The 224,601-nt window shown below is 70.0% G+C and carries 216 protein-coding genes, 3 tRNA genes and 4 pseudogenes (1 of these 223 only partly in view); 126 read left to right on the top strand and 97 right to left on the bottom strand.

The genetic code is table 11. The features are described from left to right. Window positions 1-690 carry the 3' portion of a Fic family protein gene (locus CP970_RS20505; protein WP_055546061.1) on the top strand. Its footprint begins 411 nt before the window's first position, so the window shows 690 of its 1,101 coding nt (coding positions 412-1,101); its start codon lies off the left edge, out of view; it ends in the stop codon at window positions 688-690. A 64-nt stretch (window positions 691-754) separates the two neighbouring features. Here the strand turns inward: CP970_RS20505 and CP970_RS20500 are convergent. Further along, a pseudogene (locus CP970_RS20500) lies at window positions 755-1,039 on the bottom strand (ATP-binding protein); the annotation flags it as partial. Between the two features lie 122 nt (window positions 1,040-1,161). On the opposite strand from CP970_RS20500, the pseudogene CP970_RS20495 reads away from it, so the two are divergent. The 4 genes and pseudogenes from CP970_RS20495 to CP970_RS20480 form a co-directional block, all read left to right on the top strand. Next, window positions 1,162-1,584, top strand: a pseudogene (locus tag CP970_RS20495) (hypothetical protein); the annotation flags it as partial. A 16-nt stretch (window positions 1,585-1,600) separates the two neighbouring features. Beyond that, window positions 1,601-2,272, top strand: a complete 672-nt coding sequence (locus tag CP970_RS20490; protein ID WP_055546059.1) for a YdcF family protein — start codon at window positions 1,601-1,603, stop codon at window positions 2,270-2,272. 440 nt (window positions 2,273-2,712) lie between these two features. After that, the gene (locus CP970_RS20485; protein WP_150493665.1) at window positions 2,713-3,618 is read left to right on the top strand and encodes a hypothetical protein; all 906 of its coding nucleotides are present in this window, start codon (window positions 2,713-2,715) and stop codon (window positions 3,616-3,618) included. Next, a complete protein-coding gene (locus tag CP970_RS20480; protein WP_079043392.1) occupies window positions 3,611-4,150 on the top strand; it encodes a restriction endonuclease in 540 nt (179 codons plus the stop codon). Before CP970_RS20485 ends, CP970_RS20480 begins: the two co-directional genes overlap by 8 nt. Here CP970_RS20480 and CP970_RS20475 read toward each other — a convergent pair. The 4 genes from CP970_RS20475 to CP970_RS20460 form a co-directional block, all read right to left on the bottom strand. Next, entirely contained in the window at window positions 4,147-5,808 is a 1,662-nt protein-coding gene (locus tag CP970_RS20475; RefSeq protein WP_079043391.1) for a hypothetical protein, read from the bottom strand. The genes CP970_RS20480 and CP970_RS20475 overlap by 4 nt on opposite strands. A gap of 427 nt (window positions 5,809-6,235) precedes the next feature. Beyond that, a complete protein-coding gene (locus tag CP970_RS20470; RefSeq protein ID WP_055546055.1) occupies window positions 6,236-6,619 on the bottom strand; it encodes a hypothetical protein in 384 nt (127 codons plus the stop codon). Next, window positions 6,613-7,041, bottom strand: coding sequence for an ATP-binding protein (locus CP970_RS20465; RefSeq protein ID WP_055546053.1), 429 nt, complete (start codon window positions 7,039-7,041; stop codon window positions 6,613-6,615). Before CP970_RS20465 ends, CP970_RS20470 begins: the two co-directional genes overlap by 7 nt. Window positions 7,042-7,087: 46 nt before the next feature. After that, the gene (locus CP970_RS20460) at window positions 7,088-7,495 is read right to left on the bottom strand and encodes an NUDIX hydrolase (RefSeq protein WP_055546051.1); all 408 of its coding nucleotides are present in this window, start codon (window positions 7,493-7,495) and stop codon (window positions 7,088-7,090) included. Between the two features lie 136 nt (window positions 7,496-7,631). Between CP970_RS20460 and CP970_RS20455 the strand changes: the two genes are divergently transcribed. Next, the gene (locus CP970_RS20455) at window positions 7,632-8,417 is read left to right on the top strand and encodes a GntR family transcriptional regulator (protein ID WP_150493663.1); all 786 of its coding nucleotides are present in this window, start codon (window positions 7,632-7,634) and stop codon (window positions 8,415-8,417) included. Between the two features lie 72 nt (window positions 8,418-8,489). On the opposite strand, the gene CP970_RS20450 is transcribed toward CP970_RS20455, so the two are convergent. Next, window positions 8,490-8,563: transfer RNA gene (locus tag CP970_RS20450), tRNA-Gly, on the bottom strand. Window positions 8,564-9,149: 586 nt separating this feature from the next. Between CP970_RS20450 and dcd the strand changes: the two genes are divergently transcribed. Both dcd and CP970_RS20435 read left to right on the top strand, forming a co-directional pair. Continuing rightward, on the top strand, window positions 9,150-9,725 hold the full coding sequence (dcd, locus tag CP970_RS20440; protein WP_055546045.1) for a dCTP deaminase: 576 nt from the start codon (window positions 9,150-9,152) through the stop codon (window positions 9,723-9,725). An 8-nt stretch (window positions 9,726-9,733) separates the two neighbouring features. After that, window positions 9,734-10,231, top strand: coding sequence for a phosphoribosyltransferase (locus tag CP970_RS20435; RefSeq protein ID WP_055546043.1), 498 nt, complete (start codon window positions 9,734-9,736; stop codon window positions 10,229-10,231). Window positions 10,232-10,325: 94 nt separating this feature from the next. Here the strand turns inward: CP970_RS20435 and CP970_RS20430 are convergent, their stop codons facing one another. The 8 genes from CP970_RS20430 to CP970_RS20395 all read right to left on the bottom strand — a co-directional run bounded on the left by CP970_RS20430 (window position 10,326) and on the right by CP970_RS20395 (window position 20,639). After that, window positions 10,326-11,339, bottom strand: a complete 1,014-nt coding sequence (locus tag CP970_RS20430; protein WP_055546041.1) for a Yip1 family protein — start codon at window positions 11,337-11,339, stop codon at window positions 10,326-10,328. A 464-nt stretch (window positions 11,340-11,803) separates the two neighbouring features. Continuing rightward, complete coding sequence (locus tag CP970_RS20425; RefSeq protein WP_079043390.1) at window positions 11,804-13,291, bottom strand: FG-GAP repeat protein; 1,488 nt, start codon at window positions 13,289-13,291, stop codon at window positions 11,804-11,806. Between the two features lie 136 nt (window positions 13,292-13,427). Further along, a complete protein-coding gene (locus CP970_RS20420) occupies window positions 13,428-14,915 on the bottom strand; it encodes an FG-GAP and VCBS repeat-containing protein (protein WP_150493661.1) in 1,488 nt (495 codons plus the stop codon). A 55-nt stretch (window positions 14,916-14,970) separates the two neighbouring features. Then, a complete protein-coding gene (locus CP970_RS20415; protein WP_055546037.1) occupies window positions 14,971-16,359 on the bottom strand; it encodes an FG-GAP and VCBS repeat-containing protein in 1,389 nt (462 codons plus the stop codon). A 232-nt stretch (window positions 16,360-16,591) separates the two neighbouring features. Then, entirely contained in the window at window positions 16,592-18,124 is a 1,533-nt protein-coding gene (locus CP970_RS20410; protein ID WP_055546035.1) for an FG-GAP repeat domain-containing protein, read from the bottom strand. Beyond that, window positions 18,124-19,503, bottom strand: a complete 1,380-nt coding sequence (locus CP970_RS20405) for an FG-GAP repeat domain-containing protein (RefSeq protein WP_055546033.1) — start codon at window positions 19,501-19,503, stop codon at window positions 18,124-18,126. Before CP970_RS20405 ends, CP970_RS20410 begins: the two co-directional genes overlap by 1 nt. A gap of 92 nt (window positions 19,504-19,595) precedes the next feature. After that, a complete protein-coding gene (locus CP970_RS20400; RefSeq protein ID WP_055546031.1) occupies window positions 19,596-19,784 on the bottom strand; it encodes a DUF397 domain-containing protein in 189 nt (62 codons plus the stop codon). A 3-nt stretch (window positions 19,785-19,787) separates the two neighbouring features. Beyond that, window positions 19,788-20,639 (bottom strand): helix-turn-helix domain-containing protein, encoded by an 852-nt coding sequence (locus CP970_RS20395; RefSeq protein WP_055546029.1) that lies wholly within the window; start codon window positions 20,637-20,639, stop codon window positions 19,788-19,790. Window positions 20,640-20,887: 248 nt separating this feature from the next. Between CP970_RS20395 and CP970_RS20390 the strand changes: the two genes are divergently transcribed. Next, on the top strand, window positions 20,888-21,307 hold the full coding sequence (locus CP970_RS20390; RefSeq protein WP_150493659.1) for an ATP-binding protein: 420 nt from the start codon (window positions 20,888-20,890) through the stop codon (window positions 21,305-21,307). A 122-nt stretch (window positions 21,308-21,429) separates the two neighbouring features. Here the strand turns inward: CP970_RS20390 and CP970_RS20385 are convergent, their stop codons facing one another. Beyond that, entirely contained in the window at window positions 21,430-23,697 is a 2,268-nt protein-coding gene (locus CP970_RS20385) for a (Fe-S)-binding protein (protein WP_055548972.1), read from the bottom strand. Window positions 23,698-24,052: 355 nt separating this feature from the next. Between CP970_RS20385 and dnaK the strand changes: the two genes are divergently transcribed. The 5 genes from dnaK to CP970_RS20360 all read left to right on the top strand — a co-directional run bounded on the left by dnaK (window position 24,053) and on the right by CP970_RS20360 (window position 29,000). Beyond that, window positions 24,053-25,924, top strand: a complete 1,872-nt coding sequence (gene dnaK / locus CP970_RS20380) for a molecular chaperone DnaK (RefSeq protein WP_055548974.1) — start codon at window positions 24,053-24,055, stop codon at window positions 25,922-25,924. Beyond that, entirely contained in the window at window positions 25,924-26,622 is a 699-nt protein-coding gene (gene grpE / locus CP970_RS20375; RefSeq protein WP_055548976.1) for a nucleotide exchange factor GrpE, read from the top strand. The genes dnaK and grpE overlap by 1 nt, the downstream gene beginning before the upstream one ends. A gap of 48 nt (window positions 26,623-26,670) precedes the next feature. Further along, window positions 26,671-27,864 (top strand): molecular chaperone DnaJ, encoded by a 1,194-nt coding sequence (gene dnaJ, locus CP970_RS20370; protein ID WP_055548978.1) that lies wholly within the window; start codon window positions 26,671-26,673, stop codon window positions 27,862-27,864. A gap of 1 nt (window position 27,865) precedes the next feature. After that, window positions 27,866-28,330 (top strand): heat shock protein transcriptional repressor HspR, encoded by a 465-nt coding sequence (locus CP970_RS20365; RefSeq protein ID WP_055548980.1) that lies wholly within the window; start codon window positions 27,866-27,868, stop codon window positions 28,328-28,330. A 121-nt stretch (window positions 28,331-28,451) separates the two neighbouring features. Next, window positions 28,452-29,000, top strand: coding sequence for a hypothetical protein (locus tag CP970_RS20360; RefSeq protein WP_150493657.1), 549 nt, complete (start codon window positions 28,452-28,454; stop codon window positions 28,998-29,000). Here the strand turns inward: CP970_RS20360 and CP970_RS20355 are convergent. Genes CP970_RS20355 through CP970_RS20345 form a run of 3 tightly spaced genes read right to left on the bottom strand, consistent with a single transcriptional unit; the run spans window position 28,981 to window position 30,259 of the window. Next, window positions 28,981-29,166: a DUF397 domain-containing protein gene (locus CP970_RS20355; RefSeq protein ID WP_317987161.1), complete on the bottom strand. Its 186-nt coding sequence runs from the start codon at window positions 29,164-29,166 to the stop codon at window positions 28,981-28,983. The genes CP970_RS20360 and CP970_RS20355 overlap by 20 nt on opposite strands. Then, complete coding sequence (locus CP970_RS20350; RefSeq protein WP_079044105.1) at window positions 29,163-29,369, bottom strand: DUF397 domain-containing protein; 207 nt, start codon at window positions 29,367-29,369, stop codon at window positions 29,163-29,165. Before CP970_RS20350 ends, CP970_RS20355 begins: the two co-directional genes overlap by 4 nt. An 8-nt stretch (window positions 29,370-29,377) precedes the next feature. Further along, window positions 29,378-30,259 (bottom strand): helix-turn-helix domain-containing protein, encoded by an 882-nt coding sequence (locus tag CP970_RS20345; RefSeq protein ID WP_055557131.1) that lies wholly within the window; start codon window positions 30,257-30,259, stop codon window positions 29,378-29,380. Between the two features lie 252 nt (window positions 30,260-30,511). Between CP970_RS20345 and CP970_RS20340 the strand changes: the two genes are divergently transcribed. Together CP970_RS20340 and CP970_RS20335 are read left to right on the top strand one after the other, a co-directional pair. Beyond that, a complete protein-coding gene (locus CP970_RS20340; protein WP_150493653.1) occupies window positions 30,512-31,009 on the top strand; it encodes an ATP-binding protein in 498 nt (165 codons plus the stop codon). Window positions 31,010-31,114: 105 nt separating this feature from the next. Beyond that, the gene (locus CP970_RS20335; RefSeq protein WP_055554684.1) at window positions 31,115-31,765 is read left to right on the top strand and encodes a Uma2 family endonuclease; all 651 of its coding nucleotides are present in this window, start codon (window positions 31,115-31,117) and stop codon (window positions 31,763-31,765) included. Between the two features lie 13 nt (window positions 31,766-31,778). Here CP970_RS20335 and CP970_RS20330 read toward each other — a convergent pair whose 3' ends face one another. The 4 genes from CP970_RS20330 to CP970_RS20315 all read right to left on the bottom strand — a co-directional run bounded on the left by CP970_RS20330 (window position 31,779) and on the right by CP970_RS20315 (window position 35,297). Further along, window positions 31,779-32,108: a cell envelope integrity protein CreD gene (locus CP970_RS20330; RefSeq protein ID WP_150493651.1), complete on the bottom strand. Its 330-nt coding sequence runs from the start codon at window positions 32,106-32,108 to the stop codon at window positions 31,779-31,781. Window positions 32,109-32,170: 62 nt separating this feature from the next. Further along, a complete protein-coding gene (locus CP970_RS20325; RefSeq protein ID WP_150493649.1) occupies window positions 32,171-33,148 on the bottom strand; it encodes a helix-turn-helix transcriptional regulator in 978 nt (325 codons plus the stop codon). Between the two features lie 167 nt (window positions 33,149-33,315). Next, window positions 33,316-34,311, bottom strand: a complete 996-nt coding sequence (locus tag CP970_RS20320) for a helix-turn-helix transcriptional regulator (protein WP_055551971.1) — start codon at window positions 34,309-34,311, stop codon at window positions 33,316-33,318. Next, window positions 34,308-35,297, bottom strand: coding sequence for a helix-turn-helix transcriptional regulator (locus tag CP970_RS20315; RefSeq protein ID WP_079043798.1), 990 nt, complete (start codon window positions 35,295-35,297; stop codon window positions 34,308-34,310). Before CP970_RS20315 ends, CP970_RS20320 begins: the two co-directional genes overlap by 4 nt. 400 nt (window positions 35,298-35,697) lie before the next feature. Here CP970_RS20315 and CP970_RS20310 point away from each other — a divergent pair, with 400 nt between their 5' ends. Further along, on the top strand, window positions 35,698-36,063 hold the full coding sequence (locus tag CP970_RS20310) for a Rieske (2Fe-2S) protein (RefSeq protein WP_055551967.1): 366 nt from the start codon (window positions 35,698-35,700) through the stop codon (window positions 36,061-36,063). 117 nt (window positions 36,064-36,180) lie between these two features. Here the strand turns inward: CP970_RS20310 and CP970_RS20305 are convergent, their stop codons facing one another. Beyond that, window positions 36,181-36,636, bottom strand: a complete 456-nt coding sequence (locus tag CP970_RS20305; protein ID WP_055551965.1) for a pyridoxamine 5'-phosphate oxidase family protein — start codon at window positions 36,634-36,636, stop codon at window positions 36,181-36,183. Window positions 36,637-36,807: 171 nt separating this feature from the next. Here CP970_RS20305 and clpB point away from each other — a divergent pair, with 171 nt between their 5' ends. Next, complete coding sequence (clpB, locus tag CP970_RS20300) at window positions 36,808-39,411, top strand: ATP-dependent chaperone ClpB (protein WP_055551973.1); 2,604 nt, start codon at window positions 36,808-36,810, stop codon at window positions 39,409-39,411. A 152-nt stretch (window positions 39,412-39,563) separates the two neighbouring features. Further along, a complete protein-coding gene (locus CP970_RS20295; RefSeq protein WP_055551963.1) occupies window positions 39,564-40,118 on the top strand; it encodes a type III secretion system chaperone family protein in 555 nt (184 codons plus the stop codon). Window positions 40,119-40,132: 14 nt separating this feature from the next. Here the strand turns inward: CP970_RS20295 and CP970_RS20290 are convergent, their stop codons facing one another. Together CP970_RS20290 and CP970_RS20285 are read right to left on the bottom strand one after the other, a co-directional pair. Continuing rightward, complete coding sequence (locus tag CP970_RS20290; RefSeq protein WP_398655444.1) at window positions 40,133-41,338, bottom strand: hypothetical protein; 1,206 nt, start codon at window positions 41,336-41,338, stop codon at window positions 40,133-40,135. A 79-nt stretch (window positions 41,339-41,417) separates the two neighbouring features. Then, window positions 41,418-42,617: a pyridoxal phosphate-dependent aminotransferase gene (locus CP970_RS20285; protein ID WP_191094933.1), complete on the bottom strand. Its 1,200-nt coding sequence runs from the start codon at window positions 42,615-42,617 to the stop codon at window positions 41,418-41,420. 122 nt (window positions 42,618-42,739) lie between these two features. Here CP970_RS20285 and CP970_RS20280 point away from each other — a divergent pair, with 122 nt between their 5' ends. The 8 genes from CP970_RS20280 (at window position 42,740) to CP970_RS20245 (ending at window position 49,593) form a co-directional block, all read left to right on the top strand. Further along, window positions 42,740-43,036, top strand: coding sequence for a hypothetical protein (locus CP970_RS20280; RefSeq protein ID WP_150493647.1), 297 nt, complete (start codon window positions 42,740-42,742; stop codon window positions 43,034-43,036). A 366-nt stretch (window positions 43,037-43,402) separates the two neighbouring features. Beyond that, the gene (locus tag CP970_RS20275; protein ID WP_055554545.1) at window positions 43,403-43,927 is read left to right on the top strand and encodes a DUF2617 family protein; all 525 of its coding nucleotides are present in this window, start codon (window positions 43,403-43,405) and stop codon (window positions 43,925-43,927) included. A 130-nt stretch (window positions 43,928-44,057) separates the two neighbouring features. Continuing rightward, a complete protein-coding gene (locus CP970_RS20270) occupies window positions 44,058-45,626 on the top strand; it encodes a polyamine aminopropyltransferase (protein ID WP_055554548.1) in 1,569 nt (522 codons plus the stop codon). Window positions 45,627-45,685: 59 nt separating this feature from the next. Beyond that, complete coding sequence (locus CP970_RS20265) at window positions 45,686-46,543, top strand: SRPBCC domain-containing protein (protein ID WP_055554550.1); 858 nt, start codon at window positions 45,686-45,688, stop codon at window positions 46,541-46,543. A gap of 25 nt (window positions 46,544-46,568) precedes the next feature. Next, entirely contained in the window at window positions 46,569-47,366 is a 798-nt protein-coding gene (locus CP970_RS20260; protein WP_055554552.1) for an aldose epimerase family protein, read from the top strand. Between the two features lie 10 nt (window positions 47,367-47,376). Beyond that, the gene (gene pyrE, locus CP970_RS20255; protein WP_055554554.1) at window positions 47,377-47,931 is read left to right on the top strand and encodes an orotate phosphoribosyltransferase; all 555 of its coding nucleotides are present in this window, start codon (window positions 47,377-47,379) and stop codon (window positions 47,929-47,931) included. A gap of 136 nt (window positions 47,932-48,067) precedes the next feature. Continuing rightward, entirely contained in the window at window positions 48,068-49,099 is a 1,032-nt protein-coding gene (gene fbaA / locus CP970_RS20250) for a class II fructose-bisphosphate aldolase (protein ID WP_055554556.1), read from the top strand. A gap of 80 nt (window positions 49,100-49,179) precedes the next feature. After that, window positions 49,180-49,593, top strand: coding sequence for a DUF3151 domain-containing protein (locus tag CP970_RS20245; RefSeq protein ID WP_055554559.1), 414 nt, complete (start codon window positions 49,180-49,182; stop codon window positions 49,591-49,593). A gap of 98 nt (window positions 49,594-49,691) precedes the next feature. Here the strand turns inward: CP970_RS20245 and CP970_RS20240 are convergent, their stop codons facing one another. After that, entirely contained in the window at window positions 49,692-50,840 is a 1,149-nt protein-coding gene (locus CP970_RS20240) for an NADH:flavin oxidoreductase (RefSeq protein ID WP_055553530.1), read from the bottom strand. A gap of 111 nt (window positions 50,841-50,951) precedes the next feature. Between CP970_RS20240 and CP970_RS20235 the strand changes: the two genes are divergently transcribed. The 7 genes from CP970_RS20235 (at window position 50,952) to CP970_RS20205 (ending at window position 58,271) form a co-directional block, all read left to right on the top strand. Continuing rightward, complete coding sequence (locus CP970_RS20235) at window positions 50,952-51,557, top strand: CGNR zinc finger domain-containing protein (protein WP_055553532.1); 606 nt, start codon at window positions 50,952-50,954, stop codon at window positions 51,555-51,557. 131 nt (window positions 51,558-51,688) lie between these two features. Then, window positions 51,689-52,540 carry a tryptophan 2,3-dioxygenase family protein gene (locus CP970_RS20230; RefSeq protein WP_055553534.1) on the top strand — a complete coding sequence of 284 codons (852 nt, stop codon included), beginning with the start codon at window positions 51,689-51,691 and terminating at the stop codon, window positions 52,538-52,540. Continuing rightward, window positions 52,533-53,753, top strand: a complete 1,221-nt coding sequence (gene kynU / locus CP970_RS20225; protein ID WP_055553537.1) for a kynureninase — start codon at window positions 52,533-52,535, stop codon at window positions 53,751-53,753. Before CP970_RS20230 ends, kynU begins: the two co-directional genes overlap by 8 nt. A gap of 114 nt (window positions 53,754-53,867) precedes the next feature. Continuing rightward, window positions 53,868-54,752 (top strand): alpha/beta hydrolase, encoded by an 885-nt coding sequence (locus CP970_RS20220; protein ID WP_055553539.1) that lies wholly within the window; start codon window positions 53,868-53,870, stop codon window positions 54,750-54,752. A gap of 95 nt (window positions 54,753-54,847) precedes the next feature. Continuing rightward, window positions 54,848-56,203 carry a sensor histidine kinase gene (locus CP970_RS20215; RefSeq protein WP_055553541.1) on the top strand — a complete coding sequence of 452 codons (1,356 nt, stop codon included), beginning with the start codon at window positions 54,848-54,850 and terminating at the stop codon, window positions 56,201-56,203. Then, window positions 56,200-56,874, top strand: a complete 675-nt coding sequence (locus tag CP970_RS20210; protein ID WP_055553543.1) for a response regulator — start codon at window positions 56,200-56,202, stop codon at window positions 56,872-56,874. The genes CP970_RS20215 and CP970_RS20210 overlap by 4 nt, the downstream gene beginning before the upstream one ends. Before the next feature lie 182 nt (window positions 56,875-57,056). Beyond that, complete coding sequence (locus CP970_RS20205; protein WP_055553545.1) at window positions 57,057-58,271, top strand: cytochrome P450; 1,215 nt, start codon at window positions 57,057-57,059, stop codon at window positions 58,269-58,271. A 35-nt stretch (window positions 58,272-58,306) separates the two neighbouring features. Here CP970_RS20205 and CP970_RS20200 read toward each other — a convergent pair whose 3' ends face one another. After that, window positions 58,307-59,962: an ABC transporter permease gene (locus tag CP970_RS20200; RefSeq protein WP_055553547.1), complete on the bottom strand. Its 1,656-nt coding sequence runs from the start codon at window positions 59,960-59,962 to the stop codon at window positions 58,307-58,309. Further along, window positions 59,959-60,867, bottom strand: coding sequence for an ABC transporter ATP-binding protein (locus tag CP970_RS20195; RefSeq protein WP_055553549.1), 909 nt, complete (start codon window positions 60,865-60,867; stop codon window positions 59,959-59,961). The genes CP970_RS20200 and CP970_RS20195 overlap by 4 nt, the downstream gene beginning before the upstream one ends. Before the next feature lie 104 nt (window positions 60,868-60,971). Between CP970_RS20195 and CP970_RS20190 the strand changes: the two genes are divergently transcribed. Continuing rightward, entirely contained in the window at window positions 60,972-61,481 is a 510-nt protein-coding gene (locus CP970_RS20190) for a GbsR/MarR family transcriptional regulator (RefSeq protein ID WP_055553551.1), read from the top strand. Window positions 61,482-61,869: 388 nt separating this feature from the next. Here the strand turns inward: CP970_RS20190 and CP970_RS20185 are convergent, their stop codons facing one another. Beyond that, window positions 61,870-62,775, bottom strand: coding sequence for a diacylglycerol kinase family protein (locus CP970_RS20185; protein WP_150493645.1), 906 nt, complete (start codon window positions 62,773-62,775; stop codon window positions 61,870-61,872). Between the two features lie 176 nt (window positions 62,776-62,951). Between CP970_RS20185 and CP970_RS20180 the strand changes: the two genes are divergently transcribed. Continuing rightward, a complete protein-coding gene (locus CP970_RS20180; protein ID WP_055554362.1) occupies window positions 62,952-64,235 on the top strand; it encodes an adenylosuccinate synthase in 1,284 nt (427 codons plus the stop codon). 77 nt (window positions 64,236-64,312) lie between these two features. Here the strand turns inward: CP970_RS20180 and CP970_RS20175 are convergent, their stop codons facing one another. The 5 genes from CP970_RS20175 to CP970_RS20155 all read right to left on the bottom strand — a co-directional run bounded on the left by CP970_RS20175 (window position 64,313) and on the right by CP970_RS20155 (window position 69,499). Then, entirely contained in the window at window positions 64,313-65,875 is a 1,563-nt protein-coding gene (locus CP970_RS20175; protein WP_055554360.1) for a substrate-binding domain-containing protein, read from the bottom strand. Window positions 65,876-65,950: 75 nt separating this feature from the next. Further along, entirely contained in the window at window positions 65,951-67,798 is a 1,848-nt protein-coding gene (locus CP970_RS20170) for a serine/threonine-protein kinase (RefSeq protein ID WP_150493643.1), read from the bottom strand. A 125-nt stretch (window positions 67,799-67,923) separates the two neighbouring features. After that, complete coding sequence (locus CP970_RS20165) at window positions 67,924-68,352, bottom strand: hypothetical protein (protein WP_063806005.1); 429 nt, start codon at window positions 68,350-68,352, stop codon at window positions 67,924-67,926. Between the two features lie 65 nt (window positions 68,353-68,417). Next, window positions 68,418-68,888, bottom strand: a complete 471-nt coding sequence (locus CP970_RS20160) for a MarR family winged helix-turn-helix transcriptional regulator (RefSeq protein WP_055544344.1) — start codon at window positions 68,886-68,888, stop codon at window positions 68,418-68,420. 14 nt (window positions 68,889-68,902) lie between these two features. Continuing rightward, on the bottom strand, window positions 68,903-69,499 hold the full coding sequence (locus tag CP970_RS20155) for a DJ-1/PfpI family protein (RefSeq protein ID WP_055544345.1): 597 nt from the start codon (window positions 69,497-69,499) through the stop codon (window positions 68,903-68,905). Window positions 69,500-69,510: 11 nt separating this feature from the next. Between CP970_RS20155 and CP970_RS45550 the strand changes: the two genes are divergently transcribed. From CP970_RS45550 to CP970_RS20145, 3 genes are all read left to right on the top strand, one after another. Beyond that, window positions 69,511-69,633 (top strand): hypothetical protein, encoded by a 123-nt coding sequence (locus CP970_RS45550; RefSeq protein ID WP_263406798.1) that lies wholly within the window; start codon window positions 69,511-69,513, stop codon window positions 69,631-69,633. Between the two features lie 91 nt (window positions 69,634-69,724). Continuing rightward, window positions 69,725-70,372 carry a DUF4956 domain-containing protein gene (locus CP970_RS20150; protein WP_055544346.1) on the top strand — a complete coding sequence of 216 codons (648 nt, stop codon included), beginning with the start codon at window positions 69,725-69,727 and terminating at the stop codon, window positions 70,370-70,372. Then, complete coding sequence (locus tag CP970_RS20145) at window positions 70,369-71,163, top strand: VTC domain-containing protein (protein ID WP_055544347.1); 795 nt, start codon at window positions 70,369-70,371, stop codon at window positions 71,161-71,163. The genes CP970_RS20150 and CP970_RS20145 overlap by 4 nt, the downstream gene beginning before the upstream one ends. A 9-nt stretch (window positions 71,164-71,172) precedes the next feature. Here CP970_RS20145 and CP970_RS20140 read toward each other — a convergent pair whose 3' ends face one another. After that, the gene (locus CP970_RS20140) at window positions 71,173-72,480 is read right to left on the bottom strand and encodes a sensor histidine kinase (RefSeq protein ID WP_055544348.1); all 1,308 of its coding nucleotides are present in this window, start codon (window positions 72,478-72,480) and stop codon (window positions 71,173-71,175) included. Beyond that, window positions 72,480-73,193, bottom strand: a complete 714-nt coding sequence (locus CP970_RS20135) for a response regulator transcription factor (protein ID WP_055544349.1) — start codon at window positions 73,191-73,193, stop codon at window positions 72,480-72,482. The genes CP970_RS20140 and CP970_RS20135 overlap by 1 nt, the downstream gene beginning before the upstream one ends. 82 nt (window positions 73,194-73,275) lie before the next feature. Between CP970_RS20135 and CP970_RS20130 the strand changes: the two genes are divergently transcribed. The 5 genes from CP970_RS20130 to CP970_RS20110 all read left to right on the top strand — a co-directional run bounded on the left by CP970_RS20130 (window position 73,276) and on the right by CP970_RS20110 (window position 79,259). Further along, window positions 73,276-73,782, top strand: a complete 507-nt coding sequence (locus CP970_RS20130; protein ID WP_055544350.1) for a hypothetical protein — start codon at window positions 73,276-73,278, stop codon at window positions 73,780-73,782. A gap of 185 nt (window positions 73,783-73,967) precedes the next feature. Then, entirely contained in the window at window positions 73,968-75,323 is a 1,356-nt protein-coding gene (locus tag CP970_RS20125) for an aspartate aminotransferase family protein (protein ID WP_055544351.1), read from the top strand. A 93-nt stretch (window positions 75,324-75,416) separates the two neighbouring features. Next, entirely contained in the window at window positions 75,417-76,115 is a 699-nt protein-coding gene (locus tag CP970_RS20120; RefSeq protein WP_055544352.1) for a GntR family transcriptional regulator, read from the top strand. Further along, a complete protein-coding gene (locus tag CP970_RS20115; protein ID WP_055544353.1) occupies window positions 76,112-78,517 on the top strand; it encodes a dolichyl-phosphate beta-glucosyltransferase in 2,406 nt (801 codons plus the stop codon). Before CP970_RS20120 ends, CP970_RS20115 begins: the two co-directional genes overlap by 4 nt. Before the next feature lie 91 nt (window positions 78,518-78,608). After that, a complete protein-coding gene (locus CP970_RS20110; protein ID WP_150493641.1) occupies window positions 78,609-79,259 on the top strand; it encodes a hypothetical protein in 651 nt (216 codons plus the stop codon). Window positions 79,260-79,447: 188 nt separating this feature from the next. Here the strand turns inward: CP970_RS20110 and CP970_RS20105 are convergent, their stop codons facing one another. Continuing rightward, on the bottom strand, window positions 79,448-80,269 hold the full coding sequence (locus CP970_RS20105; protein ID WP_055548752.1) for an SLATT domain-containing protein: 822 nt from the start codon (window positions 80,267-80,269) through the stop codon (window positions 79,448-79,450). 305 nt (window positions 80,270-80,574) lie between these two features. Here CP970_RS20105 and CP970_RS20100 point away from each other — a divergent pair, with 305 nt between their 5' ends. The 8 genes from CP970_RS20100 (at window position 80,575) to CP970_RS20065 (ending at window position 87,630) form a co-directional block, all read left to right on the top strand. After that, a complete protein-coding gene (locus CP970_RS20100; RefSeq protein WP_079043603.1) occupies window positions 80,575-80,916 on the top strand; it encodes a YbaB/EbfC family nucleoid-associated protein in 342 nt (113 codons plus the stop codon). An 89-nt stretch (window positions 80,917-81,005) separates the two neighbouring features. After that, complete coding sequence (recR, locus tag CP970_RS20095; RefSeq protein ID WP_030781910.1) at window positions 81,006-81,605, top strand: recombination mediator RecR; 600 nt, start codon at window positions 81,006-81,008, stop codon at window positions 81,603-81,605. Then, complete coding sequence (locus tag CP970_RS20090) at window positions 81,598-82,257, top strand: DUF5063 domain-containing protein (RefSeq protein ID WP_055548748.1); 660 nt, start codon at window positions 81,598-81,600, stop codon at window positions 82,255-82,257. Before recR ends, CP970_RS20090 begins: the two co-directional genes overlap by 8 nt. Window positions 82,258-82,366: 109 nt before the next feature. Next, window positions 82,367-82,900, top strand: a complete 534-nt coding sequence (locus CP970_RS20085; RefSeq protein WP_079043599.1) for a group II truncated hemoglobin — start codon at window positions 82,367-82,369, stop codon at window positions 82,898-82,900. 205 nt (window positions 82,901-83,105) lie between these two features. Then, complete coding sequence (locus CP970_RS20080) at window positions 83,106-84,380, top strand: aspartate kinase (protein ID WP_055548746.1); 1,275 nt, start codon at window positions 83,106-83,108, stop codon at window positions 84,378-84,380. After that, complete coding sequence (locus CP970_RS20075) at window positions 84,377-85,432, top strand: aspartate-semialdehyde dehydrogenase (protein ID WP_055548744.1); 1,056 nt, start codon at window positions 84,377-84,379, stop codon at window positions 85,430-85,432. The genes CP970_RS20080 and CP970_RS20075 overlap by 4 nt, the downstream gene beginning before the upstream one ends. A 378-nt stretch (window positions 85,433-85,810) precedes the next feature. Beyond that, window positions 85,811-86,473 carry a SigE family RNA polymerase sigma factor gene (locus tag CP970_RS20070; protein ID WP_079043598.1) on the top strand — a complete coding sequence of 221 codons (663 nt, stop codon included), beginning with the start codon at window positions 85,811-85,813 and terminating at the stop codon, window positions 86,471-86,473. Window positions 86,474-86,529: 56 nt separating this feature from the next. Beyond that, complete coding sequence (locus tag CP970_RS20065; protein ID WP_224058557.1) at window positions 86,530-87,630, top strand: hypothetical protein; 1,101 nt, start codon at window positions 86,530-86,532, stop codon at window positions 87,628-87,630. Window positions 87,631-87,638: 8 nt separating this feature from the next. On the opposite strand, the gene CP970_RS20060 is transcribed toward CP970_RS20065, so the two are convergent. Together CP970_RS20060 and CP970_RS20055 are read right to left on the bottom strand one after the other, a co-directional pair. Further along, on the bottom strand, window positions 87,639-88,514 hold the full coding sequence (locus tag CP970_RS20060; RefSeq protein ID WP_276204654.1) for an SURF1 family protein: 876 nt from the start codon (window positions 88,512-88,514) through the stop codon (window positions 87,639-87,641). 194 nt (window positions 88,515-88,708) lie between these two features. Further along, the gene (locus CP970_RS20055; protein WP_055548741.1) at window positions 88,709-90,553 is read right to left on the bottom strand and encodes a S9 family peptidase; all 1,845 of its coding nucleotides are present in this window, start codon (window positions 90,551-90,553) and stop codon (window positions 88,709-88,711) included. Between the two features lie 71 nt (window positions 90,554-90,624). Here CP970_RS20055 and CP970_RS20050 point away from each other — a divergent pair, with 71 nt between their 5' ends. After that, window positions 90,625-91,452 (top strand): class I SAM-dependent methyltransferase, encoded by an 828-nt coding sequence (locus CP970_RS20050; RefSeq protein ID WP_055548739.1) that lies wholly within the window; start codon window positions 90,625-90,627, stop codon window positions 91,450-91,452. Window positions 91,453-91,508: 56 nt separating this feature from the next. Here CP970_RS20050 and CP970_RS20045 read toward each other — a convergent pair whose 3' ends face one another. Both CP970_RS20045 and CP970_RS20035 read right to left on the bottom strand, forming a co-directional pair. After that, complete coding sequence (locus tag CP970_RS20045; protein WP_055548738.1) at window positions 91,509-92,042, bottom strand: hypothetical protein; 534 nt, start codon at window positions 92,040-92,042, stop codon at window positions 91,509-91,511. 138 nt (window positions 92,043-92,180) lie between these two features. Next, window positions 92,181-93,170: an alpha/beta hydrolase family protein gene (locus CP970_RS20035; RefSeq protein WP_055548736.1), complete on the bottom strand. Its 990-nt coding sequence runs from the start codon at window positions 93,168-93,170 to the stop codon at window positions 92,181-92,183. A 165-nt stretch (window positions 93,171-93,335) separates the two neighbouring features. Here CP970_RS20035 and CP970_RS20030 point away from each other — a divergent pair, with 165 nt between their 5' ends. From CP970_RS20030 to CP970_RS20020, 3 genes are read left to right on the top strand one after another with little or no spacing between them, the layout of a single operon-like run. Then, window positions 93,336-93,953, top strand: a complete 618-nt coding sequence (locus CP970_RS20030; protein WP_055548734.1) for a TetR/AcrR family transcriptional regulator — start codon at window positions 93,336-93,338, stop codon at window positions 93,951-93,953. A gap of 46 nt (window positions 93,954-93,999) precedes the next feature. Further along, on the top strand, window positions 94,000-94,341 hold the full coding sequence (locus tag CP970_RS20025; RefSeq protein ID WP_055548732.1) for an ArsR/SmtB family transcription factor: 342 nt from the start codon (window positions 94,000-94,002) through the stop codon (window positions 94,339-94,341). Window position 94,342: 1 nt separating this feature from the next. Further along, window positions 94,343-95,071, top strand: coding sequence for a cation transporter (locus tag CP970_RS20020; protein ID WP_055548730.1), 729 nt, complete (start codon window positions 94,343-94,345; stop codon window positions 95,069-95,071). Here CP970_RS20020 and CP970_RS20015 read toward each other — a convergent pair. Further along, complete coding sequence (locus CP970_RS20015; RefSeq protein WP_055548727.1) at window positions 95,007-95,849, bottom strand: PIG-L family deacetylase; 843 nt, start codon at window positions 95,847-95,849, stop codon at window positions 95,007-95,009. The two genes, CP970_RS20020 and CP970_RS20015, sit on opposite strands and share 65 nt — an antisense overlap. A 167-nt stretch (window positions 95,850-96,016) precedes the next feature. Further along, the gene (locus CP970_RS20010) at window positions 96,017-96,400 is read right to left on the bottom strand and encodes an ArsR/SmtB family transcription factor (RefSeq protein ID WP_055548726.1); all 384 of its coding nucleotides are present in this window, start codon (window positions 96,398-96,400) and stop codon (window positions 96,017-96,019) included. A gap of 96 nt (window positions 96,401-96,496) precedes the next feature. Here CP970_RS20010 and arsM point away from each other — a divergent pair, with 96 nt between their 5' ends. After that, window positions 96,497-97,342, top strand: a complete 846-nt coding sequence (arsM, locus tag CP970_RS20005) for an arsenite methyltransferase (RefSeq protein ID WP_079043596.1) — start codon at window positions 96,497-96,499, stop codon at window positions 97,340-97,342. Here arsM and CP970_RS20000 read toward each other — a convergent pair. The 3 genes from CP970_RS20000 to CP970_RS19990 all read right to left on the bottom strand — a co-directional run bounded on the left by CP970_RS20000 (window position 97,265) and on the right by CP970_RS19990 (window position 99,794). Then, window positions 97,265-98,143: an oxidoreductase gene (locus tag CP970_RS20000; protein ID WP_055548724.1), complete on the bottom strand. Its 879-nt coding sequence runs from the start codon at window positions 98,141-98,143 to the stop codon at window positions 97,265-97,267. The two genes, arsM and CP970_RS20000, sit on opposite strands and share 78 nt — an antisense overlap. Then, on the bottom strand, window positions 98,130-99,050 hold the full coding sequence (locus CP970_RS19995) for a helix-turn-helix domain-containing protein (RefSeq protein ID WP_079043595.1): 921 nt from the start codon (window positions 99,048-99,050) through the stop codon (window positions 98,130-98,132). Before CP970_RS19995 ends, CP970_RS20000 begins: the two co-directional genes overlap by 14 nt. Window positions 99,051-99,182: 132 nt before the next feature. Beyond that, window positions 99,183-99,794: a TetR/AcrR family transcriptional regulator gene (locus CP970_RS19990; RefSeq protein WP_055548722.1), complete on the bottom strand. Its 612-nt coding sequence runs from the start codon at window positions 99,792-99,794 to the stop codon at window positions 99,183-99,185. Between the two features lie 98 nt (window positions 99,795-99,892). Here CP970_RS19990 and CP970_RS19985 point away from each other — a divergent pair, with 98 nt between their 5' ends. Beyond that, entirely contained in the window at window positions 99,893-100,300 is a 408-nt protein-coding gene (locus tag CP970_RS19985) for a DUF4345 domain-containing protein (RefSeq protein WP_055548720.1), read from the top strand. A 120-nt stretch (window positions 100,301-100,420) separates the two neighbouring features. Here CP970_RS19985 and CP970_RS19980 read toward each other — a convergent pair whose 3' ends face one another. Further along, a complete protein-coding gene (locus tag CP970_RS19980; protein ID WP_055548768.1) occupies window positions 100,421-100,873 on the bottom strand; it encodes a MarR family winged helix-turn-helix transcriptional regulator in 453 nt (150 codons plus the stop codon). 91 nt (window positions 100,874-100,964) lie between these two features. On the opposite strand from CP970_RS19980, the gene CP970_RS19975 reads away from it, so the two are divergent. The 3 genes from CP970_RS19975 to CP970_RS45025 all read left to right on the top strand — a co-directional run bounded on the left by CP970_RS19975 (window position 100,965) and on the right by CP970_RS45025 (window position 102,395). Continuing rightward, window positions 100,965-101,732 (top strand): SgcJ/EcaC family oxidoreductase, encoded by a 768-nt coding sequence (locus CP970_RS19975; protein ID WP_079043593.1) that lies wholly within the window; start codon window positions 100,965-100,967, stop codon window positions 101,730-101,732. Between the two features lie 136 nt (window positions 101,733-101,868). Further along, a complete protein-coding gene (locus tag CP970_RS19970; RefSeq protein WP_055548718.1) occupies window positions 101,869-102,204 on the top strand; it encodes a hypothetical protein in 336 nt (111 codons plus the stop codon). Continuing rightward, the gene (locus tag CP970_RS45025) at window positions 102,201-102,395 is read left to right on the top strand and encodes a hypothetical protein (RefSeq protein WP_224058554.1); all 195 of its coding nucleotides are present in this window, start codon (window positions 102,201-102,203) and stop codon (window positions 102,393-102,395) included. Before CP970_RS19970 ends, CP970_RS45025 begins: the two co-directional genes overlap by 4 nt. Window positions 102,396-102,652: 257 nt before the next feature. Here CP970_RS45025 and CP970_RS45985 read toward each other — a convergent pair. The 5 genes and pseudogenes from CP970_RS45985 to CP970_RS19940 all read right to left on the bottom strand — a co-directional run. Beyond that, window positions 102,653-102,993 (bottom strand): annotated as a pseudogene (locus tag CP970_RS45985) (solute carrier family 23 protein); the annotation flags it as partial. A 61-nt stretch (window positions 102,994-103,054) separates the two neighbouring features. Further along, on the bottom strand, window positions 103,055-103,519 hold the full coding sequence (locus CP970_RS19960; protein WP_063806112.1) for a DUF5994 family protein: 465 nt from the start codon (window positions 103,517-103,519) through the stop codon (window positions 103,055-103,057). A 36-nt stretch (window positions 103,520-103,555) separates the two neighbouring features. After that, window positions 103,556-104,557 carry an acyl-CoA desaturase gene (locus CP970_RS19955; RefSeq protein ID WP_055548764.1) on the bottom strand — a complete coding sequence of 334 codons (1,002 nt, stop codon included), beginning with the start codon at window positions 104,555-104,557 and terminating at the stop codon, window positions 103,556-103,558. Window positions 104,558-104,635: 78 nt separating this feature from the next. Continuing rightward, window positions 104,636-104,992, bottom strand: coding sequence for a hypothetical protein (locus tag CP970_RS45805; protein WP_317987160.1), 357 nt, complete (start codon window positions 104,990-104,992; stop codon window positions 104,636-104,638). Between the two features lie 281 nt (window positions 104,993-105,273). Continuing rightward, window positions 105,274-105,846 carry a DUF5994 family protein gene (locus CP970_RS19940; RefSeq protein WP_055548712.1) on the bottom strand — a complete coding sequence of 191 codons (573 nt, stop codon included), beginning with the start codon at window positions 105,844-105,846 and terminating at the stop codon, window positions 105,274-105,276. A gap of 1,108 nt (window positions 105,847-106,954) precedes the next feature. Here CP970_RS19940 and CP970_RS19935 point away from each other — a divergent pair. The 3 genes from CP970_RS19935 (at window position 106,955) to CP970_RS19925 (ending at window position 109,950) form a co-directional block, all read left to right on the top strand. Then, window positions 106,955-109,024 (top strand): GNAT family N-acetyltransferase, encoded by a 2,070-nt coding sequence (locus tag CP970_RS19935; protein ID WP_055548709.1) that lies wholly within the window; start codon window positions 106,955-106,957, stop codon window positions 109,022-109,024. Beyond that, entirely contained in the window at window positions 109,021-109,500 is a 480-nt protein-coding gene (locus CP970_RS19930; protein ID WP_169801237.1) for an ASCH domain-containing protein, read from the top strand. Before CP970_RS19935 ends, CP970_RS19930 begins: the two co-directional genes overlap by 4 nt. 216 nt (window positions 109,501-109,716) lie before the next feature. Next, window positions 109,717-109,950, top strand: a complete 234-nt coding sequence (locus CP970_RS19925) for a hypothetical protein (protein WP_317987159.1) — start codon at window positions 109,717-109,719, stop codon at window positions 109,948-109,950. 891 nt (window positions 109,951-110,841) lie between these two features. On the opposite strand, the gene fxlM is transcribed toward CP970_RS19925, so the two are convergent. The 6 genes from fxlM to CP970_RS19890 form a co-directional block, all read right to left on the bottom strand. After that, window positions 110,842-112,071, bottom strand: coding sequence for a methyltransferase, FxLD system (gene fxlM, locus CP970_RS19915; protein WP_055548704.1), 1,230 nt, complete (start codon window positions 112,069-112,071; stop codon window positions 110,842-110,844). 82 nt (window positions 112,072-112,153) lie between these two features. Next, window positions 112,154-113,350: a lanthionine synthetase C family protein gene (locus tag CP970_RS19910; protein WP_107098957.1), complete on the bottom strand. Its 1,197-nt coding sequence runs from the start codon at window positions 113,348-113,350 to the stop codon at window positions 112,154-112,156. After that, a complete protein-coding gene (locus CP970_RS19905; RefSeq protein WP_055548702.1) occupies window positions 113,350-116,412 on the bottom strand; it encodes a lantibiotic dehydratase in 3,063 nt (1,020 codons plus the stop codon). The genes CP970_RS19910 and CP970_RS19905 overlap by 1 nt, the downstream gene beginning before the upstream one ends. A gap of 86 nt (window positions 116,413-116,498) precedes the next feature. After that, entirely contained in the window at window positions 116,499-116,645 is a 147-nt protein-coding gene (fxlA, locus tag CP970_RS19900) for an FxLD family lanthipeptide (RefSeq protein WP_107098956.1), read from the bottom strand. Window positions 116,646-116,697: 52 nt separating this feature from the next. Continuing rightward, window positions 116,698-116,958, bottom strand: coding sequence for a hypothetical protein (locus CP970_RS19895; protein WP_157877723.1), 261 nt, complete (start codon window positions 116,956-116,958; stop codon window positions 116,698-116,700). Then, window positions 116,958-117,755: a TauD/TfdA family dioxygenase gene (locus CP970_RS19890; RefSeq protein ID WP_055548700.1), complete on the bottom strand. Its 798-nt coding sequence runs from the start codon at window positions 117,753-117,755 to the stop codon at window positions 116,958-116,960. The genes CP970_RS19895 and CP970_RS19890 overlap by 1 nt, the downstream gene beginning before the upstream one ends. 171 nt (window positions 117,756-117,926) lie before the next feature. Here CP970_RS19890 and CP970_RS19885 point away from each other — a divergent pair, with 171 nt between their 5' ends. Then, window positions 117,927-118,349, top strand: coding sequence for an NUDIX hydrolase (locus tag CP970_RS19885; protein WP_055548698.1), 423 nt, complete (start codon window positions 117,927-117,929; stop codon window positions 118,347-118,349). Window positions 118,350-118,355: 6 nt separating this feature from the next. Beyond that, complete coding sequence (locus tag CP970_RS44255; protein WP_191094932.1) at window positions 118,356-119,519, top strand: helix-turn-helix domain-containing protein; 1,164 nt, start codon at window positions 118,356-118,358, stop codon at window positions 119,517-119,519. A 76-nt stretch (window positions 119,520-119,595) separates the two neighbouring features. Here CP970_RS44255 and CP970_RS19875 read toward each other — a convergent pair whose 3' ends face one another. The 5 genes from CP970_RS19875 to CP970_RS19855 all read right to left on the bottom strand — a co-directional run bounded on the left by CP970_RS19875 (window position 119,596) and on the right by CP970_RS19855 (window position 123,801). Continuing rightward, window positions 119,596-120,669, bottom strand: a complete 1,074-nt coding sequence (locus tag CP970_RS19875; RefSeq protein WP_150493637.1) for a hypothetical protein — start codon at window positions 120,667-120,669, stop codon at window positions 119,596-119,598. Continuing rightward, the gene (locus tag CP970_RS19870; protein WP_055548694.1) at window positions 120,666-120,866 is read right to left on the bottom strand and encodes a DUF5999 family protein; all 201 of its coding nucleotides are present in this window, start codon (window positions 120,864-120,866) and stop codon (window positions 120,666-120,668) included. Before CP970_RS19870 ends, CP970_RS19875 begins: the two co-directional genes overlap by 4 nt. 222 nt (window positions 120,867-121,088) lie before the next feature. Beyond that, a complete protein-coding gene (locus CP970_RS19865) occupies window positions 121,089-121,571 on the bottom strand; it encodes a hypothetical protein (protein ID WP_055548692.1) in 483 nt (160 codons plus the stop codon). Further along, window positions 121,568-121,993, bottom strand: coding sequence for an ATP-binding protein (locus CP970_RS45980; protein ID WP_224059264.1), 426 nt, complete (start codon window positions 121,991-121,993; stop codon window positions 121,568-121,570). The genes CP970_RS19865 and CP970_RS45980 overlap by 4 nt, the downstream gene beginning before the upstream one ends. A 566-nt stretch (window positions 121,994-122,559) precedes the next feature. Beyond that, complete coding sequence (locus CP970_RS19855; protein ID WP_055548688.1) at window positions 122,560-123,801, bottom strand: helix-turn-helix domain-containing protein; 1,242 nt, start codon at window positions 123,799-123,801, stop codon at window positions 122,560-122,562. 181 nt (window positions 123,802-123,982) lie between these two features. Here CP970_RS19855 and CP970_RS19850 point away from each other — a divergent pair, with 181 nt between their 5' ends. The 3 genes from CP970_RS19850 (at window position 123,983) to CP970_RS19840 (ending at window position 126,185) form a co-directional block, all read left to right on the top strand. Then, window positions 123,983-124,600 carry an HAD-IA family hydrolase gene (locus tag CP970_RS19850; RefSeq protein WP_224058548.1) on the top strand — a complete coding sequence of 206 codons (618 nt, stop codon included), beginning with the start codon at window positions 123,983-123,985 and terminating at the stop codon, window positions 124,598-124,600. Between the two features lie 270 nt (window positions 124,601-124,870). Next, on the top strand, window positions 124,871-125,434 hold the full coding sequence (locus CP970_RS19845) for a hypothetical protein (RefSeq protein ID WP_055548686.1): 564 nt from the start codon (window positions 124,871-124,873) through the stop codon (window positions 125,432-125,434). A gap of 190 nt (window positions 125,435-125,624) precedes the next feature. Then, the gene (locus CP970_RS19840) at window positions 125,625-126,185 is read left to right on the top strand and encodes a flavoprotein (protein WP_055548684.1); all 561 of its coding nucleotides are present in this window, start codon (window positions 125,625-125,627) and stop codon (window positions 126,183-126,185) included. On the opposite strand, the gene CP970_RS19835 is transcribed toward CP970_RS19840, so the two are convergent. The 4 genes from CP970_RS19835 to CP970_RS19820 all read right to left on the bottom strand — a co-directional run bounded on the left by CP970_RS19835 (window position 126,186) and on the right by CP970_RS19820 (window position 130,879). Then, window positions 126,186-127,886: a hypothetical protein gene (locus tag CP970_RS19835; RefSeq protein ID WP_055548682.1), complete on the bottom strand. Its 1,701-nt coding sequence runs from the start codon at window positions 127,884-127,886 to the stop codon at window positions 126,186-126,188. It lies immediately after the preceding gene. A gap of 4 nt (window positions 127,887-127,890) precedes the next feature. Next, entirely contained in the window at window positions 127,891-128,493 is a 603-nt protein-coding gene (locus CP970_RS19830; protein WP_317987158.1) for a plasmid mobilization protein, read from the bottom strand. A 132-nt stretch (window positions 128,494-128,625) separates the two neighbouring features. Then, complete coding sequence (locus CP970_RS19825; protein ID WP_055548678.1) at window positions 128,626-129,390, bottom strand: DUF2637 domain-containing protein; 765 nt, start codon at window positions 129,388-129,390, stop codon at window positions 128,626-128,628. Between the two features lie 211 nt (window positions 129,391-129,601). Continuing rightward, the gene (locus tag CP970_RS19820) at window positions 129,602-130,879 is read right to left on the bottom strand and encodes a DUF3631 domain-containing protein (protein WP_055548676.1); all 1,278 of its coding nucleotides are present in this window, start codon (window positions 130,877-130,879) and stop codon (window positions 129,602-129,604) included. 296 nt (window positions 130,880-131,175) lie between these two features. Between CP970_RS19820 and CP970_RS19815 the strand changes: the two genes are divergently transcribed. The 4 genes from CP970_RS19815 (at window position 131,176) to CP970_RS19800 (ending at window position 134,830) form a co-directional block, all read left to right on the top strand. Next, window positions 131,176-131,688: a helix-turn-helix domain-containing protein gene (locus CP970_RS19815; RefSeq protein WP_055548673.1), complete on the top strand. Its 513-nt coding sequence runs from the start codon at window positions 131,176-131,178 to the stop codon at window positions 131,686-131,688. Between the two features lie 125 nt (window positions 131,689-131,813). Continuing rightward, window positions 131,814-132,191: a helix-turn-helix domain-containing protein gene (locus CP970_RS19810; protein ID WP_079043585.1), complete on the top strand. Its 378-nt coding sequence runs from the start codon at window positions 131,814-131,816 to the stop codon at window positions 132,189-132,191. A 32-nt stretch (window positions 132,192-132,223) separates the two neighbouring features. Next, the gene (locus CP970_RS19805; RefSeq protein WP_055548671.1) at window positions 132,224-133,741 is read left to right on the top strand and encodes a LacI family DNA-binding transcriptional regulator; all 1,518 of its coding nucleotides are present in this window, start codon (window positions 132,224-132,226) and stop codon (window positions 133,739-133,741) included. 114 nt (window positions 133,742-133,855) lie between these two features. Then, window positions 133,856-134,830: a DUF4238 domain-containing protein gene (locus tag CP970_RS19800; protein WP_055548669.1), complete on the top strand. Its 975-nt coding sequence runs from the start codon at window positions 133,856-133,858 to the stop codon at window positions 134,828-134,830. Window positions 134,831-135,057: 227 nt separating this feature from the next. Here the strand turns inward: CP970_RS19800 and CP970_RS19795 are convergent, their stop codons facing one another. From CP970_RS19795 to CP970_RS19785, 3 genes are all read right to left on the bottom strand, one after another. Then, on the bottom strand, window positions 135,058-135,693 hold the full coding sequence (locus tag CP970_RS19795; protein WP_055548667.1) for a Cap15 family cyclic dinucleotide receptor domain-containing protein: 636 nt from the start codon (window positions 135,691-135,693) through the stop codon (window positions 135,058-135,060). A 2-nt stretch (window positions 135,694-135,695) separates the two neighbouring features. Beyond that, on the bottom strand, window positions 135,696-136,598 hold the full coding sequence (locus tag CP970_RS19790; protein ID WP_150493635.1) for a nucleotidyltransferase family protein: 903 nt from the start codon (window positions 136,596-136,598) through the stop codon (window positions 135,696-135,698). Window positions 136,599-137,301: 703 nt separating this feature from the next. Beyond that, complete coding sequence (locus CP970_RS19785) at window positions 137,302-138,159, bottom strand: hypothetical protein (RefSeq protein ID WP_191094931.1); 858 nt, start codon at window positions 138,157-138,159, stop codon at window positions 137,302-137,304. A 334-nt stretch (window positions 138,160-138,493) separates the two neighbouring features. Here CP970_RS19785 and CP970_RS19780 point away from each other — a divergent pair, with 334 nt between their 5' ends. From CP970_RS19780 to CP970_RS19770, 3 genes are all read left to right on the top strand, one after another. Further along, entirely contained in the window at window positions 138,494-138,811 is a 318-nt protein-coding gene (locus CP970_RS19780; protein WP_055548663.1) for a hypothetical protein, read from the top strand. A gap of 387 nt (window positions 138,812-139,198) precedes the next feature. After that, window positions 139,199-140,449 (top strand): helix-turn-helix domain-containing protein, encoded by a 1,251-nt coding sequence (locus CP970_RS19775; RefSeq protein WP_055548659.1) that lies wholly within the window; start codon window positions 139,199-139,201, stop codon window positions 140,447-140,449. 152 nt (window positions 140,450-140,601) lie between these two features. Next, window positions 140,602-141,063 (top strand): hypothetical protein, encoded by a 462-nt coding sequence (locus tag CP970_RS19770; protein ID WP_055548657.1) that lies wholly within the window; start codon window positions 140,602-140,604, stop codon window positions 141,061-141,063. A 237-nt stretch (window positions 141,064-141,300) separates the two neighbouring features. Here CP970_RS19770 and CP970_RS45800 read toward each other — a convergent pair whose 3' ends face one another. The 4 genes from CP970_RS45800 to CP970_RS19750 all read right to left on the bottom strand — a co-directional run bounded on the left by CP970_RS45800 (window position 141,301) and on the right by CP970_RS19750 (window position 144,435). Further along, a complete protein-coding gene (locus CP970_RS45800) occupies window positions 141,301-141,756 on the bottom strand; it encodes a deaminase (RefSeq protein ID WP_055548655.1) in 456 nt (151 codons plus the stop codon). Continuing rightward, on the bottom strand, window positions 141,753-142,436 hold the full coding sequence (locus CP970_RS45795; RefSeq protein ID WP_191094930.1) for a RibD family protein: 684 nt from the start codon (window positions 142,434-142,436) through the stop codon (window positions 141,753-141,755). Before CP970_RS45795 ends, CP970_RS45800 begins: the two co-directional genes overlap by 4 nt. Before the next feature lie 36 nt (window positions 142,437-142,472). Further along, complete coding sequence (locus CP970_RS19755) at window positions 142,473-143,885, bottom strand: helix-turn-helix domain-containing protein (protein ID WP_063806110.1); 1,413 nt, start codon at window positions 143,883-143,885, stop codon at window positions 142,473-142,475. Between the two features lie 175 nt (window positions 143,886-144,060). Next, window positions 144,061-144,435: a GntR family transcriptional regulator gene (locus tag CP970_RS19750; RefSeq protein WP_055548649.1), complete on the bottom strand. Its 375-nt coding sequence runs from the start codon at window positions 144,433-144,435 to the stop codon at window positions 144,061-144,063. A 613-nt stretch (window positions 144,436-145,048) separates the two neighbouring features. Here CP970_RS19750 and CP970_RS19745 point away from each other — a divergent pair. From CP970_RS19745 to CP970_RS19665, 17 genes are all read left to right on the top strand, one after another. Beyond that, window positions 145,049-145,381 (top strand): hypothetical protein, encoded by a 333-nt coding sequence (locus CP970_RS19745; RefSeq protein ID WP_055548647.1) that lies wholly within the window; start codon window positions 145,049-145,051, stop codon window positions 145,379-145,381. Then, on the top strand, window positions 145,378-145,695 hold the full coding sequence (locus CP970_RS19740; protein WP_224058545.1) for a hypothetical protein: 318 nt from the start codon (window positions 145,378-145,380) through the stop codon (window positions 145,693-145,695). Before CP970_RS19745 ends, CP970_RS19740 begins: the two co-directional genes overlap by 4 nt. Then, window positions 145,692-146,813, top strand: a complete 1,122-nt coding sequence (locus tag CP970_RS19735) for a hypothetical protein (RefSeq protein ID WP_055548645.1) — start codon at window positions 145,692-145,694, stop codon at window positions 146,811-146,813. The genes CP970_RS19740 and CP970_RS19735 overlap by 4 nt, the downstream gene beginning before the upstream one ends. Window positions 146,814-147,031: 218 nt before the next feature. Next, window positions 147,032-148,786 (top strand): type IV secretory system conjugative DNA transfer family protein, encoded by a 1,755-nt coding sequence (locus CP970_RS19730; RefSeq protein ID WP_055548643.1) that lies wholly within the window; start codon window positions 147,032-147,034, stop codon window positions 148,784-148,786. Window positions 148,787-148,921: 135 nt separating this feature from the next. Beyond that, the gene (locus CP970_RS19725; protein ID WP_055548641.1) at window positions 148,922-149,917 is read left to right on the top strand and encodes a C40 family peptidase; all 996 of its coding nucleotides are present in this window, start codon (window positions 148,922-148,924) and stop codon (window positions 149,915-149,917) included. Next, window positions 149,917-150,138, top strand: coding sequence for a hypothetical protein (locus CP970_RS19720; protein ID WP_055548639.1), 222 nt, complete (start codon window positions 149,917-149,919; stop codon window positions 150,136-150,138). Before CP970_RS19725 ends, CP970_RS19720 begins: the two co-directional genes overlap by 1 nt. Window positions 150,139-150,140: 2 nt before the next feature. Continuing rightward, window positions 150,141-150,515: a hypothetical protein gene (locus tag CP970_RS19715; protein WP_055548637.1), complete on the top strand. Its 375-nt coding sequence runs from the start codon at window positions 150,141-150,143 to the stop codon at window positions 150,513-150,515. A gap of 3 nt (window positions 150,516-150,518) precedes the next feature. Then, window positions 150,519-151,772, top strand: coding sequence for a hypothetical protein (locus CP970_RS19710; RefSeq protein ID WP_055548635.1), 1,254 nt, complete (start codon window positions 150,519-150,521; stop codon window positions 151,770-151,772). Beyond that, window positions 151,696-153,039 (top strand): hypothetical protein, encoded by a 1,344-nt coding sequence (locus tag CP970_RS19705; RefSeq protein WP_055548633.1) that lies wholly within the window; start codon window positions 151,696-151,698, stop codon window positions 153,037-153,039. The genes CP970_RS19710 and CP970_RS19705 overlap by 77 nt, the downstream gene beginning before the upstream one ends. Further along, window positions 153,033-154,295 (top strand): hypothetical protein, encoded by a 1,263-nt coding sequence (locus CP970_RS19700; protein ID WP_055548631.1) that lies wholly within the window; start codon window positions 153,033-153,035, stop codon window positions 154,293-154,295. The genes CP970_RS19705 and CP970_RS19700 overlap by 7 nt, the downstream gene beginning before the upstream one ends. Before the next feature lie 81 nt (window positions 154,296-154,376). Beyond that, complete coding sequence (locus CP970_RS44250; protein WP_157877722.1) at window positions 154,377-154,514, top strand: hypothetical protein; 138 nt, start codon at window positions 154,377-154,379, stop codon at window positions 154,512-154,514. Window positions 154,515-154,554: 40 nt separating this feature from the next. Continuing rightward, window positions 154,555-154,845, top strand: a complete 291-nt coding sequence (locus tag CP970_RS19695) for a hypothetical protein (protein ID WP_150493633.1) — start codon at window positions 154,555-154,557, stop codon at window positions 154,843-154,845. Beyond that, on the top strand, window positions 154,842-155,171 hold the full coding sequence (locus CP970_RS19690) for a hypothetical protein (RefSeq protein ID WP_055548626.1): 330 nt from the start codon (window positions 154,842-154,844) through the stop codon (window positions 155,169-155,171). The genes CP970_RS19695 and CP970_RS19690 overlap by 4 nt, the downstream gene beginning before the upstream one ends. Next, window positions 155,171-155,458 (top strand): hypothetical protein, encoded by a 288-nt coding sequence (locus tag CP970_RS19685; RefSeq protein ID WP_055548624.1) that lies wholly within the window; start codon window positions 155,171-155,173, stop codon window positions 155,456-155,458. The genes CP970_RS19690 and CP970_RS19685 overlap by 1 nt, the downstream gene beginning before the upstream one ends. Before the next feature lie 88 nt (window positions 155,459-155,546). Then, entirely contained in the window at window positions 155,547-156,428 is an 882-nt protein-coding gene (locus CP970_RS19680) for a bifunctional DNA primase/polymerase (protein WP_055548621.1), read from the top strand. A 2-nt stretch (window positions 156,429-156,430) separates the two neighbouring features. Further along, window positions 156,431-157,906: a hypothetical protein gene (locus tag CP970_RS19675; protein WP_055548619.1), complete on the top strand. Its 1,476-nt coding sequence runs from the start codon at window positions 156,431-156,433 to the stop codon at window positions 157,904-157,906. Window positions 157,907-158,784: 878 nt separating this feature from the next. Then, window positions 158,785-160,296, top strand: coding sequence for a LacI family DNA-binding transcriptional regulator (locus tag CP970_RS19665; protein ID WP_055548617.1), 1,512 nt, complete (start codon window positions 158,785-158,787; stop codon window positions 160,294-160,296). A 117-nt stretch (window positions 160,297-160,413) separates the two neighbouring features. Here CP970_RS19665 and CP970_RS19660 read toward each other — a convergent pair. The 3 genes from CP970_RS19660 to CP970_RS19650 all read right to left on the bottom strand — a co-directional run bounded on the left by CP970_RS19660 (window position 160,414) and on the right by CP970_RS19650 (window position 162,268). Continuing rightward, window positions 160,414-160,487, bottom strand: a tRNA-Pro gene (locus CP970_RS19660). Window positions 160,488-160,542: 55 nt separating this feature from the next. Next, window positions 160,543-161,271, bottom strand: coding sequence for a Pr6Pr family membrane protein (locus CP970_RS19655; protein ID WP_055548615.1), 729 nt, complete (start codon window positions 161,269-161,271; stop codon window positions 160,543-160,545). Between the two features lie 70 nt (window positions 161,272-161,341). Then, the gene (locus CP970_RS19650) at window positions 161,342-162,268 is read right to left on the bottom strand and encodes a metallophosphoesterase (RefSeq protein WP_055548613.1); all 927 of its coding nucleotides are present in this window, start codon (window positions 162,266-162,268) and stop codon (window positions 161,342-161,344) included. Window positions 162,269-162,385: 117 nt separating this feature from the next. Here CP970_RS19650 and CP970_RS19645 point away from each other — a divergent pair, with 117 nt between their 5' ends. Then, window positions 162,386-162,850 (top strand): GatB/YqeY domain-containing protein, encoded by a 465-nt coding sequence (locus tag CP970_RS19645; protein ID WP_055548610.1) that lies wholly within the window; start codon window positions 162,386-162,388, stop codon window positions 162,848-162,850. A gap of 149 nt (window positions 162,851-162,999) precedes the next feature. On the opposite strand, the gene CP970_RS19640 is transcribed toward CP970_RS19645, so the two are convergent. Further along, window positions 163,000-165,276, bottom strand: a complete 2,277-nt coding sequence (locus tag CP970_RS19640) for a transglycosylase domain-containing protein (protein ID WP_150493631.1) — start codon at window positions 165,274-165,276, stop codon at window positions 163,000-163,002. A gap of 483 nt (window positions 165,277-165,759) precedes the next feature. Here CP970_RS19640 and CP970_RS19630 point away from each other — a divergent pair, with 483 nt between their 5' ends. Beyond that, window positions 165,760-166,104, top strand: a complete 345-nt coding sequence (locus tag CP970_RS19630; protein WP_016642765.1) for a WhiB family transcriptional regulator — start codon at window positions 165,760-165,762, stop codon at window positions 166,102-166,104. Window positions 166,105-166,132: 28 nt separating this feature from the next. On the opposite strand, the gene CP970_RS19625 is transcribed toward CP970_RS19630, so the two are convergent. Further along, window positions 166,133-167,500: an ArsA family ATPase gene (locus tag CP970_RS19625; RefSeq protein WP_055553099.1), complete on the bottom strand. Its 1,368-nt coding sequence runs from the start codon at window positions 167,498-167,500 to the stop codon at window positions 166,133-166,135. Beyond that, window positions 167,497-168,477 carry an ArsA-related P-loop ATPase gene (locus tag CP970_RS19620; RefSeq protein ID WP_055553101.1) on the bottom strand — a complete coding sequence of 327 codons (981 nt, stop codon included), beginning with the start codon at window positions 168,475-168,477 and terminating at the stop codon, window positions 167,497-167,499. The genes CP970_RS19625 and CP970_RS19620 overlap by 4 nt, the downstream gene beginning before the upstream one ends. An 82-nt stretch (window positions 168,478-168,559) precedes the next feature. On the opposite strand from CP970_RS19620, the gene CP970_RS19615 reads away from it, so the two are divergent. The 4 genes from CP970_RS19615 to CP970_RS19600 all read left to right on the top strand — a co-directional run bounded on the left by CP970_RS19615 (window position 168,560) and on the right by CP970_RS19600 (window position 171,176). Continuing rightward, on the top strand, window positions 168,560-168,721 hold the full coding sequence (locus CP970_RS19615) for a DUF4177 domain-containing protein (protein WP_003975360.1): 162 nt from the start codon (window positions 168,560-168,562) through the stop codon (window positions 168,719-168,721). Continuing rightward, window positions 168,718-169,188, top strand: coding sequence for a RidA family protein (locus CP970_RS19610; protein ID WP_055553103.1), 471 nt, complete (start codon window positions 168,718-168,720; stop codon window positions 169,186-169,188). The genes CP970_RS19615 and CP970_RS19610 overlap by 4 nt, the downstream gene beginning before the upstream one ends. A gap of 98 nt (window positions 169,189-169,286) precedes the next feature. Beyond that, the gene (locus CP970_RS19605; protein ID WP_055553105.1) at window positions 169,287-170,162 is read left to right on the top strand and encodes an NUDIX hydrolase; all 876 of its coding nucleotides are present in this window, start codon (window positions 169,287-169,289) and stop codon (window positions 170,160-170,162) included. A 183-nt stretch (window positions 170,163-170,345) separates the two neighbouring features. Beyond that, on the top strand, window positions 170,346-171,176 hold the full coding sequence (locus CP970_RS19600; protein WP_055553107.1) for an MBL fold metallo-hydrolase: 831 nt from the start codon (window positions 170,346-170,348) through the stop codon (window positions 171,174-171,176). A 90-nt stretch (window positions 171,177-171,266) separates the two neighbouring features. Here CP970_RS19600 and CP970_RS19595 read toward each other — a convergent pair whose 3' ends face one another. Next, window positions 171,267-171,941, bottom strand: coding sequence for a Crp/Fnr family transcriptional regulator (locus CP970_RS19595; RefSeq protein WP_055553109.1), 675 nt, complete (start codon window positions 171,939-171,941; stop codon window positions 171,267-171,269). 223 nt (window positions 171,942-172,164) lie between these two features. Between CP970_RS19595 and nth the strand changes: the two genes are divergently transcribed. The 3 genes from nth to CP970_RS19580 all read left to right on the top strand — a co-directional run bounded on the left by nth (window position 172,165) and on the right by CP970_RS19580 (window position 175,307). Further along, window positions 172,165-173,208, top strand: a complete 1,044-nt coding sequence (gene nth, locus CP970_RS19590) for an endonuclease III (RefSeq protein WP_191095066.1) — start codon at window positions 172,165-172,167, stop codon at window positions 173,206-173,208. A 64-nt stretch (window positions 173,209-173,272) separates the two neighbouring features. Continuing rightward, complete coding sequence (locus CP970_RS19585) at window positions 173,273-174,052, top strand: NUDIX hydrolase (protein WP_079043862.1); 780 nt, start codon at window positions 173,273-173,275, stop codon at window positions 174,050-174,052. A 49-nt stretch (window positions 174,053-174,101) separates the two neighbouring features. Continuing rightward, window positions 174,102-175,307 carry a MarP family serine protease gene (locus tag CP970_RS19580; RefSeq protein ID WP_055553113.1) on the top strand — a complete coding sequence of 402 codons (1,206 nt, stop codon included), beginning with the start codon at window positions 174,102-174,104 and terminating at the stop codon, window positions 175,305-175,307. 55 nt (window positions 175,308-175,362) lie between these two features. Here CP970_RS19580 and CP970_RS45005 read toward each other — a convergent pair whose 3' ends face one another. From CP970_RS45005 to CP970_RS19550, 6 genes are all read right to left on the bottom strand, one after another. Next, on the bottom strand, window positions 175,363-175,569 hold the full coding sequence (locus CP970_RS45005; protein WP_079043863.1) for a hypothetical protein: 207 nt from the start codon (window positions 175,567-175,569) through the stop codon (window positions 175,363-175,365). A 119-nt stretch (window positions 175,570-175,688) separates the two neighbouring features. After that, a complete protein-coding gene (locus tag CP970_RS19570) occupies window positions 175,689-176,630 on the bottom strand; it encodes an alpha/beta fold hydrolase (RefSeq protein WP_055553115.1) in 942 nt (313 codons plus the stop codon). Beyond that, a complete protein-coding gene (locus CP970_RS19565; protein WP_055553118.1) occupies window positions 176,627-177,124 on the bottom strand; it encodes a phage holin family protein in 498 nt (165 codons plus the stop codon). Before CP970_RS19565 ends, CP970_RS19570 begins: the two co-directional genes overlap by 4 nt. Before the next feature lie 67 nt (window positions 177,125-177,191). Continuing rightward, the gene (gene nhaA, locus CP970_RS19560) at window positions 177,192-178,601 is read right to left on the bottom strand and encodes a Na+/H+ antiporter NhaA (protein WP_079043864.1); all 1,410 of its coding nucleotides are present in this window, start codon (window positions 178,599-178,601) and stop codon (window positions 177,192-177,194) included. Window positions 178,602-178,838: 237 nt separating this feature from the next. Beyond that, on the bottom strand, window positions 178,839-180,797 hold the full coding sequence (gene acs, locus CP970_RS19555; RefSeq protein ID WP_055553122.1) for an acetate--CoA ligase: 1,959 nt from the start codon (window positions 180,795-180,797) through the stop codon (window positions 178,839-178,841). Between the two features lie 147 nt (window positions 180,798-180,944). Continuing rightward, on the bottom strand, window positions 180,945-183,275 hold the full coding sequence (locus CP970_RS19550; protein ID WP_055553125.1) for a bifunctional SulP family inorganic anion transporter/carbonic anhydrase: 2,331 nt from the start codon (window positions 183,273-183,275) through the stop codon (window positions 180,945-180,947). Window positions 183,276-183,572: 297 nt separating this feature from the next. Here CP970_RS19550 and CP970_RS19545 point away from each other — a divergent pair, with 297 nt between their 5' ends. Beyond that, window positions 183,573-184,856 carry a polysaccharide deacetylase family protein gene (locus CP970_RS19545; RefSeq protein WP_150493629.1) on the top strand — a complete coding sequence of 428 codons (1,284 nt, stop codon included), beginning with the start codon at window positions 183,573-183,575 and terminating at the stop codon, window positions 184,854-184,856. A 41-nt stretch (window positions 184,857-184,897) separates the two neighbouring features. Here CP970_RS19545 and CP970_RS19540 read toward each other — a convergent pair whose 3' ends face one another. Then, window positions 184,898-185,878 (bottom strand): ATP-binding protein, encoded by a 981-nt coding sequence (locus CP970_RS19540; RefSeq protein WP_055556313.1) that lies wholly within the window; start codon window positions 185,876-185,878, stop codon window positions 184,898-184,900. Window positions 185,879-185,979: 101 nt separating this feature from the next. Here CP970_RS19540 and CP970_RS19535 point away from each other — a divergent pair, with 101 nt between their 5' ends. Next, complete coding sequence (locus CP970_RS19535) at window positions 185,980-186,795, top strand: Fic family protein (RefSeq protein ID WP_055556310.1); 816 nt, start codon at window positions 185,980-185,982, stop codon at window positions 186,793-186,795. A 365-nt stretch (window positions 186,796-187,160) separates the two neighbouring features. On the opposite strand, the gene CP970_RS19530 is transcribed toward CP970_RS19535, so the two are convergent. Continuing rightward, window positions 187,161-187,985, bottom strand: coding sequence for an HAD family hydrolase (locus CP970_RS19530; RefSeq protein ID WP_055556308.1), 825 nt, complete (start codon window positions 187,983-187,985; stop codon window positions 187,161-187,163). Window positions 187,986-188,497: 512 nt separating this feature from the next. On the opposite strand from CP970_RS19530, the gene ssd reads away from it, so the two are divergent. The 7 genes from ssd (at window position 188,498) to CP970_RS19495 (ending at window position 193,599) form a co-directional block, all read left to right on the top strand. Then, a complete protein-coding gene (gene ssd / locus CP970_RS19525; RefSeq protein ID WP_107099137.1) occupies window positions 188,498-189,646 on the top strand; it encodes a septum site-determining protein Ssd in 1,149 nt (382 codons plus the stop codon). Next, entirely contained in the window at window positions 189,643-190,818 is a 1,176-nt protein-coding gene (locus CP970_RS19520) for a TadA family conjugal transfer-associated ATPase (RefSeq protein WP_150493627.1), read from the top strand. Before ssd ends, CP970_RS19520 begins: the two co-directional genes overlap by 4 nt. A 50-nt stretch (window positions 190,819-190,868) precedes the next feature. Next, window positions 190,869-191,672 (top strand): type II secretion system F family protein, encoded by an 804-nt coding sequence (locus CP970_RS19515; RefSeq protein WP_150494828.1) that lies wholly within the window; start codon window positions 190,869-190,871, stop codon window positions 191,670-191,672. After that, window positions 191,669-192,466 (top strand): type II secretion system F family protein, encoded by a 798-nt coding sequence (locus CP970_RS19510; RefSeq protein WP_150493625.1) that lies wholly within the window; start codon window positions 191,669-191,671, stop codon window positions 192,464-192,466. The genes CP970_RS19515 and CP970_RS19510 overlap by 4 nt, the downstream gene beginning before the upstream one ends. 167 nt (window positions 192,467-192,633) lie before the next feature. After that, entirely contained in the window at window positions 192,634-192,771 is a 138-nt protein-coding gene (locus CP970_RS19505; RefSeq protein ID WP_234362807.1) for a DUF4244 domain-containing protein, read from the top strand. Between the two features lie 61 nt (window positions 192,772-192,832). After that, complete coding sequence (locus CP970_RS19500; RefSeq protein WP_055551404.1) at window positions 192,833-193,168, top strand: TadE family type IV pilus minor pilin; 336 nt, start codon at window positions 192,833-192,835, stop codon at window positions 193,166-193,168. Next, window positions 193,165-193,599: an Rv3654c family TadE-like protein gene (locus CP970_RS19495; RefSeq protein ID WP_224058542.1), complete on the top strand. Its 435-nt coding sequence runs from the start codon at window positions 193,165-193,167 to the stop codon at window positions 193,597-193,599. Before CP970_RS19500 ends, CP970_RS19495 begins: the two co-directional genes overlap by 4 nt. Window positions 193,600-193,638: 39 nt before the next feature. Here CP970_RS19495 and CP970_RS19490 read toward each other — a convergent pair whose 3' ends face one another. Further along, complete coding sequence (locus tag CP970_RS19490; RefSeq protein ID WP_079043765.1) at window positions 193,639-196,149, bottom strand: DEAD/DEAH box helicase; 2,511 nt, start codon at window positions 196,147-196,149, stop codon at window positions 193,639-193,641. 80 nt (window positions 196,150-196,229) lie between these two features. Here CP970_RS19490 and bldG point away from each other — a divergent pair, with 80 nt between their 5' ends. The 11 genes from bldG to CP970_RS19435 all read left to right on the top strand — a co-directional run bounded on the left by bldG (window position 196,230) and on the right by CP970_RS19435 (window position 212,828). Beyond that, window positions 196,230-196,571 (top strand): anti-sigma factor antagonist BldG, encoded by a 342-nt coding sequence (gene bldG, locus CP970_RS19485; protein WP_003975386.1) that lies wholly within the window; start codon window positions 196,230-196,232, stop codon window positions 196,569-196,571. 130 nt (window positions 196,572-196,701) lie between these two features. Beyond that, window positions 196,702-197,142 (top strand): ATP-binding protein, encoded by a 441-nt coding sequence (locus CP970_RS19480; protein WP_055551400.1) that lies wholly within the window; start codon window positions 196,702-196,704, stop codon window positions 197,140-197,142. Between the two features lie 436 nt (window positions 197,143-197,578). Next, the gene (locus CP970_RS19475) at window positions 197,579-199,981 is read left to right on the top strand and encodes a sodium-translocating pyrophosphatase (protein ID WP_055551398.1); all 2,403 of its coding nucleotides are present in this window, start codon (window positions 197,579-197,581) and stop codon (window positions 199,979-199,981) included. 232 nt (window positions 199,982-200,213) lie between these two features. Next, window positions 200,214-200,798 carry a hypothetical protein gene (locus CP970_RS19470; RefSeq protein ID WP_055551397.1) on the top strand — a complete coding sequence of 195 codons (585 nt, stop codon included), beginning with the start codon at window positions 200,214-200,216 and terminating at the stop codon, window positions 200,796-200,798. Between the two features lie 180 nt (window positions 200,799-200,978). Then, window positions 200,979-202,502, top strand: coding sequence for a DUF7059 domain-containing protein (locus CP970_RS19465; RefSeq protein ID WP_150493623.1), 1,524 nt, complete (start codon window positions 200,979-200,981; stop codon window positions 202,500-202,502). 276 nt (window positions 202,503-202,778) lie between these two features. Continuing rightward, window positions 202,779-202,976 (top strand): hypothetical protein, encoded by a 198-nt coding sequence (locus tag CP970_RS19460; RefSeq protein WP_150493621.1) that lies wholly within the window; start codon window positions 202,779-202,781, stop codon window positions 202,974-202,976. Window positions 202,977-203,479: 503 nt separating this feature from the next. Then, a complete protein-coding gene (topA, locus tag CP970_RS19455) occupies window positions 203,480-206,311 on the top strand; it encodes a type I DNA topoisomerase (RefSeq protein ID WP_150493619.1) in 2,832 nt (943 codons plus the stop codon). 151 nt (window positions 206,312-206,462) lie between these two features. Next, window positions 206,463-209,606 (top strand): dTMP kinase, encoded by a 3,144-nt coding sequence (gene tmk, locus CP970_RS19450; protein WP_055553148.1) that lies wholly within the window; start codon window positions 206,463-206,465, stop codon window positions 209,604-209,606. Window positions 209,607-209,770: 164 nt separating this feature from the next. Beyond that, entirely contained in the window at window positions 209,771-210,976 is a 1,206-nt protein-coding gene (locus CP970_RS19445) for a DNA polymerase III subunit delta' (RefSeq protein WP_055553146.1), read from the top strand. A gap of 122 nt (window positions 210,977-211,098) precedes the next feature. After that, entirely contained in the window at window positions 211,099-212,670 is a 1,572-nt protein-coding gene (locus tag CP970_RS19440; protein WP_055553144.1) for an alpha/beta hydrolase, read from the top strand. An 84-nt stretch (window positions 212,671-212,754) separates the two neighbouring features. Further along, a tRNA-Thr gene (locus CP970_RS19435) sits at window positions 212,755-212,828 on the top strand. Window positions 212,829-212,928: 100 nt separating this feature from the next. On the opposite strand, the gene CP970_RS19430 is transcribed toward CP970_RS19435, so the two are convergent. From CP970_RS19430 to CP970_RS19405, 6 genes are all read right to left on the bottom strand, one after another. Further along, window positions 212,929-213,600, bottom strand: coding sequence for a fasciclin domain-containing protein (locus CP970_RS19430; RefSeq protein ID WP_150493617.1), 672 nt, complete (start codon window positions 213,598-213,600; stop codon window positions 212,929-212,931). 66 nt (window positions 213,601-213,666) lie between these two features. Further along, window positions 213,667-215,655, bottom strand: coding sequence for a molybdopterin-dependent oxidoreductase (locus CP970_RS19425; RefSeq protein WP_224058538.1), 1,989 nt, complete (start codon window positions 215,653-215,655; stop codon window positions 213,667-213,669). A 77-nt stretch (window positions 215,656-215,732) separates the two neighbouring features. Continuing rightward, entirely contained in the window at window positions 215,733-217,103 is a 1,371-nt protein-coding gene (locus CP970_RS19420; protein ID WP_224058535.1) for a cryptochrome/photolyase family protein, read from the bottom strand. Window positions 217,104-217,150: 47 nt separating this feature from the next. Next, window positions 217,151-217,924 (bottom strand): anti-sigma factor, encoded by a 774-nt coding sequence (locus CP970_RS19415; protein ID WP_055556795.1) that lies wholly within the window; start codon window positions 217,922-217,924, stop codon window positions 217,151-217,153. After that, a complete protein-coding gene (locus tag CP970_RS19410) occupies window positions 217,921-218,514 on the bottom strand; it encodes a sigma-70 family RNA polymerase sigma factor (RefSeq protein ID WP_055556793.1) in 594 nt (197 codons plus the stop codon). The genes CP970_RS19415 and CP970_RS19410 overlap by 4 nt, the downstream gene beginning before the upstream one ends. A gap of 105 nt (window positions 218,515-218,619) precedes the next feature. Beyond that, window positions 218,620-219,855: a sensor histidine kinase gene (locus CP970_RS19405; RefSeq protein WP_150493615.1), complete on the bottom strand. Its 1,236-nt coding sequence runs from the start codon at window positions 219,853-219,855 to the stop codon at window positions 218,620-218,622. A gap of 106 nt (window positions 219,856-219,961) precedes the next feature. On the opposite strand from CP970_RS19405, the gene CP970_RS19400 reads away from it, so the two are divergent. Both CP970_RS19400 and CP970_RS19395 read left to right on the top strand, forming a co-directional pair. After that, window positions 219,962-220,804, top strand: a complete 843-nt coding sequence (locus tag CP970_RS19400) for a response regulator (protein WP_224058533.1) — start codon at window positions 219,962-219,964, stop codon at window positions 220,802-220,804. 85 nt (window positions 220,805-220,889) lie between these two features. Beyond that, window positions 220,890-221,759, top strand: a complete 870-nt coding sequence (locus tag CP970_RS19395; protein ID WP_150493613.1) for an RNA polymerase sigma factor — start codon at window positions 220,890-220,892, stop codon at window positions 221,757-221,759. Between the two features lie 51 nt (window positions 221,760-221,810). Here CP970_RS19395 and CP970_RS19390 read toward each other — a convergent pair whose 3' ends face one another. Continuing rightward, a complete protein-coding gene (locus CP970_RS19390; RefSeq protein WP_150493611.1) occupies window positions 221,811-223,157 on the bottom strand; it encodes a peptidoglycan-binding protein in 1,347 nt (448 codons plus the stop codon). A gap of 118 nt (window positions 223,158-223,275) precedes the next feature. Between CP970_RS19390 and CP970_RS19385 the strand changes: the two genes are divergently transcribed. Both CP970_RS19385 and CP970_RS45000 read left to right on the top strand, forming a co-directional pair. Further along, window positions 223,276-223,911, top strand: coding sequence for a cupin domain-containing protein (locus CP970_RS19385; protein WP_150493609.1), 636 nt, complete (start codon window positions 223,276-223,278; stop codon window positions 223,909-223,911). Continuing rightward, a pseudogene (locus tag CP970_RS45000) lies at window positions 223,847-224,074 on the top strand (hypothetical protein); the annotation flags it as partial. The gene CP970_RS19385 and the pseudogene CP970_RS45000, both read left to right, overlap by 65 nt. Window positions 224,075-224,601: the final 527 nt, after the last annotated feature.

Below are 224,601 nucleotides of genomic sequence, written 5' to 3'. Positions count from 1 at the left end.
GAAGACTGTGCATTCCTGATCGACCGACTGTGCACGTGGTTGGAGGACTTGCGCGCAACGGACGGCGTCATGCGTCAGCCAGCCGCGGTCTTGGCTGCGATCATGGCGCACCTGTACATCGCCTGGATCCATCCGTTCGAAGACGGCAACGGCCGAACCGCACGTCTAATCGAGTACCAAATGACGGTGCAAGCTGGTGCTCCGACCGTCGCGGCTCATGTCTTGGCGGACCACTACAACAAGACCCGCGCCGAGTATTACCGCCAACTCCGGCGAACCAGTCAGGTGCCCTACGACGTGAGTGCGTTCATCAAGTACGCCCTACAAGGACTCGTCGACGGTCTGCGCCAGCAGATCGCTGAGATTCAGGGACAGCAGATGGGCGTCACCTGGCGCAACTATGTACACGAGGCGTTCCACGAAAAGACCACACCCGCTTGTGCCCGTCAGCGTCGGCTGCTCCTCAGCCTGCCGGTGGGGCACTGGACGAAGCGCGGTGACATCCGGGGTGTCACCCCTGCTATCGCGGAGGAGTATGCAGGCCGGGAAGAGAAGACGATCTCGCGCGACATCAACGCGCTTCACAAAATGGGGCTTCTCATCACTGCCGGTCGTGGAGCAACCCTGCGAGTCGCCCCGCGCACCGCGATTCTTCGAGCTTTCATGCCCCTGGTCGCAGACCAGGACTAGATGACTGAGTGCGCACGGGTGCTCCAACTCCCTTCGCGCCAGAAGCCAGCCGTGCGTTCGTCGCTCAGCACGGCGCCTCCACTCCCCACCCATCCGAGAGCGCGGCCACCAGCATGAGCCCCCTCCCGGAGAGGTCGGTGGCGGCCGGCTCACGCACGAAGGGATGACGGCGGCGGCTGTCGTGTACTTCCAGGCGTACGGCGTCGTCGTTCTCCGAATCGAGGCGGACGAGGAACCCACGCCCCGGAACGGTCCCGTGAACAACCGCATTCGTCGCCAGTTCGGACACGCAGAGCCGGATGTCTTCGGTGCGGGCCCGCAGGTCCCAGCGGTTCAGAGTCTCGGTGACGAACTCCCGTGCCCGTCACACCGATTCAGGCTGGGCGTTGAAGAACCGTTGGCTTGAAGAGGCTGACGGGATAGACGAGATAGGCGGGACAAGTGGAATCAGCTCGGTCATCACGTTCCTCATCACTCACCGTCGTCGCGGAGATGTCCGGCAAGCTGGAGGCCGCCGCCCAGGCCTACGCGACCCGCGTCATACAGGCCGCCACCCGCGAGTTCGAGGACCTCACCGAACCCGACGACTGGTCGGTCGCTCACCAGAAGCTCGCCCTCGCCCGCCGCGGCAGCGGCGACCTCACCCAGGCCCTGCACTTCATCGACATCGCTCGCCGCAGCGGGAGTACCGACTCACCGATGCAACGCGTACGACTGGACACCGCGCACGGCCACATCCTGCTCTCCGACCCGGCGACCCGGGATGATGGGGCTCACGTCCTCGACCGGGCCGCGACAACGGCCGCGCAGTACGGACTCGTGCACCAACTGCGCAGTATCGAGAGCGTCAAGGCCAGCAGCGAGGGACCGATGGGGCCCCGGCTTCGACGGTGAGCAGGGAGATGAACGCGTGAGGGATATCCGGCAGGCCATCACCGAAGGCCAGTGGCGTCAGGCGAAGTCGGTCTGGGACTACCACCAGATGCACCACGAACCCCGCGTCGTCAACGTGGCGATCGGACTGGGAAGCCACGACCTCGGCGTAGCCGCCCGCGCCGCCGAGCTGTACCACGCAGGACTCTTCCCCACTCTCGTCTTCAGCGGTGGCAACAGCCCCACCACCGCCAAGGTCTTCCCGCGCGGCGAAGCGGTGCACTTCCGTGAGCACGCCGTCGACGACCTCGGCGTACCGGCCTCCGCGATCCTGCTGGAGCCGAACGCGGCGAACACCGGGCAGAACATCACCCTCTCCCGTGACGTCCTTGCGGCCGCGGGCATCACCCCGGCCACGGTGCTGCTGGTCTCCAAGCCGTACATGGAGCGCCGCTCGTACGCGACCGCCCGCAAGCTGTGGCCCGAGGTGGACATCGTGTGCGCCTCGGAGCGGATGGAGTTCGACGACTACCTCAAGAGCATCGGCGACGAGAAGCTCGTGCTGGACATGCTCGTCGGCGACCTCCAGCGGGTGATCGAGTACCCGAAGCGCGGGTTCGCCGTCGAGCAGGAGGTCCCGGACGACGTGCATGCCGCGTACGAGTCCCTCATCCGCGACGGCTTCACCAGCCGCCTCGTCGGTTCCTGAGCTCCCCGCGCCAAGCGGACCCAGGTCGCCGTCACTGAGGCAGCAAAGAACCCCCGGGTCCATGACCAGGGGGTTCGAAGAAGAGCGGGTGACGAGAATCGAACTCGCACTCTCAGCTTGGGAAGCTGCGATCACTGGCAGCCGGATCGAGCGCTGACCTGGGCTAACGGCTGCGCGGGGGGCCCGTCGGCACGGCTTGCTTTCACTATGGTTCCCCGCTGTTCCCCGCTCGATCTGGTGCACTCGTGGTGCGGGCGGTTGCTGTGCTTCACTGCTGCTGCACGGACCTGATTGAACCTCGTTGGACTCGGCGTTCACCGTGATTGCCCGCTATTGCGGGTGCTCGTTCTCTCTCCCCCCTAAGCAGCGCCTACACACGTACTGATCTTGAGTGGCCTCGCGAAGCGACGGGGGACCGACGTCGTCGGTACGGTGGGCACATGCGATGCCTGCTGACTGCTGATCTTGACCTTCCCAGTGAGGGCCTGAGGCGTTTGATGCGGCGCCTGGAGGTCGACGTGGTGAAGGCCGGCCAATTGGGAGTTGACTGGCTCACTCAGACACCAACGCCGTCAGTTGACTTCGTATGTGCCGTCCTAGGCGAGGGAAAGAACCGCGACGCTGAGGCAGCTGTACTGGTGGACATTGGCGTCGCCCTCGGCCGCCGCATCCCAGTCTTCTTGATCCTTGCTCCGCTCCGGAGGGCTCCACTTGTTCTCGCTGGTATAACCCAGGTTGAAGCAGACCTGCGTAATGAGGATGCTCTGGAGCTTCATCTAAAACAGTTCCTTCGAGCACTGCGTCGCAAACCGGAAGCTCAGGCACCAATAGCAGCTATCCCTGCGCTCTCGCTGGAGTCAGCCAATATAGCCCATGCACGTCTGGATGAGATTAGCCAAGCAAACAGTGCCATCGGTGTGGTTGCACGCTTCGAGCGTCTGATGCTTGACGTTTTAGAATCACCTGATACAGAAGTTTCAGCACTCCTGGCTACCGGCGACATGGGATACGATGCAGCGCTATGGGCAAATGATGCTAGCCCCATCCTCGGCGGCCCAGTGCTTGTGCAACTGAAACTATGGAAGAACGCCTCACCCCACGGGCTGCAACGGGCCGTGGAAACGTTCTCTGCCCAGCTCGATGCTAGACAGGTCCCGTTCGGCCTGCTCATCTATCATTGGATGGGAAAAGAACAACATGGACACCTCTCATCCGAGCTATCTGGCGCACGCGTAGTTGCCATCTCGGCGCATGACCTCGTAGACGTGCTCAGTAGCCAGCCATTGAGCGGTCTCCTTGTCGCTATGCGAAATGCCGTGACGCACGGAGTGCCCTACCGTGCCTAACCTTGACAGCCCGATACTAAAGTCGCACCTTGATCGCGCAAGCGATCCTACGAATTCGACGCACATTCGCGGTCGGGCGTTCGAAGATGCCCTTGAACATGTCTTTGGTGCGGTGCCAGGTTGTGATGTGCAGCGGAACAGTCTTAATAGGTTCACATCGGAAGAGGTGGACATCTCTGTAATGAACTTCAGAGAGGGGAATGGCCTGAGGGCTCTGCCAGAGATTTTCCTCGTTGAGTGCAAAAACTGGAGCGAGCCAGTTGATTCAGCTACGGTCAATGAATTCGCAGCTAAGATTCGTCATCGTGGCTGCACGCTTGGAATTTTGGTCGCTGCAAATGGGGTAACTGGCAACCCATACGAGAAGACTGCCGCTTATCAGTCTGCTGCGCTCGCACTTGTTGAGCGTACGCGAATGTTACTGCTGACTACCGCAGATTTGAACATGCTTGTATCGAGTCAGGATGTTGTGAGGCTCCTGCATCGCCGCCTGCTGGACCTCGTAGCGGCAGGAACATTCACTCTCGGCTAATTAAGCGGTGACGCTGGTAGTTGCGAGCCTAGGTAGCGCTGCGCTGGAGTAGATTGTGCCACCCGCATGCGTACGGTCGCATGGCCGCTTTCTGCGAAATCGCGCTGCGCGTCTCGCAGGTTGAGTACCTCGTCAACGACCAGTGTTTCAACACACGGGCCTAGGTCGATCTGATGCTCGCCAAAGCTAAGGAGCATCCCTTCGTAAGTAGCTGCTAGAGCAAAAGCCTCACTCGCTGCAAGCAACTCCAGAGTCTCTTCTCGGATTACACCGATAGAAACAGTACTTGCCTTGAGGTTTACCTTTTCGCCACGCAGCAAAGAAATGGCATCTCGCGCATCTCGTCCGTCTCTCATTGTGAAGTCCGCCGGCGCCGGGAAGAATTGCCCAGTCATCGCCTGAAGTGTAGCTAGAGCCTCGTAGGCATCGGCCCATCCCTCTGCTTCTTTAACGCCCCATCCGCCCGGGGTCATGTTTTGTGAGATAGGTGCGCTGAGGTAGGTCTGTGCTGGACCCTGGAATGCCACCTCCATGATCTGGCCGATTCGCGCATGGCTGATCAGCCTTAGAACCGGAACTAGTGCCTGTGGGAGTGCCTCTTCGGGAGGCGTGAAGGAAAGTGTTTGATGCCAAGAGCTATTTCGGTTGTCGTAAAGTATCTTCACTTGCATGAAATTTGTAAGGTCGCGGCCGAAGAGGGTTCCGCCATCAGTGCCAGCCGTCCGCTGTGTGAAGTGGAGGGGCAGGGAAGCAGTGGGGAGTCCGGACGTGGAACGCACAATTAGTTGTGCCCGCAGCGGCGGACTCAGAGTTTCCCGATTGGCTTCGATGCGCAACGCCTCGGGAACGAAAGACCCGCCAATTCCCAGCTCCGACGGCGCATCAATTGTCATCCCTTGAATATTTCCTCTGGCGAGTTCCACCTCGCCGCCATAGCGCAAGGCGTCCTCAAACCTCTTGAGGCGTCGTTCCTCGTCCGGGTTATTTCGCCTGAACGTAAATTTTCCAGTGAAATGGATCGCCGAGCGGACACCTGAATTGTTGCCTTTGGGTGACAAGTGGATGGTGGTTCCGCCGGTCGAGTCGAGGGATGCGCTGATCGAGTAGTTGGGCGAGATCTCCTGCGCGCGAATCTGAAGAGCACTGTAGCGTTCGATCAGGTCGGGAATCCCGCTGATCATTACGTCACGCTCAGCCCGAGCCTCTGCGATGCGGTCCAGAATATAGTCCCCAGAGCCCTGCAACGCATATCTGACCAGATCATCGTGCTGAGCGAAGCGCTGATTGAGCCAGCTCAGCCCATACCAGTTTCGGACGAAAGGAAATTCGTCGCGCAATCCTTCGAACCATCTCGTTTCTGCTGGATTTGGGCTGATTGGAACGAGGAGGTCCCAATGGTCGGGCTGGTAGCGGGCGGTGGAAATCAAAGAGCGGCGGACCTGCCCTTTACGGCTCGATGTCATTCGCCTCGTGAACGACTTCACCTCGTAATGGATGAGCTCGCCGGAATCTGTGTACTCATAGAGGTCGCGACCGCCATCTCCGCCAGTTCCATCGACTTCCTGAGCGCGGGGTCGCAGTCGCAGCACCAGCATGGTCACCAGGGCTTCGGATGCTGTCGGATTCTTTGCGAGTTCCTGCCAGGGCACGCTCACCATGGCTCCAAGCCTACGGGCCTATTGGCCAAGAAGGAGTGCGAACTAAATGGTTCCTCGCTTCCTTGAAGCTTGGCTATGCCCCGAGGTTGGCGGAGCGGCTTTGGGGTGGCGCTGCTTTGGCGCGAGTGATCATGGCCCCGTAAGCTTCCGGCGCGTCGGGCAGTCTGTGGACCTGCCTGGTAAAGCACGACGTTGGGGCCATGATCTTCGAGGCTCGCGCCAAAGTGGCTCCGTAAAGCCGTGGAGCCGACCGCCCCCAGCCACGACGTATCCCTTCTCTGGCATCAGCTGGCTGCATGCTTTGCGCGCGGCACGGGCGCTGGCCGGGCTGGAGCGGGGCGGAGACAGGAGCGCAGGCCCGGCCGGGGGCCGAGCCGCGCGCGGTGAGCGGAGCGAGCCGCCTTGAACCAGTAGAGAAAGTTGTAACTCAGTCGGTCGTGTGGGGCTTCAAGTCATCCGCACAGGCTGGGAGTTCCACCTCGTCGCGGGCTGCGAGCGGCAGGAAGCGCACTGGTCGTATCGTCCATGTGATCCGGGTGCGGGCGTCGGCGATCGAAGCCGTGCAGGGCTCGGCTCGGAGCAAGGCTCTTCTGGTGTCGATGCGGCCTTCGTAGAACCCGTCCCAAGTCTCCATGGCTGTTGGTGGGTTGAGTGCTGCCGCGATGCACCGCAGGGCGGTCGACAGCCAGCCATCGGCCTGGGCTGCCGAGTACGCGCCGAAGTGCGTCGTGAGTTCTGGCCGGCCCCCGGAGACCAGGTCTTCCACCCGGCATTCGCACCAGAATCCGCGGGTGAGTTCCTCGCTCAGCATGGCGGCTCTCCTGGTGGCGCCTCCACGAACAGTTCCGCCGTGACCGTGTGGCCGCCCAGGCTGTCGTGGACAACGACTCGGTGCGCGATGAAGCCGACGATGCCCAGGCCTCTGCCGTGTGCCGCCTCCCCGCCGGGGTGCTCGGTCGTCGGGGCTGTCTCCGTGCCGCCGTCGTCCGTGACCGACAGGGCGATTACCTGCGATGAGACCGCCACCGCCAGGTGGAAGCTCCCGGACTCCTTGCCACTCGCCGTGTGCAGGACCGCGTTCGCGCTCAGTTCGCTCACGATCAGTTCCGCGTCCTCCGCCAGGGGCGAGCCGCGCAGGATGTCGCGGGTCCAGCGGCGGGCTCTGCTGACCTCTTCCGGGAGGCCTGGGCATGTGAGGCCCCAGACTCGGGCGGTGCTCGTATACTCGTGCATACAAGTTCCTTCGTGCTGGTAGGCCGCCATGTGCAGCGGGCTCGAGCTAGACGAGTTTCACGCCGTCGTGGGCGCGGATCGCTGGCGGGGACGTGGCATCGAGTGCGTCCAGGACGCGGATCGCGTAGGCCTCGTCGGCGAGTTCGATGACTTCGTCGCGGGTGGCCCAGCGCAGCGCGTGAGTCTCGGCGCCGGTGGTGGGCGTGCCGTCGGCGGCCTCGCAGCGGAAGACCATGGAGACGATCAAGCCCGTCATGTTCTTGTAGATGCCGGTGAGCGTCGCGGGGAGTGCGATCTTGATGCCGGTCTCTTCGAGGACCTCGCGTTGCAGGGCCTCGGGGATGGTTTCCTCGCGCTCCAGGATGCCGCCCGGGGGCTCCCACTTGCCGTTGTCGCGGCGCTGGATGAGGAGGGCCCGGTCCTGGTCGTCGACGATGACTCCGGCAACGCTCACGGAGTGCGGACGGTCAGTGCTCACGGTCGTCCTCCTCGACTCCCTCGAAGCGCCCTCGGAGTGGCCCTTGATGGCTAGGCTCCAACACCGTAGCAACGCGGCTCATGCACTTGTCTAGATATCTAAAGGAGTACTCGTGGGCTCACTTCCCGGGCGGCTCGGCTCCGTGGACCCCACCAGCGATCGGGCCGTCTTCCGGCAGATCGCCGACCAGCTGCGCGAGGCCATCGACCGCGGCCGGTTCACCGAGGGCGAGAAGCTGCCCTCCGAGGCCGAACTCGTCGAGCACTATGGGGTATCCCGGATGACCGTCCGGAACTCCTTCTCCATGCTTCAGGGGGAAGGCCTGGTCCACGCCGAGCACGGCAGGGGCGTCTTCGTGCGGACACGGCCGCCCGTGCGACGGCTCGCCTCCGACCGGTTCGCCCGCCGTCACCGCGAGCAGGGCAAGTCCGCCTTCCTCGTCGAGGCCGACGCCGCAGGAGGCCACCCCGAGGTCGACAGCCTGGAGGTGAGGGAGGAGAAGGCCGGTCAGGACGTCGCCAACCGCCTCGGGGCGGTGCGGCGGGTGCTTGCTCGTCGGCGCCGGTATCTGCTCGATGGGCGACCGGTCGAGTTCGCCACCTCCTACCTCCCGCTCGACATCGCACGCGCCACCCAGATCGCCGAACCCAACCCCGGGCCCGGCGGCATCTACGCCCGCCTCGAAGAGCTCGGCCACCGCCTCGACCACTTCGACGAGGAGATCCGTGCCCGGATGCCCTCGCCTGCTGAGGTGCGGACCTTGCGGCTGGCCTCCGGCGTGCCGGTCATCCACCTGATCCGTACCGCCTACGACACCGAAGGGCGCGCCGTCGAAGTCTGCGACACCGTCATGGCCGCCGACGCCTACGTCCTGGCGTACCGACTCCCCGCCACCTGAGCGAGCGCAAGAAGGCCGCGCACAGCACAAAGGCCCAGGTCGCCTGACCTGGGCCTCAACTGCTGGAAACTGTGGAGCGGGTGACGAGAATCGAACTCGCACTCTCAGCTTGGGAAGCTGATGTTCTACCACTAAACTACACCCGCGAAAGACCCCGCCAGAAGCGGCGCCGTAACGTCGCACACTGTACCTCATGCCGGGCCCCAGGTGCTCTCGCCGTGGGGCCCGAGGGCTGTCCGGGCGTTGTCCGGGTGCTGTCCGGGAGGTGGATGCGCCGTGCGGGGCGAGGGAGTTGGGGCGTACCGTGGTTTGTGGTCGTGCCGCTTGGGTCGGCGTCCCTTTCATACCGTAATGTGGCCTTTCGTTCGTCGGCTCGGAGACGAGTCAGGGCGAGTCAGCAGGAGCCAGTACGGGGCTCAATTCCGGCTTTGGGGAAGGGACTCGAGGACTTGATGGAGCGCACCGTCGTCCGATGTGCCGAAGGGCACGTGTTCAGCACCGCTTCGTTCCCGATGCAGCAGGCCGACCGGCTCGGTCCCGGTCGGCTCATCCGCTGCCCTCGGTGTGCCAGGCTCCGGCACGCCGTGCCGGTGACCATGCAGAAGCGGTAGCCGGGGCAAAACGGACAACGTAGCGGACAACGTAAAGGCGACGAGCACAGCAGCACGGCGTCGAGGCGCGCGGGTTCCGTCCGATTGGGGAGGGCCCGCGCGCTCTGCGTATCCTCGGTGCGTGCTTCTCTCAGACAAGGACATCCGGGCCGAGATCGACTCCGGACGAGTACGGATCGATCCGTACGACGAATCCATGGTGCAGCCCTCGAGCATCGACGTGCGGCTGGACCGCTACTTCCGGGTGTTCGAGAACCACCGCTACCCCCACATCGACCCCTCCGTCGAGCAGGCCGACCTGACGCGGCTCGTGGAGCCCGAGGGCGACGAGCCGTTCATCCTGCACCCGGGTGAGTTCGTGCTCGCCTCGACTTACGAGGTCATCAGCCTGCCGGATGACCTCGCCAGCCGGCTTGAGGGCAAGTCGAGTCTTGGGCGTCTCGGGCTCGTCACGCACTCCACCGCCGGGTTCATCGACCCCGGTTTCAGCGGGCACGTGACCCTGGAGCTTTCGAACCTCGCGACCCTGCCGATCAAGCTCTGGCCAGGGATGAAGATCGGGCAGCTGTGTCTGTTCCGGCTCACCTCGTCCGCCGAGTCGCCCTACGGGTCGGAGCGGTACGGGTCGCGTTATCAGGGACAGCGGGGGCCCACCGCCTCCCGGTCCTTCCTCAATTTCCATCGGACACAGGTGTGACATCCAGCATGAGTGACGTGCGCGAGAACCTTACGTACGAGAAGTTCGGCGGCGCTGTGCGGGAGCTCGCGCAGGCCATCGCCGATGACGGGTACCAGCCCGATGTCGTGCTCTCCATCGCCCGTGGCGGTGTCTTCGTCGCCGGTGGGCTCGCCTACGCGCTGGACTGCAAGAACATCCACCTGGTGAACGTGGAGTTCTACACGGGCGTGGGGACCACCCTCGAAATGCCCGTCATGCTCGCGCCCGTGCCCGACGCCATCGACTTCACCGACAAGAAGGTCTTGATCGCTGACGATGTCGCCGACACCGGGAAGACGCTGAAGCTCGTCCACGACTTCTGCCTCGGGCACGTCGCCGAGGTGCGGTCCGCCGTGATCTATGAGAAGTCGCACTCCCTCGTGAAGTGCGAGTACGTGTGGAAGCGCACCGACGAGTGGATCAACTTCCCGTGGAGCGTCGAGCCGCCCGTCGTGAAGCGGGACGGACAGGTTCTCGACGCCTGACCATCGGGACTCGGGCGTACATAGGCCTATAGGGAAGGGCCCCGGACGACGGCATTCGCTGCCGTCGTCCGGGGCCCTTTCGGTACGCGTAACTCTAGAACGTACCCAGCTTGATGATCGCCAGGATCGCGAGCAGCTGGATCGACGCCGCGCCCAGCGCCCTCGGCCACGGCAGGTCGTGCGACTTGCTCACCATCGTCGTGAGCAGCGCGCCCGCCGCGATCCAGGTCGCCCAGCCGAGCAGCTGGACGAAGGTCTCGCCGCCGCCGAAGAACATCGCGACGATCACGCGGGGCGCGTCCGTCAGCGACATGATCAGCATGGAGAGGCCGACCGTCGGCTGCCAGGCGCCGTCGCCGCCGAGCTGGCGGGCCAGGGAGTGGGTGACCACGCCCAGGATGAACGTGCTGATCGTGATCGCGACGCCGGTGGTGAGTACGTACGGGACGGCCGTCGAGATGGTGGCGTTGATCGCGTCCTTGCGGGCGGCGTCGAAGCCGAAGATCGCGAGCATGCCGTAGAGGAACGTGACGATGACGGCCGGGGCCCACATCGCGTAGTCCCGCATCTGCAGGAACGTCGGACCCGGGTTCAGCACGACGCCGCGCAGCAGGTCCTTCCAGTGCAGCCGGGGGCCCACGGGCGGGGCCGCCGCCTGGCCCGCGCGGTAGGTGTCGCCCTGGTTGTACGGGTCCTCGCCGATGGAGAAGGCCTGGGTGCTGCCGGGGTTGTTGGCCGCGTAGGGGTCGAAGCCGCCCTGGCCCGGGCCCTGGCCGTGGCCGTGGCCTTGGCCGTCGGGGCCGCCGAAGTACTCCGGCTCGCCGTGAGCGCCGCCGTGGCCGCCGTGTCCGCCCGCGGGCTGCGGCCACTGGCCGCCGCCTCCACCTCCGCCTCCGCCGTACTGCGGACCATTGCCGTACTGCGGACTGCCGCCGTACTGAGGTCCGCCCCCGCCGTGCTGCTGCGGGTTCGGGGGCACGGGTGGATAGCCGTACGGCTGCTGCTGCCCCTGGGGGGCCTGCTGTCCGTACGGCTGCTGCCGCGGTTGTTGTGGTCGCGCTTGCGGGGTGCGGTTGTCCCGGCCGCGTCCGATCCTGAATCCAGCCACGAATCGAACGTACCTGGTCTTCGGGGGTCGGGTCGTCCCTCCTCGGGAGGAGAGAGGGTTTGCGGCCGACCTGTGACAACCCCTAAGGGAACCCTGAGGGGTTTGCCCCAGGCCGATCGCGGGCGCCGTGCGGCTCAGGGATCGAGCGCAGTGCCGTACGCCGTCGGTTCGAAGAGGCGGGCAGGTCAAGGGGGTTGGTGCCTGCCGAGGGTGTCATCAGGTGTCATCAGGCGTCATCAGGCGCCATCAGGCGTCATCCTTCCGAGCTACGCCCAGGGGGCCCGTCAGGCCACGCCCGGGGTCGCCTGCGAGATCAGCTGCCTCTTCGCCGCGCGCGGGCCCGACGATGTCGCGGTAGCCGTCGCCGTTGAAGTCGTCGGCGTGCTTCGAGGGAGGCGCGGAGGCGGGGTTCAGCGGCTGGACCTCGGGGATGGCCCAGCCGCTGAAGTCAGTGCGCGGCGCGGTCAGTCGGCGAAGTTCGCGCCGAAGCGCGGTGTGCCCGCGCCGGAGATGCCCACCGTCGACGTGTAGACGCCGGACGAGCCGGAGAGCGTGCCGTTGGGGAGGGAGTCCAGGACGTAGAGCGCGCCGTTGCCCGCGTTCTCGCCGGACGCGCCGATGGCGATGTCCCCGCGGCCGTCGTCGTTCAGGTCGTCGATGTGGACGTCCGAGCCGAAGACGTCGCTCTTCTCGTTGGAGTTGGGGACGCCGGGGCTGTTCTGGCTGAGCAGCACGGAGTTCGCCGGGGAGAGGCCCGAGCCGTCCGCCGCGCCGTAGAAGACGGTGACCGCGCCCGCGTCGGCGACGCCGTCCAGGTCCTCGCCGGGCGTGCCGACGGCCAGGTCGAGGTTGCCGTCGCCGTCGATGTCGCCGAGGTCGAGTTCCGCGCCGAACGCGTCGCCCTTCTCGCTGCCGCCGGGCACGCCCTGGGTGTCCTGCGTGATCACCTGGGTGTCGCCGTACGGGCCGTTGGCGTTGCCCTTGACGACGTAGACCGTGCCGCCCTTGTGCGCGCCGTCGATGCCGTCGTCCCAGGTGAGGCCGATGATGATGTCGTCGTGGCCGTCCTTGTCGGTGTCACCGACGTCGGTGATGTGGCCGCCGGGCAGCCGCTGTACGCCGTTGGTGGTGACGCCGCGGGCGCTGCCGGGCAGCCAGAGGTTGGCGTTGTAACCGTCGCCCGTGGAGAAGCCGTTGACGATCAGGTCGTCCTTGCCGTCGCCGTTGACGTCCCCGGAGTGCAGGTTGAACGGGCCCTCGCCGGGTGCGCTCGTGATGGGCGGCAGGACGGTGTAGTGGCCGCCGGTGGCGCCGGTGCGGGTGATGCCGCCCTTGAACATGTCGATGGTGGCCGCGCCCGAGCCCGACCCGACGGCCAGGTCGTCCTTGCCGTCGCCGTCGAAGTCGCCCGCCTGGAGGGGGCCGCCGAAGAGGTCGTGCTTGGTGGGGCGCGGGTCCTTGAGCGTGGTGCCGCCGGTCAGGCCGTTCTTGGAGCCCCACAGGACCTGCACGGTGCCGCCGTCGACGTCGCTGCCGACGTCCTCGCCCGCGGCGGCGACCACGAGGTCGTCGTAGCCGTCGCGGTCGAAGTCGCCGTACGCGGTGTCGCCGCCGAACCGGTCGCTCTTCTCGGCGCTGCCCGGTACGCCGGGGCTGTTCTGGCTGTACGAGACGTGGTGCCGCGCGGTCCCGCCGTACGTGACGGTGACCTGGCCCGCCTTGTCCTGGCCGCCCACGGCGGCCAGTGGGGCCGAGGTGGCGAGGTCGGCCGCCCCGTCACCGTTGAAGTCGGCGTCGTCGGCCTGGGTGGCGGCCGCTGGTCCGGCGGCGCTCGCGGTGGTGGCCGTGAGGCCGAGGAGTCCGCCGGTCAGCGCGGCGGCGGTGGCCGTCGCGGCGGCGAGGCGGGTGCGTCTGGAGCGGGTCAGCGTGCGCTTGTGCTTGGGCTTGGACATGAGCGTCTCCTGTGGCAAGGGGTGTACGGAGAGAGGGAGTTGGGCGGCGCCGGACGGGCTGATCGCAGCCCGTCCGGCGCTTGAGAACGAACTCGGCGAAGCCGGTGATTCCCCGGCGCCGAGGAGCCTCAGTACCTCAGTAGCCCAGGACCGTCCCGTACTCATGCGCCCCCGCAAGCCCCAGCCTGCCCGGTGTCACCGCCGTGACCGGCGGGGTCGGGCCCCCGGCCCGAGCGCTCGCGGCGTGCCAGACGCCGCCCTTCTTCGCGTCCTCGCCGGGTGCGCCCACCGCCACGTCCGCGCGGCCGTCGCCGTTGTAGTCGCCGGTGGAGACCGCCGCGCCGAGGCGGTCGCCCGCCTCCGCCGTGCCCGCCACGTCCGCGGAGTTCTGGTTGAAGGCGGGGCCCGTGAAGGGCTTGGCCGTGCCGGGGGAGGTGAGGGTCCAGTAGGTGCCCGCGTTCTTCGCGGTGCCGACCGCCTCCTGGTCCGCGCCGACGATCAGCTTGTCGGTGCCGGTCTGGTCGAGGTTGCCGACGGCGAGGTGTGCGCCGAAGTTGTCCTCGGCCTCCGAGGCGCCGCCGACCTGGTCGGAGTTCTGCGTGGTGCAGGAGGTGCCGCCGCCGAGCGTGCCGCCCTTCTTGCCGTAGACGGTGAGGATCGCGCCGCCGAGGCGGTCCTCGCAGGCGGCCTCCTCCGACTCGGGGTTGGGCTGGACGTTGCCGACGGCGAGGTCGGTGGTGCCGTCGCCGTCGAAGTCACCCGCGGCGAGCGCGCTGCTGGTGCTTTCGCCGCTCGACCAGGTCGACTTCCACGCGCCGGTCGCACGGCTCATCACCTCCGTACCGCTGATCTCCATGCCCTCGTACGAGAAGGCGATTTCGTCGCCGCCGTCCCCGTCGAAGTCGCCCGCGGTGAGCGCGACAGGGCCCGCGAAGTGCCAGCCCTCGACCCGTTCGAGCTTGGCGGGCGAGCCCGCGGTGAACGGCCCCTGGCGTACGGCGACTTGGCTGGTCTCGTCGAAGTGGGTGTTGAGGGCGATGTCCTTGTCGCCGTCCTTGTCGAAGTCGCCGGTGGCGAGGACCGCGCCGTACGAGGCGTCGTCGATGTCTCCGTTGGCGGCGGTGAACCCGCCCTTGAAGCCGCTCGCCGAGCCCCAGACGACGGCGACGGTGCCCGCGCCGAGTCCGGTGTCGTTGGCCTCGTGGGGCGTGCCGACGACCAGGTCGCCGAAGCCGTCGCCGTTCATGTCGTCCGACGCGACGGCCGTGCCGAAGCGGTCGCCCGCCTCAACGGTGCCGGGCACCCCGGCGGTGGCCTGGCTGACGGTCGTCGAACCGTGCTGCCCGAGGCCCGACTTGCCGCCCCAGACGACGTTGACGTATCCGGCCCTCGCCTTGCCGTCCACGGTTCCGTTCGGCACGCCGACCGCGAGGTCGGCGTAGCCGTCGCCGTTGTAGTCGGCGCGGATCTTCTCGGGGGCGGCGGGGGCGGCGGGCGCGGCGGCGGAGGCGCCGCCCGCGGTCAGGCCCGTGAGGCCGAGCGCGGTCGCGGCGCAGAGGGCGCCCGCCGCGATGAGCTTGTTCCGCGCGGGCTTTCGCGCGAGGTTCCGCACGTGTGCAGGCACGTGTGCAGGCGTGTGTGCAGCCATGGGGGTATCTCCAACTCGCTTGTAGATCACGTCAGCGGACCGTGTGGCCGAAGCCCGCGCCCGCCGCGTCGATGCCGAAGTCCGTGCCGTTGAAGGACGCCGCGTACTGCGAGGTCAGGCCGGTCGGCGTGCCGCGCAGTACCCATACGGCGCCGACGCCCGAGGTGTCGCCGATGGCCTCGCCGGTGGCGCCGGTGGACAGGTCGGCCCTGCCGTTCTTGTTGATGTCCTTCAGGCGTACGGACGCGCCGAAGTGGTCGCCCTTCTCGGCGATGCCAGGCACGCCCGCGCTCTCCTGGTGCCAGGCCTGGCCCGAAGTGAACGTGCCCGCGGTGGACTTGAGGAGGGTGACGCTGCCGGTGTCCGCGACCGTGCCGACCGCCTCGCCGGGCGCGCCGATCGCGAGGTCGGCCAGACCGTCGCCGGTCACGTCGCCCGCGGCGACCGCCGAGCCGAAGGCGTCGTCGGCCTCGTCGGCGCCGGGGACGCCCGCGCTGTCCTGGTCGTACGTCACCGGGGCGCCGAACTTGTCGTCGCCGCCGCGCCGGACGGTGATCGAACCACCGTTGCCAGCGCGGGAGTTGCCGGTTATCAGGTCGGCGTAGCCGTCGCCGTCGACGTCACCGGCGGTGGCCGCGTCGCGGGTGGCCGTCGGGTCGTCGCCCTCGGCGAGCAGCTCGGCCTCGTAGCCGTAGTCGCCGACGCCGCCGTCCATGTGCGCGGTGTAGGCGCCGCCGTCCGCGCGCTCGCCGAACAGGACGAAGCCGACGCCGGTCTTGTACTTGAAGTTGCCGGTGACCATGCCGTCCAGGCGTACGCCTTCGGGCAGGAAGTCGACTTCGAGGCCGACGGGGTGGCTGTCGTTCTCGCCGCTGCCGCTGTAGAACCACCAGTTGTCGCCGCTGATCACGGCGAGCTGGGGCGAACCGTCGTAGTCGAGGTCGGTCCACGCGGTGGCCTCGCCGAAGCGGCCCGCCGTGTTGCTCGGGGAGTGCACGACGTAACTCCCGCCGGTGAAACCGTTCTTGCCGCCCTTGATGACGGTGACGGACCCGGAGGGCTTGCCCGTGACCTGCTCGCCGGGGGCGCCGATGATGAGGTCGGCGTAGCCGTCGGAGTTCACGTCGCCCGTGGTGACGTTCTCGCCGAACTCGTCCTCGGGTTCGGTGACGCCGGGCACGCCCGCCGTGTCCTGGGTGAGGGTCACCGCGCGGGATTCGGAGACGCCGGACGCCGAACCGTACGTCACCGTCACGGAGTTGGCGCCGGGCGTGCCGACCGCGAGGTCGCGGTAGCCGTCGCCGTTGAAGTCGTCCTTCAGGGTGGAGGCGGCGCTCGCGGAACCGGCCAGGGGCAGCGTCAGGCCGGTGGCGGCGAGTGCCGCGACGGTGGCGGTGACGGCCAGGTTTCTTACGCGCACGTGGGGCTCCCGAAAGTGGGGGGCATGGCTTTGCTTCCGGGTGTGTGACTCGTGTGGCGTACGAAAGGTTGTGCGACGGGGGCGGTGTGGTGGCCTACAGGTGAACGGCGGAACTTCCGTGCTGCTGGCCTTAGTTGAGGGCCTTGAGGACCTTGAGGACCTTGAGGACCTTGAGGACCTTGAGGGCCTTGAGAGCGGTTTCGTCTGAGCGGCTTCGTCTGAGCGGTGTCGGCTACTTCAGCGTGGTTTCGCCGCGTACGTCCCCCGGGGTGAAGTACTGCACCCGCCCCGGATCGAGCCCCTTCTCCGTGCCGCCGAGGACGAGGAACCCGGCGTGCGTCTTCGCCTGCCCTTCGCTGCCGTAGTGCTTGGCCTTGCCGCTGCCGCGCTTCCCGCTCTCCCACTCGTCCGCGTGGACGACGACGTCGTCGCGGCCGTCCCCGTCGACGTCGAGCAGGGCCTCGGCGACGAACCCGGACCACACGTCGGGGTGGCCGTTCCTGCTGGGCAGGCCGCCGGTCAGCGGGCTCACGTACTGCGCCTCGTCCCGTACGGGTCCCTTGTCGCCCCCGGGCAGGAGGGTGACCTCGCCGCCGGTCCTCGCCCTCGGTTCGAGGTCGCTGACGACCAGGTCGGGCCTCTTGTCGCCGTTGACGTCACCGATGTGCGGGGCCTCGCCCCACAACTCGCCGCGTCGCTGCGGGAATTGGAGGACGGTGGCCGCGCGACCCGCGCCGAGTCCCGCCCGCGAGCCGTGGATGACCGTGACCCTGCCGGGGTTCTTGCCGCTCGCCGAGCGGCCGGAGGAGACCTGGGAGGCGCCGACGAGGTCCCCGATGCCGTCGCCGTCCGCGTCGGCGATGGTGGCGCCGCGGATGGTGTCGAAGTTGGCCAACGACTCGTACAGGTCCGGCCGTACGTCGGGGCCCGGCACCAGGCCCTTGGCCGCGTCGCCCCGGAAGTAGGCGATCGACGTCAGGCCTTCGGGCGCCGAGTCGTCCTGCTCGGCGTCGAAGTCGTAGAAGAGGACGGCGTCCGTACGCCGGTCGCCGTCGACGTCCCCCACGACGGCCTCGTAGGGGCTGGTGTAGCCGTCCTGGCCGAGGTCGAGGGGGATGCTGCCCGCGGGCTCGCCCGCCGCGCGGTCGAACGGGCCGAGCAGTACCGCGGCGGGGTCCTGCTCCGCCGTCGACGCGTTGATGTCGCCGCTGCCGCCCCGGCCGCCGTCGAGGAGGTCCGCCCTGCCGTCGCCGTTGAAGTCCCCCGCGGCCTGGACGCGGGTGCCGGGCTCCAGCGCGAGCGGTCGCGGAGCGGTCAGGCCGCGCGGTCCTCCGAACAGCGCGAAGGTCTGCCAGTCGTCCGACTCGCCGCGCGCCACGACCAGGTCGGTGAACCCGTCGCCGTCCAGGTCGGCGCGGTGCGGCTCGGTGAAGAACTCGTCGCCGCCGCGCCCTTCCAGGCGGGCGGGCGAGCCGGTGAGCAGGCCCTTGAGGGAGCCGTAGAGGACGATCAGGGTGGCTCGGTCCCGGCCCTCGTCCTCCGCGTCGAGCACGCGCGCGTAGTCGTCGTAACCGTCGCCGTTGAAGTCGTTCGGGTCGGGTCGTTCGGCGGCCTTGCCGACGGCGGGGGTGCCCTTGAGGGGCGGGCGCGGAGTACGGCTGCCGGAGCCGTCGTCACCCGAGCCGCCACCGTCGGATCCGCACCCCGCGAGCAGGAGTGCCGCAGCTCCGCACGACGCCAGGGCCAGCCGGGTCCGCCTCGTCATCAGCCGTCGCTCAGTGATAGGAACTCCGCTGTGGAGAAGGTCAGTTGAGGCTTGCGCGCGACCACGTCGCCGCCCGCGAGCCCCGGGTACACGGCCACGGTGTCGGCGCTGTCTCCGCGGTACGTCCGCAGTACGAGGTCGGCGCGCTTGTCGCCGTCGAAGTCGGCGACCTTCAAGACCTGGGTGGTGTCCTTGGCCGAAGGGGTCACCAGCGCCGTGGCGTTGGCCGCCAGACCCGACGTACGCCCCCTGAAGACCCGCACCTCGCCCGCGCCGCCACCGCTCCCGCTGCCCCCGCCGCTCATGACCAGCTCGCTCAGGCCGTCCCCGTCGAGGTCGCCCGCGTCCACGGCCACGCCCTTGGCCTCCAGGGATCCGCGCAGCGTGCCCGGCACGTCGTAGCGCAGGGCGACGCCGGACGGCGACGCGATCGCCGCGTCCGTCCCCTTCCCCTTGCCGAAGCGGCCGAACGCGATGTCCTTGCCCGCGGGGAAGAGCACGCCGGTCTCGTCGGGACCCTTGGGCCCGCCGAGGACAAGGGCGCTGGCGGCGGCACCGGTGGCGCCTGCCGCCTTGCGTACGAGCACGTCGTCGTAGCCGTCGCCGTTGACGTCCGTGGCCCTGCCCGTCACGAGGTTGTTGCCGGGGGCGGTGACGGGTGCGGTCGCTGCGCGCGGGGCGCCCTTCTTGGTGAAGGGCCCGCGCAGGAAGCTCAGCCGTGCGGCGCTCGCGTGCAGCACGAGGTCGTTCGCGCCGTCCCCGTCGAAGTCCCCGCACACCGGCTGATCGGGCCAGTCATTGCCGAAACGTGCCTGTGCGGGCACCTTCAGCCGCACGGCCTTGCCGGTCAGGCCCTGCGGCGAGCCGAACAGGATCTGCAGGGGTACGGGGGGTCTGCCCTGCCCGTCGTAGGGCGGGTCGGTGGAGACGAGGAGGTCCGTGAAGCCGTCCTTGTCCAGGTCGCAGGCGGCCTCGGACTCGAAGGCGGCGGGCAGCTCACCCTTCACGCGGGCCCCGTTGGCGTGCGCGCTGACCAACTGACGTGCGCCGGGCCGCAGTCCGTCTCTTCCTCCGTAGACGATGCCGATGCCCGCGTCGTCGCCGTGGCCGCGGTGCACGAGGTCGTCGAGTACGAGGTCGGGGGCGCCGTCACCGTTGAAGTCGTCGTCGGCCTTGCTGCCCTTGCCGCGCGGGACGGGCTGCTGAGCGGCGCCCTTTCCCGCCATGCTGACGGGTCGGTGCGCGTCGGCGCCGGACTTGGCGCCGTCGCCGCCGCCGCATCCCGCGAGGAGCAGCGCGCAGCTGAGGGTGGCGGCCACGCTTGAGGCCACGCCCCGTCTCACGCTGGGTCTCACGCCACGTCTACCGGCACTCCGCATTGCCCATCCACCCCGACCGCACCAGACATCACAACGTCCACATGATGCTCTTGCGGGGCGGTGCGGTTAAGCCCGGGGGGATCCCGCTTTGGTCACTTGCGGGTTACGTCCGGGTGCGTAGCGTGCGATATCAGGGCGGAGAGGGCGTTGGGGGTGAGGGTGAGTATGTGGTCGGGGTCGTCGCTCTCGCGGAGGAGCAGGCTGGTTTCGTCGCGGGCGAGTTCGATGCACTCGTTGCCGTCGCCGCCCCCGGAGAACGATGACTTCTGCCAATCAGGCACAGCTCAGAGCTCCTTCAGCAAGTGGTGAATCAGGTCCTGCGAGGGGCCGGGTTCAAGTGCCATCGCCTCTACCTTACGGAAGAGTGTTCGCATGGACAGGAGCTGGGCTTCGGCGTCGATGAAGGACGAGCCGTACGGTGCGTCACGCTGAACGGTGTCCAGGGCGGCTACCGGGCCGCCTGCGTAGAACAGCGTGGTTCCCGCCCCCGCGAAGCCGTCGACATCGAATGGCACCACGCGCACGGTGACGTTCGGCATCTCTGACTTGCGGAGGATTTCCATGAGTTGGGTACGGCTTACGCCACGGTCGGCGACGCGGGTCTGCAGCACGCTTTCGTGCAGGACGGCGATGTACGGCCCCGACTCTTCTCGATCGAGTACTGCTGCACGGCGCAGTCGGTGTTCCACTCGTGGGGTCAGTTCGCTGGCCGGGAGCTCAGGGCGCCAGAAGGCGAAGACCGCCCGCGCGTAGTCGGCGGTCTGGAGCAGGCCAGGAACCTGTGCGGTACCGATGACGTGCATGAAGTGCGCGTGATGTTCCAGCTCGGCCAGGTCCAGGAACGCCGGGGGCAGCACGCCTCGGAAAGTCTCCCACCAGCCGCGCGTGGTGTCGGCGGCCATGTCCGCCAGGCAGGCGATCAACTCAGTGTCCGAGCAGGCGTAATGCGCCGCGAGCCGACGCACCCGCTCCTCGTTGATCCCCGCGTTGCCCGCCTCGAATTGGCTCATCTGGGCCTGCTTGACCCCGAGCAGTCCCGCGGCCTCACCGGACGAGAGCCCGGAGCTCTCCCGGAGCTTGCGCAGCTCGGCTCCGAGGCGCCTTTGCCGTGCGGTCGGCTGAATCCTTGCTGGCACGCGACTGCTACCTCCGCCAACGACCGTGTCCGGACGTGGGGTTGATGCACCCCATTCGGGTGTCAGGCTACGCGAACGGCTTGCGGGGGAGAATATTTTAGCCCTACCGTCGGTGACGCGTCGCACACGCTGAGGTCCCCGGCCCACGGAAGCGCACCGCACCGCCATGCCATGGCGGCCGCGACACAGCCACCGCCAGGTGACCGCCGCGTCAGGACAACATCCGTACTGAACAACGGAGTTCACCGATGCCCGAGACCGAAACCGGGACCTGGACCTACACCCTCACCATCCCCAACGACCCCCGCGCCGTCCCCGTAAGCCGCCACACCCTCCGCCTCATCCTGAAGGCACATGGCCTGCCCCACCTGGCAGAAGCCGCCGAGCTCGTCGCCACGGAGCTGATCGCCAACGCCGTGCAGCACACCAAAGGGCCCGCCGCCCTGCGCATGCAGTGGGCGGGGGCCGTGCTCCGCATCGGCGTGTGGGACACCGATCCCACGCCCCCGTCCCCGACCAGGGACTCCGGGTGGGACGAGACGGCGGGCAGAGGGCTCGGACTCGTACGGGAGTGTGCTGATGGGTGGGGGTGGTGCGCACGGGGGCGGCAGGGCGAGGGCCGGGGCAAGCTCGTGTGGTGCGAGCTGGCGGGGGCCGCGGCCGCTTGAACGTAGCCGCGGCCGCCTGAACGGAGAAGACCCCGCCCCCTCCGTAAGGAAGGAACGGGGTCTTCGGGACGCTCACCCGGACGCGGGCACCCGCACACAGGCACCCGCACGCGAGCTACCGGCTACTTCGCCGGCTCCGGCTCCGGCGCGTCCGCCGACTCCTCGTCGTCCGCCGGGTCGACCGGCGTCTTGACCGATTCGAGCAGCAGCTGCGCGACGTCGACGACCTGGAGGGACTCCTTCGCCTTGCCGTCGTTCTTCTTGCCGTTCACGGAGTCCGTGAGCATGACCAGGCAGAACGGGCACGCCGTCGACACGATGTCCGGGTTCAAGGACAGCGCCTCGTCGACCCGCTCCGTGTTGATGCGCTTGCCGATCCGCTCCTCCATCCACATCCGCGCGCCACCGGCGCCGCAGCAGAAGCCGCGCTCCTTGTGGCGGTGCATCTCCTGCTGGCGCAGGCCCGGGACGGCCGACATGATCTCGCGCGGGGGCGTGTAGACCTTGTTGTGGCGGCCCAGGTAGCACGGGTCGTGGTAGGTGATGAGGCCCTCGACGGGCGTCACCGGGACCAGCTTGCCCTCGTCGATGAGGTGCTGGAGCAGCTGCGTGTGGTGGATGACCTCGAAGTCGCCGCCGAGCTGCGGGTACTCGTTCGCGATGGTGTTGAAGCAGTGCGGGCAGGTCGCGACGATCTTCTTGGCCGACTTGGGCTTGCGCGTCGACTCGTCCTCGTCGTCCTCGCCGTACGCCATGTTCAGCATCGCGACGTTCTCGGCGCCCAGCTGCTGGAACAGCGGCTCGTTGCCGAGGCGGCGGGCCGAGTCACCCGTGCACTTCTCGTCGCCGCCCATGATCGCGAACTTGACGCCCGCCATGTGGAGGAGTTCGGCGAAGGCCTTCGTGGTCTTCTTGGCCCGGTCCTCCAGGGCTCCCGCGCAGCCGACCCAGTAGAGGTAGTCGACCTCGGTGAGGTCGTCGACCGTCTTGCCGACGATCGGGACCTCGAAGTCGACCTCCTTGGTCCACTCCACGCGCTGCTTCTTGGCGAGCCCCCAGGGGTTGCCCTTCTTCTCCAGGTTCTTGAGCATCGTGCCCGCCTCGGACGGGAACGCGGACTCGATCATCACCTGGTAGCGGCGCATGTCGACGATGTGGTCGATGTGCTCGATGTCGACCGGGCACTGCTCGACACAGGCGCCGCAGGTGGTGCAGGACCACAGGACGTCCGGGTCGATGACGCCGTTCTCTTCGACGGTGCCGATGAGGGGGCGCTCGGCCTCCGCGATGGCGGCGGCCGGAACGTCCTTCAGCTGCTCCTCCGTCGCCTTCTCGTTGCCCTCCATGTCCTTGCCGCCACCGGCGAGCAGGTAGGGGGCCTTCGCGTGCGCGTGGTCCCGGAGGGACATGATGAGGAGCTTCGGGGAGAGCGGCTTGCCGGTGTTCCAGGCGGGGCACTGCGACTGGCAGCGGCCACATTCCGTACACGTGGAGAAGTCGAGCAGGCCCTTCCAGGAGAACTGCTCGACCTGGGACACGCCGAAGGTGTCGTCCTCGCCCGGGTCCTCCCAGTCGATCGGCTTGCCGCCGGACGTCATGGGCTGCAGCTCGCCGAGGGTGGTGGAGCCGTCGGCGTCGCGCTTGAACCAGATGTTCGGGAAGGCCAGGAAGCGGTGCCAGGCCACACCCATGTCGGTCTTCAGGGCGACCGTGATCATCCAGATGAAGGACGTCGCGATCTTCAGGCCCGCGAAGAAGTACGTGAGGTTCTGGAGCGTGGAGACGTCCATGTCCCCGAGCCAGGAGATCACCGGGTACGAGATGAAGAACGACGCCTCGTAGCTGTCCACGTGGTGCTGGGCGCCCTCAAGGGCGTGCAGCATGAAGATGCAGACGCCGACGATGAGGATGACGGCCTCGACGAAGTACGCCTGGCCGAAGTTGGAGCCCGCGAAGCGGGACTTGCGGCCCGGCTTGTCGGGGCGGCTCAGCTGGCGGATCACGATCAGCGCCAGGATGCCGAGCACCGTCATCGTGCCGATGAACTCGACGAACATGTTGTACGGCGGCCATTCGCCGATGATCGGCAGCATCCAGTCGGCCTTGAAGAGCTGGCCGATGGCGTTGACGATCGTCAGGAGCAGCGAGAAGAAGCCCACCGCCACGAACCAGTGCGCGACACCGACGATGCCCCACCTGTTCATGCGCGTGTGGCCGAAGAATTCCTTGGCCACGGTGAGCGTGCGCTGGGCGGGCTGGTCGGTCCGCGTGCCGGCGGGCACGTTCTGGCCGAGCCGCATGAACTGGTAGATCTGCAGGATGGCTCGGCCGAACAGCGCGACGCCGACTGCGATGAGGACCAGCGACACGATGATCGCGGCGAGTTGCATTTGGGGGCTCCTCGGGCCTGCGAGGCGGACTATTACTAAGCGGTAACTTATGCAGTCCGTCTGAGACTACCCACTTACTCAGCCGCACTGTAGCCAGCACGGCGGTGATCTGTGTCGCTCAGGTCACCCTTGCCGTGTCCGCGTCCCGCAGGGGTAGTGCCCGTAGGGGCGCGGGGAACTGCGCGACCAGCCACATCCGGCCCGCGGGCGGGTGCCGGGCCCAGGTGAAGCCCCGAGTTGCGCGTAAGCCCGGGATAAGAGTTGAGTCACCTCGACTCAGCTCTGTTGACTCCAGCGGAGCGTTCGTGCACTCTTGAGCCAGATCCACTCAAGAAGTACCTCTGGAGGAATCGAAATGGCACGTGCGGTCGGCATCGACCTGGGCACGACTAACTCCGTCGTCAGCGTTCTCGAAGGCGGCGAGCCCACCGTCATCACCAACGCCGAGGGTGCCAGGACCACGCCGTCCGTCGTCGCCTTCGCGAAGAACGGCGAGGTGCTCGTCGGCGAGGTCGCCAAGCGCCAGGCGGTCACCAACGTCGACAGGACGATCCGTTCGGTCAAGCGCCACATGGGCACTGACTGGAAGATCGAGCTCGACGACAAGCACTTCAACCCGCAGCAGATGAGCGCCTTCATCCTGCAGAAGCTGAAGCGCGACGCCGAGGCGTACCTGGGCGAGAAGGTGGCCGACGCGGTCATCACCGTCCCCGCGTACTTCAACGACTCGGAGCGCCAGGCCACCAAGGAGGCCGGTGAGATCGCGGGCCTGAACGTCCTGCGCATCGTCAACGAGCCCACCGCCGCCGCCCTGGCCTACGGCCTCGACAAGGACGACCAGACCATTCTGGTCTTCGACCTCGGTGGCGGCACCTTCGACGTCTCGCTGCTCGAGATCGGCGACGGCGTCGTCGAGGTGAAGGCGACGAACGGCGACAACCACCTCGGTGGTGACGACTGGGACCAGCGCGTCGTCGACTACCTGGTCAAGCAGTTCAACAACGGCCACGGCGTGGACCTCGGCAAGGACAAGATGGCGCTCCAGCGCCTGCGCGAGGCCGCCGAGAAGGCCAAGATCGAGCTGTCCTCCTCCACGGAGACCTCGATCAACCTGCCCTACATCACGGCGTCCGCCGAGGGCCCGCTGCACCTGGACGAGAAGCTCACGCGCGCCCAGTTCCAGCAGCTCACGTCCGACCTCCTTGAGCGGTGCAAGAACCCGTTCAACAACGTCATCAAGGACGCGGGCATCGCCCTCTCCGAGATCGACCACGTCGTTCTCGTCGGCGGCTCCACCCGCATGCCCGCCGTCGCCGAGCTCGTCAAGGAGCTCACCGGCGGCAAGGACGCCAACAAGGGTGTGAACCCGGACGAGGTCGTCGCCATCGGCGCCTCGCTCCAGGCCGGTGTCCTCAAGGGTGAGGTCAAGGACGTCCTGCTCCTCGACGTGACCCCGCTGTCCCTCGGCATCGAGACCAAGGGAGGGATCATGACCAAGCTCATCGAGCGCAACACCACGATCCCGACCAAGCGCTCGGAGATCTTCACGACGGCCGAGGACAACCAGCCGTCGGTGCAGATCCAGGTCTACCAGGGCGAGCGAGAGATCGCGGCGTACAACAAGAAGCTCGGAATGTTCGAGCTCACGGGCCTGCCCCCGGCCCCGCGCGGCGTGCCGCAGGTCGAGGTCGCCTTCGACATCGACGCCAACGGCATCATGCACGTGACCGCGAAGGACCTCGGCACGGGCAAGGAGCAGAAGATGACCGTCACCGGTGGCTCCTCGCTGCCGAAGGACGAGGTCGACCGCATGCGCCAGGAGGCCGAGAAGTACGCGGACGAGGACCACGCGCGCCGCGAGGCCGCCGAGTCCCGCAACCAGGGCGAGCAGCTCGTCTACCAGACCGAGAAGTTCCTCAAGGACAACGAGGACAAGGTCCCCGGCGACGTCAAGACCGAGGTCGAGGAAGCCGTCACCGAGCTGAAGGAAAAGCTCAAGGGCGAGGACTCGGCCGAGATCCGCACCGCCACCGAGAAGGTCGCCGCCGTCTCGCAGAAGCTGGGCCAGGCCATGTACGCCGACGCCCAGGGCGCGCAGGCCGCGGGCGGTCCCGAGGGCGCTGCCCCGGGTGGCGAGGCGCCGAACATGTCGAAGGAAGACGACGTCGTGGACGCCGAGATCGTCGACGACGAGAAGCCCGGTGACGCGAAGGGCGGCGCCGCCTGATGACCGAGGAGACCCCGGGCCTCGGCGAGAACGCCGAGAACCCTGACGTCCCCTCCGGCGCCACCCCCGATGACGCCGCGCCGAAGTCCGCCGAGCCCTCCACCGAGGAGGGCCCGGCGGCCCCGGCCGGGGACGCTGAAAGCAAGACGTCCGCGCAGGACGTGGGCCTGACCGCCCAGCTGGACCAGGTGCGCACCGCGCTCAACGAGCGCACGGCGGACCTCCAGCGGCTGCAGGCCGAGTACCAGAACTACCGCCGTCGGGTGGAGCGGGACAAGGTCACCGTCAAGGAGATCGCCGCGGCGAACCTCCTGGGTGAGCTGCTCCCGACCCTCGACGACGTCGGCCGGGCCCGTGAGCACGGCGAGCTGGTGGGCGGGTTCAAGTCGGTGGCGGAGTCCCTGGAGACCGTCGTCGCCAAGCTGGGCCTGCAGCAGTTCGGCAAGGAGGGCGAGCCCTTCGACCCGACGATCCACGAAGCCCTGATGCATTCGTACGCGCCGGACGTCACAGAGACGACCTGCGTGGCGATCCTGCAGCCCGGGTATCGGATCGGCGAGCGCACCATCCGCCCCGCGCGGGTGGCCGTGGCCGAGCCGCAGCCGGGTGCGCAGACGGTCAAGGGCGAGACGGTCGACGCCGACGCCGAGCAGGCGGAGGCACCGGACAAGGACAACGGTGGCCCGGACGAGGGCTGACGTTGCACTGACCAGAGTTGCACTGACCAGAGAGGAGGGACGTCGGGGATGAGCACCAAGGACTTCATCGAGAAGGACTACTACAAGGTCCTCGGCGTCCCCAAGGACGCCACCGAAGCCGAGATCAAGAAGGCGTACCGGAAGCTCGCCCGCGAGAACCACCCGGACGCCAACAAGGGCAACGCCAAGGCGGAGGAGCGCTTCAAGGAGATCTCCGAGGCGAACGACATCCTCGGTGACCCCAAGAAGCGCAAGGAGTACGACGAAGCGCGTGCTCTCTTCGGCAACGGCGGATTCCGGCCGGGTCCCGGAGCCGGCGGCGGTTCGTTCAACTTCGACCTGGGCGACCTCTTCGGAGGCAACGCCCCGGGCGGCGGTGGAGCGGCCGCCGGTGGTTTCGGGGGCGGTCTCGGTGACGTCTTCGGGGGCCTGTTCAACCGCGGCGGCGGAGGTGCCGGGACCGGCACGCGTACGCAGCCGAGGCGCGGCCAGGACATCGAGTCCGAGGTCACGCTGAACTTCACGGAGGCGGTGGACGGCGCGACGGTGCCGCTCCGCATGTCCTCCCAGGCGCCCTGCAAGGCGTGCTCGGGCACCGGCGACAAGAACGGCACGCCGCGCGTGTGCCCGACGTGCGTCGGCACCGGCCAGGTCTCGCGGGGTGGCGGCGGAGGGTTCTCCCTCACCGACCCGTGCGTGGACTGCAAGGGTCGCGGGCTCATCGCCCAGGACGCGTGCGAGGTCTGCGGCGGCTCGGGCCGCGCCAAGTCGTCCCGCACGATGCAGGTGCGGATCCCGGCAGGCGTCTCGGACGGGCAGCGCATCCGCCTTCGCGGCAAGGGCGCACCCGGCGAACGGGGCGGCCCGGCGGGCGACCTGTACGTGGTCGTGCACGTGGAGGCCCACCCGGTCTTCGGCCGCAAGGGCGACAACCTCACGGTCACGGTTCCCGTGACGTACGCGGAGGCCGCGCTGGGCGGCGAGGTCAAGGTGCCCACCCTGGGCGGCCCGCCGGTCACGCTGAAGCTGCCCCCGGGCACGCCCAACGGTCGTACGATGCGGGCGCGTGGCAAGGGAGCGGTCCGCAAGGACGGCACCCGCGGCGACCTGCTCGTGACGGTGGACGTCGTGGTACCGACCTCGCTGTCCGACGGCGCGAAGGAAGCACTGGAGTCCTACCGCAAGGCGACTGCGGGCGACGATCCGCGGGCAGAACTGTTCAAGGCCGCGAAGGGAGCATGAGATGGACGGCCGTCGTCGACAGTCCGGATTCAGTAGGGCGTATCAGCTCACCGACGAGACGCCGGTGTACGTCATCTCGGTGGCCGCCCAGCTGAGCGGCCTCCATCCCCAGACCCTCCGCCAGTACGACCGCCTGGGCCTGGTCTCCCCGGACCGCACCGCGGGCCGGGGCAGGCGCTACTCCGCCCGCGACATCGAGCTGCTGCGCACCGTCCAGCAGCTGTCGCAGGAGGAGGGCATCAACCTCGCCGGCATCAAGCGCATCATCGAGCTGGAGAACCAGGTCGCCGCGCTTCAGTCACGCGTCGCGGAACTGTCCGCGGCCGTGGAGGGAGCCGCCGCCACGATGCAGCAACGTGAGGCGGCGGTGCATGCGTCGTACCGCCGCGACCTGGTTCCTTACCAGGACGTTCAGCAGGCGAGTGCGTTGGTGGTGTGGCGGCCCAAGCGGTCGTCGGAGCAGTAGGTTTCGTAATCTTGGGTTTCGTGATCTTGGGTTTCGTAGGCTTGAAGTAGGGGCCGGAGGGTGACCACCCTCCGGCCCCTGTTCTGCGTGTTGTCCGCTGTGTGGGGGAGTTGAGCTGGCCATGGCCATGGTGGGGCTGTTCTGGATCGCCGAGGGCGACGTGTACGTGGGCGCGAAGCCGGCGGGGCTGGCGCCCGGGGTACGGCTCTCCCCGGAGGGCGTCACGGCGCTCGGCGACAAGCAGTCGGCGTTCTGGCTCTGGGACGACATCCATGAACTGACGGTCGAGAACGTCCCCGTGAAGTCCCTCAAGCTCCACCTGGGCACGATGGTCGACATGGCGCTGACGCTGGGCCTGGGCGGGGATGACGAGGCGCCGACGGTGACGGTGCGTATGCGTATGCGTACGGGGACGGCTGACGCGGAGGTGGACGCCGACGCCGACGCCTACGTCGAGCTGACGGCGTACACGGCGGCGGCGTCGGGTTACTCCCAGACGGAGTACGACCTGTCGCGGGCGCTGCTCTCCAGGATGACGGAGGGGGCGGCGACGTTGCACACGACGCTGGCGGAGATGGCGCGGTGGGGGCGGGCGCACGAGGGGGGATCGCCTCGGGCGGGGGAGCGGGAGGCGTTGCTCAGGGAGTGGGTCAGCGCGGCTGACGTTTGAGGTGCTCCAGGAGGGCGGTCAGTTGGGCGGGGGCGGTGGCCAGGATGGTGCGGGGGGTGTCGCTTTCGCGTAGGCGGATCGTTCCGTCTGCGGTGGTGGCTATGTAGACGCAGTTCGCCTGGTCCTCGCTGAACGAGGACTTCTGCCAGGTGAGTTGGGGTGTCACCAGTTTTCCCCAGCGGGGTGGCCGTGTGCGCGCCTTGTGTGACTCAGGAGGGCGGCCAGCGTGCGCGGCGTTGTGCTCAGGATGGTGCTCGGGGTGTCGCTTTCGCGGAGGCGGATCGTTCCGTCTGCGGCGGTGGCGAGGTAGAGGCAGTTGCCTTCCGGACCACCGCTGAACGATGACTTCTGCCAGTGCAGTTCGGACATCGGGCCTCCTAGAGCGTGTAGAGAAGGTGCTGGATGAGAGCCAGCGAGTCCTTCACTGAGCGTGCTTCCGGGGCCAACGATACGTCGATGGGGGCGAGGGCGTTCTCGGCGAGACGGTCGAACAGTGCGGCGTATTTCTGCAGCGGATCAGGTCCGCCCAAGTAGCTGAAGCCCAAGGCTTGTTCAAGCACTACGGTGCCGAGCTGCGGGGTGCTGGGGACGACGTGGGCGAAGTTCCCGGTGAGAGCCGCGTACGCCTGCGCGCTGAACGGATAGACCTGGATGGTCACGTTCGGCATTCGTGCCAGCTCGATCAGTCGCAGCAGTTGCTCGCGCACCACCTGTGTGCCGCCGAAGCGCATGTGCAGCGCGGCTTCATGGACCACGGCATGCACTGATGGTGGGTTGTCGGCTGTGAGGATCTGCTGCCGCTCCATCCGGAACCGTAGGGCCTCCTCGATGTTCTCGAAGCCCAGCTTGGGGCTGTTGAAGATGGCCCGCGCGTAGTCGGCGGTCTGGAAGAGGCCAGGGATGAACATCGACTCGTGCATCCGTAGCGATACGGCCCCTGCCTCCAGCTCGGCCAGGTTGAGCGGACCAGGCCCCAGGTGCTTCTTGTAGGCGCTCCACCAGCCTTTGCCGGTCGACTCGGACAGCGCGACGAGGGATTCAATGTACGCCCTGTCGGTGCAGCCGTAGATGTGGCAGAGATCGCGGAGCCGTGCCGTCAGGATGGTCGTCTTGGCGGTTTCGATCTGGCTCAGTCGGACGCGCCCCATGCCGATTCGATCGGCGGCCTCTCCAGCGGCTAATCCCGCCTGTTCGCGCAGTTGTTTGAGTTCGAAGCCGAGTCGTCGCTGTCGCTCGGTGATGGTGGTGCGAAGTCCCACGCGTCTCTCCTTGCCGGTGTGCCCAAAGTCTGCCCTGACCAAGGGAGTTGGTCCACCAATAGAGGTAAGAAGGTTGTACATGAAAGCCCGCCTGCCCTACCTTGAGTGTGTAACCAGTCACTCGCTGGAATCGTTCAACTCCCCTTGCCCATAAGCCGAAAGGCACCCGAGGCCCCCGCCAAGGGGGCGTGCGGGCAGCGCCATCGCCCGGCATGGGGCATCCTCACTCACCTCCCGACGGGAGAAGCCGCCATGCCCCCTGCCCCCGCCCCCGCCTGCCCGGACGGGCCACGCGCACCACACCGCTCCACCCGCCAACTCACGTACGCCTACAGCCTCTTCGCCCCCGGCGACGCAACCGCCCCCAAGGTCTGCCGAGACTTCGTACGCACAGTCCTCCGCGCTCTGGACCGAGAGCAGCTGGTCATGCCCGCGACCCTCTGCACGTCAGAACTCGTCACGAACGTGCACCTGCACACCAAGGGCTCGGCGATGCTCCGACTCCTGCTGACCCCGGCCCGCCTCCGCCTCACGGTCTTCGACGAGAGCCCGGACCCACCGGTCGTCACGCACCCCGCGGCGGGGGCGGCCGCCTGCTGGGGGCGCGGGCTGGCCTTGGTCCAGGAGATGGCGGACACGTGGGGCGTCGCGGACGAGCGGGCGGGGCGGTATGCGAAGGGGGTGTGGTTCGAGCTGGGGGTGGGAGTCGGGGGTGGAGCGGAACCCTTCCGTCCTCGCCGGATCGGGTGACTGGGGAGGGATTCCCCCAGGCCAGCCCCATGAACGTACATACCGTGATCGCGTTGCTTGTGTCGCAAGGACGCCAAGCCCACACTGGAAAGGAGGTGCGCCACCATGACCGCTCTTGCAGCTGAGAGGCCCGAGACCATGCCCGAAGCCACGACCGAGTCGACCCCGTCTCCTTCCGAGCTGGACGAGGTGTTGTGGCAGGCATGGAAGGCCATGGAACTCCCCGAGGGCTACCGCGCTGAGATCATCGAGGGAGCCATCGAGGTGTCGCCCACCGGTCGCTACGCCCACGCGGAGACCATCAATCTCCTCCGGGACGAACTGGCGCTGTTCCTGCGCGGTGGCGACTTCGTCGTGCGCAACGACGGAAACGTCATCCACGAAGGGCGGGTGTGGATCCCTGACCTCTACGTCGCGCCGAAGGACAGGGAGCGGTACCTGACGGACGACGGCCTCGGCGTCACCGCTGCGGCCGTCCGCCTAGTCGTCGAAGTCGTCTCTCCCGGCAAACGCAACCAGGAGCGCGACCGGGTCAAGAAGCGCCGCGAGTACGCCCGCGCCAACATCCCCGTCTACGTCATCATCGACGACCACGACGCCGAAGGCACCGTCACCATCCTGACCGAGCCGCAGCCGGAGAAGGCCGACTGGGTCGGCGTCCACCGCGTCCCGTACGGGACGGAGGTCATGATCCCCGAGGGGCCCGCCAAGGGATTCACGATCACCGAGGCGATCACGGGGGCACGGCGCGGGTGACTATGAGGGCTGGCTACGACGCGTGGTTGAGGACCGAGAGGATGACGTAGAGCCCGTAGAGCACGAGAAGGATGCCCCAGAAGTCCAGCCAGAAGGCCGGGCGGTGCTGCCCGTCGCTGCGGGAGCCGAGGCTGTTCCTCATGCTCTTCAGGCAGCCAGCGGTTGTCAGGACGCCGAGCACGGCACACGCGGCGAAAATCCAGAAGGCGATCGGCCTCTCCGAGAGGGAAGCGCGACTGGTTCCGGCGTTGGCGATGACGAACAGTATGTAAGGGACGAGATAGCGGAGCCGATTGAACTCGCTGTCTCTGTCAACGGCAGCTGGGGAGGTTTCGTCGGCCATCTCTCTCCTCATGTGGGTGTGATGGGCGTCCCTGCTCGTCGTCCACACTGCCGTGTGGGACTTCAGCTCTGCTGGCCGAGGATCCCCGACTGGCCGATGAGATAGCCGAGCTGGGCCCGGCTGCCGCTGCCGAGTGTGGCGGCGAGTTTGGCGATGTGGACGCGCGCGGTGCGGATGTTCATGCCGAGGCGCGTGGCGATTTCCGCGTCCGTGAGGCCTTCGATGAGGAGGCTCGCGATGGCGCGCTGGCGTGGGGTGATGCCGTTCTCGGAGAGCTGCGGGGCGGCTTGGGGCCACATGGGCAGGGCGAGCCGCCACAGGCGCCAGAAGGTGGTGGCGAAGTACTCGACCAGGGCCGGGTGGCGCAGTTCCAGGGCGAGGCTGCGGTCCTTGCTCGCCGGGATGAACGCCACGGTCCTGTCGAAGACGAAGAGCCGCTCGGTGACCTCGTCGAGCGTGCGGGCCTCGGCGTCGCCCTCCAACCGCTCGAAGTAGCCGAGCACGGGCAGGGAGTGCCGGGTCGTGTGCTGGTAGAGGGTGCGCATGCGGCAGCCGCGGGAGAGGAGGGCCTGGTCGCGGGGGAGCGCTTCGGCCAGGGTTTCCGGGGGGCGGGTGCCGCCCGGTTGTACGGCGAGGAACTCTTCCCGGGCCTCACTCATGGCCCGGTCAATGGCTGAATTTATGCGTTCGAGCCCGTCCAGGACGGTGATCGTGGGCGCTTGGTCCGAGGCGGCGGAGAACTGCGCGTCGAGGGCCATGAGCGGCTCGAACGCGGCGGTCAGCTTCTCCTCGCGTAGGCGTTGGTCGGCGATGCGGTCCTCGATCGTGCGCAGGAGGCGGGGGAGGGCGACGTTGGGGGCGGTGGGGCGCAGCCAGCGCATGTCGTCCAGGTCGGGGTGGAGGAGGCCGAAATCGACCAGGCAGGGGGCCTCTTCGGCGTCCTCGGTTCGGACGCAGCCTTCGCTCAGGGCGCGCGCGTAGACGACTGAACCTGTCTCGCACAGTTCCTCCGCGCTGTGGGTCCCGTGGTTCCGAGTCATGCGAGCTCCCTCCCGCTCGGTTGAAGCGCCGAAATTCTATGCAGGGGGTGTGCGGGCCGGATTACAGACCGTGGTTGAAGTGTCCACTTCTCGTGGTTCGCTTTGAAGGGCTTGTTTCGGGTGTCAGAGGCGCCTTCGCGGCGCCAAGGGTGTTCGCGTGCCCGGTTCTAGACGGACTGTTCTCCGTGGTCGAGGATCCCGGACTGCCCGATCAGGAAACCGAGCTGGGCCCGGCTGTGACTGCCCAGTCGTTCGCTGAGCTTGGCGATGTGTACGCGGGCGGTGCGGATGTTCATGCCGAGGCGGGCGGCGATCTCACCGTCAGTGAGGCCCTCGGTGAGGAGGACGGCGGCGGCGCGTTGGCGGGGGGAGAAGCCGTTGTCCGAGGCGATCGGCACCTGTGTCGGGTACATGGGGGTGGCAAGGCGCCAGAATCGCTCGAAGGTCGTGCCGAGGTAGTCGACGAGCGCGGGGTGCTGGATCTCCAGTGCGACGTCACGTTCCTTGTTCGCCGGGATGAAGGCCACGGTGCGGTCGAAGACGAAGAGCCGCTCGGTGACTTCGTCCAGGGTGCGGACCTCGGCATCACCGTCGAGCAGCTCGTAGTAGGCAAGGACGGGCAGCGAGTGCCGCGTGGTGTGCTGGTAGAGGGTCCGCAAGCGGACGCCCCTGGCAAGGGCGACTCGCGCGTCGTCGAGGGACAGGGCGAGTTCCTCGGGAGTCCGGAAGCCGCCGGGCTGGATGACGAGCATCTCTCGGCTGGAGTCACTTATCGCCTTACGGACCGCTTCCTGGATCCGGGGAAGTCCATTCAGCACGGTGATGGCTGAGGGCGTGACGTCAGCCTGTTGGGAGACCGGCTGTTGCGCGGCGACGGCCATGAGCGGCTCGAATGCCGCGGCGAGCAGGGATTCCTGGCGCCGGTGATGAGCGATGCGGTCCTCGATGCCTTCGAGCAAGCGGGGCAGGGCGACTGAGGGTGGGACGGGGCGCAGCTGTTCGTTGCCCTGGGACGCTGGTCGGAGCAGGCCCAGATCCACGAGGCACGGGGCCTGGTCCGCGTCCTCGCTCGCCACATGGCCTTCGCGCAGGGCGCGGGCGTACAGCTCCGAACCCGCCGCACACAACTCGTCCGGGCCGTGCGGGTGGGCGTCGACGGTCATTTGGAGCTGCCCTCGTCGAGGATCCCCGACTGAGCGATCAGATACCCGAGTTGGGCCCGGCTGCCGCTGCCCAGGGCCGCCGCGATCTTGGCTATGTGGGCGCGGCAGGTGCGGACGTTCATGCCGAGGCGTCGGGCGATGGCCTCGTCGACGTGGCCTTCGATGAGGAGTTTGGCGATGGAGCGTTGAACACCCGTGATTCCTCCGGTCGGAGGGTCGTAGGGGGCCTCGTCGAGGAGGGGGGACGCGCGGCGCCAGTGTTGCTCGAAGACCTTTGCCAGATACTCGACGAGTCCGCTGTGCCGGAGTTCCAGGGCCACTTGACGGTCGTCCTGGGCGGGTATGAAGGCGACCGTCCGGTCGAAGATCATCAGCCGCTCTATGAGTTCTTCCAGCGTGCGCACCTCTACCTTGCCCTGCCTCATGTACTCGGCGTAGGCAATGGTTCCCTGGCTGTGCCTGGCGGTGTGCTGATAGAGCGTACGCATGGTGATGCCGCGCTCGATGATGCCCTGGCTCCGCTCCACGGCTTCGGTGAGAACTGCTTCGCTCCGCCCGCCGCCGGGCTGCACGGTGAGTATCTCGGACTGGCATTCCGCCGTGGCGGCGTCGATGGCCGAGTTGATCCGAGTGGCGCCCTCCAGGACGGTGATGGCGTGGTCGGCCGACCGGTCCACGGCACTGAGGGCCATAAATGGCTCAAAGGAATCGGTCAGTTCGATGGCGAGCGTCCTGCGCTTCAGGATCTCCCGCTCGATCGGGTAGAGGCGCTGCGCGAGCACGGCCGTGGGTGAAGCAGGCCGGAGCCAGTCGGTGTCTTCTGGGTCTGGGTGCAGAAGAGCGAACTCCATCAGGCAGGGAGCGGTCTCCACTTCGCTGCGGCGGACGCGTCCGGAGCGCAGCGCGCTGGCGTAAAGCCGCTTGCCGTCGGCGCATAGTTCAACCACAGAGTGCGGATGTGTCCCAATTGGACCTTTTGTTGCCATAACTCCACCCCCCAGGGTCCTGAACGTGCAGGAACATGATGCATCGCTTCTGTGGTGTTCGGATGGCTGAATGAGCCATCGTCTTGGAAGGCCGGGGGAGAGTCGCGATGGAAGTGAGGACGAAGCCCGCTATGTGCAAGGGAAAGCTTCGCTCAGTGCTTGTCGGTGCCTTCTCCGTTGGGTTGGCCATCAGCGCGTTCAGCGGTCTTGAACTGCGCTCAGGATCTGAGAATGTGACGGGGGCAGTCTCCGGGCCGCAGGTGTCCCCGCCGGATATCGTCTGGAGTTCCGCTCCGGCCGGAGACATTGTCTGGACCTCGATGTCGACCAACGACATCGTCTGGGGTACCAGCTCGGCCGAAGGCAAGAACGTGCCTTCCGGTACGGAGGGAGCGGCGGCATGAGCACACCCCCCGACGACCGCACCTTCCGCCGCGAAATGGCCACCGCCTACCGCTCCGGTTGGCACTTCATCGACCTCGTGACCGCGATCCCCCACCGCGGTGACTCGTTGATGGTGACCCTCCTCGGCGAGCCGATCGTCGTCACCCGGGACGACGAGGAGGAGATCCGGGCCTACCGGTGCCTCCGCCGTCCGAGGGGTGCGCCGCAGCCCGTGCGGTGTGCCATTCGGTACGGGATGGTCTTCGTGAATCTCGACCGGCGCGACCACCAGCTGGTCGGCGACGGTGATCAGGACCAGGACCGGGGCGCTGCGAACGCCCCGGGCGCAGGAACCATCACAGCCACCCCCCGCAGCGCCTGACGCGATTCCCCCGTCGTTGTAAATCGCGCAGGTGCTTCCCCCAGCAGCGGCGTCACCGTGGACCTGAACACGGTGGCGCCGCTGTGGTGTGTGCGCATCTCCTGCGGGGCCCGCGGCTCATCGCGGCTTGCCCAGCGCCCGCGTCACCGTGATCTCGATCAGGACCCGGTCCGGGTTGGGGGACGGGCGGCGCTCGTAGCGCTCCTCGTAGCGCCGTTCCGCCGCGTCGATCTCCGCCGGGTCCGTCTTGATCTCCGCGCGGCCCTCCAGGGTCGCCCAGCGCCTGCCCGCGAACTGGCAGACCGCGACCCGTGCCCCCGGCCCGTCGACCCCTGCGGCCGCGAGGACGTGCACGACCTTCCTGCTCGTCTTGCGGGCGAGTACGCGGGCGACTCCCGCCTCCGGGTCGTAGGTGACGCCGACCGGCACGACGTGCGGCGTGCCGTCGGGGCGCAGCGTCGTCAGGGTGCACAGGTGCCGCTCCCGCCAGAAGCCGAGGAAGTCGGCCGGGGGGTTGCGCGGGTCGATGCGGTCCTTGCCCTTGTGGGAACTCGTGCCGGGAGTGGTCGTCATGACCGGAACATAAGCCACCCGTACGACCGGGACACAAGCCACCCGCGCGCAGCCCGGGCTTCCACCCCCTTCTTGAGTGGAATAGACTCAACTTTATGTACGCTGAGTAAGGCAGACTTCGTGGCCAGGTCGCGTCGGGACCCGGCCGCCCGCAAGGAGGAGAAGACGCACGTGGACGCCGAGCTGACCAACAGGAGCCGGGACGCGATCACCGCGGCCACCAACCGGGCCGTGCAGGACGGGCACCCGGATCTGACCCCCGCGCATCTGCTGCTCGCGCTGCTGGCGGGCGAGGACAACGAGAACATCACCGATCTGCTCGTCGCGGTCGACGCCGACCAGGCCAGCGTGCGCGCGGACGCCGAGCGCGCCCTCGCCGCGCTGCCGAGCGTGACCGGGTCGACCGTCGCGCCGCCGCAGCCCAACCGCGAGCTGCTCGCCGTGATCTCCGACGCCGCCCGGCGGGCCAAGGAGCTCGGCGACGACTACCTTTCCACCGAGCACCTGCTCATCGGCGTCGCCGCGGAGGGCGGCGCCGCGGGCGAGGCGCTCGGGCGGCACGGGGCGACCGCCAAGAAGCTGCTTGACGCATTCGAGAAGGCAAGGGGAGGGCGCCGGGTGACCACACCCGACCCGGAGGGCCAGTACAAGGCCCTGGAGAAGTTCGGCACCGATTTCACCGCCGCCGCGAGGGAGGGGAAGCTCGATCCCGTCATCGGGCGCGATCAGGAGATCCGGCGCGTGGTGCAGGTCCTGTCGCGGCGTACGAAGAACAATCCCGTGCTCATCGGCGAGCCCGGCGTCGGCAAGACCGCCGTCGTGGAAGGGCTCGCGCAGCGCATCGTCAAGGGCGACGTGCCCGAGTCGCTGAAGAACAAGCGGCTCGTCTCCCTCGACCTCGGCGCCATGGTCGCCGGGGCGAAGTACCGCGGTGAGTTCGAGGAGCGGCTCAAGACCGTCCTCTCCGAGATCAAGGAGAGCGGCGGGCAGGTCATCACCTTCATCGACGAGCTGCACACCGTCGTGGGCGCCGGTGCCGGCGGGGACTCCGCCATGGACGCGGGCAACATGCTCAAGCCCATGCTGGCCCGCGGCGAGCTGCGGATGGTGGGCGCGACGACGCTGGACGAGTACCGGGAGCGGATCGAGAAGGACCCCGCCCTGGAGCGCCGCTTCCAGCAGGTGCTCGTCGCCGAGCCGTCCGTCGAGGACTCCATCGCGATCCTGCGCGGGCTCAAGGGGCGCTACGAGGCGCACCACAAGGTGCAGATCGCGGACAGCGCGCTGGTCGCGGCCGCGACCCTCTCCGACCGGTACATCACCTCGCGCTTCCTGCCCGACAAGGCCATCGACCTCGTCGACGAGGCCGCGTCCCGGCTGCGCATGGAGATCGACTCCTCGCCCGTGGAGATCGACGAACTCCAGCGCGCGGTGGACCGGCTGAAGATGGAGGAGCTGGCCCTCAGCAAGGAGACCGACCCGGCGAGCAAGCAGCGCCTGGAGAAGCTGCGTCGCGACCTGGCCGACAAGGAGGAGGAGCTGCGCGGGCTGACCGCCCGCTGGGAGAAGGAGAAGCAGTCCCTCAACCGCGTCGGCGCGCTCAAGGAGAGGCTGGACGAGTTGCGCGGGCAGGCCGAACGCGCGCAGCGCGACGGCGACTTCGACACCGCCTCCAAGCTGCTGTACGGGGAGATCCCGGGCGTCGAGCGGGAGCTGGAGGAGGCCAGCGAGGCCGAGGCCCAGCAGGAGGCCGCCAAGGACACCATGGTGAAGGAGGAGGTCGGCCCGGACGACATCGCCGACGTCGTCGGATCCTGGACCGGCATCCCCGCGGGGCGCCTGCTCGAAGGCGAGACGCAGAAGCTCCTGCGCATGGAGGACGAGCTCGGCAAGCGGCTCATCGGCCAGACCGAGGCCGTGCGCGCCGTCTCCGACGCCGTGCGGCGCACGCGCGCCGGGATCGCCGATCCCGACCGGCCCACCGGCTCCTTCCTCTTCCTCGGCCCGACCGGCGTCGGCAAGACCGAGCTGGCCAAGGCCCTCGCGGACTTCCTCTTCGACGACGAGCGGGCCATGGTCCGCATCGACATGAGCGAGTACAGCGAGAAGCACAGCGTCGCGCGGCTGGTCGGCGCCCCGCCCGGCTACGTGGGGTACGAGGAGGGCGGCCAGCTCACCGAGGCGGTGCGGCGGCGTCCGTACAGCGTCGTCCTGCTCGACGAGGTCGAGAAGGCGCACCCCGAGGTCTTCGACATCCTGCTCCAGGTGCTCGACGACGGGCGCCTCACCGACGGGCAGGGGCGGACGGTCGACTTCCGCAACACCATCCTGATCCTCACCTCCAACCTGGGCAGCCAGTACCTGGTGGAGCCGTTGACCTCCGAGGAGGAGAAGAAGCAGCAGGTCCTGGAAGTGGTGCGGGCCTCCTTCAAGCCGGAGTTCCTCAACCGGCTCGACGACCTGGTCGTCTTCTCCGCGCTGACCAGGGACGAGCTCGCGCACATCGCCGAGCTCCAGATCGGCCGCCTCGCCAAGCGCCTCGCCGACCGGCGGCTCACGCTCGACGTCACGCCCGAGGCGCTGGCCTGGCTGGCGGACGAGGGCAACGATCCCGCGTACGGGGCGAGGCCGTTGCGGCGGCTCATCCAAACGTCGATCGGGGACCGGCTCGCCAAGGAGATCCTCTCCGGGGAGGTCAAGGACGGGGACACGGTTCGCGTCGACCGTTTTGAGGACGGGCTGATCGTGGGGCCTGCGACCGGCAAGTCCCTGTAGCGGAATCTCGTCTGCCGGGCCCGCTCCGCCGCCGACCGCGGGCAGTGGTCCGTCCTCGCGCAGTTCCCCGCGCCCCTAGAGGGCCCCCGGGCTTGCCCCCGGGGGCCCTTCCTGGGAGAGGATGGGCCCATCCATACGAAGGGACCAAGCACGTGAGCATCGACCCGTCCTCCATTCCGAATTTCGGGGGCCAGCCCGATCCGCAGCAGGGCGCAGGACCGGCGGGCCCCGTCGTCCCCGACCAGGACCTGGTCAAGCAGCTTCTGGACCAGATGGAGCTCAAGCACGTCGTCGACGACGAGGGTGACCTCGCGGCGCCGTGGGAGGAGTTCCGTACGTACTTCATGTTCCGCGGCGAGGACGACCAGCAGGTCTTCTCGGTGCGGACCTTCTACGACCGCCCCCATGCGATCGAGACCAAGCAGCAGCTCCTGGAGTCGATCGACGACTGGAACCGCCGCACGCTGTGGCCCAAGGTCTACAGCCACACGCACGACGACGGCACGGTCCGCCTCATCGGCGAGGCCCAGATGCTGATCGGCACCGGAGTCTCCCTGGAGCACTTCGTCTCGTCGACCGTCAGCTGGGTGCGCGCCGCGATCGAGTTCGACAAGTGGCTCGTCGAGCAGCTCGGCCTGGAGGCCGACGTCGACTCGGCCGAGACCGAGGGCAAGGGCGAGGACACGCCCGGCGACGACCAGGCCTGACCTGAGCCTTCGTCCTACAACGGCATGTGGGCGGTCGTCACCAGATACGTCCCATAGGCGAGCGAGAGCCCGGCCAGGGCGCACACCACCAGGTGGGCGCTCTTCGGCCGGGCTCTCGTCATGGCCAGGGCCAGCGGGATGAGCAGCGGGAACGCCGGGAGCAGGAAGCGCGGCTTGGACTCGAAGAAGCCGGAGCCGCCGATGGTGATGAGGACGAGTACGCCGGTGTATACGACCAGTGGCAGCGGCGCGCGGTCCGCGACGAGCAGCGCGAAGAGCAGCAGCGCCACCGCGACGATGACGAGGGTCATCGAGAAGACGAGCTTGTCGCCGTCGCGCAGCAGGTGCTTGACGAAGACCAGTGAGCCCGCGCCGAAGTCGAAGGTGGACCCCCAGCCGCGCTGCACCGCGAAGTACCCGTGCAGCGGATCGCCCTTGCGAATGCCCACATAGAGGACGAATGTCGCCCAGCCGAGCGGGGCGAGCGCCGCGCCCGCGCAGACTTTCCACAGGCTGTGGGGAACTTTCCGGCCGCGCCCCCTGGTGCGTACGACGATCTCGTACGCCGCCGTGACGCAGACGGCCGCCGCCACCGCGAACCCGTTGGGCCTGGCGAGTCCCGCGAGCGCCGCGAGCGACCCGGCCCACAGCCAGCGCCCGCTCAGCACCGCGTACAACGACCAGGCGGCGAGCGCGGTGAGGACCGGCTCCGTGTAGGCGAGGGAGAGCACCACGGAGTGCGGCATGAGCGCCCAGAGCAGCACCAGGAGCGTGCCGGTGCGCCGCCCGTGCAGCCGCTCCCCGATCGCGTACACGCCCCACGCGGCGGCCCCTGCCGCGAGCCAGGCCAGGAGCAGCCCGGCCGCGCCGTACCCGATGGGCAGGACGGTGGCGACGGCGCGCACGAGCCCCGGATAGAGCGGGAAGAACGCGAGGTCGCTCTGGACCACGCCGGGCTCGAAGAAGAGGGTGCGCCCGTAGCCGTGCGCGGCGATCCCCGTGTACCACCGCGAGTCCCACGACCGCCCGAGCAGCCGGAAGGTGTCCTGGTGGGTGAGGTGCGAGACGAGGGCGACGCACACCATGCCGGTGAGCCGGGCGGCGGCGAAGGCACCGAGGGCGAGGACGGGGCCCGCCACCGTCGTGCGGGACGGGCGCGCACAACCCCCGTCGCCGAGTTCCGTGGTGGGGGCAGGAAGAAGGGCAGTGGACTGACTCACACAGGAACCCTGCGGGCCCCCCGCCGCGGGCGCGACTCGGGGGACCCGTGCGGGGTAGGCCCGTCAGTCCGGCAGAGCCCTAGCCCGCCAGCGACTTCAGCCGGGACACGGCCTCCTCCAGGACGGACGTCCGCTTGCAGAAGGCGAACCGTACGAAGGGGGCGCCCGCGTCCCGGTGGTCGTAGAAGACCGCGTTGGGGATGGCGACCACGCCCGCCCGCTCCGGGAGCGAGCGGCAGAAGGCGAAGCCGTCGCTCTCGCCGAGCGGTGTGATGTCGGTGGTCACGAAGTACGTCCCGGCCGGGACGTACACGTCGAAGCCCGCCGCCCGCAGGCCCTCGCTCAGCAGGTCCCGCTTGGCCAGCATGTCCGCGCGGAAGTCGGCGAAGTAGGAGTCGGGCAGCGCGAGCGCCTCGGCGATCGCGTACTGGAAGGGGCCCGAGGAGACGTACGTGAGGAACTGCTTCGCCGAGCGGACGGCGCCGACCAGCTCCGGCGTTGCCGTCACCCAGCCGACCTTCCAGCCGGTGAACGAGAACGTCTTGCCCGCCGAGCCGATGGTGACCGTGCGCTCGCGCATGCCGGGGAAGGAGGCGAGCGGGATGTGCTCGGCGTCGTCGAAGACGAGGTGTTCGTAGACCTCGTCGGTGACGACGAGCAGGTCGCGCTCGACGGCCAGCTTCGCGATCTCGGTGAGCTCGGCACGGGTGAGCACCGTGCCGGTGGGGTTGTGCGGGGTGTTCAGGAGGATCAGCCGGGTGCGGTCGGTGACCGCGTCGCGCAGCTCGTCCAGGTCGAGGCGGAAGCGGCCACCGCGCGGGCGCAGGGTGACCGGCACGCGGGCGCCGCCCGCCAGCGCGATCGAGGCGGCGTACGAGTCGTAATAGGGCTCCAGCGCGATCACCTCGTCGCCCGGCTCGACGAGGGCGAGCAGCGAGGCGGCGATCGCCTCGGTGGCGCCCGCCGTCACCAGGACCTCGCGGTCGGGGTCGTAGGTGAGGGCGTAGCGGGCGAGTTGGTGCTCGGCGATCGCCGTGCGCAGCTCGGGGACGCCGGGGCCCGGCGGGTACTGGTTGCCGCGGCCGTCGCGCAGCGCGCGGACGGCCGCCTCGCGCACGGACTCGGGGCCGTCCGTGTCCGGGAAGCCCTGGCCCAGGTTGATCGCACCCGTTTTCACCGCGAGTGCGGACATCTCGGCGAAAATCGTCGTACCGAACTCGGCGAGGCGGCGGTTGAGCAGCGGGCGCCCGCTCCCGGAAGTGGAGGTCATGGCCGCCATCCTGCGCCGAACCTCTGGACTTCCTCAACTCTGCTTTGGCGCGGGGCGGGTGGGGGCATTCCCCTGTCACACAGGAAGCGAGGCCCACGGGGGACCCGCTTCGGGGGAACGGAAGGAGAGTGATGGCCGTGATCCTGGCCTTCGTCTTCATGGTGGCAATCGTGTTCGGTCTGGTGGCGGTGCTCGGCGTACGCCAGGGCAAGCGGCGCGGCAAGGGCAAGGGCTGGGGCACCGGCGGTACCGCGGCGTCCGGCGTGGCGGGCGGCAGCTGGTGGGCCGGGTCCTCCGACGGGAACAGCGGGCACCACCACGGTGGTGGCGGCCACGGCGGCGGACACTCCTGTGGCGGCGGGTCGTCCTGCGGTGGTGGCGGGTCCTCGTGCGGGGGCGGCGGGGGCGGATGCGGCGGAGGCAGCTGACACGGGGCAGCTGGTCCACCGGTTCCAGCGGGGCGCTCGGTGCGGGAGACCACTCGCACCGGGCGCTTCGGCGTGGTGCGGCGAGGTGCGGCGTAGTGCGAGGGGGGTGCGCTCCGGCGCCAACGGGTGATTGAGGGCCTGAACAGTTGAACTGTGCAGCCCCCAGGGGGATGGAAACCACACGAAGTTGGGTAAAAACGCTGTGGCACTGTCGCCGACCATGATTCCCTCTTAAACGTCAGCACCGCCCTCGGCCGTCCCGAATCCCCGGACGTTCTCGTGGGCACGAGCCGGCATTCCGACCTCCCGGTGTTCCGATCCGGGTGCGCCGGCCCCACCTCCATTGCGTGTTAGCGGAGCCGACCCATGCTCACGACCCTGAAGACTGTCTATACCGACACGTGCGCCGCGGACCTCGCCTGGGCCCTGGGGCGCGAGCCGCTGCCCGCGCTCGCCACGCTCGAACTCGAACTGACCGGCGCGAAGATGCAGTTGAGACTGCTCGGGGCCTCCCACCAGGTGCTTCTCGAGGAGGAGCAGGGCACCTGCTCCGAGACCGTGGCCTGCATCCCGGGCAGCAGCACGCCGCTGCCGCTCGGCGTCTCCAAGCGCATGGGGGACTGGGAGTACGAGTTCGCGGCGCGCGTCGAGACCCTCTCGCGGGGGCAGTTCGCGGGCCGCGCGCAGGAGTTGCTCGCCCTCGTCGCCGAGCATCCGCACGGCCTCGCGGGCGTCTTCCCCGGCAGCCCGCACGCGTTCACGGCCATGCTGGCGCAGCGCCACGAGGGCTCGGTGCAGTGGCGCACCTGGCACGCCTACCCCCAGGACGGCCAACTCGTGGCGACGCGTACGCGGGTGGGCGCGCGGGTGCCGGTGCCCGCGGCGCTGTGATCCACGCGTCGCGCGCTGTGATCCAGCCGCCGTGCGCTGTGATCCACATATCGCGGTGTTACACCTTCCGCGGCGAGTTGAACCCTTGTGGGTGACTGGACGTAAGCGTGCGGTGACGTAGCGTTCTGGCGTGATCGAGTCGTCGGTGCGTCTGCCCGTCTCGCCCGGGGCGGGCAGGTTCCTTGTTCTCGCGGGTGTGTTCACCTGCGCTGCCTGCGGACTCGTCTATGAACTCGAACTCGTCGCCCTCGCCTCGTACTTGATCGGTGACTCGGTCACCCAGGCGTCCGTCGTGCTCTCCGTGATGGTCTTCGCCATGGGCATCGGCTCGCTGCTCGCCAAGCGGCTGCGGTGCCGGGCCGCCGCCTGGTTCGGCCTGGTCGAGACGGCGCTCGCGCTGGTCGGCGGGTGCAGTGCGATGGCGTTGTACGCGGCGTTCGCGTGGACCGGCGACCGGGGCGAGGTGTGGGCCCACGGCTCGCGGTACCTGTTCGTCGCGTTCTCCCTGGCCATCGGCGTGCTCATCGGCGCCGAGGTGCCGCTCCTGATGGTGCTCATCCAGCGCATCAGACGGCAGGACGCGAGCGGCGCCGTCGCCGACCTGTTCGCCGCCGACTACGTGGGCGCGCTCGTGGGCGGCCTCGCCTTCCCCTTCCTGCTGCTCCCGGTGCTCGGGCAGCTGACGGGCGCCCTGTTCACCGGCGCGGTCAACGCGGTCGCGGGCGGCGCCCTCGTCTTCGGCCTGTTCGGGCGCGACCTGAGCACGCGCGGCCGCTGGGTGCTGCTCGCCGCGAACGTCCTCGTCCTGTCCGTGCTCGCGTCGGCCGCCGTGCTCGTCGACGACTTCGAGCGGGCGGCGCGGCGCGCGGTGTACGGCGGGGACGTGCGGGTCGCGGTGCAGACCGACGTCCAGGAGGTCGTCCTCACCGGCGGAGGGCGCGACTCCCTCGACCTCTTCCTCGACGGGCGCCTGCGCATCAGCGGCCGCGACGAGCACCGCTACCACCAAGGGCTCGTGCACCCGGCGATGCGCGGCCCGCACGCGCGCGTGCTGATCCTCGGCGGCGGCGACGGGCTCGCGGCCCGCGAGGTCCTGCGCCATCCGGGGGTGCGCCGCGTCGACGTCGTCGATCTTGACGCGGGCGTCGTCGACCTGGCCAGGCACGACCCCGAGCTGAGCGACCTCAACGCCCACGTCTACCGCGACCCGCGGGTGCGCGTGGTGACCGCCGACGCCTTCCGCTGGCTGCGCTCCGCGCACGGGACGTACGACGTGGTGATCTGCGACCTGCCCGACCCGGGCATCACGGCCAGCACGAAGCTGTACTCGCAGGAGTTCTACGGCCTGGCCACCCGCGTCCTGGCGGGCGACGGCCGCATCGCCGTGCACGCGGGGCCCGTCTCGACCAGGGCGCACGTCTTCTGGACGGTGGAGGCGACGCTGCGCGCGGCGGGCCTGCGGACCGTGCCGTACCGGGTGGGCGGCCGGCAGTCGGGGTTCGCCGCCGGGCCCGACCGGACGGCGGAGGGGGCGCGGGCGCCGCGCGACTGGGGGTTCGTGCTCGCCGCGCGCAGCGCCCCCGTGCTGCTGCGGGCGGCCGATTCGGAGGTGGTGCGGGCCGGGGCGCGGGCGGCCGCGAGGACCCGGCTGCCGGGGACCGCGCCCTCCACACTGGTGCACCCGCGGTACGCGAACTGACGACGTGAACTGACGAACTGACGTACATGGTGGCGAGAGCGTGGGTAGGCTCGGCTGCCATGGAGCATGAGGTGTTCGTTCCGGTTTCGGCAGAGCGTCTCCGGGAGGTCCTGGCCGATCCCGAACGGGTGGCCGGGGCGGTCCCCGGGCTTCAGCGCGACGCGGAGGAGACGGCCGAACCGATCTCCGGGCGGCTGAAGGCGCGGGTCGGCGGGCACTCGATCACGTACCGCGGGGTCGCGCGGATCGACGGCCGCGCCGACGGGACGTACACGATCGCGGGCGAGGGTGCCGAGGTGCGGGGCGAAGGATCGGTGAAGGTCGCGCTGACCGTGCGCCTGGTGCCCGCCGTCGAGGGGACCACGCTGGTGCTCGGCGGGACGGCCGCCGCCGACGGGCGGATCGCGGAAAGTTCTCCACAGGCTGTGGAATCAGCTGTGCGAAAACTGCTCGAACGGTTCGCCGAGGGGCTCGGGGCCGCCGCGCCGCCGGACTCCTTGCCCGACCCGCACCCGGAGGCGCCGAAGGGCACCGTCTTCGAGGCCGAGGTGCCGCCGCCGTCCCTGGACCCGCTCGCCGACGACCTCGACGATCTCGACGGCATCGAGGACGCCGGGGACGTGACCGCGGGCATGGCCGAGGACGCCGACGAGCTCGCGGGGCTCGACGGGATCGAGAGCGACACCGACGCCGTGGACATCGGGATCCAGCCCGTCGAGGCCGCGCACGCGCGCCGCACCATGATCGGGCGGAGCGCCGAGGAGGTCGACCACGCGCCGCCGCGCGGCAGGTACGCGCCCGCGCCCGCCCCCGAGGCGTACTCCACCAGCGCCACGCTCCGCTGGGCCGCGCCCGCCGCCGCCCTGGCCCTCGCCTCGGCCATCGTGGTCGGCAGGGCCCTGCGCCGCCGCCGCTGAGGGGCCACACCGTAGGGTCGGGGCCGTGAGTACCGAAGACGTGACCCTCACCGCGGGCGACGCGGAAGTGACCGTGCGGCCGGGCAACGGCTGCCGCATCCAGAGCCTGCGCATCGGTGGCACCGAGCTGTTGCGGCAGGGCGAGAAGTACGGCTGCTTCCCGATGGTGCCCTGGTGCGGCCGGATCGCGGACGGCCGGTTCCGCGACGGCGGAACCGTCCACCAGATGCCGCTGAACTCCCCGCCGCACGCCATCCACGGCTTCGCCCGCGACGCCGAGTGGCGCACCGCGCGCGCGGCGCACCTCGCGGCGGACCGCGCCGTCTTCACGTACGAGCTGGCCGACCCCTGGCCCTACCCGGGGCGCGTCACCCAGATCGTGGAACTCGGCGAGGACGCGTTGACGCTGCGGCTCGGCATCGAGACGTACGGCGACTCGTTCCCCGCGCAGGCGGGCTGGCACCCGTGGTTCAACAGGAACCTCGGCGACGGGGACGTCCGCGTCGACTTCACGCCCGCCTGGCAGGAGGAGCGAGGCGACGACCACCTGCCCACCGGACGCCGCGTCGAGCCCGCGCCGGGCCCCTGGGACGACTGCTTCGGCATGCCCGACGGCGTCGACGTGACGCTGACCTGGCCGGGCCAGCTGGAGCTGAACGTCAAGAGCCGCGAGCAGTGGGTCGTCGTCTACGACGAGCAGGAGGCCGCGGTCTGCGTCGAGCCGCAGACGGGACCGCCCAACGGCCTCAACACCGCACCGCGCCTGGTCACGCCCGTCGAGCCCCTGGAGACGGCGACGACCTGGACCTGGCGGCGGCTTTAAGCTCATAGGCATGACTGACGACGTACGCGGCGAGCTGCTGCAGCAGATCAAGGACAAGGCCGTCGTGCACGGCAAGGTGACGCTCTCCTCCGGCCTGGAGGCCGACTACTACGTCGATCTCCGCCGGGTCACCCTCGACGGCGAGGCCGCGCCGCTGGTCGGGCAGGTGCTGCTCGACCTCACCAAGGACCTGGACTTCGACGCCGTGGGCGGCCTGACCATGGGCGCCGACCCCGTCGCGGGCTCGATGCTGCACGCGGCCGCCGCGCGCGGCAAGCGCCTGGACGCCTTCGTCGTCCGCAAGGCCGCCAAGGCGCACGGCATGCAGCGCCGCGTCGAGGGCCCGGACATCAAGGGCCGCCGCGTCCTGGTCGTCGAGGACACCTCCACCACCGGCGGCTCGCCGCTGACCGCCGTCGAGGCCGTCCGCGAGGCGGGCGCCGAGGTCGTGGGCGTCGCCACGATCGTGGACCGCGCGACCGGCGCGGGCGAGAAGATCACCGAAGGCGCGGGCGTTCCGTACCTCTTCGCGTACTCGAAGGACGACCTCGGGCTCGCCGACTGAGGACCTAGGTCCCCGTCACTGCGGCCGCACCGCGGCCGGAGCTGTCCGGCAAGTCTGGAAAGATGGGGGCGACGATGACGTCGCCCCCCTTAGGTCAGGGCCAAGCACACACCCGCACATCACAAGGAGCGGACACATGCCCATCGCAACCCCCGAGGTCTACGCCGAGATGCTCGACCGGGCGAAGGCAGGCAAGTTCGCCTACCCGGCGATCAACGTGACCTCTTCGCAGACCCTGCACGCGGCCCTGCGCGGCTTCGCGGAGGCGGAGAGCGACGGCATCATCCAGATCTCCACCGGTGGCGCGGAGTTCCTGGGTGGCCAGCACAACAAGGACATGGTGACCGGCGCGGTCGCGCTCGCCGAGTTCGCGCACATCGTCGCCGCCAAGTACGACATCACGGTCGCGCTGCACACCGACCACTGCCCCAAGGACAAGCTGGACACCTACGTCCGTCCGCTGATCGACGTCTCCGCCGAGCGCGTCAAGGCCGGTCGCAACCCGCTCTTCCAGTCGCACATGTGGGACGGCTCCGCCGAGACCCTCGCCGACAACCTGGCCATCGGCCAGGAGCTGCTCGCGAAGGCCGCCGCCGCGAAGATCATCCTTGAGGTCGAGATCACCCCGACCGGCGGCGAGGAGGACGGCGTCACGCACGAGATCAACGACGAGCTGTACACGACCGTCGACGACGCGCTGCGCACGGCGGAGGCCCTCGGCCTCGGCGACAAGGGCCGCTACCTGCTCGCCGCGTCCTTCGGCAACGTCCACGGCGTCTACAAGCCGGGCAACGTCGTCCTGCGTCCCGAGCTCCTCAAGGACCTCCAGGAGGGCGTCGGCGCGAAGTACGGCAAGCCCGCGGGCGCGCAGCCGTTCGACTTCGTCTTCCACGGCGGCTCCGGCTCGACCGCCGAGGAGATCGCGACCGCCCTGGAGAACGGCGTCGTGAAGATGAACCTCGACACGGACACGCAGTACGCCTTCACGCGTCCCGTCGCCGACCACATGTTCAAGAACTACGACGGCGTCCTGAAGGTCGACGGCGAGGTCGGCTCCAAGAAGACCTACGACCCGCGCACCTGGGGCAAGTCCGCCGAGGCGGGCATGGCCAAGCGCGTCACCGAGGCCTGCGCGAACCTGCGCTCCACGGGCACGAAGCTGAAGTAGTCCCCCCAGTACGTCACGTGCGGGCCCCGGGTCGGTGACCCGGGGCCCGCTCCGTACCGGCATGCCGCAGACTTGGGCCCATGGCCATTCACAAGGATCTGCTCGGGGGACCGCCCCCGACCCACCTGCCCGACGACCCGGAGCCGCGCGAGCTGCTCGCGGGCGGGGCCGACCCCGCTGACGTCGCGGCGAAGTACCCCACGTCCTCGCTCGCGTGGGCCCGGCTCGCCGACGAGGCGTACGAGGGCGGCCGCGTCGTCGAGTCGTACGCGTACGCCCGTACCGGCTACCACCGCGGCCTGGACTCCCTGCGCCGCGCGGGCTGGAAGGGCCACGGCCCGGTGCCGTGGGAGCACGAGCCCAACCGGGGCTTCCTGCGCGCCCTGCACGGCCTGGCGCGGGCCGCGCAGGCGATCGGTGAGCAGGAGGAGTACGAGCGCTGCGCGGGCTTCTTGCGGGATTCGTCAGCTACTGCGGCCGAGACGCTCGGCTGAGAAAAGATCCCCCCGCGCCCCGTACGGGGCGCGGGGGGATCTTTTCAGGGGCGCGGGGAACTGCGCGCCCAGCCCCCACCGAGCCCGCGGAAGACAGCTCAGATCAGCGAGCGCAGCTGGCCCGCCTCGTACGGCACCGCTTCGGCCAGGCGCCCAGCCATCGCCTTGTTCGCCCACTCCGGGTCCGCGATCAGCGAGCGGCCCACCGCGATGACGTCGAACTCCTCGCGCTCCATGCGGTCCAGGAGCAGGTCGATGCCGGTGACCGACGTGGTCTCCGTGGAGAAGGTCTCCGCGACCGTGAACTCCTTGTCGAGGCCGACCGAACCTACGGACAGCGCGGCCTTGCCGGTGAGCTTCTTGATCCAGCCCGCGAGGTTGAGGTCGTCGCCCTCGAACTCGGGGAGCCAGTAGCGGCGCGTGGAGGCGTGGAAGGCGTCGACGCCCGCGGCCGCCAACGGGGCGAGCAGGGAGTCCAGTTCGGCCGGGGACGCGGCCAGCTTCATGTCGTAGGCGTTCGACTTCCACTGGGAGAGGCGGAAGATCAGGGGGAAGTCCGGCGAGACCGCCGCGCGCACCGCCTCGACGATCTCGCGCGCGAAGCGGGTACGCGATGCGAGGTCGCCGCCGTAGCCGTCGGTGCGGCGGTTGGTGCGGTCCCAGAAGAACTGGTCGATCAAGTAGCCGTGCGCGCCGTGCAGTTCGATGCCGTCGAAGCCCGCCTGCTCCGCGGCGGCCGCTGCGGCAGCGAAAGCTTCGATGACCTCGTCGACATCGGCGGACGTCAGCGCGTGGCCCTTGGGGTTGCCGTCGAGGCCCAGCCCGGAGGGGCCCGCGGGGGGCGCGTCGGTGAAGGGGCCTTCGCCCTCGTTGCGGGTCGCGCCCACGTGCCACAGCTGCGGGACGATCGCGCCGCCCGCGGCGTGCACCGCGTCGGCGACCCGGCGCCAGCCCGCGAGCGGGGCCTCGCCGTGGAAGCGCGGGACGCTGTGGCTGGAGCCCGCGGAGGCGTGGTCGACGTAGGTGCCCTCGGTGATGATCAGGCCGACGCCGCCCGCGGCGCGCCGCGCGTAGTACTCCGCCACGTCCGCGCCCGGCACGCCGTCCGGCGAGAACTGGCGGGTCATCGGGGCCATCGCGATGCGGTTGCGCACCGTGAGGCCGTTGATGTCGAAGGGGCGCCCGAGGATCCGCGCGGCTCGTGACGTGGTGGTTTCCGTGGCTTCCGTGGTTTCCGTGGCTTCCATGCGGTCTCCTGAAGGGTCAGCGGTGCTTCCGGCGCGGACGTGGGCATCCGTGCATGACAGCACTGTAAGCCGATTGCCCATGTCTACGTCGAGGCGGGTACCGTGAACGGCATGAACTGGCCCGCGACCGAGCGCCACTGTCTGACCCCCGCGCCCGGCGGCCTCGCCCTCGTTCAGGAGCTCCTGAACACCGCGTCCGCCGGCCACCCCGACTCCGTCGACCTGCTCGCCGACGGGGCGCTCGACCGTGCCCAGGACTGGGCCGACCTGGCCGTACGCGGCTGGGCGGGGGAGACGGGGCGCGGCGACGTGCGTCTGGTGCTCGCGGCCGACGACCTGCTCAAGCTGCGCTGCCTGCGCGACCAGCTGGGGCGCGCGCTCGCCGCGGACGACGGGAGCGGGGGCGCGGTGCGCTTCACCTCGGCGCCGGTCGTGGTCGCGCTCTCGGGTGACGGCGTGCTGACCGTGGAGCCGGAGGGCGCGGGCGCCCGCTGGCTGGCCTCCGCCGTGCTCGCCGAGGCGCTGCTCGCCCAGGCTTCGGGGCTGTGGCGGCGCCTGAAGATCTGCCGCAACGACTCCTGCCGTGCCGCGTTCTACGACCGCTCCCGCAACAACAGCGGCGTCTGGCACTCGGTGCGCGGCTGCGGGAACGCCGCCCATCTGCGGGCGTGCAGGGAGCGGCGCCGTACGCAGCAGGAAAGTGGCGTAGAGCTTTAGCTGCTGTTCGCGGATGGGTGCGCCTTGCTGTTTCCGCGAAAGTTGCAGAAGATTCCGGTGGGGACCGGGGCCCCCGTGCCGGTAACGGCAGGGGCGGACCGCTACCCGGAGTACGTATCGAGGAGACAGCGATGTCCCCAGAGACGCGCGACGCGTCCACCGAGGCGGCCGAGACCGAGAGTCCGAACCTCGACTTCGCGGGCACCACCCCGTACGAGGACTACGTCCAGGCGGACGTCCTCACCCACCTCCAGCACCTGCGCTCGGACGACCCCGGCGAGATGGTCTTCCTGGTCACCACCCAGGTCATGGAGCTGTGGTTCACCGTGATCGTGCACGAGTGGGAGACCGCGGCGCACGCCCTGCGCCGCGACGACGTGCCCGTCGCCGTGGCGGCGCTCAAGCGCAGCATCCGCGAGCTGGACGCCCTGAACGCGTCCTGGCGCCCGCTCGCCCAGCTGACCCCCGCGCAGTTCAACTCCTACCGCGGCGCGCTCGGCGAGGGCTCCGGGTTCCAGTCCGCGATGTACCGCCGCATGGAGTTCCTGCTCGGCGAGAAGTCCGCCTCCATGCTGGTCCCGCACCGGGGCGCGCCCCGCGTGCACGCCGAGCTGGAGAAGGCGCTGCAGGAACCGAGCCTGTACGACGAGGTGCTCGGCCTCCTCGCGCGGCGCGGGTACGCGGTCCCGACGGAGGTCCTTGAGCGCGACCTCGCCAAGAAGTACGAGCCGTCCGCCGAGGTCGAGGCCGTCTGGACCGAGCTCTACTCGGGCGACGAGAGCGGTGAACTCGCGCGCCTGGGGGAGACGTTGACGGACGTCGGCGAACTGGTCTGGCGATGGCGCAACGACCACCTGGTCGCCACCCGCCGCGCGATGGGCTCCAAGACGGGCACCGGCGGCTCGGCGGGCGTGGCCTGGCTGGAGAAGCGCGCGGTCAAGAACGTGTTCCCCGAGCTGTGGACTGCGAGGAGCCATGTCTGACGCCGCACGGGACCTCCAGGCGCAGGCGGCGAAACTGGATGGCGAGGACGAACTGAGCGCCAAGCGCGCGGAGTTCGCCCTCGACGACACCGTCTACCTCGACGGGAACTCGCTGGGCGCGCTGCCCGCGCACGTGCCGGAGCGCGTCGCCGACGTCATCACCCGGCAATGGGGCAGCCTGCGCATCCGCTCCTGGGACGAGAGCGGCTGGTGGACCGCCCCCGAGCGTATCGGTGACCGCATCGCCCCGCTGGTCGGCGCGGCCCCGGGGCAGATCGTGGTCGGCGACTCGACCAGCGTGAACGTCTTCAAGGCGCTGGTGGCCGCGGTCCGCATCGCACGCGGGACGGGGGAGGGTCACCCGGAAGGGGGGCGTGACGAGATCGTCGTTGACGCGACGACCTTCCCCACGGACGGGTACATCGCACAGTCCGCCGCGCGCCTCACCGGCTGCCGCCTCGTCCCGGTGGCCCCGGCCGACGTGCCCGGCGTCCTCGGCGAGCGCACCGCGGCCGTCCTGCTCAACCACGCCGACTACCGCACCGGGCGCCTGCACGACCTGCCCGGTCTGACGGCCGCCGTCCACGCGGCGGGCGCGCTCGCCGTCTGGGACCTGTGCCACACGGCGGGCGCCCTGCCCGTCGGCCTCGACGAGCACGGCGTGGACCTGGCGGTGGGCTGCACCTACAAGTACCTGAACGGCGGTCCCGGTGCGCCCGCCTACCTCTACGTACGGCGCGAACTGCAGGACCGTTTCGACTCGCCGCTGCCCGGCTGGAACTCGCACGCCGAACCCTTCGGCATGCGGCCCGAGTTCGAGGCCGCGGACGGCGCGCTGCGCGGTCGCGTGGGGACGCCCGACATCCTGTCGATGCTCGCCCTGGAGGCGGCGCTCGACGTGTGGGACGGTGTCACGGTCGACGCGGTGCGGGCCAAGTCCCTCGCCCTGACCGACTTCTTCCTGCGCTGCGTCGAGGCGTACGTCCCCGAGGGGCTCGTCGAGCCCGTCACCCCGCGGGCGCACGCCGAGCGCGGCAGCCAGGTCGCGCTGCGCTGCGAGGGTGCGGGCGATGTCATGAAGCGGCTGATCGAGCAGGGCGTGGTCGGCGACTACCGCGCGCCGGACGTGCTGCGCTTCGGATTCACGCCGTTGTACGTGTCGTTCGCCGACGCCGAGCGGGCGGCCCGGGTACTGGCGCGCACGCTGGGCTGATAGCGTCCGGCGGATCTTGCTCCCGTTTCTTCCCGGCCGGTCGGGGCACCCGGACCGACCGGGCGGAGCGGGCGCTCCCGCCTGTTGGCCGCACTGCAGTTGAGAGGTTTGCGCATGACGGACGACGCCGCCGTGGCCCGCGATGCCGCCGAGGCCGAAGCCGCCTTGTCGCATCCCGCCGTGAAGCCGGACGCCACCGCCGCGTACGGCGAACACCCCGACCAGGTGATCGACTTCCACGCGCCGCACGGCGGTCAGGGAGCCGACGGGACCGTGCCCCTCGTGGTCCTCCTGCACGGCGGCGCCTGGCGGGCCCCCTACGACCGGCAGCACATCACGCCGTTCGCCGACTTCCTCGCCAGGCGCGGCTTCGCGGTGGCCAACGTCGAGTACCGCAGGGGCAGTTCGATCCCCGCGCAGGGCGGCGCGGGGCCGGTCGCCGGGCGCTGGCCGGAGACCTTCGACGACGTGGCCGCCGCGTTCGACGCGCTGCCCGCCCTGGTGCGCGAGGCCGTGCCGTCGGCCGACACGCGCCGCACCGTCGTGACGGGGCACTCGGCGGGCGGCCACCTCGCGCTCTGGGCGGCCGCCCGGCACCTGCTGCCCGACGACGCGCCCTGGCGCACCGGTCGGCCCGCCGCGCTGCGCGGCGTCGTCGCGCTCGCGCCGATCGCCGACTTCCGGGTCGCCGAGGAGCTCGCGGTCTGCGGCGGCGCGGCGAGCCAGTTCCTGGGCGGCGACACCAGGTTCGAGGAGCGCCTCGCCTACGCCGATCCCGCCCTGCTGCTCCCGACGGGCATCGCCACGACGGTGGTGCAGGGCCGTACCGACATCGTGGTCCCGGAGGCGGTCGCCGAGGCGTACGCCGACGCGGCCGCGCGGGCGGGCGAGGTCGTCGGCCTCACGCTCCTGGAGGACGTCGGGCACTTCCCGCTGATCGACCCGGCGGCGGACGCGTGCGCCGTCGTGGCGGAGGAGATCGCGCAGCTGGCGTTCTGAGGCGTGGGGCCGGTCTCGTAGTACCTGCGACGGACCCGGCAGAACCCGTCTTGCTGTGGACGCCGCGTCTCGCGCGGCCCCGTACCGTCGTAGACGTGACAGAGACGACCACTCAGACCCAGGCGGGCAGGCCGGGCAAGCCGGGCGGCAGCCCCGAGTTCCACCTCGCGCGCGAGGTCTTCGGCGGGATGCGCGAGGCACTGTTCCGCGGTGCCTTCGACTACCGCCTGCTGCCCCCGAGGGAGTCCGCCTCGGACGGGCTCTTCGCCAAGCTGCTCCCCCGGCGGATACGCGGGTACGCGGCCTGGGCGCCGCACATCCAGGTGACGGTGGCGGCCCTGATCACCGTGTTCATCGGCTACCAGGTGAACCTCGGGTTCCACGGGGCCCCGCAGCTCCTCATCGGCCTCATTCCGGCGGGCGCCGTGATGATGACGCTGGTCAGGCCGGTGGGTGCCTTCTGGATCTCGCTGATCTCCACCCCCTTCACGGGAGTGCTCGGGGACAGCTGGGACGGCCAGCCGTGGACGCCGAGCGCCTTCTTCGCGCACATCGTGGTGATGGTCGTGGTGGCGGCACGGACCGGCCCGCGGACCGCCCTGTGGATGTGGATCGCGACGGCGGCGTACGGGGCGAGCTCCGAGGTGTTCCTCGGGGGCTTCGGCTCCGACACCCCGCAGATGCTGTTCTTCTCGGCGCTCGCGCTGCTCGTCACCACGATGGTGCACGTGCGCCGCGAGGCGCAGCGCGAGGTCACCGTGCAGCGCACCGTCACCGCCATCGAACGCGACAAGCGCACGCTCCTGGAGGAGCGCACCACCATCGCCCGTGAGCTGCACGACGTCGTCGCGCACCACATGTCGGTGGTCGCCATCCAGGCCGAGGCGGCGCCCTACCGGGTGGAGAACCCGCCGCCCGAGCTCGAACAGGCGTTCGTGACCATCCGGGAGAACGCGGTGGCCGCGCTCACCGAGCTGCGCCGGGTCCTCGGCGTCGTACGGGCCGAGGACTACGAGGCGCCCGACGCCCCGCAGCCCACGCTCGCCGACCTCGACCGGCTGCTCGACAACGTCCGGGACGCGGGCCAGACCGTCGACAAGGTCATCACCGGCGCGGTCAGGGAGCTCCCGCAGGGCGTCGAGCTCTCGGCGTACCGCATCGTGCAGGAGGCGCTGAGCAACACCCTGCGCCACGCGCCGGGCGCCGCGGCCCGGGTCGAGGTGGGATACGTGCTCGGCGGCCTCGGCCTGCGCATCGTGAACGGCCCCGCGCGGGGCCTGGTCAAGCCGTCGCCCGGGGCGGGGCACGGGATCACCGGGATGCGGGAGCGGGTCACGATGCTGGACGGCGAGATGACGGCGGAGACGACGGCGGAGGGCGGCTACGAGGTCACGGTCTTCCTGCCGGTCGCGATGGAGCAGCGCATCGATCCCGCGGGGGAGGACGCATGACCATCCGGATTCTGATCGCGGACGACCAGATGATGGTCCGCGAGGGCTTCTCCGTGCTGCTGAACGCCATGCCCGACATGGAGGTGGTCGGCGAGGCGGTGAACGGCCTGGAGGCGGTCCGGCGGGTCCGCGAGCTCTCCCCCGACGTCGTCCTGATGGACATCCGCATGCCGGAGTTGAACGGCATCGAGGCGACCAGGGAGATCGTCGCGGGGGCGTCGGACGGTACGCCGAAGGTGCTCGTCCTGACGACGTTCGACCTCGACGAGTACGTCTACCAGGCGCTGCGCGCGGGTGCGTCCGGGTTCCTCCTCAAGGACGCGTCGGCTCGCCAACTGGCGGACGGCGTACGGGTGGTGGCCGCCGGCGAGGCACTCCTCGCGCCCACCGTCACGCGCCGCCTGATCACGGAGTTCTCCAAGCTGGCGGAGGCGCCTCGGCTGTCCGCGGCGGTCCAGTCCCAGCAGTACGGGGAGCTTACCGAGCGGGAGACGGAGGTTCTCGTGCTCATCGCGCAGGGGCTGTCCAATGCGGAGATCGCGTCGCATTTGGTGGTTGCGGAGTCCACGATCAAGACGCATGTCAGTCGGATCTTGGTGAAGTTGGGGTTGCGGGATCGGACGCAGGCCGCCGTATTCGCGTACGAGGCGCGCCTCGTGACACCGGGCTGAGGGGCTTCGGTTGTTTTTTGACCGCGGGCCGGTGGGGGCTTGTCGCGCAGTTCCCCGCGCCCCTAAAGGGGCCCACCCGCGCCGAGGGGGCGCCCCGTAAGGGGCGCGGGGAACTGCGCGATCAGCCACAGCGGGCCCGCAGGTGTGTACCGCAATCCGCCCCCGGCGCCTAACGTCGGCCCATGGACACCGTTCCCGCCGCCCCCGCGGCCTCGCCGGAGTTCCTGGCCGATCCCTACCCCGCGTACGCGGCCCTCCGTGACGCGGGGCGGGCCCACCACTACGCGTCGACCGGCCAGTGGCTGATCCCGCACCACGCCGACGTCTCCGCCCTCCTCCGCGACCGCAGGCTCGGCCGTACCTACCTGCACCGATTCACCCACGAGGAGTTCGGCCGCGCGGCCCCGCCTCCCGAGCACGAACCGTTCCACGTCCTCAACGACAACGGCATGCTCGACCTGGAAGCCCCCACGCACACCCGCATCCGCCGCCTGGTCGCCAAGGCGTTCACACCGCGTACGGTCGAGCAACTCAAGCCGCATGTGGAGGAGTTGGCGGACCGGCTCGTCCGCGAGTTCGTCGCCGACGGCGGGGGTGATCTCGTCTCGCGGGTCGCCGAACCCCTCCCCGTCGCGGTCATCGCCGAAATGCTGGGCGTCCCCGAGGGCGACAGGCACCTGCTGCGGCCCTGGTCGGCCGACATCTGCGGCATGTACGAGCTGAACCCGGCCGAGGAGACGGCGGCCCGCGCCGTCCGTGCCTCGATCGAATTCACGGCGTATTTGCGGGAGTTGATCGAGTTCCGGCGTGCGCGTCCCGGCGGGGATCTGATCTCCGGGCTCATCGCCGCCCACGAGGACGGCGAGTCGCTCAGCGAGCAGGAGATGATCTCCACCTGCGTGCTGCTCCTGAACGCGGGACACGAGGCGACGGTGAACGCCACGGTCAATGGGTGGCACGCGCTGTTCCGTCACCCGGCCCAACTCGCCGCCCTGCGCGCAGATCCGGCGAAGCTGGTGCCCACCGCCGTGGAGGAGCTGCTGCGCTACGACACTCCGCTCCAGCTCTTCGAACGGTGGGTCCTCGATGACATCGAGGTCGGCGGCGTGCGGATCCCGCGCGGCTCGGAGGTCGCCCTGCTCTTCGGCTCGGCCAACCACGACCCGGCCGTCTTCGACGCCCCCGGCGAGCTCGACCTCGCCCGCGCGGACAACCCGCACATCTCCTTCAGCGCGGGCATCCACTACTGCATCGGCGCACCGCTCGCCCGCATCGAACTGGCCGCCTCCCTGCGGGCGTTGCTGCGCGGGGCCCCGCGGCTGACACTGGCCGCGGAGCCCGTACGGAGGCCGAACTTCGTCATGCGGGGGATGGCGGAGCTGCTGGTCGAGGTGTGAGGCACAAGCCCCTCCACAAACCCCTCGCGGCACCGTCAGTTGATCATGTCCCGGCGCCGCAACCCCGCCAGGCCCGCCCCCACCAGCGCCGCAGCGATCAGCGTGAGGACCACGAACGGCGGCCAGCTCGCGTCGCCGCCCGGCAGTTTCGGCAGGTGGCCGAAGGGCGACAGGTCCATGGCCGCCTGCGGCAGGTCGAGCGCCGGGCCGATCCAGCCGATCGCGAGGCAGATCCCGACCACCGCCCAGGAGGCCGCCGCGGCCTTCGGGAACGCGCCGACGAGGAACACCGCGAGCCCGCCGAGCACCCAGACCGCGGGGAGCTGCGCCAGGCACGCCCCCAGGACGGCCCCGGTGTCCCCGCCGTGCCCGAGGGCTATGCCGAGCCCGGCGGTCAGCATCAGCAGGACCGCGCCGCCGAACGCGATGACCAGGTGGCCCGCTGCCCAGCGCAGCCGCCCCACCGCGCCCGCCAGGACCGGCTCGGCCCGCTGCGAGGTCTCCTCGCCGTGCAGGCGCAGGACGGAGGTGGCGACGTAGAGCGCGGCGATCATGCCGAACATGCCGACGATGGTGGCGAGGAAGGCGTCGGTCAGACCGGACTGGCCGCCCATCCGTTCGATGATGTCGCGGGTGTTCTCGCTGTCGCCGACGATGTCGGCCGCGCCGTCCGCCATCCCGCCGAACACGGTCCCCGCGACCAGGAACCCGGCGAGCCAGCCGAGCACGCTGCCCCGCTGGAGCCGCCAGGCGAGGCCGCCCGCCGTGCCGAGGCGCCCGCGCGCGGGACCCGGCCGCGTCGGCAGGAAGCTCATGCCGACGTCCCTGCGCCCCGCAAGTACGTACGCGCCGACGCCCTGGGCCACGATCGCGGCGCCGACGAGCGCGATGACCCACCAGCGCTCACCGGCGTACGCCCGCAGGTTCTCCTGCCAGCCGAGCGGCGAGAGCCAGGTCAGCGCGGACGAACCTCCCCCAGAGCTGAACGCCTGGGAGGTACCCCCTTCCGTCCCGGCGTCGCCCGCGGCCCGGAGCACGAACGCCGCGCCGAGCACCGCCGCCGTCAGGCCCTTGGCCAGCCGCGCGCTCTCGGTGAACTGCGCGGCGATCGCCGCCATGGTGGCGAAGAGCATGCCGGTGCCCGCGACGCCGAGGCCGAGCGCGAGCGCCCCCGCCGCGCCCCGGCCCGCCAGACCCGCGGCGATGAGGAGCCCGGCGGCCGCGTTTGCGGCGAAGGCGGCGAGCAGCGCGGCGGTGAGCGGCGCGCGGCGGCCCACCATGGACGCCGAGAGCATTTCCTGGCGCCCGGTCTCCTCCTCGTCGCGGGTGTGCCTGATGACGATGACCAGGCTCATCACGGCGGCCAGGACCCCCGCGTAGACGCCGATGCGCCAGACGGAGAGGGCGCCGAGCGAGTCGCCGAAGACGGGGCCGTACATGGCGCGCATCGAGGAGTTGGAGTTCATCGACTCCATGGCGTCGGCGCGTTCGGCGGCGGTCGGGTAGACGCTTTCCAGGGAGCCCGGAATGGCGAGGACCATGCCGGAGACGATCAGGATCCAGACCGGCATCATGACCCGGTCGCGGCGCAGCGCGAGCCGGAACAGGGTGCCGGTGCCCGCCAGTTGCCGCGATGCCCCGGTGCGCGGCGCGAAGTCGGTGCCGGGCGCGGTGCCGAGTGCGGTGGTCATCGCGCCATCGCCTCTTCGCGTACGTCGTCCTGGTAGTGCCGCAGGAACAGCTCCTCCAGGGTGGGCGGTGTGCAGGTCAGCGAGCGGATCCCGGACTCCGTCAGGGACTTGAGGACGGCGTCGAGCTTGTCGGTGTCGACCTGGAGCCCGACCCGCCTGCCCTGCACGTCGAGGTCGTGCACGCCGGGCAGGCGCGCGAGGTCGTCGGGGGCGCCCGCGAGCTCGGCGCTGACGCTGGTCCGCGTCAGGTGGCGCAGGTCGGCCAGCGAACCGGTCTCGACGGTCCGTCCCTTCCTGATGATGCTGACGCGGTCGCAGAGCGTCTCGACCTCGCTGAGGAGGTGCGACGAGAGCAGGACGGTCCGGCCCCGGTCGCGCGCCTCCTCGACGCAGCTCTGGAAGACGCCCTCCATCAACGGGTCGAGCCCCGAGGTGGGTTCGTCGAGGATCAGCAGGTCGACGTCGGAGGCGAACGCCGCGACGAGGGCGACCTTCTGCCGGTTGCCCTTGGAGTAGGTGCGGCCCTTCTTGGTGGGGTCGAGCTCGAACCGTTCGACGAGGTCGGCGCGGCGCGCCTGGTCGAGTCCGCCGCGCAACTTCCCGTACAGGTCGATGACTTCGCCCCCGGAGAGGTTGCGCCACAGGGTGACGTCCCCGGGGACGTACGCGATGCGGCGGTGCAGGGCGACCGCGTCCTGCCACGGGTCGCCGCCGAGCAGCTGCGCGGCGCCGGAGTCGGCGCGCAGCAGGCCGAGCAGGACCCGGATGGTGGTGGACTTCCCCGCGCCGTTGGGCCCGAGGACGCCGTGCACCTCACCGGTCTCGACGTCTAGGTCGAGGTCGTCCAGCGCGTGTGTCCTGCCGAACGACTTGTGCAGTCCGGAGACGGTGATTGCCTTCGTCATGTTTTTGAACGTACGCTACTTTCACAAAGTTGTGAAGTTAAGGAAGCGTGTAAAGTCGTTCGTGTAAGGGCCACCGAGGGATGACCAGGGGAGATGATCGACAGATGGCCGAGCAAGAGACGAGCGCCACCCGTGGACGGCCCGACGGGGAGGGGGCCTCCCGCTTCGTGGAGAAGTTCGCCTCCCACCTGGTCGAGGGGGGCATGCCGCGGATGCCCGCCCGGATCTTCGCCGCCCTGCTCGCCTCGGACTCGGGCGCGCTCACCGCGGCGGAACTCGGCGAGCGGCTCCAGGTCAGCCCCGCCGCGGTCTCCGGCGGGGTGCGCTATCTGACCCAGCAGCACATGGTCAACCGCGAGCGGGAGCCGGGCACGCGGCGCGACATCTTCCGGGTGCACAGCAACCAGTGGTACGAGGCGCTCGGCAATCGGGACGGAGTGCTCAAGCGATGGGAGGACGCCATGCGGGAAGGCGTCGCCTACCTCGGCGAGGACACCCCCGCCGGGCGCCGCGTCGCGGAGACGCTGGCGTTCTTCGAGTTCGTGCAGGGGGAACTGGCGGGGATGATGGACCGCTGGCGCGTGCACAGGGAGATGTTGTTCGGGAGCGAGTGAGCGCCGGGGGTGCGGTTCGGGGCGGCTGAGCGCGCGGGGGTGTTGTTTGGGGGAGTCTGAGCGCCCGGGGTGCTGTTTGAGAGCGGCTGAGCGCGCGGGGTGTTGTCTGGGGGCGGTTGAGCGCCCGGGGTGCTGTTTGGGGGCGGCTGAGCGCGCGGGGTGTCGTCTGGGGGCGGTTGAGCGCTCAGGGTGTTGTTTGGGGGCGGTTGAGCGCTCAGGGTGTTGTTTGGGGGCGGCGGAGCGCGCGGGGTGCTGTTCGGGGGCGGCTGAGCGCGCGGGGTGCTGTTTGGAGGCGGTTGAGCGCGCGGGGTGTTGTCTGGGGGCGGTTGAGCGCTCAGGGTGCTGTTCGGGAGCCGCTGAGCGCCCGGCGGGCGGTCGTCCGCGCCCCTCATCTCGGCAGGGTCAGCCCCCACGCCCGTGGCCGTACCGTCCACGTCCTCGTGCGGACCGGGCCCGCGACCACCGCGTCCGCGCGGTAGCGGAAGTCCGCTCCGGAGACCGTCACCGTGCGCGCCCGCACCCGCAGCGGTGCCGCCTCCGCGCCGACCGAGGAAGGGCGGACCTCCACCTGCGCCAGGCCGCCGCCGTGGCCCGCGGTGACCAGGACGCCCTCGACCGGCTGGTCCAGGTCGACGAGCGTGACGCCGTCCGCCTCGACCCGCAGCCGCGCGGGCGAGGGTCCCGGTGGCGCCGCCACCCGCGCGGGGCGCGCGGCGAGGGTGCGTACGAAGGACTGGCAGGTCCGCAGCCAGGCGTGGCCCTCGACGGCGGTGGTGCCGTTCGCGGCTCCGTCGGCCGCCTCCGGCCCCGCCGCCCGTGAACCCGCCGCTCCTGACCTCGCCGCCCCCGACTCCGCGGCCCCCGCCCCGACCGGCGGGATCCGTAGATCCCCGAGGACGACGCCGTCGCTGTCGTCCACCAGCAGATCGAGCCTGCGTTCGACCCCTTCGAGGACCGCGCGGGCCGCGGCGACCGCTCCCGAGGGCACGCCGAGAGTCCGCGCGAGCGTCTGCGCGGCGCCGACGGGAACGACCGAAAGCGCGCTTCCCGCGAGGTCCCGCTCCCGGTGCAGCGTGCCGACGGCGCGCAGCAGAGCCCGGTCGTCGCCGACCACCACGAGGCGCCGCGCACCCCGTCTGGCCAGGGCTTTCGCGAAGTCCTCGGGGCCGTCGGGGAGGCAGAAACGGACCGTCGCGCCCGCGCTGAGCACATCCTTCGCGATCCTTACCGACTCACCGTCCGTGCGCCGGGCGACCGGGTCGATGACGACTAGGAGCTGGTCGCGAGCCGACAACGTGCGCCCTTTCTTTTAGCCGTTCATTGAGACCTCGGGTAGCATCTTTGTGCAAGAGCCCCTTGCGCTATTGCGCCAGGGGCTTCGTCTATTCCGGGGCAGCATCCAAGGCACACCCATACGGCGGCTACGGCCCCTGACCTTGGACATGCCCCGCCCGGAAGGGGTGTACGCCTGTGCCCGCACTTGTGCTGCTCGGTGCTCAGTGGGGTGACGAAGGCAAGGGAAAGGCCACTGACCTGCTCGGTGGCTCCGTGGACTATGTAGTGCGCTACCAGGGCGGCAACAACGCCGGCCACACGGTCGTCGTAGGCGACCAGAAGTACGCGCTGCATCTCCTCCCTTCCGGGATCCTCTCCCCGGACTGTGTGCCTGTCATCGGCAATGGAGTCGTCGTCGACCCGTCGGTCCTGCTCTCCGAGCTGAGCGGTCTGAACGAGCGCGGCGTCGACACGTCGAAGCTGCTGATCAGCGGCAACGCGCACATCATCACGCCGTACAACGTGACCGTGGACAAGGTGACGGAGCGCTTCCTCGGCAAGCGCAAGATCGGCACGACGGGCCGTGGCATCGGCCCGACGTACGCCGACAAGATCAACCGCACCGGCATCCGCGTGCAGGACCTCTATGACGAGTCGATCCTGCAGCAGAAGGTCGAAGCGGCCCTGGAGCAGAAGAACCAGCTCCTGACGAAGGTGTTCAACCGCCGAGCCATCGAGGCGGAGCAGATCGTCGAGCAGCTCCTGGAGCACGGCGAGAACATCAAGCAGTACGTCGCCGACACCACGCTGATCCTGAACAACGCGCTCGACGAGGACAAGGTCGTCCTGTTCGAGGGCGGCCAGGGCACGCTCCTGGACGTGGACCACGGCACGTACCCCTTCGTCACCTCCTCGAACCCGACCGCGGGCGGCGCCTGCACGGGTACGGGCGTGGGCCCGACGAAGATCAGCCGGGTCATCGGCATCCTGAAGGCGTACACGACCCGCGTCGGCGCGGGCCCGTTCCCGACGGAGCTCTTCGACGCGGACGGCGAGGCGCTGCGCACCATCGGCGGCGAGCGCGGTGTCACCACGGGCCGGGACCGTCGCTGCGGCTGGTTCGACGCCCCGATCGCCCGCTACGCAACGCGCGTCAACGGCCTGACGGACTTCTTCCTCACCAAGCTCGACGTGCTCACGGGCTGGGAGCGCATCCCGGTCTGCGTCGCGTACGAGATCGACGGCAAGCGCGTCGAGGAGCTGCCCTACAACCAGACCGACTTCCACCACGCGAAGCCGATCTACGAGACGCTGCCCGGCTGGTCCGAGGACATCACCAAGGCCCAGACCTTCGCCGACCTGCCGAAGAACGCGCAGGACTACGTGAAGGCCCTGGAGGAGATGTCCGGCGCCCCGATCTCCGCGATCGGCGTGGGCCCCGGCCGCACGGAGACGATCGAGATCAACTCGTTCATCTAGCGCGTCCCGCGGCTCAGGCCGCACCCTGAAGGGGCGTTCCGGCACCGCCGGGACGCCCCTTCGGCCATCCCGGCCGGTCAGCCGCCCGTGTCCGCGCCGCAGACGCGCAGGCCCTCCGGGGTCGCGCAGGGCAGATGGCCGTGGGTGCGGATGACGTCGAGGCCGTTGCCGCGGGCGTAGGCGAGGAAGCTGGAGGCCAGCGAGTCGGCGGGTGGCAGGCCGTACGTGTAGGCGTACTCGATCTCGCGGTAGGGGTAGCCGGTCCTGGTGAGTTGCTCGACGGAGGGCTCGTGTCCTTCGAGGTCGAGGCGGTGCAGGCCCTTCAGGTCGGCGGCGGCGCGCAGCTCGCTGTAGCCGAGGGCGCCGGGGATGCGCTCGACGGCGTCCAGGACCTGGTCGGTGGAGTCCAGTTCGCAGCGGGTCACGGGGACGGAGGGGTCGTCCTTGCTCAGGCAGTCGTTCGACGACGCCTTGATCTCGAACGCCCCGGCCAGGACGCGGCGTTGGAGCGTGTCGCGGGTTCCCGAGCTGGAGCCGCGACTGACCAGGACCACCGGCAGATCGGGCCCGCCGAGTTCCTTCCAGTTGTGTACGTCGCCGCGGTAGATCCGCCGCACCTGCGCCAGCGTCAGATTGCGCAGCGGTACACGGTCGTTGAGTACGAGCGCGAAGAGGGAGACCGCGACGCGCGTCTCGGCCAGGCGCGGGAGGCCGTCCGACTTGGGCCCGTCGGAGAAGCTGAGGAGGGGCGGGGCGCCCTTCCGCTTCGCCTGACCGGTGTCGGGCCCCGCGAACTTCCTTCCCTCGTCGTCCAGTTCGCGCACCCCCGACGTACTGCCGTGCGCGCTGACCGTGATGTCCGAGCCCGGGCAGTCGTCCTCGTACTTCTCCGCCAGCTCCTGGGCGACCGGCGCGAACGCCGTCGAGCCGAGCACCGTCAGCTTGCCCGTCGCGCACTCGATCGGCGGCGGATCGTCGTTCCGCAGCACGATGATCGAGGCCAGCGTGACGACGGACAGGGTGAGCAGCACCGTCAGGATCCTGGCGGGCCGGGACAGGACCGGCGGCTTGTCGTCCGGGGTCGTCGAACGGTTCGGCCGCACCTCGCCCGCCTGGATGCCGCCCGACATGGTGATCTCGCCGCCGACAGGCCCGCCGGTGAGCAGCACGAGGAGCTTGTAGTGCTGGCCCCGGTTGAGCGGGACGCGCGGGATGCGCAGCGTGCTGCCCTCGTAGCGCAGGCCCGCGCCCGGCGTGAAGTGCTCCATCAGATGGTCCGCACCGGCCTGCGCGGTGACCGCGACGCCGCGGACCGTGCGGCCGGTGAAGACGGCGGTGAGGCCGTGCAGCGCGCGGCCGGTGTAGTCGGCGTCGGTGATCTCCTGAGAGCCGTCGTTCTCGACGCGCAGCAGGACGAGCGTGGCGTCCGACATCTCGGGGGTCTCGTCGAAGAGCCCGAGGCGCGTGTTGGCGCCGCCGCTCGGCACGTTGTCCCCTATGGCCGTGTCCATCTGCACGCGGTAGCCGACGCGCTTGCGGCGCGGCACCCGGCGTTCGTACCAGAGGGCGCCGACGGTGGCGAGCAGGCCGAGGACCGCCGTGAGCACGGCGATGACGTTTTCGGTGCTCAGCCAGTCCATGGCCGGTGACAGTAGGGGGCGTGGCGGGCCCCGGTGCCGGTATCGCCGTTCCGTCGGCCGTTGTTCGCCGCCGGTTCAGTTGGAGCGGTCGTACGTCAACTCGCCGCTGCCGTCCGTGTTCGCGCGCCGCAGCTTGCCGTTGCCGAGGATCGTCACGACGCTCGGCTGGCCCGGTGTGCAGGACGTCATGGGCTCGCCGACGGTGACCTCGGTGGGGCCGATGTGCAGCCGGTCGTCCGAGGCGGACTCCAGCTTCCCCTGGAAGACGCAGTGGTAGGTGCCGCCGCCCTTGGCCGGTCCGTCCGCCGTCACGGAGAGGACCGTGTCGCCCACCTCGCCCTGCTGGAGGGCGAGTTCACGGGTGCTGCTCCCCGCGTCGCTCTTCAGTCCGCCGCGCCACGTGCCCAGGTACTTCTCCGGCACGGTGCCCTCTTCGGCGCTGGACGTCGCCGATGCCCGCTCGGACGGCGCCGTGCTCGACGCGGTGGGCCCAGGGGTCGTCGGGGCGCTGCTCGCGGAGTTCTTGGCGTCCGTGCTCCCCTTGTTGTCGGTGCCTTCGTCGTTCATCACCGCGTAGACGGTGCCGCCCGCTCCTATGGCCACTATCACCGCCACGACGATGAGCGCGACGGTCGAGCGGGTGCTGCGGCGCGGGGGCTCGGGCGGGGGGAGGTAGCCGCCGCCGGGGCCGTAGGGCGGGGTGGGGCCGAAGCCCGAGGGCTGGTGGGGGTGTTGGGGCTGCTGGGGCTGTTGCGGGTAGCCGTACGCCGGGGCCGGGGCCGACGGCGGGGGTGTGAGGGCAGGGGGCTGGCCCGAGACCATGGTGGGGAGGTGGTTGAGGGGTGCGGTGCCCGGTCTGCCGGGGGGCGGGGGCGTGGCGTCGCCGCCGCCCGTGGGAGCGGGAGCAGGCGTGGGTGTGGGAGCGGAGGCCGGGCGTGGGGGCGGAGTGTCGTCCGTGCCCGCGTCCCTGCCCGCGTTCGTTCCCGCGTCCGTCTCGTCGTCCGGGTCCTCCGCGTCCAGCAACTGCACGGCGTGCCGCCCCAGTTGGGCCACCAGGGAGCCGGGCAGCCACGGTTCGAGGGTGCTGCCTCCCTCGCTGAGGGTGTCCTGCGCGCCCGTGCGTTCCAGGATGTCGTCCAGCGGGGGGCGGGCCGCGGGGTCCTTGTGCAGGCACGCGCCGATCAGCTCGGCGAGGCTCTCGGGGATGCCCTCCAGGTCGGGCTCCTCCTGCGCGATGCGGAACATCAGTGCGTGCACCCCGCTGTTGGCGGTGCCGAACGGCAGCATGCCGGACGCCGCGTACGCGAGGACGGAGCCCAGGCAGAACACGTCGCACGCCGGGGTGATCCGGTCCCCGCGCACCTGTTCCGGCGCCATGAAACCGGGCGAGCCGATCAGCGCCCCGGTGCGGGTGAGGCCGCCGTCGGTGATCGTCTCCAGGGCGCGCGCGATGCCGAAGTCGATGACGCGCGGGCCGTCGATGGTGACCAGGACGTTCGACGGCTTCAGGTCGCGGTGGACCAGGCCCGCGGCGTGAATGTCCTTGAGCGCGTTGGCGAGACCGGCCGCGAGGATGTTCACCGACCGCTCGGGCAGCGGTCCGTGTTCGTGCGAGACGACGCTCTGCAGCGAGGGCCCCGCGACGTATCCCGTGGCCACCCACGGGGTCGCCGCCTCGGTGTCCGCGTCGAGCACCGGCGCGGTCCAGACGCCGCCGACCTGCCGCGCCGCCGCGACCTCCTGCCGGAAGCGGTTCCTGAACTCCTCCTGCTCGGCGAGTTCCTGGCGGACCAGTTTCACCGCCACGGTCCGGCCGCGCCCGGACCGTGCGAGATAGACCTGACCCATGCCGCCGGCGCCGAGCCGCGCCAGCAGCCGGTACGCGCCGATCCGTGGTGGATCTCCTGGTCCGAGCCTCTCCATCGCCGCACCGGCCTTCCCCCGTTGGTGTGCAACAGAGTGAGGAGTGTACTGGCCGATCACGCGGTCCAGGCAGATGTCCGGTCCTACACGAAGGGTCTTACACGAAGGGTCTTACGCGAGGGGTCCTACATGAAGCCGATGTCGAGGGAGACTTCCTTCACCCCGGTGATGCCCTTCACGCCGCCGGAGCCGGCGGCGGGGTCGAAGTCGAAGTTCAGCACCGGGTCCGAGAAGTGACCGCAGGCGAGGACCGAGTCGTTCTTCGGTCCTTCGGTGGTGTCCCACTTGATCCACCAGACCGCGCACGCTCCGTCGGGCTCTCCGAAGCCGGGGCCGGGCAGGGTGTCGGTCAGGGTCCCCGAGACGCGGGCCACGCCGTTCTCGACGCAGACCTTGATCTCGCCGGTCGCCCCCTCGATCGTGTCGCTCTTGGTGACGCAGCCGGGCACCGTGTTCGCGGCCGGGCCGGGGGACGCGAGTGCCGCGGGCGCCATGACCGCTGTCGTGCTGCCGACGAGTGCTGTGAGAAGAGCCGCGTTCAGGAGTCGTCTCATGAGAAGGCCTTTCGTTACCGGCGGTACAGGACGTCGGAACGCTAGCCGCGGGCGATATCGCCCCCTTATCCGGCTGTTTCCGGCCACCGGATGTCGTCGAGGACGGTGGAAAGCCGCTCCAACACCCGTACGGTCTCGGCGAATTCGTCCTCGCCGAGCAGCCCGGCGAGCCGTCCCGCGAGCTCCGCGTGGCCCGGGCCGATCCGCGCGACGGCGGCCCGGCCCTCGTCGGTCGGCCGCAGCAGTTTGGCGCGGCGGTGCGCGGGGTTGGCCGTGTACTCGGCGAGGCCGTCGCGCACGAGGAGGTCCGCCACGCGCTGCACGCTCTGCCGCGTGATGCCCATCGCGCGGGCGATCCCGGCGACCGGCAGGGGCTCGCGCAGTACGGCGCCGAGCACCTGCCACCAGGCGGCGGTGAGCCCGGCGGGGCGCGCCAGTTCCTCGGACGCGCCGAGGAACTGGCCGTTCAGCCGGAAGACGGTCAGGGCCGTGCGGCTGAGCAGGTCCTGCTGGGCACGGACTTCTTCGTCGGTCATCTGTCCCTTACCGCCTAGGAGTTGAGCGTCTCGTACGCCGCCGGGTCCGAATCGTGGAACAGGCGGTACCAGGCGTCCAGCTTCTCGTCGTCGAGGACGTCGCCGAGCCGCCCGAAGATCTCTCGCGCGAACGCGACCGGCTCGGTCGGGCCCGCCGTGACCAGGTCGCCGTCGGTGACCGCGTCCGCGTCGACGTAGCGCTCGGCGCCCTTGTAGCCGGTGGCCGCCAGGTACATCGACACCGCGCTGGTGTGCGCCCGGTCGTCGAGCAGGCCCTCGCGGGCGAGGCCCGCGGTGGCCCCGCAGATCGCGCCGACCGGCACCCCCGCGGCGAGGAACGCGCGGGCCGTGCGGGCGAAGGGGGCGAGGCCGTCGCCGGTGTCCCACAGGTCGGCGCCCGGCAGGACCAGCAGCGAACTGTCCTCGGGGCGCAGCTCCGCGAGCGCCATGTCGGGTTGGACGCGGAGGCCGCCGATGCTGGTGACGGGGGCGGTGGAGAGCGCGACGGTGCGGATCTCGTAGCCGAAGCGGGCGAGCCACGCGGTGGTGTGTCCTGTCTCCCAGTCGGCGAGCGTGTCGTAGACGGCCAGGTGCACGGGCTTGCGGGACATGAGTACCTCCGGTGCAGGGCTTCGGGGTGTGCTTCGAGCTGCGCTTCGAGCTGTGCTTCGAGGTGTGCTTCGAGGTGTGCTTCGAGGTGTGCTTCGAGGTGTGCTTCGAGGTGTGCTTCGAGGTGTGTATGTAAGCATGCTGTCAAACTGGCAGCATGCTGTCAATGAGCATCGTTAACGTCCTCAGGGGGCGGCCTTAACCCGGCCGTCCCTAGCGTCCTCGGCATGGACAGCACACTGACCCTCAGCGCCCACCTGGGCCTCGACCTGGCCGCCGTCACGCTGCTGACCTTCGGCGTCTTCTATCCACGACACCGCAGGCGCGAGCTCGTTCCGGCGTACCTCGCCCTGAACGTCGCCCTGTTCGCGGTCGTCGCGGGGCTCGGCACGGTCGGCGGGGACGGTGGGCTCGCCCTCGGCTTCGGGCTCTTCGGCGTGCTCTCGATCGTGCGCCTGCGCTCCGACGCGCTCCAGCACCAGGAAGTCGCCTACTACTTCATCACCCTGGTCCTCGGGCTGCTCTGCGGACTGCCCGCCCTGAGCCTGCCCGTGGCGGCGCTGCTCGCCGCCGTGCTGCTCGCCGTGATGTACGGCGCCGACCACCCGAAGCTGTTCGCGCGCGACCGGCGCGCGATCGTCACCCTTGACGCCGTCCACCGAGAGGAGGGCCCGCTCCGCGCCGAGCTGGAGCGGCGCCTCGGAACGCCCCTGGGATGGACCGTCCAGGAAGTCGACTACGTACGCGATCTCATGGTGCTGGAAGTCCGTTTCCGTCAACCGGAACCTTCCGTACGGTCTCGGGAGTTGACGGTACGACGACGCACGACCCGGTCCAACACGATCGCCCCCCGTCACCCGAAGGAGACCGTGTGAACCCCGCCGTACGCGCCATCGGCCGCGCCGCCCTCGCCGCGCACCCCATCGCGCTTGACGAGGTCAACGCCAGGGCGGAGCTGCTCGCCCGGTACGACAACAGCTACCTCGTGCCCGTCGAGATCTTCGAGGATCTCGCGGCGCTCCTCACCGATCCACGCCGCGCCGGAGGCCCCTTCCGGTCCCTCAGCGTCGGCGGAAAGAGGTGGTTCCGCTATCACTCCACGTACTACGACACCCCTGATCTCGTGACCTTCCACGACCACCGGCAGGGGCGGCGGCTGCGCTACCGCATCCGTGAGCGCGTCTACCAGGACAGCGGTGAGCGGCAGTTCGAGATCAAGCTGAAGAGCGGGCGCGGCGAGACCGTCAAGCACCGCCAGCGCCTCGAAGGCGACGACCACGTCCTGGACGAGGCCAGGCGCGGCTTCCTCGCCGGTGTGCTGCGCGGGTCGTACGGAGTGGAGGCGCCCGACGGGCTCACCACCTCGCTGGTCACCGACTACCAGCGCGCCACGTTCGTCGCCGACGGGCAGCGCGTCACCTGTGACGCGGGGCTCGTCGTGCGCGACACGGTCTCCGGGCGGTCCGCCGCGGCCGACACGGGTCTCGTCCTCGTGGAGACCAAGACCAAGGGGCACCTCACCGAAGCCGACCGCGTCCTCCACCGGTACGGGGTGCGTGCGGCGGACTTCACCAAGTACTGCGGCGGGTACGCCGCCGTACGGCCCGAGTTGGGCATCAACAAGTGGGCCCGGGCCGTCCGGACCGCCTTTCCCCGGGCGGCGTGAGCCGGAACCTCACGGCTGAGCGAGGGGGAACGTCAGCGTGACGCGGGCGCCCTGCGGGGTGCTCGTCGTCTCGAAGCCGCCGTCCGCCTCCTCGGCCGTGCGGCGTGCGATGTCCAGGCCGAGGCCCGTGGAGCCCGCGCCGCTCGTGCCGCGGTCGGGGGCCGTTCCGTCGGGGAAGCCCGGGCCCTCGTCGGCGACGGTCAGCTCCGCCCTGTCGTCCGCCGTCCTGCGGACCACGACGGTGAACGGCGTGCCCTGCGGGGTGTGGTCGAGGACGTTGCCGATGAGCGCGTCCAGGGCCGCCGCCAGTTCGTCCTCCGGCACGGGGACCAGGACCGGGGCGGCCTCGGGAGGCGTCCTCGTCGCGGTCGTACGGTTCTGGTCCTCTGCCAACGGGAGCCAGAACGCCGCCCGTTCGCGCGCCACCGCCGCCAGGTCCGCGCGCGGTGTCTCGCGCAGCGGGCGTCTCGCCTTGCGGATGACGTCGTCCACGCTCCGTTCCAGCGCCGTGACGTCCGCGGCGATGCGGTCCGCCTCGTCCGCGTCGCGGAGCGTCTCCGCGTCCAGGCGCAGGGCGGCCACCGGGGTGCGCAGGCGGTGGGCGAGGTCGGCGGCGTTCTCGCGTTCGGCGGTGAGGAGTTCGTCGATGCGGGCGGCCAGGCGGTTCAGTTCGCCCGCCACCAGGCGGAGTTCGGGCGGGCCCTCGGGGGTGGCCCTGGCCGTCAGATCGCCCGCCGCCAGGCGGTCGGCGGTGCGGGCGAGGCGGCGGGTCGCGCCCACCAGACGGGCACCGAGCCGGTCGGCCAGGAGCAGGCCGAGGAGTACGAGGCCCACGCCGATGCCCGCCATGGCCAGCCAGGGAGCGAGGGTGCCCGCGTACAACTGCTGCTCGGTGACCGTCACTTGGACCACCGCCGTGCCGTCCTTGGCGCCCTGCACGGGGACCAGGATCTGGCGGCCGCCGGTCTTCGGTTCGTAGGTGAAGGCGCGGCCGGTGCGGGCGAGGCGGACGGCGTCGGTGACAGGAGTGGTGTGGTGCTCCTCCTGGCCGATGGTCGTGTCGTTCGCCAGGATCAGTGAAGTGGCGGGCAGGTGCGTGCCGTTGACGCTCTCCACGGTCTGCTCGGCGGTCTCCCTCTCGCTGGAGGTGGCCAGGGCGGGACCGATGGCGTGGGCCACCCACTGGGCCCGCGCCGTCGCCTCCGCGGTCGCCCGGTCGGCGGCGTGGGTGCGGGTGAGGAGGGTCAGGGGGACCAGGAGGGCGGTGAGGACCAGGGCGGTGGTCGCCGCCGTCAGGAGGAGGAGGCTGCGGCGCATCAGGGGGTGTCCGGGGCGTCTGGTGCGTGCGGGGTGTCCGGTGCCGCGAGCTTCACGCCCACCGTGCGGACCGTGTGGAGGTAGCGGGGGGACTGGGCCGTCTCGCCCAGTTTGCGGCGCAGCCAGGAGAGGTGGACGTCGACCGTCTTGTCCGCGCCGCCCAGGGGCTGTTGCCAGACCTCGGCGAGGAGTTCGCGGCGGGAGACCACCTGGCCGGCCCGGCGGGCCAGGTAGGCGAGGAGGTCGAACTCGCGCGGCGTGAGGTCGATCGTCGCGTCCGACAGGGCCACCTCGCGGGACGCCGGGTCGATCCGGAGGTCTCCGACGAGCAGGGGGTCCTCCGTCTCCGTCATGCCGAGGCGACGGAGCACCGCCTTGACGCGGGCGTCCAGTTGGGCGGCGCCGAAGGGCTTGATGATGTAGTCGTCCGCGCCCGCCTCAAGGACCGTGACCATCTCCGGCTCGTCGTCGCGGGCCGTCGCCACGATGACCGGGACGTCGCTGATCGCGCGCAGCATGCGCAGGACCTGGGCGCCGTCGACGTCCGGCAGGCCGAGGTCGAGTACGACCAGGTCGGGCCTGTCCGTCACCGCCGCGTCCAGGCCCGCCATGCCGCTCGGCGCGGTCGCCACCGCGTGGCCCTTGTCGCGCAGGGCCCGTACCAGGGCGCCGCGGAGCTGGGGATCGTCCTCGACAACGAGAAGATGTGCCATACAACCACCGTAGTCAGGGGCGGAACCGGAGTTTTCCGGGGGCTTAACCGGGCGTTAGGAAACGATGCGGCACAGTGGCGGGATGAGGAAGTGGCGAAGCGCCGTCGTCACCGCCGCGTGGGTGGCCGTGGGCACGGCGGCGGGGGCGCTCGGCGCCTGGCAGTTGGCCGGTGCGGACGCGGACGGCGGTGACGCCGCGCACAGTCGTCCGCTGGACGAGGCGGCGGTCCGCAGGGCACTGGCCCGCGCGTCGAACGCCCCGGCGGACCCGGGCTCTCCGAGTACGGCGACGGGATCCGCCAAGCCCAGTTCCCCGCCTACCCCGCCCGCCGCCGAGCGGTCCACCGTCCGATTCACCGGCGGCTCCGCGACGGTGGAGTGCCGCCAGGACGGAACCGTACGCCTGATCTCCTGGAGCCCGGCCGACGGCTTCCACATAGACGACGACGTGGAGCGCGGCCCAGCGGCAGTGGCCCGCCTGGAGGCCGAGCCGGCCGACGACGACGAACAGCCGGACCTCCACTACGAAATCCACTGCACCCAGCAGGGCCCCCAAGCCAAGGTGATCCCGGACACGGACGACGACTGAGAGAGGGCCCCGTAAGGGGCGGGCCCCGTAAGGGGCGCGGGGAACTGCGCAAAACACCAGCCCCGTGGACCCCGCGCCTACCCCACCGTTCCAGCCAGTCGCACGACACATTGTCGGGTTACGTCCCGCACGTCAGACAAGACGCCCATGTCGTGTCCACTCCCCGGACACTTACCCTCGGGCCCATGACCCCTCAGCCGAATCCGCAGGTCGGCGCCGCCGTGAAGGCCGCGGACCGCGCGCACGTGTTCCACTCCTGGTCCGCGCAGGAGCTCATCGACCCGCTCGCCGTCGCCGGTGCCGAAGGCTCGTACTTCTGGGACTACGAAGGCAACCGCTACCTCGACTTCACCAGCGGCCTCGTCTACACCAACATCGGGTACCAGCACCCGAAGGTCGTCGCCGCGATCCAGGAGCAGGCGGCGACGATGACGACGTTCGCGCCCGCCTTCGCCGTCGAGGCCCGCTCCGAGGCCGCACGCCTCATCGCCGAGCGGACCCCCGGCGACCTGGACAAGATCTTCTTCACGAACGGCGGCGCCGACGCCGTCGAGCACGCCACGCGCATGGCCCGTCTGCACACGGGCCGGCCCAAGGTGCTCGCCGCCTACCGCTCGTACCACGGCGGTACCCAGCAGGCCATCAACCTCACCGGTGACCCGCGCCGCTGGGCCTCCGACACCGGCACCGCGGGCGTCGTCCACTTCTGGGCGCCGTACCTCTACCGCTCCCGGTTCTACGCGGAGACGGAGCGGCAGGAGTGCGAGCGCGCGCTCCAGCACCTGGAGGACACCATCGTCTTCGAGGGCGCCCAGACCGTCGCGGCGATCATCCTGGAGACCGTGCCCGGCACCGCGGGCATCATGATCCCGCCGCCCGGCTACCTCGCGGGCGTGCGCGCGCTGTGCGACAAGTACGGCATCGTCTTCGTCCTCGACGAGGTCATGGCCGGTTTCGGCCGCACCGGCGAGTGGTTCGCCGCCGACCTCTTCGACGTCACGCCGGACCTGATGACCTTCGCGAAGGGCGTGAACTCCGGGTACGTACCGCTGGGCGGCGTCGCCATCTCCGGCGAGATCGCGGAGACCTTCGCCAAGCGCCCCTACCCGGGCGGGCTCACCTACTCCGGCCACCCGCTGGCCTGCGCCGCGGCCGTCGCCACGCTCAACGTCATGGCGGACGAGGGCGTCGTCGACCACGCGGCGAACCTCGGCGCCCAGGTCATCGAGCCGGGCCTGCGCGCCCTCGCCGAGCGCCACCCGTCGGTCGGCGAGGTGCGCGGCGTCGGCATGTTCTGGGCTCTTGAGCTGGTGAAGAACCGGGAAACCCGCGAGCCCCTGGTCCCCTACAACGCCACCGGCGAGGCCAACGCCCCCATGGCCGCCTTCGGCGCCGCCGCCAAGAAGCACGGCCTGTGGCCCTTCATCAACATGAACCGCACCCACGTCGTGCCCCCGTGCAACATCACGGAGACGGAGGCGAAGGAGGGCCTGGCGGCCCTGGACGCGGCGCTGTCGGTCGCGGACGAGCACACGGCGTAAAGGAGGCCCCGGCCCCGGGGAACCCGGACCACGTAGTCTGACGTGCTCGTAAGCAAGACGACCGACCACGTCAGACTCCGTGGGGGAACCCAGATGCCCGGCACCGACGGCCCCGCCGTCATCCGCAGCACTCTGCGCCAGCAGATCGCCGACGCGCTCCGCGACGAAGTGCTCGCGGGCAGACTCGAGCCGGGCCAGGAGTTCACGGTCAAGGAGATCGCCGAGCAGTACGGCGTCTCCGCGACCCCGGTCCGCGAGGCCCTGGTCAACCTCACCGCGCAGGGCCTCCTGGACGCCGACCAGCACCGCGGCTTCCGCGTCCACGAGCACACCCTCGACGACTACCGCGGCATGCTGGAGGCCCGCGGCCTCGTCGCGGACGGCATCTTCCGGGAGCTCATGGCGAACGGCGACGCCCGCCCGGACGCGGGCGAGGCCCTCATCTCCGTACGCCGCAGGGGCGAGGAAGCGGCCCGCGCGGCCTGCGCGGGCGACCTCAACGTACTGATCGGCTACGACCTGCGCTTCTGGCGCGAGCTCAGCGCCCTCTTCGGCAACCCCTACCTCTCGGACTTCCTGCACAGGCTCCGGGTGAAGTCCTGGGTCTGCGCTGTCACCCACCTCCGCCGCGAGAGCGACCGCAACGGCGGTGACCTGCGCGGCAGACTCTGGTCCCGGCACACCGAGCTGGTCGACGCGCTGGCGCACCGCGATCCGCGCGGCGCCCACGACATCGTGAGGGAGTACAACGCGCACTCCCTGGGGCTCATCGAGCGGCTGGCCGCTGAATGAACGTCGATCTCACCGTCGTCGTCCCCGCCTACAACGAGGAGCGGCGCCTGGGCCCCACCCTTGCCGCGATCCGGGAGCACCTGGAGTCCTCGGACCACGGCGAGTGGGAGCTGATCGTCGTGGACGACGGCTCCACCGACCGCACCGCTCAGATCGCGGCGGAGACGGCCGCCGAGGACCCTCGCGTCCACCTCGTCAGCGGCGACCGCAACCGCGGCAAGGGCCACGCCCTGCGCCTCGGCGTCCTCGCCTCCTACGGCCGCCTCGTCCTGATCACGGACGCCGACCTCGCCGCCCCCATCGAGGAGCTCGACGACCTCGCCAAGGCGCTCGGCGAGGGGCACGCGGCCGCGATCGGCTCCCGGGCGAGGCCTGGCGCGGACATCGGCACCCACCAGCACCGGCTGCGCGAGCTCCTGGGGCGTACCGGCAACTTCCTCATACGCACGGTCGCCGTCCCCGGAGTGCGCGACACCCAGTGCGGGTTCAAGCTCTTCGACGGCGACCTGGCCCGTGAGGCGTTCGCCGAGTCCCGGCTGCGGGGCTGGGGCATCGACGTCGAGATACTGCAGTACTTCCGGCGCGCCGGCTGGTCGGTCGCCGAGGTCCCGGTGCGCTGGTCCCACCAGGAGGGCTCCAAGGTCCGCCCCCTGGACTACGTCCGCGTCCTGGCCGAACTGACCCTCCTCAAGGCGCGTGCCGTCCGGCGTGCGGACGTCGTCGTCGCGGCCTTCTTCCTGGCCCTCGCGTTCGTGCTCTACTCGGGCCGCTGGGTGGACCCCGGCGGGCGCTACATCCCCGACTCCATGCAGGACCAGAACCAGTGGGAGTGGTTCTTCGCGGTGACGGCCGACAACGTCCGCCACCTGCACGATCCGCTCTTCACCACCCTGCAGAACTTCCCCGACGGCGTGAACCTCATGGCCAACACGGTCATGCTCGGCCTCTCCGTCCCGCTGGCCCCCGTGACCTGGCTGTTCGGCCCCGCGGTCGCCCTGAACGTGGCCATGACCGGGGGGCTCGCCGCCACCGCCGTCGCCTGGTACTGGCTGATCCTGCGGCGGCTCGTACGACACCGGGGCGCGGCCGCCGTCGGCGCGGCCCTCGCCGCCTTCGCGCCCCCGATGGTCAGCCACGCGAACGCCCACCCCAACTTCATCGTCCTGTTCATGATCCCGCTGATCATCGACAGGGCGCTGCGGCTCTGCGAGGGCACCCGCGTCGTCCACGACGGGGTGCTGCTCGGCCTCTTCGTGACGTACCAGATCTTCCTCGGCGAGGAGCCGCTGCTGCTCGCCGCCCTCGGCATGCTGCTCTTCGCCGTCGGCTACGCGGTGGCCCGCCCCGACCTGGCGCGCGCGGCGTGGCGGCCGCTGGCCAAGGGCATCGGGGTCGCCCTCGCGGTGACCGTGCCGCTCGTGGCGTACCCGCTGTGGTGGCAGTTCTTCGGCGCGCAGAGCTACAAGAGCGTGCTGCACGGCGACAACGCGGGCAACAGCCCGCTCGCCCTGATCTCCTTCGCCGAGCGCTCCCTGGCGGGCAGCGCGGAGAGCGTCCAGGGCCTCGCCATGAACCCCACCGAGGAGAACGCGTTCTTCGGCTGGCCCCTGGTGGCGCTCTCCTTCGCGATCGTCGTACGCCTCTGGGACCGCGCCGTCGTCAAGGCGCTCGCGTTCACGGTGTGCGGCGCCGCGCTGCTCTCCCTCGGGCAGAAGATCCGCATCCCGCTGACGGACATCGTCCTGCCGGGGCCCTGGAAGGCCCTCGCGGGGCGGCCGCTCTTCGAATCGGTCATCGAATCGCGGGTGGCGATGGTGTGCGCCCCGGCGCTCGGCATGCTCCTCGCGCTGGCGCTCGCGCGGCTGCTCGCCTCCCGGGGGCGGGGGCGCCACCTGGGGCTCGCGGCCGTCGCCCTCGCGCTCCTGCCGATCGTGCCCACGCCGCTGAAGGCCGTGGACCGGATCGAGGTGCCGCCGTTCATCGCGGACGGCACCTGGCGGACGTACCTCGGCCCCGACGAGACCCTCGTCCCGGTGCCCGTGCCGGAGCCAGCGAGCGCCGAGGCCCTGCACTGGCAGACCACCGCCGACCTGGGCTTCCGCCTCCCCGGCGGCTACTTCAACGGACCCTGGGGCCCGGACCGCATCGGCATCTACGGACCCGTGCCGCGCAACACCTCCAACCTCCTGCACGACGTCCGCGAGCTCGGCCGCGTACCGAAGGTCACGCCCGCCTGGCGGGCCGCCGCCCGCAAGGACCTGGAGTTCTGGAAGGCGGGCCTCCTGGTCCTCGCGCCGCAGCAGCACGACACGGAACTGCGCGCGACCGTGGACGCGCTCCTTGGCCGCCCCGGAAAGTGGGTAGGCGGAGTATGGATCTGGGACCTGCACAACGGTCCCTGACAGGACCGCCGCCCGACTACGCTGCCTGCACGCGAGGCAACGCACGACGCACGACGTCCGACGTCTACCGAGCCGACCCGAGGAGTCCTTCTTGGCCTGCGACCTGTGGCTGGTCCCGCTCGTCGATGTGTTGTGCCACAGCCCCGACAACCCCTTCGCGGAAGAGATCGCCGCCTACGACAAGGCGCTGCACGAGGCCGGACTCCCGTCGGTCCCCGTCTTCTCCTACATGCCGGGCCTGTCCGGCGACGTCGCCCCGGTGGCGGGCTTCGACTACGACGCGCTGCATTTCCTGCGCCGCGCCTACCTGCTGCGGATCTGCAACCTCGAGGTCACCCCGGTCGACGAACTGGGCGGCGACTACGAACAGCTCCTGGAGATGTTCGACGCCACGGCCCAGCAGTCGCACCTGGTCTGGCACTACGACCACGCGGGCGCGTACGTCCCCGTGGACTTCCCCGCGCCGCTGTCCAACGACGAACTCCTCGCGGGCGGCGGCCCGCTGGGCTCCGCCCAGGCGCTCCTGCGCGAGCTGGAGTTCGTGGCCCCCTCGATCGGCATAGACCCCGCGAACCCACCCCTGGCACCGACCCCGCCCGCGGGCCCCACGTCCCTGGAGGAACCGGCGGCCCCCGCCCCACCGGACGAGAGCCCCTTCGCCAGGGAACGCCACGTCTGGCTCGGCCTGCACGCGGCGACGACGAGGAGCCTGGCGCAGGGCTCGATGATCATCTACAGCTGAGGAATTTCAGCTGGGAGTTCCGCCCCGTCGCGAGCGGGGCGGAACTCCAGTCGGTGGGAGAAATTTCAGCCCGTCCGGTGGCCGCCGGACGGGCTCGGCGGGAGATATTCAGCCCGTCCGGCGCTTGAGGACGAACTCGGCGAAGCCGGTGATGACACCGGCAACGGCGCCGACCGCACGGAACCGCTTCAGCGAGGCTCAGGCGGCCGCTGCCGAGGCATATTGGGCCGGGCCCCCGGCGGCGGCAGGGCGAACCGCCCGGGCTGAGAGGGCACCTCCCCCCGGGAGGCCCCCGGCACCATCGCCTGCATCACCAGCGGTACAGGCCCCGCCCGGAACTCCACCATCCAGTCCGTCGTCTCCGACCGCACCAGCTCCGTCACGTCCTCGGAGAACTTCCGCAGCACCCCGAGGCACCGCTCGGCCGCCTCCCCGGCCGTGCCCTCCGTGGGGCCGAGCACCTCTCGTACGCTCTCGGACGCCCAGTCGAACTGGAGCACCTGGAGCCGCCGCTGCACGGCCTGCGCGGTGGCCACGTTCCGCATCCAGCCGGACGTCAGGCCGAAGAACCGGTCGCACCCCACGCACGCCACCCCGGCGAGCAGCGAGACGAAACCCCAGGTCGCGACGGAGCCCACGGCCCCCACGAGGTCGAGGAGCGGAAGCACGCCCGCCCCGACGGCACCCAGCGCCGCCCCGGCCCGCAGCACCCGGGCCCCGCGCCGCTTCAAGCCGCGGTCGGCGAGATACCACTCGGCGGTGTTCAGGGCGCCGCGCTCCACCCAGCGGTACAGCTCGTCGAGGCGCTCGGCGGGCTCGCCCCAGTCGCCGAGGGGGAAGGCCCGCCCGGTGAGGTCACCGAGCCGCGGTTCCCCGGCGCCCCGCGCGCCCCGCGCGCCCCGCGCGTCCGCGGCGCCCGGGGCGCCCGCCGCTTCCCCGGCTTCCCGCTGCGCGCCCGCACCCTGCCCCTCTTGGGGCACCCCATCGGGCTGCATCTCCGGCTGGCTCACCCGGCACTCCCTCTTACGTCTTCGACAGCTCTTTGCGGGATCCTGCGCGAGCCCCTCCGCGTGGCCTCCGCGTGACGACTGGTGCTGTTGGTGCGCAGCACCCCTTCCTACCGCCCAATGGGTGGCCATGAGCTCGCTTTCGCGGCTTTTCCGCCCGGAAGAGCTGCTTGATCAGGTATAGGAGGACGCTCGATCTCACTCGAAAGAGTGCTGGAGCGAGGGGACCTCCGACCACGTAGGCTCGTTCCAGGCGGAAAACCCGCGCTTCGAACCCCGCGTCGACCATGCGAAACCAGGAGCTGATCGTGATCCCCGGTGGTGGCCAGCCCAATATGCAGCAGCTGCTCCAGCAGGCCCAGAAGATGCAGCAGGACCTCGCGAGCGCGCAGGAGGAGCTGGCGCGCACCGAGGTCGAAGGACAGGCGGGCGGTGGCCTCGTCAAGGCGACGGTCAACGGCTCCGGCGAGCTGCGCGGCCTGGTGATCGACCCGAAGGCGGTCGACCCGGAGGACACCGAGACGCTGGCCGACCTGGTGGTGGCCGCGGTCCAGGCGGCCAACGAGAACGCGCAGGCGCTCCAGCAGCAGAAGCTCGGCCCGCTCGCGCAGGGTCTGGGCGGCGGCGGCATCCCGGGCCTGCCGTTCTGACCTTCTGACCCTGTCCGACCTTCTAAGAACCCCCCGGGCCAACTACCGTACGTACCGAGCAGGACACGTACCCCCAGAAAGGCGTTCCGTTGTACGAAGGCGTGGTCCAGGACCTCATCGACGAGCTGGGCAGGCTGCCCGGCGTCGGTCCCAAGAGCGCGCAGCGGATCGCCTTCCACATCCTCCAGGCGGAGCCCACGGACGTACGCCGTCTCGCGCACGCCCTGCTTGAGGTGAAGGACAAGGTCCGCTTCTGCGCGACCTGCGGGAACGTCGCGCAGGAAGAGCTCTGCAACATCTGCCGCGACCCGCGCCGCGACCTCTCGGTCATCTGTGTGGTCGAGGAGCCCAAGGACGTCGTGGCGATCGAGCGGACCCGTGAGTTCCGGGGCAAGTACCACGTCCTGGGCGGCGCGATCAGCCCCATCGAGGGGGTCGGCCCGGACGATCTGCGCATACGGGAACTCCTCGCGCGCCTCGCGGACGGCACGGTCACGGAGCTGATCCTGGCCACCGACCCGAACCTGGAGGGCGAGGCCACGGCGACGTACCTCGCCCGCATGATCAAGCCCATGGGCCTGAAGGTCACCCGCCTGGCCAGCGGGCTCCCTGTCGGGGGAGATCTGGAATACGCGGACGAGGTCACCCTGGGCCGCGCCTTCGAGGGGAGACGACTCCTAGATGTCTGACGCCACGCTGCACGCGACCGCCCAGAACCCGGACGACTTCGCCGTACAGATCTCCGACCAGGTCGAGAGCTTCATCGTCTCGGTCAGGGAGGTCGCGAAGGGCGACGAGCCGGACTCGGCCGTGCCCTTCCTCCTCCTGGAGGTCTCCCAACTGCTCCTGGCGGGCGGCCGCCTGGGCGCCCACGAGGACATCGTCCCCGAGGACCGCTACGAACCGGACCTCGGTCCGGAACAGGACGTGGACGACCTCCGCGAGCGCCTCGCGGTGCTCCTCGACCCGGTGGACGTCTACTCCGAGGTCTTCGACCCGTACGAACCCCGCAAGGCCCCCGTCGCCCACCGCATCTCGGACGACTTCGCCGACGTGGTCACGGACCTCGCCCACGGCCTGGCCCACTACCGCGCGGGACGCACGGTGGAGGCCCTGTGGTGGTGGCAGTTCTCCTACTTCTCCAACTGGGGCAGCACGGCATCGGCCGCCCTGCGCGCGCTGCAGTCCCTGGTCGCGCACGTCCGCCTCAACCAGCCGCTTGAGGACCTCGACGGCCTGGACACGGACGAGGACCTGACGGAGGCGGCGCTGGAGGAGGAGGCCGGGAAGGTCATGGCGGAGGAGATCGCGGGGCCGCTGGGGCTGCGGACGGTCAAGTAGCGCGAGTAACGCGAGTAGCCATGCGTACGGCGTAGATGGCGGTCAGCACCCTTGGCAGCGCCGAGGGGGACGGCCCAGGATTGCGGCAGTGGGTCACCAGGGGGTCGCCATGGCCGAACGCCGCAGCGAAGGCAGTCAGGACGCTCAGCGCGAGGAGAGCCGCGAGGAGAGCCGCGAGGAGCCTCGCGAGCGGAGCATCTACGACCACGCGGGCGGGGAGGAAGCGCTCCATCGGCTCGAGGAGATCTTCTATGCGAAGGCGCTCGTCGACCCCGTCCTGCGCACCGTCTTCCCGCGCCGACAGCCGCACCACGTCGACCACTTGACCTGGTTCACGGCCGAGTCCTTCGGCGGCCCCGACCGGTTCACCCGCGAGCTCGGCTTCCGGCACCTCATCGACGTACACCGGAACCTGAAGATCACCGACGAGCAGCGGGAGCGGTTCGCCGCGCTCTATCTGGAGGCGCTGCGGGAGGCCGGTCTCCCGGACGACGAGCCGTTCCTGGGCGCGGTGCGCTCGCACATCGAGTTCGGCACCCGGGTCGCCCAGCAGAATTCGCACGCCGCGAGCGACGACGAGCTGCACCCCCTGCGGGAGGTGCCCCACTGGCAGTGGCCCAAGGCCCCCGACCAGTCCTTGTGACCCACCCCACTTTCCGGAGTGCCTCGCTCCGTAGCGGGCATGTGACTCGTCGGAGCGGCCGGAACGTACGTCCCGAGAAGCGAGGCGTATGCCCGTGGGTGATCAACTCGTGAGCGGGACATCTCACGATGTGATATTGGCGAGGCGAATTTCGGCCGCTCGTTAGACTGAGCCGACCGCACAACGGATTGAGCGAGGAGCGCACGTGAGCCTTGTCGTGCAGAAGTACGGAGGCTCCTCCGTAGCCGATGCCGAGGGCATCAAGCGGGTCGCCAAGAGGATTGTCGACGCCAAGAAGAACGGCCATCAGGTCGTTGTCGTGGTGTCCGCCATGGGTGACACGACGGATGAGTTGATCGATCTTGCCGGGCAGGTATCCCCGATTCCTGCCGGGCGTGAATTCGACATGCTGCTGACCGCTGGTGAGCGCATCGCCATGGCCCTGCTGGCCATGGCGATCAAAAACCTGGGCCACGAGGCCCAGTCGTTCACGGGCAGCCAGGCCGGCGTCATCACCGACTCCGTCCACAACAAAGCGCGGATCATCGATGTGACCCCCGGCCGCATCCGGGACTCGATCGACGAGGGCAACATCGCCATCGTCGCCGGGTTCCAGGGCGTCAGCCAGGAGGGCAAGAACATCACCACGCTCGGGCGTGGCGGGTCCGACACGACCGCTGTCGCCCTCGCCGCGGCCCTCGACGCCGAGGTGTGCGAGATCTACACGGACGTCGACGGCGTCTTCACCGCCGACCCGCGGGTCGTCAAGAAGGCCCGGAAGATCGACTGGATCTCCTTCGAAGACATGCTGGAGCTCGCCAGCTCCGGTTCGAAGGTGCTGCTCCACCGCTGCGTGGAGTACGCCCGTCGTTACAACATCCCGATCCACGTGCGGTCGTCCTTCAGCGGGCTGCAGGGCACGTGGGTCAGCAATGAGCCGAAGCAAGGGGACCGCAAGGTGGAGCAGGCCATCATCTCCGGTGTCGCGCACGACACCTCGGAGGCCAAGATCACCGTCGTCGGCGTGCCGGACAAGCCGGGCGAGGCCGCCTCGATCTTCCGCGCCATCGCGGACGCCGAGGTCAACATCGACATGGTCGTGCAGAACGTGTCCGCCGCGTCCACCGGCCTCACCGACATCTCGTTCACGCTGCCCAAGGCCGAGGGCCGCAGGGCCATCGACGCCCTGGAGAAGACCCGGTCCTCCGTCGGCTTCGACTCCCTGCGCTACGACGACCAGATCGCCAAGATCTCCCTCGTCGGCGCCGGCATGAAGACCAACCCCGGCGTCACCGCGACCTTCTTCGAGGCGCTCAGCGACGCGGGCGTGAACATCGAGCTCATCTCGACCTCCGAGATCCGCATCTCGGTCGTCACGCGCGCCGATGACGTCACCGAGGCCGTGCGCGCCGTGCACACCGCCTTCGGGCTCGACTCCGACACGGACGAGGCCGTGGTCTATGGAGGCACCGGGCGATGAGCCGCAAGCCGACGCTCGCGGTCGTCGGAGCGACCGGGGCCGTCGGCACGGTCATGCTCCAGATCCTGTCGCAGCACGCCGACATCTGGGGCGAGATCCGTCTCGTCGCCTCTCCGCGCTCGGCCGGCCGCAAGCTGGCCGTGCGCGGTGCGGAGGTCGAGGTCCTCGCGCTGGGCGAGGAGGTCTTCGACGGCGTCGACATCGCGCTGTTCGACGTACCCGACGACGTCTCCGCGCAGTGGGCGCCCATCGCCACCGCCAAGGGCGTCGTCGTGGTCGACAACTCCGCCGCCTTCCGGATGGACCCGGACGTGCCGCTCGTGGTGCCCGAGGTCAATCCGCACGCCGCGCGCGTGCGGCCGCGCGGCATCGTCGCCAACCCCAACTGCACGACCCTCTCGATGATCGTCGCCATCGGCGCGCTGCACGCCGAGTTCGGCCTGCGCGAGCTGATCGTCTCCTCGTACCAGGCCGTGAGCGGGGCGGGCCGCGACGGCGTCGACACGCTGCGCAGGCAGCTGAGCCTCGTCGCGGGCGGCGAGCTGGGTACGAGCCCCGGTGACGTACGCCGTGCCGTGGGGGACGACACCGGGCCCTTCCCGGCGCCCGTGGCGCTCAACGTGGTGCCCTGGGCCGGGTCCCTGAAGGACGACGGCTGGTCCTCCGAGGAGATGAAGGTGCGCGACGAGTCGCGCAAGATCCTCGGGCTGCCCGCGCTGCGGGTGGCGGCGACCTGCGTACGCGTTCCCGTCATCACCACGCACTCCCTCACCGTGCACGCGCGGTTCGAGGACGAGGTCACCGTCGACCGCGCGCGCGAGATCCTCGCGACCGCGCCCGGCGTCGTGCTCTTCGACGATCCGGCCGCGGGGGAGTTCCCCACGCCCGCCGACGTCGTGGGCACCGATCCGACCTGGGTGGGGCGGGTGCGGCGGGCCCTCGACGACCCGACCGCCCTCGAACTCTTCGTGTGCGGGGACAACCTGCGCAAGGGGGCCGCGCTGAACACGGTGCAGATCGCCGAGCTGGTGGCCGCGGAGTTCACGGTCTGACCTCCCGGGCGCTGTCGGGTGCCCTGCCGGGCGCCGTCGAGTGCCGTCGAGTGCCGTGTGGGTGCCCCGAGAGCGGAAGTCTTTGTGGGATCTGTGTAAGTTCTGTGTCCAACTTGATGGTCTGGACCGCTTGAACTGGATCATCTCCGCGTCCGAAGATTTCGTGTCCGATCACTGCAACCGGCACCGGGGTGGGGGGCGTCTTTAGCGGTCGCCCTTCAGGGGTCGCTCAAGCGCCACAAAAAAATGGGGCATAGGGGAAGAGCTGGTACGCATGGGGGCATTTGATGCATCGTCAGGAACGGTGCTCGAGCGGCCTGCCGCAAACGCGATGCCGGACGCGTACAACCCTGACGGGGGGAAGCGTGTCCAACAGGCGTGGCAGAGGTACTCGACTTCACAGCGGTACAGGCGAGAGGCGCGGCGGCGCTGCGTCCGCCTCGTCGTCCCCGCGCGCCCGGCGGCATGCCGGTGATCGCGCCCATGCCCGCAGCGCGGCCCACCCGCATCCCGGCGCAGCGCGAGGGTGCTGACGAGGCGATGACAGCGGGCACCACAGTCGACCACCTCACCGAGACCTACCGCGCCCACTACCGGTCGCTGCTCGGCCTCGCCGCGCTGCTCCTGGACGACACGGCGTCCTGCGAGGACGTCGTGCAGGAGGCGTTCATCCGGGTCCACTCGGCGCGCAAGCGGGTGCGCGACCCCGAGAAGACGCTGGCCTATCTGCGCCAGACCGTCGTGAACCTCTCGCGCTCCGCGCTGCGGCGGCGCATCCTCGGGCTCAAGCTGCTCTCCAAGCCGATGCCCGACATGGCGAGCGCGGAGGAGGGGGCGTACGACCTCCTCGAGCGCGACGAGCTGATCAAGGCGATGCGTGGCCTCCAGCGGCGCCAGCGCGAGGTCCTCGTGCTGCGCTACTTCGCCGACATGACCGAGGCGCAGGTCGCCGAGACGCTGGGCATATCGCTCGGCTCGGTCAAGGCGTACGGCTCGCGCGGCATCGCCGCCCTCAGGGTCGCCATGGAGGCGCCGGCATGAGTGAGCGCAAGCGTGATGAGCAGAGTGGGCAAGAACAGCATGGCAGGAACGGGAACGTGAATCACGGCGCCGAAGGCGGGCCCGAGCGGCTCGGCTCCGAGACGGACGAGGTCGGCTCCGAGGGGGACGGGCTCTGTCCCGACGCGCCCGCGGGAGCGGCGGACTTCGGCTCCGACGAGCTCGCGCTGCGGCGGATGATGCGGCAGGCCGTCGAGGACATCGAACCGACGGACCGCGCGCTGGAACGACTGCGGCACGCGGTACCGGCCCGCAGGGCCCGCAAGCGGCAGGCCGTCGTCGGCCTCGCGGCCGCCGCGCTCTTCATCGGCACCGCCGTACCGGCCCTGGTGCACGTCACCAACTCCAGCGGCGACTCGGACGACCGGCCCTCGATCGCGGGCAACAGCCAGGAGTCGCAGGGCGGTTCGGGCCAGGGCAAGGATCCCGGCAGCGCCGAGAAGGGCTCCGAGAAGAAGCCCGACTCGTCCAAGGCGAAGGACAAGAAAGACAAGAAGGACAAGAAGGAAGGCAAGGAGAAGGGCGGCACGGGCGGCGGCGGCACCGGAGAGCCCGACCCGAGCAGCTCCGAGGCCGTCAGCTCGCCGGTCTGCGCGGCCGCCCAGCTCGGCGCCGCCGGATCCACCGGCGTCCCCGAGGCCAACGGCTCGGTGTACGGCAGCTTCCGGGTCTCCAACACCTCCGAGACCAGCTGCACGATCGACGCCGCGGGCGCCGTCGCCGTGACGGCGCAGGGCGCGGCCGACGCCACGAAGGTCGGCGTGCTCGACCACACCGCGGGCGACGCGGCGGCCGGACTGCCCGACCCCGCGCAGGAAACGGCCCAGCTGGTCCTCCAGCCCGGCGCGGCCTACGAGGTGCGCTTCGCCTGGGTGCCGTCCGAAAGCTGCCCCGCGGAGGGCGGCGAGCCCACGCCCAACCCGACGCCCACGGAGGGCAACGGCGGCGGTGACAGCGGCTCACCCACCGGCGTGGAGCCGCAGCTGGTCCGCGACGAGGTCCGCGAGGACGGCGGGGTGCAGGACGGCAGCGTCGTGGTGACGCTCACGGCGGCCGCGGGATCCCCTTCGGCGGGTACGACGATCGCGAACGCGTGCTCGGGGACGGTGTACCGGACCGGGGTCCTGCCCGCTTCTTAGGCTTCGGTTTAGGCCTCGGTCGCCTTGGTGATCTTGGACGTCTCTGAGGTCTTGGGAGCCTCGGGGGTCTCGGAGGTCTCGGGGGTCTCCTGCTCGGGAATCAGCCCCAGCCGCGCGTCCCGCGCGAACTCCGCCTCGCGCCGGAGCAGCCGGAACCACATGAAGAGCACGAAGCCCGCGAAGACGAACCACTCGCCGGTGTAGCCGAGGTTCTGGAAGGCCTTGAGGTCCAGGCCCGTGCCGTTCGGCGCGGACGCGGGCACCGCCTTCATCCCGGAGTCGCCCTTGTCGAGGGTGACCCACGCGTCGTACATGTCGTCCGGCACCAGGTTCACCAGGGACGCCGAGCTGATCGCGCCCAGCTGTCCCTTGGGCAGGCCGCCCGCGGCGCTCACGCCGTTCGAGCCCGGGCTCTCGGAGGCCTGCAGCGAGCCCGTCACGGTGACCTCGCCCTTCGGGGCGGCGGGGGCCTTGGCGGCGTCCGCGTCGCCGGGCAGCCAGCCGCGCACCACGGGCAGGGACTTGCCGCTGTCCGTACGCAACAGGGTCAGTACGTAGAAGCCGCTCTTGTCGTCCAACTCCCGGTCGGGGACGAGCAGTTGCTCGCCGTAGCGACCGGTGACCCGGGTCTGCTCGCCCGAGGTCTCCTTGTCGACGGGAAGCAGCGCGTCGAGGGGCCGGGCCTTGGCGCCGGACCCTTCCTTCGCCGCGGCCGACCGCTCCTGGCTCTGCTCGGCGGCCTGGTCCTTCGCGGACTCGTGCGCCTGCACGCGGTCCTCGAAGCGGCCGAGCTGCCAGGAACCCATGAAGATGCAGAAGGGGATGGCCAGCACGACGAAGACGTTGATCCCCCACCATCGGGGCGTCAGCAGAAACCGGTACACGCCCTCCACGGTACGGGTCCCCCACAACCGCCCTGACGCGGGCCCCGGGCGGGGTCCTATGTCGGGGCCCCATAAAGGGCCCCGTAAGGGGCGCGGGGAACTGCGCGCCCAGCCCCACACCTCCCGCAGCCACACAAGACGGTCATCCCCACGGCGAGTGGGTCCCGCACCGGCGCGGGCCCACCCGCCCCCGCTCAGCCCGCCGCAGGCATGTGCCGATCCGCGAAGTCCAGCTCAAGAGCCACTTGCTTGATCCGCTCGTCCACGACCAGTGACCCGTGCCCGGCGTCGTACCGGTACACCTCGTGCGCCGCGCCGCGCGCCGCGAGCCGGTCCACGTAGTTCTCGACCTGGCGGATCGGGCACCGCGGGTCGTTGACGCCCGCCGAGATGTAGACCGGGGCCTTCACCTCGTCGACGTACGTCAGCGGGGACGAGGCCGCGAAGCGCCCGGGGACCTCCTCGGGGGTGCCGCCGAGGAGCGTGCGGTCCATGGCCTTCAGCGCCTCCATCTCGTCGTGGTACGCCGTCACGTAGTCCGCGACGGGCACCGCGGCCAGGCCGACCGCCCACGCGTCCGGCTGGGTGCCGATGCCGAGCAGGGTGAGGTAGCCGCCCCAGGAGCCACCGGCCAGGACGAGGCGGTCCGGGTCGGCGAGGCCCGAGGTGATCGCCCACTCCCGCACCGCCGCGATGTCCTCGAGCTCGATCAGGCCGACGCGGTGCTTGAGGGCGTCCGTCCACTCACGGCCGTACCCCGTGGAGCCGCGGTAGTTGACCCGGACCACCGCGTACCCGTGGTCGACCCAGGCCGCCGGGCCCGCCGCGAAGGAGTCGCTGTCGTGCCAGGTCGGGCCGCCGTGCACCTCGAAGACGGTGGGCAGCGGGCCCGACGCGCCCGCGGGGCGCTGCACCAGGGCGTGGATGCGGCCGCCAGGACCGTCCACCCACACGTCCTCCACGGGGACGGAGGCCGGGGCCTTCATGCCGGGCGGGTCGAGGACGACGGTGCCCGCCGTCGAGCGGACCACCGGCGGCTCGGCGGCCGACGACCACATGTACTCCACGGTGCCGTCGGGGCGTGCCGTCGCGCCCGACACCGAGCCGGTGGGCGTCTCGATCCGCGTCAGCTCGCGCGATGCCAGGTCGTAGCGGAACAGCTCGCCGCGTGCCTCGAAGTCGTGCGCGATCAGCAGCGCGGAGCCGTCCGGGTACCACTCGGCGCTCACGTCGCCCGGCAGCCCGAGGACGAGGTCGCTCTCCTCGCCCGACGCGACGTCCCACACCATCGGCTCCCAGCGGCCGCGCCGCTGGTGCCCCACCAGGAGCCGGGTGTCCCCTTCGACCGGGGCGAAGCCGAGCACCTCAAGGCCCAGCTCGACCGTGCCGCCCTTGGTGTCGTCGAGCTCGGCGACCGTCGAGCCGTCCGGCCTGATCACGCGGAGCGCGGAGTGCATCGCGTCGCCGTGCTCCGTGTGCTCGACGGCGATCAGCGTGCCGTCGTGCGAGAGGTCGCCGACGCCCGCCGACTCGCGGTGCCGGTACACCTCGACCGGGGTCGCGTCCGGCCCGCCCGCGCCGTCATGGCGTACGACATGGATCGTGGAGCCCTCCTCGTCCGTGGAGCGTCCTACGACCACCGTCCTGCCGTCCCTGCCGAGGGCGAGGCCCGCGGGGTACGAGGCGTCGAGGCCCGGCACCGCGGGCTCGTCGGGACCGCCGCCGAAGGGCTGGCGCAGCCAGACGCCGAACTCGTCCCCGTCCTTGTCGTTGAACCACCAGATCCACTCGCCGTCCGGCGAGAGGACGCCGTCCGTCGTGCCGTTCGGCCTGTCGGTCGCCTGGCGTTGGGCGCCGGTCGTCCTGTCCCAGGCGTACAGCTCGTACGTCCCCGTCGCGTTCGACACGAACAGGGAGCGCTGCGGGGCGTCCTCCGCCCAGTCCGGCAGCGACACCCGCGGCGCCCTGAACCGCTTCTCCCAGTCCGGCATGGACTCCGACCCCGACCCTGTCGCCTTCTCGGCACCCGTCTCGCTCATGCCCCCCATAGTGCCCGCACCCGCCGACAATCCGCTGGCGAGGGTCCCCAGCCTGTGGATAACTTTTGACCATGTACTCCCAGACGCCCGCGGACTGGCGCGAGACCAACCGGAGACGCTGGGACGAGCGTGTCCCGCTCCACCTCGCCAGCGACTACTACGACCTCGACGCCTTCCGGGCGGGCAAGGACGCCCTGCGCGACTTCGAGCTCGCGGAAGTGGGCGACGTGCGCGGCAAGTCCCTGCTGCACCTCCAGTGCCACATCGGCGCCGACACGCTGTCCTGGGCCAGGCACGGCGCCTCCCGCGTCGTGGGCCTCGACTTCTCCGAACCGGCCGTCGAGGCGGCCCGCGAACTCGCCGCCGAACTCGGTCTCACCGCGGACCGGGCCGCGTTCGTCGCCGCCGACGTGTACGACGCGGTCGAGGCCGCGCCCGACTCCTCGTACGACATCGTCTACACCGGCGTGGGCGCCCTGTGCTGGCTGCCCGACATCCAGCGCTGGGCCGAGACCGTCGCCGCGCTCGTCGCCCCCGGCGGCTTCCTCTACCTCGCCGAGTTCCACCCGCTCGCCGACATCCTCGACGACGCCACGGGCTCACGGATCTCGTACGACTACTTCGCGCGCGACGCCTGGATCGAGGAGACGCCCGGCGGCTACGCGGACAACACCACCCCCACCGTCCACAACCGCACCGTCGAGTGGCAGCACCCCATCGGCGAGGTCGTCTCGGCGCTCGCCGCGACGGGGCTGCGCATCGACTTCCTGCGCGAGCACGACAGCACGCTGTTCGAACGCTTCGGCGCGCTCGAACTCCGCGACGGCGCCTACCGGTTCCCCGCGGACCGGCCGCGCATCCCGCTCATGTACTCCTTGAAGGCGAGCAGGGCAGCCTGAGAGCCGAGGCGCGTCGTCGCTGTCGTTCTGTGTCGTATGTGTCGTCTCTGTCGTCTCTAGGGCAGCGGCGAAGGCGGCCGCAGCCACCCCTCCCTGGCGGGATCGAACTCACCGAGCTTCGTCCAGTCCCACGCCTGCAGCACCTCCCGCCCCTGTGTGTCGTCCTGTTTGATGACGGCGACGACCACATCGGCGGTGTGCCGGGTGAGCAGCAGGGTCCGCAGCCGGGTCGCGATGCCCGCGCCGCGCCGGTCGGGCAGCACCATGAGCTCGCAGAGCAGGAACACCCGTCCGGACGCGGTCCGTTCCTCGATCTCGGCGGGCAGAATGCCGCGGAACCCCTCCCACCAGTCGCCGGTGCGCGCGGCGCGGTACCCGTAGAGGCAGCCGACGAGCCCGGGTCCGTCGGCGACGACCATGTCGAAGTCGGGCTGCTGCACGTCGTGTTCGAAGCGTCGCAGAAAACCTTGCCGGTCGCTGTACTCGTCGCCCGCCCTGCCCCGATAGGCCTCTACGTAGAGGTCGGCCACGGACTCGCGCTGCCCTTCCGCCTGCCACCGGCTCAGCCGCCGCAAGAACACCTCTGCCATGTGCGCCTCCTGCCCGGCCCCGCTGGGGGACCCCCCGTACACCCTGGACTCCGCATGGTGACAGTACGGAACACCGAGCGGAACGGGGCGTCGTCGCCAGTTCTCGGGGGCGTCGCGCGAGGGACTCCTTGGAGGGGCCTACTTGGATTCGACCCGGCCGACCGGGTCGGGTCCCGCGGCCAGCGCGTCCCGCGCGATCCGCCAGGCCGGATCTCCCGGGTAGAGCTCGCCGCGCAGGTAGGCGCAGGTGAGCCGCCCGACCGCGGCGACTCGCTCGGGGTTCTCGTCGGTGGTCTCCGCGACGTCGTATCCGGAGATCCCGCCGAGCCCGTGCCCGGCGTCGAACAGCGTGAGCAGGGACTTGGGCCCCGGGGCAAGGACGTAGGGATCCGTGTGCCAGTCCGGGCCGTTGACGGTCAGGAAGGCGGAGGCGTCCTGGTCACCCGCGACCACGAGCGCGGGCGTCGTCATCTTGGAGAAGTCCGAGGTCAGGAAGAAGGAGTAGGTCTCGGCCGTGAACGCGGTGAGGGCGGCGCCGCCCCGCCCCGGCGCGGCGAGCAGCACGCCCGCCGTGATCCGGGGCTCCGCCAGGTCCACTTCCGCCCCGTCGGCCGGATCGGTGAGCCGGGCGCCGAGCAGCAGGCTCACGGTGTGCCCGCCCATCGAGTGCCCGGCCACGGCGATCCGCCCGCGGTCGATGCGGCCGCGGAGTTGCGGGACGGCGTCCTCGACCGCGTCGAGCCGGTCGATGACGCGCGTCATGTCCTCGGCCCGGGTGCGCCAGTGCGGCGCGGCGCCCGGGGCGTCGGGGTCCAGGTCCAGCGTCTTGGAGTCCAGGTGGGTGGGCTGGATCACGACGAAGCCGTGCGCCGCCCAGTAGTGGGCGAGCGGGGCGTAGCCGTTCAGGGAGGAGAGGTTGTTCGAGGGGCCGAGGCCGTGCGAGAGGAGGATGACCGGCAGGTCGCTCCCGGTCACCGGGGCGGAGACCCGCACCTGAAGGTCCACGGCGCGACCGGGCGCGGGCAGCACGACCGGGCTGACGGAGAGGACCGGGACCGGGACCGGCACCTGGGCTGAGGCAGTGGTGTCGGCTGTGTACGCGGATTCGGTGTAGGCGGATTCGCTCATGACAGGAACGCCCCTTCGATGGCTTCGGATACGTCGACGGCTTCGGCTACCCTGAAACCGGATCGCCGTTCCATTTACGATACGGATCAGCGATCCGTTTGGTCAACGGCCTGCCGGCACGGTCTATCGGCAGGCCGACGAAACGGTCAGCGGAAGGAGGGCGCCGTGCCCACGTCGGACGGCCGGCCCAAGGAGGTGCCCGCCCGCGGCAAGCGGGCGGACGCGGTGCGCAATCAGCAGGTTCTGCTCGACGCCGCGGGGGAGGTGTTCGTGACCTCGGGGATCGACGCGCCGATCCGCGAGATCGCGGCCAAGGCGGGCGTCGGCCTCGGGACGCTCTACCGCCACTTCCCGACCCGGGCGGACCTCGTCACCGCCGTCTACCGCCACCAGATCGAGGCGTGCGCCGAGGCGGGCCCGAGGCTGCTGGCCGAAGCCGACCGGCCGTTCGACGCGCTACGGCGGTGGATCGACCTCTTCGTCGACTTCCTGGTCACCAAGCACGGACTCGCCGACGCCCTGCAGTCCGAAAGCGACCGCTTCGCCGCGCTGCACACCCAGTTCCTCGACCGGCTGCTGCCCGTCTGCGCCGAGCTGCTCGACGCGGCGGTCGGCGCGGGCGAGATCAGGTCGGACGTACGTCCCTATGAACTGCTGCGCGGCATCGGCAACCTCTGCATCGGACGGGACAGCGACCCCCGCTACGACCCCCGCCGGTTGATCGAGCCGCTCCTCCAGGGCCTGCGGCAGCACGCCGCGCCAGAAACCAGAAGTGGACGATAAATAGTTCATGCTTCCCTGAATTCAGGAGAAGCTGTACCTTCGTCGAGTGCTGACCGTCGCCCCTGACACTGACATCGAGGTGCTGGCCCGTTTCGGCCGCGCGCTCGCCGACCCGATCCGCTGCCGGATCCTGCTCGCCCTGCGCGAGGCACCGGCCCACCCCGCCGACCTGGCCGAGACGCTCGGGATCTCCCGGACCCGGCTGTCGAACCACCTGGCGTGCCTGCGCGACTGCGGCCTGGTCGTCGGGGTCCCGGTCGGGCGCCGTACCCGCTACGAGCTGGCCGACCAGCGGCTGGGGCGCGCGCTCGACGACCTGCGCGCCGCGGTGGTGGCGGTGGAGGGCGACCGCACCTGCCCGGACGCCGAGGCGAAGGGCTGCTGCTGACGTGGCGGAGACGTCGGTGGGCCCGGGCCAGGAACCGGCCCGCCGTGACGTACTCGCGCGCCGAATAAGGCTGTTGGTCGCCGCGACCATCACCTACAACGTCATCGAGGCGGTCGTCGCGATCGCCGCGGGGACGCTCGCCTCCTCCACCGCGCTGATCGGCTTCGGCCTCGACTCGGTCATCGAGGTGTCCTCGGCGGCGGCGGTCGCCTGGCAGTTCTCCGCCCCCGAGCACGCCGTGCGCGAGGCTCGCGAGAAGACGACCCTGCGCATCATCGCCGTCTCCTTCTTCGCCCTCGCCGCGTACGTCGGCGTCGACTCGCTCCGAGCGCTGACCGGCCCGGGCGAGGCGGAACGGTCGGTGCCCGGCATCGTCATCGCGGCGCTGTCACTGGCGATCATGCCGTTCCTGTCCGCCGCCCAGCGCGGGGCCGGGCGCGAACTCGGCTCCGCCAGCGCGGTCGCCGACTCCCAGCAGACCCTGCTGTGCACCTACCTGTCCGCCGTACTCCTGGTCGGCCTGGTCCTCAACGCCACCCTCGGCTGGTCCTTCGCCGACCCCGTCGCCGCCCTGGTGATCGCCGCCGTCGCCGTCAAGGAAGGCCGGGACGCGTGGCAGGTGAAGGGGTGCTGCGCGCCGACGGCCGCGCCTGCGGCCGTGAGGGTCAGCGCAGTCCGGCGAAGAGATCGTCCTCGCGTGCGTCGGGGTCGGCGCCGGTGGCGCCCTTGACCCGTACGAAGGTCTCCACGCCCATCAGCTCGCCGAACCGCTCCTTGCCCATCTTGAGGAAGAAGATGTTCTCGCCCTGACTGGCGTGCGCGGCCAGCGAGTCGAACTTCTGATCGCTGAACGCGGTGGTGTCCACCCACGTGCTGATCTCGTCGTCGGGGAGCCCGATCTCGGCCAGCGCGGCGGTCTCGGCGGGATCCGGCTCCGGCATGTCCTCCTCCTGGAACTCGCGCATGGTCTCCCCGAACCGCTGCATCATCGAGCGGGGCATCGTCGTCCAGTAGACCTTCGGCGTCAGCTCGGTCAGCTCAAGCGCCGCCATCGTGATGCGGTGGGCCTGGATGTGGTCGGGGTGACCGTAGAAGCCGTTCTCGTCGTAGGTGACGACCACGTCGGGGCGGTAGTGCCGCATGAGCTCCGCGAGCCGGGCGGCGCCTTCCGCCACGGGGGTCTGCCAGAAGGATCCGGGGGCTTCGTTGCTCGGCCAGCCGATCATCCCGGAGTCGGCGTAGTCCAGCGTCTCCAGATCGCTGATCTTCAGGACGTCACGGCTCGCCTCGAGTTCTTGGCGGCGCATCAGGGCGACGGCCGCCGGATCGTGCCCGGGCTCGCCCGGCTTGACACCCCCCGGCCCGTCACCGCAACCGCCGTCGGTACAGGTCACGAGAACCGTGCGGATGCCTTCCGCCGCGTACCGCGCGAGGACTCCGCCGGTACTGGTGGCCTCGTCGTCGGGGTGGGCGTGCACTGCCATGAGCGTCAAGGGCCGGTCAGTCATCGAAAGTCCTCCTGCGGAAGTTACGTAGTGGTCCGCGCGCACGACGGGCGCACCGCGACGGCGGGGCACCGGCCCCTCGCTCGATGCAACGGCGCGGACCGGACCGGCTGTTCCCGGCACGGCAGTTGATCCACTGCTGGTTCGCTCCGCAGCGACCTTGCCGTCGCTTACGAGGGGGCCTCCGTCGCCGTGGGCTGTCCGGGGCGGGTCAGGACAGCGGCGAGTTTGTCGGTCGTCTCCGGGAGGAGCCGGTAGTAGACCCAGGTGCCGCGCCGCTCGCAGTCGATGAGTCCGGCCTGGCGCAGCAGCTTGAGGTGGTGGGAGATGGTCGGCTGGGAGAGGTCGAAGGCAGGGGTGAGGTCGCAGACGCAGATCTCGCCGCCCTCGCGCGAGGCGATCATCGACAGCAGGCGGAGCCGGACGGGGTCACCGAGCGCCTTGAAGACCTTGGCCAGCTCGACTGCCTGGCCCTCGTCGAGCGGTGCGGTCAGCAGAGCGGGGCAGCAGCCGCTCTGGTCCTGGCCGAGCACGACCAGCTCTTGTTTCGACATGCCTCTATGTTGACGAACTTCGATCCAGGGCGCAAGGTTGCATCGAGGAACTTCGAAACAGTGCGCCCGACACCCGTCCCTCACAGGGGGTATGCCATGAGTGATCAGTCCACCGACCTGCGCGAGACCGTCCGAGAGCGCTACGCGGCCGCCGCCGTCCAGGTCGCCGAGGGCGGCACCGCGTGTTGCGGCCCGCAGGCCATCGAGATCGACGGCAGCTTCGGCTCCACGCTCTACGCGGCCGACGAGCGCGACGCCCTGCCCGCCGAGGCCGTCGCCGCCTCGCTGGGCTGCGGCAACCCCACCGCCGTCGCCGACCTCCACGAGGGCGAGCGCGTGCTCGATCTCGGCTCCGGCGGCGGCATCGACGTACTCCTGTCGGCTCGCCGGGTCGGGCCGAGCGGCAAGGCGTACGGCCTGGACATGACCGAGGAGATGCTCGCCCTGGCCCTGGCCAACCGCGAGAAGGCGGGCGCCGGGAACGTCGAGTTCCTCAAGGGCACCATCGAGGCCATCCCCCTCCCGGCGAGCACGATCGACGTCGTCATCTCCAACTGCGTCATCAACCTGTCCACCGACAAGCCCGCCGTCTTCGCCGAGATGTTCCGCGTCCTGGCCCCCGGCGGCCGCATCGGCATCTCCGACGTCGTCGCCGACGACCACCTCGCCCCGGCCCAGCGGGCGGAGCGCGGCGACTACGTCGGCTGCGTCGCGGGCGCCCTCTCCTTCGCCGAATACCGCGAGGGACTCGCGGCGGCGGGCTTCACGGACATCGAACTCACCCCCACCCACGGCGTCGCCGACGGCATGCACTCCGCCGTCGTCCGCGCCGCCAAGCCCACCAAGCCCACGCAGGCTCCTGCCTCAGCTCGCCGTCCGCTCCGTGGGGAAGTCGACGCCGAGGGTGACCTCCCGCCAGCCCTCGAAGCCGGTCCTGAGTGAGTCGAGCTTGGCGGTCGCGACGTCGTACGCGACCTTGCCGAGCAGCAGGCGCAGCGGCGGGTGCTCGGCCGTGACCGCGTCGACGACCGCCCTGGCGGCGCGTGCCGGGTCACCGGGCTGGTGGCCGTAGCTGGCCAGGGTGCTCGCGCGTCGTACGCCCGCGGTCGCGGCGTAGTCGTCGATGGCGGTCGCCGACTGGCGCATCGAGGGCCCGGACCAGTTGGTGCGGAACGCGGCGGGTTCGACGATCGTGACCTTGATGCCGAGCGGCGCGACCTCGGCGGCGAGGGACTCGGAGAGACCTTCCACGGCGAACTTGGTGGCGTGGTAGTAGCCGGTGGCGCCGAAGCCGACCAGGCCGCCGAGGGAGGACATGGTGACGACGTGGCCGGCGCGGCGGGCCCGCATGCCGGGCAGGACGGCCCTGGTGGTGTCGATCAGCCCGTGGACGTTGGTGTCGAACAGGGCGCGGATCTCGTCGTCCTCGCCTTCCTCGACGGCGGCGAGGTACCCGTAACCGGCGTTGTTGACCAGCACGTCGATCCGCCCGAAGGCGGCCTCTGCCCGGGCGACCGCGTCGGCGATCTGCTCGGCGTCGGTGACGTCCAGCGCCAGGACGAGGGCGCGTTCCTCGTGCCCGGCGACGACGTCGGCGGCTCTGCCGGGGTCCCGGGCGGTGACCACCGCCCGCCAGCCGCGTTCGAGGACGGTGCGGGCCAGCTCCCGGCCGAGGCCGGAGGAGCAGCCGGTGATGAACCAGACCGGGGAGTCAGGCGAATCGGAGAAATCAGGCGAGGTCATGGAGGAATTTCCCTTCGTCGTGCGCGTCGTGCGCGTCGTGCGCGTCGTACGCGTCGTGCGCGCCGTTCGCGGCTTGAGTGCCTTGCGCGGCGTGGAGTTCCGTGACGGCGAGGCTGCCCAGCAAGGCCAGCGACTCGGCGGCGGCGCTGCCGGGCTCGGCCCGGTACGCCACCAGGTGCTGACCGGGCGCGCTGTTGACGGAGAAGGTCTCGAAGTCGAGCGTCAGGTCGCCGACCAACGGGTGACGGAAGCGTTTGGCCGAGGCGGTCTTGGCCCGCACCTCGTGGCGCGCCCACATGCGCGCGAAGTCGGGGTCGCGCACGGAGAGTTCGCCCACCAGTTCCCGCAGCCGCTGGTCGTCCGGGTCGGGATTGGCGGCCCGCAGCGCGGCCACGCACCCCTGCGCCACGACGGCCCAGTCACGGTAGAAGTCCTGTGCGGCGGGGTTGAGGAACATCGCCGTGATCAGGCTCGTCTCGTTGCCGAGCCAGGAGAACAGCGCCTCGCCGAGGGAGTTGACGGCCAGCAGGTCGAGGTAGCGGCCGTAGACCAGAGCCGGTGTGTCGGCCCAGGTGTCCAGCAAGGACACCAGCTGTGGCCCGGCGTACTCCCGGGCGGCCGGGGGTAGCCCGCGCTGCGGCGGATCGACGATGGCGCGCAGGTAGGCGGCCTCCTCGTCCTCCAGCAGGAGCGCGGCAGCCAGTGCCTTGAGGACCTGGGGCGAGGGGTTGCGCTCGCGTCCCTGTTCCAGCCGTACGTAGTAGTCGGTGCTCACCCCCGCGAGGACGGCGACCTCCTCCCTGCGCAGACCAGGGGTACGGCGCGTCCCCGCGGGCATGCCGTGGTCCTCGGGGCGCACCAGCGCGCGCCGGGCCCGCAGGAATTCGCTCAGCCGCTTCTTGTCCATGCCTGTCACCGTAGGGTCCGGCACGGTCAGCGGGGTGGCCGTGGCGCACCCACCCAGGGCCCGGCCCGCCCTACGTCGGGCGGGTGAGTTCGGTCAGCGCCGCGCCCGTCATGGCCGCGACGCCCTGGCCGCTTACGCGCGCGACCAGTCCGCCGCGGGGTCCGTGGGAAGCAGCGGGCGCAGCGCCCCCACCACGGCCCCGATGCACGTGTCGCGCAGCTCGGTGCGGGTGCAGGTCTCACGGGTGAGCCAGTCCACGCACAGCACTTGCACGAACACCAGCCATGCCTTCAACACCGCGGAGACGGCATCGTGCAGGCGCTCGTCGGCGAGCGGGAGCACGCCGAGCAGGCGTGCGCGCAGGGCGTCGAGTTCGTCCGTCATGATCGTCTGGATGACCGGGTCACCCGCAAGCACCCGGTTCGCGGCCAGTACGGCGTGGCGGTTCGCGATGAAGTAGTCGAAGTGGGCGTCCAGGCCCTGGGCGAGCTGTTCGACGAGGGTGGCTTCCGGATCGAACCGGGTCGCCGCCAGGAGCCGGTCGGACGCCTCCTGGTACACGGCCGCGAAGAGCGCGTGCTTGCTGGGGAAGTGCCGGTAGAGCAGGGCGCGGGACACCCCGGCCTCCTTGGCCACGTCCTCCATCAGCACGTCGTCGTACGGGGCGGCGGCGAAGAGCCGCGCGCCGACGGCGAGCAGATGGGCGCGGCGGTCGGCGGGAGACAGGCGTCGGCGGGGCGGCACACACGCAGCCTACTTACTTGACATGCGTCTACTAGTGGCGCCTAGGCTGACCTTTAGTAGACGCATGTCAACTAAAGGCGCCCAGGGGGACTCAAATCATGGTCAGAGCGCTGCGGGTGTTCGCTTGGGTGATGGGTGCCGCGTGTGTGGCGATCGGCCTGTTCCACGTGATCGGGGGCAATGCCGCGATTCCCGGCGAGGCCGACGCGGGCGCGACCCTCGACAGCCTGGGCCGGTTCTTCGGCGCGATCTTCGCCGGGTACGGGCTGGTCTGGCTGTGGGCGGCCCGGCAGGACCCCGTCCCGGCGCACGTGGTGCGGTGGCTCGCCGCGGTGTTCCTGCTGGGTGGCGTGGGGCGGCTGCTGTCCCTGGCCGTGCACGGGTGGCCGCACCCGTTCCAGGTGGTGCTGGCCGTGATCGAGCTGGTCCTGCCGCCGGTCTGGTTCTGGCTGGCGGATGCGGACGAGCGGGCTTCCTCCGTACGTCCGACGGCTCCCACGCCCTGATCGCCGTACTGGCGGCGACCACCGGCCTCATGTCGGTGGTCCTGCTACAGCCGGGGCCCGTGACGACCGCTCCGCGCCCCCCGACTTCGCCGACTTCCTGACTTCACCGACTTCCTGACTTCACTGATCGCGCAGCTGCTCGGCGGCTTCTTGGTATGCCTCGGTGGCGCGGGCGAAGTAGTCGAAGAGGACGTTGAGTTGCTCCGGCTCGTACCCGCCGAGGATCTTGCCGATCTTCTGTCGCGCGGGGGTCATGACGTGGTCGAGGTCCGCGGGTTCGCCGACCGGTTCGACGGTCACCTTGCGCCGGTCGACGGGATCGGGGACGCGGCGCACGTAGCCCGCCTGCTCCAGGCGGTCGATCAGGCGGGTGGTCGGCCCGGTCGTCAGGCCGGTGCGCGTGGCCAGTTCGCCCGGGGTCATCGCGCCCGTCAGCTGCAGGATGTTCAGCGCGTACAAATCGGTCGCGCCGAGCCCGCAGGCCCGGGCGCTCGCATGGCTGTGGAGCAGCACCGCACTGAGGTACTGGCGGTAGATCTGGCCCGCATCGGGGCGCATGCCCGGCGTTGACATGGTCTCCTCCACTCCCTAATCTCTTCTTCAGCGCAGAGACTTCCTCAGCGCATCAACTTCTTCCATGAAGCTATCACGGGAGGGTACGACCATGAACGCCACCAGCACAGCACAGTCCGGGCGGTCCGAGCGGATCGAGCGGTCCGAGCGGATCGAGCACACCGCGCAGACCGGGCCCGCCGCGCAGACGGAGCCCGCCCGGGCCAACGTCCCGGCCCCCGCCCCGGCCCTGAAGAGCCGCCGTCGACGCCGGATCAAGATCATCCTGGGGGTCACCGCGCTGACGCTGGTCGCGGCCGCGGGGGGCGCGTATCTGTGGCTCAACGCCATCTCCGACGCCAAGAACCTCGGCGTGAGCGACTGCAACGCGGTCAAGCCCGAAGTCACCGCCACCCCGTCCGGCGCCGCCACCGCGGACGACCAACGGGCCCTCTGCCACACCCTGCGCTCGATGAAGGACGCGTGGGCCAGGCACGACGCCACCGCCTACGGCGGCCACTTCACCAAGGACGCCACGTACACCAGCTACGTAGGCACCGCCTACCAGGGCCGACACGACATCACCGAAGGCCACCGCGCCCTGTTCGGCGGATTCCTCAAGGGCACCAAACTCTCCGACTCCTGGCTCAGCATCCGCTTCTACGGCCCCGACACCGCCGTGGCCACCAGCCGCGGCGACACCTACGAGGACGCGGAGCCGAAGGCGGCCGACCTCTCCAAGACACAGACCTACACGCTGGTCCGCCAGACCGACGGCACCTGGCGGATCGCCGCCTTCCAGAACACCAAGCGCCAACGCGTCATGGAACGCATCTCGTTCCTGTTCTCCCCCGACACCAAGCCCGCAGCCGAGAAGTGAGCCCGCGCGGGGATCGGACGGGACAGACGCAGCCACAGGCCGCCATGACGAGACGCCACGACGTAACGCCACGACGAGACGCCACGACGAAACGCCACGACGGACTGCCACGAACGAAGAGGACGAGAAGACCCACATGTCGCCCCGGATCAGAGACAGGTTCAAGCGCCCGACCCGTCGTACCGTACTCACCGTCGGCGGTGTCGCCACGGTTGCCGGCCTCGGCTGGGGCGCCAACTGGCTGTCCGTATACAACAGTCACGAGCGCAGCAACGTCGGCAAGCTCGGATTCCGCAACCCGCTGCGCATCCCCGAACTGCTCGACCCGGCCGCCTCCCGAGACGGCAGCAGACGGTACGAGCTGAACCTCATCTCCGGAAAGTCGCAGTTCCTGCCCGGCAAACAGACCGCCACCTGGGGCGCGATGCGCGGCCCCAAGGACACGGTCTGGCCCACGAGGACGCCGGAATGATGGGCCAGTTCCTGGTCGTCGAACCCGGCCGCGAGGACACGGCACCCACGACCATCGACTCCACGAAGCACGTCGGGGACACCGCGCAGGGCGAGGACGACGGTGGCTCCGCGGCGTCTGTGGTGTCGGGCCACTTTGCGTCGACGCGGGGGGAGGTGGGGGGCTTCGGCGAACAGGGAGGCGCGCCGTAGTAGAGGACGGTGAGGGTGCCGGGTTCGATGCGGGCGGGGGCGGCCGCGACCCGCCATGCGGTTCCGGCGGGGCCGTTCTCGGGCACGAGGGCGTGCAAGCCGCCCTGCCGGGCTGCCTGCACGCAGTACAGCAGCAGGGAGAGCACCGCGCCGATCACGATGGCTTGCTGGAGCGGGAGTTGGGTGGTGGCCAGGAAGGTGACGATCATCGCGGTGGCCGAGAGCGAGGAGGTGCGCGCGACGAGCTTGATGTCGGAGAGGCGGCCGAGGAGCAGTTCACAGCCGATGACGATGATCAGGCCGCCGATGACGGGCATCGGGATGCGCTCGGCCAGCGAGCCGAGGGTCAGGACGAGCAGGGCCAGCCACAGACCGGCGAAGATCCCGGTCCAGCGGGTGCGGCCCCGGCGCTGACGGCGACGCCGGTACGGGACATCGACCCGCCGGTGGGCAGCGCGCCGAACAGCCCGCCGCCGATGTTGCCCAGGCCCTGGACGACGAAGTCGCCGTTCACGGAGGACTTGGTGCCGTCGGGGGTGGGGACGGTCGGCCCGATGGACGGGCCTGGGCGAGCCCGACGAGGGCTACGGCGAGGCATCGGGCCCGTACATCCGGATGATCACGGAGAACGGCCCGTCACAGCCCGTACGGCGATGCGATCACGGCGTCATAGGCATCGAGCCGGCGGCGGTCGACGCCGTGTCGTGCTGTGGCTGTGGCTGTGGCAGGGGCGGGGGCGGCGGGGCCGTGGCCATCAGGTGCAGTGCCTCGGCCTCTTCGGTTTGAGGAGGTACGACCACGAGGTCCCACCTGCCCATGCCGGGTGCGAGCAGGCAGGCCGTGGGTGTGGCGTGCGAGGAGGTCGAGTGATGCAGATGCAGCACGTGGTTGGCGACGAGCATCCGTCCGGGGAAGGCGGACCACAGGGTGCCGTTCACCGTGACGTGGATGATCCGCGACCAGGCGTGCGGCAAACCACGGAGCAGATCGGGCAGTTCGACGGTCAGGTCGTCGGTGCGGGGCCACCAGGCGCCGTCAATGCGGTGCGGGCCGCCGTCGGACGGGGCCAGGCGCAGACGTGCGCGGGACAGGGGCAGGCCGGGGGTGCCGAGCGCGATGGTCATGAGGATCTCCTGCGTGGGGTCCGGATACTGGTGGCTTCAGGTGCGCCGGGTGGCGATGCGGTCCGGGGTGGGCCAGCGAACGTCCCGTACCCAGCCGACGTGTTCGAGGAGACGGATGACGGCGGCGGAGGGGTCGATCTGGCCGCGGTCGACGCCGTGGCGTGCGCTCGTCGGGTCTGCGTGGTGGAGGTTGTGCCAGCTTTCGCCGAAGGAGATCAGGGCCAGGGGCCACAGGTTGGTGGCCCGGTCGTGGCGCCGGGTGCGGAAGGGGCGCTCGCCGACCAGGTGGCACAGGGAGTTGACGCTCCATGTCACGTGGTGGAGCAGGGCAATGCGCACAAGTCCCGCCCACAGCAGGGCTGTTGTCGCGGGGGCCCAGGAGCCGCCGATGGCCCACCCGAGGCCGAAGGGCAGGGCGAGCGTGAGGACGCACAGGGCCGGGAAGGCGCGGGAGACCGCGCGGATGTCGCGGTCGGCCAGCAGGTCGGGCGCGTACCGTTCGGCCGGTGTGGGGTCGTTGCGGAACAGCCAGCCGACATGGGAGTGGGCAAGACCGCGGAGCTGACCGCGCAGGTGGGTGCCGTAACGGTAGGGCGAGTGGGGGTCGCCGGGGCGGTCGGTGAAGGCGTGGTGGCGTCGGTGCGTGGCGACCCAGCCGATCACGTCCCCCTGGAAACTCATCGACCCGGCCACGGCCAGCGCGATGCGCACGGGGCGTGCGGCGGTGTATCCGCCGTGGGTGAGGCCGCGGTGGAACCCGACGGTGATGCCCAGGCCCGTGACCGTGTAGAGGATGAGGGCGAGCGCGACGTCGGCGGGGTGGATGAGGCTGCCCCACAACAGCCAGACGGCGAGGCCGAGTGCGAGGAAAGGGAGGGCGACGATCGCGCCGGTGATGGCCACGTACAGCCGCTCGCCGCCGCTGCGTGCCGTCGCCGGGCCGTCGTCGGCAGGGAAGGGCGCCGATCCGTCGTATGCCGTTGACGCGGCGTCTCGCGGCCTGGTCTGGGTGCGGTCAACGGAGGAACTGGGGTGCATGCAGGGCTCCTTGCCCTCGGTCTCGGTGGAGACGGCCGGGGTCACGGGCCGGTTGAGCATGCGGTGCGCGGCTGGGCTTCAGCCGGTCTCGTCGGGGTGCGTACGTCGTGCCTGCGAGTGGCTGTCGGCCAGCCAGGTCCGGGGAGCCGGCATGGGCGTGCGCAGGGTGTCGACGGTCAGGTGGAGGCGAGTGCCGCCCGCCTCGCCGTCCGCCGGGTAGCTGCGGGGCTCGTCACAGACGAGGCCCCGGCTCAGGACCTGTGCGACCTGCCTGGCCGCACCGGAGTCCGCGGCGACGATGCGGACCTCGACGCGGACCTCGACGCGGCCGTCGGGCGACGGGCACGCGCTGTCCCCGGCAGCCGGTGAGGTTCCGGTCCGGTTCAGGGCGCGTCCGGCACAGCCGGGCGCCTGGCGTCGCCGCACTTCTCTCATGCCCTTCGGCCCTTCGTGGCCCTGGTGATCCTGCGCCGCGGACGGAGACGCCCGCGGCCTCCGTCCCGGTGGTCGCGGCGGCCGATCCCGCCATGCGGAGCAGCGGTGATGGGCTGCGGCTGCATCCCGCTGTGGGCGCCGCGGCGGCCGGGCGGACGACCGCTGTACTGGCGTGACGTGATCCGGTCGGCGTGCTGGTCATTGAGGAGATGGGGCACTAGCGCTCCTAGAGCGATCATCGCGAGTGCGACGGAGAGAGTGGTGGCCGCGTCCATGGCCCCTCACCACCCGGCGGTCATGCCGACGGGCAAGGCCACGGCGCCGCCCTCCGCCTCCCACGCCTCTGCCTGGGTTCGGGCCGGTGGGTCCGCCTCGGCGGGGGCTGCGGGGTGCCGCTCCAGCTCGTCGGCGATGAGCGCACTGCCCGTACGGCCGGTCCGAAGATCGCAGGCCGCGGTCATGAGCCGCGCGGCAGCCGCGGCGCCGGTCTCCGGGGGGATGATCAGCAGGTCCCAGCGGCCGACATGGTAGGAGAGCAGCAGGAGTTGGTGCGGGTCCTGCTCGGCGCGGAACCAACCCACCTTGACCACATGGCCGGTGACGGGAACCTTGCGAGGTACGACTGGCCAGTGCGTCGGGTTGACCGTGACGCGCGTGATGCGACCCCACAGAGGATCCAACAGGTCGGTCAGGGCGGGCAGTTCGCGAGCGAGGTCGCGGGAGCGTGGCCACCAGGCGCCGTCGAGCAGCCCGGTGCGCGGGCCCGGAGGTTTGACGGACAGCCGCAACGGCGGGTGGCCGGAAGGCTTGGCGACGGGGGCGGCTGGCGGGGGGCGTGCGGTGAGCACCGTCATGGTGTCGACCTGTCCCCGGGCCTGTCGTACTCGGCCCGGTGCTATCGAACCGAGGGAGATACCGGCATGGAAGCCGGTCAAGAAATGCTCTCGGTAGTGCGAGCCTACTCCTGCGGCAGCCCCGACCACGATTGCCCGGCGCCCTCTGCCAAAGGGTCCACGCCCTACGTCGAATGTGGGTGGTCAGGCGAGGCTGCTGGGGAGAATGGGGCCTCGGCGGAGGTTTCGGCCACCGCATGCGGAGGCAGTATCCGGTCCTCCCACCAGGCCGGGCCCATCACGGCGCCAAGCGGCCATCTGCGCCGAGCCGTATGCGTTGACGTCGGAAGCTATCCGCAACTTCTGGGCAGGACGACGCTGCTGCCCTGTTCGGTCTGGGTTCTGTGAACTCCCCGTGGTGGATTGCCGGGGCCGTGCTGATCTTCGGGTACGTCCACTACGTCCACTACGTCCACTACGTCCACTACGGCCGACGCGGACCGGGGCGCCGGCGTCGCGGTGAGGATTCGCGTACGGGGAGTACCGGGACTCCCGGGACCGTGAGGCCCGCTGGATGCGCGAGGACCGCCGCGACCGCGAACACCATCGCTCGGTGGGTGTCGTGAACCAAACGGTCAGGGTCAGGGAAGAGCGATGGACCTTGAAGACCGAGGTGGCCGCGGCCCCCGTGGCCACCTCGCTGGGTGCTGGCTCCGAGACGCAGGAAGGGCCTGATCCTCAGTGAGGATCAGGCCCTTAACCTGGTACTTCTCTGTCGGGGTGGCGGGATTTGAACCCACGACCTCTTCGTCCCGAATGAGGTTCGGGTGTGATCTTGACCGGGGGTGATGTGTGTCTGTGCTGGTCAGAGGGCTGGGGCGAGGTGGTCTCGAGTGGTCCCGATGAGGCTTGGGAGGAAGATCATCTCCCAAATTTCTCCCACGCTCGGGCTCGTGGGGAGCGGATCGGGAAGCGCCAGAGCGTTCACATCTGATTGCTCGTGCATATGCGTGGGGCACTGTGCGCCCCTTGTGCCCCCTTGAGTATTGCCCCCACGTGGGATCAGCTTTCCCTCTCACTACGGGGGAGCAGGGCGCGGCAGACAGCCGTCCCGTTCGGAGGGGGAGATATGGCGGTGAAGGTCCTTCCTGTGTCCTCGACGCAGGACCATCTGATCGAAACGGCTGTGGCGCTGGGCGATCGGTACACCAGGACGCTCGGCCTGATGACGCCTCCTGCGTATCGCGCGATGGCCGATGAGGGAGGGCTCCTGGTCGCTGTCGAGGACGAGGAGGTCGTTGGCTACGCCCTCTTCGGCTTACCGAAGAGGAATCCGTACATTCGGCTGGCGCATCTCTGCGTAGCGACGGAGCACCGCAGCAAGGGCATCGCTCGGGCGCTTGTGGAGACGATCAAACGTCGGCACCCGCAGCAGCTCGGGGTAAGGGCCAAGTGCCGCAGGGATTACGGCCTCAGTGGCATGTGGCGCAGCCTCGGGTTCGTGCCCCAGGGCGAAGCTCGTGGGCGCGGGCGCGACGGGGAGTTCCTCGACGGGTGGTGGCTGGACTTCGGACACCCGGACTTGTTCTCGAGCGTGGAGAGCAACGCCCTGCTGGTGGTGACGATCGACCACCAAGTCTTCGCCGACCTGAGCGGGCCCGCCGGTGAGGAGGGGGCGGAGGAGTCCCGCGCCTTGGAGGCGGGCTGGATGACGGACCTTGTCGAGCTTGCCTACACACCTCAACTCGTCCATCAGATACGGGACATCACCGATGTCGTCGAGCGGCATCACCAGCGAGCCGCTCTGAGCAGTTTGCGGCAGCTCGCCCCTGGCGCCGAGGCCGCTAGCCGGCGAAGTGATGAACTGGAGCGGGCCGCGGCCGAGATGATGCCGGAGATTCAAGGGGACGTCGCAGCCCTGCGGCGGGGTGTGCGGTACATCGCCGAGACGTCGTGTGCGGGCCTACAGGTACTGGCGACCCGAGACCCTCTGCTGGCTCGTCTAGCGGATGTGGCCTGGGAAGTCGCCAGAGTGCGTGTCGTTGCTCCCTCCACGGTCACCTTGCACGTCGACGAACTGCGCCAGGCGCAGTTGTATCGCCCAGCTGACCTCCTGGGAACCGAGTTCCGAGTGGGAGAGGTGGCACCTGGCGCGGAAGGCGAGTTGGTGGCGTTCTTCGAGCAGGACGGGTTGGACGGTGGGTCGTCCTTTGCTGATCGTCTGCGCTCACTGGAGAGCGACGAGGTTGCATGGCGACGGGAGCTGCTTCGGGACGGGGAAGGTAACCCGGTCGCCCTCTACGTTTGGGCCCTGGACGGGCGAACGCTGCTCGTCCCCGTCCTGCGTACATCGACTCATCACCTCGAAGAGAGCCTGACGCGCCAAATCCTCTTCCTACTCAAGCGACTTGGGCGGAGCTATGGGGCGGAGACCATACGCATCACGGATCCCCATCCGTCAGCAACTGCAAGGTCAGCCTCAGGCGATGATGGCTTCTTCGAACAGGAGGGAAGCCTCGTAGCCTTGGTGGTCGACATGTGTGGCTCGGCTGCAGAAGTCGAGGCTGCTGCCGGTGGTCTGGGGCGAGAGCCTGCGGCGAAGGGTGCCGTGCTCCATGCCGGGATGCCTGCCGAGGTGGCCGCTGTGGTCGAACGAGCCTGGTGGCCAGCGAAGATCGTTGACTCGGAACTGCCGTCATTCCTCGTGCCGATCAAACCACGTTGGTCGACCGAGCTGTTCAACGTCCCTGCCATGCTGCTGCCGCGGGGCGAGGCGCTCGGTATCAGCCGGGAGCACGTCTACTACCGGGCGTCGGGCCATCGTGGTGAGAGTGTTCCCGCCCGGTTGCTCTGGTACGTCAGCGATGGTGGCTTCGGTACCGAAGGGCAGATGGTGGTGGCCAGTTCGCGCCTGGATGAGGTCGTCATCGACGCGCCGGACACCCTGCTCTCGAAATTCGAACACCTGGGCGTATATGGTCGGGCTGACGTGGGCGAGGCCGCAGGCAATACGGGTCAGGCCATGGCGCTGAGGTTCTCTGACACCGAAATCTTCCCCAGGCCGGTCACGCTGCGGCGATTGGTCTCCCTGGCTGAGGGGCTCGGACTACCTTGGTCGTCGAACTTGCTGATCTCGCTGACGAAGATCAGCAACAAGCTGTTCCAGGCGGTCTATCAAGAGGGGCACCGAACGACGTGAACGATCCGGAACGCGCGATGCTGCTGTCCGTCCACCCGCGCTTCGCCACCGCGATCCTGGACGGCAGTAAGACGGTGGAGGTCCGCCGCCAACGCGTCGCAGCGCCTCCCGGAACGCCCGTGCTGCTCTACGCGACTGCGCCCACCATGGCCCTGGTGGGCGCGGCCCGCATCGCCTCGATCCGCGTCGCCTCTCCTCGCGAGGTCTGGTCGGCGCACCGCTCCCAGACCGGAATCAGCCGCCGTGAGTACGACTCGTACATGAGTGGGGCAACGCAGGCCAGCGGCCTTACGTTGCAGGATCCGGTGTCTTTCGAGACCCCTGTCCCGCTTGACGCTCTGCGCACGGCGGGGGCTTTTCATCCCCCGCAGAGTTACCGCTACCTCAAGCGGGATGACCTGCGTCGGATGACTGATGTCGGGCCCGATGTGGCGGCCGCACTGCGTGACGCGCTGGGAGACCTCGTGCCCGCGTGATCCTCATCAGCCCGAGGCAGGGCTTCTGCCGGCTCTGGGTGCTAGTTGGCTCTGTCTGGCTTTGCCGATGAGAGTCGGCTCTGGCCCACTTCTTGTGGAGTACTCACCGTCAGCGATGTCAGTGCCGTGCGGTGAGATGGCCGCTCTGTCAACCGCTCGGTGGAGGACGTTCCGATGCCTGCGTACCCGTCGCTGACTCATGCTCTAGCGGAGGCATTGGTCGACGTTCTCTGGTTCGTCGAGGGGTGCGAGGACGACCAGATGGACCCGGATGGCGCGGTCAAGGTCCTGGACGGGGTCGCCTTCCTCGTGACGCAGTTGACGAGTGATCAGCGCAGTGAGTTCAGCGACCTGCTCGCAGCGATGGCAGCGGAGGAGGCTGATCCGTCGCGTCGAGAATTCCTGGAGGGCTTCCCCGAAGGGTTCGGGCTCCTTGGGGAAAGCTCCTGACCTGTTCCTTAGGTGCAGAGCAGGACCCGCTTTCGCAGGAGTTCGAATCCTGCGCGACCGAACATCTGGCGACCGACTCCTTCCGCGTTGCCCAGACCCGGGCCCGCAACGAGCAGAAGAACGTCGGCTGACGAACTCGAAAGGGCTCTTCCTCAACGGTTAGGCTCACGACACTGAGGAAGGCCCCGACCACGATCGACCAAACGCCCGGAACACGTAGTCGTCGAGAAGTTCACCAAACACCTGAGGCGACCCGACACGCGGGCTCTCACATACGACCTCGTCGGCGAGGCCCGCAAGGAAGTCGGCATCGGCCCAGCCACCTCGGAACAGCACCACAGAGAGCTCGGCATCCGCAGGACCCGTAATGCGGATCCCGATGGAGTCGGGATCTGCCACCCGTGAACGGTCCCCTTCGAGCGGCTGCGGCCATGCCGCAGCCTCATCCCGCCAGGTGAGCGGACCAGCCACCAGACCGCCAGCTGCCCATCGCTGCCGACGGGCAGCAATCTGGGCAGCCGCTTGGTCAAGATCGATGCTTCTCTCCACCGGCCGATCATCGAGCACACGGCGCAACCGAGTCCACCGGTTACGGCCCATCGGGGCGCTGCCAAAACTCGGATCAGGCACACATTCCGTGAGGACGATCACTGGGATTCTGGGCAGTGACGTAGCGTCACCTGGGGCCGTGGTCGACGTTCACAATGGTCCACTTCGTGTGGTGACGGCCTGACGCAGTTGCGTGCTTCTGACGAAGGCGCCTGACTCGCGTAGTACTGAGTCGGCGGCCCGCCAGGGCGCCGCAGCTGCGGCTGACTCCACACGAAGTTGACCAGGGCCCGTTCTCGTGAACAAAGCCAGGCAGCCGTGGTGCATTACTTCCAGCCCGGCTCATTCTTTGCTATCGGGCAGAGCAAGAACTAGGCGGACGTGTTCCTTCATGACCACCAAGCCCTCCGAGAACTCGGCGGTAGGGGCTTTCACCGAGTGCATGCTGATGGTTGGTCGTGCTTCACGGTCGGTATCCCAGGTCCGGATGTTGGCCCGCAGGCGCTCAGCAAGGTGTTCCCCGTCCGGTCCGTGCCCGATCGCTCCCAGCTCCCACAGCGATGCCGCGCCCTCGACGCGTTGTGTGGTGAGGTAGGCCAGTGATCCGTCCCGGACGAGCGCCGGGCTGTACACCTTCGCCTTCGCGGGCGTGCACAGCCCGGAGTCGAAGGCGCTCTGGTCCGCCCGGATCCCGCACGCGCCCGGCTCGGTTGCGGTCAGCCGCAGCCATACTCCGTCCCAGGACTCGTTCGGCCCCAACGTGACGCCCGTCCACATCACGGATTTCGGGTAGTCAAGGACGCCGTGGAGTTGGTCCGGATCGATGTTCTGGTCCATGTCCCAGCGGAGCGTGACACTCTCGGCTTCGTCGACCGCGGCCGTCTTCTCGCCGCCCTGGCCGACCATGGGCACGAACCCACACAGCTCGATCGACTCCGAGCGCCAGGTGTCGCCGTCACGGACGAAGGCGACACTGCGGGACTGCCCCCGCCACCGCAGCGGTACCACCAGCCGTGCCCCGTCGGCGAACTGGGCGAGGAGTCCGGGCGGCAGGTCCCAGGGGCCGACGGTGAAGATGCCGCGCTGGTACGGGGCGTACTCGGGCGCGCCGAACGCCCCGTCACGGGTGAGCACGATGACGTCGCCGTATCCGGTGTAATCCAGACGCGAGCGGGCCTCGGCGGCCACCTCGGCGTTGCTGTCGAGGGTCACCACTCCGCCGCCAGGTCCGGTGAGAAGGCGCAGAAGAGCGGCGTTGTAGCCGGTTCCGGCCCCGGCTTCCAGGACGTTGTCGCCCTCGCGGACGGCGAGTTGGTCGAGCATCATCGCCATCACGGTCGGCTGGGTGGCGCAGCTCAGCGACTTCCCGTCCTCGAACCGCTTGGTGATCACGGTGCTGTTCGCGTAGGCCGTCTCCACGTTGCTGTCTGGCAGGAAGAGGTGGCGCGGCACCGTGCGGAGCGCCTCCTCCACGCGCGGATCGGTGGCGTGTCCGGCGGCGAGGATGTGGTCGACCAGACGGTTGCGCAGCACCGCGGGGAAGGCGGGGGATTCGGCGGCTGTGTTGGTCATCGGAGTCCTTGAAGAAGCGAGGGCCGTCATCGCGTGGCGGCGGGGCGAGAGAGCAGTGACCGGGCGAGTGGGGCGCGGCGGGTCAGCCGTCGAGTAGCAGGCAGGCATCCCAGGCGATGTCGGCAGTCGTGGCGACGATCGTGGTGGGCGGTGACGTGCCCGACCGACACAGGTGGATTCCTTCGGGGCCTTCGAGTAGCCCGCCGCGCTCGGGTATCCGCTCGCTTTCGGCCCAGTGAGCCAGCCGGTCCCGCAAGGCGGGCAGGACGGTGGCGAGTTCGCCGCTGGTGTCATCGTCGACGGCACGTTCTACGGTGCGTACGAGTCCGGCCCAGCCGTGGCAAAGGGAGCCATCGGTGAGCTGCGACAGCTGCATCTCGTCGCGTACGCACGCGGCGAGAGCCTGCCCGGCGTGGTCGAGGCGGACTTGGTCAGCCATGGCGAGGGCGGCGAGCTGCTGGGCGCGGGCCAGACCGGGGGTGCCGTAGCACCACGAGGGCCGCTGCGGGCTGGTCGCCGTGACGGTGCCCGTCGCCCATTCGTCGGGGGTGAGAAGGCCGGGCCACCACACGCCACCAGCCGGGGCGGGGCGCTGCCATCGATCCAGTTCGGCGACGATCCGGCTGATCGCCTCGCTCTGGCCGTCGACGGTGATGTCGCGTCGCATCGCGGCGGCGAGGAGCGCGAGGGGGCCGGTGATGCCGTGAGCGAGGCCGAGGTTGCCGTGCCCGCCGGGCCATTTCGCCGACGGCTTGCCGTTGGGCCCGTCGCTGCTCCACCAGCCGGGCATCCCGTCGTCGAGCGGGTGGGTGAGGCGTACGAGGTAGGCGAGGACCTCGCGCAGCAGGTCGCCGTCGCCGTGCCGGTGCAGGATGTAGACGCCCAGGCCGGTCAGGCCGCGCATCAGGTCGAACTCCCTTAGACGTACCGGTTGGTGGGAATTGAGGCGGTGATGTGCCGCTCGGAGGCGTTGCCGGATGAGCGTGGCGATCGGGCGGTCGAGGCTTGTCAGGGCGCGCTCGTAGGCGGGGTGGCCAGCGGCGTTCAGGACGTAGGCGATGGCGGGGACGCCGAGGAACAGCCCGGCCAGGTTGGGGTGTGCGGTGGCGGGGCGGCCGGTCATGGCGGTGGCCCACCGGTGGGCGTTGTCCCAGCTTCCGTGACCGGCGCGTGCGCGGGTGATGTGGAGCAGGGCCGTACCGGGGGCGCCGTGGGCCAAGGACTGGCTCCACCACGGATCTTGGTGGGTGGCGGCCAGCTGCGGCATCGGTGCGGACATCACCGGGGCACCTCGGCGGCGCGCAGGGCGAGGGCGGCGTGGCGGGTCATACGGCGGCAGGCCCGCTCGCGTTCGCGGTCGATGCCGAGCGCCCGGTTGTGGTGCATGTGCAGCAGGGACTCCAGCACCGTGTCCACGTCCGTCTGCGGTGGCAGGGCGCTGCGGTAGCGGGCCAGGGCGTCGCGGCGGCTGAGGCGGGCCGTGATCACCGGGGCGGGCCAGGCGGTGGGGTCGTCCCACCGGCCGCCGCGTACGGCGGAGGTGACCTGTTCGGTGACCGTCCGGTCCGGGACGGCGTCCGGGGCACGGCGGGCGGTCAGCCACTGGACCGCCTCGGTCGTCCCGCCGAGCAGGTCATGGCAGATGTCCCACATGTTCAGCGCGACGAGTGCGGCCGGGGCTGTGTCGACGGGATGCTGGAACTCCGCCAGGACCGCACGGGAGTCGGCGGCGAACACCGCTTCGGCCGCCTCGATCGCTGCCGGGCCGCCGTAGCGGCCGGACTCGGGCCGGTAGGTGTCCAGCGCAAGGCCGCCGCACAGCCCGCGCGCCCGTAGGTTTTCCGCCCAGGTACCGATGGCCTCCGCGGAGGCGGCGAACTCGTCGGAGCGGATGCGCAGCCTTAGGTGGTCGCGTTCGGTGGCGCTGCGGTACCGCACGAACCACCACGTCGGGTCGCCAGCCAGTTCAGCGATGAGGCGGGGGAGGTGCTCGCCGATGATCTCCTCATGTCGCTCCGGATGCGCCCAGATCTTGGCGTACAGCCACCGCGAGCCGGGAGCGGCGGGCAGGTGGCCATGGCTGCGGCTGTCGATGATCGGCAGGGGTCCGTCCAGGCGGGGTGAGGACCTTGGCGTCTGGGTGGTGACCAGGGGCAGCGCGAGTTCGTGGGTGTGGCCCCGGAGCCAGCCGTACTCGGTCGCGGACTGGGCGGTCTCCACGAGTTCGGCCAGATCGCGGCGCGCCAGATGAGAGCGGAGGAGCGCGGCGTGCGATGCCTCGTTCAGGTCCAGACGCAAGGTGCGGTCCGCGTCCCGCAGTTCGACGCGGGCGGGACAGTGCCAGCGCTCCCGCCACACCTTCAGGGCCCGTCGCCATGCGGTCAGATCGGCATTCGAAGATGGCAGTTCGGCGGCCGCCAGCCGCCAGCGGGCCGACGACAGGATGGTGCGGCCGTAGCGGACACGCGGGAGGTGAGGCAGGCGGGCTGTGTGCGGGCCCCAGTCGAACTCATGCCATCCGACGGTGAACGCACGCGGCAGGTGGGCCAGGAACCGGGCCAGCGGCGGAGGCTGCTTGCCCAGGGACAGGGCGTGGAACACCTGCGGCTCGACCACCCGGCGTCTCGACAAGCTGACCAGGTGCAGTGCATCACGGGTCGCCGTTACGGCAAGGTCGTCCAGCGCGATGATCTCCGCTTCGGTGCCCTCGTCCGGTGCCGTGGGACACAGCCCGCGGTGTTCGCCCAGCGGCAGCACGTGGTCCAGGTAGGCGGGCACACGACAGATGTTCTCCGCGTGCGGATAGATCGGCGGGAAGGAGAGCTGCACCGGCAGAGCGCCCTCGGTGGCGGCGGGGACGTTGCGGTAGACGTCTTCGAGCCCGGTGCCGGAGGCGGTTGTGGTGAACCGGGAGGTGAGCGTCCCGGCAGCGCGGGCGGGGGCGACGATCAGCGTGAACTCGCCGCGTTCCAGGGCCCGCGGGCTGGCCGCGAGGATGCGTGCGCTGAGCTCGACGTGCGGCGGAACATGGACCGCTCGGCCGCCCGTGGGGATCGTCAGAGCGGTGATGGTCTCCTCGGTCAGGACGATCTCTCGGCTGTGGTCGGCGGCCGCCTGCCACGCCAGGGACAAGAGGTGCTCGTCCCGTCCGGCCGTGCTGCCGCTGGGTGGCTCGGGCCGGGTGCTGCCGGGGTACCCGGCCGGGTAGCCGATGCCGGTGTCGGGATCGATGACGTCGGCGAGTGGGACGAGCGTGTCGATGCCGAAGTGGTCGCAGAATGCCGCGTGGAAGTCCCGCCATACCGCCTGGCCGACAGGCTGCCGCGTCAGCCGGGCGATCACGCTCGCGGCCCGCTCCGCCTCATGGGCGACGCTTTCGGGGATACGTGCCTGGCAGTCCAGCCGCAGGTCTACCGACAGCGGCGTACGTCCGGCCTTGGATACCTCCCGCATCCGCCCGGTCAGATCGTTCCGCAGCCGTGCCCGCAGGATTCCCGCTGTGGTGTCGGCGTTGTGGTGGGTGACGTCGGCCTGGACCGACTCCAGCAGCCGCAGCAGCGGTACGGCCTCGCCCACACGGTCCACGTGCGCTTCGCGGAGCCGATTCACGACGTGACCGAGAGCGTCGGTCACGGTGAACGGAGCACGCAGCCCGGTGATGAGAAATCCGCGCCGCACGAGCTCGGCGAGCAGAGCGCGGACCTTCTCCGGGGGCACTTCGGGGAAGGCGCTTGCGATCTTGTCGGCCACGGTGGAGACGCGGGACGGCCGCACGGTCGCGTCCCTCACGGCTTGCACGGCCTCGGTGTGCCGCACGCTCACCCTGGCGGGGCCGTGGGGTAGTTCGATGCGCGTCCCCCGCTGTACGGCGAGGTTGCTGAACTCCACCTCAAGACGGTCCAGGACCGCGGGAAGGTTCTCCAGTCGCTCGACGATGTCGGCCAGCCATTCGGCGCCGACGCGAGCGAAAGGCCGGTGCTCTGCGCCCCACGTGATGTAGGCGTCTGGTCCGATGTGCACTGGCGCGACCCCGGCGAACAGCGCGAACGGTGTGGGGCGTCCGGTGGCGCGCAGGAGGTAGCGCATGACGGCCGCCGTCGCCTGGCGTACCTGACGATCTCGTACGGGCTCCGCGCCCAAGAGCTTTACCACGCGGACGGCCAGGGCCGGGCTGGCCTGACTGATCGCTTGGGCAAGGCCGGGGCTTCCCCACACCTGCCGCAGCCAGCTGCGGCACACATCCGGGTTCGCGAAGTCGGGCCAGGCCGTGGGGGCGTGGGTGAGCGGCAGAGCCGTGGACCGCAACAGGGCGACCCCGGTGTGCCGGTAGAGCAGCGTCATGAGTCGTCCTCCGGCTGGGCGCGGGCGAGTGGTGGGGGGGTGGGGCCGGGAACATCTCCCGGCCCCACCCCGGCGCGGCTACGAAGTCACACGCTGCTGTTGCAGGAGGAGTCGCAGGTCGGGTCACAGCCGTCGTCGGTGGTGCACGGGGTGTCGTCGCCGTTGGCGGGATCCGTCGTCACGCTCACGTCGAGGTCGAACGGGTCCCGGTGTGACGCGGTGGTGTTGGGCATGGTCTTGTCTCCTTCTCCTCGGGGCAGTTGGAGGTACGGGTGGTACGACCGGTCACCCGGTGGGGATGCCGGAGTCGGGGTGGCTCGGTGAGACGACGGCCTCCACAGCGGTGTCGGGAACGGATGCCGGGACCAATGCCTGCGCCGACTGGTCGGTCAGGTCCTGGCGCACCGAGAGGCCCAGCAGGCCGAAGCCGGTCAGAACGGCCACCCACCACGTCGGAACGGCAGCACCCTCGCCGAAATCCTGTAATCGGTTACGACCGCGCTTGTCACGGGCGCCAGCGGTACGGATGCGGTGGTCGGTCACCATCACGGCCCCACCAGCGCAGGAGCGGCCTGGGCAGCTAGCTGTGGGATGAAGCCGTGCGACATCGCGAAGCGCGGTTCCCCCAGCGCCCGCCAGCACACGCGGCTTCCGGTGAAGGCCGTCCGCGCGTGCAGCCACCGCCGGTTGTCCAGCACGTACCCCTGCCCCGGTGCCATCGGCATGAGGAGTTGGTGGCGGGCGATCGCGGCGCGCAGGGTGGGCAGGTACGGCTGCACGATCGGGCTGAAGCGCGCCAGCCCGTCCAGCCGCAGCCGCACCGCGACCTGGTCGTCGTCGTAGATGGTGAAGACCTGACTGGGGTGGCCGTCCCCGGCGCCGAAGTAGGCGCTGCGGGGCTGGGCGAGCGCGGATGCCGCCGCGCGGGCGCCGGTGACCAGGTCGGCGTGCACGGCCCTGCCGTCCACGAGGACGCTGTCGCCGCCTGCGTGGGCCGCCTGGCCGCAGACCAACATCATCAGTCGGGGCGGGCTCGGCGACCCCGAGCGTTCGGTATGGGGTTCCAGCGGGCCGTTGCCGAATCCGGCGAACCCGGCCCGGTGCGTGTGGCGGCGGGTGTCGCGGATCGTGGTGATGCCGTCGGAGTCGGAGTCCCGGTGCGGGATGACGGTCATGATCTGAGCGGCCAGTGCGAGGGCATCGGTGCGCGAGTCGATGCCGGTCAGGGTGACCAGCCCGCGTTTGCGTACGCCGTCCGTGATGCGGTCGATGGCGCCGGGCCGAGAGGTATCGATGCGGTGGCCGCTGAACAGGCCATCGGTCTGCTGAGGAATGTGGCGCATCGCGGAGCTCCTTCTCACGACGGCGGACATGCATTCAGGGTGGTGAGCGGGAGGCCAGGGGGTAAAGCGACAGATTGTCGACTCGGGCAATCCGCGCACAGCGGTGGCGAGTTGAGCGCGGCGTGCTACGTTCCGAATGCCCGTGACCGGCCGCGAACTTGAAGGACTTCGATGGTCTACACGCCCCCCACCTGGCCCGTCTCCGTCAAAGGCGTCGTAGTGGACGCGCGCGACCGCGTACTGCTGCTGAAGAACGAGCGAGACGAGTGGGAGCTGCCCGGCGGGCGTCTGGAACCCGAGGACCCGAGTCCCGAGGTGACCGTCGAGCGGGAGATCAGCGAGGAGTCCGGATGGCCGGTCAAGGCCGGCCCGCTGCTGGACGTGTGGATCTACCAGCCGCTGCCGGAGACGAAGCCGGAACGCCGGGTCGTGATCATCACCTACGGCTGCGAGATGCTGGAACCCGGCCGCGAACCGGTCCTGAGCCACGAGCACAAGCAGATCGGCCTGTTCACCGTCGACGAGGTCCCCGACCTGCACATGCCCGACGGCTACAAGCAGTCCATCGCCGCCTGGTACCGGCACAAGAGGTAACCCGCAGTGAGCAGCGCCGAGTTGGCCAGGCGCCCCCAGGCCCAGCACGCCTTGTGGCACTGGGCGACGCCACAGGCCCAAGCGCTCCTCGCCACCGGCGACCTGGCCGCCATCCTGCGGTTCTACCGGACCGTGCACAGCATGAACCAGACGGAGCTCGGCGCCCTGCTCGGCTACGACAAGACGACCGTCTCGGCAATGGAACTGGGCAAACGCTCCCCCAAGGACACGAACTCGCGTCGCCACATCGCCGACTGCTTGCGCATCCCGCCATACATCCTCGGCGTCACCGACCCCGCCGACACCGATCATCGCGCCATGCTCCAGTTCGGCCAGTCCACGGTCCGCCTGGCGGAGATCGCCCGCCAGTCCGGGCAAGCCTCCGAGGCCGTCGCCGAGCTGTGGCCCCTGGTCGCACGGCTGGAAGCCCGCGTTGAGGACGGGCACGCCGAACGCGACGTACTGCACCTGCTCGCCCGCGCCCGCGTCGGCCTCGGCGTCGCCCTGGGCAACGTCCTTCCGGAAGAGCGCCTGCCCACCGCCGCCCGCTGGACCGCCAAGAGCCTGACCGTCGCCCGCTACTTCGACGACCCCACGTTCACCTCCCACGTGCTGCGCATGCACGGGAACGAGCTCCGCAAGGCCCGCCTGACCGGCGCCGCCGTCGACCGCCTTCAGCAGGCCGTTTCCCTCGCCCCCGACGACACCGCCCGCGCCGCAGCCCTGCCCCTGCTCGCCCGCGCCGCCGGAGCCCTCCACCACGGACCCCTCTTCGACACCGTCGTACGCGAGGCCGACAGGCTCCTGGACCAAGCGCAGCACACATCGCTGTTCAACCCCTACGCCCTGCACGAGATCCGGCTGCGCGGTCTCATCGCGACCGGCCGTGCCCAGGCCGCCATACAGCTCGTCGACAACGCCCCCGACGCCACCGGCACGGGAGCCCAATGGCGAGTGATCGCCGACATCACCGGCGCCCGCGTCCGGCTCATCGGCAAGGACCGCGCCGGGGCCAGCGAAGCCCTCATCGCCGCGCTCGGCGAGGCCGTCCGACAGCGCCTGCCGCACCAGTTGCAGCGCATCATCCGGGCTGCGTCCGACCAGCTGCCCGATGTGCGCGCCACGGCGGCGGGGGCCCTGGAACGCATGCGGCAGGAGATGGCGGCCTGAGCTGGGTCCGATTCCGGGCACGGCCCTCACCGAGGTGCGAGCGGGCTCCGCCGCCGGTATTTCCATCAGGGGTTGCTTACCGGTCACAGGAGGTCTCCTTCTCGGGATCGGCCAGGGGGACGGTCGTACCGATCAGCTCCGGCTCGTCCGCGACAGCCAGCACCCGCCGCTCGATCAGCTCCACCGCGATGAGCAGCGAAAGGGCCACCAGTGCTCGGTAGGACAGCGGCAGCGGCATCAGGAGGCCGCCGAGGAGATCGAAGAGGCCATGTCCGACGACAAGCGGAAGCAGGCGTTGGTATCGCCGGTAGAGCCAGACGCGGCGCGCGGCGTAGAGCGCCATTCCGACGGCGGGCAGCCCGAAGTAGGCGTGCAGGAGGACCTCGACCACGCAGATCGCGGTGTAGATCTGCCAGGCGGGACGACGTGCAGCCGTCAGCAGAGCGGCGACGGCGGCCACGACGACAACATCCTCGATGGCCACAGTCCACACGACCATGGCGAGGAGATCACCGATGCCGCCGAGGCCGAGAGTGGAGAGCTGACCGCCCTCCATGACCGGCAGGGCGTCAACGTCGAGGCGGAGCAGGATCTGCAGAAGCACGAACGTCAGGGCCGCGCCCATCGCGCAAGCGCCGAGTACGGACTCTGTGATCCACCACGTTTCCAGCCGCCGTTGCCGCCTGTCCCCCGAGCCGGATGGGCGCTCCAGCACGATTCTGTTGGAGCGGGACACCTCTATCGCGAGCCACGCCACCGAGCAGCCGAAGACGGCCTGTCCTAGCCTTCCGGCGCTGAACGCAGGCGCCGCCATACAGAGCGAGAGCGCTCCGCAGCCGACTGCCGCGCCGCGTTGCAGCAGGCGTTGCCCCGGGGAGACCTTGCCGAAGGAGAGGGTGGTGCGGCCTATCACCACCCAGGGGAGCCAGATGAACAAGGCAGTGGCGGCACCGAGTTGGAGCAGGACGAGGTAATGGCCGGTGCGTGGCGGCCAGTGCACTCCGTACATGGATCCGACATGCACAGCGACACCAGCCAGTGAGCCACCTGTGGCGAGCAGGAGTAGGCCACCGGTTTGGAGGAGCAGGCAGCGCGCACCCGTGACTTTCGGCGGCACGGCCGTCATGCCGGATTCGAGCGACTTCGTCACGCCGTCACCATCGCGGTGGGACTCGGCCGGTGCGGGGCGATGATCTGGCCGTCCGGCAGCAGCTCGCCGGTGTCCTCGAACAACAGGACGCCGTTGCATAACAGGCTCCAGCCCTGCTCGGGGTGGAGGGCCACAGCCGCAGCGGCCTCTCTGCCCGCCGCCGCGGCGGTCGGACACTTGATCTGGTGCTGGCACATGGGTTCTCGCAGCTCTCGATCGTCGCTATCTGGTCATTGGCTCTTCCCGGCCCTCGCAGGGCTCTGGGGAACGGTCTCGGTCGGGCCGGGAAGGGCTTCGTGATCTGTGGTCCCTACGCGTGAGCAGGGCCCAGAACTCGCCGGTTCTCCACTGGCCCGATCTTCGGAGTGCAGGGGTGACTGGACACTGCTCACACGGATGAGCAGTGGGATCGGGAGTCCTCAACCTCGATGTCTCGCCGGGTGGGACTCGTGTTCAGCGCCACTTCGCCGGTCATCGGCGACCGTGGCCGAAGGGATCGGTGGGTATCGAAATCCGTACGCGCGGCCGGTGACCGCTCCCAGCCGGGAGCCCGGCGAGGAGACGAACGCACCGGTCTTTTGCTGCCACTCGGCGAACAGCCTCTTGTCCGCGTCCGACATGGCGACCATGCCGATCGAGGGGGCGACGATGCCGACCGCGGCTCCTGCCTCTGCCTGGGCCAGCGCTTTCATCCATTGCTCACGCTCGGCGCAAGGAACGGCCACGTAGGCGCGATCCACAAAGACCGCGACTTCTTCCCAGCCCTGCTCCTTCACGTACGCCCGGGTCGCGTGCAGGGCGTCATCGAGGTCTACGTTCCCGCTGGGTGCGATGCAGGCGTACACCACCACCTTGGTCGCCGCCGGAGATGAGGCCGGGGGCACATCCACCAGGCGAATCATGCCGCTCCGCCTCCTGGTGATGGCGCTTGAAGGGTGCACCACGTTTCCCGGCCGCCCCGTCGAATTCCCCAAGCACCGTCGTGTTCGTCGGCTATCCACGCCACGAGGAGAAGCCCACGGCCGTTCTCAGAGGTGGGGTTCGGATTCTGTTCCTTCGGGCGTTCGGAAGAACCGTCTCGAACGGTGATCTCTACCGTGCCTCGCGACCACAGAAGGGTGAAGGTCACTGGTCCTTCGCCGTGTTCGAGGGCGTTGGTCACCAGCTCACTCACGATGAGCCGGACCGGCTCCACGAGTTCCGCGAGGGCACAGTAGTGAAGACGGGCAGCCGCCAGGCGCCTCATCTGTTCCACTCGTCGTGCGTCGCTCTTCGAAAGAGGAGCGCCCGGCGGCCGCTTATCCACCTCGAAGGACACCGACATGAGGTCGTATGCCGTCTGACTCTGGGATACGGGTCTGGCCACCGTCATCACGGGCATCTCGGCTCGCCGCCTTCTGCCCACAAGCCGACGATCGAGTCCAACAACGCCGTCCGCCGTCGAACACGTACCTCTAGTCGGACGCAAGGAGCCCGTCTCACGCACAACGAACTGGCCGGAGCGGAGCCGGCCGACGCGTCGATCAGCGTAAGCCGCCGTACGCGTTCGCTAGGCGAGTGCCGCGGAGAGGTCATGTCTCCTCCCCGTCGTACACCACGGGGAGGAGGCGCCCGATCTGCGCGTGCAACTCCGCTGCTTCGTCTGCCGTGACGACGAGAGGAAGGTCAGCCACGCGATCCCCGCCTCGGTGGAGCACGAGGGGAATGGCCAGGCGTCCGGCGTGAGTACGCCGGACCTCTTCACCAACCACCCGCGCCACCCGATACTCGGGGGTTTTGGCGGTACTCCCTAAGTGATGCGTCGTCATAGACAAGGACGCTAGGGCGAGTTGGGCGGCACCTCCCTGAGGGAAAATCAGGGGAGCTTCACGCTAAGGGGTCAGCCGATCACTATGCGGCCATGCCGATGTGCTGCGCGACGGCGCGCACGTCGTCGCGCCATGTCGGCTTCTCCCGCTTCATGAGATCGGTGACGGCCTCTCGTACCAGTGGAGAGAAGACGACTTCCTCAGGCGACTGGGCCGTGATCTTCTTGAGCATGTACACCGTTGCGTAGTCGTCGCGTTGGATGCGGTTGCAGTTCATGACCTCGATCAAGTACCGCGTGCGGCGCTCCAGTGGGAGGACCTCCAAGGCCAGCGATTCCGGCATCTCGACGTTGTCCGTCAGCCGCAGCGCCTCGGTCGCGTCGCCTTCCTCGGCGGCCAGGTGAACGCCGTGCATCGCGACGTTCGTCGGGCCGAAGCATGCGTGCCAGTCGTTCCGATCGAGTCCGATCCGACCCGAGATGCGCTCCGCCTCCCGGTAGAGGTCCCAGGCCACAGTCTTTTGGTTCGCGCGCACTGCGGCCACCGCGGCCTGGAGGTGTAAGGCTCCATATGCAGACAGATGCTCGGCATCCGCGTCATCGCCGGGCCTACAGCTCGCGATCGTCTGCCTCGCGAGTTCCACGCTGTCCTTTACGTCACCAGCCGATGTGAGCACGCACGACAGGTTCCACGATGCCGCGGCGAGAAGTGCCGGATCGCTGGCGCGGTCCGCAAGCGCCAGCCCTCGGTCAGCCGCAATACGAGCGAGCGTCGGCTCCCTGACGCGGCGAAGCCAGATCTGGAACAGCCCGTACAGGCTGATGAGCTGCCGAAGCGTCGAACTCTCCACGTCCGAGCCGTTGGCGTCACGCAATGCCGCATGCCCTGCACGAAGCAGCCCCGGAAGACGCCGTCCTACATCCACGTACCGCTTCTTCGTCTGAGTCTCGTACACCGTCCAGGCATCAGTGACGGACGCCGCGAAGTCGTCAGCACTCACGACACCGACGTTCTTCGGCAGCAGGGACGACGGTAGCGAGAGCGCTTGGCGAATCTCCGGCACATGAGGGTGCTCGGTATTGGGCCCTGTCACGGAGCCGTGTACGTAGCCTCCGGACAGGTCCTTCAAGTCTTCGGCGTGGAGGACCTGCGCGAGCTTGATGAGTACGGAGATACGGTCGATGGGGAGTTGATCATGCTCAACCTTGTACGCCCAGTTCTCGCCGCGACCGACGAGTTCCGCCATCGCCTTCTGGGACAGGCCGCATTGTTCTCGGTAGAAGCGGATGCGCTGACCGAGGGTGAACTCCCTGGCTTGCCCCATGACTTGGCCTCTCTCTGCGCGCGAGCAAGGTGCCCCGTCAGAGCGTATGCCCGGTCAGCTCCAGCAACGCGTGATACTGGAGACCTCCTCCCACGGGAGGGCGCCCATGGTCCCCTGCCACACCGGTCGGGGACTCCCGTACGCGCACGTCACGCGAGGAGATGCGTTGTCCTATCGCGGATTGATCCTTGACTTCGGCGGTGTCCTCACCACCCGGATGCGCCTCAATGGCGAAGCCTTCGAGAGGTCGGAGGGGCTCACGCCGGGGGCCTACTTCCACGCCCTCGGAGAGCACCCCGATGGGGTACGCGTGTACGCCGACCTTGAAGTGGGCAGGGCGACACAGGAGGAGTGGAACCACGTCATCGGAGGGATTCTCGGCGTCGACCCGACCGATCTGATGCGACGAGCCTTGGCCAACCTCCGTCCGGAGCCCGCGATAGTCGCCGCCGCCGAGCGCGCCCGATCTGCGGGGATCAAGGTGGCCATGTTGTCGAACAGCTTCGGCCTTGAACCCTTCAACCCCTACAAGGAACCGGGGATGTACCAAGGATTCGACGCCGTGGTGCTCTCTGAAGTCGAGCGCGTCCGCAAGCCTTCTACGGCCATCTACCAACGAACCCTGGATGCCCTCGACCTGACCGGTCCCGAGTGCGTCTTCGTGGACGACCACGCGAAGAATCTGCCGCCCGCGGAAGCCCTGGGAATCACCACCATCCACCACACCGACGCCGCGGTCACTGCGGCTCGGCTCGATGAGTTGCTGTTCCAGCCGGCGACGCGGACGGCCACTCAGTGAGCGGAACCTAGCGAGGCGGGTGGGTAGTGACTAGCAGCTCGAACGGAGCTGCTGTGGGCGGACGGTTGAAATTCCCCGGTGGTGGACACGGGGCGGGCCGTCACGCAGGGTCGTACGCGGCACTCAGCGCAATCCGAACCGAGACCGTCGGAGCTGGCTGAGCACCGGCGCCCTGCTACGAGCAGGAGACGAGGCCGGGAAGAGGGATAACGGCATGGCCCAGCGGGTAAAGGGGAGGTCGTCAGGGCAAAGTGCACGCCGGGGGCGGCGATGGACGCAGGTGACTGGATCTCCTTGGGCGGTGGAGTCGTCGCTGGTGCAGCCGCCGGAATCGCCATCTGGCAGGCCATGCTGGCGAAACGGTCTGCTGCCTCCGCCGGCAGGCAAGCGGTCGCTGCAGAGCAGCAGGTGGCCATCATGGCCCTGCAGCTCGCACACCAAGTTGAGGACCGCGATGATGCAGCCGGTCCTCGGTTTGAGGTTCTGGCTGCCGCCCTCACAGATGACCGAGATCGCCGCGACGTCATTGACATCTTGGTGGCGCAGACGCTCGGAGGTGAACTCGCCTCCGTGAGCGTAAGCGCGCGCCGATCAGACAATGTCGCTGTCCTGCTCAACCCTGACAGCTCGGGGCCCGTGAGGTGGGGCGTCACAGCTCCTGGGTCCACCTACAAGCTTCGGGTGTTGCTGACCCACAACTACGTCACTCCGGTGAACGTCGTGCTGGACTTCGATTGCACGGAAGCCAATGGAGAGCGCACTTGGCGGCGCACCCTGACTGCGACGCCCAAGGCATTTAAGAGCTCGTGGCGATTGGGCTTCACCTTCAAGTGACCGACCCGCGACCAGCACACAGAGCCCTCTCCAGGTCAGCCGTGCAGAACTCTCACAAAGCGAGCGAGCCGACGGGCATCACCGAGCGTGACAATTGCGACGTCAAGGGCTGCTGTCCGCCATGAAGCTGCAACCGCCACCGCACCCTGCCCGAGCTGCACCACTTCAGCCGTCAACTGGGAGCCCTCGCGTGAGTGATCAGCCAGACCAGCAGCAGACCAAGAAGCCCTTCCTGTACGTCGTCGTATGCGCCTGCGGCATCGCCAGGGACGTCGGCAAGCTGATCACGGCAGCCCAAGAGGCGAACTGGGATGTCGGCGTCGTCGCCACCCCGCAGGGCCTCGGTTTCATCGACGCCGAGGCGGTTGAGGCGCAGACCGGCTACCCGATCCGCTCGGCCTGGCGACTGCCCGGCGACCCGCGTCCGCTGCCGCCCGCAGACGCCATCGCGGTGGCCCCGGCCACCTTCAACACGATCAACAAGTGGGCGGCGGGGATCTCCGACACCTTGGCGTTGGGCATCCTGTGCGAGGCGTACGGGATGGGTATCCCGATCGCCGCCTTCCCGTACGTGAACGCGGCCCAGGCCGCCCATCCCGCGTACGCACGCAGCCTCGACGTATTGCACGAGATGGGCGTCCTGATCGGCTCGTACGAGCCCCACGAGCCGAAGGCGGACGGCGGGGCCGAGCGCTACCGCTGGGAGGAGGCGCTGGAGCTGCTCACCCCGGAGCTGTCCGCGGCGGACTGATCAGCGTCGCCGTGCTGACGGTGGTTGCGCTGGTGGAGCGGCCACTGCCCCGGGGGCCGGGGTGCCGGTGCGTTGCGCGGTGCTGCGGGCATTGGCTGCCTGGGCACGAGGACTGGGCACGTGGCGTTCGCCGAGGCGGCGGACGCGCCAGGTCAGCGCGCGGGCGGGGTTGTTCGCGTCGTCCAGGGTGCGCTGGCCGAGCGCCTGGTCGAGGACGGCGGTCCCGTTGTGTCCGGCTGCCTCCGCCGCGGTGAGCACGGCGGCGAGTGCGTCCCAGGCGGCGTCGTTGAGGATGCGCTCGGCGTACTCGGGAGCCACCTGCTGGAGATGGCGGGCGAAGCGCTGCTTCATCTGGAGGCTGGGGGTGCGTTGCGCGAGTCCTGCCAGGACCGGTTCGGCGACCTGCGCGTAGGCGATCTGCAGGTGGACGAGGGCATGCTCGGCTGCCGCTTCCTGCTGGGCGTGCTGATGGGTGCGGTGCCAGTGCATCGCGTAGGCCACGGCGGTGAGCACGGTGTCCAGGAGCATCGCGAGCCCGGACCCGTCGCCGTCCGAAGGATGGTCACGCCAGATCGCTTGGACGCTGCGGCGTAGGACGCGCGTGCTGTCGAGGTCGGCCGCGATGCGGGAGCGGGTGGCGCGCTCGAAGGCGGCGGCGGCCTGTTCCAGTTCGGCCTTCACCGCGGCCGGAGCGGTGATCGGCAGCACGTCCAGCGTCGCGCCGAGCGCGACTAGTTGCCCCTGGGCGGTGTGGTCGTCGCCGCGGGTGAGGTGGTGGGGGATGCGGTCGGTGGCGGCGGTGGCCTGGTGCCACGGGTCACCTGGCCGGGCAGCGGCTGGTTCGGGGCTGGTGGTGGCGAGGCTCTTGCGGATCTTGGGCAGGGACAGGTCGGGGGCGAGGGTGGAGCCCGCGTAGAACACCGGCTCGCCCTTGTCGTTGGTGTCGCTGGGCAGGGCGAAGTTGCAGCCGAGCGCGTCGCCGGAGGGGCCGAGCTTGAGACGCACGGTCACCCCCGTCGCTTCCAGCAGGGCGAAGAACTCGGCCTCCTCGGATGCCGCAGCGACGGCCCGGCGAACCCGCAGGCGTAGGACATCGCGGGTGGCGGCGTCCTGGCCCAGGCGTTTGGCCTTGAAGTGCTCCTTGCTGGTGGGGCGCTTGGCGCCGGTCCCGTCACCTGGCTTCAACCGTCGTAGCCCGTAGTCGACTTCGATCTTGCGGGCTTCGCGCTGGACGGCGCGCTGGTCGTAGCCGCGCTCGGGTCGGCGGCCGTCCTGGCGTACGAGTGTGGCGGCGATATGGATGTGGTCGTCGGCGTGGCGGACAGCCACCCAGCGGCAGGCTTCCTCGTCCCCGGTCGGGGCGATGCCGGCGGCGGCCACGATGCGGCGGGCGATGTCGTCCCACTGGGCGTCGGTGAGGATCGGATCCTCGGGTGCCGCACGGACGGGGCAGTGCCACACGGTGTCCTTGGGGGCCTTGTCGCCCAGCATCTTCACGGGCTGGTCGAGCTGCGCGACGAGCTGGGCCATCGCGTCCTTCGGATCGCGGTGGGTGCTGCGGCCGGGGTCGGGAGCGAAGCCGTTCCAGGAGGCCACGAGGTGCGGGTCGGTGTGTTCGTTGGCGCGGCCCTTGCCGAAGAGGTAGCCGATCGTGCGGCGCGTGGCGTTCGGGCCCGAACTGAGGATGATCTTGGGTATCACCCGCTCACCGCCCCTCAGTGACCTGGGCGATGGCGGTGTCCAGCTTGGCGACGGTCGCCTCGACGCGGTCCAGGAGGCGTTGGACGGTGGCAGGGTGGGGCCAAGCGCCGTCCTTGTTGAGGTGGTGGGTGAGCTGGTTGAGGTTGTTGCCGATCTGGCCGAGCTTTCCGTTGGCGGCCATGAGCGCCTTGATCATGGAGCGGTAGTCGGCGACGGCCGCGGTGGGGTCGTCGGAGCGGGCGGCGGCGAGCGAGCACTCGGCGACGTAGCCGCCTGCTGCCATGCCGCTCAGGGCAGCGGCGCTCTTGACGAGGGTGAACTCGTCGTCGTTGTAGCGGGGGTGGACGCGGCGCTCGCGCAGCTGCTTGTCACGCAGACGGCGACGCGGCGCGGGCTGCTGCGGCACGCTCGACGACGGCTCGGCTCCCCCTTCCGCGGTCGGCCCCCCTGGGCCGGCCGACTCCGGTGCCGCCTCGGCGCCGGATGCCCCGGCCCCTTCCGGGGCGGGGGTCGGGTAAGGACTCCTTACCCGACAACTTGCTGCGCTGTTGAGGCCGATGGTCATCTCCTGCTGGTGGATGGGGAGTTCGTGGTGCTGGTCGTGCATGGGATGGATCTCCGAGGGGTGCTGGGGTGTCTGGGTGCATCGCTGCGGCGGCCCCCGTGTCCCCCCGTGCCTGGCTGCACGGGGGACACGGGGCGAGCTCGGAGGACCGGGCGACCGGTGTGGACGCAGGGGTCAGGCGGCGGTACTGGCGGAGACCGCATCGAGTTCCTGAGGCTGCTGAGAGGCGGCTGTGTCGAGCTCGGCCTGCAGGGTGTCCTTGAGCTTGTCCGCCTCCGCCCTGCCGATGGTCAAGTCCCTGCTACGGAAGGTGGCTTCGATGTGGCGGCGCGAGGCGCGGCCCTTGCGCCCCAATGGCGCGGTGCGCGCGAGGGCGAGCCGTTCGGGAGAGATCTCGCGGGGCTCGTGATCCTGCGGGTTGGCAGGGGGCTGAGGGGCTTCAGCCACGTCGGTGGTGCTGGAGGCCACGTTGGCAGAGTCCCGCGCCACATCGGCGTGGCTGTGGGAAGCGGGGTGGTGGTGGACGACGATGTAGAGGTGGACGGCGCCGGCCAGAGCGAGCGGGGCGATGGCGGACAAGGCGCCGACGGTGACGTTGTCGAGGCGGAGGCCATCACCTTGGCGGGCTTGCTCGTTGAGGCGGACGGCGTGTACGGCGTTGGCCCAGATGCTCGTCATCGTGGCCGCACCGACGAGCAGCCACACGTACAGGCGGGAGTACCAGGGTGCGGTGCGCAGCATGAGCAGGGCGCCGACACCGACGGCGATGAACCCGTCGATCACGAGCGGGAAGGCGAAGGTGAGCAGTCCGCGGATGTGGATGGCGACTCCCATCTGGCGCAGTGCGTCGTAGGAGAGGGCGAAGGCGAATACGGCGAGCAGGGCGATGCCGAGGCGGATCAGGTCGGTGCCGCGTATGACGGCGATGCGTGCGAACAAGCGGGGTGCTCCAGGTGGCTTGGGGTGGCGGCTGCGGCACAGGGGGAGGGCAGGGCGTGGCCGCCGTGAGGTGTGATGTCTCGTACCACTCGTCGCGTGCCTGGTCAGAGCAGGTACGAGTGGCGTGGTGATGTCGAGACGACTCGTTGCAGGTCATTCACTCGTCCCCGCGCTGACCTGCGCGGGGACGAGTGATGCGAGTGGAGTCGAGTCAGGCTGCGGTGCCGGGCAGCGGCTCGTCCGCCGACTGTGCGGGCTCGGCCGTCGGCTTGGGCTCGGGGCAGTAGCGGGCCCAGGTGTCGAGGAATTGGTTGCGCGCGAAGCCCTTGGCCTGGGTGCCGTCGGGGAAGCGGCGGTTGGCCGAGCTGATGCCGTACGGCTTCAGCAGCAGCTGCAGGCCGCGCGGGGTCAGGCCGTTGGCGCCGTACTCCGCCCACGGCGCCTCCTTGTCCGCGTTGAGTGACTCCAGCAGGTGCTTCGTGCTCAGCACGGCCGGATCGCCGACGGCGGCGAAGGCGCGGCGGATGCCAACTAGGAGGCGCGTGCGCAGGCCGCCTTCCTCGTCCTGGCCGGCCTCGTAGTTCGTCATGGTGCGGCAGGCGGTGCGGGCGAGCGCGGGCCAGTCGCCTCCGGCGAGGTCGGCGATGATGACCAGCGGTTCCCAGGTGTCCGCCGCACGGTCCTCGACCGGCATGGGCGGCTCCATCTCCAGGGCCTGCTCGTAGAGCGGCAGGAGCCAGGCGCGGAGACGGTCGCGGATCGCGTTCAGGGCAGGGGTGTCGCGCCCCGTGCGGAAGGACGCCACCTTCTCGCCTGACGCACGGCGTCGCATCCGGATGACCACCGCCCGGTCCATGATCGTGTCGGGCAGGTCGCCGATCCCGGCGAGGGCGGCCATGGCGAAGGTGGGGAACTCCTGCACCTGGTGCTCGGGCCCGGACACCCGCAGCGTCGGCCGGCCGCGCTGGTGCCCGGCGTTGATCAGGCCGCGGACCTCCTCGTTCTTCTCCGCGGCCTTGGTGGTGCTGAACATGGCGTCGGCCTCGTCGACCAGCAGGGTCGGCGGGTCGTCCCCGTCGATCGACCGGAAGATCGCCGCTGCAGTGGCGTTGACCGTGATCAGACGGTTGTGCACCGTCTCGGTCACCACATCCAGCAGCCGGGACTTACCGCACCGCTTCTCCGGAGCGACGATCGCAAGGCGCGGTGCGTGCTGCCAAGCGCGCTGCAGATGCGTGGCCGCGATCCACAACGCCGCCGCCGTGACGGCCTCCTCGCTCGGCATCGCCACGTACCGCTTGATCTGCGCCCGCAGGTCGTCCAGGATCTGCGCTCCCTCGGACAGCGGCGCCGCCACGGGGGCGTCGTCGAGGTCCTCGTCCGCGGGAGGCGCGGGGGAGTCGGCCGGTTGGCCGGGCACAGCAACTGGAGGCCACGAGGTGGCGGCGTCGTCGGGAAGGGATGGCGTCTTCGGCTGGGGATCGGTCATACTGGGCATCAGCTCCTCTGCTTGCGGGCCATATGGGACGGCAATCCCGGTCTCCGCAGGTTGATCGCTAGGGATGGCGGTTGAGAGGTTTGCGCTTGAGCCCCCGGCATCGCCGGGGGCTTCTTTCATGTCACCTGCGGACGTGCGGGGCTCCTGAGGTTGGCGGGGTGGGGGTGTCATCAGTATGCCACATGGATTGCAGATAGCAGAAGTGCTCTGCGTATCGCAGTGCACATGCTACTGTTATGGGGTCCTTGCGAATGGCAGGGCACTGATACGAACGGAAGGAGGTGGCCATGGCGGATGAAGACCCGCCGCAGGGCGTCCTGCTCAGCGGCGAGGGCAACGTCGCGGTGCGCATCAAGCTGGAACGCGAGGCGCGCGGCTGGAGCACCAACGCCCTGTCCGACCGCATGAACGAGGCCGGCTTCGAGATGAACCCGTCCGCGGTCTGGCGGATCGAAAACGGCAAGCGCCGCATCAACCTCGACGAGACCATCGGCTTCGCCGAGGTCTTCGGCCTCGACCTGCGCAACCTCGTCGGCCCTCCGCAGCTGGCAGCCAAGGCCCGCGCCATGGAGCTCATCGACGAGATCCTCGATGCGTTCCGCGCGACCCAGCGAGCCAGCATGGCCTTCACCGAGGCGCGCGACGCCCTCGACGCCTACCTCGCCGAGCACCCCGACATCCGCGAGGAAGCCGACGTCATGGTCTCCAACGCCATCGCGGAGGAGGCCAGTAAGACCATGCTGAAGATGCACAGCCCTCCGCCTGGTGGCGGCGACGCCGATCCCGCCGGCGAGGCATAGACCCCGGCTCCCAATCCCGTCCTGGGCCCGCAAACCCCCAGCACGGGCATCTCACCCTCATCCCTAGCGATCGACCGGCGGGTCGGTGTTGCCGCGCCCATGCCCGCCAGAAGAGGACCCACCCCTTGCGCCAACCCGCGATAACCCCTGCCTCCGCACCGACTCCGCATGCCGAGGCCGCGCTGCCACGTCTCTACGTCCCCGAGGAGGTCGCCGCCGTACTCGGCTGCTCCGCTTGGTGGGTCAAGGACCGCGCCCGCCGACGGCTCATCCCGTTCACCCGCGTCGGCCGCGCCTACCGCTTCTCGGACGAGCACCTTGCCGAGATCATCCGCATGCACGAAGAGCGTCCGGCCCAGACTCCGCAGCGCCCTGGCGTCGTCCCGGCACCGACCCGGAAGCCTCGCGCTCGGCAGCAGCCCGAGACGGCTGCCCCCACCGTCCGTCTCAAGGCCCGCCCGCCACGCCGGATGACCAAGTCCCTGTTCGGGACTGCTGCTTAACGCACCCCACACGGCAGAAGGGAGGGAAATCTGTGGGGTACGCAGAGAAGCGCGGCGGCTACTGGCGCGGCCGCTACAAGATCGAGGACGGCAAGTACGGAACCGTCGCCGATTCCGCGGGCGTCGTGGTCAAGTTCGCCACCAAGCGTGAAGCCAAGCAGGCCGCAGACGCGGAAGAGGTGACCGTTCGGCGTGGACAGTGGCGCGACCCGGGCCTCGGCCAGGAGACCTTCGGCGAGTACGCGAGCCGCTGGTACGCCGCCCAGGACCTGGCCGCCTCGACGATGCAGAACTACAAGCGCCACATCGAGGAGCACCTGCTCCCCGACTTCGAGGACAAGGCGCTCGCAGGCATCCTGTGCACGGACGTCGACGCCTGGGAGAAGAAGGAGCGGGCTTCGTACGCGGCTTCCAGCGTCAAGACCTGGCGCTCGACGCTCCACCTGATCTTCGAGGACGCGATCGACGAGGGTCTGCTCACGTCCAACCCGGCGGCCCGTCGGCGTGGGCGAGGCAAGCGCGCCGGACGTTCGCGTGACCGCGGCCCGGAGAAGGTCGTCACCGACGTGCTCGGCATCCTGCTCACCGCAGAGCGGGCCTCCTTGCTCTCCGGCCGCGACGACGAATTCGTCGCCACGGTACTCAAGGGCTACACCGGCAAGCGCTGGGGCGAAATCGTCGGCCTGGAAACGGAGTTCGTCCGGCCCAACGCCTTCCGCGTCGAGTGGCAGCTGTACGAGCTGGACACCGGCGAGCTGGTGCGCTGTCCGCCCAAGGACGACAGCTACCGCGACATCGACTCGACGGACTGGCTGTCGGCCCTGGTCTTCAACCACATCGCCCGTACGAAGCCGACACCCTGCCCCTGCCACGGAAGGACGTATGTCTTCCGCGGCCAGGGTGCGGCGCGCACCGGTGGCCACCAGGGCGCGAAGCTCGTCGACGTCGCCCGCCGCGCCGAAGTCTCCACGGGAACGGTCTCCAACGTCCTCAACCACCCCGACCGCGTCCGCGAGGACACCCGCGTACGCGTCGAACTCGCCATCGCAGAGCTCGGGTTCATGCGGGGAGGTGCCACATCAGAGCACGCGGCCCACTGGCGCCGAAACGGCTTCGCCACTTGGCTGTTCACCCCGGCGGTCTCTGGCTGGTACCCCAAGAAGGCTCCGCAGGAGGCCCGCCCGGTACCGATCCTCGGCGAGCCCTGGCCGGGCATCCCAGCCCGAGGCCGAGGGGCCGCCGCTCGGGCGGACGCCTGCTGGCTCCCGATAGCCAAGGGCCTCACGCCGCACGGGCTTCGGCACACCCACCGGACGATGATGGAGGACCTCGGCACCGAGAAGGTCCTCATGGATGAACGCATGGGCCACATCGACGGCTCGGTCTCCGCGCGCTACGCCCACGTCACACCCGGCATGCGCCAGCGCCTCATGCTCGGCCTGACCGAGCAATGGGAGGCGGCACTCGACGCGCGGCTGGCCATGAGCCGCCGGTCCCCGGTCGCCGTGCTCGACGCGTTGCTGCAGAAGAGGCTACTGGCGGCGGCCTAGCCAACTCGCAGGGCTGCCCGGCGGATTATCCAAGCCGGGCAGCTCTGGCTCCGCTCTGGGGCGCCGCCGGAAACTGCCATGACGATACCCAGGGGGCGCCCGTATCGTCATGACATGAGCGAGTCCTCCGAGAAGTCCAAGTTGAAGCGTCGGCATCACACTGTGCCGCGCTTGCTTCTGCGGCGCTTCGCTGACGGTCAGCGAATCATGCGCGTCCCCCTCGACGGAGGCGAGCGCCGCCTGGTTGGGATCGCCGACGTCACCGTTCAGCGCGACTTCTACTCGATGCTGGACGAGAACGGGCAACTCGACGACACCGTGGAGGACATGCTCGCCGAGCTGGAGGGGAAGGCGGCCAAGGTCATACGCGAGATCACTGACGGGGCGTGGCCGCTGCCGGTCGCAGAGCGCGCTGTCCTCGCCGAGTGGATGGCGGCGCAGTACGCGAGGATCCCCGCTGCTCGTAAGGCGCGCAACGAGATGGCTGACCATCTCGGCAAGGTCATGATTGCCATGGGCGGGAAGCCCGAGATCCGCAGGCGCCTCGAAGAGACCTCCACGGAACCCGTCTCGGATGAGCAGGTCGATGCGCTGTGGGACGAGCTGACGGACTTCGACGGCTACTACGCAGAGATGTCCGTCAACGAACACATGGCGTCGATGGGCCAGTCCATGAGGACGGCGTGCGAGGTGTTCATGGCCCGCTCCTGGGGTCTGATCAAGTTCGAACACCGCACGCTTCTCATCCCGGATCATCCAGTGACGCTGGTGCGTGCGGACGACGCGCCGAGGTTTCGCGGCGTCGGTATCGGCAATGCAGCCGGGATCCTCATGCCTATCGATCGGAGGGTTGCCATCATCATGGCGTCGCCGGGACATGATGACTTCATCGAACGGCCCAACACCAAGCTGGCCAAGGAGCTGAACCAGCGCTTCGCGGATAACGCGCGCAGGGAACTGTTCCACCATCCCGACGACAACCCTCTGGACGGGGTTGAACTGCCTCCGGTGCGGGACCGCGAGATGATGATCAGCCAGTCGCCGGAGGGCTTCCTGCTGTCTGATCGTCCTGCTCGCGGGTCCGGGTAGGTGGCGCTGACGGTGGCGTCGTCTGAGCCGTCAGACCTCAGGAGGAATCGCGATCGCGCAGCAGTGAGGCGCCGGATCTGATGCACATCGTGTGCGCCGCCCAGGAGAAGCTGACCCGCTGGGGGCCTTGCTCTGGGACGCCCGTGGCCGGGTCGACGAGCGCGTGCCCGGCGGCAGCCGTGACCGAGGTCGGCAGCGAAGTCGTGGGTGCAGGTGGGGGAGAGAAGTCACGTCGTGGCGCTGGCGGGGTCGGCAGCCTGTACGTGAGCGAAGGTCTCATGATCGGTCGAACGGTCGATCAGGGTGAGGTCAATGTCACCAGCGGTGAGGCGTGCCGTGAAGTAGCGGCCGCTGGCCGCCCGCGGGGTGTGTCCGGTCACGGTGAGCCGGCAGGCCCCTTCGTGCTGGGGACTGCGGTGTTGGTGCTCGACGCGAGGGGTGTTCTCGTACTGGAAGCGGACCTCGGCGACCGTTGAGCGCTCGGAAGACTCGATGGTTGCGTTGCTCGACCGTGAGGTGCTCTCGGCGGTGCGGAGCGTGGCGTGAAGACTCCAGAAGGTCTGCTCGATGGTCAAGTAGGCAACGATGGGGCCGCGATTGCCGCCAGTGGGGATCCGGCTTTCTGCGCTGGGCTGCAGCACCGCGCGCCAAGCGCCGGTAAGCCAGGGGCGGCCGGTGAGGCGGTGGATGAGCGGCCAACGCCAGGCCCACTTGTCGAAGACGACCACCCCATAGCCGATCACCGTGGGGATGTAGGCGAAGAGATAGCGCAGCTCGGACGGGTACAGGCCCAGCGCCAGCAGCACTGCGGCGTACAGCGTGGCGGTGATGCTGGCGCCGGTGCGTATGCCGGACCCGCCCATGGTCAGTCTCCGTACCCCAGGTAGTGCCAGGCGCCCTCGATCAGGTCGAGGGCATCCTTCTCGTTCCACTTCTGCCCTGGCCCGAACAGCTTCTTAACCTCGTTCGGCTCCACCATGAGCAGTGCCCTGATGAGGCTGTGCATGGCAGTGTCCAAGTAACTGAGGCTATTGCGGACCGCGTCGTCGAGGCTTCCGGCTTTCAGGACGTCGTCAGGCACGTTGTAGATGAGGCACTCTGAAAAGTACGACGGCAACGCTGCGATGACACCCTCATCGGCAAGGTTGTTCTCGACGTTCTTCAGGACCCGAACGACGATCTTGTACCGGTGGCCCGTGCGGACGTTCTTTGCACAGCCGTTGGCGAGCTGCTGCTCGGGCCAGTTGATGATCTGCTGGCCGTCGCGGGCATGGACGATGCTGCCGTCGATCCACCTGCAGTCGTGGAACTTGCGGTACTTGAAGCACGGGACCACGTCGATGCTGGGTCGGCTGCCCGCGACCTCCGGCACGTAGAAGGCGACGTTGTGGTCCGCGTCCACCGTGCCGAAGAACTCTGCGAGCGCTGCATGGGCGTGCTCGCGGAGGTGCTCCGGTGGCCACACTGCCAGAGGCGGTTCACGCAGGCCGAGCGGCGCATCCCAACTGGGAGAGCCGTTGATGTAGTACGGGTTGTTCACCTGGATCTTGGTGTCCACGTCGCTGTCCCCGCGGACGTTGGTGCTGTTGGGGTAGGAGCCTTTGGCGTCGACCTTCACGTCGAGGCCGCGAAACGGGCCGTACGCTGCAACTGCCGCACGCACCATGCGCTCGGCTCGCTCGAGTCGCTGCTGCTCCGTAGCGCTCGGCGGACTCTTCCACTTGCTGATCAATGCCAGGCGTTGATCGACAGTCAACTTCCGTGCCATGCCTGTCCTTTCACCTGCGCATGCGCGCTTCAGATCAGCGTATGGCCTGTGTCTGACAACCCCGCAACGTCGGCTGATGGACGAGGGCAATGCCGCGGAGGCTCTTCGGCGACAAGCACTCCTGTGGCCGCGGCGACGTCGGGTTTGCCCAGGCTCGCGGAGGAGGGCCAGCGTCGACGGGGACCGGAGAGGCGCGTGTGCCCCTGGAGCAGCATGCTGAGCCGTGGTTCGCGCGCCCCGCGTGCTGGCTCTGGCTGAGCGTCTCACTTGATGGGCAAGCCGCGGGAATCTTCCGCGGGATCCGGAAAGCCAGGTTCGCGAACGCGCAGGGTTGTCCTGCGTCACGTGGCAGCAGCTGTGAGGCAAGGGGCAGAGGCGATTGGGAGACCTCGACCAAGATCGGCTCCCAGATTTCTCCCAAACGATCACCTGGGACGCAGGAAGGGCCTGACCCGCTCTGCGGATCAGGCCCCTGACCTGGTACTTCACTGTCGGGGTGGCGGGATTTGAACCCACGACCTCTTCGTCCCGAATAACGTGCGGAAAGATCGCTGACCGGGGACGTTGTGTATCTGTGCTGGTCAGAGCTTTGGTGTGCGTTGGTGAGCGTTGCCGCCGCGCAGCATCGTTTCCTTGATCCACTCCCCGCTCACTCCCCGGGCAGCACCGGCAGATTTACAGCGGGCCCAAGTCATCTCGCCCGCTAGTAGCTGCCGCCCTCCAGCCTGTCCGCCGCGCGTTCTGCCTTGTTCGCCGCCGCTTGGAGCAGCCGAGCATAATCAGGCACGTTCACGAGACTGTCCGTGCTGTCCGAGAGTTTGCCCGCCGCTCGCTCTGCTCTTGCTGCGGCTTGTTGGAGCGCAGTGGCGTCGTCAGTGAGCCTCGCCAGGTCATGAGCGGCATCGGCAAGCGTGTTGGCACTGTCTTGCAGATGCAACAGCCCTCGCGCCGCGTCAGCAACCATGAACGCAGTGTCTTGGAGGTGCGCGAGATCATCGGCGGCTCGGCTCAGGGAACTGATCTCGTCTTCAGAGAGGCCGAACCCGTGCACGCGTGGGTCCGCGAGCTCCTTAAGCGTGACCTTGAGTAAAGCCGCTAGCTCCGGTGCCGTCTTCGCGAACTCGTCCAACGCAGGCTCGATGCGGTCAACGAGGGCCGTCTGCGCCCCGCTGATCATTTCGCCAAGTTTTTGCTCTGTCAGGTCACCCAAGCCCGCTAGAGCGCTTACGCCGTCGCTTTCACGCTCGCTCTTCCACCGCTCCAACAACTCCACCGAGTATTGGCCGCTGTTCGTCCCATCGATCTCGGTGTGATGCGGGTGGCACAGAAGGATGAGGTTGGCGAAACCGTTCCGCTCCTTGATTGGCAAGGTTGGGTCGGCGCGTTTCCCGCTGTCCTCAAATGCCCGGATGTGGGCAATCTCCAGGTTCAAGCGAGGTGCGTCATTGACCATCCGAACGGTCGGTACTCCGCAGTTGGGCCAATAGCACCCTCCCCTGGCCAGGGTCATGAGCGCAGCAATCGTTGCGTTGGTGTAGTTGCGTCGCGGCTTCTCGGCCACAGTTCCCCCCTCGCGGTGACGACGAAGAGGAACGGTCCCACGCGCATGCGCACAACACAGCGTCAGTTCCGGACAGTACGCGGGAGGGCTTAACACTGGCACTGGTACGGAGTCCCAGCAGGACCGAGCGGTGCGGCAGCCGCGGCCCGCGAGGTGGTCAGGAAATCGCGGGAGCTCGCCCCGGTGGCCGCGGCCTACAAATGCTCAGGCTGCAGGCCGTGCTCCAAATACGCCACGGCGCCTTCATCGCGAGCAACCGCGGCGCCCTGACACCAGCAGTTCGGCGCGCGTACCGTAGGTCACAGAGAAGCGACGATCGCGGGAGGCTCCGACCGTGAGCAACCAGCCTTGGACCATTGACAGCATCGCGCACGCCATCCCCCATCCCGAGCTGCGCCAGAACTTCCTTCGCGAGGTCCACCTCACCCCCCGCACCGACCTGGAGGCCGTCCTAGACCGCTGGGAGCGCTTCGTGCGCCGCTGGACCCAGGAAGAAGCCCCGAAGATCGAGCAGGTACGGGCGTACTACCAGGAGCACGGCACGCTTCCCCCTGACTACGAGAGCGCGCAGGCCGAGCAGGCTCAGCAGTCCTTCGATGACTGGCGAGCCCGCATGCGTGCTGCGAAGAAGGCCGGAAGCGACGCCGCGTGAGCTGGTCTTGGAAGATCGGGCCCCACGACTTCGACACCATCGCGTCCCTTCCGCCCGAGGCCCACGGGCCGCTGAGTGAAACTCTCGACGTCCTTGAGCAGGACCCGTACGCTGCGTCTGAGCCGTACGGCATCGATGACGGGGTCACTCGGGAAGCACGCTTCGGGACCGCGGGCATCCTGGTCTTCCTGGCGAACTCCCAGACCCAGCACCTGGTGCCTCTCAGCATCACGTGGGCCGGGTAACACCCTGTGGTGTAGCAGCTCTGAGTGGGCTGGACAGGTGTAGTCGGCGAGCCAGCGACCGGGGTTGACCGACGCCTCACATGGAAACGGCCCTGCCCATACCCTGACAGTGACGAGCTGTTCAGAGAGGGGCAAGGCCGCAATGTCTTCAGATGCTACCCCGGACCCTTACGCCGACCCGCTGCGCTTCGGGCAACGCGTACAAATTCTTCGCGAGCGTCGCGGAATGACGCGGCCTCAACTGGCTGACTTCGTGGGCGTCTCACCGCACACCCTGAAGAAGATCGAGAACGGGCAGCAGAAGGCCCCCGCCATGGACATGGTGTTGCGCATCGCCGGGGCCCTGCGAGTGCGTGACCTTGCCGAACTGACTGGCCATCCAGACTCGCACGTCGATCTGTTCATCGGCCCCGGCCACCCACGGCTCGCTTCCGTGAAAGCCGCAGTCGACTCCTTCACCTTGGGCTCCGACGTTGAGCCGCCGCCCGTCGCTCACTTGGAAGCCCGCCTTCACGCCGCGTGGAAGGCTCGCCACCAGGCGCCCAACCATCGCGAGGTCATCGGCCGCTTGCTGCCCGACCTCATCCGCGACGGCCAGGTCCTCGTCCGCCACGCGAACAGCGCGGTCGACCGTCGCGCAGCTCATGCGCTGCTCGCCGAGTCGTACAGCCTGTGTCAGTTCTTCGCGGCCTATCAGCCTGACTCCAGCCTGTTGTGGCGCGTCGCCGAGCGGGGGATGACCGCCGCCCAGGAGTCGGAGGACCCGCACGCGATCGGTGTCGCCGCATGGCTGCTGGCGCAGGCGCACCGCGATAGCGGCCCACGCCACTTCGACGCGGCCGATGCCGTGAACCTCGAAGCCATTCGCTTCCTCGAACCGCTTCTGCCGGACGCCTCGGACGATGTCATCGCCATCGCTGGAGCCCTGCAGTTCGAACTCGGCTACACCGCGGCTCGGCGCCGCGAGACCGGTACCGCGTGGTGGCACTGGGACAAGGCCCGCGAGGTGGCCAAGAAGCTGCCGCAGGACTACTACCACCCGGTGACGTCCTTCTCCCGCGCCATCATGGGCGCGCACGCTGTCACCGTCGCTGTCGAGCTGCACCAGGGCGGGGAATCCGTGCGTCAGGCCGCGAAGGCGGACGAGAGCGTCATCAAGTCCCGCCCGCGCCGGGCCCGTCACAGGATCGAGGAGGCGCGCGGCTTCCAGCTCGACGGGCAGCCCGATGTCGCCCTTGCCACGCTGGAGAAGGCCAACGTCGCCGCGCCGGAGACGATCGCGTACAACGGGTACGCGCGCGGGATCATCCTGGAGGCGGTCGAGTCGAAGCATCCCGCGCGCAGGCGGCGAGCGTCTGAGCTGGCCGTGGACATCGGCATCTTGGCGGCATAGAGGGGACCGGATTCCGGTCCTCCCCCCTCGTCTGCTCCCCTTACGGTCCCGCATGTGAGACACATGACTGCAGTCGTGGGGGTAGGCGGATGACGACCGGACGGGAAGACGGAAGCACGCTCGGTGCGGGAAGTAGCGAATCCCCAAGGCTGGTGAGCGCCGCATTCGACTGGTTGGCGCGCGCGCTGGACGAGCCGCAGCAGGCCCGACGCGAGTGGGATGAGCGCGGTGTCGCGCTGCTGCCGCTCGGCAAGCGGTTCAACATTGTGTGCCTCACCGCCCGGCTCGTACACGCGGCGGTCGGCACTGCCGACCTCGACGCGGTGACCGCGACCCTGGCCGAGCTGCTCCGCGGCCCGGTCATCTACAACGACACGCAGCACGCCTACTACGCACTCACCGAGCCGTACCCGACGGCGCGGTGGGAGTACGCCGCTGAGGCCCCGATGCTGGGCTCCGGGCATCATCTGTGTATGCCGGCCTTCGACCTCACCGGTCCGACGGGCCTGTATTGGGCTGTACCACCGCGCATCGTCGGCGACCTGTGCCCGCTGCCGTCCGTCGCCGCGCTCGTCCACATCGCCCGCGTCCCCCTTCAGGGGAGGACGCGATGAGCCCGCCCGAGACGTGCGCCTCAGAACGACGGGCTCAGGAGGTGTACGAGGGGTACCTCGCGCACATCGATGGCTGCGCACCCTGCCAGGCCGAGGAGGATTGCGAGGAGGCGGCGCGGATTCGTCGTGCTCTCCGCGCCGCACGGGCAGCGGTGACGGAGAGCCCGGCGCTGCGGGCGGCCCGAGCCGAGGCCCGCAAGCGAACCGGCGATGTGTGAGCTGAGCGCCCGGCAGATCTCATGGCAGCAGGTGCCTGTTCATCACCATCGCGGCATCAGCGAGCGCGGGAAGCTCGTCGACTGCTACGTCACCAGAGCGGAGGTCCTCCACCCCCGTGCAGTTGGTGACCAGGAGATCGGGCTCCCTCCAGGCGATGACCACCCGAGCAAGTCCGGCCTTCAAGATGAGCTGGGTGCACGGGAGCGGCCGGGACTTCCGCTTCGTGCATGGCTCCAGGGTGCTGTAGATCGTGGCGCTGGAGAGGCGAGGGTCGTCAGTGGGGAGCTTCGCGAGGGCGGACTCCTCGGCGTGAACGTGGTCATCCGTCTCGCGGGAGTAGCCGTTTGAGATCTCGTTGCCGTCGGCGTCGACGATGACCGCGCCGACGGAGAACGCCGTCTGGCTTGGCGGGCACAGGTGCGCGAGCTGGAGCGCGCGCTCCATCCAGCGGCGGTCACCGTCGTGGTGCTTCATGCTTCGCTCGACTCCTTCGGCAGGTAGCGCAGAAGGACAACATCGCCGATGGTTCGAGCCTCGGCGAGCTTCATCCGCCGGGTGGAACCGCCGGGGTACGCGGCGGGGTTCAGGAAGCTCGGTGCGTCCGCCTCGCCCACGACAAGGGGAGCGATAGCCATGTGGATTTCGTCGGCCAGCCCCTGAGACAGGAAGGCTGTGTGGACCTGTCCGCCGCCCTCGACCATCAGGCGCTCGACCCCCCGCTTCCCCAGGTCGTCCAGGAGCTCGCCGAAGTTGAGTTCCTGGCCTGTCGAGACCACATCGGCCAGGCCTGCGAGACGCTCACGGAGCGTCTCCTCACCGCCGTCGGTCGTGTAGGCCACCTTCTCGCCGCCGTGATGCCAGAACTTCAGGTTCGGGTCGATATCACCGCTGGCACTCACAGTGACCTTCAGCGGGAACTCCGACTTGCCAGCCGCGACCCGCTTCGCGCGGCGCTCTTCGCTGTTCACCAGGAGTCGGGGATTGTCGGCACGCATGGTGCCAGCGCCGATGAGGATCGCGTCCGAGTCCGCCCGTACTTGGTCAACACGGTCGAAGTCGTCGGCATTGCTCAGCAGCAGCCGAGTGGCGCTGGTGTCGTCGATGTGGCCATCGATAGACGTCGCAACGCTCAGGATCACGTACGGACGGGGCACAGCGGTTCTCTCCTTGTGGTGACTGGGCATGCTGGCTCAGGCCTGCCGGAGTACGGCCTCACTCATGGCCTCTTTGAAGTCGGTCACACCGGCGACGGTACGCCACTGATTTAGCTGGCTGTCGAGTTGGGCCAACTCGCGGGAGATGCGGGCAGAGCCCGTTTCGAGCCCGATGTTCAGGGCTTCCAGCCCCGTGGTGGCGGCCTGCTCGGGCTCTCCGGCACCGGCGTGAGCGACGGCAGCCCGGCTGAGGTAAACGCCGCGGTCTCGGTGGAAGCCAGGCGGCAGGCCCGCGATGGCATCGTGGAACCCTTCGGCCGCTGCCGAGTAGTCGCCGAGCACGCTGAGGCTGTGCGCTCGCTGTACTTCGATGTACGGGACGTCCAGCCATACGCCCCACGGCGATGCAGGGTCTGGGTCCATAGTCTGCCGAAGTTCGTGCGCGTGCTCGTACGCCCGCTGAGCCGCGTCCTTCTCTCCTCGGAGGGCGTAGCCGTGCGCTCCGTAGGTGGCCGCGACGGCTGCCAGACGACTCCGTGGTGTGGCCATGTCCTCGGCTGCTTCGGCGACATCGACGGCTTCGATGGCGTCATGCATGTCACCGGCGAGCTGGCTCCTGCGGGCCAAGATGTAGTTCGTCAGATCCGGGTCCCCGGACATGTGTGACGCCTCCAGCGCTTGCTGCATCCAGTGCTGCGAGGCCCGAAAGTCGCCGATGTCCTGTGTGAGCCAGCCACACAGCTCAGAGAACTGTGTCTGCAGCTGGATGAGCGCGCGCCGGTCCGCCCTCCGTCGTTGCTCTCGGAGTTCCTTGATGGCTGCGATCTGCTGTTTGACGATGGGGATGACGTTGTGGGCCCCGAACAGGTTGTCGTTGTCGATGAGCACTCGGCGGGTGGCCTGGAAGTGCTCAATGGGGTTCATGCCACTCGGGGGCCGCGGAGTGCGGATGCTCACTGCAGTGGCGACCTCTGGGATCGCCGACAGCGCGGCGGCAGACCCCAGAGCACCCAGCATGGCTCGACGGGAGAGAGACACGTGGATGATCCTTCCGTCATCAGTACGAACGGGGACGGATATCCCCTCCGACGACGGTGCCTCTGTGCCAGCGTCCCCTACCAGGGACACAGGAGTCTTGGACACATGCAGGCCGGGATTGGACACATGGACACGGGCCGGATCCGGAACTCCTCCCCGCCCAGTGATTCGGTTGTACTCCCGGATCAAGGAACCACCGGCGTCCAACTCGCGGTCGTACGAAGCAACCAGATCTCCGGAGCCCGCCTGCTCGCCGCGCTCCACCCTCGCCATATAGCTCGGGGTGAAGCGGATCTTCTGCTCAAGTTTGCCGAGCGACAGCCGACGGTGAGTCCGCCAGGCGCGCATCTCCGCACCCAGTTGATGCCACGGACTGGCGTCAGGCGTGAGGTCGTTCGGGCGCTGTCCCATCTCCCCCTCCTCATGTGACCTTCGTGGCCTGTTCGAGAGGCCACATGTCGAGCCTGGCGGTCGGTCAAGCCAAGCCTCTAGAACTGGTTCTGCAAGGCGAGATCAGCCTATCGATGCAGGTCGGACGGAGGGAGGCGTGATGAGCATTCGAGGAGACAGGACAGCGCCCGAACAACTAGGCGGAGTCGGTCCGTTCTTCTTCGAGCTTCGCCACGCGCTCGCAAAGCTCCGCGAGTTGAGCGGTGACTGCGCTCAACTCGCCCTGCAAATCGAGAAACCCTCGGGCCCGATCCTGCGCGCTCGCATCATCAGTGGTTTCGGCAACGAAGGTGCCGCTGCCGGGTCGGGAGTCCGCCAGACCCTCGCTCTTCAGCACGTCGTAGGCACTCTGAACGGTCGCGAGGGCAACCTTCAGGTGCTTGGCGAGCTTCCGGCCAGGCGGGAGTGCAGCCAGTGGCTCCAGTTCACCGGCCGCGATCCGGGACCGGTAGTACGCCGCGATGTCCTTCGCCGTCGGTGCGCTGCCGCCGCTCCACGCCATCCAATCCATCCCTAGAGCGTAACCGCTCTAGGTCAATCCAACCTTTCCCGCGCCACCTCTTGCATTCGGAACTGACCTAGGTCAATCTGAATGTGCGCCGCCGACAGATCCCGAAAGGGATTCACGAGCTGCGGTTGCAAGTTCTTGACCTGCATGAATGCTCCGCCGGATCCGCTTGCACGCGGTTCGAGCGGCAGGGGAGACGTAGAAGTCCGTCGTCTTCACGGATCGATCGGTGTCATCGGCTAAGCCGCTGGTCTGACCCTCGGGCGTAGACCCAGGGATCGGATCGGCGGGGACCCCGGTGATTGGGCTGCACCCGGTCCATGACAGGTAGCCATTCCAGGGAGATCGACTCAGCGAGTGACGACTGAGTGACGTGGTGACCAAGCGCCGTCCAAAGGAGGCGGAGCAAGGCGCATCTGGGAGCCGCGAGACGACAGTGACGGGCTTGCCCGTCACTCGTCATGCGGGCAGGGCGCCGACCAGATATCTGCGGCCTGCCCGTTTGATGAGGGCTTTCGAGCTTCTTTCCCTCTACGGCGCGCGGCCCCGGGTGGCTAGACCCGGAGCCGCTGTTTGGGCCGTTCCCGTTCCGTCTGATCTCAGAGGAGTACGACCCATGAAGTGCATCGTTGCTGGTCATATCGCCGTTACCGCGAAGGAGTTCGCGGAGTTGGCGTTGGGTTTTGCCGAGCGTGCGGCGGGGTTCGACCCGGAGCTGTTCACCGGCACCGCCGAGGAGTCCGCGAAGGATCGGGCGGCGCGGCTGGCCGTGGCGCGCGAGGTGGTCAAGGAGTTGAGGGAGGTCGACCCGGTGGCCGCGGCCTACGCCCACGCGCTGCTGAAGACGAGTGACCTGCCCAAGCAGGCCCCGCGCTCCCGGCGGACGCGGAAGGCGTCGGCGCGGCGTTCGGCCGCGTGCGGGGCGCAGGGTCTGGCGGTGGCGGCGTGAGCGCGGACCAGGCGGTGAAGGACGTGATGGTTCCTGTGCTGGCACTGCGCGTGCTGGCCCTGGACTTCCCCGATCTGCCCGCGCCGACCATGCACATCTCCTCCATCTATCCGGAGCGGCTGGAGCTGTCCCTGCACGACGACTTGGGGGCGTTCGAGCCCTGGCGGGTCGCGCTGGGTATCGAGCGTGCTGCCGTGGACTTCCACACCCAGGGCGATGGCAAGACCTGGGTGCTGCAGGCGCACGCCGACTACGCGGGCGCCACGGTGCGGCTCCTCGCGTTCGGCGCCGCCCTGACCCAGGAGGAACTGTGACCTACACACCCAACGCCCTCGGAAAGGTCCGGGGCGTCAACCCGTTCGCCGTCATCGAGAAGCTGCTGACGCTGGCGGCCCTGACGGTCGTGGCGGTCACCGTCGGCAGTCAGCTGGCCCCGATCCTGGGACTGGACGGCAGGCTCGGCACGATCGCGGCCTGGTTCATCGCCCTGGTTTTTGACGCGCTGTGGATCGGCGCGCTGAAGCTGTCCGAGCAGGCCATCCGGCAGCGCAGTGTTCTGGGGATGGCCGTGATGCTGTCCGTGGCCGCTGCCTCGATGGCCGGGTCGGTCGTGATCCTGCTGCTGATGGGCCATGCTCGCGTCTTCGCGCTGGTTCCGGTGGCCGCCGCCGTGTTCATGGGGTTGCGGATCTTCGCGGATCACATGCTCGCCGACGATGCGACGTCCCGGGTCATCGCGGAGCAGTCCGCGGCGGCCCGCAACACCCTGGCTCTCACCTATGCCGATGCCCGGCAGTTGAAGGCGGGCGCCGAGAACGAGGTCGTCATCGAGACGGCCGAGACGCTCGCCCAGGCACACCGCCAGGCGGTGCAGGCCAAGGCGCTGACCGGCATGCAAAAGAAGATCAACAAGGCGCGTGCCACGGCCGAGGAGAAGCTGACGGCCTCCGAGAAGAAGCACGGGGTGAAGGCAGAGGCTTTCGCGGCCCGCGCGCTGGACGTGCTCCCCGCACCCGCGGGCCTCCCCCTCGGAATTGAGTCTCCCGCCCCCGCCGATTCCGAGGGCGGCCCGGATCTGCCGGTCGTCCCGGCCCCGTACACACCGGCCGCCACCCCCCAGGAAGCCGCGCCCTCGGAATCCTCGGAAGGCTCCGACCTGCACGAAAACCCTCGGGAGGGCGACCCCTCGGAATCCGGCTCGGGTAATTCCGAGGGCCCCTCGGATCTTTCCGAGGGTCCGGGGCGCAAGCCCGGTCTCAACGACGAGCAGCTGTATTTCATCGGGCGCCGGATCTTCACCGAGCTGGCCCCGCCGAAGAGCCTCAATGGCTTCATCAACGCCATGAAGGCGCAGGGCGCCACGGCCAGTTACGAGCGGATGGCCAAGACCTACGAGCAGCTCCAGGCGGAGTTCGCCGAGCAGGGCGCGTAGTCCGGCACACACCAATGCAGCCCGGCCCCTCCGTGAGGGACCGGGCTGTGTTGCGACTGCCGGAAGACAGTCGAATGCACCGCATCCCCTGGCCACCGGTTGGCCGACGGCTGGCGGGCTGGCGGACATGGTCCGCAGGTCCCGCAGGTCCGCCGCGCAGATCCGGCACAGGCCACGAGGGGTTCGTCCTTCCCACCCCGATAGAGAGATGAGGACGTATGACCGCCGAAGCGGTCGAAGAGACGAAAGAAGCGAAACCCGCAGCGAAGCCGATCCGGCCCGCGGCGAAGAAGCCGATGTCGGAGGAGGCCCGCTGGCTGATCGGTGGGCTCGCTGTCACGGTGCCCGCCTCCGGGCTGGTCTACCGCGACGCGGTCGAGTCCTGGGTGTACGACAACCGGTGGTGGCTGCTCGGCATCGCCGTGCTGCTGGTCGGATCGTGCGCGCTGGCCATGAACAGGGCCCGTCGGCGCGCCCACGGGCCACGTCGGCGCAAGGAGGCCCCCGTCGTGTCCGCGCTCGCCTCCGAAGGCATCCAAGACCCCGCGCCGCGCAGCCCTTTGGCGGGCTCTGGAACTCCGGAAGAGAGGCTTGCCGCCGTGCCAGACGAGACAGAGATGACGGCGGCACCGGCCGTGCCGGGTACGCCGCCGGGGGAGGTGCCCGCTTCCTTCCAGATCGACGAGGCCCCGAAGCTGGCGGCCGCGCTGAAGCTCGACTACGCGGCGGGCAAGCCCCGCACGCTCAGCCGCGGCCGAGTCGAGCTGGGCGAAGAGTGGGTCATCGAGCTGCCGCCCGGCGGCGTGTACGGGGACGTGGCGGGCAAGTCCGAGCGGGTCATCTCCTGGCTCGGTGTGGACGCGACCACGGTCACGATGCGGCCGGGCCAGAGCCTGCGGCACGTGGTCATCACCGTTCTCGACCAGCCCGTCTACAGCCGCATCCCGGCCCTTCCCGACCCGGTGGACGCCGCACAGCGGGGCGTGATCCCGGTCGGCTACGACATGTACGCCGCCGTGGTGGAGATCAAGTCTCCGGTCGGCGATACGCACATTCTGGTTGCCGGATCGTCCGGCGGCGGAAAGACCGAAGAGATCAAGTGGCTCGTCTATTTCGCCCTGGTCAACGGCTGGGACATCGTCCTGGTCGACGCCAAGGGGGACGGGGATCTCGCGTACGCGGAAAAGGCGTGCCTGATCTACGAAGAGGTTCCCGACCACGACCGGATGATGGACATCATCGCTTTCGTGGAGGAGCGGCACGAGAAGCGCTCTGCGGAGAACAGCGCATCGGTCCGCGCCGGAATGGGCAAGGCGCATCACCGGCCGCTGCTCTTCATCATCGACGAGGTCAGCACCTATACGGATGAGGCCGACTCGAAGAAGGAGGCGGCCGAGTTTGAGAAGAAGATGAAGGCTGCTTCCAGGAAGTTCCGTTCATCGAAAATCCTCGTCGTGCTGTCGACGCAGAACCCGAAGGCCGAAGTCATCAACACGTCGATTCGCGCGAATCACCGTGTGCGGCTGGCGTTCGGATGCGCGGAGACCGGACAGTCCGATGTGATCCTGGGAGGCGGCACGGCGAAGTCCGGGCATGACGCCTCAAAACTTCCCGGAATTGACGGGGCGGCGATTCTCCAGGTCAAGGACAACTGCCGTGAGATGCGCGGGTTCCTCGTCACCGACGAGGAACTCAATGAGGCCATCGATGCCCGGGTAGAGGAAGCCCAGGAAGCCGAGCCCGAACACGTACGGCTCGTCCGTGAGGCGTATGCCGACGAGGCGTTCCTGTCCACCGTCGAATTCGCCTCCCGGCTCCGTGAGTTGGGGGTGGACATTGCCGGTGGGGATGACCGTACGGCGGTGGGCAAGGCTGTCTCGGCATGGCTGGCCGAGAGCTTCGGGCGGCCGATTCCTTCGGTCTCTGTCGACCGCGTCCAGGGGCGTCGCCTGAGCGACATCCTGTCCCGCTAGGCACTCTGCGGGCACCCTGCACCCACTCTGTCGCCACCCTGCGGCCACTGTGTGCCGCAGGGTCGGTTCAGGGTGCCCGCAGAGTGCCGTACGGGGTGACTGGCCTGCGTGAACACACCTGAAGGAGGGTGGGAGATGAAAGGGTCCGCGATCGGCCTGGTGGTGGTCGGATCGAGCCTGTTGGCGGTGACCGCCACGAGCCTGACCGGCAACCCGGCCGTCAGCGGCAAGGCCACCTCGGTAGCCAACCGCACGGCGCCCGGATCGGTGCCCAGGAAGTACGAGCGGCTCTTCAACGCCTGGGGCAATGAGTGCGATGCGCTCACCCCCAGCATTCTGGCCGCGCAGCTCAAACAGGAATCAGGGTTCAACCCCCGCGCCAAATCGCCGGTCGGGGCCATGGGCATAGCGCAGTTCATGCCCGGAACCTGGCAGAACTCCGGCGTCGACGGCAACGGAGACGGCAAAAGAGACGTGTGGGATCCGGAAGACGCGATCCCCTCTGCCGCCAAGTACATGTGCTCCGTCTCGAAGGACGTGAAGGACGTCCCCGGGGACGAGACGCGGCTTGCGCTGGCCGGTTACAACGCCGGTCCCGGGGCGGTGAAGAAGTACCGGGGGATACCGCCGTACAAGGAGACGGAAAACTACGTCTCCACCATCATGGCGTCCGCCGCGAAGATGGGACAGACGGTCGGCGGGAAGTCCGATGTGGCGGTAGAGGCGGTCAATTACGCGTCCGCGCAGATCGGCAAGGACTACGTGTGGGGCGGCAACGGGGATACCGACGGCGGTTTCGACTGCTCGGGTCTCACCAAAGCCGCCTACGCCCAAGCCGGTGTCACCCTGCCCCGGGTCGCCAACGCCCAGTACGCGCACCTGAAAAATGACGGTGCGGTCGTCGACAAGAGCGATCTGACCATCGGTGATCTCGTCTTCTTCAGCCAGAAGAAGAGGACGGGAAAGGCCAGTGCCACCGATATCGACCACGTCGGCATTTACCTGGGAAGGGGTCATTTCCTGAACGCGCCCCGCACGGGGGCGAAGGTCCGTATCGAAAAGGTCTGGTGGGACACCTACATGGGTGCTGGCCGGGTCTACCCCAAATCCGCGAACACGAAGGAGGCGTGATGAACGGCCAGTGCATCGCCACGACGCAGGCCATGTATTCGGTGGCCTCGTCCGCTCACAGCCTGGAGACCACGGTGTCCGTCCTGACGGGCCTGACGGTCTTTCTGGTTCTCGCCTGTGCCGGGGCCGTGCTCGTCGCCCTCCGGCTCGGCGCCGCCCTCAAGCGCCTGACCGCGCAGCAGCCCCACACCGTCCACCCCACGTCCGAGAGGGAGTTCTGATCATGGGCAAGTTCACCGGAACGATCGTCGTCGCTGGCCCGGGTGATGGCTGCATCACCAAGTCGGACGGGAGTAAGGACTGCTCGAAGGGGGCCAAGCAGGTCGTCAAGACGGTCAACGACACCGGCCCGGACCTGGGTCCGGTGGCCGGGTTCCTGCCGCTGTACGGCGTGATCATGGGCGTCCTGATCGGCGCGGTCATCCTGGCGATCGCGACCGGGGCGGTCATCTCGGCTGGACGCGGCGGTGTTCAGGCCGGGTTCAAGAAGGACGGCTCGGCGCTGAAGAAGACCGCGATCACCGTGGGGGGTCTGATCGTGCTGCTGCTCGGCGTGCTGGCCATCGGCCCGTCCATCGCCACCGCGCTGGGCGGCTGAACCGTGGCCGACGACAAATGCGGCCTGATCCGGGGCGCCGCCCGCGAGTTCTGCGAGCGGGGCTCCGGCGGCGGCGGCTCGGGGGGCAAGCCGGATGAGCTGACTCCGGAGATGCCCGAGGCGCTCGATCCGCTGGGGGCGGCCGCGAACTGGCTGTCGGATCAGGCGTCCGCCCTGTACCGGCTGATGGACAAGTCGATGATGGCGGCGGCCGATCCGCTCGGCGGTATCAAGGGCGGCACGCTGGCGAAGGTGTACAACCCGGTGGCGGGGCTGGCCCTGCTGATCGGTGCGGTGGTTCTGGTGGGCGGGCTGATCTTCTGGATCGCCCGCCCTTCGGGGCCCGCCTTCAAGAAGGCGGGCTCGGCGGGCGGACGGTTCTTCGGCCTGCTCTTCGGGGTGAGCGTCATCCCGGTGGCCGTGGTGCTGATCGCGTTCGCGCTGGGCCAGTTCTCCGCGCTCATCTACGCGGACCTGGCCGACCACCCCTTCAAGGGGATGGAGACCTCGCTGCTGGGCTCCCGCGACAACCCCTATGGCCGCCTGGCGCAGGCGGCGGTGGTGCTGCTGTCGGTCGGTCCGCTGTGGCTGCTGTGCGTCATCGCGCCGCTGGCCGTGCTCGCCGCCGTGGTGTTCTTGCCGCTGTCCGCCGCGCTGGGGGTCGGCAAGGGCTGGATGAAGTCCCGTAGCGGCAAGGCGCTGCTGCATCTGCTCGCGGCGGTGTTCCTGGCCCGGGTGCCGGTCGCCATTACGTTGATGTTCCGCACCGTGCTGCCCAAGGGCGCGCTGACTGACCTGCTGCTGACCGCCGCCAGCACGGTTGTGTGCCTGTACATCCTGTTGAGCCTTCCGGCGATGGCCAAGAGCGTTGCCGCGGCGGTCACCCGGGCCCCGAAGCTGCGGACGCAGAGCGAGGGGCGCACGGCGGTCACCAAGCTGCCCGCCGACACCGAGCGCCAGGTCCACGCCCGGCGGCTGGCCGCAGCCCAGGCCGGGCCCGGCAAGCCGAAGGCGCCCCGGCAGGCGGCTTCCGTGCACACGCCGGGACGGCGCCCCTACCCCGGTGGCGGCAAGGGCGTGCGGGCCGCGTTGAAGGCCCCTGGCCGTTCGCCGGGCAGTGCCCAGGCCGCCGATTCCGGTGCTTCTCGCACCACGCCCCAGCGACAGGAGAGGATCCGTGATGTCCGTGTCCCGGACGTATCTGCTCGATCCGCTGTACGAGACCGAGACGCTCAAGCTCCCCCCGTCCCGCACTGACCTGGCGGTCATCGGGGCCGGGGTCGCGCTCAGTGCCGTCCACGGGGTCGCGGTGCCCGGCATTCTGGGCACGCTGACCTGCATCGTCCCGGCCGCTGTGGCCGGGGCCCTCGCCCTGGTCAAGACGGGCGGATCCACGGTCGTCGAACGGGCTGGCCGTCGTGGCGGCCACGCGCTCAGGAAGCGCGCCCTGGCCCGCGCCGTGCGCCGGTACGAGGCCAAGCAGGACCTCGGGGAGCCGGAGGTGGAGCAGGCTCTGCCCCACCACACCGTCTTCACTCGCATCAATGATCTGGTGTGGCACGAGCGGGACGGCTACGCCTTCCCGCAGGGCGGGGGCAGGCTGCTGGCGGCGTTCGAGTGGGTTACCGACGGTGCCGCCCTCAAGGACGGCGCGCACCGTGACCGCGCCCACGACGCGCTCGCCGCGTTCCTGGAATGGGTCGCCGCCACCGGTCACGGGTCCTGTGTGCGCATCGTGCACGCGGTCAGCCCGTATGCCGGTGAGCGCGATGTGCGGGCCGAGCAGGGCGGCGATCTGGCCGACTCCTACCGGGAGTTGATGAGCATGGTGAATGCGGCGTGCGATGTGCACGCCACCGTCATCATGCTGTCCGTGCCCGCCCACGGCGCCGACGTCGAAGAGGAGACCGCCTGGGCCCGCGCCGCCTTCGAGCAGGCGCAGGTGTGCGGGATCGAGACCGGCCGCATGTGGGACCGTCCCACCTGGGACATCGCGCTGGCGCCGATCCGGGGCGGCGACCTGTACGAGATCCACGAGGGCCTCTTCCGCTCCGGTGACTTCGTCACGGCCACCGCCACCGTCACCGACTTTAGGCGCGGTGAGCGGGCGCCGGACTTCTGGCGTCCGATGATCACGACGCTGCCCCGGGTGACGCGGACGACCGTGGTCGAGTATCTGCCGCTGGATCGGCGCAGGGCGGAGAAGCGGTTGGAGACCGGCGAGATGCTGCGTACCGCGACCGCCCGCGACGAGCAGGACGTGCGCCGCGAGAAGACCTCCACCCGGACCGGGCGGCGAGCCGCCGAGCTGCACGAGCAGGACATCTCTGATGGCGCCGCCTACGTGAAGGTCGCCGCCCAGATCATGATCCAGGCCCGCGACGAGGCGGACCTGAAGGAGTTCCGCCGCGATGTCGAGCAGAACGCGGTCTCGGTCGGCGCGCACCTGGCGTGGATGGACAAGGAACACGAACGGGGATGGCACGCCGCGCTGCCCATCCCGGGAGGGGAGATCACATGCTGACCACCACCACCCGCCAGGCGGCGGGCCTGTTCCCCGGCTACGCGTGCAAGCCGGTCACCGACGGGGCACTGATCGGCGCCTCGCTGCTGGACGGCTCCCCGTTCCGCCTCACCCCCGTCGACTGCGACCAGGAAGTCCTGCCCTCCACCGGCATGGCGCTGCTCGGCACGCTGGGCAACGGGAAGTCGACCAATACCAAGGTCGGGGCGTTGCGGGACATGGCCCGGCCTGGGCGCCGGTACGCGGTGCTGGATGCTAAGGGTGAGGACGGTGTGGGCGAGTGGGACGCGGTCGCCGCGGCCCTGCACCTCACCCCGGTCCGCTTCGGTGAAGGGGTGTGCCTCAACCCTCTCGACGCGCGGATTCCCCCGCTGCACCGCGTGCAGCTGGTGGCGGTGCTCGCCGAGCTCGGCGGCCACCGGCCGCTGTCGCCCGGCGCGCGGATGGCGCTGGACGCGGCCATGGAATCCCCCGCCGCCCGCACGCTGTCCGGGCTGATGGGGGCGGTCACCTCGCTTCAGGCGGACGCGATCCCCGGACGCTTCGACCAGCGGCAGCTGCTCGCCTTCGGGCAGGAAGTGGTGCAGGCGCTTTCGCCGTTCATCCGCTCGGCGACCCGCGGCATGCTCGACGGGGAGACGTCGGTGTCGCTGGATGAGCGGCTGACCGTGTTCGACTTCTCCCGCATCGACCGCACCTCGATCGCGCTGCCCGCGCTGATGTCGGTCGTGGGGGTGTTCCTGGAATCGGTGTGGCTGGCCCAGGGCGGTGCCGATCACGGCATCCATTCGACGCTGATCGTCGAAGAGGCGTGGCAGATCCTCAAGCACCCGGCCACGGCCGGGCTGTTGCAGCGGATGATGAAGTACTCCCGCCGTGAGGGCCTCTCGGTCACCTCGGTCGCGCATAGCGCCAAGGACGCCACCTCTGAGGAGGCCAAGGACCTGCTGCGGCTGGCCTCCACCCGGGTCCTGCACCAGATGGATGAGGGTGAGGCCGAGCAGTGCCGGGGGCTGTTCTCCCTGCCCGACTGGGCGGTGCGGCAGATCCCGTTGCTGGGCCGGGGACAGGCCATCTGGCAGACCGGACGGCACGTGAACCTCGTGCAGACCCTGGTCACCGACTACGAGAAGCAGCTCTGCTTCACCTCCCGGCGCCGCGACGCAGCCCAGGGCAAAGCCCCCGCGACCCGGCCCGCCGCGAGCGGTGAGTGGGCGTGGGAGATGCCGCCCAACGTCATCGAACACGCCGCCTGACCCCGCTCTCCGCACCTGCCCCGCCGCGCCCCGCCCCCTGTTCCGGGCGGGGCGTCGCCGTTGCCCGGAAGGGAGCAGCCGATGCGCTGCCAGTACTGCGGCCAAGACAAGCCGGACGTGACCATCCGCCGCGACCCGTTCGCGTGGGAGGCCGGCGATCAGGACGTGCAGGAACCGATGTGCGATCCCTGCGAGCAGATCAGGTTCGAGGACTCCTGAGATCCAACTCCGGTCGCTCCGCCTGGTCTTCGCCCGCCCCGTGGGGCTGGCGAGGGCCGGGCAGGCCGACCGGCCCGCACCGCACGCACCGTCTCAACTCGGAGGCTTCACCGTGCTGTTGGACAAGAGCACACCCACCCGTTACGAGATCAGCATCAACCCCGTCGGCCCGGCCCGGCGCCCCGGCTGGCTCGGGACCGTGATCATCCTGCTCCTGCTCGCCGTGGCAGCCGTGATCGCGCAGCGCGACGAGGGCACCAGCACCCCGCCCCGGCCCGAGCACACGCCGAGCGCCGACGTCCGCACTCACGGCCAGGAGATCCCCGCATGAGCGCCGCCCTGTGGCCCGTCGTGGCCCGCATCACCGCCGCCCTGGACGCGTCCAACGGCCGTACCGAACACGAGATCGCGATGCGCCTGCTCAAGGTCAGCGAGGAAGCCGGGGAAGCGGCCGCCGCCTACATCGGCATGACCGGCCAGAACCCCCGCAAGGGCATGACCCACACCCGCAACGACGTCGCCCAGGAACTCGCCGACGTCATCGTCGCCGCCGCGGTCGCTCTGCTCTCCCTCACCGACCACGCCCCCTCCGTGCTGGACGCCAAGCTGCACAACGCCGCCCACCGCCTGCCCCTGCCACCCAAGGGCAACCACTGATGGCCCGGCTGCGCATCAAGCGCACCAACTGGCCCCGGCCCGCGCTCATCCTGACCGACACGCCGCGTCCCGACTGCCGCGACTGCGAGGGCGAGGGCGGCATCGAGGAGGACTACGGCGACAACGCGACCGGCGAGTACGCGGGCACCCACTGGTATGCGTGCACTTGCTGGAACGAACAGCGCCGCTGGGTCCTGCTGCCCCTGCCGCGCCGCCGCAGGTGGCGCTCGCGCCGCGACCTGGACCCGTGGGCCGCCAACGGCTACAGCGACGAACCGCCCTTCTAGCTGTGCCCGGGGCGGCCGCCACGTCTCGCCAAAGAATCGCGGCCGCCCCGGCTCCCCGTTCCCGTCAAAGAAGGAGGAGTACTCCAGCATGACGTCTTCCGCCCTGCCCCGGCGAGTCCACCCCGGGCCACAGCCGACCGGGCATCTGGCCACCGCGCTCGCGCTCGCGTCCAAGGGCGTGCCTGTGCTGCCGCTGCGCGTGGGCAAGGCCCCGTTCAACAACTGCCCGGCCTGTGCCAAGAACGCGTGCGGCGGCCGCCCGCACATGAAGCAAGCCGGGCCCTGCACCTGCCCGCGCCCCTGCCACGCCTGGGCCGCCGCGACCACCAACCCCGACACCCTCACGTCCGCGGCGTGGGCGCGGGCCTGGCGGGAGGCGGCGGCGGTGGCCTACCACCCCGGTGGCGTTCGCCTCACGGTCGTCGACCTCGACCACGCCGACGCGATCACCTGGGCGCACGCGCACCTGCCGCCCACCCGCACCGTGCCCACCACACGCGGCCAGCACTGGATCTACCTGGGCACCATGCCCTCCACCAACGGTGTACGCCCCGGCGTGGACATCAAGTCCCGCATGGCCTACGCCCGTTGGCTCGGTCCCGGCACCGGCCGCCTCACCGCCCTGCCGGACACCGTCCGCGCGCTCGCCGTGAAACCCGCCCCGACCCGGCCCCTGCCCGATCCCGCTGCCGCGCCTGCCCCGCCCGGAGGCGGTGCCTGCCCGCACCGCATGCCCGCCTACCTGGCTCGCGGCCTCACGATGGCGGAGCAGGCCATCACCGAGGCGACCAGCGGGGTGCACGCCACCGTGTACCGCACGTTCCTGGCGGTGCTCTCCACTCACGGCCGGTGCGGCTGCCTCACCGACGCCCACGTCGGGCGCCTGTTCGCCGCCGCGCAGGCCAAGGGCGAAAGTGCCCGGCACTGCGCGGACGCGTGGGCCAACGCCCGTTCCACGTTGGAGCTGTGAGCGTGTCCGACGACGAGAAGGACCCGGCCCGCAAGGTCATCACCGACTACGCGCAGTCCCACTTCCGGTACTTCCGCACGGTCGAGGGCACCGTGTACGCCCAGCGCATCGGCCACCCCGTGGCCCGCCCCATCCGCTCCCAGGGCACCACCGGGAGCCACCGTCAGGAACTCATGGTCGGCCTCTTCCGCGACGGGGTCGGCGTCTTCAACGGAACCGCCCTCAAGGAGGCGTTGGACTTGATCGAAGCACTCGCGCTCACCGAGCAGGTACAGCCCACGCACATCCGCGTTGCCCCCGGCTTCGACGGCGCCACCTGGCTCGACCTGGGCCGCGACGACGGACAGTCGGTGCGTATCCACCCCACCGGCTGGGACATCCGCGTCCCCGACCCCGCGGAGGTCTGCTGGCGGCGCACCCAGCTCACCGGCGAACTCCCCCTCCCCACCCGGGACACGAACGGCAAGGGCCTGGACCAGCTGCTGCGGCTGTGCAACTTCGCCGACGCCCCCACCGAATGCCTGGCCGTCGCCTGGCTCATCGGCTGCCTCGAACCATCCGTCCCCGTCCCCGCCCCGTTCCTGACCGGCCCGCAGGGCGCGGGCAAGTCGACTGCCGGGCGGATGCTCATCCGTGTCATCGAGGGGATGAGTAGTGACCTGCGGCGTCCCCCGAAGGACGAAGAGAACATGATCACGGCCGTAGCCGCAGGGTGGATCACCGCGCTGGACAACCTCTCGCACCTGGCCCCGGATCTGTCCGACCTGATGTGCTGCGTCATCACCGGAGCCGAGAGCATCAAGCGCGCGCTGTTCACCGACGGCGACGTCGTGCGCTCCCGCTACCGCCGCCCGGTGCTGCTCACCGGCATCGACGTCGGCATCATCCGGCCCGACCTCGCCGAACGCCTCCTGACCCTGCGCCTGGTGCGCCCCCGGGTACGGCGCACCGAGGCGGAGCTGTGGGCGGAGTACGCCGAGATCTTGCCCGCCGTGCTCGGCTCGCTCCTGGACCTGACCGTCAAGGTCCGCGCGGCCGAAGCGGAAACCCCCACCGACCTGCGCATGGCCGACTTCGCGCACCTGTGCGCCCAGCTCGACACGGCGATGAGCTTCGGGACCCTGGCCGCCTACCGGGCCAGCCTGGACGACCTGAACGACGACGTCATCGAGGGGGACCTGCTGGCGCAGACGGTGCTGCAGCACGCAGCCGAACTGGCCCCCGGTGAAGAGGTACGGATGACGTCGGCCGAGTGGCTGCACTGCCTCACCGCGCTCTACAGCGGCGAGGAATGCCGTCCCCTGCCCAAGGGCTGGCCCACCACCGGCAAGGTGCTGTCCGACCGGCTGCGGCGCATCCAGCCCACCCTGGCCTCCCGGGGCGTCCTGGTTGAGTGGGGCCGCACCAGCGCGGCCCGCTACATCGAGCTCAGCCGCCAGCCCCCGGCCCCGCCGCACACACAGCAGACCGCGTTCTGACCGCGCGTACAGGCGGACAAGCAAGAGGAGCACACACAACCCTGGGTGTGCTCCTCTTGCGGTTCGGCGGCTCCGCCGCCCTGCAAAGGTCGCGCCGCGAAGCGGCCCGCTCTTCACGCTCTGAGCGACGACGCACAACCACAGAAACCACCCCCGTCTTTTTCCTAAGTAGGGAAGATCTGCGTCACCGCGTCATCACGGCCCGACAGACGGCCGCTGACCAGCACAGACAACGGTGACGCAGACGGCGAATCCTGCGTCACCCCCGCGTCACCCGCGTCACCCCGTGACGAGAGCCCGTGTCACTGATGACGCAACGCCCAACCTGCCGCGTCACCCAAAACCACAGGTCAGAAGCCTGATTGACGCAGCTGACGCGATGACGCAGAAATCCGCGCCTAGGACAGGCGCAGACTCCCGAGACCGACCCCAATCACATTCGATCCGTTGACCAGCAATGTTGCGGATCCCCCAGAAGGCTGAGAGGAGTCATGAAGGTGTTGAGGCGAACCGGACTTCCCACGAGCTATTCGGCCGGGGAGGTGGCGGCATCCCTGGGGTGCTCGGAGTGGTGGGTTAAAGAGCAAGCCCGCCGACGGCGCATCCCGTTTCTTCGGAGTGGTGGCGGCTACCGCTTCACGAGCGACCACGTGCAGGAGATCTTCCACCTTCTTGAAGAGCGCCCTAGTCAGGCGAGCGCCGTCGAAGGCAGCTCGCCCCCGCGCCGATGCGCGAATACGCAGCCGACCAAGTCAGTGACGAGCCTGCGTGCGCGTAGCCCGAGGCGGGCACGCAAAGCCGCCTGATAGAAGAACCGTTCGTGAGGGGGTGGAAGCCGCCAAGGCTCCCGCCCCCTCACATTTTTGTGAGAGGCAAGCATGGGGTACGGAGAGAAGCGCGGAGACTACTACCGAGGCCGGTACTGGATCGCACCCGGCGTGCTCCGCACCGTCGAAGACGCCAACGGCAACACGATCCGGTACTCCACCAAGCGCGAGGCCGCGAAGGCGGCGAACGATCTGGAAGCCAAGGTTCGAGAAGTCGGCTATCGCGACCCGGACGCAGGCAAGGAGACCTTCGGCGAGTACGTGAACCGCTGGTACGAGGCGCAGGAGTTGGCCTCGTCCACCATGCAGAACTACAAGCACCACATCGAGGAGCACCTCCTCCCGGAGTTTGAAGACAAAGCCATCGCTGACATCAAGCCCACGGACGTCGGAGTCTGGGAGAAGAAGGAGCGGAAGCTCTATGCCGTGTCCAGTGTGAAGACCTGGCACGGCACCCTGCACCTCATCCTCAGTGACGCCGTGGAGGAGGGGCTGCGTGACTCCAACCCGGCAACCAAGAGGCGGGGTAGGGGGAAGCGTGCTGGCCGCTCCCGAAATCGCGGTCCCGAGAAGGTGGTGACCGACGCTCTCGGCATCCTCCTGATCGCAGAACGGGCCTCGCTGTTGTCTGGCCGCGATGACGAATTCGTGGCGTCGGTCTTGAAGGGGTATACCGGCATGCGGTGGGGCGAGATCGTCGGCCTGGAGCGCGAGTTCGTGCGCCCCACGTCGGTGAGGGTGGAGTGGCAGCTCTACGAACTCGATTCGGGGGAGTTCGAGCGCTGCCCACCTAAGGACGACTCCTACCGGACCGTCGACACCCCCGCGTGGCTGTCCGGCTTGGTGACGGGCCATATCGGCCGGACAGACTCGTCACCTTGTGCGTGTCACGAGCTGTCCTATGTGTTCCGTGGCCACGGACCCGCCAACGGCGCGGCCCGCCAAGTCGGCGCGAAGCTGGTCGACGTCGCCCGCCGCGCCGACGTCTCCGCGGCAACGGTCTCGAACGTGCTGAACCGACCGGACATGGTCGCGGAAGGCAGGCGGGTCAGGGTCGAGAAGGCCATCGCGGAACTCGGCTACGTCCGCACCGGCCAGTCCGGGGAAACGGCCGCGCACTGGCGACGGACCGGTTTCGCAACCTGGCTCTTCCAGCCTGCCGCGACGGGCTGGTACCCGAAGAAGGCTCCGCAGGAGGCACGTCCTGTGCCGGTCATGGCGGACCCCTGGCCGGGGGTACCGGCCAGGGGGCGGAACGCTTCGGGCCGGGCAGACGTGTGCTGGCTTCCGATCGCGCGTGGCCTCACCCCTCACGGGCTCAGGCACACGCACAAGACGGTCATGGAGGAGCTGGGGACCCCGCCCAAGCTCATGGATGAGCGAATGGGCCACGAGGACGGTTCAGTCCAAGCGCGCTACACGCACATCACTGCGCGGATGAGGAACCGGCTCATGGAACAGCTCACCGTTCAGTGGGAGGAGGCGTTGGACGCACGGCTGGCCATGCACCCGCGATCACCAGTGCGTGTGCTTGATGCCTTGCTGAGGGCGCGTCTGGGGTGATGGCCGGGGAGTGGTTTTCCTTGATCCACTCCCCGTTCACTCCCCAGCGGGCCCGGAGAACGAGTCAGGCCCGGTCTTCCGTGAAGGAAGACCGGGCCTGACCTGGTACTTCAGCTGTCGGGGTGGCGGGATTTGAACCCACGACCTCTTCGTCCCGAACGAAGCGCGCTGCCAAGCTGCGCTACACCCCGATGTCGTTGCTCCACTGCCCCCGCCGAAGCGCAGGTCGTGGCGACATCGATTACTTTAGCGGACCGGCGGCCGGACACGAAATCCGGTTTCGGGGCCCCGTATGTAGGGGCGGATCCGGTCCAGGCCTACGACCAGGAGGGCCAGGGCGTAGAACGCCAGGCCGAAGATGACCGCGTTGCCGAGGACTCCCGCGTAGCCGTGTGCGTCGACGTCCAGGAACGGGTAGGGGTAGCGGGCCGTGGAGCCGGGGGCCATGAGTGCGCCGCGGGTCAGGGCGAAGGCCAGGTAGGCCAGGGGGTAGAGCAGCCAGAGGCCGGCATGGCGCAGGCGGAGGCCGCCGGGGGCGATGAGGAGCAGCCAGTCCAGGGCCACGCCGATCGGCGTCACCGTGTGCAGGAGTTGGTTGGAGAGTGAGCGCCAGCCGGAGAGGGGCTCGGTGCCGTCCGTCATGGAGAAGCCGCTCGCGTCGTTGGCCAGGACGAAGTGGTACACGAGCCCCGTGATCGCGATGAAGAGCAGCGTGCCGCCGCTCACCCAGGCCGGGAGCGGGCGGCGGCCCCGCCAGGCCCGCCACGCGGACGCTCCGAGCACCACCGCCACCACCACGTTGCTCTGCACCGTGAAGTAGCTGAGGACGCGCAGCGGGCTGCCGACGGCCAGGTCGATGACGATCCCGGTCAGTGCGGCGAGTGCGATCAGTGTGCGGAGGGCTGCGGCGAGGGGGCGGCGCTTGTGCGGCACGACCGCCTCCGCCGGGACACCCGCGGAATTCGGCGCGATCATGCACCCCACCGTAAGCACGGTTTCTGTCAGCTGCCCGCGGGGGCCCTGGGCTGGGCTGCGGACCGGGGCCTCAGACCACCGGTGCCAGCGTCAGCAGCGTCGCCTCCGGAGGGCACGCGAACCGCATCGGCGTGTAGCGGCTGGCGCCGCAGCCCGCCGACACGTGCATGAACGACGTACGACCCTCCGCCTCGTGCATGGACAGGCCCTTCACCCGCGCCGTGTCCAGGTCGCAGTTGGTGATCAGCGCGCCGTAGAAGGGGATGCACAGCTGTCCGCCGTGGGTGTGGCCCGCGAGGATCAGCGGGTAGTCGTCCGCGGTGAACGCGTCGAGCGAGCGCAGGTACGGCGCGTGGACGACGCCCATCGAGAAGTCGGCCGCGGAGTCGGGACCGCCCGCCACGCGCGCGTAGCGGTCGCGCTTGATGTGCGGGTCGTCCAGGCCGGTGAGCCCGATCTCGTAGCCGTCGATCTTCAGCGAGCCCCGGGTGTTCGTGAGGTTCAGCCAGCCCGCCGCGTCGAACCCGTCGCGCAGGCCCTCCCACGGGTTGTGGACGACGCCGACGGCGGGCGCGTTGCCGTTCAGGCCGTGCCTGCCCTGGGCCTTCTCGAACAGGTAGCGGGCGGGGTTGCGCAGCTTCGGCCCGTAGTAGTCGTTCGAGCCGAAGACGTACGCCCCGGGGAACTGCATCAGCGGCCCGAGCGCGTCCAGCGTCTCCGGCACGCCCTCCGGGTCGGACAGGTTGTCACCGGTGTTGATCACGAAGTCGGGGCGCAGGCCCGCGAGCGAGCGCAGCCACCGCTGCTTCTTGCGCTGCCCCGACACCATGTGGATGTCGGAGACCTGAAGGACTCTCAACGGCCGCATCCCGGACGGCAGTACGGGCACCGTGACCCGCCTCAGCCGGAAGGAACGGGGCTCGATGCCCACCGAGTAGACGAGACCGGCCGCGGCCGTCGCCGTGATGCCCAGAGGTACTGCGTATCGCGCGCGCATCCCCCCATCGTGTCAGACACCGAGCACCCCGAACCGGCAGGGGACCCGGGGTCAACCACGGGCCGCCCCCGGGAAATCGGCGGGCAGGGAACCGCACGCACCTGCCACAATCAACGCATGACCACGCTCAAGTCGAAGCTGCAGGAAGACCTCACCGCCGCGATCCGGGGGCGTGACGAGCTGCGCTCCTCGACGCTCCGGCTGACCCTCACCGCGATCACGAAGGAGGAGGTCGCGGGCAAGGAAGCGCGCGAGCTCTCCGACGACGAGGTGCAGAAGGTGATCGCCCGCGAGGCGAAGAAGCGCCGCGAGGCGGCCGAGGCGTTCGCCGACGGCGGCCGCGCCGAGCAGGCCGCGAAGGAGAAGGCGGAGGGCGAGGTCCTCGCCGAGTACCTGCCCAAGCAGCTCTCCGACGACGAGCTGCGGACGATCGTCGCCCAGGCCGTCGAGGAGGCCAAGGCGGCCGGTGCCGAGGGACCGCGCGCCATGGGCCAGGTCATGAAGATCGTGAACCCGAAGGTCGCGGGCCTCGCCGAGGGCGGCCGCGTCGCCGCCGTGGTCAAGCAGCTCCTCGCGGGCTGAGAAGCGGCGACTTTCTCGCGGACCGACCCCGGTCCGCCACCGCCAGAAGTGCGATGAGGGCGCTCCCCTGAACCAGGGGAGCGCCCTCATCGACGTACGAGGAGCTTCAAGAGCCGGAGCCGATTACCGGAGCCGATTACCGGGGCCGATTAACGGGGCCAGCCGCCGATCCCGCCCCCGTTACCGCCACCGTTCCCGTGGCCCCCACCGTTCCCGAGCCCACCGATCAGGTCCGGCCACGGGCTGCCGCCGTTCCCCCCGCCATCGCCCCCACCGTTGCCGCCGCCACCCTGATCGCCACCGCCGCCACCGTTGCCGCCGCCCGGCTTGCCGTCGTCGTGGTCGCGGCCCTTGTCCTTGGGCTTGTCGCCGCCGGGCAGGTGGACCGTGTTGAAGCCCGGTGCGGGCTTGCCCGTGAGGGCGCCGCTCATCGCGTCGCGCCAGATCGGGCCCGGCACCTCGCCACCGAAGACCTTGCCGTACGGGACTCCGCCGATGTCGATGTTGACCATCTGCCGCTTGTGCTGCGGGTCGCCGACCCAGACCGCGCCCGACATGTTCGGGGTGTAGCCCACGAACCAGGCGGCGTAGCGGTAGTCGGTCGTACCCGTCTTGCCCGCGCTCGCGCGGGAGCCGAGTCCGGCCTGCTTGCCCGTGCCGTCCTCGACCACGCCCTTGAGGAGGGTGTTGATGGTGTCCGCGGTCTTCTGCGACATGGCGCGCGAGCACGTCGACTTCGGTACCGGGAGCGACTTGCCGCCCAGCGTGTTGATCGACTCGATGGCGATCGGCGTGCAGTACGTGCCGCGCGAGGCGAACGCCGCGTACGCGCCCGCCATCGTCAGCGGGGACATCTCCTGGGTGCCGAGGGCGATCGACGGCGCCTGGACGATGTCCTTGCCGTCGGCGCGCGCGAGACCCATCTTGTCGGCCATCTGCGTCACCGGGCAGATGCCGATGTCGCCGATGAGCTGCACGTAGTAGGTGTTGACCGACTTCGCGGTCGCCTCCGCCATGCCGTACGGACCGACCTCGGTCTCGTTCTCGTTGGTGAGCTTGGCGCCGCCCGAGTTCACCCAGTCCTTGCCGTCACAGGCCGACACCCGCTGCGGATAGGGCATTTCGTACGGGGACGAGTAGCTCTGCCCCGCCGACTTGCCGCCCTCAAGGGCCGCCGCCGCGACGACCGGCTTGAACGTCGAACCCGGCTGGTAACCGGCACCGCCGCCCATGGAGTCGTCTACGGAGAGGTTGATCGTGGTCTCGTCCTTCTTGAAGCCGTAGGGCCGCGACTGACCCATGCCGAGGATCTTGCCCGTGCCCGGCTCGACGATGGTGGCGGCGGTCGCCACGTCGTCGGTCTTGTACACGTGATCCTTTATCGACGCCTGCACCGATTCCTGGGTCTGCGGGTCGAGCGTCGTGCGGACCTTCAGGCCGCCCCGGTTCCAGACCTTGGCGCGCTCTTCCTTCGTCTTGCCGAAGACCGGGTCGTTGAGGAAGACCTCGCGTACGTAGTCGCAGAAGAAGCCCGCGCCGCTGACCGAGGTGATGCAGCCGTTCTTGGGACGGCTCACCTTCAGGCCGAGCTCCGTCTTCTTGGCCTTGTCGGCGTCCGCCTGCGAGACGTCGTGCGTCTCCGCCATCCGCTGCAGTACGACGTTGCGGCGCTTGGTGGCCTCCGCCGCGTCGTTGACCGGGTCGTACCGGCTCGGCGACTGCACGATGCCCGCGAGGAGCGCGGCCTCCTGGAGCTTCAGGTCCTTGGCGGGCTTGGAGAAGTAGCGCTGGGCGGCCGCCTCGATGCCGTACGCCTGCTGACCGAAGTAGGTGATGTTCAGGTAGTTCTTGAGGATGCGCTTCTTGCCGAGCTTGTCCTCGACCTGAATCGCGTACTTCAGCTCGCGGATCTTGCGGCCGATCGTCTGCTGGGTGGCCTCGGCGACCTTCGTCGGGTCGTCACCGGCCTCCTCCACGAAGACGTTCTTCACGTACTGCTGCGTGAGCGTGGACGCGCCCTGCGAGACGCCGCCGCTCTGCGCGTTCTGGTTGACCGCGCGCAGGATGCCCTTGAGGTCGACCGCGCCGTGCTCGTAGAAGCGTGCGTCCTCGATCGCGACGATCGCCTTCTGCATGTACGGCGAGATGTCCTTGAGCGGCACCACGGTGCGGTCACGCGAGTAGACCGTCGCGATCGATCCGCCCTTGTTGTCCAGGATGGTGGTGCGCTGGCTGAGCGGCGGCTGCTTCAAGTTGGCCGGGATCTCGTCGAATCCCTCGACCGAGCCCTTGGCCGCGAGGCCGAGCGCTCCCGCCGCGGGCAGCGCGATTCCGGCGAGCACCGCACCCGCCAGCACGCTGACCCCTAGGAACTTCGCGGCCTGCTGAGTTGGTGACAGGCCACCGCCCGAGCGCTTCTTTCCCATGAGGGCAGCCTAATCCGTAGTCAACGGCGTTCCGAGTGAGCGAGCCCCCAAGATCGACCGAAATGACGCCCCGGTGCGGCAGGCGCGCGCCTTCTGCGAGGCAGCCGCGTACGTTCCGATTCGCCGGACAGGCCTCAATGCCTTGGCCTAAGCTGCTCTCAACTGTCACAACAGTGCGGTTCAGCACCAAGCCCTCCGTCGCCCCCGAATCCGGCGGATACCTGTCCGAATTCGCCTCATGTGACGCTTCGCGTCCGTTGTGACTCAACTGAACTATCCCGGTATGCGGGATTCCTCACGCATGTCGCCAGGTCACTCCGTCGGGTGATCTGCCGCTTACGCATAGTCCGTTCGGACCATTCAAGATTGGGCCCGAAGGGGGTGTTGCGCTGTGCCCACCTTCCGTAACGTCCTCAACTGGCGGCGGTGAATATGCCGCTGCCGCCGTGGGGGAGCCTCGATTCGGGAGAGGACGGCGCCGGTATGGGCTGGGTAACCGACTGGAGTGCGCAGGCGGCCTGCCGCACTACCGATCCAGATGAACTGTTCGTTCAAGGAGCAGCGCAGAACAGGGCCAAGGCGGTGTGCACCGGATGTCCGGTGCGGACCGAGTGCCTGGCCGACGCGCTCGACAACCGCGTCGAGTTCGGCGTGTGGGGTGGCATGACTGAGCGGGAGCGCCGCGCGCTGCTGCGCAGGCGCCCCACCGTCACCTCGTGGCGCAGGCTCCTGGAGACAGCGCGCTCGGAGTACGAGCGAGGCACGGGCCTGCTGCCCGTGGACTTGGAGGACGAGGAGACGTACGAGAGCTACGCGGCAGTGGGCTAGCCGCCCGGGCCGTCCGGCCCGGGACGAGTCAGCCTGCCAGCCGGTCCCCAATGGTCCGGAGGCCCGCGAGGTCGTGCACATCGCCCGGCAGCGCGGCCACTTCGGCCACCGCCACCTCGGGGTGGCGCGCGGTGAAGCGATCGCGCGTGTGCTGTTCACGCGCGAGCAGCCGCATGCGTTCGGCGTGCAGCCGGAGCAGCCCCGCGGTCAACTGCTCGACTGAAGGACGGCCTGCCGACGGATCGTCGGGGTCTGTGTTCTCGGGCGTCTGGGAAGCCTCGGACGGCCGGGGGGCCTCGGAAGTCCCGGGATCCGTGAGGGAGTTACGAACCGGGTCGGCGTCCGGGGCATGGTCCGGGGCGTCACGAACTCCAATCTTCCCGTCCTCCTGATCCACAATGCGGCTCTCGTCAAGATTTTCCGCGGCGGCAAGCGCCCGCTCGGCCGACAACTGAGCGGCGCCGCTGCCGTGCACACGGTTCAGTACGAGACCGGCCAGCGGCATGTCGTCTGCGGCCAGGCGCTCCACGAAGTACGCGGCCTCCCGCAGCGCGTCCCGCTCCGGCGACGCCACGACGAGGAACGCCGTCCCCGGCGCCTGCAGCAGGCGGTACGTCGCGTCCGCGCGCGTGCGGAACCCGCCGAACATGGTGTCCATCGCGGCCACGAACGTCTGTACGTCGCGCAGCAACTGCCCGCCGAGCAGCTTGCCGAGGGCCCCCGTCATCATCGACATGCCGACATTCAGGAACTTCATCCCGGCCCGGCCGCCCACCTTCGCCGGGGCCATGAGCAGCCGGATCAGCTTGCCGTCGAGGAAGGACCCGAGACGCTTGGGAGCGTCGAGGAAGTCCAGGGCCGAGCGCGACGGCGGCGTGTCGACGACGATCAGGTCCCACTCGTCACGCGAGCGCAGCTGCCCCAGCTTCTCCATCGCCATGTACTCCTGCGTGCCCGCGAAGCCCGCCGAGAGCGACTGGTAGAAGGGGTTGCCGAGGATCGCGGCCGCCCGCTCCTTGTCCGCGTGCGCCTCGACGATCTCGTCGAACGTGCGCTTCATGTCGAGCATCATGGCGTGCAGCTCGCCCTCGCCCGCCACGTCCTTGACCTGCCGCGGCACGTTGTCGAGCTGGTCGATGCCCATCGACTGGGCGAGCCTGCGCGCCGGGTCGATGGTGAGGACGACGACCTTGCGGCCCCGCTCGGCCGCGCGCAGCCCCAGGGCGGCCGCCGTGGTCGTCTTGCCGACGCCACCGGAGCCGCAGCACACCACGATGCGGGTCTTCGGGTCGTCGAGCAGCGCGTCGACGTCCAGCGCGCGGGCGGAATCCAGCGGCCGCGCGGCGTCGTCCGGGGTGCGGGCGGTGTCGGAGGTCCGTGCCGGGTCCGGGGTCATGCGATCCCTTGCTTCCGCAGTGCCGTGGCGAGCTCGTACAGGCCCGCGAGGTCCATCCCGCCAGCGAGCAGTGGGAGTTCGTGCAGCGGCTTGCCGAAACCGGTCAGCACGGCCCGCTGGTCGCGCTCCAGGGCGTACCGCTCGGCGTACTCCGCGGCCTGTTCGAGCAGCGGGTCGACGAGCCGCTCGGCGCCGCCGCCCCGCCGCGCCCCGCCGAGCCCCGCGGCGGACAGCGACTTGGCGATGGCGGCACGCGGCGGCTGCGCCAGGCCGAGTTCGAGCTCCGCCTCGTCGAGCACCTCGGGCCGCACCATGTTCACGATGACGCGGCCCACGGCCAGCTGCGCGTCCCGCAGCTCGGCGATCCCGTCCGCGGTCTCCTGGACGGGCATCTCTTCAAGCAGCGTCACCAAGTGCACGGCCGTCTCGGGCGACTTGAGCACCCGCATCACGGCCTGCGCCTGGTTGTGTATGGGCCCGATCTTCGCGAGCCCCGCCACCTCGTCGTTCACGTTCAAGAAGCGCGTGATGCGGCCCGTCGGCGGGGCGTCCATCACCACGCAGTCGTACGCGTACCGCCCCTGCTTGTCCTTGCGGCGCACGGCTTCGCACGCCTTGCCGGTCAGCAGCACGTCCCGCAGCCCGGGCGCGACGGTGGTGGCGAAGTCGATGGCACCGAGCTTCTTGAGCGCGCGCCCAGCGCCCCCCAGTTTGTAGAACATCTGGAGGTAGTCGAGCAGCGCCAGCTCGGGGTCGATGGCGAGGGCGTACACCTCCCCGCCCCCGGGAGCGACGGCGATCTTCCGCTCCTCATAAGGCAGCGCCTCCGTCTCGAAGAGCTGCGCGATGCCCTGCCTGCCCTCGACCTCCACGAGGAGGGTGCGCTTGCCCTCCGTCGCGAGGGCGAGCGCGAGGGCCGCGGCCACCGTGGTCTTGCCGGTACCGCCCTTGCCACTGACGACCTGGAGCCTGCTCACGTATTCGAGCCTAACCAGTCGTCGCCCGGGCTACGCAGGAGCCCACCCTGAGCACCCCGTGACACCGGCTACAGTCGGCCACATGACCAAGTGGGAATACGCAACCGTGCCGCTGCTCGTCCATGCCACGAAGCAGATTCTGGACACCTGGGGCGAGGACGGCTGGGAGCTGGTCCAGGTCGTGCCCGGGCCGAACAACCCCGAGCAGCTCGTGGCCTATCTGAAGCGCGAGAAGCAGGCATGAGCGGGGCCGTCGAGGCACGCATCGCCGAGCTCGGCCTGACGCTGCCCGAGGTCGTGCCGCCGCTGGCCTCGTACCAGCCCGCCGTCCAGTCCGGCGTGTACGTCTACACCGCGGGCCAGCTCCCGATGGTGGAGGGCAAGCTCGCCGTGACCGGCAAGGTCGGCGCCGAGGTCACCGCGGAGGAGGCCAAGGACCTGGCCCGCGTCTGCGCGCTGAACGCGCTGGCCGCGGTCAAGTCGGTCGCCGGTGACCTGGACCGCATCGCGCGCGTCGTGAAGGTCGTCGGCTTCGTGGCGTCCGCCCCCGACTTCACCGGGCAGCCGGGAGTCATCAACGGCGCGAGCGAGCTCCTCGGTGAGGTTCTCGGCGACAAGGGCGTACACGCGCGCAGTGCCGTCGGTGTCGCGGTGCTGCCGCTCGACGCTCCGGTCGAGGTCGAGTTCCAGGTGGAGCTGACGGAGGCGTAGGCGGCTTTCGGCCTTCCTGGGGCCTCGGTTTTCGGGGCCCCTGTAGGCACTGATCGTTGCCTCTCGAACATCAGCCCACTTGGGGATAGCCTCCGCGCATGGCAAATGGGCAGTGGTATCCCCCGGAGTGGCCCGACCGCATCCGCGCCCTGGCGAGCGGCGAGCTGACTCCGGCGACCCCGCGCCGGGCCGCGACCGTCATGCTGCTCAGGGACGGTGCGGAGCACGGCGCTCCTGAAGTACACATGCTGCGCAGACGCGCCTCCATGGCCTTTGCCGGAGGCGCGTACGCGTATCCGGGCGGCGGCGTCGACCCGCGCGACGACGACCGTCTGGTGCGCTGGGCGGGCCCCACGCGCGCGTCCTGGGCGGCCCGCCTCGGCGTCGACGGCGAGGCCGAGGCGCAGGCGATCGTGTGCGCGGCGGTCCGTGAGACGTACGAGGAGGCGGGCGTCCTGCTCGCGGGGCCGACCCCGGACACCGTCGTCGGCGACACCACGGGCGACGACTGGGAGGCGGACCGCGAGGCGCTGGTGGCCCGCGACGTCTCCTTCGCGGAGTTCCTGGACCGCAGGGGCCTGGTCCTGCGCAGCGATCTGCTCGGCGCCTGGGCGCGCTGGATCACCCCCGAGTTCGAGCCCCGGCGCTACGACACGTTCTTCTTCGTGGCCGGGCTGCCCGCCGGACAGCGCACGCGCAACGCCTCCACGGAGGCGGACCGCACGGTCTGGATCCGCCCCACGGAGGCGGCCGCCCGCTACGACAAGGGCGAACTCCTGATGATGCCGCCCACGATCTCCACGCTGCGGGCCCTGAGCGCCCACCGGACCCCGGCGGCGGCACTCGCGGCGGCACCGGAGCAGGACATGACTCCCGTACTGGCGAGGGCCCGCGTGGAGGACGGCGAGCTGGTCCTCTCCTGGCCCGGCCACGACGAGTTCACCAAGCACATCGGGCCGGGCGGCGGCGCGTGAGGGACACCGGGCGAGCACGGCCCCGCAGCCGCGATCGCGACCCGAGGGGCCCCTCGGGTCGCGGCCCGAGGGGGCGCGGCCCCGCCCCCGAGGCGGCGCAGCGCACCGCCCGGGCCACCACACCGCCCTTGAACCGCCCCCCTGAACCGCTCCTGAACCGCCCCTGACGGGAGACACCTCCGCATGACCGAAGCCGCAGCCCTCCCCGGCCAGCCCCGTGGCGGGGTCCTCAGCGGGCCCGCCACCGACCGTGCCGTCAACGTGCTCGCGCCCAACGCCTCCGCGATGACCCTGGACGGCACCAACACCTGGATCGTCGCCGAGCCGGACTCGCCCCTGGCGGTCGTCATCGACCCGGGGCCATTGGACGACGCCCACCTGAGCCGGGTCGTCGAGACCGCCGAGAAGGCCGGGAAGCGCGTCGCGCTGACCCTCCTGACCCACGGTCACCCGGACCACGCGGAGGGCGCCGCCCGCTTCGCCGAACTGACTCGTACGCATGTGCGGGCCCTGGATCCCGCCCTGCGCCTCGGTGACGAGGGCCTGGCCGCCGGTGACGTGATCACCACGGGCGGCCTGGAGATGCGCGTCGTCCCCACGCCAGGACACACCGCGGACTCGCTCTGCTTCCATCTCCCCGCCGACCGGGCGGTCCTGACGGGTGACACGGTGCTCGGCCGCGGCACGACGGTCGTGGCGCACCCTGACGGCCGTCTGGGCGACTATCTCGACTCGTTGCGCCGCCTGAGGTCACTGACCGTCGACGACGGCGTCCACACCGTCCTGCCGGGCCACGGACCCGTACTCGAAGACGCCCAGGGCGCCGTCGAGTTCTACCTCGCGCACCGCGCCCACCGGCTCGCCCAGGTCGAGACGGCCGTGGAGAACGGTCATACGGAGGCCTCCGACGTCGTCGCGCACGTGTACGCGGACGTGGACCGCTCCCTGTGGCCCGCGGCCGAGCTCTCCGTACGCGCGCAGCTGGAGTACTTGCGGGAGCACGGCTTGATCTAGCCGGTCGGGTGGTTCCTGCCACGAACACGGCAGATGGGCCCTGCCTCCAGAAGAGGCAGGGCCCATCAACGTACGGAATCGGCGTCAGCGTCAGCGCGAGCGCTTCGCGAGCCGCTCCACGTCCAGGAGGATCACCGCGCGGGCCTCGAGGCGCAGCCAGCCGCGCCCGGCGAAGTCCGCGAGCGCCTTGTTGACCGTCTCGCGGGAGGCGCCGACCAGCTGGGCGAGCTCTTCCTGCGTGAGGTCGTGCACGACGTGGATGCCCTCCTCGGACTGCACGCCGAACCGGCGCGACAGGTCGAGCAGCGCGCGGGCCACACGCCCGGGCACGTCGGAGAAGACCAGGTCGGACATCTGGTCGTTGGTCTTGCGCAGGCGCCGGGCGACGGCGCGCAGCAGCGCGGAAGCCACCTCGGGGCGTGCGTTCAGCCAGGGCTGGAGGTCGCCGTGGCCGAGGCCGAGCAGCTTGACCTCGGTGAGGGCGGACGCCGTGGCCGTACGCGGGCCCGGGTCGAAGAGCGAAAGCTCACCGATGAGCTCGCCGGGGCCGAGCACCGCGAGCATGTTCTCCCGGCCGTCGGGTGAGGTTCGGTGAAGCTTCACCTTGCCCTCGGTGACCACGTAGAGGCGGTCTCCGGGGTCTCCCTCATGGAAAAGGGCGTCTCCGCGCGCGAGCGTCACCTCACTCATGGAGCCGCGAAGCTCCGCGGCCTGCTCGTCATCGAGCGCCGCGAAGAGCGGGGCGCGCCGCAGAACGTCGTCCACGAGTTCTCTCCTTGTCGACCTGCATCAGGGGACCGGTCCCCATTTTGCCGGACGGTGCAAAACAGTGTGATCAGTCACAAGGATGCCGCACCGGCGCGGCATGCTGTGCGGGAGGGGGCCAATTGGGGGCCGATCCATGGGGTCAAGTACGGATGTCAGTGTGGGGCCCTAGGCTGGCCGGGTGTCCAAAAAGCCGGTGAGAGCACAGGCCGAGGGTGCTGAGATGGCGGCCGCATCCCATGATTCCGCTGTGGGCGAACATGCGTCCAGCGCGCCCGGCAAAGCGACAAATCGGACAGCCCTCGGACGATCTAAGGCACTCACGGTGAACACGGTGAAGAAGACGACGCCAGCGAAGAAGACGGCGGCGGCCTCCGCGAAGAAGACGGCGGCCGCGGTCAAGAAACCCGCGGCCAAGAAGTCGACAGCGAAGAAGTCGGCAGCGAAGAAGTCGGCAGCCAAGCCGACCGCGACAACGGCCAAGAAGGCTGCAGCCCAGAAGCCCGAGTCCCACACCGCCCTCGTCCGCCGCGCCCGCCGCATCAACCGCGAGCTCGCCGAGGTCTATTCGTACGCCCACCCCGAGCTGGACTTCGAGAACCCCTTCGAGCTCCTGGTGGCCACCGTCCTCTCCGCGCAGACCACCGACCTGCGCGTGAACCAGACGACACCGCGCCTGTTCGCCGCGTACCCGACCCCGGAGGACCTGGCCGCGGCCGTCCCCGAAGAGGTCGAGGAGCTCATCAGGCCGACCGGCTTCTTCCGGGCCAAGACCAAGTCGATCATGGGCCTCTCGAAGGCCCTGCGGGACGACTTCGGGGGAGAGGTCCCCGGCCGCGTGGAGGACCTCGTCAAGCTCCCCGGAGTGGGCCGCAAGACCGCGTTCGTCGTCCTCGGCAACGCCTTCGGAGTCCCCGGCATCACCGTGGACACCCACTTCGGCCGACTGGTGCGCCGCTGGAAGTGGACGGAGGAGACGGACCCGGAGAAGGTCGAGACGGCCATCGCGGCGCTCTTCCCGAAGAGCGAGTGGACGATGCTCTCGCACCGCGTGATCTTCCACGGCCGCCGCATCTGCCACTCCCGCAAGCCCGCCTGCGGCGCCTGCCCGATCGCCGAGCTCTGCCCGTCGTACGGAGAGGGCGAGACCGACCCGGAGAAGGCGAAGAAGCTCCTGAAGTACGAGATGGGCGGGCTCCCCGGCCAGCGGCTCAAGCCGCCGCCGGACTACCCGGGAAGGCCCGCGCCGCCGCTGGCCGCGGGGTGACATCGGGGCGGGGCGGAACGAACCGAGGGGCCAAGAGCGTTCTCCACAACGGACGGGGGTGCCGATGACGCACGCGAGCGAGACGACCAACGCCACGACCAGCGATACGAACCACATGAGCAGCGGTTTCGAAGAGGCCGACGGGGGCCGGGGCCACCACGCCGGGCAGGACCCCAGGGCCGCCCTCCTGAGCACCGCGGGCCTGCCCCCGTGGCTCGCCCCTGTCGTCCGCGCCACCGAGACCATCGAGCCGCGCCAGCTGAGCCGCTTCCTGCCCCCGGAGAGCGGCGCAGGGCGCCAGTCCGCCGTGCTCGTCCTCTTCGGAGAGGGCGCCAAGGGGCCCGAGCTGCTCCTGATGGAGCGCGCGGGCTCCCTCCGCTCGCATGCGGGCCAGCCCTCCTTCCCCGGCGGCGCCCTCGACCCCGAGGACGGCGACCCGCAGCTGGAGGGACCGCTGCGCGCGGCCCTGCGCGAGGCGGAGGAGGAGACGGGCCTCGACCCCCGCGGCGTCCAGCTCTTCGCCGAGCTGCCCCGGCTCTTCATCCCCGTGAGCGATTTCGTCGTCACGCCCGTGCTCGGCTGGTGGCGCGCCCCGAGCCCGGTGGGCGTCGTCGACCCGAACGAGACGGCCCGTGTCTTCACGGTCCCCGTGGCCGATCTCACGGATCCCGCGAACCGCGTGATGGCGGTCCACCCGAAGGGCCACCAGGGTCCCGCCTTCCTCGTCGAGTCCGCTCTGGTCTGGGGTTTCACGGCCGGTGTGATCGATAGACTCCTGCACTTCGCGGGCTGGGAGCGCCCCTGGGACCGCAGCAGGCAGGTCCCGCTCGACTGGCGCGCATGACAAGGTTGCGGGGAGTTGGCGGCCGCGATGCGAGGCGAGGATTGAATCGGTGAACGTGCTGGACGTCCTGCTGCTGCTCGCGGCCGTGTGGTTCGCGGTCGTGGGCTATCGCCAGGGCTTCGTGGTCGGCATCCTCTCGGTGATCGGATTCCTCGGCGGCGGCCTCGTCGCCGTCTATCTGCTGCCGATCGTCTGGGACGCGCTCACGGACGACGACGCGGCCGCGGTGAGTACGACCGCGGCGGTGGTGGCCGTCGTCATCGTGATCGTCTGCGCCTCGATCGGTCAGGCCTTCACCACCCACCTCGGCAACAAGCTGCGCAGATACATCACCTGGCAGCCCGCCCGCGCCCTGGACGCCACGGGCGGCGCCCTGGTGAACGTGGTGGCGATGCTCCTCGTCGCCTGGCTGATCGGCTCGGCCCTCGCGGGCACGACGCTGCCGACGCTCGGCAAGGAAGTGCGCAACTCGAAGGTCCTGCTGGGTGTTTCGCGCGCGCTGCCGGGACAGGCCGACACCTGGTTCGCCGACTTCTCCTCGGTCCTCGCGCAGAACGGCTTCCCGCAGGTCTTCAGCCCGTTCTCGAACGAGCCCATCAAGGACGTCCAGCCCCCGGACCCCAAGCTCGCCAAGAGCGAGGTCGCCAAGACCGCCAAGCGTTCCATCGTGAAGGTCCGCGGTGAGGCCCGCGGCTGCGGCAAGGTCCTCGAAGGCACCGGCTTCGTCTTCGCCGACCGCCGCGTGATGACCAACGCGCACGTGGTCGGCGGCGTGGACGAGCCGACCGTCCAGATAGGCGATACGAACCAGACGTACGACGCGAAGGTCGTCCTCTACGACTGGGAGCGCGACATCGCCGTACTGGACGTGCCCACGCTGAAGGCACCGCCCCTGCAGTTCACGTCCAAGGACGCGACCAGCGGCGCGGGAGCCATCGTCGCGGGCTTCCCCGAGGACGGCCCCTACGACGTCCGCCCCGCGCGCGTGCGCGGTCGCATCACGGCCAAGGGCCCGGACATCTACCACCGGGGCACCGTGCGCCGAGACGTGTACTCGCTCTACGCGACCGTCCGCCAGGGCAACTCCGGCGGCCCGCTGCTCACGCCCGACGGCAAGGTCTACGGCGTGGTCTTCGCGAAGTCCCTCGACGACCCGGACACCGGTTACGCACTGACGGCGGACGAGGTGCGCCAGGACATCGAGCGGGGCCGCACCGCCAGCCAGGAGGTCGACAGCCAGGGCTGCGCGCTCTAGCGGAGCGGGAGCCCTCTGGCGGAGCAGGAGCCTTCTAGAGGAGCCGGAGCCGGGGTCAGTCGCGCGTGTGCCGCAGCCGCGCGGAGACCCAGCGGGCCCTCCGGCGGAGGATGCGGGGAATGCCCATGCCTTCTTGGGGCATGCCCGCTTGAGGGGGCCCGTGAAGGCCCGGATCCTGTGGCCCGCCCCTCTCGTGGCTGTTCAGCGCTGTGGCCGAGCGGCGATTGCGTGCTACGTCACTGTAGTCGTGCGTCCAGCCCATACCCCGACGTGTGCCCGTGCCTCATGGTCGGTAACCGCGCACAGGGGCCCCAATTGGCCTATGCGCCAGGCAATTGGCGTTCGTAGGACAGGTGTTCCCATGCGGCTCAGGGGATGCCGTCAGCGATCCGGCTCGGGGTCCTTCAGCCAGTTCACCAGCTCCGTGGAGAACGCCACCGGGTCCTCCTCGTGCGGAAAGTGCCCGAGGCCGTCGAACAGGCGCCAGCGGTACGGAGCTTCGACGTACTCGCCCGATCCCGCCGCGCTCCTCGTCCGCATCACGGGATCGAGCGAGCCGTGCAGATGCAGCGTCGGCACCCGCACCGGGCGCTTCATGCGGCGGTTGAACTGGATGCCGTCCGGCCGGGCCATCGACCGCACCATCCAGCGGTACGGCTCGATCGAGCAGTGCGCCGTCGAGGGGATGCACATGGCCCGCCGGTAGGTCTCCACCGTCTCGTCGTCCGGCAGCCGGGGCCCGGACCAGTCGCGGACCAGACGGCCCACCAGGGCGCCGTCGTCGGCGACCAGTTGACGCTCCGGCAGCCACGGGCGCTGGAAGCCCCAGACGTACGACCCCGCGGCGGTCTGCCTGCGGTCGGACAGCATCGCCGAGCGCCAGCGCCGCGGGTGCGGCATCGAGGAGACGGCGAGGCGGCGCACCAGCTTGGGCCGCATCACGGCCGCCGTCCACGCGAGGTATCCGCCCAGGTCGTGGCCGACGAGCGCGGCGTCGGGCTCACCGAGGGACCGTACGACGCCCGTGATGTCGAGCGCGAGGTTCGCCGGGTCGTAGCCGCGCGGTGTGCGGTCGCTGCCGCCCACGCCCCGCAGGTCCATGGCGACGGCCCGGAAGCCCGCGTCGGCGAGCGCCACCAGCTGATGCCGCCAGCTCCACCAGAACTGCGGGAAGCCGTGCAGGAGGAGGACCAGCGGCCCGTCCCCCATCTCGGCGATGTGGAAGCGCGCTCCGTTGGCCGCCACGTCCCGGTGGGTCCAGGGCCCTTCGGCGCGTACGACCGAGGCGGGCGGTTGGGCCGGATGGGCGGCAGGGTCCGTCATGAGGACGAGCGTGCCACAGTCGCCCCCGTCTCACCGACTCGAAGCTCGACGGCACTCGCAGGGCTCACCGCGCGGGGATGCGGCTTGACGTTCCCCAGTACGGCAGCCGTCTCCTTGGCCGAAGCGGCGACCTTCTGCGGGCCCTTGCCCTTCTTGGCCTTCTTCGCGAAGACGACGCCGATCAGCGCGAGCAGCCCGGCCACCAGCACGTTGGCGGCGAAGGAAAGGACGAAGCAGATCGCCATGTTCCATCCGCTCCAGGTGCGGATGCCGTAGGCGAGCGCGAAGCTCAGCATCGGCAGCGAGAAGATCAGGACCGCGCCCGCCGCGGCGAACGCGGCGCCGCCCACCGCGCCGCGCTTGACGTCCTGTCGCAGCTGGGCCTTGGCCAGTGCGATCTCGTCGTGCACCAGCGCGGACATCTCGCCGGTCGCCGTGGCAACCAGCTGGCCGAGGCTGCGCTCGGCGCCGACGGGGCCGTCGGGTGAGCTCATCGCGTTCTCCCCTTTTTCTCTTCTGATCTCTTCTGAGATGTGTCTGCTCAGATCGTGTCTGCTCAGATCATGCCGGACCGCTGCCATCCTCGCGTTCCCCGGCCGACACTTCGGCAAGCCTGCGGTGTTCGGCCGCCTTCTTCTCGTAGATGGCGGCCATCCGGAGGTGGTAGTCCGGCTTGTCCTGTTCGTAGACGTCGGGGATGCCGTCGAGGTCGTCGTCGCGCTCCTCGTCCTCCCACAGCTTGCGGTACTTGGCGTTCCGCATCTTCAGGAGGATTCCGGAGAGCACGGCCGCGATGAGCGAGCCCATCAGGACGGCGGCCTTGATCTCGTCCGTGAGCAGCGGGTCCTCGGTGAAGGCGAGTTCGCCGATCAGCAGCGAGACGGTGAAGCCGATGCCCGCGAGCGAGGCGACCGCGAACACGTCGGGCCAGGCCAGGTCCTCGTTCAGCTCGGCCTTGGTGAAGCGGGCCGCGAGCCAGGTGCCGCCGAAGATGCCGACCGCCTTGCCGACCACGAGACCGAGCACCACACCGAGCGTCTCCGGCCGGGTGAAGACGTCGCCGAGCGCGCCGCCCGAGACGACCACACCGGCGCTGAACAGGGCGAACAGCGGAACGGCGAGGCCCGCGGACAGGGGACGTACGAGATGTTCGATGTGCTCGCCGGGGGAGTGCTCCTCGCTCTCGTCCTCCTTGTGGCAGCGCAGCATCAGGCCCATGGCGACGCCCGCGATGGTGGCGTGGATGCCGCTGTTGTACATCAGGCCCCAGATGGCCAGCGCCAGCGGAACGTAGATGTACCAGCCGCGGACGCGCTTCCTGAGCAGCAGCCAGAAGACGGCGAGGCCGATGACGGCGCCGCCGAGCGCCGCGAAGTTGAGGTCGCTGGTGAAGAACACCGCGATGATCAGGATCGCGAAGAGGTCGTCGACGACGGCGAGGGTGAGCAGGAAGGCGCGCAGCGCGGACGGCAGCGAGGTGCCGATGACCGCGAGGACGGCGAGCGCGAAGGCGATGTCGGTCGCGGTCGGCACCGCCCAGCCGTCCATCGAGCCGCCGCCGACGGTGTTGGCCAGGACGTAGACGAGGGCGGGCACGGCCATGCCGCAGAGCGCGGCGACGACGGGGAGCGCGGCGGCCTTCGGGTCGCGCAGGTCACCCGCGACCAGTTCGCGCTTGAGTTCGATGCCCGCCACGAAGAAGAAGACCGCGAGCAGACCGTCGGCCGCCCAGTGCTGGATGGAGAGGTCGAGGCCGAGCGAGCCGATCCCGAGGTGGAAGCTCCGTACGGATTCGTAGGAGCCACCGGCCGTGTTGGCCCAGATCAGCGCGGTGACCGCGGCGATGAGCAGCAGCACGCCGCCGACGGTCTCGGTGCGCAGCGCGTTGGCGACGAAGTTCCGCTCGGGGAGCGAAAGGCGTCCGAGTACCTTGCGGTTGCTGTTGTTGCTGCTGGGGGCTGGCGCGGCCACGAGAGTCGACCTCCGGTCGGGTAGGCAGGACAAAGCTCATGCCGACCAGACTTCCCGGCGCACCTAGGTACTTCGCGCCGCATCGTCTTGTCGCGATGTTGACGCGATCCTTAGCTTACCTAACGTACGCGCGGACCTATCCGGTGATCTTCACTTTAAGCACAAAGAGGACCCCCGGCGCGCTGCCGGGGGCCCTCTTCACACTGCCGCGCAGCCGCGCGGCTCTCGTCCGCGGAGTCAGTCCTCGCTGGACGCCGACGGCAGCTTCGTCTGGATCAGGTCCATCACGGAGGAGTCCGTGAGCGTGGTGACATCACCGAGCTCGCGGTTCTCCGCGACGTCCCGCAGCAGGCGTCGCATGATCTTGCCGGACCGGGTCTTCGGCAGCTCGGCCACCGGCAGGACCCGCTTCGGCTTGGCGATGGGACCGAGCGTGGCGCCCACGTGGTTGCGCAGGTCCGCGACGAGCCCCTCGTCCTCGGCGTTCGCCGTGCCCCGCAGGATCACGAAGGCGACGATGGCCTGTCCCGTCGTCTCGTCCGCCGCGCCCACGACCGCCGCCTCGGCGACCGCCGGGTGCGAGACGAGCGCCGACTCGACCTCGGTGGTGGAGATGTTGTGCCCGGAGACGAGCATCACGTCGTCCACCCGGCCGAGCAGCCAGATGTCGCCGTCCTCGTCCTTCTTGGCACCGTCACCGGCGAAGTACTTGCCCTCGAAACGCGACCAGTACGTGTCGATGAACCGCTGGTCGTCGCCCCAGATGGTGCGCAGCATCGACGGCCACGGCTCGGTCAGGACGAGGTAGCCGCCGCCACCGTCCGGCACCTCGTTCGCGTCGTCGTCGACGACGGTGGCGGAGATGCCCGGCAGGGCGCGCTGGGCGCTGCCCGGCTTGGTCTCCGTGACGCCCGGCAGCGGCGAGATCATCATCGCGCCGGTCTCGGTCTGCCACCAGGTGTCCACGATGGGGCACTTGTCGCCACCGATGTTCTTCCGGTACCAGATCCACGCCTCGGGGTTGATCGGCTCGCCGACCGACCCGAGCACCCGCAGGCTGCTGAGGTCGAACTTGGCGGGGATGTCGTCGCCCCACTTCATGAACGTGCGGATCGCCGTGGGTGCCGTGTAGAGGATGGTGACCCCGTACTTCTGGACGATCTCCCAGAAGCGGCCCTGGTGGGGGGTGTCGGGGGTGCCCTCGTACATCACCTGCGTCGCGCCGTTGGCCAGCGGGCCGTACGTGATGTACGAGTGCCCGGTGACCCAGCCGATGTCGGCCGTGCACCAGTAGACGTCGGTCTCCGGCTTGAGGTCGAAGACGGCGTGGTGGGTGTAGGCCGCCTGCGTGAGGTAGCCGCCGGAGGTGTGCAGGATGCCCTTCGGCTTGCCCGTGGTGCCCGAGGTGTAGAGGACGAAGAGCGGGTGCTCCGCGTCGAACGCCTCGGGGGTGTGCTCGGTGGACTGCCGCTGCGTGATCTCGTGCCACCACACGTCGCGGCCCTCGGTCCACGCCACGTCCTGCTTCGTGCGCTGGACGACGAGGACCTTCTCGACCCCGTCGACCCGGGTCACGGCCTCGTCCACGGCGGGCTTGAGCGCGGACGGCTTGCCTCTGCGGTAGCCGCCGTCGGAGGTGATGACGACCTTGGCGTCGGCGTCCTCGACGCGCTTGGCGATGGCGTCCGCGGAGAAGCCGCCGAAGACCACCGAGTGGGCGGCGCCGATGCGGGCGCAGGCCAGCATCGCGATGACCGCCTCGGGGATCATCGGCAGGTAGACGGCGACCCGGTCGCCCTTCTGGACGCCGAGCTCGGTCAGCGCGTTGGCCGCCCGGCTGACCTCGTCCTTCAGCTCGGCGTAGGTGATGGCCCTGCTGTCGCCGGGCTCACCCTCGAAGTGGATCGCGACGCGCTCGCCGTTGCCCGCCTCCACGTGGCGGTCGACGCAGTTGTACGCGACGTTGAGCTTCCCGTCGGCGAACCACTTGGCGAACGGCGGGTTCGACCAGTCCAGCGTCTCGGTCGGCTCCGTGGCCCAGGTCAGCCGGCGTGCCTGCTCGGCCCAGAAGCCGAGCCGGTCAGCCTTGGCCTGCTCGTACGCTTCCGCCGTGACGTTCGCGGCGGCTGCCAGCTCCGCCGGCGGCGCGAAGCGACGCTCCTCCTTCAAGAGGTTGGCCAGGCTTTCGTTGCTCACGACATCTCCCTTTCCCAGGGTGTCCGTTGTGTCCGAAGCCACAGCTCATCAGACACAACCCGTGGTGACAAGGGCCTGCCGAAAATTGGTTTAGACCTTTACCCAAAAGGTGTCCACCGGACAGGAAAGGTGTCCACCGGTCAGGATCTAGACCTTGACCCGTGCTGTGGGCGCCACCTGATCGAAGACCTCGTCGGGGAGTTGCTCCGCGCCGGTGCCCTCCGTGAGGAGATAGGCCTGCGCCTCTCCGACGTGGAAGTACATACCGTGCAGCTCAAGATCACCTTCGGCAAGTCGGCGCGCCACTGATTCGTGCGCCGTCAAGTGCTCCAGTTGCTGCACCACGTTGGTGAGGCAGAGCTGCTCGACCGCGTCGGCAGGCGCGCGCCCGGCCAGCCGCGCCCATGCCCTGTCCTGCGCGCCCATCCGCTCCAGGCTCGGCTGCCCGTGCCGCAGCCAGCGCCGCAGCGGTGTCTGGGCGCCCCCGGGCGGGGTGGTGAGAAGGGCCTGCATCGCACCGCACCCGGAGTGCCCGCACACGGTGATGGACCGCACCTTGAGCACATCCACCGCGTACTCGATCGCGGCCCCCACCGAGTCGTCCCCGCTCTCGGCGCCCGGCAGCGGCACCAGATTGCCCACATTGCGTACGACGAAGAGGTCACCGGGACCGCTCGACGTGATCATCGAGGTGACGACCCGGGAGTCCGCGCAGGTCAGGAAGAGCTGCGCGGGCTGCTGCCCCTCACGCGCGAGCCTGGCGAGCTCGCCGCGCACATGGGGTGCCGTGTTCCGCTGGAACGCGCTGATCCCGGTGGCCAGTTGATGCCCGCTCGGCCGTCCCGTGTGCTGCTCCTCCTCCTGCGGGCGGTCGCAGTGGTGGTTGCGCCAGGGCGTCCAGGGGCGGCAGCAGGAGTGTGATCCGCTCGCCGGTTCGGCGATCCGGGTGCCCGCGCGCCCGGTGACCTCGACGCTTCCGCCGTGCGCGGTGTGCGCGTCCTGCCAGCACTGCAGCGATTCGTACGCGGCGTGGTCCATGAACGAGCCGTCCAACTCCACGACGGCCTCGGCCCCTTGCGGCACCAGGTGCAGCGTCCTGCTGAGCCGGGGCACCGCGAGGAACGTCAACTGTCCGCGCACGCGTACGTGGTGGACTCCCTCCTGCTCCTCGTGCGTGATCCGGGTACGGGCGAGGCGGTGCATGGCGACGCACACGGCGACGGCGACGCCGAGCCCCACGCCTTCGAGGACCCCGAGGAGGACCACGCCGAGGGTGGTGACGGCGTACACGAGGATCTCGCGGTGGCGGGTGATCGTGCGGATGTGGTTCAGGCTGACCATCTGGATGCCGACGGCCATGACGAGGGCGGCGAGGGCGGCGAGGGGGATCAGCTCCAGGACGGGGACCAGGAGCAGCGCTGCCACTACTACCCAAACGCCGTGCAGCATCGTGGAGTTCCTGCTGACGGCACCCGCGCGCACATTGGCCACACTGCGCACGGCGACCCCGGCGACGGGCAGTCCGCCGAGCGCGCCCGAGACGATGTTGGCGGTGCCCTGGCCGAGCAGTTCGCGGTTGAGGTCGGAGCGGCGCACGCCCGCGTTCAGCTCGGGCCGCTTGGACAGCAGCTTGTCGACGGCGACGGCGCCGAGCAGCGACTGCACGCTGCACACGAGGGTGATGGTGAGGACGGCCGCGACGAGCCCGAGCGCGGGCCCTTCGGGCAGCCCCACGAGGGCGTGGCTGCGCCACGAGGGCAGATTGACCATGTCCAGATGGAGATGGGCGAGCGCGGCGACGACGGTCGCGAGGGCCACCGAGACGAGGGCGGCGGGCACGACGCGGGTGATGCGGCCCACGCGCCCGGGAATCCGCGGCCAGAGCAGCAGGATCGCCAGCGTGAGGACGCTGATCGACAGCGCGGCCGGATGCAGGTCGGCGAGTTGGGCGGGCAGCGAGCGCAGGTTGTCGAGCACGGCGCTCTGCGGGGTGCCACCGAGCACGATGTGCAGCTGGGCGACGGCGATGGCGACGCCGATACCGGCCAGCATGCCGTGGACGACGGCGGGGCTGACGGCGAGCGCGGTGCGGGCCACGCGCAGGCAGCCGAGGCCGAGTTGGGCGAGTCCGGCGAGAACGGTGATGGCGCAGGTGGTCCGCCATCCGTACCGGTGGATGAGGTCGGCGGTGACCACGGTGAGTCCGGCGGCGGGGCCGCTGACCTGGAGGGGGGAGCCGCCGATCCGTCCGGCGACCAGGCCGCCGACGGCGGCGGCGACGAGGCCCGCCTGGAGCGGGGCGCCGGTGGCCAGGGCGATGCCCAGGGAGAGCGGCAGTGCGATCAGGAAGACGGCGACCGACGCGGAGAGGTCGGCGCCCGCGATGCGGAACTTCTTGCGGGGCGGTGGGGCGTGCGGATTGTTGGCGCGGGGCGTGTGGGTCGAGTCGGTGGTGCGGGTGGGGACGCAGGCAGACATGTTTCCCGTCTCCTCCGGGGCAGCGCGGTCGCGGGACAAGGGGTCCTCCGGAGATCACCGGAGGGCGGGTCGCGGCCGTGGGTCACGGCGTGCAGCGGCGGGATATCTCAACTCTCGGTAAACGAACCGTAATGCAGAGTAAAGGTCACGGATGGATTTTCGGTGCAAATAGGGTAATCAATCACCCCAAAGAGTGAATAAGAACTTTGGTCGGCTTGTCGGAACACGACATTCCAGGCCCCATGCGAAGTTGCTGGCGATCTGTCCCGACTTGCATGGAAAGAAGGTGGGCGGAAGATGGCCGCCACCCGGAGGATCGCCGCGAGCCTCACCGTCCTGGTGGCGTGCGTCGCGGTACTGGCAGGCTGTGCCGAGGGCGGCACCGGCGCCGACGAAGGCGCGGCGGAAGGCGCTCACGGTGCGAAGGAGGCGGCGGGCGCCGCGGCGCCCAAGGCCCCGGTCCGCATGATCGGCGACGGCTCCACGGCGTTCACCGGCCAGCAGCCGCACCTGGCGAGAGCCGAACGTCTCAAGCCCGGCCAGAAACCACCCCAGTTCGTGGTCTTCTCCTGGGACGGCGCGGGCGAGGACAGCCAGAAGCTGTTCTCCCACTTCCGCAAGGTCGCCCAGCGCAACAACGCCACGATGACGTACTTCCTCAGCGGCGTGTACATGCTTCCCGAGGCGAAGCGCAAGCTCTACAAGCCGCCGCAGCACCTGGCGGGCAGTTCGGACATCGGCTTCAACGACCGCAAGGGAATCAAGGACACCGTGGACCAGCTCCGCGGCGCCTGGCTCGAGGGCAATGAGGTCGGCACGCACTTCAACGGCCACTTCTGCGGCGCGGGCCGTGGCGTCGGCGAGTGGTCGGTCGAGGACTGGAAGAGCGAGATCAACCAGGCCAAGTCCTTTGTGAAGGCGTGGAAGACGAACACGGGCATGAAGAAGGCGCAGCCGCTGCCCTTCGACTACGACAAGGAACTGGTCGGCGCCCGCACCCCCTGCCTCGAAGGGCAGAAGAACTTCATGCGCGCCGCCCGGGAGCTGGGCTTCCGCTACGACACCAGCGGGGTCAACAACCAGCTGTGGCCCAAGAAGAAGGAGGGGCTCTGGGACCTGTCGATGCAGCTCGTCCCGGTCCCAGGCCGCCAGTTCGAGACGCTGACCATGGACTACAACTTCATGGTCAACCAGTCGGGGTCGACCTCGCACGGCGACCCCGCCAAGCACGAGTACTGGGGCGACCAGATGCGCGACGGCCTGCTCCAGGGCTTCGACCGCGCCTACCAGGGCAACCGCGCGCCGCTGATCATCGGCAACCACTTCGAGTCCTGGAACGGCGGCACGTACATGCGGGCCGTCGAGGAGACCATCAAGTCGGTCTGCACCAAGCCCGAAGTGCGCTGTGTCTCCTTCCGCCAGCTCTCGGACTGGCTGGACGCGCAGGACCCGAAGACACTGGCGAAGCTGACGAAGCTCCCGGTGGGCAAGGCCCCGAAGGAGGGCTGGCCCGCCTTCCTCTCGGCCCGGCCCGCACCGGCACCGAAGGGCGTCCCGGGCGCCCCGGCGGTCAAGCCGTAGCGCCCGAAAGCACCGTCAAGTCGGCGATCCCGCGCGGGCGTTCACGCCGAGGCGGTGATCCGCTCGCGCAGGACGAAGTCGGGGTCGACCTGGTCGGCCAGGTCGGCACCCGTCCGCTCGTTGCCCCAGCTCTGCGCGTTCTTCCGGTGGAAGTGGACCATCTGGCGGGTGTAGCGCTCCCAGTCCCTTCGCTCGTACGTGGCGTCGACGGCGGCCTGAAGCGTCCGCAGGGAGCGCTGGTTGTCCTCCTCCAGGAGCTCGAAGCGGGGCGGGCGGCCCTTCTCCATGGCGCGCACCCAGTCCGAGTGGCCGACGGTCACCAGGAGGTCGTCGCCCACCTGCTCGCGCAGGAAGTCCAGGTCGTCCTCGCCCTGCACCTTGTTGCCGACGACCTTGAGGTCGACGCCGAAGTCCCGTGCGTACTCCTTGTACTGGCGATAGACGGAGACTCCCTTCTTCGTCGGCTCGGCCACCAGGAACGTCATGTCGAAGCGCGTGAACATGCCGGAGGCGAAGGAGTCCGAGCCTGCGGTCATGTCCACGACCGCGTACTCGTCACGGCCGTCGACCAGGTGGTTCAGGCACAGCTCCACCGCTCCCGTCTTGGAGTGGTAGCAGGCGACACCGAGGTCGGCTTCGGTGAACGGCCCGGTGACCATCAAACGCACGGCGCCGCCGTCGAGTTCCACCTGTCGCGCGCACGCGTCGTAGACGGGGTTGTCCTCGCGCACCCGCAGCAGTCGCGAGCCCTCACCCGGCGGCGTCGTCTTGATCATCGTGTCGGCGGAGGCGATCCGCGGGTTGGAGCCCCGCAGGTAGTCCTTGATGAGGGGCAGGCGCGCGCCCATGGCGGGCAGCTCGGCGGCCTCCGCCTCGTCGAGGCCGAGCGCGGGGCCCAGGTGCTGGTTGATGTCGGCGTCCACCGCGATGACGGGCGCGCCGGTGGCGGCGAGATGTCGGATGAAGAGCGAGGACAGCGTGGTCTTGCCGCTGCCGCCCTTCCCTACGAAAGCGATTTTCATAACCACGTAGCGTAGCTGGTCGGCTACATGTAGTACTCGGTCCGCGTGAAGAAGACCACTCCTTCGTGGAGCGGCGCCCTGGAGTACGTAGGGTCGTACTCATGAGTACGACAGCTGACCCGCTCGGAGCCCTGGCCGGGCTGCCCGGCGTGGGTGACTCCGTGGACTCCGTGCGCAAGGCCGTGGACCGGGTCTACGGACACCGGATCATGCGGCGCCGCAGCAACGAGATCACCTCCGAGGCGGCGCTGCGCGGAGCGCGCGGCTCCGCGGCGCTCTCCGGAGCGGAGTGGGCCCTGGAGGAGGTCCGTCGACGCAGCGACTTCAGCGGCGACGGCGAGGCCCGCACCGTCGGTGCCGCCCTGCGCCTGACCGCGGAGGCGGGCCAACTCCTGTCCATCTGGCGGCAGTCGCCGCTGCGGGTCCTCGCGCGCCTGCACCTGGTCGCCGCGGCCGACGCCGACGAGACGGCGGGGCGGCCGCGTCTTGCGGGCGAGCCCGTCGACGAACCGCTGGTCGAGCTGGATCTGCCGGACGCGGACGAGGTGGCGGGCCGCCTGGAGGGCCTGTCGCAGCTGATCATCGCGGGCAGTTCGGCACCGGCGCTGGTGATGGCCGCCGTGGTCCACGGCGAGCTGCTCAGCCTGCGGCCCTTCGGTTCGCACAACGGCCTGGTCGCGCGGGCCGCCGAGCGCATCGTCCTGGTGGGCAGCGGCCTCGACCCGAAGTCGATCTGCCCGGCTGAGGCCGGGCACGCGGAGCAGGGCAGGGCGGCCTACGTGGCGGCGCTCGACGGCTACGCGTCGGGCACTCCGGAGGGCATGGCGGCCTGGATCGCGTACTGCGGAACGTCGGTCGAGCTGGGTGTCAGGGAGTCGACGGCGGTCTGTGAGGCGATGCAGCGCGGCGCGGCGTAAGGGCGCGCGGGCGGGACGGCTCAGGGCCCGGACAAAGGGTTGCGGCGGTACGGAATCCGTACCGCCGCTGGCATGTCCACCGGGTTACCAAGCGTCCTCGAAGTTTGCCCATCAGGTCGGGACGTTGCCCGTCACCTGGTGCGGCTGGCCCGTAATCGACGGGTCGACGTCGCGTGGGTGCTCGGTGTTCATGCTTCGGTCCGTGGGGCCTTGGTTGCGTTTAAAGGTAATCCTCTCGGATGTCCTTGGTCTCGCGGGCCGTTGACTCCTTTGTACTCCTGTCCTGGAGTAAGCGGAAGTCCTGGCTGCACTTCTTTACTTTTAGGTTCAAATAGGCATGAAACGGGCGGGCGGTTTCGGCCTGGTCAACCGGCGGCCGCACGGCGGCGGGTGGCGAGCCAGACGAGCCCCGCCGTGGCCGCCGCCGCGCCGACCGCGGCCGCCGCCACCAGGGCGGGGCGCGGCGGCGCGGGCAGGCGCTGTTTCAGGCGCACGGGCCGGTGGAAGTCGAGGATCGGCCACTCACGCGCGAGGGCCTCCTTGCGCAGCGCCCGGTCCGGATTGACCGCGAAGGGGTTTCCGACGGACTGGAGCATCGGCAGGTCGGTCGCCGAGTCGCTGTAGGCGAAGCAGCGGTCGAGGTCGTACCCCTCCGACCGCGCGAGATCCTTGATGGCCTCGGCCTTGGTGGGGCCGTACGCGTAGTACTCCACCTCGCCGGTGAAGCAGCCGTCCTCGCCGACCACCATGCGGGTCGCCACCACCCGGTCCGCGCCGAGGAGTTCGCCGATCGGCTCGACGACCTCGGCGCCCGACGTGGAGACGATGACGACGTCGCGGCCCGCGGTGTGGTGCTCCTCGATGAGGGACGCGGCCTCGTCGTAGATGATCGGGTCGATCAGGTCGTGCAGGGTCTCCGCGACGATCTCTTTGACCTGTTGCACGTTCCATCCGCGGCACAGTGCGGACAGGTACTCGCGCATCCGCTCCATCTGGTCGTGGTCGGCTCCGCCCGCGAGGAAGACGAACTGCGCGTACGCGGTGCGCAGTACTGCCCTGCGGTTGATCAGGCCGCCTTGGTAGAACGACTTGCTGAAGGTGAGCGTGCTCGACTTCGCAATGACCGTCTTGTCCAGGTCAAAGAACGCGGCAGTGCGAGGCAAGGAGTGGTTTTCCACGAGCCCGAGCATAGGCGCCCACCATTCGGCGTAAGCTGAGGCGCGTGGGTTTGCCTGAGAAGGCTCTCGGGTACACCATGGAAGTCACGGATCGTTCGCGACCGTGCTAACCCGGTCTGGCTCCTCCCCCCCCGAGTCGGACCGTGGGGACGACCCCCGCTCTCCCCCCCGGCGGGGGTCGTCGCATGTCCGGATGGGTTTTCAACCCTCCGATGATCGCTCAATCGGCCTACCGGCCCAGCAGATCGCCCTCGCGGCGTTCTGTTGCTCTGCCCAGAATTCGTCACTGTGCGTAGTCGTGAGGCTGCGCTGCGGAAGTCGCCGGGATGTCACTGGTATGGGTGACGGGGATATTCACAGCAACCGCCTTGTCCACAGTTATTGACCAAGATCCACACGATTTCCCGGACCGCTGCACGCTGATTCCGCCCGTTCCACTCGCGAAGTTCATGGCCGGATTGCTTTGTCCGGTTCTCCGCGGGCTGCGGGACGTGGCATTCACAAGGGCTTGCGGTGAGAGGGGGATGGAGATCGTGGGTGGAGTCATTTCACACGACAGGGCGACAGCGCCCGACGGACGGCAGAGCGGACCGCTGATCGTCACGGAGGACGTGGAGCTGCTAGACGACCTGCTGCGGCTGTGCGCCGCCGCGGGGGCACGGCCCGAGGTGCACCACGGCGGGCCCAAGGGGAGAGAAGGCTGGGACTCGGCGCCGCTCGTGCTCGTCGGGGACGACGCGGTGGACCGGGTGCGCGGGGCCGCGCGCCGCCGCGGGGTCGTCCTCGTCGGACGGGACCAGGACGATTCCGGGATCTGGCAGCGGGCCGTGGAGATCGGCGCCGACCACGTGCTGGTCCTGCCCGACGGCGAGCAGTGGCTCGTGGACCGCATCGCCGACGTGGCCGAGGGCGTGGGCAGGCCCGCGCTCACCGTCGGGGTCATCGGCGGGCGCGGCGGGGCCGGGGCATCGACCCTGGCCTGCGCCCTCGCGGTCACGGCGGCGCGGGCCGGGCGGCGCACGATGCTCGTCGACGCCGACCCGCTGGGCGGTGGCCTCGACGTCCTGCTGGGCGGCGAGAGCGCCGACGGCCTGCGGTGGCCCGCCTTCGCCGCGTCCAGGGGCAGGGTCGGCGGCGGCGCCCTTGAGGAATCCCTGCCGGAGCTGCACGCGCTGCGGGTGCTGAGCTGGGACAGGGGCGACCTGGTGGCCGTCGCCCCGGAGGCCGTACGAGCGGTCGTCGCGGCCGCCCGCAGGCGCGGCGGCGTGGTGGTCGTGGACCTGCCGCGCCGCGTGGACGAGGCGGTCGCCGAGGCGTTGGACCAGGTGGATCTGGGGCTTCTCGTGGTGCCCGCGGAGCTGCGCGCCGTGGCGGGGGCGCGGCGGGTGGCGTCCGCTGCGGGGATGGTGCTGCGCGATCTGCGGGTGGTCGTCGCCGGGGGCGCGGGGGCCGGGATCGGTGGGCACGGCGCTTCCGGCGGGTTCGATGCCGAGGAGGTCGCGCGGCTGCTCGGGCTGCCGCTGGTCGGTGAAGTCCCCTGGGAGGCAGGGCTCTTGGCCGCGCAGTGCGGCGGGGTGCCGCCCGGGGGCGTCGCGCGCGGACCGCTGGCGCGGTTCTGTGCCGCCTTCTGGGACCGGGTTCCGGTGGACAGCACGGCGGGAGGCGGCGCATGAGCGCGGTGGTCGGGGCACGCATGCTGGACGGGGTCAGGCAGTGGCTCGCCGAGAGCGGCACGGAGCCCACCCCGGCGCGGGTGGCGGAAGCGCTCAGGGCGCAGGGCAAGGTGCTCGGTGACGCGGAAGTCCTCGGAGCGGCCGCGCAGTTGCGCTCGGAGCTGGTGGGGGCCGGACCCCTTGAGCCGCTGCTCGCGGACGAGTCGGTGACCGACGTCCTGGTCTCCGCGCCCGACCGGGTGTGGGTGGACCGGGGCGGCGGCCTGGAGCTCACCGAGGTGACCTTCCGGGACGCGGCGGCGGTGCGGCGGCTCGCGCAACGCCTCGCGGCCGTGGCGGGCCGTCGGCTCGACGACGCGAGGCCCTGGGTGGACGCCCGGCTCCCGGACGGGACACGGCTGCACGCGGTCCTGCCGCCGGTGGCCGTGGGGTCGACCTGCCTCGCGCTGCGGGTCGTGCGGCCGCGCGCCTTCACCCTCGCGGAACTGATCGCGGCGGGGACGGTGCCGCCCGGTGGCGACCGGGTGCTGCGGGCCCTGCTCGATGCCCGTCTCTCCTTCCTGATCAGCGGGGGCACGGGCAGCGGCAAGACGACGTTGCTGAGCGCGCTGCTCGGCCTGGTCGGGCCCAAGGAGCGGATCGTACTCGCCGAGGACTCGGCGGAGTTGAGGCCCGACCACCCCCACGTGGTGCGCCTCGAGGCCAGGCCGGCGAACCAGGAAGGGGTCGGTCTCGTCGGCCTGGACGACCTGGTCCGCCAGGCGCTGCGGATGCGGCCCGACCGGCTGGTGGTCGGCGAGGTGCGGGGCCCGGAGGTGACCCATCTGCTGGCCGCGCTGAACACGGGCCATGAGGGCGGCTGCGGCACGGTGCACGCCAACGCCGCGGGGGACGTGCCCGCCCGGCTCGAAGCCCTGGGTACGGCCGCGGGGCTCGACCGTGCCGCCCTGCACAGCCAGTTGGCGGCGGCGCTCTCGGTGGTGATCCATCTCGTACGCGACCGCGCGGGCCGACGCAGGATCGCCGAGGTGCGCGTGCTGGAGCGGGCCGCTTCGGGGCTGGTGGTCACCGTGCCCGCGCTGCGGTGGGGAGAGGGGGCGTTCGTCAGGGAGTCGGGGTGGCCGCGGCTGAACTCGCTCCTCGGGGGCGGGGCTTGGGGTGATGCGCTGTGAGTACGCCGACGTGGGCTGCTGCCCTGTGCGCGGGCAGCGCGGCCTGGCTGATGGGAGCGAGGGACCCGTGGGCCCGACGGGTGCGGGTCGTGCTCGGGAGCGGAGGGCCGCAGAAGACGGATGGCTGGTCCTGGCGAAGAGCCGTCGCGGCCGGGCGGGGGCGGGTGCGGCACGAATGGTGGTGCCTGGCGGCCGGGTTGGGCCTCGCGCTGCTGGGGGAGTCGGTGGTGCCGGTGGTCCTGGGGGCGGCAGGGGTGCCGCTCGCGCGGCGCGTGCGGAGGGCCGGGCAGGCGCGGCGTGCGCGGGAGCGGCGGGGTGCCGCGGTGATCGAGCTGTGCGGGGTGCTCGCGGGTGAGGTGCGGGCGGGGCGGCAGCCGGGGGAGGCGCTGCGGGTGGCGCTCGGTGAGGCGGAGGCACGGGATGGGAGTGGTGCGGCGCGGAGTGGGGTGTTGGCGGCGGCGCGGTTCGGCGGGGACGTTCCCGGGGCGCTGGGGGACGCGGCGAAGGAGCCAGGCGCCGAGGGGCTGCTCGGGCTCGCGGCGTGCTGGCGGGTGGCGGTGGATCGCGGTGCGGGGCTCGCGGCGGGGCTCGAACGCCTGGAGGCCGCGCTGCGCTCGGAGCGTGATCAACGAGCCGACCTGCGAGCTCAGTTGGCGGGCGCCCGGTCGACGGCCGTGCTGCTCGCGGGGCTGCCGCTGCTCGGACTGCTGATGGGCACGGCGCTCGGCGCGGACCCCCTGAGGGTGCTGCTGCACACGGGAGCGGGCCTTGGCTGCCTGGCGACGGGCGGAGTGCTGGAGGGCGCCGGGGTGTGGTGGGCGCTGCGGATCGTACGAGGGGCGGAGGGGCGATGAGCGGTGTGCACGGACCGGGGGCGGTCGTGTGGGGTGTGGCGGCCGTGGTCTGGGTGGTGCTGACGGTGGCGGCGGCGCGGCGCGAGAGGGCGGTGCGGAGGAGGGCCGAGGAGGCGCTGGGGAGGGCGTTGAGGCCTCCGGCGCGGGCACGGCGGGGGCTGGGCCGGGTGCGGTGGCTGAGGCGGCTGGACGGGGCGCGTGGGTGGCTCGCGGTGTCCGGGGCGGTGAGTGCGGGATATGTCCTGGTGGGCGGGGCGCCGGGGTTTCTCGTGGGGGTGGCTGCCGGGTACGGGGTGTGGCGCTGGCGGCGGGGGCGTGAGGCCGGGACGGCAGGACAGAGGCATGACCCGGAGGCGGCGCGGCAACTGCCTCTGGCGGCGGATCTGTTGGCGGCCTGCGTCGCCGCTGGGGCGAGCCCTGTGGCGGCCGCGCAAGCCGTCGGGGAGTCGCTGAGGGGGCCGGTAGGTGCGTGTCTGGCGCGGGGCGCCGCCGAGTTGAGGTTCGGCGCCGAACCAGGAGAGGCGTGGCGGCAGTTGGGGGCGATACCTGGCGCCGGGGCGCTGGCGCGGCTCCTGGAGCGGATGGGCGAGTCAGGCGCCCCGGCCGCGGAACCGGTGGCGCGTGTCGCCGCGGACGCGCGGGCCGATCGGGGACGTACGGCGACGGCCGGGGCGCGGAGAGCGGCGGTGCTGATGACGGCGCCCGTGGGGCTGTGCTTCTTGCCCGCGTTCGTGGCGGTCGGGGTGCTGCCGGTGGTGATCGGTCTCGCGGACGGGCTGCTGAGCGCCGGGTGAGTGTCGGGTGAGCGCCGACATCGAGGGATCAGACGACAACTGGGGTGAACTTCATGGGGGTTGAGATGAGTGGACAGGCGGTTGGACAGGCGCGTCGGCAGGCGAATCGGCAGGTGTGGGCGCGGCGGCCGTGGTGGCGGACTCGTGCGGTGGGCGGGGATGCCGGGATGGTCACTTCCGAGTACGCGATGGGGCTGATCGCGGCGGTGGGGTTCGCCGGGCTGCTCTACAAGGTGGTGACGAGCGGGCAGGTCAGGGCGGCGCTGCAAGCGGTGGTGGAGAAGGCGCTCGATGTCCAGTTCTGAGAGTTCCGGCAGGCCTGAGCGGTGGTGGTGTGCCGGGAGGCGGCTCGGGGACCGGGGATTCGTGACGGCGGAGGCGGCCGTGGTGCTGCCCACGCTGGTGCTGTTCACGATGGCGCTGGTCTGGATGTTGCTGGCCGCGTCGGCGCAGATCCAGTGCGTCGACGCGGCCAGGGCCGGGGCCCGCGCGGTGGCCCGGCAGGACCCGGAGGGCGTGGCGGTGGCGGCGGCGCGGCAGGCGGCGCCGCGCGGGGCGACCGTGTCCGTGCGACGCGACGGAGACCTGGTGCGCGTCGAGGTCGCGGCGGACTCGCCGGGCCCTACTGCACTCGGCATCGGGCTGCGCCTGCGGTCGGAGGCGGTGGCGTTGGCGGAGGAGACGGTGGAGGTGGGTGCGTGAGGGGCGGAAGGCGGCGCGGCGTTGGTCGGGACCGGGGCGCGGCCACGGTGTGGGTCGTCGTCGTGATGGCCGTGCTCTGTGTGGTCTGCGGTGCGGTGCTCGCGATGTCGCAGGTGATCGTGGCCCGGCATCGGGCGGGCGGCGCGGCGGACTTGGCGGCGCTCGCGGCGGCGGACCGCTGGGGAGAGGGGCGGGAGGGGGCGTGTGACGCGGCCGGAAGAGTCGCGAAGGCGCAGGCGACGCGGATGGTGCGGTGCGTCGTGCGCGGGCAGGTCTCCGCGGTCACGGTGTCGGCCGAGGCCGGACCCTTCGCCACGGAGGTGGACTCTCGGGCGGGGCCTGCGGGGCCTGCGGGGCCTGCGGGGCCTGTCGGGCCGGGTGAGTTGGGCGGCTCCGTGGGGCCGGTGAGCCCGGGAGCGGGCGGTGGCTGAGCGGTGGCTGATGTGCCGGGGCGGCACGTGCCTCTCGGTCTACTCGGCCGCCGGTTCTGCCGGTTCTGCCGGGCCCGCCGACGCGACCGCGGTGTCCGTCGAGTCCGGTGCGTCCTTGAGGAGGGTCGAGAGGAGGCGGACGGCGCCGCGTTTGTGCAGCGGGTCGTTGCCGTTGCCGCACTTGGGGGACTGGATGCAGGAGGGGCAGCCCGCCTCGCATTCGCAGGAGGCGATGGCCTGGCGGGTGGCGGTGAGCCATTCGCGGGCCGTGTGGAAGGCCCGCTCGGCGAATCCCGCACCGCCGGGATGGCCGTCGTAGACGAAGACCGTGGGAAGGAGGGTGTCAGGGTGGAGAGGGACCGATACGCCGCCGATGTCCCAGCGGTCGCACGTGGCGAACAGCGGCAGCATGCCGATGGAGGCGTGCTCGGCCGCGTGCAGGGCGCCGCCGAGGATCTCGGGATTGACGCGGGCGGCATCCAGTTGGTCCTCGGTGACGGTCCACCAGACCGCGCGGGTGCGCAGCGTTCGAGGGGGCAGGTCGAGCTTCGTCTCGCCGAGCACCTCGCCCGTGATGAGTTTTCTGCGCAGGAAGGAGACGACCTGGTTGGTGACTTCGACGGAGCCGTAGCAGAGGCGTCCCGCGCCCCAGGGGACCTCGACGTCCGTCTCCAGGATGGAGATCGCCGTGGTGTCGCGGGCGGTCGTGGAGTACGGCGGTACGGCCTCCTCGACCAGGGCGGCCGAGTCCTCCAGGTCGAGGTGGCGTACGAGATACGTGCGGCCCTGATGGAGGTGGACCGCGCCCTCGTGCACGGTGGTGTGGGCGGCGGAGGCGTCGACGGTGCCGAGCAGGCGTCCCGTGCCCTCCTCGACGATCTGGACCGGCTTGCCGCCCTCGCCGCGGATGTCGGTGAGGTCGGCGGCCCGTTCGCGGCGGGTCCAGTGCCAGGCCTTGGTGCGGCGGCGCAGCAGCTTCGCGGCCTCCAGCTGCGGGAGCAGTTCCTCGGTCGCCGGGCCGAAGAGGACCAAGTCCTCGTCGGTGAGCGGGAGTTCCGCGGCGGCCGCGCAGAGGTGGGGTGCGAGGACGTACGGATTGTCAGGGTCGAGGACCGTCGACTCCACGGGCTGCTCGAACAGTGCCTCGGGATGGTGGACGAGATACGTGTCCAGCGGGTCGTCGCGGGCTACGAGCACGGCCAGGGCGCCCTGGCCGGAGCGGCCTGCCCGGCCCGCCTGTTGCCAGAGCGAGGCCCGGGTGCCGGGATAGCCCGCGATGATCACGGCGTCCAACCCCGAGACGTCGACGCCCAGTTCGAGCGCGGTGGTGGCGGCGAGGCCGAGGAGTTCGCCGGAGTGCAGGGCGCGTTCGAGGGCGCGGCGCTCTTCGGGCAGATAGCCGCCCCGGTAGGCGGCGACGCGGCGGGCCAGGGAGCGGTCGACCTCGGCGAGGCGCTCCTGGGCGATCACCGAGATCAGTTCGGCGCCGCGCCGGGAGCGTACGAAGGCGACCGAGCGGACGCCCTGCACGGTGAGGTCGGTCAGCAGGTCCGCCGTCTCGGCGGTGGCGGTGCGGCGGACGGGCGCGCCCTTCTCGCCGTGGAGTTCGGTGAGAGGAGGCTCCCACAGGGCGAACACGAGATCGCCGCGGGGTGAGGCGTCGTCGGCGACCTCGTGCACGGGGATGCCGGTCAGGCGCTGCGCCGACAGGGCCGGTTCGGCGGAGGTGGCGGAGGCGAGGAGGAAGACGGGCTCGGAGCCGTAGCGGGCGCAGAGGCGGCGCAGTCGGCGCAGGACCTGGGCGACGTGGGAGCCGAAGACGCCGCGGTAGGTGTGGCACTCGTCGATGACGACGTAGCGCAGGGCGCGCAGGAAGGAGGACCAGCGCGGGTGGGAGGGGAGTATCCCGCGGTGCAGCATGTCGGGGTTGGTCAGGACGTAATTGGCGTACTGGCGCACCCACTCGCGTTCCTCGACAGGGGTGTCGCCGTCGTACACGGCGGGTCGGACCGCGTTGCCGAGCGGGGCCGCGAGCTCGCGCACGGCCCGGCGCTGGTCGGCGGCGAGCGCCTTGGTCGGGGCCAGGTACAGGGCGGTCGTGCCGCGTCCGTTGGGGGCCTCGGAGCCGTCGAGCAGGGTGGAGAGCACGGGGGTGAGATAAGCCAGGGACTTGCCGGAGGCGGTGCCGGTGGCGACGACCACGGATTCGCCGTCGAGCGCGTGCTCGGCGGCGCGTGCCTGGTGGGCCCACGGGTGTTCGATGCCCGCCGCCTGGACAGCGGAAATGACCTCGGAGCGGATGCGGTCGGGCCAGACGGCATACCGGGCCGCACGTGGGGGCAAGTGCTCCGTATGAGTGACGCGCGAAGCACGGCTCGGCCCCGCGGTGAGCCGGTCCAGGACCGTCCGCGGGGGCGTGTGTGCCGGGGCGCCCGAAGAGGGTCCTCCGGGAGGCGATTTTTTGGCCATCGGCACCGAGTGTGTCACTGGCGGGATGGACAATGGTCCGAAGGCGTCGTGCTCGCCTGCCGGTAAGTGATTGAATGCCATCGCGGCTGGCGATCCGTCCTGGGGGCTCTGCCGAGGTGTCCCGAGGGATGACCGCTCGATAGCAAGGTGCTGGAGGATCCGTGGACCTGTCCCTGTCGACCCGTACCGTCGGCGATCGTACGGTCGTCGAGGTCGGTGGCGAAATCGACGTATATACCGCGCCCAAGCTGCGCGAGCAGCTGGTCGAGTTGGTGAACGACGGCAGTTTCCATCTTGTCGTCGACATGGAGGGCGTGGACTTCCTCGACTCCACCGGACTCGGCGTGCTGGTCGGCGGCCTGAAGCGAGTGCGTGCCCATGAGGGCTCGCTGCGCCTGGTCTGCAACCAGGAGCGCATTCTCAAGATCTTCCGCATTACCGGCCTCACCAAGGTGTTCCCCATTCACACCTCGGTCGAGGAAGCGGTCGCGGCCACCGACTGAGTGCCGGTCGGCGCAGGCCGACCGACCGAGAGCCGGACGTCCCGGGCCCCGGCCCGGGACGGCAGTACAGCAGGGGACCGGGCCTGCGGCCCGGCCCCCTGACAGCACGCCCGTATGTCGAGGGGGATGCATGGCCACCGTTGAACTCCGCTTCAGCGCGCTGCCTGAGCACGTCAGGACCGCTCGCCTGGTGGCGGCCGCGGTCGCGCGTAGGGCCGGGGTGGACGAGGCCGTTCTCGACGAGGTCAGGCTCGCGGTCGGCGAGGCCTGCACGCGTGCCGTCGGACTCCATCAGAGCGCCGGTGTCACGGAGCCGGTGCGGGTCGCGCTGATCGAGGACGAGAAGCAGTTCTCCATCGAGGTCGGCGACGAGGCGCCACGCGCCGCTCCGGGTGACCGGGCGCCGGGTGCGTCCGGCGGTGCCGGTGACGACCTGGAGGCCGAGGGCGAGGACGAGATGGGTCTCGCCGTCATCAGCGGTCTCGTGGATGACGTGGAGGTCACCGCGGGCGCGTCCGGTGGCTTGATCCGGATGAGCTGGCCGACAGCCCCCGTCTCACTTCTGCCCTGAGATCCAGAGGGCGGCCCTGAGACCCGGAGATCTGCTCCGCGATCCAGAGATCGGCCCTGAGACCCGGAGATCTGCTCCGAGATCCAGAGATCCGGCCTGAGATCCAGAGACTCCCGCACGACAGATCCGGCCCCTCCCGTCCCGACTGCGTGACACTTCCGCCCGGTCGGCACGGAGCTGCCGGAGATCGGCGCAGGCCCTGTCACCACCACGGTGAACAGGGCCTTTTCTTTTTCTGATCATTTAACGGCCTAGATCGACGATCTTTCGTCAACGCTTTTGAGGCATTACCGCTTTCGGGGCCAATCCACACCGACGATCATTTGCTGAGTAGCAATCTCAGGTCAATTCCGTTTGTGGCGCTCTGTTTTGATCAGGTTCCGCTCCCTACAATCCGTCCACATCTTGAGCTCAGCCCCAGCGTCAAGGAGGACGAATGGCGGGGCTTTTTTCCCCTCATCAGATCGACCACCCCTCAACCTTCGCAGCCGCAGTACTGACCGACGACAATCGTCTCATCGTGATGGTCATCGCGGCCGTCGCGCTCGCGGCGCTCGTGGTCGCCGGTGTCCTGGTACGCCAGGTGCTCGCGGCCGGCGAGGGCACCGACAGCATGAAGAAGATCGCGAAGGCGATCCAGGAAGGCGCCAATGCCTATCTGGGACGCCAGATGCGCACGCTCGGCGTATTCGCCGTCGTGGTGTTCTTCCTGCTCATGCTGCTCCCCGCGGACGACTGGAATCAGCGCGCCGGACGATCGATCTTCTTCTTGGTCGGCGCGGCGTTCTCGGCGACCACCGGCTATATCGGTATGTGGCTCGCCGTGCGCAGCAATGTGCGCGTGGCGGCCGCCGCCCGAGAGGCCACTCCGGCGGAGGGTGAGCCCGAAAAGGATCTCACCGCCGTCTCGCACAAGGCCATGAAGATCGCTTTCCGCACGGGCGGCGTCGTCGGCATGTTCACGGTGGGGCTCGGTCTTCTGGGCGCCTCCTGTGTGGTGCTCGTCTACGCGGCCGACGCGCCGAAGGTGCTGGAAGGTTTCGGCCTCGGTGCCGCGCTGATCGCGATGTTCATGCGTGTCGGCGGCGGCATCTTCACCAAGGCCGCCGACGTCGGCGCCGACCTGGTCGGCAAGGTCGAGCAGGGCATTCCGGAGGACGATCCGCGTAATGCCGCGACCATCGCCGACAACGTGGGCGACAACGTCGGCGACTGCGCCGGTATGGCCGCCGACCTCTTCGAGTCGTACGCCGTCACGCTGGTCGCCGCGCTGATCCTCGGCAAGGTGGCGTTCGGCGACTCCGGGCTCGCCTTCCCGCTGATCGTCCCGGCCATCGGCGTCGTCACCGCGATGATCGGCATCTTCGCGGTGGCGCCCAGGCGCTCCGACCGCAGCGGCATGAGCGCCATCAACCGCGGCTTCTTCATCTCCGCGGTCATCTCGCTGGCGCTCGTGGCCGCGGCCGTCTTCGTCTATCTCCCGTCCTCGTACGCGGACCTGGACGGCGTCACGGACGCGGCGATCAAGGGCCACGACGGCGATCCGCGGATCCTCGCGGTCGTCGCCGTCGCCATCGGCATCGTGATGGCCGCGCTGATCCAGCAGCTCACCGGCTACTTCACCGAGACCACCCGGCGTCCCGTGAAGGACATCGGCAAGACCTCGCTGACCGGCCCGGCCACCGTCGTCCTCGCCGGAATCTCGATCGGTCTCGAATCGGCCGTCTACACCGCGCTGTTGATCGGGCTCGGCGTGTACGGGGCGTTCCTGCTCGGCGGTACGTCGATCATGCTCGCCCTGTTCGCGGTGGCGCTCGCCGGGACCGGCCTGCTCACCACGGTCGGTGTCATCGTCGCGATGGACACTTTCGGCCCCGTTTCGGACAACGCGCAGGGCATCGCGGAGATGTCCGGCGACGTCGCGGGTTCGGGCGCGCAGGTGCTCACCGACCTGGACGCCGTCGGCAACACCACCAAGGCCATCACCAAGGGCATCGCCATCGCGACCGCGGTCCTCGCGGCCTCGGCGCTCTTCGGGTCGTATCGCGACGCCATCGCTACCGCCGCCAAGGACGTCGGCGAGAAGATGGGCGACGGCGCCCCGATGAATCTCGTGATGGACATCTCACAGCCCAACAACCTGGTGGGCCTGATCCTCGGCGCCGCGGTCGTCTTCCTCTTCTCGGGGCTCGCGATCAACGCGGTGTCGCGGTCGGCCGGTGCCGTGGTCTACGAGGTGCGGCGGCAGTTCCGCGAGCACCCAGGGATCATGGACTACTCCGAGGAACCGGAGTACGGGCGCGTCGTCGACATCTGCACCAAGGACGCGCTGCGCGAGCTGGCCACGCCGGGTCTGCTCGCCGTGCTCACGCCGATCGCGGTCGGCTTCTCGCTCGGCGTCGGCGCGCTCGGCTCGTTCCTGGCGGGCGCGATCGGCACCGGCACCCTGATGGCGGTCTTCCTCGCCAACTCCGGTGGCGCCTGGGACAACGCGAAGAAGCTCGTCGAGGACGGTCACCACGGCGGCAAGGGCAGCGAGGCCCATGCCGCGGTCGTCATCGGCGACACCGTGGGCGACCCGTTCAAGGACACCGCGGGCCCCGCGATCAACCCCCTGCTGAAGGTGATGAACCTCGTGGCACTGCTGATCGCGCCCGCGGTCGTCAAGTTCAGCTACGGGGACGACGCCAGTGTCGGGATGCGGGTGCTGATCGCGGTGCTCTCCATCGCGGTCATCATCGGCGCGGTCTACGTCTCCAAGCGGCGGGGCATCGCCGTCGGGGACGAGGGCAACTCCGAGATGGTGGCGAAACCGGCCGATCCGGCCGTGGTTTCGTAACTCCGGGTCGGGCTCTGCCCAACACGTGGGCCCGCACGCGGGCCAACACACGGGCGGACGGCGCTTTTTGATGCGCCGTCCGCCCGTCGGCGTGCCGGGGGTGCGCCGTGAGCCTTCTCTCGCGCTCCCTGCTCCGCTGTCCCTTGGTGCAAATGGCTTCAATAGCGGTTGTATGGGGCCCCCGACATGCGGTTGTCGCCCAGTTGGCGTGTAAGTTCCGGGGCCGAGAGCCATGGAAGGGACCAATCCGGTGAACAAGAAGCTTGCAGCCGCACTGTCCGGCGGTGCGGTACTGGTACTCGCGTTGTCCGGGTGCAGCGACGACGGCGACAAGAAGCTGGACGACTGGGCCAAGAAGGTCTGTGACTCCGTACAGCCGCAGTCGAAGAAGATCGCGGACGCCAACGCCGCGATCCAGAAGGAGACCTCGGACAACAGCGCGCCTGCCGACGTCCAGAAGACGGACTCCAAGGCGTTCCAGGACATGTCCGACGCCTACAAGGCGATGGGCGCCTCCGTGAAGGGCGCGGGCGCGCCGCCGGTCGACGGCGGGCAGAAGAAGACGGACGACGCCGTCAAGGAGCTCAACGCCATCTCCAAGTCGTACGAAGGCCTCAAGAAGCAGGTCGACGACCTCGACACCAAGGACCAGGCGGACTTCGCGGACGGCCTCAAGAACATCGCGGGCGAGCTGGACAAGCTCAGCAAGAGCGGCAACGAGGCGCTGGAGAAGCTGCAGGAGGGGGAGGTCGGCAAGGCGATGGGCAAGCAGGACAGCTGCAAGAGCGCGTCCGCTACTCCGTCGGCCAAGAGCTGATCCCCTTGTTGACGTTGCCTCGGCGCCGGGGGTACTGACCCTCCGCGTCGGGGCTGTGTCGTCTCTATGGCTGGTCTGCACCGGGGGCTGTGCCCACCCTTCCCCAAGCTCTCGGCTTCGCTCGAGCAGGGGAGACCCCACTCGCCCTGCGGAACGCCTGCCCACAGCAGGCGCGCCACAATGGGGAGCGTGAGTAACGCCAGCCTCCCCCTGCCTTCGTCCGACCGTGCCGATGTCGCCGCCGCTCTGCGTGGTGCGCTGATCGGTGCCGACTTCACCGCTGACGGGCTGCTCGAGCTGCTCGGGGCGCCCGCCTATGCCGCGCTCGCGCGCAGTGAGACCGTGCCCGCCTTGCGGGCCACCCGTGACGGCGGGGCGCTCTCGGCGCTCGTACGCCTCTTTCTGCTGCAGGAATCTGTGCCCCACGCGCGCGTGGCCGACGTGCTGCCCGTCGACGCCCTCCTGGAGAGCGGGTGGCTGGCCGAGGACGGCGGCGCGCTGCGGGCCACCGTGGACGTGCGGCCGTACGGCGGGCCGAGCGGCGAGGACTGGTTCATCGCCTCCGACCTGGGCTGCGCGGTCGGTGGCGCGGGCGGCATCGGGAGCCGCGACGAAGGCGTCGTCCTCGGTGTCGGCGGCGCGTCCACGACGCTCGCCGGGATCACCGTACGCACGCCCGCCGCGAGCGCCCTCGACCTCGGTACCGGTTCCGGCATCCAGGCGCTGCACGCCGCGCAGCACGCCACGCGCGTGACCGCGACCGACCTCAACCCCCGTGCGCTGCACTTCACCCGGCTCACGCTCGCGCTGTCCGGGGCCCCGGAGGCGGACCTCAGGGAGGGCTCGCTCTTCGAACCGGTGGGCGAGGAAACGTACGACCTGATCGTGTCGAACCCGCCCTTCGTGATCTCGCCGGGGGCGCGGCTCACCTACCGCGACGGCGGGATGGGCGGGGACGATCTGTGCCGCTCGCTCGTTCAGGAGGCGGGGGAGCGACTGAACGAAGGGGGATACGCGCAGTTCCTCGCCAACTGGCAGCACGTGGCGGACGAGGAGTGGCAGGACCGGCTGCGGTCCTGGGTGCCGCGCGGCTGCGACGCCTGGATCGTGCAGCGCGAGGTGCAGGACATCACGCAGTACGCCGAGCTGTGGCTGCGCGACGCGGGGGACCACCGCACGGATCCCGCCGAGTACGCGGCGCGGTACGAGGCGTGGCTGGACGAGTTTGACGCGCGGGGCACGCGTGCCGTCGGGTTCGGCTGGATCACGCTCAGGAAGACCGGCGCCGCCGAGCCATCCATCACGGTCGAGGAGTGGCCGCACCCCGTCGAGCAGCCGCTCGGCGACGCGGTGCGGGAGTTCTTCGAGCGGCAGGACTATCTGCGCACGCACGACGACGCCGCCCTGCTCGCCGCGCACTTCAAGCTGGCCGACGAGGTCGTGCAGGAGCAGGTCGGTCTGCCGGGCGCCGAGGACCCGGAGCATGTGGTGCTGCGCCAGCACCGCGGGATGCGACGGGCCACCAAGGTGGACACCGTGGGTGCCGGGTTCGCCGGAGTGTGCGACGGATCACTGAGCGCGGGACGGATCCTGGACGCCATCGCACAACTGGTCGGAGAGGACCCGGTGTTGCTGCGCGACCGCACTCCCGCGCAGATCAGGCTCCTCGTCGGGCAGGGGTTCCTGCTGCCGGTGGGCGAGTAGCGGGGCGGGGCGGGTCCGCGCCGGTGTTCGAGGTGTCGGCGCGGGAGTGCCGGTTCCGGGATGTGAAACCGGCCAACGTCCGTGCGGTAGAGGGGATTTCGGCGGGTTCCGTACGGCGGGTTCCGTACAGCAGGTTCCCCATCAGTACCCGTACCCGAGCGGACGACCGGTGTGGGCCGCCCCACGTTCACCCGGATTTCGCGCTCCCGATTCCCGTGCGTGTCAGCCTCCAGGCCGGGAGACCGGTACGGAAATCCGGTACGGGGAGGCAAGGACATGGAGAGCGCACCAGCGATCTTCGCCGGGACCGTGTTCGCGCTGTTCGGCGCGGCACTGCTGTTGTGGACGGGGGTCCGCGTCGCGCACCGTGCGCCGGTCGCCGAGGGTGTGAACCCTGCCGCGTCGGCGACCCTCGCCGCCGTCGCGGGAGCGGGCGCCCTGGCACTCGCTGTGTGGTGCTTCACGCGGCTGTGAGGTCGGCGTCGGGGCGGGGCGCGGGTCGCGGGGCTTGAACGACGGCGCGACCACGGACTGGCCGGTACGGGACCGGTGCGTGGCCGGTGCACGACCGGCGCGCAGGGGGCGCACGCTAGGTGCGCGATAGACGTGCGGTAGGTACGCGATAGGTGCGGACCGGCTGATTCCGGGGTACGCGGGACGGGACCACCCGCCGCGAGCCACAGCCTCCCCCCTCTCTTCCCTCTCTTCCGCAGCGGGGAAGGGCCTGCCCACCAAGCGACCACCCGGCCCGCCCCCCCCGAAACAGCAGGTCGACACTCCGGGCGGCAGGAATGGCGGTAGTCGGGTTACCGTTCGAGTGGCCGTTGCGGGCTTTTCCCGTTTGACACGGGGGCGGGATGTACCGTCACACTCCGCAGCGTCAGCGCAACGCAAGCCGTGTGAGCGCTGCCACCGCACAGCCACGAGCACTGCCACCGCGCACTGCCACCGAGCGTCGACCGGAGAGAAGAGCGAAGTTGTCCCCGACCAGCGAGACCGCACAGGGCGGCCGCCGACTCGTCATCGTCGAGTCGCCTGCCAAGGCGAAGACGATCAAGAGCTACCTCGGCCCCGGCTACGTAGTCGAGGCCAGCGTCGGGCACATCCGTGACCTTCCCAACGGCGCCGCGGAGGTGCCCGAGAAGTACACCGGCGAGGTGCGCCGCCTCGGCGTGGACGTCGAGCACGACTTCCAGCCCATCTATGTCGTGAACGCCGACAAGAAGGCGCAGGTCAAGAAGCTCAAGGACCTCCTGAAGGATTCCGACGAGCTCTTCCTCGCCACCGATGAGGACCGCGAGGGCGAAGCCATCGCGTGGCACCTCCTGGAGGTCCTGAAGCCCAAGGTCCCCGTCCACCGGATGGTCTTCCACGAGATCACCAAGGACGCGATCCGCGCCGCCGTCGCCAACCCGCGCGAGCTCAACAAGCGCATGGTCGACGCTCAGGAGACCCGCCGCATCCTCGACCGCCTGTACGGCTACGAGGTCTCGCCGGTCCTGTGGAAGAAGGTCATGCCGCGCCTGTCGGCGGGCCGCGTGCAGTCGGTGGCGACCCGTCTCGTCGTCGAGCGCGAGCGCGAGCGCATCGCCTTCCGCTCCGCCGAGTACTGGGACCTGACCGGCACCTTCGGCACGGGCCGCGCCGGTGACGCCTCCGACCCCGCGCAGCTGGTCGCCCGCCTCACGACGGTCGACGGCAAGCGCGTGGCGCAGGGCCGCGACTTCAACTCGGTGGGGCAGCTCAAGTCCGACACGCTGCACCTGGACGAGACCAACGCCCGCGCCCTCGCCGCCGCGCTCCAGGACACGGACTTCTCCGTACGCTCGGTCGAGTCCAAGCCCTACCGCCGCTCGCCGTACGCACCCTTCCGTACGACGACGATGCAGCAGGAGGCCTCGCGCAAGCTGGGCTTCGGCGCGAAGGCGACCATGCAGGTGGCCCAGAAGCTGTACGAGAACGGCTTCATCACCTATATGCGTACGGACTCCACGACGCTGTCCGACACGGCGATCAACGCCGCCCGCGCGCAGGTCACGCAGCTCTACGGCAGCGACTACCTGCCGGACAAGCCGCGTGTGTACGCCGGGAAGGTCAAGAACGCGCAGGAGGCGCACGAGGCGATCCGTCCTTCGGGTGATCGTTTCCGCACGCCCGCCGAGACCGGTCTGACCGGCGACCAGTTCCGGCTCTACGAGCTGATCTGGAAGCGGACCGTCGCCTCCCAGATGAAGGACGCGACCGGGAACAGCGTGACGGTCAAGATCGGTGGCCGCGCCGCCGACGGCCGCGACGCCGAGTTCAGCGCGTCCGGCAAGACCATCACCTTCCACGGCTTCCTCAAGGCCTACGTAGAGGGCGCCGACGACCCGAACGCCGAGCTGGACGACCGCGAGCGCAGGCTCCCGCAGGTCAACCAGGGCGACGCGCTCACCGCCGACGAGATCTCGGTCGACGGCCACGCGACCAAGCCCCCGGCCCGCTACACCGAGGCCTCGCTGATCAAGGAGCTCGAAGAGCGCGAGATCGGCCGCCCTTCGACGTACTCGTCGATCATCGGCACGATCCTGGACCGCGGCTACGTCTTCAAGAAGGGCACGGCCCTGGTGCCGTCCTTCCTGTCCTTCGCCGTGGTCAACCTCCTGGAGAAGCACTTCGGCCGCCTGGTCGACTACGACTTCACCGCGCGCATGGAGGACGACCTCGACCGCATCGCGCGCGGCGAGGCGCAGGCCGTGCCGTGGCTGAAGCGTTTCTACTTCGGCGAGGGCGACGCCACGGGCGCGGCCTCCGACGCGGGCAACGGCGACGGAGACCACCTCGGCGGCCTCAAGGAGCTCGTCACCGACCTCGGCGCGATCGACGCCCGGGAGATCTCGTCCTTCCCCGTGGGCGACGACATCGTGCTCCGCGTCGGGCGCTACGGCCCCTACGTAGAGCGCGGTGAGCGCGACTCCGAGAACCACCAGCGCGCCGACGTCCCCGACGACCTCGCGCCGGACGAGCTGACCGTCACGTACGCGGAGGAGCTGCTCGCCAAGCCGAGCGGTGACTTCGAGCTCGGCGCCGACCCGGAGTCGGGCCACCAGATCGTCGCCAAGGACGGCCGCTACGGCCCCTACGTCACCGAGGTGCTCCCCGAGGGCACCCCGAAGACCGGCAAGAACGCGGTCAAGCCGCGTACGGCCTCGCTCTTCAAGTCGATGTCGCTCGACACGGTCACCCTCGCCGACGCCCTCAAGCTGATGTCCCTGCCGCGCGTGGTGGGCGCCGACGCCGAGGGCGTGGAGATCACCGCGCAGAACGGCCGGTACGGCCCGTATCTGAAGAAGGGCACCGACTCGCGCTCCCTGGAGAACGAGGAGCAGCTCTTCGGCATCACGCTGGAAGAGGCCCTGGAGATCTACTCCAAGCCGAAGCAGCGTGGCCGCGCCGCCGCCAAGCCGCCGCTGAAGGAGCTCGGCCAGGACCCGGTCAGCGGACAGCCCGTGGTCGTCAAGGACGGCCGCTTCGGGGCGTACGTCACCGACGGCGAGACGAACGCGACGCTGCGCGCGGCCGACTCCGTCGAGGACATCACTCCGGAGCGGGGCTACGAGCTCCTCGCGGAGAAGCGGGCGAAGGGGCCCGCGAAGAAGACCGCCAAGAAGGCGGCGAAGAAGGCCCCCGCGAAGAAGACCGCCGCCAAGAAGACGGCGGCCAAGAAAACCGCCGCCAAGAAGACGACGGCCGCGAAGAAGACGACTACGAAGAAGGCCGCCACGAAGAAGACGGCAGCCGCGAAGTCCGCTTCGTCCGACGCCGAGTAGTACGCGAAGTACGCGCGACGTCGGCTTCGTCCGACGCCGAGCGGTACGTCGCAAACGCCGGTACGCCGAGTGCGTGAGCCGCACCCCGAAGGGGCGCCCGTTTGTTCGGGCGCCCCTTCGGGGTGTCACACACTCCGGATAGGCTGGACGGATGACGCGTGCAGAGCAGCCAACGGCCGGAACCCCGGCCCCCGACGACGCCCTGGTCGCAGATTCACGAGAGCGCGCGGTACGCGCCTTGCTGCGCGTACCGCAACTGAAGCGCTTGTGGAGCGCCCAGCTCGTCGGCAGTGTCGGCGACGCGCTCGCCCTGCTCGTCCTGGTGATCCTCACGCTCCAGGCGGCCATCTCCGAAGCGGCCTTCGGCGGCGGCTACCGGGGCGTGGCCCTCGCCATCACCGCGGTCTTCGGCGCGCGCGTCCTCGCGACCCTGCTCTTCGGAGCGGTGCTCCTCGGACCGCTCACCTCCCTCACCTCTCCGGACGGACCGCTCGACCGGCGCTGGACGATGGTCGGGGCCGACGCCGTGCGGGCCGCGCTGCTGATCGTCGCGCCGCTGTGGATCGACTGGACCCCGGACAACGCCCTCGCGATGATCCTGGTGACCTCCTTCGTGATCGGTGTCGCCGAGCGCTTCTGGACCGTCGCCAGGGAGAGCGCGGCACCCGCGCTGCTGCCCGCGCCGCCCCTGGAGGGCGCGACGGTGCGGCCGCTGCCGGACCACATGGAAGCGCTGCGGCGCCTCTCGCTGCGTACGGGATTCGTGGCGCTGCCCCTCGCGGCCGCCGCCCTCACCGCCATCACGCTCGTCGGCAACCTCCTCGGCGCCGGACTCGACTGGTTCGAGCTGCACCAGGCGGGGCTCGCCTCGTTCGTCGCGGCCGGTCTCTTCGCCGCGTCGCTCTCGATCGTCTACTTCCTCGAACTGCCCGGTACGCACACGCCACGCGCGCGTAGCCCGCTCGAAGGACTGCGCAGGCCGCGCACCGGATCCGGCACCGACAAGGGGCGCACGGGCGCGATCCCGCTGCTCGTCGCCGCCTGCGCCGCGGTCGCGACGGCCGTCGCCGCGGCCGTCGCCGTCGGCGTGCTGCACGCCAAGGACCTCGGCGGCGGACCCGTCACGTACGGCCTGATCGTCCTCGCCCTGACCGGCGGCACCGTCATCGGCATCCGCACCGCGCCCGCCCTGCTGCCCTCGCTCTCGCGCCGCAGGCTGTTCGCGCTCGCCATCGCCCTCACCGGCATCGCACTGCTCGCCGCGGGCCTGGTGCCCGACGTGACGACCGTGCTGCTCCTGCTCGGCCTCGCCGGGATCTGCGCGGGCATCGCGGCGAACACCGGGCACGCGCTGCTCGACCAGGAGGTCGAGGACTACCGCAGGGCCCGCACGACCGAGCACCTCCAGGCGGTCGTACGCCTCTGTGTCGCGCTCGGCGCCCTGGTGGCCCCGGTGGTGGCCGCGGGCATCGGGCCGCACCGGATGGTCAACGGCAAGTTCGTCTTCGACCACGGCGGCGCCTCCTTCACGCTGATGCTGGTCGGCGCGCTGCTCCTGCCGGTGGCCGCGCTCGTCCTCGCCAAGGCCGACGACCGCCAGGGCGTGCCGCTCAGGCACGACCTGCGGGACGCGCTGCGCGGCGGCGACGACCCGGTGCAGCTGGCCGCGGCCACCGGCTTCTTCATCGCCCTGGAGGGCGGCGACGGAGCGGGCAAGTCGACGCAGGCCGAGGCGCTCGCCGAGTGGATCCGCGCCAAGGGCCACGAGGTCGTCGTCACCCGCGAGCCGGGTGCGACGCCGGTCGGCAAGCGGCTGCGGTCGATCCTCCTCGATGTGTCGTCGGCCGGTCTCTCGCACCGCGCCGAGGCCCTGCTGTACGCGGCCGACCGCGCCGAGCACGTCGACACCGTCGTACGGCCCGCCCTGGAGCGCGGCGCCATCGTCATCTCCGACCGGTACATCGACTCGTCCGTCGCCTACCAGGGCGCGGGACGCGATCTGTCGCCCACCGAGGTCGCCCGCATCAACCGCTGGGCCACCGGAGGCCTCGTACCGCACCTGACGTGCCTGCTCGACGTGGCGCCCGAGGCCGCCCGCGAGCGGTTCACGGAGGCGCCCGACCGTCTCGAGTCGGAGCCCGCCGAGTTCCACGCGCGCGTACGGTCCGGTTTCCTCACCCTCGCCGCCGCCGACCCCGGCCGCTATCTGGTCGTCGACGCGGCCCAGGAGCCGGAGGCGGTCACCACCGTGATCCGGCACCGGCTCGACACGGTCCTGCCGCTCTCCGAAGCCGAGGTCAAGGCACAGGAAGAGGCCCGCAAGGCCGCGGAGGAAGAGGCGCGGCGCAAGGCCGAGGAAGAGGCCGCGCGCAAGGCCGAGGAGGAGCGCCTGGAGCGTGAGCGCCAGGAGCAGCTCGCCAAGCTCCGTGCCGAGGAGGAGGAGCGCAAGCGCCGCGAGCTGGAGGAAGCCCAGCGCCGCGAGGCCGAGCGCCAGGCCGAGGAGGCCAGGAAGCGCGCCGAGGAAGCGCGCCGCAAGGCCGAGGAGGAGAAGGCCAGGCTCCTCGCCGAGGAGAAGGTCAGGGCCGCCGAGGAGGAGCGGCGCCGCCTGGAGGCCGAGGAAGAGGCGCGGCTGCGGGCCGAGGCCGAGGAGCGCAGGCTCGAGAAGCAGCGCAAGGCGGAGGAGGCGCTGCTGCGGGCCGAGGAGGCGCGCCGGCTCGCGGCGGCGCAGGCCGCGGCGGCGGCGCAGTCGGCGGCTTCGGCGCAGGCTGCCGCTTCGGCTTCGGCGGCGGCGGCGCGCTCGAAGAAGGCTGAGGCCGAGCAGGCCGCGAAGGCTGAGCAGGCCAAGAAGGCCGAGCAGGCTGGGAGGTCTGAGCAGGCCAAGAAGGCTGAGGCGCCCGCCGTTCACGACAACGAGACGACCGTGCCCACGCCGATCGTGACGCCGACGTCGACGCCGACGCAGCCCTCCGGAGCCGCCGACGAGACGGCCGTACTGCCGCAGTTCCGGTCCGAAGGCCTCGGCTCGGAGGACACCGCGGTGCTGCCGCAGGTGCAGGAGGACAAGGTTCCGCCCGGCTACTTCCGGGACGAGCGCCCCTCGCCGGACGGGTCCGACGACCGTACGCGTGAGCTGCCGCAGATCGACGAGCAGGGCGAGCCCCGGCAGCGGCCCCGCTCGGACTGGGCGGAGGAGACTCCGCTGGACGACCTGCCCTCGCTCGCGGACGAACTGCTCGGGTCGCACGACGACGAGGACGAAGACCGCGGCGGACGCCGACGCGGTCGCCGCGGCTGACACCGCCCACCCACCGTGCCCCGCAGTGCCGTCAGGCCTGCGGGGCACGGTGTTGTCGGCGATGTCAGTGCCATGTCCCACAATGAAACCGACGGATCAGACGGCGCGGATACGGCGCGGATGCAGCGCGGAACGTGCGGAAGCAAGGCGGAGGCGGTGACCCCATGAGCGTGTGGGACGACCTGGTGGGGCAGGAGCGGGTGAGCGACCAGCTCGGGGCCGCGGCCCGGGATGCCGACGCGCTCGTGACCGCGGTCGCCACGGCCGCACCGCAGCCCGAGTCGTCGAAGATGACGCACGCCTGGCTGTTCACGGGGCCGCCGGGATCCGGACGCTCCACGGCCGCGCGCGCCTTCGCCGCCGCCCTGCAGTGCACCAGCCCGGACCGCGCGCTCGGCGGCGCCCCCGGCTGTGGTTTCTGCGACGGCTGCCACACGAGCCTGGTCGGTACGCACGCGGACGTGGAGGTCGTCCGCACCGACCTGCTGTCCATCGGCGTCAAGGAGACCCGTGACCTGGTCAGGCGCGCCCAGCTCTCGCCCGCGGTCGGCCGCTGGCAGGTCATCGTCTTGGAGGACGCCGACCGGCTCACCGAGGGCGCGGGGAACGTACTCCTGAAGGCCGTCGAGGAGCCCGCTCCGCGCACCGTGTGGCTCCTGTGCGCGCCCTCGCTGGAGGACGTGCTGCCGACCATCCGCTCCCGTTGCCGTCATCTGACGCTGCGTACGCCTCCGGTGGCGGCCGTCGCCGACGTGCTCGTCCGCAGGGACGGCATCGAGCCGGACGTCGCCGCGGCCGCCGCGCGGGCCACGCAGGGCCACATCGGCAGGGCCCGGCGCCTCGCCACCGACCCGCGGGCGCGCGAGCGCAGGGCCGCCGTGCTCAAGCTGCCGCAGCGCGTGCAGGAGATCGGCGGCTGTCTGAAGGCCGCGCAGGAGCTGATCGACACGGCGTCCGACGACGCCAAGCAGGTCGCCGACGAGGTCGACACCAAGGAGACCGAGGAGCTGAAGGCGGCGCTCGGCGCGGGGCAGGGCGGCCGGATGCCGCGCGGCACCGCGGGTGTCATGAAGGACCTGGAGGACAAGCAGAAGCGCCGCAAGACCCGTACGCAGCGCGACAGCCTCGACCTCGCGCTCATCGACCTGACCGGGCTCTACCGCGACGTCCTCGCCCTGCAGCTGGGCTCCGGTGTGGCCATCGCCAACACCGAGGTGCAGGAGATGCTGCAGCGCATGGCGCTCGGCACCTCGCCCGAGTCGACGCTGCGCCGCATCGAGGCGATCGGCGCCTGCCGCACCGCCCTCGACCGCAATGTGTCGCCGCTGCTCGCGGTCGAGGCGATGACGGTGGCGCTGCGGGCGGGGTGAGGTCTGTGCCGTCTGCTGTCCGCCACCGGCGGTGAACGGTCGCGCGCGGTCGGGCGGTTGACGAGGTCACCCGTACGAGTACGGTGTGTGATGAATTCATCGCGGAGAGTTAATGTCGCCTGATGGACATCAGCCGTCGCGGCCGTCACAGCCGTCTCCTCACCTTCCGTACGTGCGGCACGCTGCTCGTGACCGCCGGGCTGCTCATCTCCGGCTGCTCGTCCGGGAGTTCGACGGCGGACGCCTCCATGGCGGCGCTGCCCCGCGCGACGCCCGAGGAACTCGCGCCGTACTACGCGCAGAAGCTGAGCTGGCGCGAGTGCGGTGTCCCCGGGTTCGAATGCGCCTCGATGAAGGCCCCGCTCGACTACGCCGAGCCGGGCGCGGGTGACATCAAGCTCGCGGTGGCCCGCAAGAAGGCCACCGACAAGCGCGAGCGGCTCGGCTCGCTCCTGGTCAATCCGGGCGGCCCCGGCGGCTCGGCGATCGGCTACCTCCAGTCGTACGCGGCACTGGGCTACCCCGAGAAGGTCAGGGCGAGCTACGACATGGTGGCCGTCGACCCGCGCGGTGTGGCCCGCAGCGAGCCCGTCACCTGCCTGGACGGCAAGGACATGGACGCGTACACGCAGACCGACGTGACCCCCGACGACCGGCGCGAGACCGCTGAACTCCGCACCGCCTTCGACGAGTTCGCGGGCGGCTGCGAGAAGCGCTCGGCGAAGGTCCTGCCGCATGTCTCCACGGTCGAGGCGGCCCGCGACATGGACGTCCTGCGGGCGGCGCTCGGCGACGAGAAGCTGTCGTACGTCGGCGCCTCGTACGGCACCTTCCTCGGCGCGACGTACGCGGGCCTCTACCCGGAGCGGGTGGGCCGCCTGGTCCTGGACGGCGCGATGGACCCGGCGCTGCCCGCGCGCCGGATGAACCGCGACCAGACGGCGGGCTTCGAGACGGCGTTCCAGTCCTTCGCGAAGGACTGCGTGGCGCGCGCCGCCGAGTGCCCGCTGGGCTCGGGCACCCCCGAGTCGGCCGGCAAGCGACTGAAGTCCTTCTTCGACGAGCTGGACCGGGCGCCCCTGCCCACGGGCGACGGCGACGGACGCAAGCTCGGTGAGGCGCTCGCCACAACGGGCGTGATCGCCGCGATGTACGACGAGGGGGCCTGGCCCCAGCTGCGCGACGCGCTCACCTCGGCGATCAAGGAGAAGGACGGCGGGGCCCTGCTCGGGCTCTCCGACAGCTACTACGAGCGGGACGGCGACGGCACGTACGCGAACCTGATGTTCGCCAACGCCGCCGTGAACTGCCTGGACCTGCCGCCGTCCTTCTCCTCGCCGGAGCAGGTCCGCGAGGCCCTGCCCGCATTCGAGAAGGCGTCCCCGGTCTTCGGCGAGGGCCTGGCCTGGTCCGCGCTGAACTGCGCGTCCTGGCCGGTCGCGGCCACCGGCACGCCACACCGCATCGAGGCGAAGGGCGCGGCCCCGATCGTGGTGGTCGGCACGACCCGCGACCCCGCCACCCCCTACCGCTGGGCCCGCTCCCTGGCCGCACAGCTCGACTCGGGCCGCCTCCTCACCTACGAGGGCGACGGCCACACGGCGTACGGCCGGGGCAGCGAGTGCATCGACTCCACGATCGACGCCTACCTCCTGAAGGGCACCGCCCCGAAGGACGGAAAGCGCTGCTCATAGCCGTCCGACGGGGGTGTGCGGAGCACCCCCGGAAACTGTGTAGACTTGGGCGCGTTGCTGATCGCACCATGGTGCGGACGGCGCGCCGCCTTAGCTCAGATGGCCAGAGCAACGCACTCGTAATGCGTAGGTCTCGGGTTCGAATCCCGAAGGCGGCTCGGACGAAGCCCAGGTCACATTTTCTGTGACCTGGGCTTCTTGTCGTGCGGCCGCCGTGTCCGCGAGGGTGACCGGCATCGGCACCGGCTCGGAGTGGGGTCACATCTTCGGCATCAGGACCGTGTCGACGATGTAGACCGTGGCGTTGGCTGTCGGGACGTTGCCGCAGACCACCTTTGAGGTGTCGTTGACCTTGTACGACTCGCCGGAGCCTGCCGTGGTGAGCTTGCTCTTCTCCAGTGTTTCGTAGGAGCCCTTCTCCAACTGCTTCGGCGTCAGCTTCTGGCCCACCACGTGGTAGGTGAGGATCTTGGTGAGCTGTTCCTTGTCGGCGAGGACCTTGTCCAGGTCGGCCTTGGGGATCTTGGCGAAGGCGTCGTTGGTCGGCGCGAACACCGTGATGTCCTTCGCGTTGTTGAGAGTGTCCACGAGGCCCGCCTTCTTCACCGCCGTGACCAGGGTGGACAGGGCCGGGTTGTGCGACGCGGCGGTGGCCACCGGGTCCTTGGCCATTCCGTCGAAACTGCCCGCGCCGTCCTTGGGCACCGACGAGCAGGCCGGGCCGAACGGCTGATCCGTCGCCGACCCGTCCGCCGACGGGGTCTCCTTCTTGTTCGGCGTGGCCGCTGCCGCGCTGTCCTTCTTGCCTCCGCTGCCCTTGTCGCTGTCGCTGTCGGAGCAGGCGGTCAGGGCGAGGGGCAGGATCAGTGCCGCTGTGGCGGCGATGGCTGCGCGGCGCAGGGGGAGCGAGGTGGGGAGGGTGGCATTCATTGTCGTTCTCCTTGGGGATGGGGGTGTTGGGGGTGGGGTGGGTGGTGTTTTTCGGGGGCTCTTGGGTCAGGTCACGGTGACCACCACCGAGTGCCTGCCTGAGGCGCCGTCCGGGATCGTGCGGGTGCGTTCCGCGGTCTGTGTGGTGCCTGTGCGGTCGGTGGCGCGGACGTGGAGCGTGTGGGAGCCGGGTTCGGCGGGCCACTGCCAGCTCCACTGGCGCCAGGTGTCCAGGGGGCCCTCGGCGGCGAGGCGGGCCTCCTGCCAGGGGCCGTCGTCGACGCTGACCTCGACGCGCGCGATGCCCTTGTGCTGGGCCCACGCGACTCCGGCGACCGTGACGCGGCCTGCGGCGGGGCGGGCGAAGGGCTTGGGAGTGTCGATACGGGACTGCGTCTTGATGGGCGCCTCGCGGGCCCAGTCGCGCTTGACCCAGTAGGGGTCGTACGCGTCGAAGGTGGTGAGTTCGATGTCCTCGATCCACTTGCAGGCGGAGACGTAGCCGTACAGGCCGGGGACGAGCATGCGGACGGGGAAGCCGTGCTCGAAGGGGAGCGGTTCGCCGTTCATGCCGACGGCGAGCAGGGCGTCGCGGCCGTCCATGACGGTCTCCACCGGGGTGCCGATCGTCATGCCGTCCACCGACCGCGCCACCAGCTGGTCCGCGGGTCCGCCGTCGGACGGCGGACGCACCCCGGCCTCCTTGAGGAGGTCCGCCAGCCGTACGCCCAGCCAGCGCGCGGAGCCGACGTAGGGGCCGCCGACCTCGTTCGACACGCAGGTCATGGTGATGTCCCGCTCGACGAGGTCCCTGCGGAGCAAGTCCTGGAAGTCCAGGCTCAGTTCGCGGTCGACGCCCTTGCCGTGGATGCGCAGCTGCCAGCCGCCCGCGTCCAGTCGGGGCACGTCGATGGCGGTGTCGACGCGGTAGAAGCGGTCGTTGGGCGTGGTGTAGGGCGTGAGCTCCGGCAGCTTCAGGTCGACGCCGCGTGGCAGGGCGGGTGCGGGGGAGGTGGGCGCGGGGAGCCGGATCGCGTCCCGGGACGCCTCGGCCTCGGCGGCGTTACCGGCCTTCAGCCGCCGTCCGACCAGCCAGGCGCCGGTGGAGAGGGCGGCGGCGCCTGCGGTGGCCAGGAGGAAGGTTCGGCGGGTGGGGGTGTGGGTGGTGGGGGTCGGGGTGTGGGTGTGGGTGGGGGTCGGGGTGGGGGTGGGTGCTCGGTCTTGGTCCGGGGCCTGGTCCTTGCCCTGGTCTCGGTCTCCGTCTCGGTCTCCGTCCCGGTCTCCGTCCCGGTCCCCGTCTCGGCCCCGGCCCGGTGTTCGGTCGGGGTCTGCGTCTTGGGCGAGGGCCGAGGCGTGGTCGGGCGGCGATGTGCGGGCCCGGTCCCGGTCCCGGTCCGGTGCCTGGGACGAGGGCGGGAGGGTGGTGTCGGGCGGTGTTTGGGGCGCGGGTGTGGGGGTGGTGTCGGGCGGTGTTTGGGGTGCGGGTGTGGGGGTGGTGTCGGGCGGTGTTTGGGGTGCGGGTGTGGGGGTGGTGTCTGGCGGTGCCTGGGGTGCGGGTGTGAGGGTGGTGTTCGGTTTTGGGGGGCTAGGGGGCAGGCAGGTGGTGAGGAAGTACAGGGTTGCCGCTCCCGTTGTCGCTCCGGCGAGGGACGGCAGTGCGTCCAGTGCGGACGTGGAGTCCGCGCGGGTCGTCGCGGCCAGGGCGCCCACCGCGCCGAAGAGCAGGACGGCGAGGGACGCGGTGCGGTGGTGGCGGAGGGCGAGGAGGCCCGCTGCCGCGGCGAGGAGGGCCAGTGTGGCGAGGATGCCCAGTTGGAGGACCAGCTTGTCGTCCTCGCCGAAGTGGCGGATCGCCCAGTCCTTCACGGGGGCCGGTGTGCGGTCGATGACCGCGCCGCCGACCGCGGTGACCGGGCCCGCCTCCGGCCGGACCGCCACCGAGACGAGTTCCGCGACCGCCAGGGCCGCGTAGCCGGACACCAGGCCGCCGAGTGCGGCCAGTGCGGCCAGTGCGGCCGGCGTGGCGCGGATCGCGGTGTCTCGTCGTGTGCTCACACCCTTGATTCGAAGCGGCGTGGCGTCCGGCTTGGTCGTTCACTCGATCGGATCAATCGGCACTCCTGGCACGTGCGTCACGCCAGGTTGCGGGCCTGCTTGAATCTGGCCAGACCGTCGGGGAGTTCCACCAGCGGGTCCGGGTAGTCGATGCCGGCCCGGTCCAGGCCCTGGAGCTTCCACGGTTCGTGGATCGCCGGTCCTTCCAGGGCGGCCAGCTCCGGGACCCAGCGGCGTACGTAATCGCCTGCCGGGTCGTGGCGCTTCGCCTGGATGACGGGGTTGAGCACACGGTTGGGGCGGGTGTCCGTGCCGGTGCCCGCCACCCACTGCCAGTTGAGTTGGTTGTTGGCCACGTCGCCGTCGGCCAGCAGGTCGAGGAAGTGCGCGGCGCCGGTCCGCCAGTCCAGGTAGAGGGTCTTGGTGAAGAAGCTCGCCACCAGCATCCGGGCCCGGCCCGGCAGCCAGCCCTCGTGCCGCAGCTGGCGCATCGCCGCGTCGATCACCGGGTAACCGGTGCGCCCCTCGCGCCACGCCGCGGCCTCCTCCTCGTCGTGGCGCCAACGGTCGTGCCGCGTGCGGTAGTCGGCGTGCGCAACCTGCGGACGGGCCGCGAGCAACTGGTGGTTGAAGTCCCGCCAGGCCAACTGTCGTACGAATGCCTCGCTTCCCTCCCCGGGCGACCGGCCCGCCCGCTGGATCAGTTCCGTGGCGGAGAGCGTGCCGAAGTGGAGGTGCGAGGAGAGGTGCGAGGTGGCGTCGGCGGCCAGGTCCGACTGCTGGTCGGCGTACTCGGACAAGGAGCCGCGCAGCCACGACGTCGTCCGGCGGCGGGCCTCGCTCTCGCCGCCCGCCGCGAGCCCCGGCGACACCCCGGCCACCGACGCGCGCGCCGGGAGCTCCTGCCCACCGACGCCCTCGGGGACGGCCACCGAACGGGGCGCCGCGACGACCGGCCGCATGGCCGTGTTCCGCCAGCGCCTGAAGTAGGGCGTGAAGACCGCGAAGTGGTCGCGGTCCTGCGGGACTTCGGCGCCCGGCGGGACCGCGGTGATCACCGCTTCGTGGACGTGCAGGGCGGCGCCCAGCGCGGTGAGCTCCTTGCGCAGTCGTTCCTCGCGCCGTCGCGCGTACGCACTGGTCCCCGCCGCCACGTGCACCGCACGGGCCCCGGTGCGCGAGACCACCGCGGCGACCTCCTCCGCGACGGCGCCGGACCGCAGCACGAGCCGCCCGCCGCGCTCGCGCAGCCCGGCGTCGAGGTCGGCCAGGCAGTCGGCGAGGAACGCGCGCCGGTTGGGCGCGTCGAAACCCGCGGCCGCGATCCCCTCGTCCAGGACGAACAGCGGGACGACCTCGTCGGCGTCCCCCAGCGCGGCCCGCAGTACGGGGTTGTCGTGCAGACGCAGGTCAGCGGTGAACAGGCAGATCGATACGGGGGATCGCAATTCCGTGCTCCTGGAAGCGGCGAGGGGGCAGATCAGGGTGGGGGGTGTCAGGTGGGGAACTTCATCAGGCCGATCGGGGGTGTCGTCGGGGCGGGTGAGCCGCCCGAGGGCTCGACGGTGACGCCCATTCCGGACGCGTCGTCCACCGCGCCCTCCATGAGCACGGCGTTCGTGCCGCCGGAGTCCGTCAGCAGACCGGCGGAGCGCATCTTCCCCTCGTCGTCGAACCACAGTTGGTACACCTTGCCCGTCGGCAGGTCCGGCAGCGCGGAGGCGAGGAACGCCGCGCGGTCGCGTTCCTCGGAGACCACCACCGTGGCCCGCGCGCCGTCGGCCAGCTTCGCGGTGACGGTCCGCGCGTCGGGCGCGGCGAGCACCGCGGCCAGCTCGGCGGCCCGCTGCTCGGCCTGCCGCTCGGCCCGGCGTGCCTCGGTCCGCGCGTCCTCGGCCGACTGGTGCTGCCAGACCGCGACGCCGCCGAAGGCCGCGGCCGCGGCGAGACAGGCGGCGAGCACGAGCCGCGACGCGCGGCGCGACGCGCGCCAGGACCAGGACCAGGCGCGGACGCGCGGCGGCGCGGGCACCCTGGGCGGTTCCTGGCGGACCGTGGTGATCTGCCGCAGCACCTGTTCCCGCAGCTGGGGCGGGGGCGTCGCGGGGACGGCGAGGCCGAGCCGCGCCGCGGTGGCGGCCAGTTCGCGCACCTCCTGGGCGCAGGCGGCGCAGGCGGCCAGATGGCGCTCGAAGGCGGCGCGTTCGGCGGGGGCGAGCGCGTGCAGGACGTACGCGCCGGTCGCCGTGTGCAGGTCGGCGGTGGTCACGCGCTCACCCCCAGGCAGTCGCGCAGCCGGATCAGGCCGTCGCGCAGGCGGGTCTTGACGGTACCGAGCGGCAGGGCCAGGAGCTGGGCCACCTCGCTGTAGGTGAGGCCGCGGTAGTAGGCGAGGGTGACCGACTCCCGCTGGAGCTTGGTGAGCGCGCTCAGGCAGCGCCGCACGCGCTGCTGTTCCAGGCGCGTCTCGACCCTCTCGGTCACCTCGTCGTACGCGGGCATCTCCGCGAGCAGCGCGGCCTTGTGCTCGCGCTCCGCCGCGGCCTGGGCCGAACGCACGCGGTCCACCGCGCGGCGGTGCGCCAGGGTCATCACCCACGTCATGGCGCTGCCCTTGTCGGGCCGGAAGCGGGCCGCGGTCCGCCAGACCTCGACGAGCACCTCCTGGGTGACCTCCTCGGACTGGGCCGGGTCGCGCAGTACGTTGCGGACCAGGCCGAAGACCGGGCCGCTCACCGCGTCGTAGACCCGGGTGAAGGCGTCCTGGTCGCCCCGCGCCACGTCCAGCAGGTGCTCGTCGAGGCCGGACCGCGAGGGCGGGGGCGGGGCGGCGGCGTGCGCGCGCTCCGTCGGTCTCACCGGGGGTGCCCGTCGAGCGTGCGGGGCTTGCCGACCATGTGCGCGGCCCTTCTCGTCGAGTGGCGGGGAGCGGCGAGGAGCGGCGGACGCGCGGGCGCGCGGCCGTCAGTTCACCGTTTCTCCCCTTGATTCGGAGCCGGGGAGCCCGCGGATTGGTCCCGGAATCGGTACGTCGAGTCGTATCGCGAAGCCGCCCTCCGGGAGCGGACCCGTGGCGAGTGTCGCCCCGCAGGCCCGCGCGCGCTCGCGCATGCCGCGCAGGCCGAGGCCGCTGGACGGGGCGCCCCAGCGGGGGTGGCGGGCCGGACCGTTGACCACGTGGAGGGTCAGGGTGGCGCCGGTGCCGTCCGCCTCGGGTGGCACCGCGCCCTCGTCGAGTGTCACGTCGACGCGGGCGCCCGGTGCGTGTTTGAGGGCGTTGGTCAGGGCTTCCTGGGCGATGCGGAAGACGGTGAGCGCCGTCTCCTGGGGCAGCAGGACCGCGGGTTCCCGCGCCTCGGGGAAGCGCACGTCGACGCCGGCCGCGCGCAGCGAGTGGACCAGCTCCGCGATGGATCCGCGCGGGTCGGTCCGCTCGGCCGTGCCGCCCTGGCCGCGCAGCACGCCGAGCATCCCGGAGAGCTGTCGCGCGGCGCCCGCGCAGGCGTCCTGCACGGTGCGGGCGGGAGCGGTCAGGCGTGCGTCGCCCGCGGCTCGTTGTTCGAGTACGCCCGCGTAGAGGGTGGCGATGCTGAGCTGGTGTCCGATGCCGTCGTGCAGATCCCTGGCCAGGCGCGCCCGTTCGCGTTCGACGGCGAGGTCGGCGGTGCCCTCGATGAGCCCGTCGACGATGCGGTTGCCGCGCCGCACGGCACGCCCGTAGCTGCGCTGCCGACGCACGGCGAGACCGGTCAGCGCGGGCAGCAGGACGTCCGCGGTGAAGGCGACGAGCCCGTCCAGGTCGAGCCGGTCGTCGGGCGGTACGTCCAGGGAGTACAGGATGCCGAGCAGTACGGGCAGCAGCAGGACGGCGGCCCGGAACCGGCGCTGGTAGACGGCTACGGAGTACGACGCGGCCATCATCGTGAGCCGCGACGAGTAGTCGAGCAGGGTGGCGACGGAGGCCGCGAGCAGCGCGAGCCAGGGCACGCGGCGGCGCGCCACCAGCAGGATCCCGGCGAGCAGCAGCGTCGCGAACCGCAGCCCGAGCAGGTGCGATCCGCCCGCGGGCAGGGCGATGAGGGACGGCAGGAGGACGGCGGACGCGATCGACACATCGGTGATCGCGGCGCGCTCGGCGGGCGTTCGTGACGCCCATGCGCGGGTGGCTCGCTCGGTGGCCCGACGGGTCGCGCCTCTCAAGAGTGCGGCCTGTCTTTCTGTCTGCCTGTCACGTCGTTCACCCGGCTCGTCGCGCTGTACACCGTTCCCGGTAAAGGATTTTACCTTCTCGCGACCGTCATTCGTAATGGGCGAAAGTCCTGAGCCGCAAGCCGGAGTTGACGGCTCGTCCCGTTATTATCAAGCGCATGACACGATCACCGGCGCTGCAATTAGGGCAGGAATGAACGCGGTTCGCGTACTCGTCGCCGATGACCAGCCGGTGATCCGCGCGGGCCTGCGCGCGCTGCTCGGCGCGGCCGACGACATGGTGGTCGTGGGGGAGGCGAGCGACGGTGCCGAGGCGGTGAGCATGGCGCGTGAACTCGCCCCCGACGTCGTACTCCTCGATCTGCGCATGCCCGGTGTCGGCGGAATTGACGTGACGATTCAACTGACCCGAGCCACGCCTTCCGCACGGGTGCTCGTCCTGACCAACCACGACTCGGCGGAGACGGTCGTCGCCGCATTCGAGGCCGGTGCGTCGGGACTTCTCCTGAAGACGTCATCGCCGCGTGAAATCATCTCGTCCGTGCGTTCCGTCGCCGCGGGCGCGAGCGTTCTCTCGTACTCCGTCATGAAGCGACTGATTTCACGGCCCGCGCCGCGTGCGCGGCTTCCCGAGGTCGCGGAACTCGCCGCGAAAGTCGCCTCGTTCGGCACGGGCGAGGTGAAGGTGCTCGCCCTGGTCGGCGCGGGGATGAGCAACAAGGAGATAGCCGGGGCGCTGCACCTCTCGCTGACCAGCGTGAAGACGTACGTGTCGCGGATCCTGCGCCGTCTGGGCCTCGACAACCGGACGCAGGCGGCGATTCTGGCGTATGAGCTGGGGCTTTCGGTTGACGGGTCAGTCGACGGGGCGATCGGTGGCGCCACCGATCGCGCGGTCGACCGGGGCGAAAGTGCCAGCAGTTGTCTACCTTTGGTGTGAAGTGTCCACTTTGGTGGCGCAACCTTACTGACGGTGCGCGGAACGCTGAATCTCAGCGCATTCCGCACCACCGAAAGGCCAGTTCGTGCACGTCGAGAGTTTCGGGGCGGCCGAAGGTGTCGCTTACGTCGAGGACTTCGCGTACGTCAAGGACGTCGCTTACGTCGAGGACGCGGAGCTGTGCGAGCAGGTCCGTGCCGGAGATCCGCGGGCATTCCACGTGCTGTGGGAACGGCATGTGGCGATGGCGCGGCAGTGTGCCATCGGCTGTACGCGCGGAAGTGCGGCCGATGCCGAGGACGCCGTTTCCGAGGCGATGCTCGGGCTTTTCCAGGCGTTGCGCGGCGGGCGCGGTCCCGTCGGCAACGTTCCCGGATATCTGCGGGTTTCCGTGCGGAGGGCTGCTGCCCGGACAGCGGCACGGCGGCACAGGGAACTCCCCGTCGCCGAATTGCCCGATCTTCCGGCGTCGGAGAACGGTTGTCGGGTCACCGCTTACTTCGACGTGGCGTGCGCGCGGGAGGCGTTTCTCGGGCTTTCCGAGCAACGCCGAATCGCCGTACGGCTCCTCGTCCTTGAGGAAAAGGGCGCGGGGCAGATCGGTGAGCGGCTCGGCATCGCCTCTTCGGCCGCTTCCTCGCTCGTCTACCGGGCCAAAGAGGCGTTGCGGGCCGGATATCTGCGACGCCATGTGAGCCCCGCCGACGCGGAATGCGCCGATGTCATGGACCGCGTCGTGGCATCTCTGCGGGGGCGCTCCGTGCGGCGCCACACGGCGGCCGTCTCCTCGCATCTGCATCGGTGCGCCGCGTGTCGCGAGGGCGGGCGGCAGCTGCGGGACGTCAACGCGGGGCTGCCGCAGCGGGTGCGGGGGGAGGGGGTGCGGGCGGCGCCCGGCGGCCGGGTGGCCGCGGGCGTCGTCCGTCGCACCGCCGGGTCCGGCACGGCCGGATGAACGGGATCAGCGGGATCAGCGGGATCAGCCGGATCAGCGAGATCAGCCGGATCAGCGGAAGAGTCTGCGCCACGTCTCGGGGCCCGGGTAGCCGTCCGCGGCCGCGCCCCGCCAGCCCTGCGCCCGCTGGAACGCCTCCACGTTGCGCCGGTCGGACTCGGACCAGCGCGGGCCCGGACCCTGCGTGTAGTGCTTGCCGTAGCCCTTCTTCACCAGTTGCCTGCCCAGCTTGGTGATGTGGGCGTTGGACTGTCCCGGCCGGAAGTGCTGCTTGCCGGGGAAGGCGGTGGCGGAGCTTCCGCTGCCACCCGAGCCGCCGGAACCGCCGGTGCCGCTCCCGGATCCCCCGGATCCCCCGGATCCCCCGGATCCCCCGCCGATGTTCTTCCCCTTGCCCTGCACCAGGTAGCGCCAGGTCGCGGGCCCCGGGATGCCGTCCGCCTCGGCGCCCCGCCACCCCTGCGCCTCCTGGAACGCACGTGTCGCCCTGCGGTCCGCGTCCGTCCAGCGGGGGCCCGGACCCTCCCGGTAGAACTTGCCGCCGCCCCGCTTGGTCAGCATCTTGCCGAGTTCGGTGACGTGGCTGTTGACGGCTCCGGGGCGGAAGGAGGACGCGCCGGGGAAGGCGGTGCCGGACGAGCCGCCGCCTGTACCTCCGTTCGAACCGCCGCCTTCCACGACGTACTTGTAGCGGTAGGGCACGTAGCCGCCGGAGTGCTTCCAGTACGCGTACGGCGTGGTCCGCTTCAGCGTGTGCGGTCGCGTCTGCTCGTACGCCACGTACCGGGTCTTCGACGAGTCCGTCCAGCCGCCGAAGATCGTCACGTGTGAACCGGCGCTCGGGTTCGACGGGTTGTGGAAGAGCAGCATGTCGCCGGGCTTGAGCTGGCTCTTGCCGATCCGTACGGCGTACGCGGCGAGGCTGCCCGTCCACTGGTTGCTGCCGAGGCCCCAGGCCATGGACACATAGCCCGAGCAGTCCTTGCGGTAGCCCTGGTAGTACGCGCCCATGCTGTACGAGACGCGGGCGTCCACCCAGGTCTGGGCGCGCGCCATGATCTGGCTCCGGGTCAGGCGCATGGGTGCGGACGCGGTGCGTGTGGCGGTGGCTGCGGTCGTGGCCGTGGCTGTGGCCGTGGTCGCGGGCTGGCCGAAGAGCGGGCCCGGTGCGCCCTGCCCCGGCGGGGTCGTGTCCTGCGTGGCGAAGGCGGGCAGCTCCAGGGCGTGCGCGGCGCCCGCGCCCGTCCCGGTCAGGACCGCGCCGAGCGCCACGACGGCCGCGGCGCGCGTACTGGCCCGGGAAGCGCCCGCCGTGCGGAGTTCGAGCCGCTCGTGCGCGCAGCCCGGGCAGGGGCAGTCGCGCGCGGCGGATATGTCCTCGAAGACCGGAGTACTCACATCACCCTCCATGGGTTCGAAACCGGAAGAACGGATGAAGGGGTGGAAACGACCCCTTCATGGACAGGAGTGGTGACGGGGGCGGTTATGACGGTCTTGGGGCGGGGAGCGATCGAACATGGTCGAAACCACGCCCTCCGAACCGCCTGAGCAGTCGCGTCCGCCTGAGCGGTCGGGTCCGCCGGAGTCGGAGGCAGTTGAGGACGTGATCGCGCGGCATGGGCTGCGGCCCCTGCCCGTGGAGGGCGGGCTCTTCCGCCAGATCTGGGCCGGGCCGCCCGACGCCGAGGGGCGCCCGGCCGGGACGGCGATCATCGCGCTGCTGACCAGGGACCCCGGCGACTTCTCGGCGCTGCACCGGCTGCCGACCGACGAGGTCTGGCACTTCTACGACGGCGACGCGCTGGAAATGCTCCTGCTCGCGCCCGACGGGACGGACCGGGTCGCGCTGCTCGGCGCGGGGGGACAGGTGCAGTTCGTGGTCCCCGCGGGGACGTGGATGGGCGCGCGGGTCGCGGCGGGCGGACGCCACGGGTGGGCGCTCTTCGGCACGACGATGGCACCCGGTTTCCTGCCCCAGGACTACGAGGGCGGCGACCCCGCGGAGCTGACCGCGCGCCACCCGGGGCGGGCGGACCTCATCGGGGCCCTGTGCCGTGCGGACGGACGGCTGCGGATGCCCGGAGCCGATGGAACTGATGGAGCCGATGGAACTGATGGAGCAGATGGAGCCGATGGAGCCGATGGTGAGTGAGCCGACGTGGGGCCTCGATGCGTCATTGCCCCGACTGACGGGCCGGGTCGTCCTGGTGACCGGGGCGAGCGGCACCATCGGCGCGGGGATCGCCCGCCGGTTCGCGCAGGCGGGCGCGGCGGTGGTGGTGCACTACCGCGGTGGTGCGGCGGCCGCGGAGAACGTGGTGGAACGGATCCGAGCGGCGGGCGGCGCGGCCATCGCCGTGCGGGCGGATCTGACGGGGGCGGGGGGCGCGGCTGGTGGGGGTGGCTCGGGGTACGAGGGGGCGGGGCTGGAGGGGCCGGGGGGTGCGGCTGGTGGGTGTGGTGTGGGAGATGCGGGTGGCTTGGAGCGCGAGGGCGGAGCCGCCGTAGGGGCGGATTCGGCGGGTGCGAATGGCGAACGTGGTGAGGCAGGCACGGGTGGCTTGAGGGGTGGGGGTGGAGCCGTCGTGGGGGCGGTGGAGGCGGAGGGGGCGCCTGATGGTGAGCGGGGCGGAGCGGTGGGGAGTGGTGTTGTCGTCGGGCGGGCGGAATTCGTGGGGGGAGAGGGTGCGGGCGGTGAGAGGGCTGGCGCCGTGGGCGCGGATTCTGTGGGTGCGGATCGTGAGCCGGTTGGAGCGGTGGGGAGTGGCGTTGTCGTCGGGCGGGCGGAATTCGCGGGGGGAGAGGGTGCGGGCGGTGAGAGGGCTGGCGCCGTGGGCGCGGA

This window comes from Streptomyces kanamyceticus (assembly GCF_008704495.1).
Taxonomy (GTDB): Bacteria; Actinomycetota; Actinomycetes; order Streptomycetales; family Streptomycetaceae; genus Streptomyces; species Streptomyces kanamyceticus.
This window is presented reverse-complemented; position numbering and strand designations above follow the sequence as displayed.

Coding starts and splice junctions, on each gene's coding strand:
- CP970_RS20120 (WP_055544352.1), top strand. CDS start 75,417: ATGCCCGGCACCGACGGCCCCGCCGTCATCCGCAGCACTCTGCGCCAG.
- CP970_RS19910 (WP_107098957.1), bottom strand. CDS start 113,350: ATGTCCGCACCGATGCCGCAGCTGGCCGCCACCCACCAAGATCCGTGG.
- CP970_RS19755 (WP_063806110.1), bottom strand. CDS start 143,885: ATGGGACAGCGCCCGAACGACCTCACGCCTGACGCCAGTCCGTGGCAT.
- CP970_RS19480 (WP_055551400.1), top strand. CDS start 196,702: ATGGCCACCGTTGAACTCCGCTTCAGCGCGCTGCCTGAGCACGTCAGG.
- CP970_RS19845 (WP_055548686.1), top strand. CDS start 124,871: ATGGACGCAGGTGACTGGATCTCCTTGGGCGGTGGAGTCGTCGCTGGT.
- CP970_RS20075 (WP_055548744.1), top strand. CDS start 84,377: ATGAGCCGCAAGCCGACGCTCGCGGTCGTCGGAGCGACCGGGGCCGTC.
- CP970_RS19445 (WP_055553146.1), top strand. CDS start 209,771: ATGAGCGTGTGGGACGACCTGGTGGGGCAGGAGCGGGTGAGCGACCAG.
- CP970_RS20305 (WP_055551965.1), bottom strand. CDS start 36,636: ATGACGACCACTCCCGGCACGAGTTCCCACAAGGGCAAGGACCGCATC.
- CP970_RS20205 (WP_055553545.1), top strand. CDS start 57,057: ATGGACACCGTTCCCGCCGCCCCCGCGGCCTCGCCGGAGTTCCTGGCC.
- CP970_RS20220 (WP_055553539.1), top strand. CDS start 53,868: ATGACGGACGACGCCGCCGTGGCCCGCGATGCCGCCGAGGCCGAAGCC.
- CP970_RS20320 (WP_055551971.1), bottom strand. CDS start 34,311: ATGACCGTCGACGCCCACCCGCACGGCCCGGACGAGTTGTGTGCGGCG.
- CP970_RS19630 (WP_016642765.1), top strand. CDS start 165,760: ATGGGCTGGGTAACCGACTGGAGTGCGCAGGCGGCCTGCCGCACTACC.
- CP970_RS20410 (WP_055546035.1), bottom strand. CDS start 18,124: ATGACGAGGCGGACCCGGCTGGCCCTGGCGTCGTGCGGAGCTGCGGCA.
- CP970_RS20210 (WP_055553543.1), top strand. CDS start 56,200: ATGACCATCCGGATTCTGATCGCGGACGACCAGATGATGGTCCGCGAG.
- CP970_RS19570 (WP_055553115.1), bottom strand. CDS start 176,630: ATGACGGACCCTGCCGCCCATCCGGCCCAACCGCCCGCCTCGGTCGTA.
- CP970_RS19460 (WP_150493621.1), top strand. CDS start 202,779: ATGGAGAGCGCACCAGCGATCTTCGCCGGGACCGTGTTCGCGCTGTTC.
- CP970_RS19605 (WP_055553105.1), top strand. CDS start 169,287: ATGGCAAATGGGCAGTGGTATCCCCCGGAGTGGCCCGACCGCATCCGC.
- CP970_RS19795 (WP_055548667.1), bottom strand. CDS start 135,693: ATGGGCGGGTCCGGCATACGCACCGGCGCCAGCATCACCGCCACGCTG.
- CP970_RS20035 (WP_055548736.1), bottom strand. CDS start 93,170: ATGAGCGAATCCGCCTACACCGAATCCGCGTACACAGCCGACACCACT.
- CP970_RS19800 (WP_055548669.1), top strand. CDS start 133,856: ATGAGCGAGTCCTCCGAGAAGTCCAAGTTGAAGCGTCGGCATCACACT.
- CP970_RS20340 (WP_150493653.1), top strand. CDS start 30,512: ATGCCCCCTGCCCCCGCCCCCGCCTGCCCGGACGGGCCACGCGCACCA.
- CP970_RS19550 (WP_055553125.1), bottom strand. CDS start 183,275: ATGTCTGCCTGCGTCCCCACCCGCACCACCGACTCGACCCACACGCCC.
- fxlA (WP_107098956.1), bottom strand. CDS start 116,645: ATGCCCAACACCACCGCGTCACACCGGGACCCGTTCGACCTCGACGTG.
- CP970_RS19830 (WP_317987158.1), bottom strand. CDS start 128,493: ATGCACGACCAGCACCACGAACTCCCCATCCACCAGCAGGAGATGACC.
- CP970_RS20050 (WP_055548739.1), top strand. CDS start 90,625: ATGTACTCCCAGACGCCCGCGGACTGGCGCGAGACCAACCGGAGACGC.
- CP970_RS19720 (WP_055548639.1), top strand. CDS start 149,917: ATGAACGGCCAGTGCATCGCCACGACGCAGGCCATGTATTCGGTGGCC.
- CP970_RS19715 (WP_055548637.1), top strand. CDS start 150,141: ATGGGCAAGTTCACCGGAACGATCGTCGTCGCTGGCCCGGGTGATGGC.
- CP970_RS19505 (WP_234362807.1), top strand. CDS start 192,634: ATGGTCACTTCCGAGTACGCGATGGGGCTGATCGCGGCGGTGGGGTTC.
- CP970_RS20280 (WP_150493647.1), top strand. CDS start 42,740: ATGGCCGTGATCCTGGCCTTCGTCTTCATGGTGGCAATCGTGTTCGGT.
- CP970_RS20475 (WP_079043391.1), bottom strand. CDS start 5,808: ATGGTGAGCGTGCCCTGGCAGGAACTCGCAAAGAATCCGACAGCATCC.
- CP970_RS19890 (WP_055548700.1), bottom strand. CDS start 117,755: ATGCGCCACATTCCTCAGCAGACCGATGGCCTGTTCAGCGGCCACCGC.
- CP970_RS19645 (WP_055548610.1), top strand. CDS start 162,386: ATGACCACGCTCAAGTCGAAGCTGCAGGAAGACCTCACCGCCGCGATC.
- CP970_RS19430 (WP_150493617.1), bottom strand. CDS start 213,600: ATGAATGCCACCCTCCCCACCTCGCTCCCCCTGCGCCGCGCAGCCATC.
- CP970_RS20325 (WP_150493649.1), bottom strand. CDS start 33,148: ATGACTCGGAACCACGGGACCCACAGCGCGGAGGAACTGTGCGAGACA.
- CP970_RS20190 (WP_055553551.1), top strand. CDS start 60,972: ATGGCCGAGCAAGAGACGAGCGCCACCCGTGGACGGCCCGACGGGGAG.
- CP970_RS20285 (WP_191094933.1), bottom strand. CDS start 42,617: ATGGCGGCCATGACCTCCACTTCCGGGAGCGGGCGCCCGCTGCTCAAC.
- CP970_RS19490 (WP_079043765.1), bottom strand. CDS start 196,149: ATGGCATTCAATCACTTACCGGCAGGCGAGCACGACGCCTTCGGACCA.
- CP970_RS45025 (WP_224058554.1), top strand. CDS start 102,201: ATGATGGGCCAGTTCCTGGTCGTCGAACCCGGCCGCGAGGACACGGCA.
- CP970_RS19935 (WP_055548709.1), top strand. CDS start 106,955: ATGGCGGTGAAGGTCCTTCCTGTGTCCTCGACGCAGGACCATCTGATC.
- CP970_RS19985 (WP_055548720.1), top strand. CDS start 99,893: ATGGTCAGAGCGCTGCGGGTGTTCGCTTGGGTGATGGGTGCCGCGTGT.
- CP970_RS20240 (WP_055553530.1), bottom strand. CDS start 50,840: ATGGAAGCCACGGAAACCACGGAAGCCACGGAAACCACCACGTCACGA.
- CP970_RS20115 (WP_055544353.1), top strand. CDS start 76,112: ATGAACGTCGATCTCACCGTCGTCGTCCCCGCCTACAACGAGGAGCGG.
- CP970_RS19885 (WP_055548698.1), top strand. CDS start 117,927: ATGGTCTACACGCCCCCCACCTGGCCCGTCTCCGTCAAAGGCGTCGTA.
- CP970_RS19475 (WP_055551398.1), top strand. CDS start 197,579: ATGGCGGGGCTTTTTTCCCCTCATCAGATCGACCACCCCTCAACCTTC.
- CP970_RS20360 (WP_150493657.1), top strand. CDS start 28,452: ATGGCCATGGTGGGGCTGTTCTGGATCGCCGAGGGCGACGTGTACGTG.
- CP970_RS45805 (WP_317987160.1), bottom strand. CDS start 104,992: ATGAGAGAAGTGCGGCGACGCCAGGCGCCCGGCTGTGCCGGACGCGCC.
- CP970_RS19520 (WP_150493627.1), top strand. CDS start 189,643: ATGAGCGCGGTGGTCGGGGCACGCATGCTGGACGGGGTCAGGCAGTGG.
- CP970_RS20405 (WP_055546033.1), bottom strand. CDS start 19,503: ATGCGGAGTGCCGGTAGACGTGGCGTGAGACCCAGCGTGAGACGGGGC.
- CP970_RS19640 (WP_150493631.1), bottom strand. CDS start 165,276: ATGGGAAAGAAGCGCTCGGGCGGTGGCCTGTCACCAACTCAGCAGGCC.
- CP970_RS19535 (WP_055556310.1), top strand. CDS start 185,980: ATGAGTACGACAGCTGACCCGCTCGGAGCCCTGGCCGGGCTGCCCGGC.
- nth (WP_191095066.1), top strand. CDS start 172,165: ATGGCGGCCGCATCCCATGATTCCGCTGTGGGCGAACATGCGTCCAGC.
- dnaK (WP_055548974.1), top strand. CDS start 24,053: ATGGCACGTGCGGTCGGCATCGACCTGGGCACGACTAACTCCGTCGTC.
- CP970_RS19870 (WP_055548694.1), bottom strand. CDS start 120,866: ATGTGCCAGCACCAGATCAAGTGTCCGACCGCCGCGGCGGCGGGCAGA.
- CP970_RS19955 (WP_055548764.1), bottom strand. CDS start 104,557: ATGCACCCCAGTTCCTCCGTTGACCGCACCCAGACCAGGCCGCGAGAC.
- CP970_RS20155 (WP_055544345.1), bottom strand. CDS start 69,499: ATGTCCCGCAAGCCCGTGCACCTGGCCGTCTACGACACGCTCGCCGAC.
- CP970_RS20195 (WP_055553549.1), bottom strand. CDS start 60,867: ATGACGAAGGCAATCACCGTCTCCGGACTGCACAAGTCGTTCGGCAGG.
- tmk (WP_055553148.1), top strand. CDS start 206,463: ATGACGCGTGCAGAGCAGCCAACGGCCGGAACCCCGGCCCCCGACGAC.
- CP970_RS19655 (WP_055548615.1), bottom strand. CDS start 161,271: ATGATCGCGCCGAATTCCGCGGGTGTCCCGGCGGAGGCGGTCGTGCCG.
- CP970_RS20055 (WP_055548741.1), bottom strand. CDS start 90,553: ATGAGCGAGACGGGTGCCGAGAAGGCGACAGGGTCGGGGTCGGAGTCC.
- CP970_RS19400 (WP_224058533.1), top strand. CDS start 219,962: ATGGGCGAAAGTCCTGAGCCGCAAGCCGGAGTTGACGGCTCGTCCCGT.
- CP970_RS20235 (WP_055553532.1), top strand. CDS start 50,952: ATGAACTGGCCCGCGACCGAGCGCCACTGTCTGACCCCCGCGCCCGGC.
- CP970_RS20465 (WP_055546053.1), bottom strand. CDS start 7,041: ATGCACGAGTATACGAGCACCGCCCGAGTCTGGGGCCTCACATGCCCA.
- CP970_RS19745 (WP_055548647.1), top strand. CDS start 145,049: ATGAAGTGCATCGTTGCTGGTCATATCGCCGTTACCGCGAAGGAGTTC.
- CP970_RS19980 (WP_055548768.1), bottom strand. CDS start 100,873: ATGTCAACGCCGGGCATGCGCCCCGATGCGGGCCAGATCTACCGCCAG.
- CP970_RS19585 (WP_079043862.1), top strand. CDS start 173,273: ATGACGCACGCGAGCGAGACGACCAACGCCACGACCAGCGATACGAAC.
- grpE (WP_055548976.1), top strand. CDS start 25,924: ATGACCGAGGAGACCCCGGGCCTCGGCGAGAACGCCGAGAACCCTGAC.
- CP970_RS20310 (WP_055551967.1), top strand. CDS start 35,698: ATGAGCACACCCCCCGACGACCGCACCTTCCGCCGCGAAATGGCCACC.
- CP970_RS19685 (WP_055548624.1), top strand. CDS start 155,171: ATGGCCCGGCTGCGCATCAAGCGCACCAACTGGCCCCGGCCCGCGCTC.
- CP970_RS20265 (WP_055554550.1), top strand. CDS start 45,686: ATGGAGCATGAGGTGTTCGTTCCGGTTTCGGCAGAGCGTCTCCGGGAG.
- CP970_RS19465 (WP_150493623.1), top strand. CDS start 200,979: ATGGGGAGCGTGAGTAACGCCAGCCTCCCCCTGCCTTCGTCCGACCGT.
- CP970_RS20350 (WP_079044105.1), bottom strand. CDS start 29,369: ATGTCCGAACTGCACTGGCAGAAGTCATCGTTCAGCGGTGGTCCGGAA.
- CP970_RS19530 (WP_055556308.1), bottom strand. CDS start 187,985: ATGCTCGGGCTCGTGGAAAACCACTCCTTGCCTCGCACTGCCGCGTTC.
- CP970_RS19385 (WP_150493609.1), top strand. CDS start 223,276: ATGGTCGAAACCACGCCCTCCGAACCGCCTGAGCAGTCGCGTCCGCCT.
- CP970_RS19515 (WP_150494828.1), top strand. CDS start 190,869: ATGGGAGCGAGGGACCCGTGGGCCCGACGGGTGCGGGTCGTGCTCGGG.
- CP970_RS19855 (WP_055548688.1), bottom strand. CDS start 123,801: ATGGGGCAAGCCAGGGAGTTCACCCTCGGTCAGCGCATCCGCTTCTAC.
- kynU (WP_055553537.1), top strand. CDS start 52,533: ATGTCTGACGCCGCACGGGACCTCCAGGCGCAGGCGGCGAAACTGGAT.
- CP970_RS19540 (WP_055556313.1), bottom strand. CDS start 185,878: ATGAAAATCGCTTTCGTAGGGAAGGGCGGCAGCGGCAAGACCACGCTG.
- CP970_RS20245 (WP_055554559.1), top strand. CDS start 49,180: ATGGCCATTCACAAGGATCTGCTCGGGGGACCGCCCCCGACCCACCTG.
- CP970_RS20170 (WP_150493643.1), bottom strand. CDS start 67,798: ATGGAGAGGCTCGGACCAGGAGATCCACCACGGATCGGCGCGTACCGG.
- CP970_RS20150 (WP_055544346.1), top strand. CDS start 69,725: ATGGACAGCACACTGACCCTCAGCGCCCACCTGGGCCTCGACCTGGCC.
- arsM (WP_079043596.1), top strand. CDS start 96,497: ATGAGTGATCAGTCCACCGACCTGCGCGAGACCGTCCGAGAGCGCTAC.
- CP970_RS20485 (WP_150493665.1), top strand. CDS start 2,713: ATGCGATGCCTGCTGACTGCTGATCTTGACCTTCCCAGTGAGGGCCTG.
- CP970_RS19775 (WP_055548659.1), top strand. CDS start 139,199: ATGTCTTCAGATGCTACCCCGGACCCTTACGCCGACCCGCTGCGCTTC.
- CP970_RS19975 (WP_079043593.1), top strand. CDS start 100,965: ATGAACGCCACCAGCACAGCACAGTCCGGGCGGTCCGAGCGGATCGAG.
- CP970_RS20330 (WP_150493651.1), bottom strand. CDS start 32,108: ATGGCCGACGAAACCTCCCCAGCTGCCGTTGACAGAGACAGCGAGTTC.
- CP970_RS20000 (WP_055548724.1), bottom strand. CDS start 98,143: ATGACCTCGCCTGATTTCTCCGATTCGCCTGACTCCCCGGTCTGGTTC.
- CP970_RS20045 (WP_055548738.1), bottom strand. CDS start 92,042: ATGGCAGAGGTGTTCTTGCGGCGGCTGAGCCGGTGGCAGGCGGAAGGG.
- CP970_RS19650 (WP_055548613.1), bottom strand. CDS start 162,268: ATGCGCGCGCGATACGCAGTACCTCTGGGCATCACGGCGACGGCCGCG.
- CP970_RS20275 (WP_055554545.1), top strand. CDS start 43,403: ATGCTCACGACCCTGAAGACTGTCTATACCGACACGTGCGCCGCGGAC.
- CP970_RS19725 (WP_055548641.1), top strand. CDS start 148,922: ATGAAAGGGTCCGCGATCGGCCTGGTGGTGGTCGGATCGAGCCTGTTG.
- CP970_RS19625 (WP_055553099.1), bottom strand. CDS start 167,500: ATGACCCCGGACCCGGCACGGACCTCCGACACCGCCCGCACCCCGGAC.
- CP970_RS20125 (WP_055544351.1), top strand. CDS start 73,968: ATGACCCCTCAGCCGAATCCGCAGGTCGGCGCCGCCGTGAAGGCCGCG.
- CP970_RS20140 (WP_055544348.1), bottom strand. CDS start 72,480: ATGCGCCGCAGCCTCCTCCTCCTGACGGCGGCGACCACCGCCCTGGTC.
- CP970_RS19545 (WP_150493629.1), top strand. CDS start 183,573: ATGGCCGCCACCCGGAGGATCGCCGCGAGCCTCACCGTCCTGGTGGCG.
- CP970_RS20085 (WP_079043599.1), top strand. CDS start 82,367: ATGGCCGAACGCCGCAGCGAAGGCAGTCAGGACGCTCAGCGCGAGGAG.
- CP970_RS20130 (WP_055544350.1), top strand. CDS start 73,276: ATGAGGAAGTGGCGAAGCGCCGTCGTCACCGCCGCGTGGGTGGCCGTG.
- CP970_RS20135 (WP_055544349.1), bottom strand. CDS start 73,193: ATGGCACATCTTCTCGTTGTCGAGGACGATCCCCAGCTCCGCGGCGCC.
- CP970_RS20470 (WP_055546055.1), bottom strand. CDS start 6,619: ATGCTGAGCGAGGAACTCACCCGCGGATTCTGGTGCGAATGCCGGGTG.
- CP970_RS19995 (WP_079043595.1), bottom strand. CDS start 99,050: ATGGACAAGAAGCGGCTGAGCGAATTCCTGCGGGCCCGGCGCGCGCTG.
- CP970_RS20090 (WP_055548748.1), top strand. CDS start 81,598: ATGTCTGACGCCACGCTGCACGCGACCGCCCAGAACCCGGACGACTTC.
- CP970_RS20315 (WP_079043798.1), bottom strand. CDS start 35,297: ATGGCAACAAAAGGTCCAATTGGGACACATCCGCACTCTGTGGTTGAA.
- CP970_RS20165 (WP_063806005.1), bottom strand. CDS start 68,352: ATGAGACGACTCCTGAACGCGGCTCTTCTCACAGCACTCGTCGGCAGC.
- CP970_RS19940 (WP_055548712.1), bottom strand. CDS start 105,846: ATGACGGTGCTCACCGCACGCCCCCCGCCAGCCGCCCCCGTCGCCAAG.
- CP970_RS20425 (WP_079043390.1), bottom strand. CDS start 13,291: ATGTCCAAGCCCAAGCACAAGCGCACGCTGACCCGCTCCAGACGCACC.
- CP970_RS20230 (WP_055553534.1), top strand. CDS start 51,689: ATGTCCCCAGAGACGCGCGACGCGTCCACCGAGGCGGCCGAGACCGAG.
- CP970_RS19615 (WP_003975360.1), top strand. CDS start 168,560: ATGACCAAGTGGGAATACGCAACCGTGCCGCTGCTCGTCCATGCCACG.
- CP970_RS19815 (WP_055548673.1), top strand. CDS start 131,176: ATGGCGGATGAAGACCCGCCGCAGGGCGTCCTGCTCAGCGGCGAGGGC.
- CP970_RS20175 (WP_055554360.1), bottom strand. CDS start 65,875: ATGGACTGGCTGAGCACCGAAAACGTCATCGCCGTGCTCACGGCGGTC.
- CP970_RS19440 (WP_055553144.1), top strand. CDS start 211,099: ATGGACATCAGCCGTCGCGGCCGTCACAGCCGTCTCCTCACCTTCCGT.
- CP970_RS19960 (WP_063806112.1), bottom strand. CDS start 103,519: ATGACCATCGCGCTCGGCACCCCCGGCCTGCCCCTGTCCCGCGCACGT.
- fxlM (WP_055548704.1), bottom strand. CDS start 112,071: ATGACCAACACAGCCGCCGAATCCCCCGCCTTCCCCGCGGTGCTGCGC.
- CP970_RS19600 (WP_055553107.1), top strand. CDS start 170,346: ATGACCGAAGCCGCAGCCCTCCCCGGCCAGCCCCGTGGCGGGGTCCTC.
- CP970_RS19510 (WP_150493625.1), top strand. CDS start 191,669: ATGAGCGGTGTGCACGGACCGGGGGCGGTCGTGTGGGGTGTGGCGGCC.
- CP970_RS19610 (WP_055553103.1), top strand. CDS start 168,718: ATGAGCGGGGCCGTCGAGGCACGCATCGCCGAGCTCGGCCTGACGCTG.
- CP970_RS20010 (WP_055548726.1), bottom strand. CDS start 96,400: ATGTCGAAACAAGAGCTGGTCGTGCTCGGCCAGGACCAGAGCGGCTGC.
- CP970_RS19865 (WP_055548692.1), bottom strand. CDS start 121,571: ATGATTCGCCTGGTGGATGTGCCCCCGGCCTCATCTCCGGCGGCGACC.
- CP970_RS20365 (WP_055548980.1), top strand. CDS start 27,866: ATGGACGGCCGTCGTCGACAGTCCGGATTCAGTAGGGCGTATCAGCTC.
- CP970_RS45800 (WP_055548655.1), bottom strand. CDS start 141,756: ATGAAGCACCACGACGGTGACCGCCGCTGGATGGAGCGCGCGCTCCAG.
- CP970_RS45005 (WP_079043863.1), bottom strand. CDS start 175,569: ATGGGCTGGACGCACGACTACAGTGACGTAGCACGCAATCGCCGCTCG.
- CP970_RS19470 (WP_055551397.1), top strand. CDS start 200,214: ATGGAAGGGACCAATCCGGTGAACAAGAAGCTTGCAGCCGCACTGTCC.
- CP970_RS45980 (WP_224059264.1), bottom strand. CDS start 121,993: ATGTCGGTGTCCTTCGAGGTGGATAAGCGGCCGCCGGGCGCTCCTCTT.
- CP970_RS20015 (WP_055548727.1), bottom strand. CDS start 95,849: ATGACTGACCGGCCCTTGACGCTCATGGCAGTGCACGCCCACCCCGAC.
- CP970_RS19730 (WP_055548643.1), top strand. CDS start 147,032: ATGACCGCCGAAGCGGTCGAAGAGACGAAAGAAGCGAAACCCGCAGCG.
- CP970_RS19705 (WP_055548633.1), top strand. CDS start 151,696: ATGTCCGTGTCCCGGACGTATCTGCTCGATCCGCTGTACGAGACCGAG.
- CP970_RS19565 (WP_055553118.1), bottom strand. CDS start 177,124: ATGAGCTCACCCGACGGCCCCGTCGGCGCCGAGCGCAGCCTCGGCCAG.
- CP970_RS19665 (WP_055548617.1), top strand. CDS start 158,785: ATGGGGTACGGAGAGAAGCGCGGAGACTACTACCGAGGCCGGTACTGG.
- CP970_RS19790 (WP_150493635.1), bottom strand. CDS start 136,598: ATGGCACGGAAGTTGACTGTCGATCAACGCCTGGCATTGATCAGCAAG.
- CP970_RS19905 (WP_055548702.1), bottom strand. CDS start 116,412: ATGACGCTGCTCTACCGGCACACCGGGGTCGCCCTGTTGCGGTCCACG.
- CP970_RS20435 (WP_055546043.1), top strand. CDS start 9,734: ATGAGTGACGTGCGCGAGAACCTTACGTACGAGAAGTTCGGCGGCGCT.
- CP970_RS20390 (WP_150493659.1), top strand. CDS start 20,888: ATGCCCGAGACCGAAACCGGGACCTGGACCTACACCCTCACCATCCCC.
- CP970_RS19680 (WP_055548621.1), top strand. CDS start 155,547: ATGACGTCTTCCGCCCTGCCCCGGCGAGTCCACCCCGGGCCACAGCCG.
- CP970_RS19970 (WP_055548718.1), top strand. CDS start 101,869: ATGTCGCCCCGGATCAGAGACAGGTTCAAGCGCCCGACCCGTCGTACC.
- CP970_RS19690 (WP_055548626.1), top strand. CDS start 154,842: ATGAGCGCCGCCCTGTGGCCCGTCGTGGCCCGCATCACCGCCGCCCTG.
- CP970_RS20335 (WP_055554684.1), top strand. CDS start 31,115: ATGACCGCTCTTGCAGCTGAGAGGCCCGAGACCATGCCCGAAGCCACG.
- CP970_RS20385 (WP_055548972.1), bottom strand. CDS start 23,697: ATGCAACTCGCCGCGATCATCGTGTCGCTGGTCCTCATCGCAGTCGGC.
- CP970_RS44250 (WP_157877722.1), top strand. CDS start 154,377: ATGCGCTGCCAGTACTGCGGCCAAGACAAGCCGGACGTGACCATCCGC.
- CP970_RS19820 (WP_055548676.1), bottom strand. CDS start 130,879: ATGACCGATCCCCAGCCGAAGACGCCATCCCTTCCCGACGACGCCGCC.
- CP970_RS19895 (WP_157877723.1), bottom strand. CDS start 116,958: ATGGTGACCGACCACCGCATCCGTACCGCTGGCGCCCGTGACAAGCGC.
- pyrE (WP_055554554.1), top strand. CDS start 47,377: ATGACTGACGACGTACGCGGCGAGCTGCTGCAGCAGATCAAGGACAAG.
- dnaJ (WP_055548978.1), top strand. CDS start 26,671: ATGAGCACCAAGGACTTCATCGAGAAGGACTACTACAAGGTCCTCGGC.
- CP970_RS19750 (WP_055548649.1), bottom strand. CDS start 144,435: ATGGATTGGATGGCGTGGAGCGGCGGCAGCGCACCGACGGCGAAGGAC.
- ssd (WP_107099137.1), top strand. CDS start 188,498: ATGGAGATCGTGGGTGGAGTCATTTCACACGACAGGGCGACAGCGCCC.
- fbaA (WP_055554556.1), top strand. CDS start 48,068: ATGCCCATCGCAACCCCCGAGGTCTACGCCGAGATGCTCGACCGGGCG.
- CP970_RS19700 (WP_055548631.1), top strand. CDS start 153,033: ATGCTGACCACCACCACCCGCCAGGCGGCGGGCCTGTTCCCCGGCTAC.
- CP970_RS20160 (WP_055544344.1), bottom strand. CDS start 68,888: ATGACCGACGAAGAAGTCCGTGCCCAGCAGGACCTGCTCAGCCGCACG.
- CP970_RS20200 (WP_055553547.1), bottom strand. CDS start 59,962: ATGACCACCGCACTCGGCACCGCGCCCGGCACCGACTTCGCGCCGCGC.